Origin of the sequence: Paraburkholderia fungorum (assembly GCF_900099835.1) — a bacterium.
Lineage (GTDB): Bacteria > Pseudomonadota > Gammaproteobacteria > Burkholderiales > Burkholderiaceae > Paraburkholderia > Paraburkholderia fungorum_A.
Map to the genome: position 1 here is coordinate 57672 of NZ_FNKP01000001.1, position 230686 is coordinate 288357.

Annotated in this window: 205 protein-coding genes, 1 tRNA gene and 3 riboswitches (1 of these 209 running past the window's edge); of the genes, 78 read left to right on the top strand and 128 right to left on the bottom strand. The window is 62.2% G+C overall.

What is annotated here, in order from left to right; genetic code table 11:
- The 4 genes from BLS41_RS00265 to BLS41_RS00280 form a co-directional block, all read right to left on the bottom strand.
- Positions 1-493: the 5' portion of a lytic transglycosylase domain-containing protein gene (locus tag BLS41_RS00265; RefSeq protein WP_074762406.1), read on the bottom strand. The gene continues 164 nt to the left of window position 1, outside the view; only the first 493 of its 657 coding nucleotides appear in the window; its start codon is at positions 491-493; its stop codon lies off the left edge, out of view.
- Between the two features lie 113 nt (positions 494-606).
- Positions 607-1914 (bottom strand): cytochrome-c peroxidase, encoded by a 1308-nt coding sequence (locus tag BLS41_RS00270; RefSeq protein ID WP_074762407.1) that lies wholly within the window; start codon positions 1912-1914, stop codon positions 607-609.
- A gap of 8 nt (positions 1915-1922) precedes the next feature.
- On the bottom strand, positions 1923-3146 hold the full coding sequence (locus BLS41_RS00275; protein WP_074762408.1) for an alkaline phosphatase family protein: 1224 nt from the start codon (positions 3144-3146) through the stop codon (positions 1923-1925).
- Positions 3147-3174: 28 nt separating this feature from the next.
- Complete coding sequence (locus BLS41_RS00280) at positions 3175-3543, bottom strand: hypothetical protein (RefSeq protein WP_171910171.1); 369 nt, start codon at positions 3541-3543, stop codon at positions 3175-3177.
- Between BLS41_RS00280 and BLS41_RS00285 the strand changes: the two genes are divergently transcribed.
- The 3 genes from BLS41_RS00285 to trpS all read left to right on the top strand — a co-directional run bounded on the left by BLS41_RS00285 (position 3485) and on the right by trpS (position 5697).
- Complete coding sequence (locus BLS41_RS00285; protein ID WP_074762410.1) at positions 3485-3745, top strand: DUF6723 family protein; 261 nt, start codon at positions 3485-3487, stop codon at positions 3743-3745. The two genes, BLS41_RS00280 and BLS41_RS00285, sit on opposite strands and share 59 nt — an antisense overlap.
- 53 nt (positions 3746-3798) lie before the next feature.
- The gene (locus BLS41_RS00290; RefSeq protein WP_083379913.1) at positions 3799-4407 is read left to right on the top strand and encodes a hypothetical protein; all 609 of its coding nucleotides are present in this window, start codon (positions 3799-3801) and stop codon (positions 4405-4407) included.
- 261 nt (positions 4408-4668) lie between these two features.
- Positions 4669-5697: a tryptophan--tRNA ligase gene (trpS, locus tag BLS41_RS00295; RefSeq protein ID WP_074762411.1), complete on the top strand. Its 1029-nt coding sequence runs from the start codon at positions 4669-4671 to the stop codon at positions 5695-5697.
- A gap of 140 nt (positions 5698-5837) precedes the next feature.
- Here trpS and glmS read toward each other — a convergent pair whose 3' ends face one another.
- The 5 genes from glmS to BLS41_RS00320 form a co-directional block, all read right to left on the bottom strand.
- Positions 5838-7655, bottom strand: a complete 1818-nt coding sequence (glmS, locus tag BLS41_RS00300; RefSeq protein WP_074762412.1) for a glutamine--fructose-6-phosphate transaminase (isomerizing) — start codon at positions 7653-7655, stop codon at positions 5838-5840.
- 63 nt (positions 7656-7718) lie between these two features.
- Entirely contained in the window at positions 7719-9080 is a 1362-nt protein-coding gene (glmU, locus tag BLS41_RS00305) for a bifunctional UDP-N-acetylglucosamine diphosphorylase/glucosamine-1-phosphate N-acetyltransferase GlmU (RefSeq protein ID WP_074762413.1), read from the bottom strand.
- 134 nt (positions 9081-9214) lie between these two features.
- The gene (gene ttcA / locus BLS41_RS00310) at positions 9215-10201 is read right to left on the bottom strand and encodes a tRNA 2-thiocytidine(32) synthetase TtcA (RefSeq protein WP_074762414.1); all 987 of its coding nucleotides are present in this window, start codon (positions 10199-10201) and stop codon (positions 9215-9217) included.
- Positions 10202-10204: 3 nt separating this feature from the next.
- Positions 10205-10600, bottom strand: coding sequence for a dihydroneopterin aldolase (locus BLS41_RS00315; protein WP_012434647.1), 396 nt, complete (start codon positions 10598-10600; stop codon positions 10205-10207).
- 99 nt (positions 10601-10699) lie between these two features.
- Positions 10700-11539, bottom strand: a complete 840-nt coding sequence (locus tag BLS41_RS00320; RefSeq protein WP_074762415.1) for an SDR family oxidoreductase — start codon at positions 11537-11539, stop codon at positions 10700-10702.
- 13 nt (positions 11540-11552) lie between these two features.
- Between BLS41_RS00320 and BLS41_RS00325 the strand changes: the two genes are divergently transcribed.
- Positions 11553-12749 carry a class I SAM-dependent methyltransferase gene (locus tag BLS41_RS00325; protein WP_074762416.1) on the top strand — a complete coding sequence of 399 codons (1197 nt, stop codon included), beginning with the start codon at positions 11553-11555 and terminating at the stop codon, positions 12747-12749.
- 31 nt (positions 12750-12780) lie between these two features.
- Entirely contained in the window at positions 12781-12975 is a 195-nt protein-coding gene (locus BLS41_RS00330; protein WP_074762417.1) for a DUF2905 domain-containing protein, read from the top strand.
- A gap of 96 nt (positions 12976-13071) precedes the next feature.
- Here BLS41_RS00330 and BLS41_RS00335 read toward each other — a convergent pair whose 3' ends face one another.
- From BLS41_RS00335 to BLS41_RS00350, 4 genes are all read right to left on the bottom strand, one after another.
- On the bottom strand, positions 13072-14304 hold the full coding sequence (locus tag BLS41_RS00335; RefSeq protein ID WP_074762418.1) for a multifunctional CCA addition/repair protein: 1233 nt from the start codon (positions 14302-14304) through the stop codon (positions 13072-13074).
- Positions 14301-14954: a glutathione S-transferase family protein gene (locus tag BLS41_RS00340; protein ID WP_074762419.1), complete on the bottom strand. Its 654-nt coding sequence runs from the start codon at positions 14952-14954 to the stop codon at positions 14301-14303. The genes BLS41_RS00335 and BLS41_RS00340 overlap by 4 nt, the downstream gene beginning before the upstream one ends.
- 60 nt (positions 14955-15014) lie before the next feature.
- A complete protein-coding gene (locus tag BLS41_RS00345) occupies positions 15015-15968 on the bottom strand; it encodes a complex I NDUFA9 subunit family protein (RefSeq protein WP_074762420.1) in 954 nt (317 codons plus the stop codon).
- Between the two features lie 80 nt (positions 15969-16048).
- Positions 16049-18016 carry a lytic transglycosylase domain-containing protein gene (locus tag BLS41_RS00350; RefSeq protein WP_074762421.1) on the bottom strand — a complete coding sequence of 656 codons (1968 nt, stop codon included), beginning with the start codon at positions 18014-18016 and terminating at the stop codon, positions 16049-16051.
- Between the two features lie 77 nt (positions 18017-18093).
- Between BLS41_RS00350 and BLS41_RS00355 the strand changes: the two genes are divergently transcribed.
- Positions 18094-18630, top strand: a complete 537-nt coding sequence (locus BLS41_RS00355) for a 5-formyltetrahydrofolate cyclo-ligase (protein WP_253189594.1) — start codon at positions 18094-18096, stop codon at positions 18628-18630.
- A 27-nt stretch (positions 18631-18657) separates the two neighbouring features.
- Here BLS41_RS00355 and BLS41_RS00360 read toward each other — a convergent pair whose 3' ends face one another.
- Entirely contained in the window at positions 18658-19170 is a 513-nt protein-coding gene (locus tag BLS41_RS00360; RefSeq protein ID WP_042327041.1) for a winged helix DNA-binding protein, read from the bottom strand.
- A 191-nt stretch (positions 19171-19361) separates the two neighbouring features.
- On the opposite strand from BLS41_RS00360, the gene pxpB reads away from it, so the two are divergent.
- The 5 genes from pxpB (at position 19362) to BLS41_RS00385 (ending at position 23895) form a co-directional block, all read left to right on the top strand.
- Positions 19362-20015: a 5-oxoprolinase subunit PxpB gene (pxpB, locus tag BLS41_RS00365; RefSeq protein ID WP_074762422.1), complete on the top strand. Its 654-nt coding sequence runs from the start codon at positions 19362-19364 to the stop codon at positions 20013-20015.
- On the top strand, positions 20012-21064 hold the full coding sequence (locus BLS41_RS00370) for a 5-oxoprolinase subunit C family protein (RefSeq protein WP_074762423.1): 1053 nt from the start codon (positions 20012-20014) through the stop codon (positions 21062-21064). The genes pxpB and BLS41_RS00370 overlap by 4 nt, the downstream gene beginning before the upstream one ends.
- Before the next feature lie 110 nt (positions 21065-21174).
- Positions 21175-21927 (top strand): 5-oxoprolinase subunit PxpA, encoded by a 753-nt coding sequence (gene pxpA, locus BLS41_RS00375; protein WP_074762424.1) that lies wholly within the window; start codon positions 21175-21177, stop codon positions 21925-21927.
- Between the two features lie 280 nt (positions 21928-22207).
- Positions 22208-22942: a DUF969 domain-containing protein gene (locus tag BLS41_RS00380; protein WP_074762425.1), complete on the top strand. Its 735-nt coding sequence runs from the start codon at positions 22208-22210 to the stop codon at positions 22940-22942.
- On the top strand, positions 22939-23895 hold the full coding sequence (locus tag BLS41_RS00385) for a DUF979 domain-containing protein (protein WP_074762426.1): 957 nt from the start codon (positions 22939-22941) through the stop codon (positions 23893-23895). Before BLS41_RS00380 ends, BLS41_RS00385 begins: the two co-directional genes overlap by 4 nt.
- Before the next feature lie 8 nt (positions 23896-23903).
- Here BLS41_RS00385 and BLS41_RS00390 read toward each other — a convergent pair whose 3' ends face one another.
- The 7 genes from BLS41_RS00390 to BLS41_RS00420 all read right to left on the bottom strand — a co-directional run bounded on the left by BLS41_RS00390 (position 23904) and on the right by BLS41_RS00420 (position 32627).
- Positions 23904-25067 (bottom strand): TraB/GumN family protein, encoded by a 1164-nt coding sequence (locus tag BLS41_RS00390; RefSeq protein ID WP_074762427.1) that lies wholly within the window; start codon positions 25065-25067, stop codon positions 23904-23906.
- Positions 25060-26079 carry a peptide ABC transporter ATP-binding protein gene (locus tag BLS41_RS00395; RefSeq protein ID WP_074762428.1) on the bottom strand — a complete coding sequence of 340 codons (1020 nt, stop codon included), beginning with the start codon at positions 26077-26079 and terminating at the stop codon, positions 25060-25062. The genes BLS41_RS00390 and BLS41_RS00395 overlap by 8 nt, the downstream gene beginning before the upstream one ends.
- Positions 26076-27080 carry an ABC transporter ATP-binding protein gene (locus BLS41_RS00400; protein ID WP_074762429.1) on the bottom strand — a complete coding sequence of 335 codons (1005 nt, stop codon included), beginning with the start codon at positions 27078-27080 and terminating at the stop codon, positions 26076-26078. The genes BLS41_RS00395 and BLS41_RS00400 overlap by 4 nt, the downstream gene beginning before the upstream one ends.
- Positions 27081-27998, bottom strand: a complete 918-nt coding sequence (locus BLS41_RS00405; RefSeq protein WP_074762430.1) for an ABC transporter permease subunit — start codon at positions 27996-27998, stop codon at positions 27081-27083.
- A 7-nt stretch (positions 27999-28005) separates the two neighbouring features.
- Complete coding sequence (locus tag BLS41_RS00410; protein WP_074762431.1) at positions 28006-29019, bottom strand: ABC transporter permease subunit; 1014 nt, start codon at positions 29017-29019, stop codon at positions 28006-28008.
- Between the two features lie 138 nt (positions 29020-29157).
- Positions 29158-30786, bottom strand: a complete 1629-nt coding sequence (locus BLS41_RS00415) for an ABC transporter substrate-binding protein (protein ID WP_074762432.1) — start codon at positions 30784-30786, stop codon at positions 29158-29160.
- A gap of 197 nt (positions 30787-30983) precedes the next feature.
- Positions 30984-32627 (bottom strand): ABC transporter substrate-binding protein, encoded by a 1644-nt coding sequence (locus BLS41_RS00420; protein ID WP_074762433.1) that lies wholly within the window; start codon positions 32625-32627, stop codon positions 30984-30986.
- 176 nt (positions 32628-32803) lie between these two features.
- Between BLS41_RS00420 and BLS41_RS00425 the strand changes: the two genes are divergently transcribed.
- Entirely contained in the window at positions 32804-33436 is a 633-nt protein-coding gene (locus tag BLS41_RS00425) for a class I SAM-dependent methyltransferase (protein ID WP_074766169.1), read from the top strand.
- A gap of 65 nt (positions 33437-33501) precedes the next feature.
- Here the strand turns inward: BLS41_RS00425 and metF are convergent, their stop codons facing one another.
- The 6 genes from metF to BLS41_RS00455 form a co-directional block, all read right to left on the bottom strand.
- On the bottom strand, positions 33502-34332 hold the full coding sequence (metF, locus tag BLS41_RS00430) for a methylenetetrahydrofolate reductase [NAD(P)H] (RefSeq protein WP_074762434.1): 831 nt from the start codon (positions 34330-34332) through the stop codon (positions 33502-33504).
- An 11-nt stretch (positions 34333-34343) separates the two neighbouring features.
- A complete protein-coding gene (locus tag BLS41_RS00435; RefSeq protein WP_074762435.1) occupies positions 34344-34697 on the bottom strand; it encodes a phage holin family protein in 354 nt (117 codons plus the stop codon).
- A gap of 166 nt (positions 34698-34863) precedes the next feature.
- Complete coding sequence (ahcY, locus tag BLS41_RS00440; RefSeq protein WP_074762436.1) at positions 34864-36285, bottom strand: adenosylhomocysteinase; 1422 nt, start codon at positions 36283-36285, stop codon at positions 34864-34866.
- A 32-nt stretch (positions 36286-36317) separates the two neighbouring features.
- Positions 36318-36453, bottom strand: a riboswitch (S-adenosyl-L-homocysteine riboswitch).
- A gap of 84 nt (positions 36454-36537) precedes the next feature.
- Positions 36538-37296: a glycosyltransferase family 2 protein gene (locus tag BLS41_RS00445; protein WP_074762437.1), complete on the bottom strand. Its 759-nt coding sequence runs from the start codon at positions 37294-37296 to the stop codon at positions 36538-36540.
- 122 nt (positions 37297-37418) lie between these two features.
- Complete coding sequence (locus BLS41_RS00450; protein ID WP_074762438.1) at positions 37419-38150, bottom strand: LrgB family protein; 732 nt, start codon at positions 38148-38150, stop codon at positions 37419-37421.
- A 36-nt stretch (positions 38151-38186) separates the two neighbouring features.
- Positions 38187-38663 carry a CidA/LrgA family protein gene (locus tag BLS41_RS00455; protein WP_074762439.1) on the bottom strand — a complete coding sequence of 159 codons (477 nt, stop codon included), beginning with the start codon at positions 38661-38663 and terminating at the stop codon, positions 38187-38189.
- 114 nt (positions 38664-38777) lie between these two features.
- On the opposite strand from BLS41_RS00455, the gene BLS41_RS00460 reads away from it, so the two are divergent.
- Positions 38778-39740 (top strand): LysR family transcriptional regulator, encoded by a 963-nt coding sequence (locus tag BLS41_RS00460; RefSeq protein WP_074762440.1) that lies wholly within the window; start codon positions 38778-38780, stop codon positions 39738-39740.
- An 88-nt stretch (positions 39741-39828) separates the two neighbouring features.
- Here the strand turns inward: BLS41_RS00460 and BLS41_RS00465 are convergent, their stop codons facing one another.
- On the bottom strand, positions 39829-41487 hold the full coding sequence (locus BLS41_RS00465) for a GMC family oxidoreductase (RefSeq protein WP_074762441.1): 1659 nt from the start codon (positions 41485-41487) through the stop codon (positions 39829-39831).
- A gap of 333 nt (positions 41488-41820) precedes the next feature.
- Between BLS41_RS00465 and BLS41_RS00470 the strand changes: the two genes are divergently transcribed.
- Together BLS41_RS00470 and BLS41_RS00475 are read left to right on the top strand one after the other, a co-directional pair.
- Positions 41821-43515: an isovaleryl-CoA dehydrogenase gene (locus BLS41_RS00470; RefSeq protein WP_074766171.1), complete on the top strand. Its 1695-nt coding sequence runs from the start codon at positions 41821-41823 to the stop codon at positions 43513-43515.
- Between the two features lie 108 nt (positions 43516-43623).
- Positions 43624-45042 (top strand): coniferyl aldehyde dehydrogenase, encoded by a 1419-nt coding sequence (locus BLS41_RS00475; protein ID WP_074762442.1) that lies wholly within the window; start codon positions 43624-43626, stop codon positions 45040-45042.
- A 46-nt stretch (positions 45043-45088) separates the two neighbouring features.
- Here the strand turns inward: BLS41_RS00475 and BLS41_RS00480 are convergent, their stop codons facing one another.
- From BLS41_RS00480 to fliE, 5 genes are all read right to left on the bottom strand, one after another.
- On the bottom strand, positions 45089-45448 hold the full coding sequence (locus tag BLS41_RS00480; protein ID WP_074762443.1) for an EscU/YscU/HrcU family type III secretion system export apparatus switch protein: 360 nt from the start codon (positions 45446-45448) through the stop codon (positions 45089-45091).
- Positions 45448-46887, bottom strand: a complete 1440-nt coding sequence (locus tag BLS41_RS00485; RefSeq protein WP_074762444.1) for a flagellar hook-length control protein FliK — start codon at positions 46885-46887, stop codon at positions 45448-45450. The genes BLS41_RS00480 and BLS41_RS00485 overlap by 1 nt, the downstream gene beginning before the upstream one ends.
- Before the next feature lie 97 nt (positions 46888-46984).
- Positions 46985-47311 carry a flagellar protein FliT gene (locus BLS41_RS00490; RefSeq protein WP_074762445.1) on the bottom strand — a complete coding sequence of 109 codons (327 nt, stop codon included), beginning with the start codon at positions 47309-47311 and terminating at the stop codon, positions 46985-46987.
- Positions 47308-47742 carry a flagellar export chaperone FliS gene (gene fliS / locus BLS41_RS00495; RefSeq protein WP_074762446.1) on the bottom strand — a complete coding sequence of 145 codons (435 nt, stop codon included), beginning with the start codon at positions 47740-47742 and terminating at the stop codon, positions 47308-47310. Before fliS ends, BLS41_RS00490 begins: the two co-directional genes overlap by 4 nt.
- A gap of 346 nt (positions 47743-48088) precedes the next feature.
- Complete coding sequence (gene fliE, locus BLS41_RS00500) at positions 48089-48430, bottom strand: flagellar hook-basal body complex protein FliE (protein WP_074762447.1); 342 nt, start codon at positions 48428-48430, stop codon at positions 48089-48091.
- A 238-nt stretch (positions 48431-48668) separates the two neighbouring features.
- Here fliE and fliF point away from each other — a divergent pair, with 238 nt between their 5' ends.
- From fliF to fliR, 13 genes are all read left to right on the top strand, one after another.
- Positions 48669-50456 carry a flagellar basal-body MS-ring/collar protein FliF gene (fliF, locus tag BLS41_RS00505; protein ID WP_074762448.1) on the top strand — a complete coding sequence of 596 codons (1788 nt, stop codon included), beginning with the start codon at positions 48669-48671 and terminating at the stop codon, positions 50454-50456.
- The gene (gene fliG / locus BLS41_RS00510; protein ID WP_074762449.1) at positions 50446-51441 is read left to right on the top strand and encodes a flagellar motor switch protein FliG; all 996 of its coding nucleotides are present in this window, start codon (positions 50446-50448) and stop codon (positions 51439-51441) included. Before fliF ends, fliG begins: the two co-directional genes overlap by 11 nt.
- Positions 51428-52117 carry a flagellar assembly protein FliH gene (fliH, locus tag BLS41_RS00515; protein ID WP_171910176.1) on the top strand — a complete coding sequence of 230 codons (690 nt, stop codon included), beginning with the start codon at positions 51428-51430 and terminating at the stop codon, positions 52115-52117. Before fliG ends, fliH begins: the two co-directional genes overlap by 14 nt.
- Positions 52111-53847: a flagellar protein export ATPase FliI gene (fliI, locus tag BLS41_RS00520; protein WP_074762451.1), complete on the top strand. Its 1737-nt coding sequence runs from the start codon at positions 52111-52113 to the stop codon at positions 53845-53847. Before fliH ends, fliI begins: the two co-directional genes overlap by 7 nt.
- 11 nt (positions 53848-53858) lie before the next feature.
- Positions 53859-54308: a flagellar export protein FliJ gene (gene fliJ, locus BLS41_RS00525; protein ID WP_074762452.1), complete on the top strand. Its 450-nt coding sequence runs from the start codon at positions 53859-53861 to the stop codon at positions 54306-54308.
- A gap of 114 nt (positions 54309-54422) precedes the next feature.
- On the top strand, positions 54423-55964 hold the full coding sequence (locus BLS41_RS00530; RefSeq protein WP_074762453.1) for a flagellar hook-length control protein FliK: 1542 nt from the start codon (positions 54423-54425) through the stop codon (positions 55962-55964).
- A 761-nt stretch (positions 55965-56725) separates the two neighbouring features.
- Entirely contained in the window at positions 56726-57220 is a 495-nt protein-coding gene (gene fliL / locus BLS41_RS00535) for a flagellar basal body-associated protein FliL (protein WP_074762454.1), read from the top strand.
- 63 nt (positions 57221-57283) lie between these two features.
- Entirely contained in the window at positions 57284-58282 is a 999-nt protein-coding gene (fliM, locus tag BLS41_RS00540; RefSeq protein WP_074762455.1) for a flagellar motor switch protein FliM, read from the top strand.
- Entirely contained in the window at positions 58275-58739 is a 465-nt protein-coding gene (gene fliN, locus BLS41_RS00545) for a flagellar motor switch protein FliN (RefSeq protein ID WP_074762456.1), read from the top strand. The genes fliM and fliN overlap by 8 nt, the downstream gene beginning before the upstream one ends.
- On the top strand, positions 58736-59323 hold the full coding sequence (gene fliO, locus BLS41_RS00550) for a flagellar biosynthetic protein FliO (RefSeq protein WP_143026191.1): 588 nt from the start codon (positions 58736-58738) through the stop codon (positions 59321-59323). The genes fliN and fliO overlap by 4 nt, the downstream gene beginning before the upstream one ends.
- A 2-nt stretch (positions 59324-59325) precedes the next feature.
- Positions 59326-60168 carry a flagellar type III secretion system pore protein FliP gene (gene fliP, locus BLS41_RS00555; RefSeq protein ID WP_074766174.1) on the top strand — a complete coding sequence of 281 codons (843 nt, stop codon included), beginning with the start codon at positions 59326-59328 and terminating at the stop codon, positions 60166-60168.
- A gap of 41 nt (positions 60169-60209) precedes the next feature.
- The gene (fliQ, locus tag BLS41_RS00560; protein ID WP_074762457.1) at positions 60210-60479 is read left to right on the top strand and encodes a flagellar biosynthesis protein FliQ; all 270 of its coding nucleotides are present in this window, start codon (positions 60210-60212) and stop codon (positions 60477-60479) included.
- Positions 60480-60510: 31 nt separating this feature from the next.
- Positions 60511-61293: a flagellar biosynthetic protein FliR gene (gene fliR / locus BLS41_RS00565; RefSeq protein ID WP_074762458.1), complete on the top strand. Its 783-nt coding sequence runs from the start codon at positions 60511-60513 to the stop codon at positions 61291-61293.
- Positions 61294-61404: 111 nt separating this feature from the next.
- Here the strand turns inward: fliR and flgL are convergent, their stop codons facing one another.
- The 12 genes from flgL to flgB all read right to left on the bottom strand — a co-directional run bounded on the left by flgL (position 61405) and on the right by flgB (position 73913).
- Complete coding sequence (gene flgL, locus BLS41_RS00570) at positions 61405-62631, bottom strand: flagellar hook-associated protein FlgL (protein WP_074762459.1); 1227 nt, start codon at positions 62629-62631, stop codon at positions 61405-61407.
- An 11-nt stretch (positions 62632-62642) separates the two neighbouring features.
- Positions 62643-64637: a flagellar hook-associated protein FlgK gene (gene flgK, locus BLS41_RS00575; protein ID WP_074762460.1), complete on the bottom strand. Its 1995-nt coding sequence runs from the start codon at positions 64635-64637 to the stop codon at positions 62643-62645.
- A gap of 133 nt (positions 64638-64770) precedes the next feature.
- Positions 64771-65511: a flagellar brake protein gene (locus BLS41_RS00580; RefSeq protein WP_074766176.1), complete on the bottom strand. Its 741-nt coding sequence runs from the start codon at positions 65509-65511 to the stop codon at positions 64771-64773.
- 415 nt (positions 65512-65926) lie between these two features.
- Positions 65927-66931: a flagellar assembly peptidoglycan hydrolase FlgJ gene (gene flgJ, locus BLS41_RS00585; RefSeq protein ID WP_074762461.1), complete on the bottom strand. Its 1005-nt coding sequence runs from the start codon at positions 66929-66931 to the stop codon at positions 65927-65929.
- A 12-nt stretch (positions 66932-66943) separates the two neighbouring features.
- Positions 66944-68167, bottom strand: coding sequence for a flagellar basal body P-ring protein FlgI (locus BLS41_RS00590; protein ID WP_253189595.1), 1224 nt, complete (start codon positions 68165-68167; stop codon positions 66944-66946).
- 2 nt (positions 68168-68169) lie between these two features.
- The gene (gene flgH, locus BLS41_RS00595) at positions 68170-68868 is read right to left on the bottom strand and encodes a flagellar basal body L-ring protein FlgH (RefSeq protein ID WP_074766180.1); all 699 of its coding nucleotides are present in this window, start codon (positions 68866-68868) and stop codon (positions 68170-68172) included.
- Between the two features lie 29 nt (positions 68869-68897).
- Positions 68898-69686 (bottom strand): flagellar basal-body rod protein FlgG, encoded by a 789-nt coding sequence (gene flgG / locus BLS41_RS00600; RefSeq protein WP_074762462.1) that lies wholly within the window; start codon positions 69684-69686, stop codon positions 68898-68900.
- Between the two features lie 132 nt (positions 69687-69818).
- Positions 69819-70577: a flagellar basal-body rod protein FlgF gene (gene flgF, locus BLS41_RS00605; protein ID WP_074762463.1), complete on the bottom strand. Its 759-nt coding sequence runs from the start codon at positions 70575-70577 to the stop codon at positions 69819-69821.
- Positions 70578-70593: 16 nt separating this feature from the next.
- Positions 70594-72111: a flagellar hook protein FlgE gene (locus tag BLS41_RS00610; RefSeq protein WP_074762464.1), complete on the bottom strand. Its 1518-nt coding sequence runs from the start codon at positions 72109-72111 to the stop codon at positions 70594-70596.
- Positions 72112-72156: 45 nt separating this feature from the next.
- A complete protein-coding gene (locus BLS41_RS00615) occupies positions 72157-72873 on the bottom strand; it encodes a flagellar hook assembly protein FlgD (RefSeq protein ID WP_253189596.1) in 717 nt (238 codons plus the stop codon).
- Positions 72874-72884: 11 nt separating this feature from the next.
- A complete protein-coding gene (flgC, locus tag BLS41_RS00620; protein ID WP_074762466.1) occupies positions 72885-73310 on the bottom strand; it encodes a flagellar basal body rod protein FlgC in 426 nt (141 codons plus the stop codon).
- A gap of 105 nt (positions 73311-73415) precedes the next feature.
- Positions 73416-73913 (bottom strand): flagellar basal body rod protein FlgB, encoded by a 498-nt coding sequence (flgB, locus tag BLS41_RS00625; RefSeq protein WP_074762467.1) that lies wholly within the window; start codon positions 73911-73913, stop codon positions 73416-73418.
- A gap of 217 nt (positions 73914-74130) precedes the next feature.
- Between flgB and flgA the strand changes: the two genes are divergently transcribed.
- The 5 genes from flgA (at position 74131) to BLS41_RS00650 (ending at position 77616) form a co-directional block, all read left to right on the top strand.
- Positions 74131-75624 carry a flagellar basal body P-ring formation chaperone FlgA gene (gene flgA / locus BLS41_RS00630; RefSeq protein WP_074762468.1) on the top strand — a complete coding sequence of 498 codons (1494 nt, stop codon included), beginning with the start codon at positions 74131-74133 and terminating at the stop codon, positions 75622-75624.
- Between the two features lie 186 nt (positions 75625-75810).
- Positions 75811-76170: a flagellar biosynthesis anti-sigma factor FlgM gene (flgM, locus tag BLS41_RS00635; protein ID WP_074762469.1), complete on the top strand. Its 360-nt coding sequence runs from the start codon at positions 75811-75813 to the stop codon at positions 76168-76170.
- A 94-nt stretch (positions 76171-76264) separates the two neighbouring features.
- Complete coding sequence (locus BLS41_RS00640; protein ID WP_074762470.1) at positions 76265-76711, top strand: flagella synthesis protein FlgN; 447 nt, start codon at positions 76265-76267, stop codon at positions 76709-76711.
- Between the two features lie 315 nt (positions 76712-77026).
- Complete coding sequence (locus BLS41_RS00645; RefSeq protein WP_074762471.1) at positions 77027-77209, top strand: type II toxin-antitoxin system HicA family toxin; 183 nt, start codon at positions 77027-77029, stop codon at positions 77207-77209.
- A complete protein-coding gene (locus tag BLS41_RS00650) occupies positions 77206-77616 on the top strand; it encodes a type II toxin-antitoxin system HicB family antitoxin (RefSeq protein ID WP_074762472.1) in 411 nt (136 codons plus the stop codon). The genes BLS41_RS00645 and BLS41_RS00650 overlap by 4 nt, the downstream gene beginning before the upstream one ends.
- Before the next feature lie 50 nt (positions 77617-77666).
- On the opposite strand, the gene BLS41_RS00655 is transcribed toward BLS41_RS00650, so the two are convergent.
- The 20 genes from BLS41_RS00655 to flhD all read right to left on the bottom strand — a co-directional run bounded on the left by BLS41_RS00655 (position 77667) and on the right by flhD (position 100038).
- Positions 77667-78401: an RNA polymerase sigma factor FliA gene (locus BLS41_RS00655; protein ID WP_074762473.1), complete on the bottom strand. Its 735-nt coding sequence runs from the start codon at positions 78399-78401 to the stop codon at positions 77667-77669.
- A gap of 28 nt (positions 78402-78429) precedes the next feature.
- Positions 78430-79299 (bottom strand): MinD/ParA family ATP-binding protein, encoded by an 870-nt coding sequence (locus BLS41_RS00660; RefSeq protein WP_074762474.1) that lies wholly within the window; start codon positions 79297-79299, stop codon positions 78430-78432.
- A complete protein-coding gene (gene flhF / locus BLS41_RS00665; RefSeq protein WP_074762475.1) occupies positions 79292-81244 on the bottom strand; it encodes a flagellar biosynthesis GTPase FlhF in 1953 nt (650 codons plus the stop codon). Before flhF ends, BLS41_RS00660 begins: the two co-directional genes overlap by 8 nt.
- 357 nt (positions 81245-81601) lie before the next feature.
- On the bottom strand, positions 81602-83704 hold the full coding sequence (gene flhA, locus BLS41_RS00670; RefSeq protein ID WP_074762476.1) for a flagellar biosynthesis protein FlhA: 2103 nt from the start codon (positions 83702-83704) through the stop codon (positions 81602-81604).
- Complete coding sequence (flhB, locus tag BLS41_RS00675) at positions 83701-84912, bottom strand: flagellar biosynthesis protein FlhB (protein WP_074762477.1); 1212 nt, start codon at positions 84910-84912, stop codon at positions 83701-83703. Before flhB ends, flhA begins: the two co-directional genes overlap by 4 nt.
- Before the next feature lie 362 nt (positions 84913-85274).
- Entirely contained in the window at positions 85275-86564 is a 1290-nt protein-coding gene (locus BLS41_RS00680; RefSeq protein ID WP_074762478.1) for a DUF3443 domain-containing protein, read from the bottom strand.
- A 14-nt stretch (positions 86565-86578) separates the two neighbouring features.
- Positions 86579-87133 (bottom strand): DUF2844 domain-containing protein, encoded by a 555-nt coding sequence (locus tag BLS41_RS00685; protein WP_074762479.1) that lies wholly within the window; start codon positions 87131-87133, stop codon positions 86579-86581.
- 287 nt (positions 87134-87420) lie between these two features.
- Positions 87421-88134 (bottom strand): protein phosphatase CheZ, encoded by a 714-nt coding sequence (cheZ, locus tag BLS41_RS00690; protein WP_074762480.1) that lies wholly within the window; start codon positions 88132-88134, stop codon positions 87421-87423.
- A 1-nt stretch (position 88135) separates the two neighbouring features.
- Complete coding sequence (gene cheY / locus BLS41_RS00695; RefSeq protein ID WP_074762481.1) at positions 88136-88531, bottom strand: chemotaxis response regulator CheY; 396 nt, start codon at positions 88529-88531, stop codon at positions 88136-88138.
- A gap of 85 nt (positions 88532-88616) precedes the next feature.
- A complete protein-coding gene (locus tag BLS41_RS00700) occupies positions 88617-89705 on the bottom strand; it encodes a protein-glutamate methylesterase/protein-glutamine glutaminase (protein ID WP_074766182.1) in 1089 nt (362 codons plus the stop codon).
- A gap of 5 nt (positions 89706-89710) precedes the next feature.
- Positions 89711-90472, bottom strand: a complete 762-nt coding sequence (gene cheD / locus BLS41_RS00705) for a chemoreceptor glutamine deamidase CheD (RefSeq protein ID WP_074762482.1) — start codon at positions 90470-90472, stop codon at positions 89711-89713.
- On the bottom strand, positions 90469-91422 hold the full coding sequence (locus tag BLS41_RS00710) for a CheR family methyltransferase (protein WP_074762483.1): 954 nt from the start codon (positions 91420-91422) through the stop codon (positions 90469-90471). Before BLS41_RS00710 ends, cheD begins: the two co-directional genes overlap by 4 nt.
- Before the next feature lie 204 nt (positions 91423-91626).
- Positions 91627-93498 (bottom strand): methyl-accepting chemotaxis protein, encoded by a 1872-nt coding sequence (locus BLS41_RS00715; protein WP_074762484.1) that lies wholly within the window; start codon positions 93496-93498, stop codon positions 91627-91629.
- A gap of 40 nt (positions 93499-93538) precedes the next feature.
- Positions 93539-94075, bottom strand: a complete 537-nt coding sequence (locus tag BLS41_RS00720; RefSeq protein WP_074762485.1) for a chemotaxis protein CheW — start codon at positions 94073-94075, stop codon at positions 93539-93541.
- A 69-nt stretch (positions 94076-94144) separates the two neighbouring features.
- Positions 94145-96433, bottom strand: a complete 2289-nt coding sequence (gene cheA / locus BLS41_RS00725; protein ID WP_074762486.1) for a chemotaxis protein CheA — start codon at positions 96431-96433, stop codon at positions 94145-94147.
- 94 nt (positions 96434-96527) lie between these two features.
- On the bottom strand, positions 96528-96905 hold the full coding sequence (locus BLS41_RS00730) for a response regulator (RefSeq protein ID WP_074762487.1): 378 nt from the start codon (positions 96903-96905) through the stop codon (positions 96528-96530).
- An 84-nt stretch (positions 96906-96989) separates the two neighbouring features.
- Complete coding sequence (gene motB / locus BLS41_RS00735) at positions 96990-98042, bottom strand: flagellar motor protein MotB (protein ID WP_074762488.1); 1053 nt, start codon at positions 98040-98042, stop codon at positions 96990-96992.
- A 21-nt stretch (positions 98043-98063) separates the two neighbouring features.
- Positions 98064-98924 (bottom strand): flagellar motor stator protein MotA, encoded by an 861-nt coding sequence (gene motA, locus BLS41_RS00740; protein WP_074762489.1) that lies wholly within the window; start codon positions 98922-98924, stop codon positions 98064-98066.
- A gap of 233 nt (positions 98925-99157) precedes the next feature.
- Positions 99158-99718, bottom strand: a complete 561-nt coding sequence (gene flhC, locus BLS41_RS00745) for a flagellar transcriptional regulator FlhC (RefSeq protein ID WP_074762490.1) — start codon at positions 99716-99718, stop codon at positions 99158-99160.
- Positions 99718-100038 carry a flagellar transcriptional regulator FlhD gene (flhD, locus tag BLS41_RS00750; protein ID WP_074762491.1) on the bottom strand — a complete coding sequence of 107 codons (321 nt, stop codon included), beginning with the start codon at positions 100036-100038 and terminating at the stop codon, positions 99718-99720. The genes flhC and flhD overlap by 1 nt, the downstream gene beginning before the upstream one ends.
- Before the next feature lie 716 nt (positions 100039-100754).
- Here flhD and BLS41_RS00755 point away from each other — a divergent pair.
- Positions 100755-101819, top strand: coding sequence for a glycosyltransferase family 4 protein (locus BLS41_RS00755; RefSeq protein ID WP_074762492.1), 1065 nt, complete (start codon positions 100755-100757; stop codon positions 101817-101819).
- A gap of 281 nt (positions 101820-102100) precedes the next feature.
- Here BLS41_RS00755 and BLS41_RS00760 read toward each other — a convergent pair whose 3' ends face one another.
- A complete protein-coding gene (locus BLS41_RS00760) occupies positions 102101-102403 on the bottom strand; it encodes an H-NS histone family protein (RefSeq protein ID WP_074762493.1) in 303 nt (100 codons plus the stop codon).
- A gap of 284 nt (positions 102404-102687) precedes the next feature.
- Between BLS41_RS00760 and aqpZ the strand changes: the two genes are divergently transcribed.
- The 3 genes from aqpZ (at position 102688) to BLS41_RS00775 (ending at position 104896) form a co-directional block, all read left to right on the top strand.
- Positions 102688-103428 carry an aquaporin Z gene (aqpZ, locus tag BLS41_RS00765; protein WP_074762494.1) on the top strand — a complete coding sequence of 247 codons (741 nt, stop codon included), beginning with the start codon at positions 102688-102690 and terminating at the stop codon, positions 103426-103428.
- A 178-nt stretch (positions 103429-103606) separates the two neighbouring features.
- The gene (locus BLS41_RS00770; RefSeq protein ID WP_074762495.1) at positions 103607-104314 is read left to right on the top strand and encodes a histidine phosphatase family protein; all 708 of its coding nucleotides are present in this window, start codon (positions 103607-103609) and stop codon (positions 104312-104314) included.
- 285 nt (positions 104315-104599) lie between these two features.
- Positions 104600-104896 (top strand): PXPV repeat protein, encoded by a 297-nt coding sequence (locus BLS41_RS00775; protein ID WP_074762496.1) that lies wholly within the window; start codon positions 104600-104602, stop codon positions 104894-104896.
- A gap of 90 nt (positions 104897-104986) precedes the next feature.
- On the opposite strand, the gene BLS41_RS00780 is transcribed toward BLS41_RS00775, so the two are convergent.
- Complete coding sequence (locus BLS41_RS00780) at positions 104987-105808, bottom strand: Cof-type HAD-IIB family hydrolase (protein WP_074762497.1); 822 nt, start codon at positions 105806-105808, stop codon at positions 104987-104989.
- A gap of 109 nt (positions 105809-105917) precedes the next feature.
- The gene (locus BLS41_RS00785; RefSeq protein WP_074762498.1) at positions 105918-106799 is read right to left on the bottom strand and encodes a glucosamine kinase nucleotide-binding domain-containing protein; all 882 of its coding nucleotides are present in this window, start codon (positions 106797-106799) and stop codon (positions 105918-105920) included.
- A gap of 140 nt (positions 106800-106939) precedes the next feature.
- On the opposite strand from BLS41_RS00785, the gene BLS41_RS00790 reads away from it, so the two are divergent.
- Together BLS41_RS00790 and BLS41_RS00795 are read left to right on the top strand one after the other, a co-directional pair.
- A complete protein-coding gene (locus BLS41_RS00790) occupies positions 106940-107539 on the top strand; it encodes a DNA-3-methyladenine glycosylase I (protein WP_074762499.1) in 600 nt (199 codons plus the stop codon).
- Positions 107540-107937: 398 nt separating this feature from the next.
- Entirely contained in the window at positions 107938-108363 is a 426-nt protein-coding gene (locus tag BLS41_RS00795) for a hypothetical protein (protein ID WP_074762500.1), read from the top strand.
- A gap of 209 nt (positions 108364-108572) precedes the next feature.
- Here BLS41_RS00795 and rpsU read toward each other — a convergent pair whose 3' ends face one another.
- Together rpsU and BLS41_RS00805 are read right to left on the bottom strand one after the other, a co-directional pair.
- Positions 108573-108785: a 30S ribosomal protein S21 gene (gene rpsU, locus BLS41_RS00800; protein ID WP_006050883.1), complete on the bottom strand. Its 213-nt coding sequence runs from the start codon at positions 108783-108785 to the stop codon at positions 108573-108575.
- Between the two features lie 372 nt (positions 108786-109157).
- On the bottom strand, positions 109158-110099 hold the full coding sequence (locus tag BLS41_RS00805; RefSeq protein WP_074762501.1) for an aldo/keto reductase: 942 nt from the start codon (positions 110097-110099) through the stop codon (positions 109158-109160).
- Positions 110100-110402: 303 nt separating this feature from the next.
- Between BLS41_RS00805 and BLS41_RS00810 the strand changes: the two genes are divergently transcribed.
- The 5 genes from BLS41_RS00810 (at position 110403) to BLS41_RS00835 (ending at position 118019) form a co-directional block, all read left to right on the top strand.
- A complete protein-coding gene (locus tag BLS41_RS00810) occupies positions 110403-111836 on the top strand; it encodes a flagellin N-terminal helical domain-containing protein (protein ID WP_074762502.1) in 1434 nt (477 codons plus the stop codon).
- Between the two features lie 160 nt (positions 111837-111996).
- On the top strand, positions 111997-113571 hold the full coding sequence (gene fliD / locus BLS41_RS00815; RefSeq protein WP_074762503.1) for a flagellar filament capping protein FliD: 1575 nt from the start codon (positions 111997-111999) through the stop codon (positions 113569-113571).
- 24 nt (positions 113572-113595) lie between these two features.
- A complete protein-coding gene (gene fliT, locus BLS41_RS00820; RefSeq protein WP_074762504.1) occupies positions 113596-113919 on the top strand; it encodes a flagellar protein FliT in 324 nt (107 codons plus the stop codon).
- Positions 113920-114382: 463 nt separating this feature from the next.
- Positions 114383-117286, top strand: coding sequence for an O-linked N-acetylglucosamine transferase family protein (locus tag BLS41_RS00830; protein ID WP_083379916.1), 2904 nt, complete (start codon positions 114383-114385; stop codon positions 117284-117286).
- A 46-nt stretch (positions 117287-117332) separates the two neighbouring features.
- The gene (locus tag BLS41_RS00835) at positions 117333-118019 is read left to right on the top strand and encodes a glycosyltransferase family 2 protein (RefSeq protein WP_074762505.1); all 687 of its coding nucleotides are present in this window, start codon (positions 117333-117335) and stop codon (positions 118017-118019) included.
- Between the two features lie 59 nt (positions 118020-118078).
- Here the strand turns inward: BLS41_RS00835 and BLS41_RS00840 are convergent, their stop codons facing one another.
- The 6 genes from BLS41_RS00840 to BLS41_RS00865 are packed head-to-tail and all read right to left on the bottom strand — an operon-like array spanning position 118079 to position 123859.
- Positions 118079-118783 carry a class I SAM-dependent methyltransferase gene (locus BLS41_RS00840; protein WP_074762506.1) on the bottom strand — a complete coding sequence of 235 codons (705 nt, stop codon included), beginning with the start codon at positions 118781-118783 and terminating at the stop codon, positions 118079-118081.
- A complete protein-coding gene (locus BLS41_RS00845; protein WP_074762507.1) occupies positions 118780-119730 on the bottom strand; it encodes a DegT/DnrJ/EryC1/StrS family aminotransferase in 951 nt (316 codons plus the stop codon). The genes BLS41_RS00840 and BLS41_RS00845 overlap by 4 nt, the downstream gene beginning before the upstream one ends.
- 3 nt (positions 119731-119733) lie before the next feature.
- Positions 119734-120717: a DegT/DnrJ/EryC1/StrS family aminotransferase gene (locus BLS41_RS00850; protein WP_074762508.1), complete on the bottom strand. Its 984-nt coding sequence runs from the start codon at positions 120715-120717 to the stop codon at positions 119734-119736.
- Positions 120718-120720: 3 nt separating this feature from the next.
- Positions 120721-121461 (bottom strand): class I SAM-dependent methyltransferase, encoded by a 741-nt coding sequence (locus tag BLS41_RS00855; RefSeq protein ID WP_074762509.1) that lies wholly within the window; start codon positions 121459-121461, stop codon positions 120721-120723.
- A complete protein-coding gene (locus BLS41_RS00860) occupies positions 121458-122855 on the bottom strand; it encodes an NAD(P)-binding protein (RefSeq protein ID WP_171910178.1) in 1398 nt (465 codons plus the stop codon). The genes BLS41_RS00855 and BLS41_RS00860 overlap by 4 nt, the downstream gene beginning before the upstream one ends.
- Positions 122856-122887: 32 nt before the next feature.
- Positions 122888-123859: a hypothetical protein gene (locus BLS41_RS00865; protein WP_074762511.1), complete on the bottom strand. Its 972-nt coding sequence runs from the start codon at positions 123857-123859 to the stop codon at positions 122888-122890.
- A gap of 502 nt (positions 123860-124361) precedes the next feature.
- Here BLS41_RS00865 and BLS41_RS00870 point away from each other — a divergent pair.
- From BLS41_RS00870 to BLS41_RS00885, 4 genes are all read left to right on the top strand, one after another.
- Positions 124362-124820, top strand: coding sequence for a sugar 3,4-ketoisomerase (locus BLS41_RS00870; RefSeq protein WP_074762512.1), 459 nt, complete (start codon positions 124362-124364; stop codon positions 124818-124820).
- 1 nt (position 124821) lies between these two features.
- Entirely contained in the window at positions 124822-125952 is a 1131-nt protein-coding gene (locus BLS41_RS00875) for a DegT/DnrJ/EryC1/StrS family aminotransferase (protein ID WP_074762513.1), read from the top strand.
- A complete protein-coding gene (locus BLS41_RS00880; protein ID WP_074762514.1) occupies positions 125949-126899 on the top strand; it encodes a glycosyltransferase family 2 protein in 951 nt (316 codons plus the stop codon). Before BLS41_RS00875 ends, BLS41_RS00880 begins: the two co-directional genes overlap by 4 nt.
- A gap of 84 nt (positions 126900-126983) precedes the next feature.
- Positions 126984-127802 (top strand): hypothetical protein, encoded by an 819-nt coding sequence (locus BLS41_RS00885; RefSeq protein WP_074762515.1) that lies wholly within the window; start codon positions 126984-126986, stop codon positions 127800-127802.
- A 187-nt stretch (positions 127803-127989) separates the two neighbouring features.
- Here BLS41_RS00885 and BLS41_RS00890 read toward each other — a convergent pair whose 3' ends face one another.
- From BLS41_RS00890 to BLS41_RS00925, 6 genes are all read right to left on the bottom strand, one after another.
- On the bottom strand, positions 127990-129051 hold the full coding sequence (locus BLS41_RS00890; protein ID WP_074762516.1) for an acyltransferase family protein: 1062 nt from the start codon (positions 129049-129051) through the stop codon (positions 127990-127992).
- Between the two features lie 456 nt (positions 129052-129507).
- Positions 129508-131712: a glycosyltransferase family 4 protein gene (locus BLS41_RS00895; RefSeq protein ID WP_436971990.1), complete on the bottom strand. Its 2205-nt coding sequence runs from the start codon at positions 131710-131712 to the stop codon at positions 129508-129510.
- Positions 131713-131896: 184 nt separating this feature from the next.
- On the bottom strand, positions 131897-132142 hold the full coding sequence (locus BLS41_RS00900; RefSeq protein ID WP_074762518.1) for a hypothetical protein: 246 nt from the start codon (positions 132140-132142) through the stop codon (positions 131897-131899).
- 109 nt (positions 132143-132251) lie between these two features.
- Positions 132252-133913 carry a glycosyltransferase gene (locus tag BLS41_RS37935; protein ID WP_083379917.1) on the bottom strand — a complete coding sequence of 554 codons (1662 nt, stop codon included), beginning with the start codon at positions 133911-133913 and terminating at the stop codon, positions 132252-132254.
- A gap of 5 nt (positions 133914-133918) precedes the next feature.
- The gene (locus BLS41_RS39925) at positions 133919-136105 is read right to left on the bottom strand and encodes a rhamnan synthesis F family protein (protein WP_083379918.1); all 2187 of its coding nucleotides are present in this window, start codon (positions 136103-136105) and stop codon (positions 133919-133921) included.
- A 658-nt stretch (positions 136106-136763) separates the two neighbouring features.
- Positions 136764-136839, bottom strand: a tRNA-Arg gene (locus BLS41_RS00925).
- Positions 136840-137112: 273 nt separating this feature from the next.
- Between BLS41_RS00925 and BLS41_RS00930 the strand changes: the two genes are divergently transcribed.
- The gene (locus tag BLS41_RS00930) at positions 137113-138009 is read left to right on the top strand and encodes a c-type cytochrome (protein ID WP_074762519.1); all 897 of its coding nucleotides are present in this window, start codon (positions 137113-137115) and stop codon (positions 138007-138009) included.
- Positions 138010-138241: 232 nt separating this feature from the next.
- Here the strand turns inward: BLS41_RS00930 and BLS41_RS00935 are convergent, their stop codons facing one another.
- Entirely contained in the window at positions 138242-140332 is a 2091-nt protein-coding gene (locus BLS41_RS00935; RefSeq protein ID WP_074766190.1) for a UvrD-helicase domain-containing protein, read from the bottom strand.
- Positions 140333-140828: 496 nt separating this feature from the next.
- On the opposite strand from BLS41_RS00935, the gene BLS41_RS00940 reads away from it, so the two are divergent.
- From BLS41_RS00940 to BLS41_RS00975, 8 genes are all read left to right on the top strand, one after another.
- Positions 140829-141878, top strand: a complete 1050-nt coding sequence (locus tag BLS41_RS00940; protein ID WP_074762520.1) for an oxidoreductase — start codon at positions 140829-140831, stop codon at positions 141876-141878.
- Between the two features lie 209 nt (positions 141879-142087).
- On the top strand, positions 142088-142435 hold the full coding sequence (locus BLS41_RS00945) for a hypothetical protein (RefSeq protein WP_074762521.1): 348 nt from the start codon (positions 142088-142090) through the stop codon (positions 142433-142435).
- Between the two features lie 144 nt (positions 142436-142579).
- A riboswitch (glycine riboswitch) is annotated at positions 142580-142680 on the top strand.
- A gap of 35 nt (positions 142681-142715) precedes the next feature.
- Positions 142716-142884: riboswitch (glycine riboswitch) on the top strand.
- A gap of 80 nt (positions 142885-142964) precedes the next feature.
- The gene (gene gcvT, locus BLS41_RS00950; RefSeq protein WP_074762522.1) at positions 142965-144083 is read left to right on the top strand and encodes a glycine cleavage system aminomethyltransferase GcvT; all 1119 of its coding nucleotides are present in this window, start codon (positions 142965-142967) and stop codon (positions 144081-144083) included.
- 125 nt (positions 144084-144208) lie between these two features.
- Positions 144209-144589 (top strand): glycine cleavage system protein GcvH, encoded by a 381-nt coding sequence (gcvH, locus tag BLS41_RS00955; RefSeq protein WP_074762523.1) that lies wholly within the window; start codon positions 144209-144211, stop codon positions 144587-144589.
- An 86-nt stretch (positions 144590-144675) separates the two neighbouring features.
- The gene (gene gcvP / locus BLS41_RS00960; RefSeq protein ID WP_074762524.1) at positions 144676-147612 is read left to right on the top strand and encodes an aminomethyl-transferring glycine dehydrogenase; all 2937 of its coding nucleotides are present in this window, start codon (positions 144676-144678) and stop codon (positions 147610-147612) included.
- Between the two features lie 139 nt (positions 147613-147751).
- Positions 147752-148882, top strand: a complete 1131-nt coding sequence (locus tag BLS41_RS00965; protein WP_074762525.1) for an alginate lyase family protein — start codon at positions 147752-147754, stop codon at positions 148880-148882.
- A 29-nt stretch (positions 148883-148911) separates the two neighbouring features.
- On the top strand, positions 148912-150300 hold the full coding sequence (locus tag BLS41_RS00970; protein WP_074762526.1) for an L-serine ammonia-lyase: 1389 nt from the start codon (positions 148912-148914) through the stop codon (positions 150298-150300).
- Positions 150301-150528: 228 nt separating this feature from the next.
- Complete coding sequence (locus tag BLS41_RS00975; protein WP_074762527.1) at positions 150529-152247, top strand: thiamine pyrophosphate-binding protein; 1719 nt, start codon at positions 150529-150531, stop codon at positions 152245-152247.
- 71 nt (positions 152248-152318) lie between these two features.
- Here the strand turns inward: BLS41_RS00975 and BLS41_RS00980 are convergent, their stop codons facing one another.
- Positions 152319-153467: a branched-chain amino acid ABC transporter substrate-binding protein gene (locus tag BLS41_RS00980; RefSeq protein WP_074762528.1), complete on the bottom strand. Its 1149-nt coding sequence runs from the start codon at positions 153465-153467 to the stop codon at positions 152319-152321.
- Positions 153468-153558: 91 nt separating this feature from the next.
- Positions 153559-157497 (bottom strand): trifunctional transcriptional regulator/proline dehydrogenase/L-glutamate gamma-semialdehyde dehydrogenase, encoded by a 3939-nt coding sequence (putA, locus tag BLS41_RS00985; protein WP_074762529.1) that lies wholly within the window; start codon positions 157495-157497, stop codon positions 153559-153561.
- Between the two features lie 310 nt (positions 157498-157807).
- On the opposite strand from putA, the gene BLS41_RS38865 reads away from it, so the two are divergent.
- On the top strand, positions 157808-157966 hold the full coding sequence (locus tag BLS41_RS38865; RefSeq protein ID WP_171910179.1) for a hypothetical protein: 159 nt from the start codon (positions 157808-157810) through the stop codon (positions 157964-157966).
- Between the two features lie 363 nt (positions 157967-158329).
- Here BLS41_RS38865 and BLS41_RS00995 read toward each other — a convergent pair whose 3' ends face one another.
- The 3 genes from BLS41_RS00995 to hemE all read right to left on the bottom strand — a co-directional run bounded on the left by BLS41_RS00995 (position 158330) and on the right by hemE (position 163744).
- Positions 158330-159748, bottom strand: coding sequence for a YeiH family protein (locus BLS41_RS00995; RefSeq protein ID WP_074762531.1), 1419 nt, complete (start codon positions 159746-159748; stop codon positions 158330-158332).
- 170 nt (positions 159749-159918) lie between these two features.
- Positions 159919-162168 (bottom strand): primosomal protein N', encoded by a 2250-nt coding sequence (locus tag BLS41_RS01000; RefSeq protein WP_074762532.1) that lies wholly within the window; start codon positions 162166-162168, stop codon positions 159919-159921.
- Between the two features lie 475 nt (positions 162169-162643).
- Complete coding sequence (gene hemE / locus BLS41_RS01005; protein WP_074762533.1) at positions 162644-163744, bottom strand: uroporphyrinogen decarboxylase; 1101 nt, start codon at positions 163742-163744, stop codon at positions 162644-162646.
- 229 nt (positions 163745-163973) lie between these two features.
- Here hemE and BLS41_RS01010 point away from each other — a divergent pair, with 229 nt between their 5' ends.
- Entirely contained in the window at positions 163974-164768 is a 795-nt protein-coding gene (locus BLS41_RS01010) for a transporter substrate-binding domain-containing protein (protein ID WP_074762534.1), read from the top strand.
- An 896-nt stretch (positions 164769-165664) separates the two neighbouring features.
- Here the strand turns inward: BLS41_RS01010 and BLS41_RS01015 are convergent.
- The 26 genes from BLS41_RS01015 to BLS41_RS01145 form a co-directional block, all read right to left on the bottom strand.
- Positions 165665-167395 (bottom strand): AMP-binding protein, encoded by a 1731-nt coding sequence (locus BLS41_RS01015; RefSeq protein ID WP_074762535.1) that lies wholly within the window; start codon positions 167393-167395, stop codon positions 165665-165667.
- A 230-nt stretch (positions 167396-167625) separates the two neighbouring features.
- Positions 167626-168051 (bottom strand): F0F1 ATP synthase subunit epsilon, encoded by a 426-nt coding sequence (locus tag BLS41_RS01020; RefSeq protein WP_012434800.1) that lies wholly within the window; start codon positions 168049-168051, stop codon positions 167626-167628.
- A 161-nt stretch (positions 168052-168212) separates the two neighbouring features.
- Positions 168213-169607 carry a F0F1 ATP synthase subunit beta gene (gene atpD, locus BLS41_RS01025; protein ID WP_074762536.1) on the bottom strand — a complete coding sequence of 465 codons (1395 nt, stop codon included), beginning with the start codon at positions 169605-169607 and terminating at the stop codon, positions 168213-168215.
- A gap of 116 nt (positions 169608-169723) precedes the next feature.
- Positions 169724-170608 (bottom strand): F0F1 ATP synthase subunit gamma, encoded by an 885-nt coding sequence (atpG, locus tag BLS41_RS01030; protein ID WP_074762537.1) that lies wholly within the window; start codon positions 170606-170608, stop codon positions 169724-169726.
- Positions 170609-170746: 138 nt separating this feature from the next.
- Positions 170747-172288 (bottom strand): F0F1 ATP synthase subunit alpha, encoded by a 1542-nt coding sequence (atpA, locus tag BLS41_RS01035; protein WP_074762538.1) that lies wholly within the window; start codon positions 172286-172288, stop codon positions 170747-170749.
- 58 nt (positions 172289-172346) lie between these two features.
- Positions 172347-172886 carry a F0F1 ATP synthase subunit delta gene (locus tag BLS41_RS01040; RefSeq protein WP_074762539.1) on the bottom strand — a complete coding sequence of 180 codons (540 nt, stop codon included), beginning with the start codon at positions 172884-172886 and terminating at the stop codon, positions 172347-172349.
- Positions 172887-172888: 2 nt separating this feature from the next.
- Complete coding sequence (locus tag BLS41_RS01045; RefSeq protein WP_074762540.1) at positions 172889-173359, bottom strand: F0F1 ATP synthase subunit B; 471 nt, start codon at positions 173357-173359, stop codon at positions 172889-172891.
- 139 nt (positions 173360-173498) lie between these two features.
- A complete protein-coding gene (atpE, locus tag BLS41_RS01050) occupies positions 173499-173768 on the bottom strand; it encodes a F0F1 ATP synthase subunit C (protein ID WP_007180033.1) in 270 nt (89 codons plus the stop codon).
- A gap of 81 nt (positions 173769-173849) precedes the next feature.
- Positions 173850-174701: a F0F1 ATP synthase subunit A gene (gene atpB, locus BLS41_RS01055; protein ID WP_074762541.1), complete on the bottom strand. Its 852-nt coding sequence runs from the start codon at positions 174699-174701 to the stop codon at positions 173850-173852.
- 173 nt (positions 174702-174874) lie between these two features.
- The gene (locus BLS41_RS01060; protein ID WP_074762542.1) at positions 174875-175420 is read right to left on the bottom strand and encodes an ATP synthase subunit I; all 546 of its coding nucleotides are present in this window, start codon (positions 175418-175420) and stop codon (positions 174875-174877) included.
- A 547-nt stretch (positions 175421-175967) separates the two neighbouring features.
- Positions 175968-176855 (bottom strand): ParB/RepB/Spo0J family partition protein, encoded by an 888-nt coding sequence (locus BLS41_RS01065; RefSeq protein WP_074762543.1) that lies wholly within the window; start codon positions 176853-176855, stop codon positions 175968-175970.
- Positions 176856-176873: 18 nt separating this feature from the next.
- Complete coding sequence (locus tag BLS41_RS01070) at positions 176874-177665, bottom strand: ParA family protein (RefSeq protein ID WP_074762544.1); 792 nt, start codon at positions 177663-177665, stop codon at positions 176874-176876.
- Between the two features lie 87 nt (positions 177666-177752).
- The gene (gene rsmG / locus BLS41_RS01075) at positions 177753-178439 is read right to left on the bottom strand and encodes a 16S rRNA (guanine(527)-N(7))-methyltransferase RsmG (protein WP_074762545.1); all 687 of its coding nucleotides are present in this window, start codon (positions 178437-178439) and stop codon (positions 177753-177755) included.
- On the bottom strand, positions 178436-180394 hold the full coding sequence (mnmG, locus tag BLS41_RS01080; RefSeq protein WP_074762546.1) for a tRNA uridine-5-carboxymethylaminomethyl(34) synthesis enzyme MnmG: 1959 nt from the start codon (positions 180392-180394) through the stop codon (positions 178436-178438). The genes rsmG and mnmG overlap by 4 nt, the downstream gene beginning before the upstream one ends.
- A 174-nt stretch (positions 180395-180568) precedes the next feature.
- Positions 180569-181321 carry an ABC transporter ATP-binding protein gene (locus BLS41_RS01085; protein WP_143026193.1) on the bottom strand — a complete coding sequence of 251 codons (753 nt, stop codon included), beginning with the start codon at positions 181319-181321 and terminating at the stop codon, positions 180569-180571.
- 11 nt (positions 181322-181332) lie between these two features.
- Positions 181333-183117, bottom strand: coding sequence for a branched-chain amino acid ABC transporter ATP-binding protein/permease (locus tag BLS41_RS01090; RefSeq protein WP_074762548.1), 1785 nt, complete (start codon positions 183115-183117; stop codon positions 181333-181335).
- 4 nt (positions 183118-183121) lie between these two features.
- Positions 183122-184177, bottom strand: coding sequence for a branched-chain amino acid ABC transporter permease (locus BLS41_RS01095; protein ID WP_074762549.1), 1056 nt, complete (start codon positions 184175-184177; stop codon positions 183122-183124).
- Between the two features lie 209 nt (positions 184178-184386).
- The gene (locus BLS41_RS01100; RefSeq protein ID WP_074762550.1) at positions 184387-185547 is read right to left on the bottom strand and encodes an ABC transporter substrate-binding protein; all 1161 of its coding nucleotides are present in this window, start codon (positions 185545-185547) and stop codon (positions 184387-184389) included.
- A gap of 421 nt (positions 185548-185968) precedes the next feature.
- Positions 185969-187135, bottom strand: coding sequence for an ABC transporter substrate-binding protein (locus tag BLS41_RS01105; protein WP_074762551.1), 1167 nt, complete (start codon positions 187133-187135; stop codon positions 185969-185971).
- A gap of 523 nt (positions 187136-187658) precedes the next feature.
- The gene (locus BLS41_RS01110; protein WP_074762552.1) at positions 187659-188630 is read right to left on the bottom strand and encodes a branched-chain amino acid ABC transporter permease; all 972 of its coding nucleotides are present in this window, start codon (positions 188628-188630) and stop codon (positions 187659-187661) included.
- Positions 188630-189514, bottom strand: coding sequence for a branched-chain amino acid ABC transporter permease (locus BLS41_RS01115; RefSeq protein WP_074762553.1), 885 nt, complete (start codon positions 189512-189514; stop codon positions 188630-188632). Before BLS41_RS01115 ends, BLS41_RS01110 begins: the two co-directional genes overlap by 1 nt.
- Before the next feature lie 163 nt (positions 189515-189677).
- Positions 189678-190901 (bottom strand): ABC transporter substrate-binding protein, encoded by a 1224-nt coding sequence (locus tag BLS41_RS01120; RefSeq protein ID WP_074762554.1) that lies wholly within the window; start codon positions 190899-190901, stop codon positions 189678-189680.
- A gap of 81 nt (positions 190902-190982) precedes the next feature.
- Positions 190983-191741: an ABC transporter ATP-binding protein gene (locus tag BLS41_RS01125; RefSeq protein ID WP_074762555.1), complete on the bottom strand. Its 759-nt coding sequence runs from the start codon at positions 191739-191741 to the stop codon at positions 190983-190985.
- Complete coding sequence (locus BLS41_RS01130) at positions 191741-192517, bottom strand: ABC transporter ATP-binding protein (RefSeq protein WP_074762556.1); 777 nt, start codon at positions 192515-192517, stop codon at positions 191741-191743. Before BLS41_RS01130 ends, BLS41_RS01125 begins: the two co-directional genes overlap by 1 nt.
- Positions 192518-192837: 320 nt before the next feature.
- The gene (locus tag BLS41_RS01140) at positions 192838-194553 is read right to left on the bottom strand and encodes a GMC family oxidoreductase (protein WP_074762558.1); all 1716 of its coding nucleotides are present in this window, start codon (positions 194551-194553) and stop codon (positions 192838-192840) included.
- Positions 194554-194660: 107 nt separating this feature from the next.
- Entirely contained in the window at positions 194661-196199 is a 1539-nt protein-coding gene (locus BLS41_RS01145; protein WP_074762559.1) for a CoA-acylating methylmalonate-semialdehyde dehydrogenase, read from the bottom strand.
- Positions 196200-196341: 142 nt separating this feature from the next.
- On the opposite strand from BLS41_RS01145, the gene BLS41_RS01150 reads away from it, so the two are divergent.
- Together BLS41_RS01150 and BLS41_RS01155 are read left to right on the top strand one after the other, a co-directional pair.
- Positions 196342-197241: a LysR family transcriptional regulator gene (locus BLS41_RS01150; RefSeq protein ID WP_074762560.1), complete on the top strand. Its 900-nt coding sequence runs from the start codon at positions 196342-196344 to the stop codon at positions 197239-197241.
- Between the two features lie 185 nt (positions 197242-197426).
- Positions 197427-197963: a class IV adenylate cyclase gene (locus BLS41_RS01155; RefSeq protein WP_074762561.1), complete on the top strand. Its 537-nt coding sequence runs from the start codon at positions 197427-197429 to the stop codon at positions 197961-197963.
- A gap of 84 nt (positions 197964-198047) precedes the next feature.
- On the opposite strand, the gene BLS41_RS01160 is transcribed toward BLS41_RS01155, so the two are convergent.
- Positions 198048-198539 (bottom strand): Lrp/AsnC family transcriptional regulator, encoded by a 492-nt coding sequence (locus BLS41_RS01160; protein ID WP_074762562.1) that lies wholly within the window; start codon positions 198537-198539, stop codon positions 198048-198050.
- A 139-nt stretch (positions 198540-198678) separates the two neighbouring features.
- Between BLS41_RS01160 and phhA the strand changes: the two genes are divergently transcribed.
- Together phhA and BLS41_RS01170 are read left to right on the top strand one after the other, a co-directional pair.
- Positions 198679-199575, top strand: a complete 897-nt coding sequence (gene phhA, locus BLS41_RS01165) for a phenylalanine 4-monooxygenase (RefSeq protein ID WP_074762563.1) — start codon at positions 198679-198681, stop codon at positions 199573-199575.
- 127 nt (positions 199576-199702) lie between these two features.
- On the top strand, positions 199703-199993 hold the full coding sequence (locus BLS41_RS01170) for a 4a-hydroxytetrahydrobiopterin dehydratase (RefSeq protein ID WP_074762564.1): 291 nt from the start codon (positions 199703-199705) through the stop codon (positions 199991-199993).
- Positions 199994-200098: 105 nt separating this feature from the next.
- On the opposite strand, the gene BLS41_RS01175 is transcribed toward BLS41_RS01170, so the two are convergent.
- Positions 200099-200323: a DUF3717 domain-containing protein gene (locus BLS41_RS01175; RefSeq protein ID WP_074762565.1), complete on the bottom strand. Its 225-nt coding sequence runs from the start codon at positions 200321-200323 to the stop codon at positions 200099-200101.
- Between the two features lie 159 nt (positions 200324-200482).
- Here BLS41_RS01175 and BLS41_RS01180 point away from each other — a divergent pair, with 159 nt between their 5' ends.
- Together BLS41_RS01180 and BLS41_RS01185 are read left to right on the top strand one after the other, a co-directional pair.
- Positions 200483-201169 (top strand): response regulator, encoded by a 687-nt coding sequence (locus tag BLS41_RS01180; protein WP_007180058.1) that lies wholly within the window; start codon positions 200483-200485, stop codon positions 201167-201169.
- A gap of 149 nt (positions 201170-201318) precedes the next feature.
- On the top strand, positions 201319-202824 hold the full coding sequence (locus BLS41_RS01185; RefSeq protein WP_074766192.1) for a sensor histidine kinase: 1506 nt from the start codon (positions 201319-201321) through the stop codon (positions 202822-202824).
- A 91-nt stretch (positions 202825-202915) separates the two neighbouring features.
- Here BLS41_RS01185 and BLS41_RS01190 read toward each other — a convergent pair whose 3' ends face one another.
- The 7 genes from BLS41_RS01190 to mnmC form a co-directional block, all read right to left on the bottom strand.
- Positions 202916-203455, bottom strand: a complete 540-nt coding sequence (locus tag BLS41_RS01190) for an SET domain-containing protein (protein ID WP_074762566.1) — start codon at positions 203453-203455, stop codon at positions 202916-202918.
- 220 nt (positions 203456-203675) lie between these two features.
- A complete protein-coding gene (locus BLS41_RS01195; protein ID WP_074762567.1) occupies positions 203676-204788 on the bottom strand; it encodes an NADH:flavin oxidoreductase/NADH oxidase in 1113 nt (370 codons plus the stop codon).
- Between the two features lie 73 nt (positions 204789-204861).
- On the bottom strand, positions 204862-205590 hold the full coding sequence (locus BLS41_RS01200; protein WP_074762568.1) for a glutamine amidotransferase: 729 nt from the start codon (positions 205588-205590) through the stop codon (positions 204862-204864).
- Between the two features lie 140 nt (positions 205591-205730).
- Complete coding sequence (locus BLS41_RS01205) at positions 205731-206369, bottom strand: MarR family winged helix-turn-helix transcriptional regulator (protein ID WP_074762569.1); 639 nt, start codon at positions 206367-206369, stop codon at positions 205731-205733.
- A 535-nt stretch (positions 206370-206904) separates the two neighbouring features.
- Positions 206905-208020 (bottom strand): YbdK family carboxylate-amine ligase, encoded by a 1116-nt coding sequence (locus tag BLS41_RS01210; RefSeq protein WP_074762570.1) that lies wholly within the window; start codon positions 208018-208020, stop codon positions 206905-206907.
- Positions 208021-208204: 184 nt separating this feature from the next.
- Positions 208205-209410 carry a cation:proton antiporter gene (locus BLS41_RS01215; protein WP_074762571.1) on the bottom strand — a complete coding sequence of 402 codons (1206 nt, stop codon included), beginning with the start codon at positions 209408-209410 and terminating at the stop codon, positions 208205-208207.
- A gap of 845 nt (positions 209411-210255) precedes the next feature.
- Entirely contained in the window at positions 210256-212223 is a 1968-nt protein-coding gene (mnmC, locus tag BLS41_RS01220) for a bifunctional tRNA (5-methylaminomethyl-2-thiouridine)(34)-methyltransferase MnmC2/FAD-dependent 5-carboxymethylaminomethyl-2-thiouridine(34) oxidoreductase MnmC1 (RefSeq protein WP_074762572.1), read from the bottom strand.
- A gap of 413 nt (positions 212224-212636) precedes the next feature.
- Between mnmC and BLS41_RS01225 the strand changes: the two genes are divergently transcribed.
- Positions 212637-212915, top strand: a complete 279-nt coding sequence (locus BLS41_RS01225; RefSeq protein WP_006050811.1) for an HU family DNA-binding protein — start codon at positions 212637-212639, stop codon at positions 212913-212915.
- Positions 212916-213031: 116 nt separating this feature from the next.
- Here the strand turns inward: BLS41_RS01225 and BLS41_RS01230 are convergent, their stop codons facing one another.
- Positions 213032-214378 carry a GTP-binding protein gene (locus tag BLS41_RS01230; RefSeq protein ID WP_074762573.1) on the bottom strand — a complete coding sequence of 449 codons (1347 nt, stop codon included), beginning with the start codon at positions 214376-214378 and terminating at the stop codon, positions 213032-213034.
- A 258-nt stretch (positions 214379-214636) separates the two neighbouring features.
- Positions 214637-215083: a lytic transglycosylase domain-containing protein gene (locus BLS41_RS01235; RefSeq protein ID WP_074762574.1), complete on the bottom strand. Its 447-nt coding sequence runs from the start codon at positions 215081-215083 to the stop codon at positions 214637-214639.
- Positions 215084-215594: 511 nt separating this feature from the next.
- Between BLS41_RS01235 and gspD the strand changes: the two genes are divergently transcribed.
- The 3 genes from gspD to gspF are packed head-to-tail and all read left to right on the top strand — an operon-like array spanning position 215595 to position 220685.
- On the top strand, positions 215595-217949 hold the full coding sequence (gspD, locus tag BLS41_RS01240) for a type II secretion system secretin GspD (RefSeq protein WP_074762575.1): 2355 nt from the start codon (positions 215595-215597) through the stop codon (positions 217947-217949).
- On the top strand, positions 217946-219463 hold the full coding sequence (gene gspE / locus BLS41_RS01245; protein WP_074762576.1) for a type II secretion system ATPase GspE: 1518 nt from the start codon (positions 217946-217948) through the stop codon (positions 219461-219463). Before gspD ends, gspE begins: the two co-directional genes overlap by 4 nt.
- Before the next feature lie 4 nt (positions 219464-219467).
- Positions 219468-220685 (top strand): type II secretion system inner membrane protein GspF, encoded by a 1218-nt coding sequence (gspF, locus tag BLS41_RS01250; protein WP_074762577.1) that lies wholly within the window; start codon positions 219468-219470, stop codon positions 220683-220685.
- A 129-nt stretch (positions 220686-220814) separates the two neighbouring features.
- Here the strand turns inward: gspF and BLS41_RS01255 are convergent, their stop codons facing one another.
- Positions 220815-221228, bottom strand: a complete 414-nt coding sequence (locus tag BLS41_RS01255) for a type II secretion system protein N (protein ID WP_074762578.1) — start codon at positions 221226-221228, stop codon at positions 220815-220817.
- A gap of 157 nt (positions 221229-221385) precedes the next feature.
- On the opposite strand from BLS41_RS01255, the gene gspG reads away from it, so the two are divergent.
- The 8 genes from gspG to BLS41_RS01295 all read left to right on the top strand — a co-directional run bounded on the left by gspG (position 221386) and on the right by BLS41_RS01295 (position 227586).
- Positions 221386-221850 carry a type II secretion system major pseudopilin GspG gene (gene gspG, locus BLS41_RS01260; protein WP_074762579.1) on the top strand — a complete coding sequence of 155 codons (465 nt, stop codon included), beginning with the start codon at positions 221386-221388 and terminating at the stop codon, positions 221848-221850.
- 116 nt (positions 221851-221966) lie between these two features.
- Complete coding sequence (locus BLS41_RS01265; RefSeq protein WP_143026195.1) at positions 221967-222563, top strand: GspH/FimT family pseudopilin; 597 nt, start codon at positions 221967-221969, stop codon at positions 222561-222563.
- A gap of 1 nt (position 222564) precedes the next feature.
- On the top strand, positions 222565-222981 hold the full coding sequence (gene gspI / locus BLS41_RS01270; RefSeq protein ID WP_074762581.1) for a type II secretion system minor pseudopilin GspI: 417 nt from the start codon (positions 222565-222567) through the stop codon (positions 222979-222981).
- Positions 222959-223636 carry a PulJ/GspJ family protein gene (locus tag BLS41_RS01275; protein WP_074762582.1) on the top strand — a complete coding sequence of 226 codons (678 nt, stop codon included), beginning with the start codon at positions 222959-222961 and terminating at the stop codon, positions 223634-223636. The genes gspI and BLS41_RS01275 overlap by 23 nt, the downstream gene beginning before the upstream one ends.
- 1 nt (position 223637) lies before the next feature.
- Positions 223638-224849, top strand: a complete 1212-nt coding sequence (gspK, locus tag BLS41_RS01280; RefSeq protein ID WP_083379919.1) for a type II secretion system minor pseudopilin GspK — start codon at positions 223638-223640, stop codon at positions 224847-224849.
- 28 nt (positions 224850-224877) lie between these two features.
- Entirely contained in the window at positions 224878-226284 is a 1407-nt protein-coding gene (gene gspL / locus BLS41_RS01285) for a type II secretion system protein GspL (protein WP_074762583.1), read from the top strand.
- On the top strand, positions 226281-226784 hold the full coding sequence (locus BLS41_RS01290; protein ID WP_074762584.1) for a type II secretion system protein M: 504 nt from the start codon (positions 226281-226283) through the stop codon (positions 226782-226784). Before gspL ends, BLS41_RS01290 begins: the two co-directional genes overlap by 4 nt.
- Before the next feature lie 22 nt (positions 226785-226806).
- Entirely contained in the window at positions 226807-227586 is a 780-nt protein-coding gene (locus BLS41_RS01295) for a type II secretion system protein N (protein WP_074762585.1), read from the top strand.
- Positions 227587-227696: 110 nt separating this feature from the next.
- On the opposite strand, the gene BLS41_RS01300 is transcribed toward BLS41_RS01295, so the two are convergent.
- Together BLS41_RS01300 and BLS41_RS01305 are read right to left on the bottom strand one after the other, a co-directional pair.
- Complete coding sequence (locus BLS41_RS01300; protein ID WP_074762586.1) at positions 227697-229259, bottom strand: efflux transporter outer membrane subunit; 1563 nt, start codon at positions 229257-229259, stop codon at positions 227697-227699.
- A 188-nt stretch (positions 229260-229447) separates the two neighbouring features.
- Positions 229448-229807, bottom strand: coding sequence for a hypothetical protein (locus BLS41_RS01305; protein ID WP_074762587.1), 360 nt, complete (start codon positions 229805-229807; stop codon positions 229448-229450).
- A gap of 262 nt (positions 229808-230069) precedes the next feature.
- Here BLS41_RS01305 and BLS41_RS01310 point away from each other — a divergent pair, with 262 nt between their 5' ends.
- Positions 230070-230612, top strand: coding sequence for a MarR family winged helix-turn-helix transcriptional regulator (locus BLS41_RS01310; protein ID WP_074762588.1), 543 nt, complete (start codon positions 230070-230072; stop codon positions 230610-230612).
- Positions 230613-230686 lie beyond the last annotated feature (74 nt).

A 230686-nucleotide genomic window follows, 5' to 3' on the forward strand; every position in this document is an offset into this window, starting at 1 on the left:
ACGCCGCGGCGTCTTCCGGTGCGGCGACCGCGGCGAAATCTTCGACGCGCAAGCTCACTTTCTGCGCGTACGCCTGCGACCCGCCGTAGCTCTTGAGCGCGGCATTCATGTCGCCGTTGGCGTTACGCATGTAGCCGTAGAGAATGGCCGACCCGACTTCGATGTTGGCGGTCGGTTCGGTGAGGTCCTTGACGTTCCTCAGCAGCCCGCGATGGGCGCCCGGCACGACCTGCATCAGCCCGGTTGCGCCGTTGGCGCCTCTGGCCTTTTCCTTGAAGCGGGATTCGATCGAGATGATGGCCAGCAGAAGCGCCGGCGGGAGGGAATATTTCGACGCGGCGGATTGCACGGCGTCGGAAATCTTTTGAGCTTTTTCCTTTGCCAGACCGAATTTCTGCGTCAGATACGCGGACATGCGGTCAGTATTTTCGTCGGCCGAAGCGGTTTGCATCAGGCCGAGCGAAAGCACGATCAGGCAAAGTAACCGGCTCATAGCGGTGGACGGGAAAGGAAGGGATTCGGGCATTATAGCGCTGCCCCAAAAAGAGGCACCGATCGGCGAAAATTTCCCTTTTGAATCAAGGCCGATCGGCAATCCTTTTCGTCTTACTTAAGCGGTTTCGACTTGAGATCGTAGTCGTCGTTGAGGGTAGTCAGGAAGGCCGCGACATCGTCGATATCGCGCTCCGACCACACCGGACGTTCACCGGCTTTGCGGGTCAACGGTTCGTCTGTCGTATCGACATTGCCGCGCAACGCGACCGGCAAATCGTTGAACTTATCCACCTTGCCGTGCGCGTCTTTCGGATACCACTTCGCCGGATTCGTATCGCGCTGCACGTAAAAACGCAACGCATCCTTCAGCGTGTGGAAGCGGCCATTGTGGAAAAACACGTGACGTGTCGCCGTATTGCGCAACGAAACCGATCTGAACAGTCCGCAATTGATCTTCTCTTTCGACTGATCGGTGCGCAGTGGTCCGCACAAACCCATGTCGAAATACTTTGGATCGGCGTTCGCTTTCAACTCAGGATTGCGCGGCACGCCGAGCGCCTGGAAGTTGAAATCGGTGAATAGCGGATGGGACCCGTCGACACCCTTCTGGTCGATATGGCAGGACGCGCAATTGCCGCCCGCTGGATTGTCGAACAGTTTCTGACCTCGTAATTCTTGTGCCGTTAGTTGCACTTTTCCGTCGAGGTAGTAGTCGTACTTGCTGGTATACGGGTGGAAGCTCGGGTCTTCGAGTTCGAAGCGCTCGATCGCGTACATCGCCTGAGCGAACGCCTTGGTGCGATCCACGAAGATGTTCTGGCCGAACACCTCCTTGAACCGTCCCGCATATGGCGCCTGCTCCAGCTTCGCCAGCACGGCGGCCGGGTCCTTGTTCGCCATCTCGCCCGGATTGAACAGCGGGAAGGTCGCCTGATCGTGCAAGCTGTTAAAGCGTCCATCCCACGCGAAGCCGCCGACTGGCGCGTTGTCCGTTTCGCTTAACCGCTCGGAGAGACTGGCCGCCTGTGCATGGCTCCAGATCGGCGTGCGGTTGAGGATGTAGCGCAGGCTCGGCACGGCCCGCGTGCCCTGCTGATGCATATCCGCCCCTCCCAACTGCGCGGCCAGCCCGTCAGGCGGCCCGTACGCGTGCGAGGGGCTATGGCAGCTCGCGCACGACATCTTCCCCGACGCGGACAACGACGCATCGAAGAAAATCAATTTGCCGAGCGCGGCGGCATCGCTATAAACGGGTTTGGGGCCGGCCGACGACGCGGGCTTTGTATCAACCGGGGTCACCAAAGCAGAAGCCGCGGCATGCGCCGCGGCCGGCAGCAGAGCGGCGGCGCTGAGCAGAGCAGCAAGCGCTGCCCAGCGCGCGCCGCCGCGCGCTGTGAGTCGTGTTGCGGAAAACAGCATCGAATCGCTTACAGGTTCGTGAAAATGTCGCTGCCGAAACCAACCAGACCCGCCTGACCTGCATAGCCGAGGTGATCCAGCTGGAAGATGTCCTCGATACTCTTGAGCATCGAGTAATGGTTGTACGGCACCGTCGACACCGTGCCCGGCTTGATGAACTTCGAGATCATGACCGCGCCGGTCTGGTCGCCGCCGTAGCTTTGCTTGGTCAGGTTGATCGTGATGCCCTGGTAGGTCAGCGACGAAGTCTGCGGATACGGCGCGAGATTCGGACCCGGCTGTTCGCTACAGCAGGTCGCGCCGGTGAACACCAGATCCTCGCCTGTCGCCGAAGTCGTCACGGTCGCGTAACTGCTTTCGTCGAAATTGATGATCAGCAGGCCGTCCTTCTGGAACGCCGGCGACGCCGTGATGATCGGCACCCACTTCTGCAGGAACGTGTTCGCGCTCGTCAGGCCGCCAGGCTGGCCGTTCACGCAAGGCGAGTCGTGACCGTCATCGCACAGGCTCGGCGTAATCAGGTTGAAGTTGGCGGTGGTCGAGATCGACTGAAGATCGCTGGTGAGGTTGTTCAGATTGACGACGTGCTCCCCGCAATCCGACGAATCGATGATCGAGTGGAAATACATGAACGGGTTGTGACGCGTCGCGTACTGGTCGCCCAGCGGCACGGCGGCGCTCGGCGCTTCTGCCGATTGCGTCAGGTCGGTCGTGTTCAGCGTCGGGTGACCGCAAGTGGCGGCTTCGCGTGTCGGGTCGTTGCCCATGTCGCCTTCATAGCCCTTCCACGTGTAACCGGCCGCCTTCAACTGGTCCGGCAGCGTCTTGATGCTCGCGGGATACACGCAACCCGAGCCGATCGCCTGACCATCCGACGTCGTGCCCGTGAGCTTGTAGTCCTCATAGGTGATGCAGTCGTTGTCGGTTTCGGTCGTCGGCGCCTGGCCGCTGATCATCGAGATGTAGTTGTCGAGACTCACGTGGCCCGTGCCGTAGTACTGCTGCACCATCGCGCCTTGCGCCGCGAGTGTCTGCGCGAGATACGGCGCCTTGGTACTCGCGCCGAACGTGGTCGCGTAGTTTTCGTTTTCGAGCGTGATGACGAAGACGTGGCGGATCTGCTGCTGGCCCGTCGGTCCGATCGACGACGAGCCGCAAGCCGCGACGATCACGCTGACTAAGGCCGCGAAAACGACCAGAAATAAAGCACGCAAGCCATTGCGTTTTGACATGTCTTTTTGCCCCTGGGGGATTAGAGTTTTAATAAGCGGGGCAGACTTTATGCAGCGTCTGTGACATGCGCGTGAATTGCGCGACGTAGTGTCGCAGGTGGAATATATACAGCGACGAATGATTGTTTTCGCGGAAGAAGCTTGCATAGCCCGCAAACAGGCCGGCTTTGGCGGGATTTGAGACAATAGGCGACGCCGGTGAATATGTCGTCTCTGTCGTCAGTACGGCCGGTTGCACCAGCGTTGGCCTTTCGTGCCGCATTTCAGCACCGGATTTACGTGCCGGTTTCCGCGCCGACAGCGGTCCATCGAACAACAGAAGTTTCCAGATTTCAGGTATGAGCAAGACTGCATTTATCCCCAGCGTCCCTGCCAGTTCGGAGGACGATTTCGACATCACGGCCATGTCCAAGATGGCGGGCTACCGCCGTTTCTACGGCGTGTTGAAAGTGGTTCGAACCACCGACGGCCGCGTTCTGTTTCCGTTCGACGGCGCGCCCGAACTCGGCCCGTACGCCACCAAACTCGAAGCCATCGCGGCCGCGCAGGTGTACGGCGAACACATCGTGACGAGCGACCTCGCGCGTCCGGAAATGTAGGCGCGGGTCGTCGTTGCACGAGGCGGCCTGCGTGAAGACTTTGGGAGCTACGCATGACCTCCTGGCTGCGCAACATGAACTCATCGGCTGCTGTCATGCGGAGCGCGGCCGCGCTGCTAAGCGCCCTGTCGGCCGCCTTCAGCCCTGCGGGATTCGCACAGGACGCCACCAGTTTCGACGCCGCGCAAACCGCGCTTGGCAACGCCGAAATCGTCCACGCGCAGGTTCGGGTCGCCGCGATCTATGCCCCCACCAACAGCGTCACAATCCGGGGGCCGCACGGCAATCTCGCGGATGTCGACGTCAATCCCGCCGTGGCCGATGTCAGCCGCCTGCAAGTCGGCGACCGGCTTAACGTCGCGTACCAGCAGGCCATCCTGATTCACGTCGACAAACTGGCGACCCGAGGCGTGCGCGAGCGCGTCGAAACCACGGTGGCGATTCCGGCGTCGGCGGGATTCGTGTCGTCGGCGCACCGGGTGCGAGTGGTCGCGACGGTGGTCGCTATCGATCGAAAAAACCGCATGATGACGCTGCGTGGGCCGAAGCACCGGCAGGTGCTGCGGGCTTCCAGTGCGATCCCGCTCGACGAGCTCAAAGTCGGCGACAGCGTGCGGGCGGAGTTCGTGTCGGCGGTCGCCGTGGAACTCGTGAGGGACTGACGTGCACGCGTTTCGCTGCGCAAGCGGCCCGAATCCGCGCATTTAACGGTGCGGCGGCAATGACTTGCGTGCATCACAGGCGCTATACTCGCCGGATGGACACGAAACCGACCCCGCCGAATCAGCATCGTTGGTGGCACGCCTAACCTGGGCGGCCCGTTTCTACTCGTACATCGAAAACGTGATGCCGCCAGTTCTGGCGGCATTGTCGTATTTGCGCGCCAGGTACCGGTGGGGTCGATAACCACGGAACACCAGACTATGTCGCAAGCAGAACAATCGTCGAAACAAGCCGTCATTCTCACCGGCGACCGCACGACCGGCCCGCTGCATCTGGGTCACTACATCGGTTCGTTGCGCTCGCGCGTGCAGCTTCAGCACGAAGCACAGCAATTCCTGCTGCTGGCCGACGCACAGGCCATGACCGACAACGTCGGCAAGCATCAGAAAGTGACCGAGAACGTGATCGAAGTCGCGCTGGACTATCTGGCGGTCGGCATCGACCCGGCGAAGTCGACGATTTTCATTCAATCGCAAGTCGCCGAACTGGCCGAACTGACGCAATATCTGCTCAACCTCGTCACGGTCGCGCGTCTCGAACGCAATCCGACCATCAAGTCGGAAATCGTGTTGCGTGGATTCGAGCGTGATATTCCTGCCGGCTTCCTCACCTATCCGGTCAGCCAGGCCGCCGACATCACCGCATTCAAGGCAACGCGCGTGCCGGTCGGCGACGACCAGTTGCCGATGATCGAGCAAACCAACGAACTCGTGCGCCGCTTCAACTTCACCGTCGAGAAGGAAGTGCTGGTCGAATGCCAGGCGGTGCTGTCGCACGTCGCGCGTCTGCCGGGTATCGACGGCAAGGCGAAGATGAGCAAGTCGCTCGGCAATTCGATCCCGCTCGGCGCGACGCCGGATGAAATCTCGCAAGCCGTGAAGAACATGTACACGGACCCGAACCACCTGCGCGTCGCCGATCCGGGTCAGGTCGAGGGCAATGTCGTGTTCTCGTTCCTCGACGCATTCGAGCCCGACACGGCGAAGGTCGACGAGATGAAGGAGCACTATCGTCGCGGCGGCCTGGGCGACAGCGTAGTCAAGCGCGCGCTCAACGAGCGCCTGCAGGAAATGCTGACGCCGATCCGCGAGCGTCGCCGTGAATTCGAGGCGGATCGTGGCGCGGTGCTGGAAATTCTGCGTCAGGGCACCCTGCGCGCACGCGAGGTGGCGGCTGCGACGGTGTCGGAAGTGAAGGCAGCGCTGGGGTTGAACTACTTCCAGAGCTAAGCGCGTGATTTTGCGCTGAGGGGAGTTTGTTTTGCGCGCGATTCAAAACATTTGAATCGCGCGTTCTCTGCTTTTCCAGGCTGGTGCCAGGACGACCGGCCCGTCGTCCGAATGAACGGAACGGCAGGCCGCGAAACCGCTTATTCCACCGTGACCGATTTCGCCAGATTCCGCGGCTTATCCACATCGGTTCCGCGCGCACACGCCGTGTGATACGCCAGCAACTGCAGCGGCACGACGTGCAGGATCGGCGACAGCAAGCCGTAGTGTTCCGGCATCCGGATCACATGCAGACCTTCGTCGTTGACGATCTTCGTATCCGCGTCGGCGAAAACATAAAGCTGACCGCCGCGTGCACGCACTTCCTGAATATTCGACTTCAGCTTTTCGAGCAGCGCGTCATTCGGCGCCACCGTCACCACCGGCATCGCTTCGGTCACGAGCGCGAGCGGCCCGTGCTTCAACTCGCCAGCCGGATAAGCCTCAGCGTGGATGTACGAAATTTCCTTGAGCTTCAGCGCGCCTTCGAGCGCGATCGGGTAATGCAACCCGCGGCCCAGGAACAGCGCGTGTTCCTTGCGCGAAAACTCTTCCGACCACGCGATGATCTGCGGCTCCAGCGCCAGCACGCTATTCAGCGCAGCCGGCAAATGGCGCAACTGCTTCAGATAACTGGCTTCCTGTTCGTCGTTCAGATGACCGCGCAGTTTCGCCAAAGTGGCGGCCAGTACGAACAGCGCGACCAGTTGCGTGGTGAACGCCTTGGTCGACGCCACGCCGATCTCGCGGCCCGCGTGCGTGAGGAACGACAGTTCCGTCTGACGCACCATCGCGCTCGTGCCGACGTTGCAGACGGCCAGCGTGTGCTTGTGTCCGAGCGACTGCGCATGCTTGAGCGCGGCGAGCGTGTCGGCCGTTTCACCGGACTGCGAGATCACCACCACCAGCGACTTCGGATTCGGCACCGATTCGCGATAGCGATACTCGCTCGCGATTTCCACCTGGGTCGGGATCTTCGCGATCGATTCGAGCCAGTACTTCGCGGTCAGCCCCGAGTAATAGCTCGTGCCGCACGCGAGAATCAGCAGGCTGTCGATCTCGCCGAACACCTTCCCCGCGCTCTCGCCGAAGATCGATGGATCGAATGAATCGGCTTGCGGGATCGTGTCGGTGATCGCGCGCGGCTGCTCGAAAATTTCCTTCTGCATGAAGTGGCGATACGGGCCGAGTTCGACCGCACCGCCGTATGCCGCAACCTGACGCACTTCACGTTGCGCATCGTTGCCGCCGCGATCGGCGATACGCACGCCGTCGAGCGACAGTTCGCAGACATCGCCTTCCTCGAGGAAGATGAAGCGCTCGGTGCTGCCGGCAAGCGCCAGCGCGTCGGAGGCGAGGAAGTTCTCGCCGTTGCCGAGCCCGACCACCAGCGGCGAACCCTGCCGCGCGCCGACTACCGTGTGCGGCTGATTCTTATGCAGCACCGCAATCGCGTACGCGCCGTGTAATTGCGCGATGGCTTCGCGCACAGCGGCGAACAGATCACCCTTGTACACGCTGTGCACTAGGTGAGCGATAACCTCCGTGTCGGTCTGCGAGACGAAGGTATAGCCCTTGCCGCGCAGCATTTCACGCAACGACTCGTAGTTCTCGATGATGCCGTTGTGTACCAACGCAAGCTCATCTTTCGAGAAAATCGGGTGGGCATTGTCGGTGACCGGCGCGCCGTGCGTGGCCCAGCGCGTATGCGCAATACCCGTGATGCCTTCGAGATGGCTCTCGCGCACCTGCTCGTCGAGATCGGCCACGCGCGCGACGCTGCGCGCCCGGCGCGGACCATTTTCGCCGAGCACGGCGACGCCGCACGAATCGTAGCCGCGATATTCGAGGCGTCGCAGTCCTTCGATCAGGACGGGAACGATATTACGTTGCGCAACTGCGCCGACAATGCCACACATGTCTTCTTCCTTTATTCAGTGCTGGATTTCAAGGAGCACGCCTTGCGGCGCGCGTCGCTGCCGTCAGCTCTTCTTCTTGACCGGGCGCACATAGCCCGTTTTACTGGTTTGCGTCTTGTCGTTCAGAACCAGCGTGCCGGCTTCGACGTCCTTCCAGACCGTCGTGCCCGCCGCGATCGACGCGCCGCGTTTCACGCGCACCGGCGCGACCAGCTGGGTGTCCGAGCCGACGAACACGTCGTCTTCGATCACCGTGCGGAATTTGTTCGCGCCGTCGTAGTTACAGGTGATGGTACCCGCGCCGATATTCACGCGCGCACCGATGTCCGCGTCGCCGATATAGGTGAGGTGGTTCGCTTTCGAGCCGTGGCCGAGCACCGCATTTTTCACTTCGACGAAGTTGCCGACGTGCGACTCGTCCTGCAGCGACGCGCCCGGACGCAAGCGCGCGTACGGCCCGAGCACCACGTTCGCGCCGACTTCGGCGCCTTCGATATGCGTGAACGCGTCGACTCGTGTGCCGGCGCCGATGCTCGCATTGCGGATCACGCAATTCGGTCCGATGGTGACGTTGTCGGCCAGCGTCACGCGGCCTTCGAACACGCAGTTCACGTCGATGGAAACGTCGCGGCCGCATTCGAGCGAGCCGCGTACGTCCAGACGCGCCGGGTCGGCCAATGTCACGCCCGCGATCAGCAAGGCGTCGGCGACGTTGTGCTGGTGAATGCGCTCCAGTTCGGCAAGCTGCTGCTTGCTGTTCACGCCGAGCGTTTCCCACTCTTCATCGGGCTGCGTGGTGACGATCTCAAGACCCGCTTCGATCGCCATCTCGACTGCGTCGGTCAGATAGAACTCGCCTTGCGCGTTGTCGTTTTTCAGCGACGCGAGCCAGCCCGCGAGCCGTTCGGTCGGCGCCACGATAATGCCGGTGTTGATCTCGGCGATCTGCAGTTGTTCCGCGTTCGCGTCTTTCTGCTCGACGATGCGCTGCACCTTGCCCTGCTGATCGCGCACGATGCGGCCGTAGCCGCTCGGGTCGTCCAGCGTGACGGTGAGCACGCCGTAGCCCCGCTGCCCCGCGCGGTCGGTCAGCGCCTGCAGCGTGCTGGCGCGCGTGAGCGGCACGTCGCCGTAAAGCACCAGCGTGGGTTCGGACGGATCGAGCAGCGGCAATGCCTGCTGGACTGCGTGACCCGTGCCGAGTTGCTGTTCCTGCACGGCAAACTGGACGTCGGGCGCCGCAACGGCCTTGCGCACGGCTTCAGCGCCATGTCCGATCACGATGACAAGACGCGCGGGTTTGAGCGCGCGAGCCGTGTCGATAACGTGAGCGAGAAGCGGCTGGCCAGCCAGAGGATGGAGCACCTTGGGAAGCGCGGACCGCATACGCTTGCCGGTGCCTGCCGCCAAAATAACGATGTTCATGGCGTTGGCAATGGGACGAGTTTTGAGCCGTGGATTCTATCACGCAGCCTATAACGACAAAGGCCGCTAGTGCGGCCCCAAGTCATGCTGAAATGTGCGGAAACGCCCATTTTTCAGGGCGTTTTCCGCTTTCGTCAAAGATCGTCGAACTGCACGATCGAGATCGTTTTCGACGCGGTGAGCGGCGCACCTTCACCGCTGTCCGACGAACACGGATCTTCGTCGAATGCAATGTCGCCCTGCGGATCGGCTTCGCCGGTCGCGCGCAGATTGGCGAACGGATACAGCTTGTGATCCATCAAATGCGACGGCACGACGTTCGACAATGCATTGAACATATTCTCGATGCGGCCCGGGAAACGCTTTTCCCAGTCGCGCACTAGCGCCTTCATTTCCGCGCGTTTCAGGTTCGGTTGGCTACCGCACAGATTGCACGGAATAATCGGGAATTCGCGCAGTTCCGCGTACTTTTCCAGATCGGTTTCCTTCACGTAGGCGAGCGGACGGATCACGATGTTCTTGCCGTCGTCCGATTGCAGCTTGGGCGGCATGCCCTTCAGCTTGCCGCCGTAGAACATGTTCAGCAGCAGCGTTTGCAGAATGTCGTCGCGATGATGGCCGAGCGCGATCTTGGTCGCGCCGAGTTCGCCCGCCACGCGGTACAGAATGCCGCGACGCAGCCGCGAGCACAGCGAGCAGGTGGTTTTGCCCTCAGGCACCAGCCGCTTGACGATGCTGTACGTGTCCTGATTCTCGATGTGAAACGGAATGTCGAGTTGCTTCAGGTATTCAGGCAGCACGTGTTCGGGGAAGCCGGGCTGCTTCTGGTCGAGATTCACCGCGACGATGTCGAAGTTGATCGGCGCGCGCTCGCGCAACCGCATCAGGATTTCGAGCATCGCGTAGCTGTCTTTGCCGCCCGACAGGCAGACCATCACCTTGTCGCCGTCCTCGATCATGTTGAAATCGACGATCGCCTCGCCGACCTGGCGCGCGAGTCGCTTGAACAGCTTGTTGTTCTCGTACGCTTCTTTCTGCTCGCGACGCGTGAGCGGTGCCTTGACCCTGGCTGCGGGCGCGGCGGCAGTTGCGCCGTCGTTCAGGATGTCTGGAGCGTTCATGGCTCAGTCCTCTTTGATACGGAAGACTTCGACGCCCACAGCGTCGCAGTCCGGGTACACGTCCGGCTTCTCAGTCGACACGCGCGCCGCCCGCACTTGCGGATGTTCGAGCATGGTCTTCACGAGGTCGTCGCACAGCGTTTCCTGCAGGTGAATATGACCCTGCTCGACGCGGCGCGAAATGGTGGAGCGCATGAAGTCGTAATCGACGACTTCGTTGAGTTTGTCCTGAACCGGCGTGGACAGCGCGAGCGGCACGAACAGTTCGACGTTGATCACGACGCGCTGTTCGCCGCGCTTTTCGAAATCGTGCACGCCGATGTTGATATGCACTTCGTAATTGCGCAGAAAAAGGCGGCGGCAATCGGCGAGCCGGGGATGCGAAAGAGCGGCAAACATGTTCGTTCCAGTCAAAAAAGCGTGCGGGGCACGCAGGGGGCGCTTGGGTGGCGCGGCATTTTTCTGTCTGCCATGTGGACAGCAGAACCGCCGCGCGCGTCAGGCGCCCGTCAAAAACATAACGTCGCGCGGCATGGGCAGCAGATGCTGCCCGCCGTCGACCACCAGCGTCGTACCGGTGACGCCCGCTGCATCGGCGAGATACAGCGCGGCGGCGACAATATCTTCGGGTCGCGACGCGCGGCCCAAAGGCGTAATACGGTGAGCGGCTTCAAAACCATCTTGCGTCTGGTCGCCGGATTGCAGCGTTAGACCGGGCGCAAGCCCGACTACGCGCACCTTCGGCGCCAACGCCTGGGCCAGCGCGACCGTGGCTGTCTGCAACGCCGCTTTCGACAGCGTGTACGACAGATAGTCCGGATTCATGTTGTACAGCTTCTGATCCAGCACGTTGATCACGACGCCGCGCAGGCTTTCGTCGGTGTGCGCCGCCTCGGGCGTCGCCTCGTACAGCATGCGCGCCAGCACCAGCGGCGCGCCGAGATTCATCGCGGTCAGCTTCAGCAGCAGCTCGTAGCCGACGTTCTGCGCCGTGTCCTCTTCGAAGCGCGACGCATTGTTGACGATACACGCCGGCCGGCCGAGCGCCGCGATGCAGTCCGGCAAAAGCCGTTCAACCTGCGATTCGTCGCCTAATTCAGCCTGCAAGGCCACCGCGCGGCGGCCCAGAGCGGTGATTTGCGCGACCGTTTCGTCGGCTTCCTCGCGGGACGCGCCGTAGTGAACCGCCACGTCCCAGCCGCGCGCGGCAAATCCGAGCGCGAGCGCACGCCCGATGCGGCGGGCGGCGCCGGTTATCAGCACGATACGCGGCGTTTCGCGAGTTTCCTGCGAGCGGGCGGCGGCGGTGTCCACGGGGGTATCCGAAGAGGCGGTCATTTACAATACGGGGATGAATCCGAAAGCTCACCAACCCGATAGTTTACCTGCTCCCGGCCCGAGCGCGCTCGCGCAGTCCGAAGCGCTGGTCTCGCAGATCCGCTCGGAGCTCGAAAATGCGGGCGGCTGGCTGCCGTTCGACCGCTATATGGAGCGCGCGCTTTACGCGCCGGGACTCGGCTATTACAGCGGTGGCTCGCGCAAATTCGGCCTGCGTGGCGACGACGGCAGCGACTTCGTGACCGCGCCGGAATTGTCGCCGCTATTCGCCGCGACGCTTGCGCGCCCGCTGGCCGAGGCTTTGCAGGCAAGCGGCACGCGCGACGTGATGGAATTCGGCGCGGGCACAGGCAAACTGGCCGCTGGCCTGCTGAATACGCTCGACGGGTTGGGCGCGGAGTTCGACAGCTATTCGATCGTGGATCTGTCCGGCGAATTGCGCGAGCGTCAACGCGAGACGATCGCGGCGGTCGCGCCTGCTTTGCTGGCAAAAGTCCGCTGGCTGGACGCATTGCCGGAGCGGTTCGAGGGCGTGGTGATCGGCAACGAGGTGCTGGACGCGATGCCGGTGCGGCTTTTCGCGTTCACGAGCGGCGAGTGGCACGAGCGCGGCGTGGTATGGCGCGACGACGCTTTCGCGTTCGACGACCGTCCGGTTTCCGGCACGTCTACCGACCTCGCGTTGCTGTCGGAAATCGACACGAGCGCGGGCGATGACTACGTCGCCGAAACGCACGAAGCGGCGAGCGCGTTCACGCGCACCGTCTGCACGATGCTCACGCGCGGCGCGGTGTTTCTGATCGACTACGGTTTTCCGCGTCACGAGTATTACCACGCGCAACGCGCGCAGGGCACGCTGATGTGCCACTACCGGCATCGCGCGCACGGCGATCCGTTCCTTTATCCGGGCTTGCAGGACATCACTGCGCACGTCGAATTCACCGGAATCGCCGAAGCGGGCGTCGAAACGGGCGCGGATTTGCTGGGTTTCACGTCGCAAGCGCGGTTTTTGCTGAACGCGGGAATTACTGAAGCGCTGTCGGAAATCGATCCCGCCGATACCGCGCGGTTTCTGCCGGCGGCGAATGCGGTGCAGAAGTTGTTGTCGGAAGCGGAGATGGGCGAACTGTTCAAGGTGATCGCCTTCTCGCGCGGACTCGACGACACGCTGCAAGCCTTTTCCAGCGGCGACCGTTCGCATACGCTGTGATTTCCGGCCTACTTCGTCTCAGGAACGCACGATGATCCGCTGGCTATTGACTACGTTTATTGCGGTGGCGGTGCTGTCGTCCTGCTGGCCGTGGCTGCGGAAAATCGGCATTGGCCGGATGCCCGGCGACGTGACCTTGCGCATGTTCGGCCGCGAGTATCCGTTTCCTTTTATGTCGACGCTGGTGTTGTCGATGCTGTTGTCGCTCGTGGCGCGGATGTTGTAGGTTTTCGCCTGCCTCGGCGATTGCCCTCTGCGTTCGATCACAGCCGGCCGCAACCGCAACGGCCTGTTGTGATCGAAGCGCAAAAGACAAAGCGCACTACCCCAGCGCCGCCTCCACCGCACGAACCCGCTCCTGATGCACCGCGTCCTTGATCCCGGCGGGCGCATCGGCGAGACGTTTGGCCACTGCACCGGCATCCACACCCCGCGCAGCGACCAGCGCCACGCGTAAGCGCTCGGCCTGTGGATAATCCCGCGTCTCAAAACCGAGCCGCCCGCGCGCATCCGCCTCGCAAGCCTGCAACGCCTCGGCGAAGCGCGCCGGTTTGCGGATTGCGTCGCCGCGTTCCAGCAGCCTGACCAGCGCAGCCGCCCCCATTTCCATCACGCGATGAATGTTGCCGTGCTCGCGCGCCACCAGCAGCGCCAGATCGCGGCAGTCGTTCGGCACGCGCAGGCGCTCGCAAAGCGGTTTCAGCAGATCGACGCTGCGCCCTTCGTGGCCGATATGTCTGGGCAGCACGTCGTCGGGCGTGGTCGCTTTGCCGAGGTCGTGCGTCAGCGCCGCGAACCGCACCGGCAGCGCGTAGCCCTGCTGCGCGGCATGATCGACCACCATCATCACGTGGACGCCCGTATCCACCTCCGGGTGATAGTCGGCCCGCTGCGGCACGCCATAGAGCGCGTCGATTTCCGGCAGAATCCGCGCCAACGCGCCGCATTCACGCAGTACCTCAAACATCCGCGAAGGCTTTTTCTCCATCAGGCCGCGCGACACTTCCTGCCACACGCGTTCGGCCACCAGCGCGTCCACCTCGCCGTCGGCGACCATCCTGCGCATCAGCGCCTGCGTTTCCGGCGCGACGTTGAAGTCGACAAAGCGGGCCGCAAAGCGCGCAATCCGCAGAATCCGCACGGGATCTTCGAGAAACGCATCGCTGACATGGCGGAAGAGCCGTGCCTGCAAGTCGCCTTGTCCGTTGAACGGGTCGATCACCGGACCGGTCAGTTCACCGTCCGGGCGAACTTCGCGCGCCATCGCGTTGACCGTCAGGTCGCGGCGCGCGAGGTCCTCTTCGAGTGTGACGTCCGGGGCATAGAAAAACTGGAAGCCGTGATAACCCGCCGCCGTCTTGCGCTCTGTGCGAGCGAGCGCGTATTCCTCATGCGTCTGCGGATGCAGAAACACGGGGAAATCCTTGCCCACCGGCCGATAGCCCTGCGCCACCATCTGCTCGGGCGTCGCGCCGACCACCACGTAATCGCGATCCAGCGCCGGCACGCCCAGCAATTCGTCGCGGATCGCACCGCCTACCGCGTAGATTTTCATGGGCATACGTCTTGGTACGGAATCGCGTGGGTTTCGCGACGCGACGCGTCGATCCATTCGCGGACAGCGGGCACCGCGTTGATCCGCTCGACATAAGCCGAGGCGGTGTCGGACAACGCCGGCTGCCAGGTGTTGAAGCGCATCACGACCGGCGCGTACATCGCGTCGGCAATACCGAACTCACCGAACAGGAACGGCCCGCCATACGTATCGAGGCAGTCGCGCCAGATCGCCTCGATTCGCGCGATATCGGCGAGCGCCTCGGGCGTCGCGTTCCTGCCTGGAAACGATGCGCGGATATTCATCCACATATTCGAGCGCAATGCGCCGAAGCCCGAGTGCATTTCGGCGCTGACGCTGCGGGCGCGCGCACGCGCCAGCGGGTCGCGCGGCCACAGCGCGTGCTGCGGAAAGCGCTCGGCCAGCGTCTCGGCAATCGCGAGCGAATCCCACACGGCCGCTCCGGTTTCGTCGATCAGACACGGCACCTTGCCCGGACCTTGAGGCGCGTGCGCGAGCACCGCCGTAGTCGTGTCGGCCTGGTACAGATGGATCAGCACTTCTTCGAACGAAATATCGAAATGCTTCAGCAGCAGCCATGGGCGCATCGACCATGACGAATAATTCTTGTCACCAATAATCAGCTTCATGCTTCGTCTACTTGGTTTAACCGCAGATTCAAGCGGGTTTGAACAGAAAAAGAAATTGCTTCAACGGCCCGCGGTGGCGCGGAACGCATCGAAGCGCGAACGCGTCGACGCGCCCGTCAGATACACCGGCGCGATGGTTTCGATGCTGGTCGGCTCGATGCCGAGTTCAGGCGCGACCGGTGCGCTCAACACGTTGTCGACTTTCATCGAATCGAGATTGTCGCGCGAGATGACCGGCTTACCGGGCGCCATTTCGAACGTGAGCGCCTGCAAACGCGCGAACGCTTCCGGCAGACGGATGATCCGCGCGTGTTTGCCGATCACGTCGCCGCAATAGCTGACGAGATCTTCGAGCGTGTAGACGGTCGGGCCGCCCAGTTCGTAGGTATGGCCGCTGGCGGCGTCGAGGTCGATCACGTTGGTGATGGCCTTCGCCACGTCGCCGACATACACCGGCTGAAACTTTGCGTCCGGCATCGCGAGCGGGATGACCGGAAACATCCGCTGCAAAAACGCGAACTTGTTGAGGAACTCGTCCTCGGGACCAAACACCACAGACGGACGAAACACCGTCCACGCCAGATTGGCCGCGTGCACCGCTTTCTCGCCGTCGCCCTTCGAGCGCGCGTACATGCTCGGCCCGTTCGAATCTGCGCCGAGCGCGCTGACGTGAATCAGCCGATGCACGCCCTTGCCCTCGCACGCGGCGACGATGCGGGTCGGCAACTCGACGTGCATCCGCGCAAATTCCGAACCGTACGGTTTGCCGCGATTGCCGTTCAACGTCGCCACGAGATTGATCACGCAATCGGCGCCCTCGACAAAGCGCGCGAGCTGAACCGGATCGAACACGTCGGTTTCGATCACGTCGATTGGCAACAAGGTGAGATGGCGGGCGTTATAGCGCCGCCGGGTGGCGATGCGAACGTCTTTGCCCAGTTCGACGAGCGAGTTGACGAGGTGGCTACCGATAAACCCGGAACCGCCGATGATCGCAATGGCTTGATGTCGCATTTTCGACTCCCTGGTGGAAGCCGCGGCAACGGCTGGCGTGGCGCGCTGCAGCCTCGGGCGAGGCTGCAGCGGCACGGCGCTTACGGTGCGATGTAACCCAGACGCGCCTTCAGCGATTGCGGACGGCCTTCGAACAATGCCGCGTAGTAGACCGTGTTGGACAACACGTTCTTCACGTAGTCACGCGTTTCCTGGAACGGAATCGCTTCGGCGAAGATCGCGCCTTCAACCGGATGCTGCAACGAAGCCCGCCAGTTGCGCGGACGGCCAGGACCCGCGTTATAGCCTGCGGTGGCCAGCACGGCGGACCCGTCGAACTGATTGTAGATCATGGACAGGTAGTTGGTCCCGAGCAGGATATTGGTGTTGATGTCGTTCATCTGTTCGCGCGAAATCGGGCCGAGGCCGATCTTTTTCGCGACCAGTTGCGCGGTGCCCGGCATCAATTGCATCAAGCCGCTCGCGCCGACTTCGGAGCGCGCGTTCATGATGAAGCGCGATTCCTGACGGATCAGACCATACGCCCACTCGACGTCGAGCCCGTTCGACTGCGCGTCGCGGTCGACGATATCGCGGAACGGCGACAGATACCGCAGCGAGAAATCGTGTTCGCTCTTCGTGCGGTCGGCCGTGTTGACGGTGCGGTCATAAAGCTGGATACGGCGCGCGTATTCGGCGGCCGCGAGCAGTTGCCGGTCGCTCATGGTGCGCAGCGGCCAGTTCCATTCGCGATTGCCTTCGAGCCGCAGATTCATCGCGTAGAACCGCTGCGCGAGATCGAAACCGGGCGTGTTTGCAGCCTGCTGGACTTCGGCATCGCTGACAGTGGTTTTCGGCGGAACGGTGATTTTCTGGCCGAGTTCTTCAGCGGCCAGTTGACCGTAGAAGTTGAAGCCCGGCGAGATCGATGCGAATTCCTGGTTGGCGGTGGCCGTGTCGCCGGCCTGCTTGAGTGCGCGCGCATGCCAGTACACCCACGACGGCTGGTTGCGCAATGCCTCGGGCATCTGTTCGATCGACCAGCGCACCATGTTCCAGTCGCCGGCCAGCAGCGCGGTGCGGGTGCGCCATTCATACGCGGGATTCGACAGCGGCGCATTCGCCGACAGGCGGTACCAGTCGACCGCGCTCGGCATCTGCTTGGCGGCGGCCTGATAGGCAATCGTGCCCCAGCCGATGGCGCGCTCCGGCGAACTCAGCGACGGCGCCACCGACGCAAACGTAGCCGCGGCCATGGCCGGGTCGTTGCGCGCCATGCGCGTGATCGCGAGCAACGCCAGTTGATGCGATTGCGAATCCGGACCGACACCACGCGCCAGCAACAACGGCGGCGCATTGGTAGCCTGCGCGAACAGCGTGGGATCGGGCGGATTGTTGCTCAGCGCGTCGACGAGCTTGCTGCCGGTGTTGGTGTTGTTCTGCTCGTAAGCGAGACGGATCTGTTGCCAGATGTCGTCGGTGCTGAACTGGCGGCTCACGCCCAGCGTCGTGATCAGGTCGACACAGCCGTCGCCGTACCACTTCGGATCGACCAGCAGCGCACGCGCCGCGTCGGCCACGTTTTCACCCCGCGACGCCCGCGATTCGAGCGCGTAGCACTTCACCTGCGTGTCGTCGTTCAACACGAAGCGGGCGTACTGCTGATCGAAATTGCGCCAGTCGTGACGCGTGCCGAGCACCGTGAGGTAGTCGTTGCGCATGCGGTCGGCGATAGCCTGGCCGTCGTACTTCTGCAGAAACGCCAGCACCGGCGCGTCCGGCGCGTCGACGCGTGCATGGCCGGACGAATCGAACAGTTGCGGCTTGATCTGGAAGTACTCCAGATAAGCAGGCGCCGGATAGTTCGGGATCATGCTCGCCAGTTGGGCTGCACGCGCCGCGTCGTTATTGCGGGACGCTTCGCGCAACTGGACGAAGGTCTGGTCGTCGTTGGTGAGCTGCGAAAGGGGGATGGGCTTGACGGCTACGGCCGTGCTGCACGCGACGAGTGCCGCAGCGGCAAGCGCCAGACCGGCCGCGCGATATACTCGGTAAAGGCGTTTTGACATCGTTGTTTCTGGAGCGCGAATTGAACCCAAGCATAGCATGCAACCCTGTCCCGGAATCGAAAAAGGCGTTGCGTCGAATGCTATTGGAAGCAAGGCTACAAGCGGCTTCCGACCCGGCATACAACGCTGCGCTCGGCCGTCGTGTGCTGGACGCGCTGAAGCACTTCGGAGCAGCCAGCGTGGGCTTCTACTGGCCGCTCGCGGGTGAGTTCGACGCACGTCCCGCGGTCTCGGTCTGGTTGACGGCCAATGCGCAGCGCGAAGCCAGTCTGCCGATTGTCAAGGAGCGTGGCGCGCCGCTCGAATTCCATGCATGGACCCCCGCGACGCCGATGAAAATCGGTCATCACAAGATTGCTGAGCCGACCTCGGGACAGGTAGTCGTTCCCGAACTGCTGTTCATACCGTGTGTGGGATTCGATGCCGATGGCTACCGGCTAGGCTACGGCGGCGGATACTACGATCGCACGCTGGCCGCGTGGCCGGGATCGAAGCAACCGGTCACGGTGGGCATCGCTTATGAAGCGTGCCGCACGCAAGATCTTCAACGTGAAGCGCACGACATTGCGCTCGATCTGATCGTCACCGAGGCTGGGGTTTATCCGCCCCGTTGAATTGAACGCCGGGCGAGCGCCACCCGGCTACAAAGACGCCGCCGCCCGCGCCGCCGTGTCGTACAAGCCGGACGCGTTGCGCATCAACTGCGCCGCGTCGCCGATCTGCTCGTTGGTCAGGCCGCTTTCCTTCAGCGTCGAAATCAGGCAACTCTCGCGCACTTCCCGATATTTCAGACACAACTCGCGACCCGCTTCGGTCGCGGAGAAGAACACTTCCTTGCCGGTCTTTTCGCTTTTTACATACCCTCTAGCTACGAGTTTCTTCAGCGCGTAGGTAGCGACGTGGGTGTCTTCTATGTTCAGCACGAAGCAGATGTCCGCCAGTTTCTTGCGACGTTCGCGATGGCTGACGTGATGAAGCAGCGATACTTCGATGGCGGTCATGTCCTTGTCGCCGGCCGCCGACATGCAGCGCACCATCCACCGGTTGAATGCATTGCCGGCCATGATCAGCGCGTACTCGAGTTCGGACAGCTCGGCGCTGGTCTCGGACACGAGATGTTCCGATGAAACGATCTTGGTGGGATGGCGCGACATGGCGAAAATCTCGGGGAAACAGGGTGGGAAGGTGTCGGGAGTGTACGACGAGCCGTGAATCCCGGGGAGCCTGGCAAAAACGCTTATTGAGAAATTGTTGATATTTTATTGATAATGTACGCTTCATTCATCGTGCATCGACGAGTGTGCAGTGTGCTCACTTCCTTCGACCCGACCTGGGCTGTCAAGTCATGAGCCAACCAAGAATTTTTCCGCTCGGCGATGCCGCGCTTGTCTGCGAATCGCCGCCGCCCGCGACGCTTGCGTGCCAGCGCCGCGTGTGGGCCGCTGCTGAGCTCGCGCGCGACTGGCCGCATGTGCTGGAAGTCGTGCCGGGTATGAACAATCTGACGCTCGTCTTCGATCCGCTCGAGGCCGACCGCGAAGCGCTCGCCAGCGAGTTGCTGAAAGCGTGGAACGCGGCGGGCGCGACGCCGGAGCCGGGTCGCGAAGTGGAGATCCCGGTGCAGTACGGCGGCGAATTCGGCCCGGATCTGCAAGCGGTCGCCGATCACACGGGCCTGAGCGTCAACGAAATCGTGCAGCGCCATTCGGGCGGCGAATACGTCGTGTTCTTCCTCGGCTTCCAGCCGGGCTTCGCCTACATGGGCGGACTCGAAGCCGCGCTGCACACGCCGCGCCGCGCGTCGCCGAGGCTGGAAGTGCCGGCGGGGTCGGTCGGCATCGGCGGCGAGCAGACGGGCGTTTATCCGGCCACCTCGCCCGGCGGCTGGCAGTTGATCGGACGCACCGAGCTACCGCTTTTCGACGCCACGCGCCGCCCGCCCACGCTGCTGCAGCCGGGCGACCGGGTTCGCTTCACCATCGCGGGGATACACGCATGATCGATGTGATTCGCGCGGGTCTGCTGACTACGATTCAGGATCTCGGCCGTCATGGCTATCGTCATCTCGGCGTGGCGATGGGGGGCGCGCTCGACCGCCTGTCGCTGGAAGTCGGCAACCGGCTGGTGGGCAATCGCCCCGACGCAGCCGGTCTGGAAATCACCTTCGGCCCGACCGTGCTGCGCTTTCTGCGCGCCACGCGGGTGGCGATCACGGGCACCGAATTCGGCGCGACGCTCGACGGCAAGCCGGTCTATTCATGGTGGAGCCTGCCGGTGCAGGCCGGTCAGGAACTCGTGCTGAACGGCGCGAAACGCGGCATGCGCGGCTACGTGTGCGTGGCGGGCGGCATCGACGTATTGCCGATGCTCGGCTCGCGCAGCACCGACCTCGCCGGCCAGTTCGGCGGACTCGGCGGTCGCGCGCTGCGTGACGGCGACCGTCTGCCGGTCGGCGCGCCGCCGCCGCGCGACCATGTCGGCTTCACGCCGGAGGCGCCCGAATTCGGCGTAAAAGCGCCCTACTGGTGCAAATTCGTGCTGGTTCACGAACCGTTGAGGCGCGGCCGTCATCCGTCGGGCGTGCCTTGGGCGATTCCGATTCGCGTGCTGCGCGGCCCCGAATACGACAGCTTCACCGAAGCCGCGCACGAATCGTTCTGGTCCGACGAGTGGCTCGTCACGCCGAACAGCAACCGGATGGGCTATCGCCTCGCCGGTGCCGAACTGAAACGGACGCAGAAAACCGATCTGCTGTCGCACGCGGTGTTGCCCGGGACCATCCAGGTGCCACCGAACGGCCAGCCGATCGTCTTGATGAGCGACGCGCAGACCACCGGCGGTTATCCGAAAATCGGCGCGGTGATTCAGGCGGATTTGTGGAAGCTCGCGCAGGTCCGGCTGAACGCGTCCGTACGCTTTATCCCGACGACGCCTTACGAAGCGCGTCAGGCTTTGCTGGAAGAACGCACGTATTTGCGGCAGATCGACGCCGCGATCGCGATGCATGAAGAACGCTGCGCGCGCCAGTTGGCGGTCGCGGCGGGGTAACCGGAATACGCGGGACCACCCCGGTTTCTGCTCGAACGGGCTCGCCCCTTCGGGAGTCCGGTGCGAAAGACGCCGGGTTGGAAAGCACCTGCAATCAGTAGAGGAACACCATGGAAATCGATTTGAACGCCGACCTCGGCGAAGGCTGCGGCTCCGACGAGTCGCTGCTCGCGCTCGTCAGTTCGGCGAACATCGCGTGCGGCTGGCATGCGGGCGGCGCCAACACGATGCGCGACTGCGTGCGCTGGGCGGTGCAGAAAGGCGTGTCGATCGGCGCGCATCCGAGCTTCAACGATCCGGAAAATTTCGGCCGCAAGGAAATGGATCTGCCGGCCGGCGAAATTTACGCGGGCGTGCTGTATCAACTCGGCGCGCTGTCGGCGATTGCTCAGGCTGAAGGCGGCCGCATCGCGCACGTCAAGCCGCACGGCGCGCTGTACAACCAGGCCGCGCGCGACGCGAAAATCGCCGACGCGATTGTGTCGGCGGTGCACGATTTCGATCCGTCGGTGGCGGTGTTCGCGCTCGCCAACAGCGGTCTCGTGACGGCGGCACGCAACGCAGGTCTGACCGCGATCGAAGAGGTGTTCGCCGACCGGGGTTATCGCGCGGACGGCTCGCTCGTGCCGCGCAACCAGCCCGGCGCGTTGCTCGACGACGAAGAGGAAGTACTGGAGCGCACGCTCGCGATGATCCGCGACCAGCGTGTGCGAGCCGTGGACGGTCAATGGGTGCCGCTGAATGCGCAAACCATCTGTCTGCATGGCGACGGCCCGCATGCGCTCGCGTTTGCGAAGCGTATTCGCGGCGCGCTGGAAGCGGCCGGTATCGAAGTGCATGCGGCGGGCGCCGCGCGCGTCTGAGCGACAGCGCTGATTTAAACGCCGACGTCACCGCAACAAGCAGCGCAATTCAACCCTTGTGACACCTCCGACGCCCCGCTCTCACGCGGGGCGTTTGCCAGGTGCCGAACGTATTAGCGGTATTTGCATCGGGCAGCCGATGTGGTGCCGGTAGTGGAAGTTCGAAGTCACACGGCCATCAAGAGCCGTGACAACAAGAAGGCATAGGGACGGGCCGCCCTGCGCCATAACCCTATTCGCCGTCACGAGCGGCGAGGTTGAACCCTGTTTGGAGATCCAGATGCAGACAACTGTCAGTCTATGGCCGCTGATTGGCGTGGCCGTTATCATCGTCGGCTTTTTATTGCGCTTCAATCCGATGCTGATCGTGGCCGTCGCCGCGATCGTCACCGGCCTCGCCGCGAATTTTCCGCCCGAAAAAATTCTTGCGCTGATCGGCACCGGCTTCATCAAGACGCGCAATATCCCGCTGATCATTCTTCTGCCGCTCGCGGTGATCGGCCTGCTCGAACGGCATGGCCTGCGCGAACGCGCACAAGCGTGGATCAGCAGCATCAAGGCGGCGACCGCCGGGCGTCTGCTGATCGTTTATCTGCTGGTGCGCGAACTCACCGCTGCGGTCGGTCTGACCGGACTCGGCGGACATCCGCAAATGGTGCGTCCGCTGATCGCGCCAATGGCCGAAGGCGCAGCCGAAACCCGCTTCGGCAAACTCAGCGACGCGGTGCGATTCCGCCTGCGCGCATTCTCCGCCGCCACCGACAACGTCGGCCTGTTCTTCGGCGAAGATGTTTTCGTCGCCTTCGGCGCCATCGTGCTGATGACCACCTTCCTGAAAGAGGCAGGCATTGTCGTCGAGCCGATTCACGTGGCCGTGTGGGGCATTCCGACTGCGATCTGCGCGTTCATCGTGCACGGCTTCCGGCTGTATCTGCTCGACCGGCGGCTCGAACGCGAACTGCGCGGCAACGCGCCGTCTTCGTCGACGCAACCCGCTGCGGGAGACAAGGCATGACCTTCACCATCAACTATCTTTTCTGGCTGCTGGGCCTCGTGCTGCTGGTGATCGGCGGCATGATCGTCACGGATAAGGACCACCCGCGCCGCTTCACCGCCGGCGGCTTCTGGATTCTCTACGCGCTGATCTTCCTGATCGGCGACCGGTTGCCGCCCGCCGTCGTCGGTGTCGCGGTGATCGTGATGGCGCTGATTGCCGGCTTCGGCGGCGTCACGGCGGCAAAGCCCAAAACCTTGTCGCTCGAAGCGCGCAAGGCGAGCGCCGCGCGCCTCGGCAACAAGCTGTTCGTGCCTGCGCTGACGATTCCGGTCGTGACGGTGATCGTCACGCTGTCGGCGAGTCATCTGATCTTCGGCGGCGTTCCGCTGATCGAAAAAGCCAACGTCACGCTGATCGGCTTCGGCATCGGCTGCGTGATCGCGCTCGCGATTGCCTGCGTGATGACGCGCGACACGGTCGGTCAGTCGATGAAGGAAGCGCGCCGGCTGGTCGACGCGTTGTCATGGGCCGCCGTGCTGCCGCAAATGCTCGGCATGCTCGGCCTCGTGTTCTCCGACGCGGGCGTCGGCAAGGCGGTCGCGCACGTCACCACGTCGTACATCAGCCTCGATTACCGCTTCGTCGCGGTGGCCGTGTACTGCATCGGCATGGCGCTGTTCACGATGGTGATGGGCAACGGCTTCGCGGCGTTTCCGGTGATGACGGGCGGTGTGGGCGTGCCGATTCTGGTTGGCGTGTTCCATGGCAACCCGGCGGTGATGGCGGCAATCGGCATGTTTTCCGGCTACTGCGGCACGCTGATGACGCCGATGGCCGCGAACTTCAACATGGTGCCGGTCGCGTTGCTGGAGTTGCCGGACAAGAACGCGGTGATCAAGGTGCAGATACCGACGGCGCTGACCATGCTGGTCATCAACATCTTTCTGCTGAATTTCCTGATGTTTTTATAGCGAGCGCGTCAGCCCGGCTCGACCACGAAGCCGCGCTGCCGCAAAAGCTGCAGCACGCCCTTCGGGCCGCCCAGATGCAACGCGCCGATGGCCACGAACACCGGCTTGTTCGGCGCGGCGATCTGCAGCATCCGCGAGACGAAACGGCGGTTGCGTTCGTAGACGATCTTGTTGTCGATCGAATCGGAAACGCGCTTGTCGCGCGCCAGATTTTCGGATTTGGCGGCCTGCCAGGCGGCGATCGCATCCGCATCGCCGACCTGCCATAGCCGGTGCAACGCCCGCACATCCGCGACGTTTTGCGCGGGCGTTTGCACGAGATCCTGCGCGAGCATTTCGCGCTGCTGCGCGAGCGACAGATTCGTGAACGCGCGCATTTGCTGCGGCAAGGTTTCGAGGCCGACGATCTTGCCGCGCGTCTTCAGATACACGTTCTGCAATTGCGCTTCCGAGCCGTACTCAGTCTGCAAGCCGGCGCTCAGCGAATCGTAGGTTTCGACGACCAGCGACGCGAGCCACGGCCGCATCTTCTTGATTGCATCGAGCGCGGCGGGATTGCCGCGCAATCTCATCGCCAGCTTGTGCCACAGCGGCTCGGGCAACAAGCCCGGCAGACAGTCGTGCCGGCAGACGCCGTACTTCGACACATCGTCTTGCGACACCAGCAGTTCGTCGGGCGACAGTTCGAGCGCGAGCGTCGGCGACGCGGCCAGCGCGGCGAGAATCTGCGGACGGAACGGCTGCGTCGCCGGATAGTCGTTCGGATCGCCGACATGCAGCGTGCCCAGCAGATAGATCGTGGTCGTGCCGCGCGTGGCGACATAGAACGGCATGCGCGCCGGCTGCGCGCGCACCGGACCGCTGGCAGTCGTGCCCGGCGAGGCGGGCGGCAACGAAGGCGCGCTGTGAAAGCCCGGCAGACTGGCGGGCGGCGATGGCGGCACACCCGGCACCTGAACCGCCGGACGTCCCGCCTGCGCGGGCGTATTGGCGGCCGCGCCCGCGGCGTAGGCGAGACCGGACGGCGCAAGACGCATCGCGGGAAAAGTACAGACGCCAAGGAGCACGGCACCGGTCAGTGCGCGCGCTCCCCAGCGGCGCGCGAAAGCGGCACGGCGGCCACCGTCACGCGAGCGGCGCGCAATACGACGCGCCGCCACTGCATCAGGCATCCACGTCCCCCACCTCCTCGGCGCGATGACACGAGACCTGACGGCCATCCACTTCACGCAGCTTCGGCTCTTCGCTGCGGCAACGGTCGATCACATACGGGCAGCGCTGATGGAACGTGCAGCCCGACGGCGGATTCAGCGGCGACGGCATCTCGCCCTGCAGCTTGATTTTGATGCTGCGATCCGCTTCGAAGATGGACGGCGTGGCCGACATCAGTGCACGCGTGTACGGATGCCTCGGCTTCGCGAAAATCTTCTTCTTGTCGCCGAGTTCGGCGACGCCGCCGAAGTACATCACCATCACGTCGTCGGCGATATGTTCCACCACCGACAGATTGTGCGAGATGAACACGTAGCTGGTCTTGAACTGTTCCTGCAAGTCCATGAACAGGTTCAGGATCTGCGCCTGGATCGACACGTCGAGCGCGGATACGGGTTCGTCGGCGACCACGATCTGCGGATCGAGGATCATCGCGCGCGCAATCGCCACACGCTGACGCTGACCGCCGGAGAACATATGCGGATAGCGCTTCGCATGTTCCGGGCGCAGGCCGACGGTGCGCATCATCTGCGCGATCCGTTCGGCGCGTTCGGTGGCGCTCAGTTGCGTGTTGATCGCGAGCGGTTCGCCAAGTGTCTGCTCGACGGTCTTACGCGGATTCAGCGACGCAAACGGGTTCTGGAACACCATCTGCACGCGCCGCCGCAACGCGGCGATTTTCGCGTGATCCGCACCGGCCACATCTTCACCGTCGATCAGCAGACGACCCGCGCTAGGCGTTTCGATCATCGTGAGCTGGCGCGCGAGCGTGGATTTGCCGCAGCCGGATTCGCCGACCACGGCCAGCGTCTTGCCGCGCTCCAGCGCGAACGACACCCCGTTCAGCGCCTTCACCGTGCCCGACGCGAACATGCCGCGCTTGACCGTGTAGTAACGCGCGAGCTGGTCGGCGACCAGCACGTGATCGCCCGCATGGTTCGACTGGCGCCGCGTTTCGGGTACTGCGTTCATCGTGCGCCTCCATGGGTGTGAACGTTCGCGTCGCCGCTCAGGTTCAGGGGTTTGATGCAGCGCACGCGCGCCACTTCGGCGTGACCTTGCATGGGTGCGAGCGCGGGCCGCGCCTTCACGCAATCGTCGACCACATATTTGCAGCGCGGCGCGAACAGACATCCTTTCGGACGGTCGTCGCGTCCCGGCACCATGCCCGGCAGCGCCGCGAGCCGCACCGCGCCCACGTTGTGCTCGGGAATCGCCGCCAGCAGCGCTTCCGTGTACGGATGATGCGGCGCGGCGAAGATATCCGGCACCTTGTTGGTTTCGATCACTTCGCCAGCGTACATGACCGCGACGCGCTGCGCGACCTCGGACACCACCGCCAGATCGTGCGAAATCAGCACGAGCGCCATGCCGCGTTCCTTCTGCAGCTTGATCAGCAACTCCATGATCTGCGCCTGGATCGTCACGTCGAGCGCGGTGGTCGGCTCGTCGGCGATCAGCAGTTTCGGGTTGCACGCAATCGCCATAGCGATCATCACGCGCTGGTTCATGCCGCCCGACATCTGATGCGGGAACGAATTGATGCGTCCCTTCGGATCGGGAATGCCGACCTGATCGAGCAGTTCCAGCGCGCGTTTGTCGAGCGCGCTGCCGCGCAGGCCTTCGTGCAGCTTCAGCACTTCCTTGATCTGATAGCCGACCGTGTAGCTCGGATTCAGACTGGTGAGCGCGTCCTGGAACACCATCGCGATATCTTTGCCGATGATCTTGCGGCGTTCCTTCGCCGATGCCTTCAGCAGATTCGTGCCGTTGAACGTGACTTCGTCGGCGGTGACTTTGCCGGGCGCGTCGATCAGGCCCATCAGCGCCATCATCGTGACGCTCTTGCCCGAACCCGATTCGCCGACCACGCCGACGACTTCGCCGGGAGCGACGTCGAGGCTGATGCGGTCGACGGCGGGAAGGCCATTGAAATTCACCGCCAGGTTGCGGATGGTCAATAAGCTAGTCATTTAGGCCATCCGTTTCAGTTTGGGATCGAGTGCGTCGCGCAGCCCGTCGCCGAGCAGATTGATCGCGAGCACCGAGATCAGAATGGACAGACCCGGCATCGTGACGATCCACCATGCGCTGTCGATGTAATCGCGCGCCGAGGCCAGCATCGCGCCCCACTCCGCCGACGGCGGCTGCACGCCGAGCCCGAGAAAACCGAGCGCGGCAGCATCGAGAATCGCCGAAGAAAAACCGAGCGTAGCCTGCACGATCAGCGGTGCGGTGCAGTTCGGCAACACTTGCGAGAACATCAAACGCATCGTGCTGGCACCTGCGACACGCGACGCGGTCACGTATTCCTTCTGCAACTCGCCCTGCGCCGATGCGCGCGTCAAACGCACGTAACCCGGCAGCGCGACGATCGCAATCGCGAGCATCGTGTTGACCAGACCCGGGCCGATGATCGCGACCACGGCCACCGCGAGCAGCAGCGACGGCAACGCGAGCAGCACGTCCATGATCCGCATGATCGGCGTGTCGGCCCACTTCTCGAAGAACGCGGCGATCAGCCCGAGCACGATGCCCGGGATCAATGCGAGCACCACGGAAACGAAGCCGATCCAGAACGACAGCCGCGCGCCGTACATCAGACGCGAGAGGATGTCGCGGCCCGCTTCGTCGGTGCCGAGAATGAACTTCCAGTTGCCGCCGTCGAGCCAGGCGGGCGGGATTTTCACGTTGTCGCGGTACTGTTCGATCGGGCTATGCGGCGCGATCAACGGCGCGAAAATCGCGACGAAAACCAGCAGCAGCACGATCACGCCAGCGGCGACAGCGCCACGATTGCGCGAGAAATTCGCCCAGAATTCACGGGCGGCGATGGCACGGCCACTGGGAGGCGTGACTGCCTGGGGGACTGTGTTTTGTATGTCTGCCATGTTCGTATTACCTCGTATGGCGGATGCGTGGGTTCAGCACGCCGTACAACAGATCGACGACGAGGTTCACGACGATCACCAGCGTGGCGATCATCAGGATACCGCCCTGCACGACCGGGTAATCGCGGCGGCTGATCGCGTCGATCAGCCATTTGCCGATGCCCGGCCACGAGAACAACGTCTCGGTCAGCACCGCGCCCGCGAGCAGCGTGCCGACCTGCAGGCCGATCACCGTCACCACCGGAATCAGCGCGTTACGCAGCGCATGCACGACGATCACGCGTGCCGGCGACAGACCCTTCGCGCGCGCGGTGCGGATGTAATCCTCGCGCAGCACTTCGAGCATCGACGAACGCGTCATGCGCGCGATCACAGCCAGCGGAATCGTGCCGAGCACGATCGCGGGCAGGATCAGATGGCTCAGCGCGGATTTGAACGCGCCTTCGTCGGTGCCCGGCATCAGCGCGTCGATCAGCATGAAACCGGTCACGCGCGGAATGTCGTATTCGACCGCGATGCGGCCCGACACCGGCGTCCAGCCCAGATCGACCGAGAAGAACATGATGAGGATCAAGCCCCACCAGAAGATCGGCATCGAGTAGCCGGTGAGCGCCGTGCCCATCACGCCGTGATCGACCACCGTGCCGCGTCGCAAAGCCGCGAACACGCCCGCCGGCAAGCCGACGACCAGCGCGAAAAACATCGCGCAGATCGACAGTTCGACGGTGGCGGGAAAGCGCGCGAGGAATTCGCCCATCACGCTCGTGTTGGTGATGATCGAGGTGCCGAGGTCGCCGTGCAGCGCGCGGCCCAGGTAGTGGACGTACTGCATCGGCAGAGGTTCGTCGAGTCCGAGACGATGCAGCGCGGCGGCATGCATCGCGGGATCGACGCCGCGCTCGCCCATCATCACTTCGATGGGGTCGCCCGGAATCAGGTGAATCAGCGCGAACGCAAGGATCGTGATGCCGATAAACGTCGGTATCACCATGCCGATGCGGCGCAAAACAAAGCGGAACATGGTTCGTCCCTATGGTCTTGGTGAAGAAAAAACGCAACCGGCGACGAGGGCTTGTGACCCCGGTCGCCGGACCATTTCGACCAGTTTTCTAACCGTGCGAAAAGCGTACTGCGCAAATTTTATGACGTGCCAAACCGCTTACTTGACGCTCACGCCGTCAAAGCGTGCATAGCCCAGCGGCTCGATGCGCATGTCGACCACCTTCTTGCTCACCGGCTGATACACCGTCGAGTGAGCAATCGGCGAGAACGGCAGTTGCTGCGCGAAAATCTGCTGCGCTTCGACGTAAGCCTTCGTGCGTGCAGCCACGTCGGACGTCACACGGCCCTTCTGGATCAGGTCGTCGAACGGCTTGTAGCACCACTTCGAGAAGTTGTTGCCATTCACCGCTTCGCAGCCGAGCAGCGTGCCGAGCCAGTTGTCCGGATCGCCGTTGTCGCCGGTCCAGCCGATCAGCATCGTGTCGTCTTCACCGGCGTGCGCGCGCTTGATGTACTCACCCCATTCGTACGTGACGATCTTCGCCTTCACGCCGATCTTGGCCCAGTCGGCCTGGATCATCTCGGCCATCAGACGGGCGTTCGGGTTGTACGCGCGTTGCACCGGCATCGCCCACAGCGTGATGTCGAAGCCGTTCGGATAACCGGCCTTCGCCAGCAGGTCCTTGGCCTTGGCCGAATCGTACGGGGCAGCCTTCAGGTCTTTGTAGAACGACCATTGGGTCGGCGGCATCGGGTTGGTCGCGAGCTGGCCCGCACCCTGGTACACCGACTCGATGATCGCCTTCTTGTTGATCGCCATGTCGAGCGCCTGACGCACTTCGACCTTGTCCACCGGCTTGTGCGTCACGTTGTACGCGAGATAGCCGAGGTTGAAGCCCGGTTGCGACGGCATGTCGATGTTGGCTTCGGCCTTCAGCGGCGCGATGTCGGCGGGACGCGGATAGCTCATCACCTGGCATTCGTCGCGCTTGATCTTCTGCACGCGCACACCGGCGTCCGGCGTGATCGAGAAGATCAGCTTCGAGATCTTCACCGCGTTCGGCTTCCAGTACGTCGGATTGCCGTCGAAGCGGATCGTCGCGTCTTTCGTGTAGCTGCGGAAAATGAACGGGCCCGTGCCGACCGGGAACTGGTTGATGTCCGACGCCTTGCCGGCCTTCAGCAGTTGATCCGCATATTCGGCCGACAGGATCGACGCGTATTCCATCGCCAGATTCTGGATGAACGGCGCGTTGACTTCCTTCAGCGTGAACTTGACCGTGTACGGATCGACCTTTTCGACGCTGGTGATCAGCTTGTCGAGGCCCATGTCGGTGAAGTACGGGAACTGCACCGGGTAGGCCTTACGGAACGGCTGGTTCGGGTCCAGCATGCGCTGGAACGAGAACACGACGTCGTCCGCGTCGAAATCGCGGGTCGGCTTGAAGAACGACGTGGTCTGGAACTTCACGCCATGACGCAGATGGAACGTGTAGGTCTTGCCATCCGCCGACACATCCCACTTCTCTGCAAGACCGGGTTCGACTTTCGTACCGCCGCGTTCGAATTCCACGAGACGGTTATAAACGGTGAACGTGTTGGCCGTGAAGTCGACACCCGTCGTGTATTGGGCAGGATCGAAACCCGCAGGGCTGCCTTCTGAACAGTAGACGAGAGTCTTGTTCGGAATCTCGGCGCGCGCGTTGTTCGCGCCCACCAGCGATGCCGCTGCAGCGGCGACGAGCGTCGTAACACGCACGGCGCGCAACAGATTGTTTTGCTTCATGTTTCCTCCAGGTTCGGGGCCGGCTACCGCCAGCGTAGCGCGATATTACTTGAGCATGGCTCGCAGCAACAAGCGGAGGAAATTACCCGTGTTGACGATAGGAAACACTTAGGGCATAAGGGCGGCCGCAAGCGCCGGCGCGGGCCGGAGCTTGCGGTTCAAGCGGAGAGTGGAAGCAAAAATGCGTCCTGATGCGGCTATTTCAGCCCGACATTCATGAATTGAGTCGGCCCGAACGGGTCGACCTTGAAACCCACTACGTTCTTGCTGATCGGCTGATACACCGTGGAGTGGGCGATTGGCGTGAATGGCACCTGGTCTTTGAAAATTTCCTGCGCTTCCGTATAAGCCTTGGTGCGCTCGGCCATATCGGTCGTACCACGGCCTTTTCGAATCAGATCGTCGTAAGGCTTGTAGCACCATTTGGAAAAGTTACTGCCATTTACCGCGTCGCAGCCGAGCAATACGCCGAGCCAGTTATCCGGGTCGCCATAATCGCCGGTCCAGCCGATCAGCATCGCCTGATGCTCGCCTGCATGGGCACGGCGAATGTATTCACCCCATTCATACGTCGCGATATTGACCTTTACGCCGATTTTCGCCCAATCGGCCTGGAGCATTTCGGCCATCAGACGCGCATTCGGGTTATATGGCCGTTGAACCGGCATCGCCCATAAAGTGAGTTCGAAACCGTCGGGATAACCCGCCTGTTTCAGCAGCGCTTTCGCCTTGTCGGTGTCGTACGGTGCGTCCTTCAGATTCTTGTCGTAGCCCCACTGGGTCGGCGGCATCGGGTTGGTCGCCGCCTGGCCCGCGCCCTGATAGACCGAATCGATAATCGCCTTCTTGTTGACTGACATATCGAGCGCGCGGCGCACCAGCACGTTATCGAGCGGCTTTTTCGTCGTGTTGTACGCGATATAGCCGAGATTGAAGCCCACCTGACTCGGCATCGCGAGCGATGAATCCGCTTTTACCGCCGGAATATCGGCGGGACGCGGATACGCCATCACCTGACATTCGCCGCGCTTTATTTTCTGCAGACGCACGGCGGGATCGACGGTAATCGCGAAAATCAGTTTGCTGACTTTGACCACGCCTGGCTTCCAGTAATCGGGATTACCGTCGAAGCGAATCGAATCGTCCTTCGTATAACTGCGGAATATGAATGGACCGGTGCCGACCGGATATTGGTTGATATCGGACGCCTTACCCGCTTTCAGTAACTGGTCGGCATATTCGGCCGACAGAATCGACGCGAACGGCATCGCTATCTGTTGTAAAAACGGCGCATCGACTTCTTTCAGCGTAAAGCGAACTGTCGACGGATCGACTTTCTCGATCTTCGAGATGTTTTTCGCCAGCCCCAGATCGTTGAAATACGGAAACGGCACCGCGTACGCCTTGCGGAACGGCTGATCCGGATCAAGCATCCGCTGGAATGTGAAGACGACGTCGTCGGCATTCATGTCGCGCGTCGGCTTGAAAAACGATGTGGTCTGGAATTTGACGCCGGGGCGCAAATGGAACGTGTAGGTCAGACCGTCGGGCGAAACGTCCCATTTTTCGGCGAGGCCCGGTTCGATATCAGTGCTGCCGTGCGCAAACTCGATCAGCCGGTTGTAGACCGTGTAGGAACCCGCGCTGAATTCGACGCTCGTGGTGTATTGCGCGGTATCGAAGCCCGCCGGACTGCCCTCGGAGCAGAACACGAGAGTCTTGTCGGGCAGCGTGGCGGCCTGGGCTGGGGCGTAAATCATGGCGCTCGCGGCGACCGCGAACGCGGTAACGGCCGGCAGGCAGAACTGGTGAACCGCAAACAGCTTTCGTGACACTGTCATATCGTCCTCCGCACAGCAGCCGGATCGACTGCGCTTCGATCATAGACAGCACAAAAATGAGCTTCAACAAGGGCTTACCATTTGCTTCCAGTCCGATGCGCTGTGCTGGCGGCCGTCTTTTTTGGAATAGCCACCGCCCCATAATGGCCGGTTTCGACCACCGCCCTGCCCGCATCATGACTTCGTATCAATTCACCAATAACTGGTTCGAGACCGTTGCCAGAGGCGTCTGGGATCAGTTGATGCCGCAGCTTGCCCCCGCCAGGATTCTCGAAATTGGCTCGTACGAAGGCGCGAGCGCCTGTTATCTGATCGACGCGCTGGCTCCGCGCCATCCGCTCGAACTGCATTGCATCGACACCTGGGAAGGCGGCGTCGAGCATCAGCCGGGCGGCGACGCGCCGGCCGACATGAATTCGGTCGAGCGGCGCTTTCATCACAATGTCGCGCTGGCGGCGGCCAGATATCCGGGCCGCGCGACGATCGAAGTGCACAAAGGTTTTTCCGACGACTGCCTCGCTGGTCTGATCGCCGCGGGCAAAAAAGGCTATTTCGACTTTGTCTACGTCGACGGTTCGCATCAGGCGGCGGACGTGCTGGTGGATGCCGTGCTCGGCTTCCGGCTGCTGAGAGTCGGCGGAGTGATCGCGTTCGACGACTATTTGTGGTCGGAGGCGTTGCCGTCAGGCAAAGATCCGTTGCGATGTCCAAAGCCCGCGATCGACGCGTTCGTCAATCTGAACTTTCGCAAGGTGGAGGTGTTGTCCGCGCCGCTGTACCAGCTTTACGTGCGGAAGCTGTCGGACTAGAAGCCAGCCAGAAGGCAGGCCGCGCGGCCATTGCAGCCGCGCGGATAAATCACCGGACAGAGCGTTTAAGCGCCCAGCCGTTCACAAATCGCCTTCGTCGCCACAGCGCTGTTCAGCGTGTAGAAATGCAGGCCCGGCACCTTGGCGTCGATCAGACGCTGGCACAGGTCCGCGACCACATCGAGTCCGAACGCTCGAATCGACTCGCGGTCGTCGCCAAAACTTTCCAGCCGGCGCGCGACCCAGCGCGGCACTTCGGCACCGCACATTTCGGAGAAGCGCATCAGTTGCGAAAAGTTCGTGATCGGCATGATGCCCGGCACGATCGGCACGTCTACGCCGAGCTTGTGCGCGTCGTCGACGAAACGGAAATACGCGTCCGCATTGAAGAAATACTGCGTGATCGCGGAATTCGCGCCGGCCTTCACCTTGCGGGCGAAGTTTTCCAGATCGTGACGCGGCGAGCGCGACTGCGGGTGGTATTCCGGGTAACCGGCCACCTCGATCCAGAACCAGTCGCCGAACTCGGCGCGGATAAAGCTCACCAGTTCCGACGCATAACGCAGTTCGCCGACTTCGCCCATGCCGGACGGCAGATCGCCGCGCAGCGCGACGATATGGCGAATGCCGTGCGCACGGTACTCGTTGAGAATCGCGCGCAGGCTTTCTTTCGACGAACCGATGCACGACAGATGCGGCGCCGCTTCGACGCCGCTCTTCGCGAGGTCGACGACGGTATCGAGCGTGCCTTGCTGCGTCGAGCCGCCGGCGCCGAACGTGACGGACACGAACTTGGGCTTGAACGTCGCGAGTTCCGCGCGCGTGGCGCGCAGTTTTTCGACGCCTTCCTGCGTTTTAGGCGGGAAAAATTCGAATGAAAGTTCGATCGGGTTCATGATTCAGTAGGTCAACCTAAACTGCGGTTGCCGAAAATAAGCGCGGACAGCAGCCACGAAACGATGCTGTACAGAATCGAGCCAAAGAACGCCGACCAGAAACCCGACACTTCAAAGCCCTTCAGCAGCGACGCGCACAGCCAGAAGCACAGCGCATTGACCACGAGAATGAAGAGTCCGAGCGTGATGATCGTGACGGGCAGCGTCAACAGGATCAGCACCGGGCGCAGCACCGTATTGATCAATCCGAGCACCACCGCGACGATCAGGGCGGTGCCGAAACTGCGGATGTGGATCGACGGAACGAGGTAGGTGATGATCAGCAGCGCGAGCGCGTTGATCAGCCAGGTCAGCAGCACGGTCATGTAGAGCTCCTTACAGGCAGGATGTCCGTTGAATGGGAAAGGCGGTCAAAGCACGGGCATGGCGAACAAAGCGGCGCATTGCGCGCCGCCGTGTTCTCAGACTTTCATGCTTTTACGACCGCCGGTGTATCCGGCGCAATGCGATGCACGCGCCGGGTACACGCGCTTAGTAGCGATAGTGGTTCGGCTTGAACGGACCGTTCTTGTCGACGCCGATGTAGCCCGCCTGCTCGTCCGACAGCACGGTCAGGTTCGCGCCGATGCGCGCCAGATGCAGGCGTGCAACCTTCTCGTCCAGATGCTTCGGCAGCACGTACACCTTGTTCTCGTACTTGTCGCCTTGCGTGAACAGTTCGATCTGCGCGAGCGTCTGGTTCGTGAACGAGTTCGACATCACGAACGACGGGTGGCCCGTTGCACAACCCAGGTTCACCAGACGGCCTTCGGCCAGCAGGATCACGCGCTTGCCGTCCGGGAAAATGATGTGGTCGACTTGCGGCTTGATGTTGTCCCACTGGTACTTGCGGGTCGACGCGATGTCGATTTCCGAATCGAAGTGACCGATGTTGCAGACAATCGCGTTGTGGCGCATTGCTGCCATGTGGTCGTGGCCGATCACGTGGAAGTTGCCGGTGGCCGTCACGAAGATGTCGGCCTTGTCGGCGGCGTATTCCATCGTCACGACGCGGTAGCCTTCCATCGCGGCCTGCAGTGCGCAGATCGGATCGATTTCGGTGACCCACACGGTGGCACCCAGACCGCGCAGCGATTGCGCGCAGCCCTTGCCCACGTCGCCGTAACCTGCGACCACCGCGATCTTGCCCGCGATCATCACGTCGGTGGCGCGCTTGATACCGTCGACCAGCGACTCACGGCAACCGTACAGGTTGTCGAACTTCGACTTGGTGACCGAGTCGTTGACGTTGATCGCCGGGAACGGCAGGCGGCCTTCCTTTTCCATCTGATACAGACGGTGCACGCCGGTCGTGGTTTCTTCGGTCACGCCCTGAATGTGCGACAGACGCGTCGAGTACCACGTCGGATCGGCGTCGAGGTGCGAGGCGATCGACTTGTACAGCGCGACTTCTTCTTCGTTGGTCGGCTTCGAGATGACCGAGCGGTCTTTCTCGGCCTTCGCGCCGAGGATCAGCAGCAACGTGGCGTCGCCGCCATCGTCGAGGATCATGTTGGCGAATTCGCCGTTCGGCCATTCGAAAATGCGGTGCGAGAATTCCCAGTATTCGTCGAGCGATTCGCCCTTGAACGCGAACACCGGCACGCCAGCCTGAGCGATGGCCGCAGCAGCGTGATCCTGCGTCGAGAAAATGTTGCACGATGCCCAGCGGACGTCGGCGCCGAGCGCGGTCAGCGTCTCGATCAGCACGCCGGTCTGGATCGTCATGTGCAGCGAACCGGCAATGCGCGCGCCCTTCAGCGGCTGCTGCGCCTTGTACTCTTCGCGCGTTTGCACGAGGCCGGGCATTTCCGTCTCGGCAATGTTGAGTTCCTTGCGGCCCCAGTCGGCAAGCGACATGTCGGCAACGAGGTAATCCTGGGAATTTTTGGAATCGATAACTGCGGCGTTCATCACGCCCTCCTTTCTAAATAGTGACTAGAAATTTGACGTGAGCGCGGTTCGATGCGGTGGATAAGAAAGCGCAATGCGCATTCATGGCCCTCCGATTGAAGCCTTCGAGCCTGGCGGGCGGCCGGCGAATGTTGACTCGCGGTACCCGTCGCAACGCTCCTCGAAGACGAACGGCGATTGTAGCAAATCGAGATAACTTCCGGGCGTCAGGATTGGATTTTGGGGACGGTTCCGCGTCCCCGTTGCGCGCGTCTAACTGACATGCGCCGCGCGTAATTGCATGAAGCCTGCGCGCGCGGTGTCGAGGAATTGCTGCGAGAGCCGGAACGCTTCTTCGACATCGGCGGGATCGGGCGTTTGCAGGCCGAGCGCAATGCGAAAGTAACGTTCGGCGTGGATGCCCGCGTGGTAATGCATGCGCACGCGTTTCGCATCGTCGAGACGCGGATTGCCGAAAAGCTCGCGCAAGGTCCACGAAAACGCGCCGTCTTCTCCGCCGATCCGGCGAAAACCTTCGTCCATCGGAAAGCCGCCGAGCGCCGCAAAAACCGCCCGCCGGATGATCAGGCTGCTCGGCACCGTATTGCTGAGCGTGGCCGCGTGCGCCGCGAAGTCGGGATGCGCGGTGAGATCGGCGGGAAAATCCGTGTAATCGACATCGAGCCGCACGGACACCGCGCCGGGGTTACCGGTGAGGAACATGCTTGCGGCGGTGAGTGCACCGGGCAGATATTCGTCGTCGGCGTCGAGAAATGCGATTACTCCGTGCGACGCATTTAGCGCACCCCAGTTGCGCGCCCGCGCCGGGCCACCGTTCTGCGGCATGCGCAGCAGGTTCACGCGCGGATCGCGGCGGCTGAACTGGATGGCGATGTTACTGGAGCGATCGGTCGAGCCGTCGTCCACGACCAGAATCTGCGCGGCTTCCGGCTGGATCAGGCAACTTTCGAGCGCACGCCCGAGGGTCGCCGCGCCGTTGTAACAGGGGATGAGGATCGTGATCGGCGTCATGGATCGAACCGTGCCGCGCGGCAGGCCGTTGTTGGTGGAAGGCTGGCGATGGTATCCGGCTTCCGGCCTGGCTCATCCCGAAATCCAATGCGCTGAGCGGCGCGGTTGCTGACAAGGCAGCTTCAGATCGGCAGCAACCCCAGCATCGGCGCGAGCAATACCATCACGACGCCGGCGATCATCATCGTCAGGCTGGCGACCACACCCTCTTCGCTACCCAATTCCCGCGCCTTCGCGGTGCCCACACCATGCGCAGCCGCGCCGAACAACGCGCCGCGAGCGAGCCGCGTGCGCAACGGCACGAGACCTAGCACGAGTTCGCCGAACAGCATCCCGCAGACGCCGGTCGCGATCACGAACAACGCGGTGAGGTCCTTCGGCGCATGAATCTTGTCGGAGACGGCAAGCGCAAACGGTGTCGATACGGAACGAGTCATCAGACTGCGTTGCAATTCCGGCGACAAATGCAGAAGCTTCGCCAGCATCAACGAGCCACCGACACCGACCAGTATCCCGACCGTCACCCCGACGGTCAGCGAAATCCAATGCCGTTTCAGCAACTCGCGATATTCATAAATCGGCACGGCGAACGCGACGGTGGCGGGTCCGAGCAGCCACATCAGCCAGCGGGTGTCCTCGAAATAGACGGGATACGGAATGTGCGCGACCAGCACGATGGCCGCGAGCACCGCAGGCACGGCCACGAGCGGCGTGAGCCAGAGCGTCTTGAAGCGCGCGTACAGCGCCTTCGACGCGAAGTACAGCACGACGGTCAGCACCAGGCAGCCGGCCGCGATCAGACGCGAGGCGTCGTCGGCAAAGAGGGATGAAATTGACGCGTAGAGCGGGCTCATGGACAGGCTTCCGGCAAAAATGATGCGTGCGGAAATTCAGATCCGCGAAGCCTGCCGCGCGATCAGCGCGCGGCGCAGCGCAAGACGACGCTCCAGCCGCGCGGCCTGTTCGACCGCGAAAGCCACCGCGACCATCACCATCAGCGTCCCCGCGACGACCACCAGCGCCAGCCGCCAGCCGTCCTCGCGGAACAGGCCGCCGTATTGCACCGCCGCGACCGCCGCCGGAATGAAGAACAGCAGCATGTCGGACAGCAGCCAGTCGGCACCCGCCTTGATCCAGCGCGGCGCGATGCCGCCGCAAAACAGCAAGGCGAGCAACACGAGCAATCCGACCACGCCGCCGGGAACCGGCAAATGTAAGGTGCGGACGACGAAATCGGCAGCGAGCCAGAGGCCAGCTATCGCCGCGCTCTGCACTGCAATCCGGGCGATCCGGCCAACCCGCGCGACACCACCGGCCGGGCCGGGTCGGGCATCAGCGGCAGACGGAGCGAGAACGGGCGAGGCCATGGCAATCCCTGGATGGACTTCGGAAAAAAGTCAGTATAGGTTGCACTGCATCATAAATATAATGACTTACAATCATCGAAATTATTCCAAATTGGAATTTCGGAGCCCGAGATCGTGGAACTACGTGCGTTGCGATACTTCGTCGAAGTGGTTCGTCAGCAAAGCTTCACCGTCGCCGCCGAGCAGATGTTCGTCACGCAGCCGACCATCAGCAAGATGGTGAAGTCGCTGGAAGACGAAATCGGCTCGCCGCTGCTGCTGCGCGACGGGCGTCAGATGGTGCTGACCGATGCCGGCCGCATCGTTTATCAGCGCGGACAGGACGTGCTCGCGGCGCATGCGCGATTGCAGGCCGAACTGAACGATCTCGGCACGCTCGAGGGTGGCGAACTCACCATCGGAATCCCGCCGATGGGCGGGGCGCTGTTCACGCCGGCCATCGCGGCGTTCCGTCAGCGGTATCCAAAAATCGAACTGAAGCTGTTCGAGCAGGGTTCGCGCGCGATCGAAACAGCGTTGATCAACGGGGAACTGGAACTCGGCGGAGTGCTGCAACCGGTCGACCCGGAAAACATCGAAGTACTGCCGATGACGCGTCAACTTCTTTGGCTCGTCTCGCGCACGGGTTCGCAGTGGGACGCGCTGCACGAGGTGCCGCTCGCGCAACTGGCGAACGAGCCGTTCGTGTTCTACGGCGAGAGTCTCGCGCTGAACGACGTGGTGCTGAATGCGTGCCGCGCGGCGGGCTTTGCACCGACGATCGTCGGGCGCAGCGGACATTGGGATTTCATGGCGGCGCTGGTGCTGGCCGGAGTCGGCATTGCATTGCTGCCCGCGCCTTATTGCCGACGGCTCGATCCCGCGCAATTCACGTGCTTGCCGGTCGTCGAACCGGAGATTCCATGGGAAATGGCGATTGGCTGGCGCCGCAACGGTTATCTGTCGCATGCGGCGCGCGCGTGGCTCGAGGTGGCCCGCGAAACGCTGCCCGGCCAGGCGGGCGATGAATTCATGCTCGGCCCGGGAATCGGGATGACGAGTATCGCAGCGGCACCGCCAACGCCGTCAGCCGAATGACGAAACGCCGGTTCGCATCTGACGATGACTTGAGCCGGCTGAATGACGGTCGCGCATCGAATTCGATGCTGCACGACCGTCAGTCAATTCAAGCCGCCGACGCAGCCTTTACCTGCACGTCGTTCGAGACCGTTCTCAACGGTCCCTGCCCATCCCGCCGACTCGCTGCAATCAACTCGGCAGCACGTTCGCCGATCATCACCGTCGGCGCATTCGTGTTCCCGCCGATCAACGTCGGCATCACCGATGCATCGACGATCCGCAGCCCGGTCACGCCCCTCACCCGCAATTGCGGATCGACGACCGAACGCACATCGCCGCCCATCCGGCAGGTCGCGACCGGGTGATAGATCGTATCGGCGTGTTCGGCGATGGTGCGGCGCAATTCCGCCTCCGATTGCCCCGAATGCGTGTACAACTCGCGCCCGCCGTGTACCGCGAGCGACGGCGAATCGAGAATGCGCCGCGCCATCTTCGCGCCGTCCACCAGCAGATCGAGATCGCGCGAATCGCTGAGAAAGCGTGGATCGATCAACGGCGCGGTGCGTGCATCGGGGCTGGCGAGCATGACGCTGCCACGACTGTGCGGCCGCAGCACGCAAACATGCAGCGAATAGCCGTGTCCCCAATGCATATGACGGTTGTGATCGTCGACGATGGCGGCGCAGAAATGCAGTTGCAGATCGGGCCGGTCGAGCGTCGGACTGCTCTTCAGAAAACCGCCCGCCTCGGCGACATTGCTCGACAGCATGCCGCGCCCCTCACGCATGAACGTGACGAACTGCGGCAGCATCCGCGCGATGCCGCGCAGCGAAAAGCCCGTCGGCTCGATCGATGAAACGCGCTTGTTGATCGTGAAATCGACGTGATCGATGAGGTTCTGGCCGACCTCGGGCGCGTCGTGCAACACATTGATGCCGTGCGATTGGAGATGTGCGGCAGGCCCGATGCCCGAGCACATCAGCAGTTGCGGCGAGTTGAACGCGCCCGCCGCGAGCACCACCTCGGCGCGCGCTTCGAGCGTTTCGGTTTTGCCGCCCCGCACGATCTCGACGCCACTCGCGCGCTTGCCCTCGAAAGTCACGCGTAGCACAGTGGCGTCCGCGATCGTATGCAGGTTGGGACGTGCGCGGTCGTAGATATAGGCACGCGCGACGCTGCAACGGCGTCCGTCGCGCTGCGTCACCTGATAAAAGCCGACGCCTTCCTGATCCGCGCCGTTGAAATCGCCATTCCGCTTGTAACCGGCTTCGAGCGCCGCCTTCACGAAACGCTTCGAAAACGGGTTCTGATAGCGCAGATCCGAAACGGTCAGCGGCCCGGCATCGCCGTGCCACGCGTCGGCACCGCGCTCGTTGCCTTCGGCGCGCCGGAAGTACGGCAGCACGTCCGACCACGACCACCCTTCGCAGCCCAGTCGTGCCCATTCGTCGTAATCGAGTGGATGGCCGCGCGTGTAGATCATCGCGTTGATCGCGCTCGATCCGCCGAAGCCGCGTCCACGCGGCTGATAGCCTTGCCGTCCGTCGAGCCCCGGTTGCGGAGTCGTCAGATAACCGTAATTGGTTTTGAGCTTTTGCGGCACGACGACCGCGACGCCCACCGGCATGTTGACGAACAGATTGCGGTCCGTATGCGGACCGGCTTCGATCAGCGCGATCGTCGCGTCGGGGCAGCTATCCGCGAGACGGCTCGCCAGCGAGCAACCGCCCGAGCCTGCACCGACGATGATGTAGTCGTATTGCATCCGCTCCTCCTTGTGGGCCGCGTTGCTCGCGAGCCCTGTCTCGTGCACACTTGTCTACGTGTGTTTCAACGGCATTGTAGGGAGCGTTCAGGGGCTGAGGCGGGTTCGTGCCAGAGCGATTCCTCTAAACGCAAGCGCCCCCGCGACCCTATGATGAAAGACGCGCTCGCGGCGGCCAGGCGGCCTTTCGCGGCATTCAAACAGCGCACGGCACGCGTCGTCCTCATAGCGTGCGACGTGACGCGCGGTAATGAAACAGCGCATATCTGGCGCATCAAAACACATCGTCGCGCGGCCCGGCAGCGGCGACCTCGCGGTGAACGGAGACAGCAGATGGAACGGCACAGCATCGGCCAGACGCACGAGGTGACAAACCAGGCTCCGCCGCTCGCGGACTACAACCTGTTTTCCTGCGACACCGCTCTGTTCGACGCACTCGAACGCGACGGCGCCGGCTGGCATCGCAAGACGCTGCTGCGGCACGGCGCGTCGCTCAGCACGCCTGACACGCTCGCACTCGCCGAACTCGCCAATCGTCATTCGCCCGAACTGATCACGCATAGCCCGCGCGGCGAACGGATCGACGCGCTGGAGTTTCATCCCGCGTGGCATGAACTGCTTTCGCTGCAGCGCCGCGAAGGCTTGCAGGCGCTGCCTTTTTCCGATCCGCAAGCGGGTGCAATGGTCGCGCGTTGCGCCAGTTACTTTCTGCATGCGCAACTCGAATCCGGTTCGCTGTGTCCGCTGACCATGACGTTTGCGAGCATCCCCGTGCTGCAACGCGAACCCGCGCTGTTCGAGATGCTGCGCGACAAGCTTTATGCGCGCGAGCACGATCCGCGTGATATTCCGCTCGGGCAGAAGCGATCCGCGATGATCGGCATGGGTATGACGGAGAAACAGGGCGGCTCCGATGTGCGCAGCAATCAGACTCGCGCATACCGAATCGCAGGCGGCGGACGCGGCGGCGAATACCGGCTCGTCGGGCACAAGTGGTTCTTCTCCGCGCCGCAATGCGACGCGCATCTCGTGCTCGCACGCACCGACGACCACGAAGGCGTCTCATGCTTCTTCGTGCCGCGTTTCGCGCCGGACGGCAGCAAGAACGCGGTCCAGGTTCAGCGTCTGAAAGACAAGCTCGGCAATCGCTCGAACGCGAGCGGCGAAGTCGAATTTCTCGACGCGTTCGGCGTGATGATCGGCGACGAAGGGCGCGGCGTGCCGACCATCATCGAAATGGCGAATTACACGCGGCTCGATTGCGTGATCGGCAGCGCGGCGCTGATGCGCGCGGCGCTGGTGCAGGCAATCCACCACGCGCGGCATCGCAGCGCGTTCGGCCGCCGTCTCGTCGATCAACCGTTGATGCGCAATGTCCTCGCCGATCTGGCGCTCGAATCGGAAGCGGCGACGGTGCTGTTCATGCGCCTCGCACGCGCGTTCGAAGCGTCCGCTGCTGACGCGTCTTCGTCGAATGCCTCTCCGGTCGAGCGCGCCTGGCGGCGCATCGTTACGCCCGCATCGAAATATTGGGTCTGCAAGCGCGCGCTGGAGTTCACCGGCGAGGCGATGGAAGTCTGGGGCGGCAACGGTTATGTCGAAACCGGCCCGATGGCGCGCTTCTATCGTGAGGCGCCGGTCAATTCGATCTGGGAAGGCTCGGGCAACGTAATGTGCCTCGACGTGCTGCGCGCGATGGAGCGCGAGCCCGAAGCCGCGCAGGCGCTGTTCGCGGCATGGCACGCGGACGCGCAGGCGCATCCTGCGTTGAGCGCCGCGCTCGGCAGGCTGGTCGCCACGCTCAACGGTCCCGCCGACGCCCGCGAAAGTTCTTCGCGGCGCATCGCCCAGCAGATCGTGCTGATCGCGCAGGGCACGCTGCTCGCGAAGCACGCGCCGACCGGAGTCGCCGACGCGTTTATCGCAACGCGTCTAGCTGATCATTGCGGCGAAAGCGGTCGCGTGTACGGCACGTTACCGGCGACATTCGATCACGCGGCGATCGTCGAGCGGGCTTTTCCCGCGTGAGCTTTTTCCAGGGCTCGCGCTAACGCCAATGCGTTTCGCCACACAACAATCACTAATCAGATAAGCGCGCCCGAACGCGCAACCTCATCCATCAGGGAGTGGACAGCCATGAAGAACGATCTGCCCGAAGTCGCCGCGCTCGAAGCGCTGCTGCGCGACCAGCGTCATGCGTATTTGCGCGCGCCGTATCCGTCGTGGGAAACCCGCGCGGCGCACCTGAAAGCGCTGCGCAAGGTCATGCTCGACAATCGCGACGCGCTCGCCGACACCATGCACGCCGACTTCGGCAATCGCGCGAAACAGGAAGTGCTGCTCGCCGAGTTTCTGCTGGTGAAGGAAGAGATCGACGCCGCGCTCAGGCACGGCAAACGCTGGATGAAAGCGCAGCGCCGCAGCACTAACAAATGGCTGCTGCCCGCGCGCGCGAAGGTCGTGCCGCAGCCGCTCGGCGTGGTCGGGATCATCGTGCCGTGGAATTATCCGGTGCTGCTCGCGGTGGGTCCGCTGATCAGCGCGTTGACCGCCGGCAATCGCGCGATCATCAAGATGTCCGAGCTGACGCCGCGCACCTCCGCGCTGTTCGAGCAACTGATCGGCCAGACCTTTTCGCGCGATCACGTCGCGGTCGTCAACGGCGACGCGACGCTGGCCGCCGCGTTCAGCGCGCAACCGTTCGATCACCTGCTGTTCACCGGTTCGACCAAGGTCGGCCATGAAGTGATGCGCGCCGCCGCCGAACATCTGACGCCGGTCACGCTCGAACTGGGCGGCAAGTCGCCGGCCATCATCGGTGCGCACGCGCGCTTCGATAATGCGGTGGATAACCTCGTCGCCGGCAAGACGCTGAACGCGGGCCAGACCTGCATCGCGCCGGATTATGTGCTGGTGCCGCGCGGCAAGGAGCAGGCGTTCATCGAACGGGCGCGCGCGCGAATGGCGAAGATGTATCCCGGCTTCGAACAGAATCCCGATTACACCTCGATCATTTCGGCGCGGCATTTCGAGCGTCTGGAGCGTCTCGCCGACGAAGCACTCGCCGCGGGCGCGCAACTGCACGCGCTGACCGGCACCGCGCCCGATCCGACGAGCCGCCGCTTTCCGCTGATCGTCGTCACGAACGCGCCGGACGAATGCGCGTTGATGCAGGAGGAAATTTTCGGGCCGTTGCTGCCGATCGTCCCGTACGACACGCTCGACGACGCCATCGCGTGGATCAACGCCCGGCCCCGCCCGCTCGCGCTGTATCTATATGCGGACGACAGCGGCACGATCGACCGCGTGACCCACGAAACGATTGCCGGCGGCATGGCGATCAACGAAACGCTGATGCATCTGGCGTGCGAAAGCCTGCCGTTCGGCGGTGTCGGCGCAAGCGGAATGGGGGCGTATCACGGCTACGAAGGCTTCGCCACGTTCTCGAAGATGAAGCCGGTGCTGACCCAGGCGCGGCTGAATGCGCGCGGCCTGATCTCGCCGCCGTACGGCAAGCGGGTCAACGCGCTGCTGAAGTTGATGATGCGGTTTTGAGGCCGAGGCCGGTCGACGCGAGCGCGCAACCCCGGCGCTCGCCTGTTCAACGCGTGGGCGTTTCGCCTGCGACGTCCGTCGCTACCACGTCGGTCACGTCCTGTTCGTCGTCGCTCGCGTTGTGGGCGGACTCGACATCCGCGCCGCTCTCCAGCCGATGCAACCACGCCAGCAATTCCGCCACCGCCTGATAAAGCTGCGGCGGAATGCGTGAGTCGAGGTCCACCTGCATCAGCAGGGACACCATCTCGGGCGCTTCGTGAACATACAGACCCGCTTCCTTGGCGCGCTGCACGATCATGTCGGCGACCAGGCCGTAGCCTTTGGCGACCACGCGCGGCGTGGCATCGCCACCCTGGGAGTCGTACACGAGCGCGGCCGCACTGCGGCGATTCTTGCGGCTCATCAGATATCCCAGTCGAAATCGGAACGCGGCGCGGCATCCGCGGGATGGCCGGACGCGCTCGCCGCCGCAGCAGAAGCGGTCGATGCAGCCGCCGCCGAAGCCGACCGCGCATAAGCCGAAGCCGCCGCCTGAGCGCCCGCCGAACTCGTCGCGCTGGCCCCGCTGCCGGGCACACCTCCGCCGATCTCGCGGATCAGCAAGCCGTTCAGCTCGATCCCCGCCGCCGCCAGCCGCTCACGAAAACTCTCGCCCTGCGTCACGAGCCGCGCCGCGCCGCCGGGACTCGCCTGCACGCGCGCGACCAGCCGCGTGCCGGTCAGCGTCAATTCGGCGTCGACGGTGCCGAGTGTCGGCAGCGACAACGTCAGACGCGTGCGCCACGGCTGATCGTCCTCGCTCGCGGCCCCGCCGCCGCTGCGGTCCCACTCGTCGCCGTCCTGTTCGATGGTCCAGTCGAGCCGCGCACCCGGCCACGCTTCGCCGGTCCAGCGAAACTGCCCGGTGGCGAGCAGATCCAGTTGCTGACGCACCAGCGGCACCGTCGCGGGATGCACGGCCGCCTGCTGCGAGGTCTGCGACGAACCGGATTCAAGGCTCGGTGCAGGCGCGTTATGCAGACTTGCGTGAGTGGATTGGGGCTGATTGTTCAGATCGGACAGCGAATTGGCCAGCACCTCGCCCGCGGCGAAACGCGCGGCTTGCGCCGTCAGGATCGATTGATTGGGGCGGGAAGCGGCGTTGGCGTTGGCATTCGCGTCCGGCGCTCCGTTGCCCGCGCCATTGGCCGCCGCCCCCGTGCCCTGCCGGTTGGCGGGATTCGGCGCGGACGCGTCGGTATCGTCGCCGGTCCAGTCGAGCGGCAATTGCGCGGCCTCGGCGACCAGCTTGTTCTGCGCTTCGTCGCCAAGACTGTCGGGCGAGCGCTGGCCCGCGAGCCACTGCGCAAGATGCGATTCGTAAAAGAGACCGCTGCCGCTGACGGTTTGTTCGAGCGCCGCCGCAAGCGCCGCGACCGGCAGCTGCGCCGCCGCGACACTGGCTGTTGCCGTTGCACCCGAAGCCGCAGCCGGCGCGGTGGTCGAGGTCGAGGTCGAGGTCGAGGCTGAAGCAGACGCCGCCGGCGTATCGAACAGCGGCATCCCTTCGACTTCCACGTCGAGCGCGGGCGCAGCCGCCCAGATCGGCGTCTGGCCGAGCACGGCCAGCGTCGCCTCGCCGCCCGAGCGCGCAATCGCGTCGAGCGTCAGCGCGACAGCCGACAGCGCGGTTTGCGCGGACGGCGGCGGCGGTGCAGCAGCCGTGGGAGGCGCGGTAGTCGGCGCGTTACCGACACCCGTCGCCCCGGTCTGCGAGGTGGCCGCGCTGCCCGGCTGGATGCCGAGCAGACTGTCGACCCGGCTCGTCAGTGCCGAAGCGATAGCCGTGTCGATTCCGTTCATGCCGATTCCTTGGTCACATTGGCGGCTGCCCGCTCAACAAAAACGCGTCGGGGCGCAGTGCGCCGGACGCGTCGTACGCGGATGCAGCCGGGGTGCCCTAGCGCAACCCGTAGAGTTCCTTCAGCACGCGGGTCGGCCGGCCGGCGAACAGCGCCGACAGATTGGCCATGCGCGGATTCGCCAGATCGCGGATCGCGGCGTCGTCGGCGAGGATCTGCCGGATCAGCGCGTATTTGCGCAGACGCTCGGCTTCGTCGAGTTTGACCTCGGAATCAGCCTCCTTCAACGCCTCCACCAGATGCCGGTACTCCTCCTGCAAGTGGACCAGGTCGCTCCACAGTGCTCGCCGGGCTGCCGTCAACATGCGGCAGGAAATCGCTGCGACCGCCTCGTAGCGGGCGAAATATTCTGCGTTCGATGTCATCTCATGCTTTCCGCGGCCGGCTGGGCTGCCATCCGCGCGATCTCCGGGGCAATCCCGATCCATGCCTCTTCGAGCGTCGCCAGCAGGCCGTCGACTTCGACCAGCATTGCCTCGCTCTGTTTTATATTGGCTTCGAGCAGCCGCCGCGCCATGTAGCTATACAGCGCGTTCAACCGCCCCGCAATTTCACCGCCCACCTCAAGGTTGAGCGACGACTGCAGCCCGCTTTCTATGATCCGAATCGCCTTGCTGATCGCCTTGCCGCGATCAGGCACCTGGCCTTGCTGAAGATGCATGCGGGCCTGCGCGATAGCCTGCCTTGCGCCCTGATACAGCAACACGATCAGACGATGAGGACTTGCGCCCATCACACCCGTCTCGACGCCCACGCGTGCATACGCGTTGGCTCCAGCGTGTCCTTGGGAAAACATCAGCGCTCCTCCTCTCATACAGACTGCGGTTTGATCGTGGCGAACCGTTGCAGGGCGTCGACGACGTTTCGCAACTGGCTTATATCCGGGTTATCGGATTCGCGACGACAAAGCTTTAGCCCGATGTAAGGAGGATTAAGGGGCGTATCGCGCACGAGCAGGCTGCGCCGGACAGGCTCGTCGAACTCCTCACCTCGAGCCAAACCGGAAGCGCCCCGCCAGCAAGGGCGAAGGCAGCCTTAGCGGGACCGTCCTCACGGGCGATCCGCCGACACTCATGCAACATGCATCAAAAATGCACGCAGGAAGGCTTGGCGGACGGCCTCTCACACCGTCCGAAGCCCGCTTAGACCGACATTTGCGCGATTTCGTTATAAGCGGAGACCAGTTTGTTACGCACCTGCAAGCCAAACTGGAAGCCGACGTTGGCTTTCTGCATGTCGACCATCACGTCGTTCAGCGACACGTTGGACGAGCCCAGTTCGAACGCCTGCGATTCACCGATCGCCGTTTTCTGGTCGTCGCTGATCTTGTCGAGCGACGCCTTCATTGCCGAGGCAAAGCTGCCGGCCGTGGCTGCGCCGTTTCCCTGGGTCGCTGCTGGGTCGGTCGTGCCGCCGGCCGCCTGGGTCGCCATCGCTTGCATTTGTTGCAGCGCTGACGACAGCGCGTTCACGGGCATGGTCATGTTCTCTCCATTAAATGAACGACCGGCGCATTCAGCCGTACCGATCTGAACCGAAGCATAGCAAGGGCCTCCCGGTAGAAAGGCCCGAAACTAGGGGGGAAACCCGGCTCTATTCAACCAATCGGGTTGGGCCGCGCTGCGGATAATTTCAAGGGTGAAAGTCTCTGTCCGTACGCCCGCCGACCTCGGTGCGGCGGCAAGCGGCAGAACGCAAAGGCATCCCGGAGATACCCGACGCATGGATTCGTCAGCCAACTCATTGATCAACCCCGACGCCCGCATGGGGCTGGCCGGCGCGCAGCCTGGCGCCGGCGTGGCCGGTAGCGGCCAGCCAGGCGGCACCGATGGCCTCGGGGGACTCGGCGGCATGGGCGGCAACTTCACCCAGCGGCTGTCCGGCCTCGCGCAGATGCGCGGCAACCCACGCGCGCCGCTGATTTTCGCCGTCGCGCTGCTGGTGGCCATCGTGGCCGGCCTGTTCCTGTGGTCGCGCGCGCCGGACTACAAGGTGCTGTACAGCAACCTGTCCGACCGCGACGGCGGCTCGATCATCGCCGCGCTGCAAACAGCCAACATCCCGTACAAGTTCTCGGACAACGGTGGCGCGATCCTCGTGCCGGCCGATCAGGTGCACGAGATGCGCCTGCGCCTTGCATCGCAGGGTCTGCCCAAGAGCGGCTCGGTCGGCTTCGAACTGATGGACAACCAGAAGTTCGGTATCAGCCAGTTCGACGAGCAGATCAACTATCAACGGTCGCTGGAAGGCGAACTCGAACGCACGATCGAATCGATTTCGACGGTGAAATCGGCGCGCGTGCATCTGGCGATTCCGAAGCCTTCGGTGTTCGTGCGCGACAAGGAAGCGCCGTCGGCGGCCGTGCTGGTCAACCTGTACCCGGGCCGCGTGCTCGACGAAGGCCAGGTGGTCGCGATCACGCATATGGTGTCGTCGGCGGTGCCGGAAATGCCGGTGCATGGCGTGACGATTCTCGACCAGGACGGCAATCTGCTGACCCAGCCGACCACCGGCAACGGTCTGGATGCGTCGCAGCTGAAATATCGCCAGCAGATCGAGCGCAATACGCAGCAGCGTATCGACGCGATCCTGTCGCCGCTGTTCGGCTCGGGCAACGCGCACTCGCAGGTCAGCGCCGACATCGACTTCTCGCATAGCGAACAGACTTCGGAAAACTACGGCCCGAACGGCAATCCGCAGCAGGCGGCGATCCGCAGCCAGCAAAGCAGCAGCGCGACCGAAATGACCCAAAGCGGCGCGTCGGGCGTGCCGGGCGCACTGTCGAACTCGCCGCCGCAACCGGCGTCCGCGCCGATCACCGCCGGCAACGGCGCGAGCGGCGTGGTCACCACGCCGGTCAGCGATCACAAGGATTCGACCACCAATTACGAACTCAACAAGACCGTGAGCCACGTCGATCAGCCGATGGGCGGCATCAAGCGCCTGTCCGTCGCGGTGGTCGTGAACTACATGCAGGTCACCGACGCGAAGGGTCACACGAGCATGCAGCCGGTCACCGCCGACAAGCTCGCGCAGGTCACGCAACTGGTGAAGGACGCGATGGGCTTCGACGCGCAGCGCGGCGACTCGGTCAACGTGGTCAACAGCGCGTTCACCGCCGAAGTCGACCCGGACGCGAACCTGCCGTGGTGGCGCACTCGCGACATGATCGCGCTGTACAAGCAGATCGCGACCTACCTCGGCATCGGCGCAGTGGCCCTGTTCCTGTACTTCGTGATGGTCAAGCCGGCGCTGCGCCGCGCGTTCCCGCCGCCGGAGCCGGTCGTCCCGGCGCTGGCGTCGCCAGACGAGCCGATCCTGCTGGACGGCATCCCGGCCGCCGAGCGCGAAGGCGCGGTGGTCGAGATCGAAACCGACAGCGAAACGCTCGCGCTCGAAAACGCGAAACACAAATATGAGCGGAACCTGGAATTCGCACGCGGTATCGCGCGCCAGGATCCGAAGATCGTTGCAACTGTCGTGAAAAATTGGGTGTCCGATGAGCGCTGAAGGCGTAATGAAAAGCGCGCTGCTGCTGATGTCGATCGGCGAGGAAGAAGCTGCGCAGGTGTTCAAGTTCCTCGGTCCGCGCGAGGTCCAGAAGATCGGCGTCGCGATGGCCGCGCTGAAGAACGTGACCCGCGAACAGGTCGACGAAGTGCTGCAGGAGTTCGTCAAGGAAGCCGAACAGCACACCGGCATGTCGCTGGATTCGAACGAGTACATCCGTTCGGTGCTGACCAAGGCGCTCGGCGACGACAAGGCCGGCGCGATCATCGACCGGATTCTGCAGGGCAGCGATACCAGCGGTATCGAGGGCCTGAAGTGGATGGATTCGGCCGCGGTCGCGGAACTCATCAAGAACGAGCATCCGCAGATCATCGCGACGATCCTCGTTCACCTGGACCGCGATCAGGCGTCGGAAATCGTCGCGTGCTTCACCGAGCGTTTGCGTAACGACGTGCTGTTGCGGATCGCGACGCTCGACGGCATCCAGCCGGCCGCGCTGCGCGAACTCGACGACGTGCTGACAGGCCTGCTGTCGGGCAGCGACAACCTCAAGCGCAGCCCGATGGGCGGTATCCGCACGGCGGCCGAAATTCTTAACTTCATGTCGAGTAACCATGAAGAAGGCGTTATTGAGAATGTTCGCCAGTACGACGCGGAACTCGCGCAGAAGATCATCGATCAGATGTTTGTGTTCGAGAACCTGCTCGATCTGGAAGACCGCGCGATCCAGCTGCTGCTGAAGGAAGTCGAGTCCGAAGCGTTGATCATCTCGCTGAAGGGCGCGGCCCCCGCGCTGCGCCAGAAGTTCCTGTCGAACATGTCGCAGCGTGCTGCCGAACTGCTCGCCGAAGACCTCGACGCGCGCGGTCCGGTCCGCGTCTCCGAAGTCGAGACGCAGCAGCGCCGCATTCTGCAAATCGTGCGCAACCTGGCCGAAGGCGGCCAGATTGTTCTAGGCGGCAAGGCGGAAGATGCGTATGTCTGATTCCAACTCCCCGGCGAAGGACAGCCTGTCGGCGTACCAACGCTGGGAGATGGCCTCGTTCGATCCGGTGCCGCCCGCGCCGGAGCCCACCGAACCCGAGTTCGACCACGGCGCGTTCGAGGCGGAACTGAACCGCCGCCGCGACGCCGCGCATGCACAGGGCATCGCATCGGGTCATGTGGCGGGTCAGGCGCTCGGCTATCAGGCCGGTTACGACCAGGGTCATGCGCAGGGTTTCGCACAGGGTCAGACCGAAGCGCGTGAAGAAGCGGCGCGGCTTGCTGCTTTGGCCGCGACTTTCAAGACGGCGCTCGAAGGCGCGCAGGGCGCGATCTCCGAAACGCTGGTCTCGCTCGCGCTGGACATCGCGCAGCAGGTGGTGCGCCAGCACGTGCAGCACGATCCGACGGCGCTGATCGCCGCCGCGCGCGAAGTGCTCGCCACCGAACCCGTGCTGGTTGGCGCGCCCGCGTTGATCGTGAGTCCTGCCGATCTGCCGGTGGTCGAAGCCTATCTGATGGAAGAATTGCAGACGCGCGGCTGGACTGTGCGGACCGACGCATCGGTGGAACGCGGCGGCTGCCGCGCGCAAGCCGCCACCGGCGAGGTGGATGCCGGCATCGACACGCGCTGGGAGCGCGTCGCCGCCGCGCTCGGCAAGGTGAGCACATGGTAAAGCCGACGCTCGAAGAGATCCGCGCCAGCGATCTGACACCGCTCGAACGTGAGCTGGCGTTGGCGTCGTTCGGCGCAGAGGCGCTCGCGGATCAATCGGTGAAAGGCGCGCAAAGTGCGTCGCCGGCTGCGTCGCGCGGTTCGGCACGCGGGCATGCGGCCGCCGGTTCCGCTCCCGCTCCCGCTCCCCTTCCCGCTTCGAGCCGCAACGCCGGCAAAGCGAACGACAAACCCGTAGTAGCAGCTGCTGCGGATGCGGACTCCGCCCCCGTTTCAGACTCCGCTCTGGACCTGGAAGCCGACCTCCCTTCGAGCCCGGCTTCACTCCCCTCTCTGCCCCAATACGATCCCGCTCTCGACAGCAATCCGCACGTTCTGGCCTGGCGCGGCCGGCTCGACGCGTTGCGCGAGCGCAACGCCATCGCGCGGCCCATGCGCGCTTGCGGACGGCTGACGCGCGCCGCCGGTCTGGTGCTCGAAGCCGTGGGATTGCGCCTGTCGGTGGGCGCCGAAGTGATGATCGAACTGCCGCAAGGCAGCTCGCTGCCGATGGCCGAAGCCGAAGTCGTCGGTTTTTCCGGCGACAAACTGTTTCTGATGCCGACCACCGAAGTGATCGGCCTGCTGCCCGGCGCGCGCGTCTTTCCGCTCGAAAGCGCGCCGATCGCCGATCCGAACGCGGGCGCGAAACGTCTGCCGGTCGGCTGGGAATTGCTGGGCCGCGTGCTGGATGCGTCCGGCCGTCCGCTCGACGGGCTCGGCCCGCTCGGCACGCACTCCGATGCGCCGCTGTCCGCGCCGGTCATCAATCCGCTGAATCGCGAGCCGATTCACAAGGTGCTCGACGTCGGCGTGCGCGCGATCAACGCGCTGCTGACCGTGGGACGCGGCCAGCGGATGGGGTTGTTCGCCGGTTCGGGCGTCGGTAAATCGGTGCTGCTCGGCACGATGGCGCGCTACACCAGCGCCGAAGTGATCGTGATCGGCCTGATCGGCGAACGCGGCCGCGAAGTGAAGGAATTCATCGAGCAGATTCTCGGCGAGGAAGGTCTCGCGCGATCCGTGGTGATCGCCGCGCCCGCCGACGTGTCGCCGCTGCTGCGGATGCAGGCCGCTTCGTACTCCACCTCGCTCGCCGAATATTTCCGCGATCAGGGCAAGCACGTTCTGCTGCTGATGGATTCGCTGACCCGCTACGCAATGGCCCAGCGCGAAATCGCGCTGGCCGTGGGCGAGCCGCCCGCCACCAAAGGTTATCCGCCGTCGGTGTTCGCGAAGCTGCCGGCGCTGGTCGAACGCACCGGCAACGGGCCGGAGGGCGGCGGCTCGATCACCGCGTTCTACACCGTGCTGACCGAAGGCGACGACCAGCAGGACCCGATCGCCGACTCCGCGCGGGCGATTCTCGACGGCCACATCGTGCTGTCGCGCTCGCTGGCCGAGGCCGGCCACTATCCCGCGATCGATATCGAAGCGTCGATTAGCCGGGCAATGACCGCGCTCATCGACGATAACCACCTGAACAAGACGCGTATGTTCAAGCAGATGCTGTCGCGCTATCAGCGCAACCGCGATCTGATCAACGTGGGCGCGTATTCCAGCGGACGCGACGCCGTGCTCGACCGGGCGATCGCGCTGTATCCGCGGATGGAAGCATTTTTGCAGCAAGGGTTTCGCGAGTGCGCGAACTTTGAACCGAGTGTCGGCATGCTCGACGCGCTGTTTGCCTAAGGAGCCTGACGATGGCGAAGCACTTTCCGATCAAGACGCTTATCGGCCTTGCGCAGGACGACGTGGACGCTGCCGCACAACGACTGGGCCGCGCGCAGCGCGAGCGCAACGATGTCGAAGCCCAGCTCAACGCGCTGATCCAGTACCGCGACGAATACCACTCGCGTTTTAACGCGACCGCGCAGACCGGCATGCCGGCAGGCAATATGCGCAATTTTCAGGCATTCATCGACACGCTCGACGCCGCCATCGAACAGCAGCGCAGGCTGCTGACGACGGCCACAGCGCGGGTCGAAGCGGCCAAGCCCGACTGGCAGCGTCAGAAGCAGAAGCTTGGCTCGTATGAGGTGTTGCAGGCGCGCGGCGAAGCTGCCGAAGCGAAAACCGTTGCGCGGCGCGATCAACGCGACGCCGACGAACATGCCGCGCGGATTCTGCGGATGCGCACGGAAGGCGTCTGACCAGCAGTGCGTGTTGTGGCCGTACGCGTTTTAAATCTCTTGAAATGTCTTGATGCGAGCGGCCTCCGCTTGCCCGACTAAACACTCCGTTTTGACGGTTTGACAGGATTTCCTATGTCGCTTTTTTCACAGATCGGCTCGTTACTCGGCTCGACCACCAACCAGTCGGCGAGCGCCGCCGCAACCGCCGCCGCGAACGCGATTCCGTTCTCGCAGACCTTGCAGCAGAGCATCGTTCAGCAGAACAGCGCGGCGCAGAGCCAGCAGCAGGCTTCGGCGTCGACGGCTTCTTCGGCCTCTTCTTCCACGTCGTCTTCGTCGCAGGCGGCCGCCTCGCAGGCGTCTTCGTCGAGCGTGCATGACGCACCGCCGCCGGCCGATTCGTCGACCCAAAGCGCGAGCGACGCGAGCAGCAGCGATCAGCAGAGTAGTGGCACGACGTCGGCGTCGTCCGCTGGGTCGTCGGGCGCTGCGGACAGCACGCAGGCCTCGAACGGCAAAACCGGCGCGACGCATCCGGCGAAAAACGGCAATACCGCGAGCGCGACCGATGCAGCGACCGCAGCAGCGTCCGCTGCCGCGCAGGCCCAGGCCCAGGCGCAAGCCCAGGCTGACGCCGCGAACGCGACCGCACAGAACGCGGACGACTCCGACACGACGCTGGCCGACGCCGCAGCAGCGCTGGCCGGCGCAGGCACGACCACGACGGCAACGGCGACGACCGGCGCAACCACCGGCAAGAAAACCGCGACCGATCCCAAATCTGTTCAGGACGCTTTGCAGGCCGCGCTTTCCGCGCTGACCAGCGGCCAGGGCGCGGTATCGGCGCAGGCGCTGGCGGCCGGCGCGGCGGCGAACGCCAAGCCCGAGGGAACTGCGACCGGCGGCCTGAGTGGATCGGCTGATGGCAAGACGCTGATGTCCGGCTTGCTCGGCGAGGGCAAGGGATCGAGCGCGAAGTCCGCGCTGACGGCCGCGACGACGGCTGCCGCGACGGCACTGGCAGACCCGACCGCCGGCAAATCATCGCTGGACGCGTTGGCGGCGGCCGCTGCCAACGGCTCGCAGGCAGACAACCTCGCGACCTTCAAGAGCGCCGCCGACGCCGCGACCGCCGCGCAGGCGGCAGCACAAGCCGCTGCGAGCGCGGCGGGCACGACAACGGCAGTCCAGAGCACCGGCAACGCCAGCGCGGCCGATGCCGCCAACGCGTTGACTCCGCAGGTCGGCACGAATGATTGGGAAGACGCGTTGAGCCAGAAGGTGGTGTTTCTGTCGAACGCGCACTCGCAGAGTGCCGAACTGACATTGAACCCGAAGGATCTCGGACCGTTGCAGGTTGTGTTGCAGGTCGCCGACAACCATGCCCATGCGTTGTTCGTGTCGCAGCACCAGTCCGTGCGCGAAGCCGTCGAAGCCGCGCTGCCGAAGTTACGCGAAGCGATGGAATCGAACGGAATTGGCCTGGGAAGCGCGAGCGTGAGCGACGGCTTCGCTGGCCAGAGCAGCGGCCAGCAGTACGCCAATTCCGGCCAGTCGAGCGGCAAATCCAGCGGTAATCGCGGATCGATAGCCGGCGTCGACGCGGCCGACACCGAAACCGTGGCAAACGTCCCAGTCCGCAAAACCGTGGGCCTGGTCGACACATTCGCATGACAGGTGGAAGGCGCTTTGATTGAAGCCTCAGGGCGCCGAACAGACGCCGGACGCGCCCGGCTGAATTTGCGCTGGCGCGTTAGTTAAGCCGTGCCGGGCGACCCGAACGCGCCGATTTAGTCGCCGCGCCACACGCGCGAACGCCGCCAGAAGCCGGAAGCCGGAAGCCGGAAGCCATGACGTTGCTGTAAGAGCCGAGCACGCGCATTCCCGGTTCAGCCTGGACTTAACCAGCCAGCGCAGGCTCCATCGCGAGACCGATAAAAGGGGCAGCTAAGGGAACGACCGCGACGGCGCGCACAGCGTCGCCGGAAGAATGACTGCCTTGTCACGAACGCGGAGTGTGCGGGGGCACCGATTCTAGATGGTCCGCTACCCCCTCCAAGCCAGGGGACCCGCTTAAGAGCTAGCGGGGTGAGCCCGCTTTCTTTGCTTACTTTCTTTGCGGCGGCAAAGAAAGTGAGTGCCGCCCCGCACAGGGGCAGTGCTAATAGACCACCGTGAATTCAAGGAAAGGCCAACACCCCGAAGCACACCGCCAAAGGGCGCAGCCCAAAAAAGCTCAACCCGGCACAGGGGCAACGCCAATAGACCACCGTGATCACAAGGAAAGGCCAACACCCGAGGCCCGCAACCAGCCCCCCGCCCCAAGTTAAAAACCAGAGATAGCCTGCAATAACCCTTCTTTTCGACCCATCGCGCCGCAGGCAAATCAACAACAATCACACCACCAGCACTAACGGCAAGCAAAAGCAAACCACATGGCAACCACCACCGCACCTCAGCAGACCGCGTCCGCCTCGCCGGGCCCGATGAAGCGCATCATCCTGATCGTTCTCATTGCGATCATCGCCGCTGGAGCCGCTGGCGCTGGCGTGTGGTTCTTCATGGCCAAACGCGCGCCGGCAGCCACGGCGGCCGAAGCACCGCCGCCGCCCGCGCCGCTGTTCTTCCCGCTCGAATCGATGACGGTGAACCTGCAATCGGACGACGGCCAGCAGCATTTCCTGCGCATCGGCCTGACGCTCAAGCTGACGGACCCGAAGGTCCAGCAGGAACTGACCGATCACATGCCGGAACTGCGCAGCCGCATCCTGCTCGCGCTGTCGAACCATCACCCGGACGATCTCGCGCCGCTCGACGGCAAGCGCGCGCTCGCCACCGAGCTGCAAACATTGATCGAACAGCCGACCGACAAGGGCGCACCGCCGGTCCACGTCAACGACGTGCTGTTCACCGAATTTGTCGTGCAGTGACGTTCCGTGAAGCGATCTAGCACTGCCATCATCAACCGCCACGGGACGCACGAGGAATAAGCAATGGGCCACGAAGAGTTCATGTCCCAGGAGGAGGTCGATGCCCTCCTCAAGGGCGTCACTGGCGAGTCCGACTCGGTTGCCGAGCAAAACGACGGCCAGGGCGTACGCCCCTACAACATCGCGACGCAGGAACGGATCGTTCGCGGCCGGATGCCCGGCCTCGAAATCATCAACGACCGCTTCGCGCGTCTGTTGCGCGTCGGCATCTTCAACTTCATGCGTCGTTCGGCGGAAATCTCCGTCGGCCCGGTGAAGGTGCAGAAGTACAGCGAATTTACCCGCAACCTGCCGATCCCGACCAACCTGAACCTGGTCCACGTGAAGCCGCTGCGCGGCACGTCGCTGTTCGTGTTCGACCCGAACCTGGTGTTCTTCGTGGTCGACAACCTGTTCGGCGGCGACGGGCGTTTCCATACGCGGGTCGAAGGGCGCGATTTCACGGCGACCGAGCAGCGCATCATCATGAAGCTGCTCAATCTGACGTTCGAGCACTACACGGCGTCGTGGAAAAGCGTGAAGCCGTTGCAGTTCGAATACATGCGTTCGGAAATGCACACGCAGTTCGCGAACGTCGCGACGCCGAACGAAATCGTCATCGTCACGCAGTTCTCGATCGAGTTCGGCACGACCGGCGGCACGCTGCACATCTGCATGCCGTACTCGATGATCGAGCCGATCCGCGCCGAGTTGTCGTCGCCGATCCAGGGCGAGGCGATGGACGTGGACCGCCGCTGGGTGCGGGTGCTGTCGCAGCAGGTGCAGGCAGCCGAAGTGGAACTGACCGCCGATCTGGCGCAAGTGCCGGTCACGTTCGAGCAGATCCTGAACATGCGCAAAGGCGATGTTCTGCCGATCAACATCCCCGAGCACATCACCGCGAAAGTCGACGGTGTGCCGGTGATGGAGTGCGGCTACGGAATTTTCAATGGTCAGTACGCGTTGCGGGTCCAGAAAATGATCAGCGCAGCCGACACGATGAAGGAAGGTGGATATGAGTGACCTGAACGCAAAACCCGAAGCCGAAGCGGCCGCAGGTGAGCCGCAACTGGCCGCCGGTGCGGTCAGTACGGAAGACGACGACGCAATGGCCGACTGGGCCAGCGCACTCGCCGAACAGAACGACAACCCGGAAGTCAGCGCCTCGACGGCGGGTGTGTTCCAGCCGCTGTCGAAGGTCGAGCCGACCTCGACGCGCAACGACATCGACATGATCCTGGACATTCCCGTCCAGATGACCGTCGAACTCGGCCGCACGAAGATCGCGATCCGCAACCTGCTGCAACTCGCGCAGGGTTCGGTGGTGGAACTGGACGGCATGGCCGGTGAACCGATGGACGTGCTGGTGAACGGCTGCCTGATCGCCCAGGGCGAAGTGGTGGTGGTGAACGACAAGTTCGGTATCCGTCTGACCGACATCATCACGCCGTCTGAACGTATCCGGAAGTTGAATCGATGAAACGCGTTGCCGGTCGCGCCATGCCGAACGTTTCGCGCGATATCTCCACTGTGCTGCTGCGCGTCGCTTTCACGGCGATCTCACCGGCAGCGCTTTTCGCACCGCTAGCCGCGCGGGCCGCCGACCTCAACGCGGTCAACAACGCCGCGAAAATCGCGTCGGGTGTCGGCGCGGGCACGGCTGTCCCGGCGCTCGGCGTCGGCGCGGTGCTGCAGACGGTGGTCGGTCTGCTGATCGTGATCGCGGTGGTGTTCGGCTGCGCGTGGCTCGCACGACGCTTCGGCTTGCAGCCGGGCAGTCGCGGCGGTCTGGTGAAGACCATCGGCGGGGCATCGCTTGGTGGCAAGGAGCGTGTCGCGGTCGTCGAGATCGGCGATACGTGGCTCGTGCTCGGCGCGGCGCCCGGCAATGTGCGGCTGCTGCACACCATGCCGGCCGGCTCCGCTTCGGCGGATGCGGTTTCGATCGGCGGACAGTCGCCGCAGGGCGCAGCGTTGCCCGGCACCTTCGGACAACGCTTTCGCGACGCGCTGAAAGGCGAAGTTGGCAAACGTTTCAACGCGCAAGGCGGCGGGGACCGGTAATGCTGCAGTTCAGTTTTCAATCCGCGCGTGCCATGCGCAACCATGGCGTCACCGGCGGCTCGCAGGCAGCGTCGACAGTCATGGCCGTGTTGCGCCGCGTCGCCCCGCTTCTGCTGATTGTGATGCCGGCGCTGCTGCTGGTGTTGCCGACGCTGTCGTTCGCACAAACCGCCGGTTTGCCGGCGTTCAACACGAGTCCCGGCCCGAACGGCGGCACGACCTATTCGCTGAGCGTGCAGACGATGCTGCTGCTCACGATGCTGTCGTTCCTGCCCGCGATGGTGCTGATGATGACGAGTTTCACGCGCATCATCATCGTGCTGTCGCTGCTGCGCCAGGCGCTCGGCACGACCACCACGCCGCCTAACCAGGTGCTGGTCGGTCTTGCGCTGTTCCTCACGCTGTTCGTGATGTCGCCGGTGCTCGACAAGGCCTACAACGACGGCTACAAGCCGTTCTCCGACGGCACGATTTCGATGGATCAGGCGGTCTCGCGTGGCGTTGCGCCGTTCAAGACCTTCATGCTGCGTCAGACCCGCGAAAGCGATCTCGCGCTGTTTGCCCGCATCTCGCACGCCGCGCCGATGCAGGGCCCGGAAGACGTGCCGCTGTCGCTGCTGGTGCCGTCTTTCGTGACCAGCGAGCTGAAAACCGGCTTCACGATCGGCTTCACGATCTTCATCCCGTTTCTCATCATCGACATGGTGGTGGCGAGCGTGCTGATGTCGATGGGGATGATGATGGTGTCGCCCTCCACCATCTCGCTGCCGTTCAAACTGATGCTGTTCGTGCTGGTCGACGGCTGGCAGTTGCTGCTCGGCTCGCTCGCGCAGAGCTTCGTTTAATCCCTTCGTTTAACCCTTCAACCTTCCCGGCGAAATTCACCATGACACCCGAATCAGTCATGACGCTGGCCCACCAGGCGATGTACGTCGGCCTGGTGCTGGCAGCTCCGCTCCTGCTGGTCGCGCTGGTGGTCGGCCTCGTGGTGAGCCTGTTCCAGGCCGCCACGCAGATCAACGAATCCACGCTGTCGTTCATTCCGAAGCTGCTGGCGATCGCTGTCACGATGGTGATCGCCGGTCCGTGGATGTTGACGACCATGCTCGACTACCTGCGTCACACGCTCACCAGCATTCCGACGCTCGTCAACTGAGCGGCTTGCCGCCGCCCCCGCCCGCCCTCTCATGTTCACGGTCACCTACGCTCAACTGAACGCCTGGCTGACCGCCTTCCTGTGGCCGTTCGCGCGCATTGCGGCGCTGATCGGCACCGCGCCGATCCTCAGCAACGTCTCGATGCCGATGCGCGTGAAGGTCGGCCTCGCCGCCTTCACCACGCTGATCGTCGCGCCGACCATCGGCGCATTGCCGCAGGTGACGGTGTTTTCCGCGGACGGCGTGTGGATTCTCGTCAACCAGTTCCTGATCGGCATTGCACTCGGCGTGACGATGCAGATAACGTTTCAGGCGATCGACGCGAGCGGCTACTTCATCGGCCTCGGCATGGGGCTGGGTTTTGCGACCTTCTTCGATCAGCAGTCGACCGGTTCGGGCGTGGTGATCTCGCGCTACATGACGACAATCGCGATGCTGGTATTTCTCGCCGTCGACGGTCATTTGCAGATGCTGGCCGCGCTGGTCGCCACGTTCCAGTCGGTGCCGGTGTCGGCCAATCTGCTTGCGCCGCACGGCTGGCAGACGCTCGCCAACTGGGGCGGCTCGATCTTCTCGTCGGGCTTGCTGCTGGCGCTGCCGGTGGTCGTCGCGCTGCTGATCGCCAACCTCGCGCTCGGCATCCTGAACCGCGCCGCGCCGCAGATCGGCGTATTCCAGATCGGCTTTCCGCTGACCATGCTGGTCGGTCTGCTGCTCGTGCAACTGATGCTGCCGAACATGATCCCGTACTTCGTTCATCTGTTCGACATGGGTATCGACGAGATGGGCCGGGTCGCGGCGGGGTTGAAATAGACTGACAGGCTTTCGCGGGTTCGCATGCGCCGTTGCTCCGCTGCATGCCATAAAAAAGCCGGCTCGCGCCGGCTTTTTTGACATCTGCGCGGACAGCGTCCGCGCAATCCATCAGCTGTTGATGTACTGGAACAGCGACATGTTCTGGATCTGCACGAACGCCTGCTGCGAAGCCTGCAACGCGGCCTGCTGCAACGTGTACTTGCTGATCGTCGAGACCATGTCGACCGAGGTCAGATCCGCGAGATTGCTTTGCGTTTGCAGCGAGTTGGTCTGCGTGACGGTTTGCAGCGCCGTCACTTCCTGCGCGCGACCACCCACCGACGCCTGCACCGCCGTCACATTGCTCAGCGTGTTCGCCAGTTGCGACAGACCCGTGTTCATCGCGTTTTGCAGGGTTGCCTGCGCAGCCGGGTTGCCCGTCGTCGGATTCTGCAACGCGGCGATCATCGCGTTCAGATTCGCGAATACATCGGTGCCTGCCGAATTGGCCGGCTGCACCGTGAACTGGTCGCCCGCCGCCGGCGTGCCGGTGATCGCCACCGTCTGGCCGCCCATCGTAATGTCGGAGCCTTCCGTGTAAGGCGTCGCCGTGCCTGCCACGCCGGTCGTCGTATCGGTGATCGTGTACGACAGCGTCGAGCCGCTGCCGCTGAACGCGATCTGATACGAGTCCGCATTCGCCGCGTTGGTCGGGTCGTTCACCGTCACCGAACCGATCACGCCCGTGCCGGTGTTGGCCGAATTGCCCGCCGCGATCGGCTCGGCATTGGTCGCGCTGACGCTCATGAACACCGCCGCGCCGTTGTCGCTCGTCGCGACCGCATTGCTGCCCGTGACCTGCACCGCACGCGTGCCGGTGTCGCCCGAATAGACGACAGCGCCGCTCGCATTGGTCGTGAACGCCGTGGTGGTGTTCTGGAAGCCGGAGAACAGCGAGTTGCCCGCGCTGTCGGTGGCGTTCGCGTAGGTCAGCAACTGGTCGCGCAGGCTCGTCAACTGCGATGCGATGGCCGTGCGGTTGGTGTCGTTCAGGATACCGCTGCCGACGCTCAGTGCAGCCGTGTTGGCGCTTTGCAGCGTGGTCAGCACGTTGCTGAGCGTCGAGCTTTCGGCCTGCAACGACGACAACGCCGTGTTCTGGTTGGTCGTGTATTGCGACAGCGCCGTCGCCGTCGAACTAAGCTGCACGGCCTGAGCCGCGCCGAGCGGATTGTCGGCGGGCGTGCTCAGCGAGACGCCGCTCGAGATTTCCTGATAGATCTGCGACAACTGGGCCTGCTGGTCACTCATTGTCGAGACGTTCATGCTGAAGTACTGCTGGCTTGAGATACGCATGGTTTAACGCCTTACGAGAAGATGCCGAGCAACGTCGAGAACAGGGTCTGAGCAGTCTGGATCACCTTGCTGTTCGCCTGATAGAGCTGCTGATATTGAAGCAGGTTGGCTGCTTCCTCATTGATGTTGACGCCCGACACCGACTGCTGCGCGGTCGTGATCTGCGTGACGAGCGCGGTTTGCGCGGTGCTCGAACTCTGGATCTGCGTCGTCTGGTTGCCGATCGTGTTGACGTAGTTCGCGTACGCCTGCGTCAGCGTGGACGTGCCGCCGCCGAGCGACTGCGCCGACGTCAGGTTCGACAGCAACTGTGCGTTGCGGCCGTCGCTGGCCGCGCCGGTGTTCGGTCCGATCGTGAACGAGTCGCCGTCGGCCGGCGTACCGCTGATCGTGACCGTCACATTGTTCATGCTGGCGGCGCTGGTCGAATTGGTCGGATTCGTGATCGTCAGCGTCGCGCCCGAGCCAGCCGTGTAAGGCACCGCCGTCGTCGACGACGTGATGTTGTACGACTGGGACGGCGGTCCTGCCACCGTCACTGTGGAATCCAGCGGGAAACCGGTGAGGCCCGTGCCGGCGGTGTACGTGATCGTCGACGCGGTGGTCGGTGCGGTGTAGCCCGCCGTCACCGTGCCCTGGGTGATCTGCGCGCTGCCCGTATTCGCTGCCGACGCCGAAGCCAGCACCGGCGCCGCAGCGGCGATTGCCGACGGCGACGTGGTCGCCAGCGCAAAGCCGTTCAGCGCGCCGCGTGTGGGCAGGACTTCGAACGAGTCGCCCGGTTGCATCGTGCCGGTGCTCGAGAATTGCAGGCCGTCGATCGGTTTGGTGAGATCCAGTGCGGAGCCCACCACGGAGCCGGTCGAATTGTCGGTCAGCGTGTAGGTAGTGCCGTTATAGGCAAGCGTGTAGTCGCCGGTGGTCGGCTGGGTCGCGTCCGCGAAAGTCGCGCTCACCGTTGCATTGCCGGTGTTCTGCGTGCTCGCGTTGACCTGCGGTGTGCCGACCGTGAACAGCGCGCCACCGGCCGAGCCGTTCAGCGTGATGCCCAGTTCGTTCTGCGCGTTCACCTGCGCGGCAAAGCTGGTGGCGATAGCGCCAAGTTGCGCTTCGGCCGGATCGAGCGTTTGCGAACGGAATTCCGCGAGACCGCCCAGCGTGCCGCCGGACAACTGGCTGTCGGACAACGTCTGCGGCGTCGGTGTCGGCTTCGCGCCGACCTGGCCGAGATAGGTCACCGACACTTCGGTCGGATCGGTCGTCGACGTCGCAGTGCCCAGCGCAAAGCTGTTGTCCGCGGACACCAGCGGCTGGCCATTCGACATGTACACGCTATAGCTGCCGTTGCTGGCCTGCACTGTCTGCACGCCGATCAGCTGCGACAGGTTCGACACGGCTTCGTCGCGCTGGTCCATCAACTGGTTCGGCGTCTGGCCCTGGTTGCTGGCCGAGAGAATCTGGCTGTTCAGCGAAGCGATCTGCGCGGTGTACGTGTTGATCTGCGTGACCGCGTTGCTCATCTGCGTGTTGACGCTCGAGCGCAGGCTGTCGTATTGCGCGCCGGCCGCATTGATCTGGTCGGCGAGGGTCTGCGCATCGCTGACGGCGGTCTGCCGCGTGGCGGTGTCCGACGCGTCGTTGGCGACGTTCTGCAAACCGGTGAAATAGCTGTTGATGGCGCTCGCAATCCCCGTGGTCGGGCTGCCGACCAGGTTATTGAGCTGCGTGATCATCGTGTTGTACGCGGTCAGCGAGCCACTGGTCGATTGCGCGTTGTTGAGCTGGGTCGCCAGATACTGGCTGTACGAGCGCTGCACGGTGGTCGTGGAGACGCCCATCGGCAGATAGCCCGAACCGGTGTAGGTGCCGGCCGTTTCCGAATAGACCGGCGTTTCCACTGAGTAGCCGGCGGTCGACGCGTTGCTGATGTTCTCACCAGTCGTCGTCAAACCCCACTGGGCTGCATTAAGTCCGCTGAGGCCGATAGATATGAGATTGCCCGACATGCGTCATCCTGAAGGGCGACATCACACACATGCCGCCGAGTTACTGAATAAATTGTTTAACGGCCCCCCGCACAGAAAATTGAGGGCCATTCCGATGTATTCGATGCCTCAGCGCACCTGTTTGCGCGCCGGTTCAGCGCACCAGTGAACGGCGCTTCATTTCGAGTTGCGTGATCAGGCGCTGCAATGTGTTTTCGGCACTGCCCGGCAGCGTCAGAAAACGGAAACCGAGTTGATAGCGCTGCGTGCCGTTCGGCAGCGCCGTCGCGCGGTGCGACACCAGTTGCAGATCGAGCGACAACCGCCCGAGCGCGCCCAGCACCAGCTCGCAATCTTCGAAACGCATGCCCATCGGCAATTCGGCGACGCGCACGTCGGCCGTGCGCATGCCGACGCCGCCCAGCGACAGATCGTGCACTTCAAAGCGGAACGACGCGCCATCGGGGAACCGGCCCGTACACACGTACGGATCGAGAACCGGCGCATCGACGCGGAAATACTCGCGGCGCTGCACGTAGAACAGCACATCGGGGAAATCGGCTTCGAACGCGGGCATGCCCTCGAACTTCGTCTCGCGCGGCGTGCTGACCGAGAACTCGACGCGCACGCCGTCGGGCGCCGCGTGGAATTTACAGCGGGGCGCGGCCAGCAGGCCGGAGTTCTGATTGGAGACGCCGCCCCAATCGAAGGTGAAAGTGCGGCCGCGCACGTCGACGTCGAGCAGGCGCGTGACTAGCTGCCCGCCCGGATATTCGACGGTGAGGAAATCGCCCCGATTGACGAGATTGCGCAACTGAACGCCGATTTCCAGCGGATTTCGACGGCCGAAATCATTGGCCCCTTCGTCTTGTGATACGTGCACGTGGGCCTGCATGTCGCGTTGGCCGTTCGACTGGTTCATATCCATGGGCTTGCCGGTATGCATGTTCTTGCGGGCGCGTGCCGAGGGCTCCTGCCGGGGCCTTCGAACGGTCTGTTTCAAGGCCGCGGCACACGCATTCAACCGGACGTTACAGCGCTTTTCCGGTATCAGATCTAACTGATTAGCGGCAGCGCCCAGCCAAAATTTAGGGGCGTGTAATGAAATATTTGCCGCAAACGTTAAACCGTGCTCCGCCTTCACGCGGCTGGGCCGGTCGCCGCTGGGCGACCGGCCTCGTCCGTCTTGTTATGCACCTGGCCCCGTCGCGTGCATGGATTCAGCCTGGAATCTGGACAACTTCGGGCGCACGCCGCGCTTCGCCTCGTAGCGAACCGGCCTGAGCGGCGCGTCCCGTTCGGATGGCCGTTCAGGCCATCTTCTGCATGATCGACAGCAATTTTTTCGCGTAATGCGGGTCGGTTGCGTAGCCCGCGCGCTGCATGCCGTTCGCGAAACCCGCCACGTCGCGCGACGAATTCAGCACCTGCGCGTAACGCGGGTTGCTCTTGAGCACGCTCGCGTAGTCGGTCATCGCTTCCTGATACGAGTCGTACGCGCGGAATTTCTCGACCGTGCGCTGCGGCTTGCCGTTCACGTATTCGGTCGTGACCGTGGACACCGTCTTGCCGGTCCAGTCCTTTGTCGCCTTGATGCCGAACACGTTGTGGCTGGTCGAGCCGTCCGCCTTCTTGATCTCGCTCTTGCCCCAGCCCGATTCGAGCGCGGCCTGACCGATGATGAAGCGCGCCGGAATACCCGTCGCGGCGCTGGCGGCCTGAGCGGGCGCGGCCAGCTTGTCGACGAACGCGTCGACTTTCGACGAGCTGCCGTCGCCGCGCAACGGCGGCGTCAGCGAGCTATTGCCCGTGTAGGGCTTGCCCATCGCCAGCTGACCGTTGGCCTGGGCGTTGCCGTAGGCTTTCGCGAGCGCGTTCAGCGCGGCGGTCTGACCTTCGTCGCCACCGCCGGCGCTACTGCCGCCGCCGAGCGCGTTGGCCATGCTGGCCAGGCTGTTCGCCCCGCCGGCACCGCTTGCGCCGCCAACCTGCATGCCCTGATTGCGCATCAACTGCTTGAGCATGGCATCGGCCACGCCGATGCCCTTCTTCGACAGCTCCTGCGACATCTGCTGATCCATCATCGACGTGAAGGTCGCGCTGTCGTGGGAGTCGAACGGGCCGTCCTGCGGCGTCGCATCGCGCATGCTTTTCAGCATCATCTGCGTGAACACGGCGTCGAATTGCTGGGCGGCCATCTTCATGCCGGCTTGCGGCGACGCCTTGGCCTGCGCGCTCAGCGCGCCAAAACCCTGCACGTCGAGTGCAAACCGGTTGGTCAGGTCGTTCGCGGTATTGGTCGTATCCGAATTCATCTGGCGTCTTCCTTAGATGATTTCCAGGTCGGCGCGCAACGCGCCCGCCGCCTTCATGGCCTGCAGGATCGACATCAGATCCGCAGGCGTCGCACCGAGTGCATTGAGAGCCTTTACTACATCGGCCAGGTTCGCGCCGGCCGTCACCATTTTCAGTGCGCCGTTGTCCTGCTTCATCTGAATCTGAGACTGACGCGCGGCCACGGTCTGGCCGTTCGAGAACGCACCCGGCTGGCTGACTACCGGTTGCGTGTTGATGACCACCGACAGATTGCCGTGCGCCACCGCGCAGGTCTGCAACGTGACCATCTGGTTCATCACGATCGAGCCGGTGCGCGCGTTCAGGATCACCTTCGCGGCAGCCTGCGCCGGCTTGACGTCGAGATTCTGCAATTGCGCCATGAACATCACCTGCTGCTGCGGATCGGTCGGCGCGCGCAACTGGATCGTGCGGCCGTCGAGTGCCATCGCCGTGCCGCTGCCGAACGCGTTGTTCACCGCCGAGACGACGCGCTGCGTGGTGTCGTAATCCATGTCATTGAGGTCGAGCTGCATCGTGCCAGCCTGCGACACCGACGTCGGCACCGCGCGTTCGACGATCGCGCCGCCCGCAATCCGGCCCGCTGCCAGCGTATTGACCTGCACCTTGCTGCCGTTGGCGCTCGCACCGGCGCCGCCCACAGCCATATTGCCCTGCCCGAGCGCGTACACCTGGCCGTCCGCGCCCTTGAGCGGCGTAAGCAGCAGCGTACCGCCGCGCAGGCTCTTCGCGTTGCCGAGCGAAGAAACGGTAATGTCGATCTGCTCGCCCGGACGCGCGAACGGCGGCAGCACCGCCGTCACCATCACCGCGGCGACGTTCTTCAACTGGATGTTCGACAGCGACGATGTCGAACTGCTCGAACCCGCCGCCTGGTTGTTGATCGAGATGCCGAGGTTCGCCAGCATGTTGGCGAGCGTCTGCGTGGTGAACGGTGTCTGGGTGGTCTGGTCGCCCGTGCCGTCGAGGCCGACCACGAGGCCGTAGCCGATCAGCGGGTTGTCACGCACGCCCTGGATCTGCACGAGGTCTTTCAGCCGTTCGGCATGCGCGGGCGTGACGGTCACGGCGGGCAGCGCGGCGCAGGCCAGCGCGACGAACGCGAGCGAGCGTGCGGTCCGGGAAGCCGCGCGACGGACAGCGAAGCCCGCAGTCGAAACAGCGTGAACAGCGCGGCGAAGAGAGACGATACGCATGATCACCACGGCGACACGTTAAGGAAGAAGCGTTGCAGCCAGCCCATGTTCTCGGCTTCGTCGAGATAACCCTTGGCCGAGTACTCGATTTTCGCGTCGGCCACCTGGGTGGAATACACCGCGTTCAGGCTGGAAATCGTGTTCGGATTGACCACGCCGGAGAAGCGCACGAATTCGTTACCCTGATTGATCAGCATCTGTTTTTCGCCGCTGACCGTCAGGTTGCCGTTCGGCTGCACGCCCGTCACCGTCACTGTGATCGTGCCGTTGAACGTGTTCGACGCATTCGCGCCGCCGGTGCCCGCGAACACATTGCTGCCGTTCGCGCTCAGATTGGCCTTGCTGAACAGGCCGCTGAGAAAGCCTGCGGTCGGCACGGCCATGGCGGTGCTGCCCGAGCGGTTGGCATTCGCGCCTGACGACTTGGTCGCGTTGATGTTTTCGGCAATCACGATCGTGATGATGTCGCCCACATTGCGCGGCCGCTGGTCTTCGAACAGCGGTCGGCCCGCGTAGCCCGGATTGAAGATCGAACCGGGTGCCTGCATTTGCGGCGGCATCGGCGGGACGGCCGTCATCGGTTGTTGCGTGATCGGCTGCTTCGGCACGAGGCCGCAGCCGCCCAGCGCGGCGAGCAGCGTGAGCTGCACCAGCGCCTGAGCGGTGCGCGAATGAACCGGGATGCGAGAGATGTGCGACATCATGATTACCGCCTTTAATTCCCTGCCGCTCAAACCGACATCTGGCTGAGGGTCTGCAGCATCTGGTCGGACGTGGTCACGGCCTTGCTGTTGATTTCGTAGGCGCGCTGGGTCTGGATCATGTTCACCAGTTCCTGCACCACGTTGACGTTCGAGGCTTCCACATAACCCTGATTCAGCGTGCCCGCGCCGTTCAGGCCCGGTTGCGCGATGTTCGGCGCGCCCGACGAAGCCGTTTCCGAGAACAGGTTCTCGCCCTTCGCATCCAGACCGGCCGGGTTGATGAAGGTCGCGAGCTGCATCGTGCCGAGCTGCTGCGTGTTGGTCGAACCGGCGACGGTGATCGACACCGAGCCGTCGCTGCCGACCGTCAGCGAGGTCGCGTTGGTCGGGATCGTGATGGCCGGCAGCACCTGATAGCCGCTCGACGTGACCAGCTGGCCCTGCGCGTTGGTCTGGAACGAGCCGTCGCGCGTGTAGGCGGTGGTGCCGTCGGGCATCTGCACCTGGAAGAAGCCCTGGCCGTTGATCGCGAGGTCCTTCGAGTTGCCGGTTTGCTGCAGGTTGCCCTGGGTGTACAGACGCTCGGTGGCGACCTGTTGCACACCCGTGCCGAGCTGGATACCCGACGGCAATTCGGTTTGCTGCGTCGAATTCGCGCCCGGCTGACGGATGGTCTGATACAGCAGATCCTCGAACACCGCGCGCGAGCCCTTGAAGCCGTTGGTGCTGACGTTCGCGAGGTTGTTCGAGATGACGTCCATCTGCGACTGTTGCGCGTTCATGCCGGTAGCGGCGATGTAGAGCGAGCGATTCACTATGTTTCTCCTTTGTGGGTGGCGTTTAGCGCTTTAGCGCCTGGTGCCACCCCATGCAAAGCTGTCGACGTGAGCGGGCGCTTCAGCGCTTACCCCCGTCCCATGCAAAAACTGCTATCCCAACACGGCCCGTCAGCTGAAGCTGAGCAGCTCGTTCGCGGACTGGTCGTTCTTGTCCGCGTTCTCCAGCAGCTTGGTCTGCATCTGGAACTGCCGCGCGTTGGTGATCATCGAGACCATCGCGCTGACCGGATTCACGTTGCTGCCTTCCAGCGACGCCGGCGCGACCGTCACGGCCGGATCGGCGTCGGCGGGATTGCCGTCGGCGGTACGAAACAGGCCGTCGTCACCGCGCGTCATGGTTTGCGGATCGGGATTCACCAGCTTCAGCTGATCGATCGTCACCACGGCCGTCGGCGGATCGCCCGGCGTCAGTGCGGACACCGTGCCGTCCTTGCCGATGGTGATTTCCGCGCCCGGCGGCACCGACACCGGGCCGCCGTTGCCGAGCACCACCTGATTGGTGGCGTTCACCAGTTGCCCGTTTTCGTCGATGTGCAGATTGCCGGCGCGCGTATAAGCCTCGCCGCCGTCGGTGGTTTGCACCGCGAGCCATCCCGGCCCCTGGATTGCCACGTCGAGCGGATTGCCCGTCTGCTGGATCGGCCCCGGTGTGTAGTCCGCGCCCGGCGTCGACGACAGCACGAACGTGCGGGTGGTGTTGTCGTTGATCGAGCTGCCGTCGCCGAACGACATCGGCACGGCACGGAACGTTTCGAGCTGCGCGCGAAAGCCCGTGGTCGAGGCGTTCGCGAGGTTGTTCGCAACGATGGCTTGTTGTTCGAGCGCCTGGGCGCTGCCCGACATCGCGGTGTAAATCAGCCGATCCATGATGGCTCCCGTTCGGTTACAGGTTGATCAGGGTCTGGTCGACGGTCTGCTGGGTCTTGATCGTCTGCGCGTTCGCCTGATAGTTGCGTTGCGCCGTGATCAGGTCGACCAGCGCCCCGGTCAGATCGACGTTCGAATCTTCGGTTTCACCCGGCACCAGGCTGCCGAGCTGGTTGGTGCCCGGCGTGCCGATCTGCGCCTGGCCCGACGCCAGCGTCTGACCGTATTCGTTGTTGCCGAGGTCGACGAGACCGTTCGGGTTCGTGAAGTTGGCCAGTGCGATCTGCCCGAGCAGGGCCGTCGCGCCGTTCGAGTACGTGCCCGTCACGTTGCCGGACGCGTCGATCGAGAAATTGGTCAGGCTGCCCGCCTTGTTGCCGTTGGCCTGCATCGCGGCGACGTTGTCGCTGCCGCCGTACTGCGTCATGCCGGTCACGTTCAGCGTTAACGCTTGCGGCGTGCTCGAGCCGTCGGTGTTCGGAACCGTGAAGTTGAAGGCGAGCGGCGTTGCAGTCGGATTACCCGATGCGTCCGTCGTGCCGGTCAGCACGCCCGACGAATTGAAGGTTGCGCCGCCGATCAGCGAAGCCGTGCCGGTCGAGGTGCCTGCGTAGACGTTCCACGTGCCGGAGCCGGTCTTCGCGAAGTACAGGTTGACCTGCTGCGAGCCGCCGAGCGAGTCGTACGCGGTGACGCTGGTCGCGGCGTTGTAGGTCGCGCTGGAGTTCTGGTTGAACGCGATCGGCTGCGCGGTGATCGCATAGCTGTCGCCGGTGGCCGGCGTGCCGCTGAACGCGATGGTCTCGCCGTTGCCGAGGGTGATCGCCGTGCCGGCGGTGTACGTGCCGCCGGTGACGGTGACCGCGCCGGTCGTCGTGTCGGTGACGTTATAGGTCGTGGGGCTCGTGAAATCGACCGAGTAGCTGTCGGTGTTGGTGCCCGCCGCCGCGTTGGTGACGACCGCGCCGGTGGTGGTCAGCGAGCCGCTGTTGGTGGTGCCGGCGGCCACGGTCGGCGTGCCGTACATCAGGTCGTCCTGGGCGCCGAGGTTCAGGCCCGAGCCGGTGATCGTGGTCGTCACGACCGGTGCGATGTCGCCGGTCGGGATCTGCAGCGGCACGGTTTGCGCGGTGTTGATGATGCCTGCCGAATTCGCCGCATAGCCCATCAGCTCCAGGCCCTGCGTGTTGGTGATGTAGCCGTCCTTGTTCATCTGGAACACACCGTTACGCGAATACGTCAGCGTGCCGTTGTTGTTCATCTGGAAGAAGCCGTTGCCGTTGATCGCGGCATTCAGCGCGGCGCCGGTACTGGTGAACGAGCCTTGTGCGAACTGCTGCTGCACACCGCTCAATTGCGTGCCGATACCGACTTGGTTGTTCACCGCGGTAGCGACGGAGCTGGCGTACACGTCGGCGAATTCAGCGGTGCCGCTCTTGAAGCCGACCGTATTGGCGTTGGCAATGTTGTTGCCGATCACGTCGAGATCGCTCGACGCCGCGGACAAACCGCTCAGACCTGTGTTGTAACTCATGATGACTCCGTATCTGGAAAGTCGTAACTAACTGGTGACTCGGAATTAGAGAATCGCGTTGATGCCGGTCAGCGGCACCGTCGAGCCGTTCGACAGCACGAGACCGCTGGTGCCGTCGGACTGCTGCACGACGCTTTCCACGGTCGCCGCGCTGAGCGCCGTCGCGGTGGCAGGCTGGCCGCCCGCCGTCGCGCTGACGGTAAAGGTGTAGGTGCCGTCGGCCAGCGTGTTGCCCGACGAATCGACCGCCGTCACGCCGACCGGTGTGACGCCCGCTGCCTGCTTGCCGAGGTCGATCGTGTTGACCACCGTGCCGGACGAGTTCTTGATCGTGAGCGTGACGTCGTCCGCTGCGGCCGGAAGCTGGACACCGATGGTGCTGGCCTTGCCGCTGGAAACCGTCATGGTGCTGCCCGACGCGAGCACGCTGCTGCCGATCAGCAATGCGGCCTGCGACGACTGGCCGGCCGCGAGTTGCGTCGACAGCGAAGTCAGCGACGTATTCAGCTGGCTGATGCCCTGCACCGTGCTGATCTCGGCCAGCTGCGAAGTCATCTGCGAGCTGTCCATCGGGCTGGTCGGGTCCTGGTTCTTCAACTGCGCGACGAGCAGTTGAAGAAAGGTGTTCTGCAGGTCGGCGGCCGACGTGCCGGACGAGCTGCTGCTCGATCCGGTGGCACTCGTCGCGTTGTTCGTGCCGTTCATCGTGTCGAGCAGGGTCTGCGAAACGGTGGCGCCGCTGCTGCCAATAGTGGTGGTCAAGGTAAGTCTCCTCAGGTTCCGATCGTGAGCGTTTTCAGCATCAGTGTTTTGGCCGTGTTTAGCGTCTCGACGTTGGCCTGATAGGAACGCGAAGCCGAAATCATGTTGACCATTTCCTGCACCGGGTCGACGTTGGGCAGCGTGACGTAACCGTCCGCGTTGGCCGCCGGGTTGCCGGGTTCATAAGCCGTTTTCATCGGCGACGGATCGTCGACCACGCCAGTGACCTGCACCCCGCCGACCTGCTGGCCGGACGCGCTGCGCGCGCCGCCGAGCGGGCTGACCGCGAACACGACCTGCTTGGCCTTGTACGGCTGGCCGTCCGGGCCGGTGGTACTGTCCGCGTTGGCGAGATTCGACGCCGTCACGTTGAGCCGTTGCGACTGCGCTGACATCGCGGAGCCGGCAACACCAAAAATATTCATCAGGGATGGCATGGTTTCCTGACCTCTCCTGCCGGTTCGACCCGGCCTCAAGTTAAGTCCCGTAGCGATTTGTGCTTGCTTGCTGCTGTATCTGTTACTGCATGCTCTGCATGTCTTTTACGAGCCCGACGTGATCGCCGAGAGCATCGTTTTGATCTGGTTCGATACCACCGTCATGCCGGACTCGTAGTGCAGCGTGTTGTCGGCGAACTGAACGCGCTCGGTGTCGATATCGACCGTGTTGCCGTCGAGCGCGGGCTGGGTCGGAATGCGGTATTGCAGGCTGCCGTAGTCGTCGGGCGAGCCGCCGGTTGCCGTCAGCGTGGCCTTGCCGGCCATGTGGCCCGGTTCCGTCGACACCATCGTCATGCCGCTCGTCACGCCCGCCGGTTGTGTCATCACCAGCGTCGAATTGTTCGACGCGCCCTGGCCGGCGGTGCTGCCGCCGGTCTTTTTCAGCGCGCCGGCCAGCGACGAGGCGAAGTCGACGTCGCGCGCCTTATACCCGGGGGTATCGGCGTTGGCGATATTCGACGACAGCAGCTCCTGGCGGTAGGCGCGCACATCCATCGCCTGGCGGCCAAAGGCGAATTCGGCATCGAGTTTGTCCAGCATAGAAATCTCCCGAGAAGGTTCCCGAGGCGTCCCCGCCCGCGCCTCGCTCGAGGATCGCATTGACCGGGAAGGCCTTTTTGCATGAGGTGCATCTTATGGGCCGAACGCAAGCGGCAATCGGACGAATAACCGGGAAAGGGGGCTTCTATTCAACGTTTGCGGCTGGGGCGCGCTCTCTAGAATGCAAGGCGTACCGATGCATTCGATGGAGAACCGTATGGACCAGCCCACTTCCGATCTGCCGCAGCGTGCGAGCCACGCGACGGCGTATCGCGCGAGTGCCGGTTTGCGTGCTTCGCGCGGCTCGCTGCCGGCACGCACCATGCGGGTCGCGCCGCGTCTGGCGCTGCGCGCCACGTCGCGCCTCCTGACGCGGATGGTGGTAAGCGTCGCGCTGTGGGTCGCGGGCGGCATCGTGCTGCTGCCGGGCAACACGCAGGCTCAGGAAGCGAGCGGACCGATCGTGATCGCCGGTCCGGCTGAGAACAATCCGGCGGCGCTGAACGAAATCGCGCAAAAGATGGCAGCGGCGACGCCCGCGCAGCGCGCGGCGGTCGCCACCGCATTGGCCGCAGCCGCTGCACAGACGGCCGGACGCGAGCCGCAGAACCGCGACGCCGATCCGTTTTCGCGCGCGGCCGGTTCGAACGGCGCGATCGTGATTCCGGGCGCGGGAGAACCCGCTGCCGCGCCGGCCATGATCCGCACCAATTTCAAGCCCGATGCCAACGGCGTCGTGACGATTCCGCCGCCGGGTTCGTCGATGAACGTGGCGCGCGTCAATGCCGCGCAAAGCCCGCGTACGGCGACGACGGTCGTCCCGGTCGTGGTCGCTCCGGCGCAGCCCGGCGTGACCAACGCGCAGCCGGTTGCCGCGAGCGCGCCCCAAGGCGGCTTCGACAGCCTGGCTTCGCGCGGCCTGCCGCCCGAATTCAGCGCGAACGGCAAGCCCATCGCAACCGCGATGCCGAGCCGTCCCGCAATCGCCAAATCACAGGCGCCGGCCGCAGTACGCCCAGTGGCAGCGGCCGTTGCGCCGGCAGATGCGCAGCAGCCCGCCGCAGCCGCTCAACCGGCGCCGCTGCCCGGCCAGCAGGACCCGGAAGCCATTCACACGGCCGCTCTCGCTTTCCTGCAACAGCAGGCAGTCGGTTTGCCCGGCAAGGTCGATATCACCGTCGCACCGGCTTTCCCGCGCGGCATCGCCGCCTGCACGGCTCTCGAACCGTTCATGCCGACGGGCGCGCGCATGTGGGGCCGCACGACCGTGGGCGTGCGCTGCGCAGGCGGCCACCCGTGGACCATCTACCTGCAGGCACGCGTGTCCCTGCATGCCACTTACTACCTGGCCGCGCGCGCCATGAATGCGGGCGAAGTGCTCACCGCCGCCGACCTCGTCGCGCGCGACGGCGACCTGACCGGCTTGCCGCAGGCCATCGTTACCGATCCGTCGCAGGCCGTCGGCTCGGTTTCGCTGACGCGGATCGCGGGCGGCATGCCGCTGCGCCGCGACATGCTCAGGAGCGCGTCGGCGGTGTCGATCGGCCAGACCGTGCGCGTCGTGGCAGCCGGCGAAGGCTTCTCGATTTCGGCGGAAGGCAGCGCGATGAACAACGCATCGCCGGGTCAGCAGATCCGGGTGAAAACCGCGAACGGCCAGATCATTTCGGGCATCGTCCGCGATGGCGCGACGGTGGAGATTCAGCTGTGAACTGTCTGGCCGCCCCGAATCGCACGCTGGCTGAGGCCGTGGCGGCGGAACGGGCTTTCCCGCAGGCGGCCGAGCCGCCGAAAGGGCCAGATTGCGTTGAGAAGCAAGGAAATGCGTGGAGCGATTGCGCTAAAGTTTTGATCAGCGGTTGCCGTTATCAGGATCAAATCGTTCAGGAAGCCAATCGTGAAAGTCGATTCCACAACCAATTCGAATCTGCCGGCGTTGAAAGACGCCGTGTCCCGCTCCCAGCAGAGCGACGCCAGCGCAGCGAGCGCCGACACCACGCAGAGTGCTGCGACGTCGGCGACGCAAACCGCGGGCAGCACGTCGGGCGACGCGAGCGTCAGCCTGTCGGGTTTGTCGCAGCATCTGCTGAGTCAGGCGGGGTCCGGCTCCGGCGACATCGACACCGCGCATGTCGCGTCGATCAAGCAGGCCATCGCGAATGGCACGCTGCAGATCGATTCGAGCAAGATCGCCGACGGCGTGTTGCAGACGGCGCGCGACCTGTTGCAGAACAAGACCTCGTCGACCGGCAACTAATCGACACAGTGCAGTGTGGTGAAGTGGCCGGCGACGTTCGACAAACTCGGCTCGCGAATCGTGCGCGAGCCGGCGTGTTTAGCGAGTTGTTGAGATGAAAGACGCCCTGCTTGCCACCCTCATCGAAGAATATTCGACTGTCGAGGCGTTCGCCTCGATTTTGACGCTCGAAACCAGAGCGTTGACCGCGGTCTCGCCGGTCGAACAATTGCCGCCGATCATCGAGAAGAAAACGGAACTGATCGGCGTGCTCGCGAGGCTCGAAGCCGCGCGCGACGCGCAACTGGCCGAGCTGGGTTTTCCGGCCGGCTGGTCCGGCATGGAGCTGGCGGCCAGCACCGACACGCGAGTCGCCGAGCAATGGGCGCTGCTGCAAAAAGCGGCCGACCGCGCGCGACGCGTGAACACCAGCAACGGCGAGCTGATCCGCGTTCGGATGGACTACAACCAGCGGGCATTGGCCGCGTTGCAGGTAAACGTGCCGCGCAAAGCCAATTTCTACGGCCCGGACGGACGGATTCCGTCGCAAGTCGAGGTGTGATGATTGTCTGAGGCGGGTCCGGGCGGCGCCTGCGCGCCGCTTTACAGGCCAGTTGATCTGCTTCGTTTGAACGAAAAAAAGGCTCGTCTTTGACGAGCCTTTTTGCTTTTTCGGCCACCTGTTTTTCAATTCCCCTCCCCACGACTCCCGGCATTAGCCATCCGGCTAGCTGGCGCACAGACGCGCGACGCGTTGAAATGACAGACCTGTCGAGCTTCACGCCGTCAGCCGGTTCCTGTGTCTGAACCTCATGACGGCGGCTCCCCAACCACTAGCAGGAGTGTGTAATCGTGTGTATAGTAAGAGGAGTACCGCATGAACAGCGCCGAGGTCGTCAAACTGATTCAAACCGATGGCTGGCGTCTGATCCGCATATCGGGCAGTCACCATCACTTCCGGCACGCGGTAAAACCCGGTCTCGTGACCATCCCGCATCCGAAAAGGGATCTGCCGCCCGGCACCCTGAACAGCATCCTGAAACAGGCAGGCCTGAAATGAAGAACTTGATTTTCCCGATCGCGATCGAGCCTGGCGACTCAGGCCACGCATTCGGTGTAGTGGTGCCCGACATTCCGGGTTGCCACTCGGCGGGCGACACGCTTGAAGAAGCCTACGCCAACGCCAAAGAGGCCATCGAGGCGCATCTCGACACCTTGCTCGACGAAGGCATGCCCATTCCCGAACGGCGCACGCTCGACGAACATCGGCGTAATCCTGAGTTCGCGGCGTTCACATGGGGCTTTGTCACCACGCGCAATATTCCTGCGCTGAAGAAAGCAGTCCGCATCAATATCTCGCTGCCCGAGGTGCTGGTCCACGAGATCGACACATATGCGCAGGCGCGCGGCATGTCGCGCTCCGCATTTCTCGCTCTCGCCGCGGAACACGAGATGGCTGACGCATGAACAACACAGTGGGTTGAGCGCATCGCGCCAGAACACCAACTGTCCAGTCGTCAGTTTGCCTCGGCGTTCGCCCAGGCCATTTCACGCAGCCGAGTGCGCAAACGCGCTACGGCCTGGCTGTGCAACTGGCACACCCGCGATTCGCTCACTTCCATCACCGCGCCAATTTCGCGCAAGTTCATGCCGCGTTCGTAGTACAGCGACATCAGCAGCTTCTCGCGATCCGGCAGGCGGTCGATCGCTTCCACCAGCGCCGAGCGCAGGCTGTCGTCGAGCAGCGCGGAGAGCGGATCGGAATGATCCACGCAATAGCGGTCGAGAAACGGCTCGTCGTCGGCGGAACGGTCGAAGTCTTCGTAATAGATCAACTGGCTGCCATGCAGGTCCTGCAGCATCGACTGATATTCGTCGAGCGGCATTTGCAGTTGCCCGGCAATCTCGGCTTCGCTCGCCGAACGGCCCAGGTTCTGCTCCACCTTGTGCACCGCCGTTTCGACTTCACGCGACGTGCGCCGCAAGCTGCGCGGCAACCAGTCGTTACTGCGCAATTCGTCGAGCATCGCACCGCGAATCCGCTGGCTCGCGTAGGTCTCGAACTGCGCGCCCTGATCTTCCTTGTAGCGCCCTGCCGCATCCAGCAATCCGATCATGCCGGCCTGGATAAGATCGTCGAGATCGACGCTCGCCGGCATCTTGGCGACGATCTGCAAGCCGAGACGACGCACCAGCGGTGCGTACTTCGTCAGAACTTCGGCTTGGGAAATCTTTCCCTGAGCGTTATACATCGTGCTCCCCTTGTCCTCGTGCCGCCTCTCAGGCGTGCTGCGGTGACGGTTGATCGGCGTGTTGCGCCGCTGTAACGGTCGCAGGCGCCCGCCAGGGCGTTTGCGACGACATCGCTGGCCGCATCGGCCAGTACTGCAATTCGGCGGCAAGGTGCCGAAAGTCGCGCGCGGCAGGTGTCGACGGGAATGCATCGACGACACAACGCGACAACTCCTGGGCTCGCGCCATCCGCGCATCGGCGGCAATGCAACCGGCGTCTTCCAGCGCCACCGTCAGGTAGCGCCCGGCCACGCCGGCGAGATTCATGAAAATGGTGTGCGCGTCGTTCACGCTCTGCACGTAATTGACCAACACGCGGAACTGCGCGATGGCGTGCGCGAAGTGCAACCGTTTCATGCACGCGTACGCATCGGTGATCGCCTGGGCCGACATCCGCGCGACGACCATCACGTCCTGCGCCTGCCGCGCGAATGGCGACAGCTGGCCCTGTTCATCGAGTTGTGCGTCGATCAGCACGATGTCGGCGGTGCCGCCCAGCAGCACGTTGAATTGCTGCGTCGTGTGTCCTTCGCGATTGGCGCGCGAGGCCGCCAGCACCGAAAAACCGAGCGGATGACGGGCGGCGGCATCGTCGAGCGTCATCTCGCCGCGCATCACGGCAGCGAAATTGCCCGCGCCGCGCAAGCCGCCGAGCAGCGCGCTGACCGAGCGCTCGCCCACACATTCGTCGATCACGAGCACGTCCTTGCCCTGCTGCGCAAGCGCTGCCGCGAGGTTCACGACCACCGTCGTGCAACCGACGCCCACCGGTCCGCCCGTCACCGCGATCACGCGTGCGCCGGTGCGGGTCAACAGTCGCCGCAGTCCTTCTGCCTGATCCGAGATGAGCTTATCCAAAGCGGACCTCGTGCTGTTCGGCGGTCGAGCGTGCGGACAGCGCGGAGAGCAGCGCGGGAATATCGTCGGCGTGCGGCACGAATGGCGAGTTGTCTCGCGGTATGCAGAACGCGCTCTTGATCAAAAATTTCTTCGTGGCGACGTACAGGTTTTCCGGCACCTTCTGACCAGTCGACACGTAATGCACCGGCAGCTTGTAGCGGATCACCGTATCGAGCACGCCGCCCAGGTTGGTGGCTTCGTCGATCTTGGTCAGGATGCAGCCGGCGAGCGGCTGTTGATCCGGCGCGCGCTGATAGGCCTGCACGACTTCGTTGAGCGTGTCGCCGTGGCTCGTTGCGTTGAGCAGCAACAGGCGCTGCACCGGCTGACCGGCGCGGCACAGCATCGCAATCTGATCCGAGACCAGACGGTCGCGCTGGCTCATGCCGATCGTGTCGATCAGCACGATGTGCTTGTTGCGCAATTCGGAGAGCGCGAGTTGCAGATCGGCTCCGTCCTTCACCGCGTGAACCGACACGCCGAGAATCTTGCCGAAGATGCGCAGTTGTTCGTGGCCGCCGATCCGGTAGCTGTCGGTGGTCAGCAGTGCGACCTTGCTGGCGCCGAAGCGCATCACGCAGCGCGCGGCGAGCTTCGCCGTGGTCGTGGTCTTGCCGACGCCCGTCGGGCCCATCAGCGCGAACACGCCGCCGCGCTCCATCAGCGCGTCTTCGTCTTCCATCACCGGCAGGTTCGATTCGAGCACGGTGCGAACCCACTCCATGCCGGCGTCCATGTTGTCGACTTCGGCAGGCAGGTTGTCGACCATCATCTGCACGAGTTGCGCGGAAAAACCAGCAGCGAACAGGTGCTTGGTGAGCGCGGCGCGCGCCGGGCTGCGGCGCTGGCGATCGCCCCACAGCAGACCGGCAAAGTGTTCTTCCATCATGCCGCGCATCGACGACAGTTCGTTCATCACGGTGTCGTTGACGACCTGCTCCATGCGCGCCTTGATCGCTTCGGCGACGGCTGCGGGCGTGCGGGCTTCATCGACGGTCGGCATCGGCGCGATCTTCTGCGCGTTGCGGCGGGCGGCGACCTGCGCCGCTTCGCGGGCCCATTCGGGCGTGTCGGCGGCTTGCGGGCCGGTGACCGGCGGCGTGGCGACCGCGCTGACTTCGACTGCTGCGCCGAGGCCCTTCGCGGTGGCGACCGACGGCGTCATCGACGACGGACGCGAGCTATGCGCGCCGTCTTCCTGTTGCTGGTCTGCGGCGATGCGACGTGCATGGTCGATCAGCCAGGGGTTCGATTCGGCCATCGTGCGCGGCGCGTTGGTATCGGCGGTCGCGGTGACCGGCGAAGGCGCTACACCCGCCGCCTTCAGCAGGTCGGCGCGCATGTCTTCCGACAGACGCGTGGCCGCTGCGCGGGCGCTCGGAACCGGTTGAACCGGGACTGGGGTAGCGCTGGCGGTCGTGGCGGGCAGCGAGTTGCCCGGTGCGGCGGCGGCAATCGCTGCGGAGATGGCGGAAGGGATCGTCGAAGGAATCGCTGCGGGAGCACCCAGCGGCGCATCGTTCGCCAGCAGATTCGCGGACAGACCGGCCGGCAAGCTCGGCGGCATCGCGTCAGCGCCTGCTTCCGGGCTCGCGCCGAACACCGACGAGAACACGTCGGGCATGCTGCTCGCATACGGATTCGCCTGCATCGGCGGCAGCGCACGCGGTGCGCCGAATGATGGCAGTCCAGCGCCCGTATTCATCGGTGCGCCCTGGCCATTCGCGCCCTGGCGAGCCTTGGGCGTGATGGACGCGAGATCGCTGTCGGCCAGCGCGACGATTTCGACGCTGCCGTCGTCCATCGTACGGTTGGACAACACGACTGCGTCTGCGCCGAGGGCTTCACGGACGAGACGCAGAGCATCGCGACTAGTCGCACCGATAAATTTACGAATGTTCAAGCTGGACCCCCGATGAGGTAAACGGACTAACGGACCGGCAACATACCGCTTCCCATTGAGATCAATTATTGCGAAAGCCGTCGAGCGACGATCGATGGATAAAGACCGTTAAAGGTAGGCAATTCGCACGATGGGGAGATGGCGGATGTCACGCGCACGGGCGCATGAAGCGCGTTTGCGCGGGCACAGCGCGTAGCTGCGCGAGCGGCGCGGCAAGGGTCGGTAAGGCAATCCCTGGCTGCCGTCGCCCGCACGCGACGATCCGCCGGATACGCGCAGGAAAAAGCATCGCCCAAATGAAAACCGGCGCTCTATCGAGCGCCGGTCGAACCGCCTGGGTTGAGTATGCGCAACGCGTCAGGCGTGCGCGCCGATCTGATTCACGACCCGCACGTTGCGCGTGTCGGGCACCTCGGCGTACGAGAGCACCTTCAGCTGCGGCAGACTGCGGCGCAGGAAGCGCGCGATCATCGGCCGCAATGCGTGCTGAACCAGCAGCACGGGCGCGAGGCCCGCGTTCTGCTGACGCGTCATCGCCTTCTGTGTTTCGTTCAGCAGCGTGTTCGCCAGCCCCGGTTCGAGGCCGGGATTCGCGCCGGTCGACAGCGCCTGCGACAACACCCGTTCCAGATTCGAGTCGAGGCCCATCACCTGCATGTCGCCGGTTCCGGGGAACCACTGCTGCGTAATCGCGCGACCGAGCGCGAGCCGCACGGCGGCGGTGAGATCGTGCGCGTCGGTGATCTTCGGCGTGTGTTCGGACAGCGCTTCGAGAATCGTGCGCATGTCGCGGATCGGCACGCCTTCTTCCAGCAGGTTCTGCAGCACCTTTTGCAGCGTGGTGAGCGGCAGCACCTTCGGCACCAGATCGTCGACGAGCGACGGCGTGTCCTTCTGCATCCGCTCGAGCAACGACTGCACTTCGCGGCGGCCGAGCAGTTCCGATGCATGCGTGACGACCAGGTGATTCAGGTGGGTCGCGACCACCGTGCTCGAATCGACCACGGTGTAGCCGTACACCTGCGCCTGTTCGCGCAGATTCGTGTCAATCCAGATGGCCGGCAAACCGAACGCGGGGTCTTGCGTCGGCGTGCCCGGCAACGCGGCGGACACCTGCCCCGGGTTGATAGCCAGCCACTGCCCCGGATACGCCTCGCCGACGCCCACTTCGACGCCCTTGAGCGCGATCCGGTAACCGTTCGGCCGCAGTTCGAGGTTGTCGCGGATATGAATGACCGGCGGCAAGAAGCCGATTTCTTGCGCGAACTTCTTGCGGATGCTCTTGATCCGCTTCAGCAGTTCGCCGTCCGAGTTCTTGTCGACGAGCGGAATCAGCCGGTAGCCGACTTCGAGGCCGAGCGTGTCGATCATCGTCACGTCGTCCCAGCTTGCTTCGGTGTTCTCGACCGGCGCGGTCACGGCCGGCGTGATGTCGACCAGCGACGGGCCGTTCTTGCGCTCGTCGGCACGCTTCTTCATGGTCCGGCCAAGCTGGATCAGACCGCCGCCCAGCAACAGAAACGCGAAGTGCGGCATGCCCGGGATCAGGCCCATCAGCACCAGAATGCAGCCCGTGATCATCAGCACGCGCGGATTCGTGAAGAGCTGGCCGGTCAGTTGCGTGCCGATGTCCTCGTTGGTCGCGACGCGCGACACGATCACACCGGCGGCCGTCGAAATCACCAGCGACGGAATCTGCGCGACGAGGCCGTCACCGATGGTCAGCAGCGTGTAGTTCTTGCCTGCCGCGGCAAAGCTCATGTCGTGCTGGACCATCCCGACAATCAGCCCGCCGATGATGTTGATCACCATGATCAGCAAACCGGCGATCGCATCGCCGCGCACGAACTTGCTCGCGCCGTCCATCGAACCGTAGAACTCGGCTTCCTGCGAGACTTCCGAGCGACGCTTGCGGGCCGCATCTTCGTTGATGAGACCCGCGTTCAGGTCGGCGTCGATCGCCATCTGCTTGCCGGGCATCGCGTCGAGCGTGAAGCGCGCGGACACTTCCGCGATCCGCCCCGCGCCCTTGGTAATCACCATGAAGTTGATGACCATCAAAATGATAAAGACGACGATACCGACCGCGAAATTGCCGCCCACGAGGAAGTGGCCGAACGACTCGATCACCTGACCGGCCGCATCGGGGCCGGTGTGGCCTTCGAGCAGCACGATCCGCGTGGACGCGACGTTCAGCGACAGGCGCAGCAGCGTCGAGAACAGCAGCACGCTCGGGAACGCGGCGAAGTCGAGCGGCTTCATCGTGTACATGCTGACGAGCAGCACCATCACGGAAAGCGCGATGTTGAACGTGAACAGCAGGTCCAGCAAAAACGGCGGCAACGGCAAAATCATCATGCCGAGGATCATGCAGATCAGCACCGGCCCGGCGAGGGCTCTCAAATTGGCGGTACTGAAGGCATCCGGCCGTCGGGACAGGAATCCGGCGCGAGCGTTCATGCGGAGGCTCCTGAAGCGTCGTCGTTAGCGGGGTTGAGGGTGTCGGCGGCTTCCTGGTCGGCTTCGTCTGCCGGGACACCACCCTTGTCGAGTTCCTCCGGCACGTCGAGCCCGGTCGGTGCGACCGGCTTGACGCCGCCTTCGGTGTTGAAGCGTCGCAACTGGAACACCCAGGCGAGCACTTCGGCGACCGCGCCGTACAGCGGGCCGGGAATTTCCTGATTCAGTTCGACGTTGTGATACAGCGCCCGCGCGAGCGGCGGCGCTTCGAGCAGCGGCACGTTGTTTTCAGCGGCGAGTTCGCGGATCCGCGCGGCCACCAGGTTCACGCCCTTGGCGACCACCTTCGGCGCGCGCATCTCGCCGTCGGTGTATTGCAGCGCGACCGCGAAGTGCGTCGGGTTGGTCACCACGACGTCGGCCTTCGGCACGTTCGTCATCATCCGGCGACGCGCGGCAGCACGCTGCTGCTGGCGAATCTTGCCCTTGATGTGCGGATCGCCTTCGCTTTCCTTGTGCTCGCGCTTCACTTCTTCCTTGGTCATGCGCAGTTTCTTGTGGAACTGCCAGAGTTGGTACGGCACGTCGAGCCCCGCCACGACGAGCATGCCCGCCACCGTCATCCCGCAGCAGACGCCGATCAGATGCACGGAATTGGCGAGCGCGAGGTTCAGCGGCTGGGTCGCGAGCGCGAGGATTTCCTCGCGGCGATTCCAGATCGCGGTCCCGCCGATAATGCCCACCACCAGCGTCTTCGCGAGCGACATACCGAGCTGGATCGGGCCGTTGATCGAGAACATCTTGCCGAGACCCGCAATCGGATCGAGCCGGCTGAATTTCGGCTCAAGCCCGGCTGCCGACAACTGCCAGCCGCCCAGCGCCATCGGCGCGAGCAGCGCGGCGAGGCCGGTGAAAGCAAGAATCGGCATCAGCGCGTAAAAGCCCTCGCGGACCGCCGCGCCCGCGCCGATCAGCATGCGGCTGGTCTCGAATGCGCTGGCGTGATCGAACGTGAGCGACGCACGCAACATGCCCTGAAAGTGTTCGCCGATGCTGCCGGACATGCCCCATACACCGAAGAATCCTGCTGACAGCAGTGCAAACGTCGACAGCTCCCGCGAACGCGCGACCTGCCCTTCCTCGCGCGCCTTCTGCAGGCGCCGGGGAGTGGCTGCTTCGGTCTTTTCGAGGTCGCTATCCTCTGCCACTAAAACTCTCCAGTCGGCTGAGGCACGGCGCCTCTTTCCAGTGAGAGCGATTATTCCCGCTCGACGCAAGCACCGATCGGCGGATAAGGGCGGAGAAAGGGGGGTATTTCGAGGGATGGAACAGCGCGGCGCCGGGGGGCGTCAAACATACCCGGAGAATGCGTGGGGAGGTGCCCGGCGGTGGACCCGCATGGCTGAATGCAGCGAAAAAATGCGCCGGGCGAGGGAAGAACGGGCGGTCAATCCAATGCGACTCGCATATCGCGATGGCCGCGCACCGTGCTGAATGTTGTCGAGGCGTCCGCGTTTTCAGGCACGGACGCGTCAATCAGCAGCCTTCCCAGGCCGCGACGCTTGATGCGTTAGAACGCCACGTACGGCGCGGCGCCGCCACTCGCGGTCTTGTCGATACCGTAAAACACGTGACGGCCGTAGAAGAACGGCAGCCCCAGGTCGAAGTCGGTATTGCCGCCGATCTGCCCGGCCAGGTTATTGAACGCGTAGTTGCTGCCATTGCTGAACAGCGTGGCCGCGCTCAGGATGCCGATGTTGGCGCTGGAACTCACGTTGTTCAGACCGACCAGCGTGATCGACCGCGTTTGCGCCGACGACGGGCAGTAAAAGCCCGAGTAGGTGCTGCTGCACAGCGCGAGCGTGCTATCGCCGAAGAAATAGCCGTTCGAGCCCGAATCGAGGAACGCCGTCACGGTCGCGCCGTTGAAGACGCTGTTCGCCAGATTGCCGTAGGTGTCGGTCGTGAAACTTTGCGTGGCGGTTAGCGCGTTATTCGACTGCGTGCCGACGCCGAACACCAGCGTGCCCGTCGCCGACGCCGCGCCGGTATTGCCGATCGGCGGCATCTGCACGATCACGCCATTGTTGTCGACCGGGAATTTCGCGACCGGATTGGCCACCTGCTGCGCTTCGGTCACCGGTGTGCGGGAGCACGTCGACCCGCTCGGACACGCGAAGTAGTTGCTATTGTTCACGTTCAGGCAGTTCGCGCCGCAATCGTTCGGCGCGGTACCGATGCCCAGAATGCCGTTCGCGCCGAGATCCGACACCGTGTTTTCCGGTGCACCGGTGCCGCAGCTTCCCGAAGGCAAAGTCGTCGTGCCGATATCGCCGATGGTTTGCAGCGGAATCGCCGCCGACGTCGTTTCTCCGCCGATGCCCACTGTCCCCGTGCGAACCGAGCCCCACGTGTAGCCGTCGGCAAACGTTGCGCATTCGGCCAGCAGCGAACTGGAGCCGGCCAGCGTGCTCTTCGGCAACGCGTTGAGCAGCGTCGAGTTCAGCACCGAACTCACCACCCGCAAGCCGAATGAACCCGTGTCGACCTGGATGTTGTTGACGGTCTGGCAGTTGGTGGTCGAGTTGGGTGCGCAGATCGTCACGCTAACCGTCGGAATATTGATCACGCCGCTCACACCCTGGCCGACCGTGATCGGCACTGTGTTCGACGCGGTCGCGGCGATCGGCTGCATCGACGGGCTGACGGGCAGCGTTCCGCCGTTCAGCGCGTCTGAACTGTTGGAACTGGAGTTGTCGCTGCCGCCACCGCCGCACGCGGCGAGCGTCGCCAACAGGGTCACGGCCGCGACGGCCTGCATCCAGCCTTTGAGCTTCGTTGCAATCTGCATGGTTCGCATCGTCGTCCTCGCTATCACTGGATGTCGGAACCGCTGACGCCGGCGGGCAGCGCGGAAGGCAGCCACGCCTGACCGCTGAAGCCGCCCATATGGCCGCCGGAGCGCACGACGAGACCGCTCTGTTCGACCGCGACCGGTCCGCGCGCGTGGCCGCGCGCGGCACGCACGGCCTTGACGCCGTCGACATATTGCGAGAAGTAGGTGCCGAGCAGATCGCTCAGATCCGGCATTTGCGGGCCGTTCCATGCGATACCGAAGACGCTGCCATCTGTCGCCAGATATTCGCGAACCACCGTGCCGCTACCGTACGTGGTTTCACGCACGGTATAGGACGACGAAGCGGAGGAAGCCGAAGATGTGGAAGAAGCTGCGCTCGACGCGGAGCGCATGACGCTCTGTGAAGAGCTGGCGCTGCCGGCCGGCTGAACGATGCGGGAGGAAACCGACGACCCCGCGGGCGGCGTCATCGGAGCGCTACCGAGGCCCGCGTAGGCTGATTGCACGGATAACAGGGAACCGGGCAGGACAAGCGCCGTGACGATTCCGGCGCGGCGTAAACAACTCAGCATAACGAGGCTCCTCCCGAGCTGCCGCCGGGTTCGCACCTGGTACGAACCGGCCGCATATAGGCAGATGAAACGGCCGCGCTCCGGTCGCGATCAGGAGGAATCCCTCGCCGTGCCACCCGCCGGAGCGAGGTGTGACCGGAATGCGATGCCGCTGATGAAGCCCCTAGTATGCCTGCGCTTTCTTTCAGTCGTCAGCATTGGCATGCGCCGCGCGGCTTGCTGCATCTACCGATTGCATCCTGCGCGCGATTGACTGCCGGTTGCGTGGCTGCCACGCAACCGGTGCATCAGAAGCCCAGGCTCGCCAGCAGGTCGTCGACCTGCGCCTGATCCTGCACCACGTCCGTCTTGCCTTCCGGGTTGATCTGCGGACCGTTCAGCAGATGCTCCGGACTGCCGGTCGACGACACCGTTTCAGCCGCCAGCGCCGCCGCGTTCGCCGCGAACTGCTCGCGCCGCTCGAGCGCGATGTTTTCGACCAGTACGCCCAGCAACTGCTGCTCGATCAGATACACGACGTCGGTGATCTTCTTGATCACCTGGCCGGTCAGATCCTGGAAGTCCTGCGCGAGCATGATTTCCATCAGCTGCGAGTTGGTCGCGGTGGTCGCTTCCGGCACGCCGCGCAAATACGTGCGCGTGTCGTTCATCAGCGCGCGCACTTCCTCGCGATCGATCGGCGCCGCGTACCACTGCTCCCAGCGCGCGTCGAGTTCGGCCGCGCCGGTCTGCAACTGTTCCTGGATCGGCTTGGCGACATCGATGGCCGACAGCACGCGCTCGGCAGCCTTCTCACTCAGATCCGCGATGTACTTCAGACGGTCGCGTGCGTCGGGCACGGCTTCCGCCGCGCGCTCGACATGCTTGTCGAGCCCGAGTTCCCGCATCGAGTCGCGCAGCGTGCGCGTCAGTTGTCCAATGCGGGCGAGAATGCGGTCGGACGCGAAGTCGCCGCTCTCACTGGCCGCATCGGCGCCAGGCGCTTGGGTCGGCGTAGTCACATCAGCTCCCGGCTTTCGCCATCTTCTCGAGAATCTTGTTGAGCTTCTCGTCGAGCGTCGCTGCCGTGAACGGCTTGACGACATAACCGCTCGCGCCGGCCTGGGCCGCCGCGATGATGTTTTCCTTCTTCGATTCGGCCGTCACCATCAGCACCGGCAGATGCGTGAGCTTGGCGTCGGCGCGGATTTCCTTGAGCATCGCCAGACCGTCGAGGTTCGGCATGTTCCAGTCGGAAATCACGAACTCGTAGGTGCCTCCGCGCAGACGCGCGAGACCTGCCGCACCGTCTTCCGCTTCGTCGACGTTCGAGTAGCCGAGTTCCTTGAGGAGGTTGCGGACAATCCGGCGCATCGTCGGAAAGTCGTCAACCACCAGAATCTTCATTCCCTTATCCATTTCATTCCCTTTGCTTGATCCATGGCGCGGTGTCCGATTGCGTCGATAGCGCTTCGAACAACCGCCTCAATCCATCCGGCTCGCATCATACCCGCTGAACGCGATCGCCCATCGATGACAAACGCGCCATGACGCGTCGGCTCATTTCCGGCAGCGATGCGATCTCGTCTGCCGCGCCGAGCGCAATCGCTTCTCGCGGCATGCCGAATACGATACAGCTCGCTTCGTCCTGTGCAAGGGTGTAAGCCCCTGCTTTTTTCATGTCCAGCAGCCCGGCGGCGCCGTCGCGCCCCATGCCCGTCAGAATCACGCCGACCGCGTTCTTCCCCGCGTGCTGCGCGGCCGAACGGAACAGCACGTCCACCGAAGGACGATGCCGGTTCACCGGCGGTTCGTCCGACAGGTGGGCAATATAATTCGCGCCGCTGCGGGCAAGCAACAGGTGAGCGTGACCGGGCGCGATATACGCATGTCCCGGCAGCACGCGTTCGCCATGCTCTGCCTCTTTAACGGTAATCCGGCACAAACCATTGAGGCGTTGTGCGAAAGATTTGGTAAACCCAGGCGGCATGTGTTGCGCGATCAACACAGCGGGCGCATCCGGCGGCAGCGGCACCAGCACTTCACGGATCGCTTCGGTGCCGCCCGTCGACGCGCCGACAATAATCAGCTTCTCGGTACTGAGCAGCGGATTGTTGAAAAGCGGCGCGGCGCCGACCGGCGCGTGCGCGGCATGAGCCGCCGCGTGATGCACGGGCGCGGCCTGGCGCACACGCGCGCGGGCTGCGGCGCGGACCTTGTCGGCGAGTTTTTCCGAATAGTCGAGCATGCCGTCGCGAATCCCGACCTTCGGCTTGGTGACGAAATCGACCGCGCCGAGTTCGAGCGCGCGCAGCGTGATTTCGTTACCGCGCTCGGTCAGCGACGACACCATCACGACCGGCATCGGCCGCAGACGCATCAGCTTCTCGAGAAAATCGAGGCCGTCCATGCGCGGCATTTCGACGTCGAGCGTCAACACGTCCGGGTTGTGCTGCTTGATGAGGTCGCGCGCGACCAGCGGGTCGGGCGCGGTCGCCACCACGGTCATATCCGGCTGGCTGTTGATGATTTCGGTCATCAGGCTGCGAATCAGCGCCGAATCGTCGACGCACAGTACTTTGATCTTTTGCACGGCGCTCACGCCTCCTCTGTCGTTCTGGCGTTGTTTGAATTAATCGGGCGCGGACTCGAACCGAACAGTTCGATACGCGGCTTCGCGGCGCCGCCGGTCGAGCCGAACAGCTCGATCTTCGGCCGGGCAGCGCCGGCAGCGGGCGACGAAAACAGCTCGACCCGTTTGCGCGCGGCTGCGAGCCGCTCGGCGCGTGCTTCGGCGCTTTGCCGCACGAGCGCCTGTTCGCGCTCGGCCACGCCCGCTTCCTGCTGAAGACGCAATTTCTTCACCATCACCTGACCGGTGCGCGGCATGAACGCGACCTTGCGCGGATGCGAGCCCTGCAAATCCTCGGCGACGATACGGATTTTTTCGGTCGCCAGATAGCGGCGCACGAATTCCGAATTGCGGTCGCCGATGTTCATCGTCGTCATGCCGGCCAGCACCGCGCCGCCGCCGAATACCTTGGCTTCGAAACGCTCGCGGCGGCCACCGGCCTTGATCAGTTCGTTGATCAGCACTTCCATCGCGTACGCGCCGTAGCGCATCGAATCGGACGCGGCGTGCGCAACGTCCGCGCCGTCGTCGGGCAGCATGAAGTGGTTCATGCCGCCGATCCCGGCGGTACGGTCCTGAATGCAGGCCGCGACGCACGAACCCAGCACGGTGACGAGCACCATGTCGTCGTGGGTCGTGTAGAACTCGTTGGGCAACAACTTCACGCCGGGGCGCTGGAAGTGGTTGTCGTAGTAGAGATTGGTGGCGATCGGCAAGGCGCTGCTCATGCGATCACCCCGCTAGCCGAATGATGCTGCGACGTCGCACCCGACGCGCGCTGCGGCGTACGCACGCCGGTTGCGTCACGGGTGAGTTCGTAGACGGTCTGGCCGCGCAGCTTGAACGCCTGCGTCACGTAGGTGAAGTTTTCCGAGTGACCGGCGAACAGCAGGCCGCCCGACTTCATCAGCGGCTCGAAGCGCGTGAGGACTTGCGCCTGCGTCGGTTTATCGAAATAGATCATCACATTGCGGCAGAAAATCGCGTCGAATTGCGAGCGCAGCTGGTAATCGCGGTCGGTCAGGTTCAACTGCTCGAAGCGCACCAGCGAGCGCACTTCGGGACGCACCTTGACCATGCCCGCATGCGCGCCCGTGCCTCTGAGAAAGAAGCGCTTGAGTCGTTCGGGCGACAGATGCTTCACCTGGTCGAACTGATACACACCGGCTGCGGCCTTCGCGAGCACTTGCGTATCGATGTCGGTGGCGAGCACCGACGCCTGACGCGCGCCGCTATCGCCGAGCGCTTCGATCAGCGTCATCGCGATCGAATAAGGCTCCTCACCCGTCGATGCCGCCGAGCACCACACCGACACCGGCTGCGCGCGGCGCGGCACGAAGTCGGCGAGGATCGGGAAGTGATGCGCCTCGCGGAAAAACGCGGTCAGGTTGGTGGTCAGCGCGTTGGTGAACGCCTCCCACTCGGCGGGATCGTTCTCCGCTTCCAGCAGATCGAGATACTGCCGGAACGTGTCGAGACCCCGCGCGCGCAGGCGGCGTGCGAGCCGGCTGTACGCCATGTCGCGCTTGTGATCCGATAGCGAGATGCCCGCGCTGCGGTGAATCAGCTCGCGAATGCGAGCGAAGTCCGCCGTGGTGAACTCAAAGTCCCGGTTCGACTCGCCGGATCTGGCCGGCTCCTGCCGGTCCGGCCGTGGTTGTGCGCGCGTTGCCATCATGAATGTTCCTGCCTGCGATACGAGCCATCCCGCTTTCCGCCCGAAGGGTGCCCTTGGGAAGAAGGGATTGGTTTCGCGGGGTTGCACGCGCCCGCCGGTTCTGCCTGCACGCAGTCGCCCCGCGACACGCTTTGCGGGCGTGTTTCGATGAATCGCTCATCAACGAGCGGGAGACGGGATGACTGCATGACTTTGTGCCACTTCCTAGAACGTTTCCCAGTCCGAGTCGGAGCCCGCCGTGGCCGCGCTTGCTGCGGCCGGACGTGCTACGGATTCGGATACCGCGCGCGCTGCCTTCGGCTTGAGCGCGGGTTCGACGCGCGAAGCTGCGTCGCGGGTAGATGATGCTGGGGTTGTGCTAATTGCCTCGCTGCCTGATCCATTTACTGTGCCTGCGGCGCCATTGCCTGCCGGGGCCGGCGTCTGCGCCGCGGTTTTGACCGGCGACGCTTTGTACGTCGGGACATTCGCCCGCGTCGCCGTCTGCGGACGCACGGCCGCCACAGCGCCGCGTGTCTGTCCGCCAATGACCTTCCAGCCGCCGATCACCGTCTGCAACTGACGCGTCTGCTCTTCGAGCGACGCCGCTGCAGCCGCCGCTTCTTCGACCAGCGCCGCGTTCTGCTGCGTGACTTCGTCCATCTGCACGACTGCGCGATTCACCTGCTCGATCCCGCCCGACTGTTCTTCCGACGCCGCGCTGATTTCGCCCATGATGTCGGTCACGCGCCGCACTGCCTGCACGATCTCGTCCATCGTCGAGCCTGCACGGCCGACCAGCGCCGAGCCGCTCTGCACCTTGTCGACCGAATCGCCGATCAGTTCCTTGATTTCCTTCGCCGCGCTCGCGCTGCGTTGCGCGAGACTGCGCACTTCGCCGGCCACGACCGCGAAACCGCGTCCCTGCTCGCCCGCGCGCGCGGCTTCGACCGCCGCGTTCAGCGCGAGAATATTGGTCTGGAACGCAATACCTTCGATCACGCCGATGATGTCGACGACCTTGTTCGAGCTGGTCGCGATGTCCTGCATCGTCGTGACGACTTCGCTCACCACTTCGCCGCCGCGCGTCGCGATGTCGGACGCATTGACGGCCAGCTGGCTCGCCTGACGCGCGTTCTCGGCGTTCTGGCGCACGGTGCCGGTGAGTTGATCCATGCTCGATGCGGTCTGCTGCAACGAAGCGGCCTGTTGTTCGGTGCGCTGCGAGAGATCGGTGTTGCCCATCGCGATTTCGCGCGCGCCGGTGTCGATCGATTCGGTGCTGCCGTGAACGGCCTTCACCATCGCCGAGAGGCTGTCCTGCATCCGCTTGATACCGGCGAACAGACGGCCGATTTCATTGTGGCTAAACACCTCGATCGGTTCGGACAGATCGCCCGCCGCCATCCGCTCGAAACAGGCGGTGGCGTCTTTCAGCGGCTGCACGATCAGGCCGCGCAGCGCGAAGCGAATGCCGACCACCAGCAGCAGCGCGAGAACGGTGACGCTGACGATCAACGTCATCATCAGCGACGCGTTGTCCTGCGCGTTGGCCTGCTGCTCGCTCACGCTCTGCTGCAACGCCTTGACCACCGCCGACGCCGCCGCGTCGTACGCGATGAACATCGGGCTGATCTTCGTATCGGCGATCGCGTGATACGCGGCCATGTCGTTCGCGTTCAGCGCGGCGAACTCCGGCTCGACGCCGTCGTGCATCACCGTGTTGTGTTTGGCCGCGACGTCGTCGAGCAAGGCCTGATCGATGCCGGGCTTGGGTGCGTCGAGATACGTCTGCCAGTTCTGGTTGCTTTTCGCGAGCAACTCCTGCGCGCGCGACAGCGCCTGCTTCGCTTCGTCCGCGTTACCCGCGCTTTGCAGCGCGTTGAAGCGGTCCACCGCGACCCGCGAGCGCAACAGATACGACGCCGCGTCGTCGAGAGCGTGAATCGCCACGAGATCGCCGCGCGCAATCCGGTCGAGCGAGGTGCTCGCCCGATTCAGCGCGGTTAGACCCAGCGCGCCGACCACGACGGTCAGCGTAACCAGAAGGACCCCCACCAATGTCAACGACGTGCGGATCGACCACCTGTTCAGCATCTTGACGCTCCCTCTCCAGTTTCCCGTTCGCGGTGTTCCGTTAAACGCCCAGCGTTTCGATCAGCGCCATTTCGCGGCTGGTCATCAGCTTTTCGATGTCCATCAAAATCAGCATGCGGCCGTCGACGGTGCCGAGGCCCGTCAGGTACTCGGTCGTCAGCGTCGCGCCGAATTCGGGCGCGGGCATGATCTGGTCGGTGGCGAGCGTCAGCACGTCCGACACACCGTCGACCACCATCCCGACCACGCGATGCGCGACGTTCAGGATGATCACCACCGTCTGATGGTCGTACTCGACACGGCCCAGATGGAACTTGATGCGCATATCGACGATCGGCACGATGATGCCGCGCAGGTTGATCACGCCCTTGATGAACTCGGGCGCATTCGCGATGCGGGTCACGTTGTCGTAACCGCGGATTTCCTGCACCTTGAGAATGTCGATGCCGTACTCTTCGGCGCCGAGCGTGAAGACCAGGAATTCCTGACCGCCGGCGTCGGCCTGCTGCGCGTCGCGGCGGCCATTCGTACCGCTCGCGTTCGCCACGCTCGAATTGATGGATTGGACTTCTGCCACGTTAGCCCCCAAACGGTTGGGATGAAATGAATTGAGTGAGTGTTGCGCGTCGTGCTCGTACGAGGGTCGTCATGCGAGGCTCATCGCGCCATGCGCATGGCGGGTTTCGCGGTTCAGCGCCGCCACGTCCACGATCAGCGCGACGCTGCCGTCGCCGAGAATCGTCGCGGCGGAAATGCCGTGCACCTTGCGGTAATTCGTTTCGAGGTTCTTCACGACCACCTGCTGCTGTCCCACCAGCTCGTCGATCAGCATCGCAAAGCGGCGCCCCTCGGTTTGCATGATGGTGACGATGCCCTGGGTCGGTTCCTGCTTCGCGTCTTCGACGTTGAACACTTCGTGCAACGCGACGAGCGGCAGATATTCGCCGCGCACGCGCACCACGCGTTCGCCGTTGGCGACCGTATAAATGTCTTCGGCTTGCGGTTGCAGCGACTCCATCACGAAGTTCAGCGGCAGAATGAAAATCTCGCTGCCGACCTTCACCGACATGCCGTCGAGAATCGCCAGCGTCAGCGGCAACACGATTCGCGTGGTGCTGCCCTTGCCGGCGTGCGACGTGATTTCGACGTGACCACCCATCGACTGGATGTTCCGCTTCACCACGTCCATACCGACGCCGCGGCCCGACACGTCGGTGACCTGTTCCGCCGTCGAGAAGCCCGGCAGGAAGATCAGGTTCCAGACTTCTTCGTCGGTCATCGTGTCGCTGACGGTCATGCCCTGCTTGGCCGCCTTCGCGAGAATCTTGTCGCGGCGCAGGCCCGCGCCGTCGTCGCTCACTTCGATGACGATGTTGCCGCCATGATGTGCCGCCGACAGCACCAGCTGCCCGGTCGAATCCTTGCCCGCCGCGCGCCGCGCTTCCACGGTTTCGATGCCGTGGTCGAGACTGTTGCGCACGAGGTGGGTCAACGGGTCGATGATCCGCTCGATCAGGCTCTTGTCGAGTTCGGTCGCCTGACCGAAGGTGACGAGTTCCACTTCCTTGCCGAGCTTCGCCGCCAGATCGCGCACCAGACGCGGGAAGCGGCTGAACACGTAATCCATCGGCATCATGCGGATCGACATGACCGCTTCCTGCAGATCGCGCGCATTGCGCTCGAGCTGCGCCATACCGTTGAACAGGCGATCGTGCAGCGCCGGGTCGAACGTGCTGGTGGTTTCCGCGAGCATCGCCTGCGTAATCACCAGTTCGCCGACCAGGTTGATCAGCTGATCGACCTTTTCGACGCCCACGCGAATGGAGCTGCCTTCGGCGGCTGCCGCCGCCGCAGCCGGACGCGCCTTGCGATCGGTTTCGGCCGGTGCCGCAGCGCTGGCTGCGGGTGCCGGTTGACTCGCCGCTGCCGGTTGTGCAGCGGCGGCTGCCGGTGCCGCAGGCGCGGCCGATGCGTCGAACAAACCATGAGTCGCCTTGCCGGCGGGCGCAGCGGAGTTGGCCGCCGGGGCCGACGATGCTGCGGGTTCCGCCTGACTGGTATGCGTTACATTTGCTGCCTGCGCCGGCGACGAATCGGCTTCGGGCGTTCCAGGTTCGCCTTGTTCCGTTTCGTCCGCCGGTGCGGTGCCGCGGCCGATCGAGATCTGACTTTCGTCGATCACGAAACAGCACACGGCGATGATGTCGTCGGAGGTCACATCGGTCGCGAGCCACAGCGTGAAATCGCCGCCGCTCTTGACCTGCCCAACGATGTTCCCCAGGTTGCCCAGCTCTTCGGCCAGCAGTTCCTGGTCCTTCTCACCCACGCCCCGTAGCGTAATTTTCAGATGGGGACCGGTGTTGTCGTCGACACTGCCCGTCCCCGCGGCTTGCCCGGTCTGTGCCGGTTCGCCGTCATCCCATCCACCCGCCACCTGCACCGCCTGTTCGACGACGTGCTCGGGCGGGGTGCCTTCTTTTACTGCAACTGTTTCAACCGATGCCGCTGCCGGAGCAGCCGCCGCCACCGGCGCGCCGCCGCCGAGGCTCTCCGCGTGAAGCTGTTCGAGCTTCGCGCAGATCGCCTTCGCGACTGCTGCGTCCGGTTCGGCGCTCGCGCGATAGTCGGCGAGCTGACCGGACAACACGTCCTTGGTTTCGAGGAACGTGTCGATCATGTCCTTGCGCAGCACGATTTCGTTATTGCGCGCGCGATCGAGCAGCGATTCGAGAATGTGGGTCGTTTCCGTCAGCGCGGTAAAGCCGAATGTCGCCGCGCCACCCTTGATCGAATGCGCCGCGCGGAAAATCGCCGCGAGGTCTTCGGGGTCAGGGTTGGCGATATCCAGATTGAGCAGCAACTGCTCCATCTGCGCGAGCAGTTCGTCCGCTTCGTCGAAGAACGTCTGATAGAACTGAGTGATGTCGAGTGTCATGCCTGGGTCACCGCGAGAGTTCCTGTCCGGGCTTGGGGCTTGGGGCCGCCGCGCCGGGTGCTTCGATAGTTTCTTTAACGTGTCCGGGAGTGGCTTAGGCGAGGTCCGGCTCAGCCAGCGCCGCCACGAGTTCGGTCAGCATGTCGGGGTCGAGCGGCTTTTCGATCCAGCCGGTCGCGCCCGCCGCACGTGCCGCTTCCTTGAACGGCTCGCCCGATTCCGTCGTGAGGACGAGGATGGGCGTCGCCTGATAAGCCGGATTGCCGCGCAACGCAGCGATCAGATCGAGACCGGTCTTGCCCGGCATGTGCTGGTCCGTCAACACGAGGTCGAACGACATGGCGAGCGCGTTTTCGAGCCCTTCGTTGCCGTCCGCCGCGAGCGTCACTTCGTAGCCGGCCGTCGTCAGCGTTGCGGCAAGGATCTGCCGCATCGATGCCGAATCGTCGATTGCCAGAATGTGCCTGATCATGAAAACCTCTCGCTGCACTTACGCTATGAATCGCCGGACTGTCCGCGCCAGCGGGCGCGCGACTCGCCTGGCGATCGCTGTCTGTTACTGGGCCGCTGCCGCGGGTGCTGCTGGTGCTGCTGGTGCCGCAGGTGCTTTTGCTGGCCCCAGAAGCGGCGGCATCGGTGCCGCCGTTACCGGCGGCGCAATTTTTTGCAGCAACGGCTTGGAGCCGGCTGCGTCGTCGGACAAGGTGGTCGTGGTGGAGTCGTCGTGATTCAACGAGTCCTCCGACCTCTTGTTCAACACGATGATGCTGATGCGGCGGTTCTCCGGGTCCATCGGGTCCGCCTTGTTCAGGTTCTGCGTCGACGCGAGACCGAGCACGCGCATCACCTTCGCTTCGTCCATGCCGCCTGCGATCAGCTCGCGACGCGACGCATTCGCGCGGTCAGCGGACAGTTCCCAGTTGCTGTAACCCTTCTCGCCGCCCGCGTACTGCGCGGCGTCGGTGTGTCCCTGCACGATGATGCGGTTCGGCACATCGTTCAGCGTGTGGCCGATTTCGCGCAGGATGTCGCGCATATACGGTTCCACTTCGTCTTTCGCGGTCGCGAACATCGGCCGCTTCTGCGAGTCGACGATCTCGATGCGCAGCCCGGTCAGCGTCGAATCGATGCGGATCTGCTGCTTGAACTGGCGCAATACCGGGTTCGCTTCGATCGCGGCCATCAGCTTGACCTGCAGGTCGTGCAGACGAACCTGTTCGCGACGCTCCAGCTCGCCCTGCAACTGCTTCTGCGCTTCTTCGTTGTTATGCGATACGGTTTGCTCGGCGCGGCTGCTGCTGCCGTCGGTGGAGCGCGTCACGCCTTGCGCGTCGGTCGAAATATCGCGGCCGCCGCCTTTCAGGATGCTCGAATCTTCGGCGCTGCGATCGCCACCCCAGAGCGTGATCTTCAACGGCTGGTTGAAGTAATCGGCGATGCCCTTCAACTGCACCGTGGATGCCGAACTCAGCAGCCACATCAGCAGGAAGAACGCCATCATCGCGGTCATGAAGTCCGCGTACGCGAGCTTCCACGCACCGCCGTGATGCCCGGCTTTCTTGGGCGCGGCGCGCTTGACGACAATGGCGCGGTCTTTGTCCTTGCTCATCGATTCGGTTCCCGGCGCCCTTTACTTGGCCTTCACGCGGCGCACGTGCTCTTCCAGCTCGGCGAACGACGGACGCTCGGTCGAGAACAGCACCTTGCGGCCGAATTCGACGGCGATTGCCGGTGCGTAGCCGTTCAGGCTCGCGAGAATCGTCACCTTGATGCACTGGAACATCTTGGTCGACTCGGTCACGCGCTGTTCGGCGACGCTCGCGAGCGGCCCGATCAGCCCGTACGAAAGCAGAATGCCGAGAAAGGTGCCGACCAGCGCCTGCGCGATCATTTCGCCGAGCACGGCGGGCGGTTTGTCGGCGGAGGCCATGGTGTGCACCACGCCCATCACCGCAGCCACGATGCCGAACGCGGGCATCGCGTCGCCGACCTTGTTCAGCGCATGCGCCGGGGCTTCGCCTTCTGTGTGATGCGTTTCGATTTCCTCGTCCATCAGGCTTTCGATTTCGAACGCATTCATGTTGCCGCCCACCATCAGCCGCAGGTAGTCGGTCAGGAATTCGATGATGTGATGGTCGGCAAGAATCTTCGGGTACTGGGTGAAGATCGGACTCTTCGACGGATCGTCGATGTCCGCTTCCAGCGTCAGCGTGCCTTCCTTGCGCGCCTTGGCCAGCAGGACGTAGAGGAGCGCCATCAGCTCCATGTAGACGTCCTTGTTGTACTTCGCGCCCTTGAAGAGGGTCGGAATGACGCGCAGCGTCGCCTTGATCGTCTTCATTCCGTTACCGAGAATGAACGCGCCAACGCCAGCGCCGGCGATCATCAGCACTTCAACGGGCTGCATCAGCGCGCCAAGATGGCCGCCTTCCAGCGCGTAACCGCCGAAAACGGACAAAAGCGTCACGAGTGTTCCCACGAAAACTAGCACTGCCGAGCCCTCACAAAGAAGCGACGGTCACCGTCGTTAATTGGTTTACGGCAACGGAACAGAAAACTTTGACGGAAAAGCGGCTGAGCGCTGCGGTGTAAACCAGAGGGGGCGTCACACGCCGCCCGACACGGACGGCGTGGCTGCCGGTGGCGCCCCGTGCCGCGCCTTGGCTGGCGGGCCGGGCGGACCGCGCTGGCAGAGCGGCCGGTTCGCCGCCGGATGCGTACAGCTCAGACGGCGAGCGCGGCAAGGCTTTCGCGGGCGCGGGCGTCGGCGAATTTCTTTGTCTTACCTGCGCGCGAAGGCGGCTGGCACAGCCCGCAGACGAAGTTGTGCTGCGGATCGTGAGCGTGCGCGACAAAATGCCCACGACAACGGCAGCAGGAGGTCATCTGCAACATCCCGGAATCGAAGAAGCGCACCAGCGTCCACGCGCGCGTGAGGCTGAGCACGGGCTCGTCGTCGTGCAGGCTGACATGCTCAAGATAGAGCCGGTAGCTTTTGACGATCGACTGGATCGTCTTGCAGCCGCCGTGGTCCGCCATGAAACGGTAGATGTTGTAGAACAGCGATGAGTGAAAGTTCGGCTGCCAGGTCATGAACCAGTCAGTCGAAAACGGCAGCATGCCCTTGGGCGGCGACACCCCTTTCAGTTCCTTGTACAGCTTGATGAGCCGGTCGCGGGACAGACTGGTTTCCGCTTCCAGCAATTGCAGACGCGCGCCAAGCTCGATCAGCTCAATGGCTAGCGTGATTTCCTTGACTTCGAGAACAACACTTTTGTAGGCCATCAGCCGAGTTGCTCGACGGGTTGGCCGGCCATCAGGATCGCGGAATGCGCCTGAGCCACGGCCGCCGATTTGCCTTTGTCGGCCAGCGCGGACAGCACCGCGTGGTCGTCGAAACGGAAACGGCACAGCACCTGATTGGACGCCGCCAGCTTCACGGTCTGCGCCAACGACAGATTGGCGAGCACATCGGCTAGCTGGTCCGAAATCCCCATGCGAAACATGCCCATAGGCTTGTCTTCGCGCAGCAGACGCTGCGCAAGCAGGAGATAAGACAGGTTGACTTCTCTGATCTCACTGAGCATATCGCTATTCGCGCTCATGATTCCCCCGGGGTGTGTCTGGCTGGTTAATGCCGTGTAAGGAAACGTTTGCCTGAGCGCGCGCACTTCATCCGCACGAATCGGCTCGTTTCTGTGTTGCCAACATTGTGTCTAAATGTAACTGCGACGAAAATCGGACAGACACCCAGCCTGTTTGACGGATAAATCCGTCATTCGTGTAGGAATTTTTCCTACAAAGACGAGCCTGAGGGGATGCAAATTCGGAAGAGGTAGCGCGCAGCGGGTGATTCACGATGCGCTTTGGGTGCCTGGTTCGGCTAGAAGTGAACCAGTTGGTGAGTTTCGATAACTCGCGACCCGCACCTTGCAGAGGTGAAAAAGAATTATAAAAGCTTTTCACTCTGCTGCAATGAAGCCCCTTTAGGCGTCATGCTCGGTCTACCAGGCCCGGCGATTGCTGGGGCTCTGCACGGTTATCAGCGTTTGTTTATCTGCGAAATGATCGCTCCCGATTATCGGGACGGCCTCCCAGATGAGCTGTAACCGACCATGTTTCGCGCTGTAACAACGTTAAGCGTTTGAAAAATAACTCGAATTGGCGCGGCCGATCCCGATAATGAAGCTAAGGGATTACCCGATGCAGGATTCGGAGCACCCCCGGGCGGCGGCTTACCGCGCCCAACCGTCCGTTAGGCATTCGCTCCTCCGCTCTAGTCGAGCGCGTCCCGCGATGCCGTTTGAATTGGAGAAAACGCATGCGAATCGCACAAATTGCGCCCCTGTATGAAGCCGTCCCGCCGAAACTCTATGGTGGCACCGAACGCGTCGTGTCGTATCTGACCGAGGCGCTAGTCGATCTCGGCCATGATGTCACGCTGTTTGCCAGCGGCGACTCGGTTACGTCCGCGAATCTCGACGCTTGCTGGCCGCGTGCGCTGCGTCTCGATCCGACGATCCGCGACGCATTGGCGCCGCACGTCCTGATGATGGAAAAGGTGCGCAAGGTCGCGCATGAATTCGACGTGCTGCATTTTCACCTCGACTACATGCCGTTCCCGCTGTTCACGACGATGGACACGCCGTTCGTGACGACGCTGCACGGCCGTCTCGATCTGCCGGAATTGCAACCGGTGTTCGATGCGTTTTCAAACGTTCCGGTGGTGTCGATTTCGGATTCGCAACGTTTGCCGTTGCCGCAGGCGAACTGGCTCAACACGATCTATCACGGTCTGCCGGAGCAGTTGCTGACGCCGCAAACGCACAAGAAACCGGAATATCTGGCTTTCCTCGGCCGCATTTGCCCCGAAAAGCGCGTCGATACAGCTATCAAGATCGCTGCACAAAGCGGTTTGCCGCTGAAGATCGCCGCCAAGGTGGACAAGGTCGACCAGGAATATTTCAAACGCGAAATCGAACCGCTGCTGTCGATGGCGCACGTGGAGTTCGTCGGCGAGATCAACGAAGCGCAGAAGCCCGAGTTCCTGTCGGGTGCGAAGGCGCTGCTGTTCCCGATCGACTGGTCGGAGCCGTTTGGCCTCGTGATGATCGAGTCGATGGCTTGCGGCACGCCGGTTATCGCGTTCAACCGCGGTTCGGTGCCGGAAGTGATCGACCACGGCGTGACGGGCTACATCGTCGAAGATGTGCAAGGTGCGGTCGCCGCGCTGCAACGTCTGGATGAACTGTCGCGCACCGAAATTCGCGCGCAATTCGAACGCCGCTTCAGCTCGAAGACGATGGCGCAAAACTATGTCGATGGTTATTCGGCGTTGATTGAAGCAACGCGCCGCCCGGTATTGCGCCAGGTTGCCGTCGGCTAACAAGACGGAATAAAGCGGTTGATGCCTTTTTGCGATCAACCGCTTTAAGCAGTTAGCTGCCGCATACACCGCGCATTCCGATTTTGCGATGAATGAGATGTTAGCTGACAAGTGAATCGTTTGCGCAAGCAGGAAATCAGACTTGTCTGCCGGTTTCTGTAGAAAAAGCCGCCTCATAGGGCGGCTTTTTTATTGATGGGATGGATGCACTGCGATCATCGATTAGCGCATCGCGAATAAGACAAACCTTCAATTCGCTTTCGCGAAAGTTGATAGCCGAATCAAGCTGCACCAATCAGAAAGCGTTCGCGATTCTTACCGGCAATCCACTTGGGTGGCTTACCGCGCCCGCTCCACGTATTTCCCGATTTGGGATCCTGGTATTTTGCCGGCAGCGGAGCCTTCTTGGGCGGGCGTCCGCGCTTGGCCGCGACTGCAAAACCGAGGTCTTGTGCAGTTAGACCGTATTCAGCGATCTTTTGGCGGATGTCGGCGACTACATTGTCAATTTCAGTACGCCGTGCATCTTCTGCTTGTGCCTGCAATTTGGCGATCTGCGCCTTGAGGTCTGCATATTGAGACATTCGGTTCTCCCCTTTTTAGAACTGATTCGATCGCAGACTAACTGCAATTATAAAAATTCGCAATGGACAATAATACCGATTTAGCGAGATATCCTCTGATAATTATTAAGCCGCGCTGAATCGTAAAGCAGCGTTTTATCTCGAAATAATCGGTAAAGCGCACTCCGCATTGACAATTCTTGACACTGGATTTCCCGGACTTTCCCTAGAATGCGCGCTCAAGACATGCACCACTGTTGCGCTGTGCGTGTTTCCAGAAGCAACACTTTTTAGGAATACCAATCATGCCGTTGTCAAAACGTCTGGTCGCTGAACTATTCGGTACTTTCTGGCTGGTGCTCGGAGGCTGCGGTAGCGCCGTGCTCGCCGCCAATTTCGCGGGTCCGGTTCACGGTCTCGGCATCGGCTTCGTGGGCGTGTCGCTCGCGTTCGGCCTGACCGTGCTGACCATGGCTTTCGCGATCGGCCACATTTCGGGCTGTCACCTGAATCCGGCGGTGAGCGTCGGCCTGACCGTCGCTGGCCGCTTCCCGGCTCGCGACCTGCCGCCGTACATCGTGGCGCAGGTAGTCGGTGCAGTACTGGGCGCGTTCGTGCTGTCGGTCATCGCGTCGGGCCAGCCGGGCTTCGATCTCGTGACGAGCGGCTTTGCCAGCAACGGTTACGGCGATCGCTCGCCGGGCCACTACTCGCTCGCCGCCGCGTTTGTTTGCGAAGTGGTGATGACCGGCTTCTTCCTGTTCGTCATTCTCGGCGCGACCGACAAGCGCGCGCCGGCCGGTTTCGCGCCGATCGCCATCGGGCTGTGCCTGACCTTGATCCACTTGATTTCGATTCCGGTCACCAACACGTCGGTCAATCCGGCGCGCTCGACCGGCCCCGCGCTCTTCGTCGGCGGCGCAGCGGTGGATCAGCTGTGGTTGTTCTGGGTCGCGCCGATCATTGGTGCCGTGATCGCGGGCGTGCTGTATCCGCTAATTGCGGAGAGCCGCAGCGGTAATTCGCAAAAGCTCGCTCTCGATTGATTCGCAATTGCGCATTCAAAGGCAATGCGAAGTTAATTCAGCGGTAATTTAAAGCGGGCGCTACGGCGCCCGCTTTGTTTTGGTGCAAAACTGCGCGCGATGCCGGTCAATCCGGCAATGCGTATATGGCCCCGCTGCTAGAATCGGGCGACTTTCCAAGCTCGCATAGGTGCTACCGATGAATCGTTTCCGCGGATTGCTGCATGGCCTCCTACTCTCCGTCGGCGGCTTGTGTGCGGGCTCGCTTGCCCTCTCCGCCGCTCCCGCCAACGCTGCGGATAGCAATACCGAAACGATCGTCTTCGTGCGACACGGCGAAAAACCTGCGCAAGGTTACGGCCAGCTCAACTGCCAGGGGCTCAACCGGGCGCTGGCTTTGCCTGCGGTGATTGCAGCCAAATTCGGCAAACCCGATCTGATTTATGCGCCCGATCCGGGTCAGCAAAAGGACGATAGCGGCCATCCTTATTACTACATTCGTCCGCTGGCGACGATCGAGCCGACCGCCATTCAATTCCAGATGCCCGTGCAAACGCCCTACGGTTTTGCGCAGATCGACCAGTTAGGGACGGCGCTCGTTAATCCGGCGAACCGCAACAAGCTGATCGTCGTGGCCTGGGAGCACAAGCTGATCGTGAAACTATTGCGGCAGATGCTGGCCGCTCATGGCGGCAACGCCGCCGACGTGCCGAAATGGCAGAGCGACGACTTCGACAGTATCTATATCGTCAAGCTCGACTGGCAAAACGGCACTGCGCGGGCGAGCTTCAAACATGACCAGCAGGGATTGAACGGTCGCGCGACGGATTGCCCCTGCGCTGCTCTGCCGGGCGCATCGGCGGTGGGATCGGCTGAATCAGCGGCTTCTGCGAGTGCGGCGCATTAATTGGGTAATACAGATGTAAGCCGGAATTACGCGCACTGCAGCGTAAATCGCGCCAAATTCGGCTCCGCCCGTTATTTGAATTGAGTTAATCAGTCGCAAACGCTTATTAGACGCGGCTTGTAGCCAGCCTCATGCGATTCCCGGCTCATTTCGGCCACGCTTCATCAGCCTTTCAAATCCTGCGACGATGCTTGCAGTCCGTAACATCTCGTCGCAGTCCCCATCCGGCTGAGTGCGTACATTGGTCCTGTGCGACAAACATACGTCGCCTCACAGGAGAACAACATGAAACGCATCGTCACTCATTTGCTGGTTGCTGCCGGACTCGCTGCGGGCGCATGCGGTGTCGCGCAAGCCCACACGGATCTGAATATCGGACTGTCGCTCGGCGCACCGGTTTATGCACAGCCGGCGCGCGTCTACGCGGCGCCGGAGCCCGTGTACTACGGGGGTTGGGATCATCGTTACGACCATCGCGACTATTATCGCGGCGACCATCGGTATGACCGTGGCTGGAACCACGACGACCATCGCGGCGGACGCGATGATCACGGCGATCGCCGTGGTGGGTGGCACGGTTAATCGCGCTTCTGAATCCAACATGTGATTCAACTTGCGCAGCCGCACCGGCCCGCTTCCACTACCGTGGAAACGGGCCGGTTGCATTCTGGATCAGGACGTTAGTTCGTCGTCGAGCGAAAACAGCTTGCGCAGATGATGCGCGACGCCCGCTTCGAAGTTGTTGCCGATACGCGGCACGTTCGGCAGACGCTTGATGAGGTCGGGATTGGCGTTGTTCATCATGAACGGATGCCCCGCCGTTTCCAGTAGATCGATGTCGTTCATGTTGTCGCCGAAAGCCACGCATTGTGACGCATCGAAGCCAAGACGCTCGAGCACGATCTGCAGCGCGCGGCCTTTCGAGACGTTCGCCGTCATCACTTCGAGGCAGTCCGGAAGCGAGTAGGTCACGTACAACGCGTCGCCGAATTCGCGTTCGAGATTTTCGGCGACTTGCGCGAGATCGGCCGGGTCGCCGATGTACAGCACCTTCGCGATGTCGACGCCGTCGTGTTTCGGCAAATCGGCGACTTCGTATGTAAAGCCCGAATCCTGGTGAAATTTCAGCAATTCAGGCGCATGGCGGTCGATCAGCCACGCCTGATCGGCGAACAGATTGACGATCACGCGGCCATGCGTGCCGACGATTTCCGGTTGCACCAGTTTCTTGACGATGGCCGGCGGCAGATCGTCGGCGTGAATCACGGTGTTGTCCGGCGCGTGAATACGCGCGCCGTTGGACGTAATCAGATACGGACTGATGCCCAGAACGTCGCGAATACCGGCGACATCGCAATAGTGACGCCCGGTTGCGATCACGAACCGCAGGCCGTCGCTTTCCAGTTTGCGCACGGTGGCGATTGTGAACGGATCTACCTGGTGATCCGCGTTGAGCAGCGTGCCGTCGAGATCCGTGGCGATGACTTTGTACATGGTATGAGCAACCCGGCAGCGTCAAATTGCGTATTTTACCGTTGCCGGTCGTGTCTGCTGGATTGCGATTGGGGCCGCCGCACGCAGTCGCGATCGCAGTCAGCCGCCCTCAGCTCGCGAGGCGTGCTGCTTCGCGTTGGGCCAACCGCAATCCACCGTGCGCCGAATCGGCAAGAGGTTCACGCAACCGCGCCTGATAGATTTGTGGCACGTATTCGCGCAACGGCGCGCCGAGGCCGCCGCACAACGCGACCGGCAGCGTTCCCGACGGATCGAGCGCGGCGATCATCTTGCCGATTTCGGCCCCCGCCTCGCCCAGCAACCGCGCGGCAAACGGATGCGCGCGGTGCTCCACGGCAATGCGCGCAAGGCTTGCATAAGCGGTCTGATTGGCCGCGCAAAGCCAGACGACGAGGCTATCGAGATCATGTGCGCCGATGTGTGCGAGGAGCGCCTGAGCAAGCTCGTCGTTGGGACCGCGTCCGTCGAGCGCGTGCTGCGCATACACGATCACCCGCAGCCCGAGCCACGCGCCGCTCGCTTCGTCGCCCGATGGGAACCCGTAGCCGCTAACCGTGCGGCACTCGCCATTTGCGTCGAGAACGGCCGCCACGCTGCCCGTACCCAACGCGACGATCACACCAGGTTCGCCGCCGTGCGCGCCCAGCAACGTGGTGAAGGAGTCCTGCTCCACGGCGAGTCCTGCCAACTTGGGCGCGCTCGCGTGAAATCCGGCGAGCCAGTCCCGATTGTTGGCGCCCGCCAGTCCGCAACCAAGCACGCAGCGCGACCAGTCGAGCGCCAGGCCGGCCCGTGCGAACGCATCGACACAGCCGGCCTCGATGGATTGCCACGCCCGCTCGATACCGAGGCCCAGCCCCGACGGCCCGCTAGCGGCCTGCGAGAGTTCACGGCCGTGCGCGTCGCCGAGGACCACGCGGGTGCCGGTGCCACCGCCATCAATGCCGATCAGAAAGAAGTCGTTGTTCATCGAATCGAGTGAGTTTTGTGAGTGAATAGCGCATAGCGTGGCAGGTCATTTTCAATCCTGCAATTGGCCGAATGGCTGACTTGCGGCGCACGCGGCTTCAGCTATGCTGGCGAGCGACATGACTACGCGGGAGCGCGACAGTGACACAGCAGCGATGCAACTGGGTATCGAGCGAAGCGCTCGCACAGTATCACGACGAAGAATGGGGTGTCCCCTCGCGCGACGATCAGCACCTGTTCGAAATGCTCGTGCTGGAGGGCGCGCAGGCGGGCCTGTCATGGTCGACGATTCTCAACAAGCGGGCCGGCTATCGCCGCGCTTTTGCCGATTTCGACATCGACAAGGTCGCGCGTTTTACGCCGAAACACGTCGATGCGCTGGTGGCGGACGAGAGCATCGTGCGTCACCGGGGCAAGATCGAAGCGGCCATCAACAACGCGCGCGCCGTGCAGCAAATTCAGGCCGAACACGGCTCGCTGGCCAATTTCATATGGTCTTTCGTCAACCAGACGCCGATTCAGAACGAATGGGCGTCATATAAGCACGCGCCGGCATCGACGGAAATTTCTGACGCGTTGAGCAAAGCGCTTAAGCGCTACGGCTGCAAGTTCGTGGGATCGACCATCTGCTACGCGTTCATGCAGGCGATCGGCATGGTGAACGATCACGAGACGACTTGCATGTGTCGCGCGCGATGCGTGGCACTGGGCAAGAAGGGACGCAATCGCAAGGCGGGTTGAATGGGCGCTGGAGCCGCGCCGCTTAGTGCCGCGTCTCTAACAAAAGCACGCTGCCCAGGGAAAATCCTGAACGCTGCGTTACTTAAATGACGGCTGCCCGATTCACAAGGCCAGGCGGTTGAATGCGAGTGTCGCTCCAGCACGGAACGCGGCTCGAAAATGCCGCGCGCCAAAGTCCTGCTGAGCTTCTCGTGCATTCAGGTCGTTATACATTTATGAGCGCATCAGATGCGACGCCCGTTGTCCCGCCAATGACGCAACGCTAAAACGCGCCAAACCCGGGAATTGAAGGCGTTTCACGGCGTTAGTCCGGGCATGACAAAACGACCCACGCCCGATACTGCTACTCATGCGCTCAAACAACGAATAACCGCTGCGGCAAGCACGGGAGACCAACCATGACAACACTCAACTTCCTGACGCATCAGGACATTTTCGATCAGGCCGTGAATCACCTGTTCGACCAGAAACGCGCCGCTCTGCTACCACGTGGCGGCGGAGCTTACCGCGGTTATTGCGGCGGCTGTCCGGTCGGCAATTTCATCAAGCCACGGGATTACATGACCGCGATGGAAGGCATCCCCGTGCGGTTTATCGGTAAAACGCCCATCGAAGTGCCCGCATATATGGATGTCGGCGTATCTGCGCTGAAAAAGGCGCTTTTGCGCGCGCGAATCAATGTGTACGACCCGACTACCGTGAACCTGCTCAGTTGCCTGCAAAACGTGCACGACGTATTCGGCACGTGGGAATGGCGCGAGCGTCTAGGCTCGATTGCGCGTCAATTTGGGTTGTCGGCTGAACGGTTGAAGAGCGCCGCTTGACGATTCGCGATGTGTGGTGACGTTAGACGTCGTCACACATCACTGCATTTATTGCCTATCGCCCGATAATTAGCGGCGAATGGCACCCAATTCCCCCATCTCTCCGACGCCCCTTACGCTCGGCACTCAAAAACGACCGCCCAAAAGCAAAACGGCGATGTGGCTTCTTTCGAAGCTCACACCGCCGTTCGGCGTACGGAAAAGCGTGCTTAGTGCAGCTTTTTCGGCAGCATCTGGCTGCGCAGGCGCTTGTGCAGACGCTTCACAGCAGCTGCCTTCTTACGCTTACGAGCCGTAGTCGGCTTTTCGTACGATTGACGCTCACGCAGTTCAGCGATCAGGCCATTCTTTTCGATTGCGCGACGAAAGCGGCGAATCGCCACTTCGAACGGCTCGTTTTCCTTCAGAAGAATCGTCGTCATGTAATTCCTAACTCAATCACTTGATACGGGTTAATTTGCGTGGCGGGAGTCCGCTCACGCGCCGGCCCTCCGGTCGTTTCAGTTCATGGCCAGTAACAGGCAAACGCGGGGAAACCCCGGCCAAACCACGAATGAAACGAGAGGCAAAGCGGCCACGGAGGCCGGAAAAGAGAGGTGGGGAGCTCACCGCGGAACGCGGACAGACGTACTTCAAAGCCGCGCCTGCTGCCGTTTCGCCAACCTTTCATCAATGCTTTTTCAACATGAAGACACACTGACGAAACAGGCAAAGATCTCAATTCACTCCCGATGATATCAGGAAACTCTCCATCGTACCAGGGGTTTACGGATTGCGCCAGGCCTCTCGCGCGATCAATTACTTGCTTCGTCCAGCTCGCGAATATCGTCGCCGGTCAGCATCAGGTGGACGGCGGCCGCGAGGCTTTTGAGCTGATCCACCGAGGTTGCGCTGGCAATCGGTGCCGTCACGCTGGGACGAGCGATCAGCCACGCAAGCGCGATCGTGGCCGGCGTGCTGCCGTGCCGTTCGGCGACACGATCGAGCGCGGCCAGAATGCGCAAACCGCGTTCGTTCAGATATTTCTCGACCCGGCTGCCGCGCGCCTTATTCGCCAGATCGGCCTGTGAACGATATTTGCCTGACAAAAACCCACTCGCGAGGCTGTAATACACGACCGCGCCCAGCTGGTTGGCGAGCACCACCGGTTCGATGTCGCGCTCGTATTCCGCGCGGTCGTACAGGTTGTACTCGGGTTGCACCAGCTGATATTCGGGGAGTCCGTGCTCGCGCGACACCGCCAGCGCCTCCTCGATGCGCGCGCCGCTATAGTTCGACGCGCCGATCACCCGCACTTTGCCCGCATCGACCAGCTTCTGATAAGCGCCGAGCGTCTCGGCCAGCGGCGTTTCAGTGTCGTCGTCGTGGGAAAAATAGACGTCGATGTAATCGGTTTGCAGGCGACGCAGCGAATCTTCAACGGCTGCCTGAATGTTCGCCGCCGACAAACCCTTGCGCTGCGGCAACTTCGACACCTTGGTCGCCAGCACGATCCTGTCGCGCTTGCCACTCTGCCGGAACCACTTGCCGATGATGGTCTCCGACTCGCCGCCCTGGTTGCCCGGCACCCAGGCCGAATAGACGTCGGCGGTATCGATGAAATCGAGTCCGGCATCGACGAACGCATCGAGAATCGAAAACGACGTGGCTTCGTCGGCAGTCCAGCCGAATACATTACCGCCGAACATCAACGGTGCGACCTGCAATTCAGAACGCCCAATCCTGCGTTTTTGCATGACTTCTCCGGGATCAATTACAAGAAAGACGAGAGAGCGAATGAGAATACGCCGTCTTTGAATTAGCTGCAGTGCGTCCGGCAATCAACTGTAATCCCGGGCTGTAACCCAGGCTACGCGCGGCTTTCAACCTCATTCGCGGCACCTTTCCCGCAAAACAATTGGGTCTCAATTGCATAAAGTCTCTCAAGTTTTTTTTAGGCGGGCCGACATCCTTCACTGAGGCGGCCAGCAATGAACATGTGCTTCCGCCGATGCCAACACTGGCAGGTTTAGGGCTAATGCCTCTACAGGAGAATTTTCATGCTTAGCATTAACAGTAATATCAGCTCGCTGACCGCTCAGGAAAACCTGAACAGCTCGGGCAGCGCACTCTCGCAAGCAATTACCCGCCTGTCGTCGGGCAAGCGCATCAACAGCGCGGCGGACGACGCAGCAGGCCTGGCCATCTCCACGACTCTGCAAACCGCGATCAACGGCCTGAACCAGGGCGTTTCGAACGCGAACGACGGCACGTCGATGGTGCAGACGGCCAGCACGGGTCTGAGCCAGATCACTGCCAGCCTGCAAACCATCCGTTCGCTGGCCAACCAGGCAGCCGGTGGTTCGCTGTCGGCAAGCAACCAGGCAGCACTGCAACAGGAAGTTGCACAGCAAGTCGCTGAAGTGAACCGCCTTGCATCGCAAACGACGTACAACGGTATCAACCTGCTGAACGGTTCGGCAGGCGTGGTCAACGTTCAGGTCGGCGCAAACGTCGGTCAAACCATCAGCCTCGACCTGAGCCAGGGAGTGTCGGCAGCGTCGCTGGGTTCGGGCGTTCCGCAAGCAGGCAACACGCTGGGCACGATCACCGGCCTCGACCTGAACTCGAACGGCACGGCAAACACGTCGGGCGGCACGGGCGCGATCACCCAGATCAACGTGCTGTCGGACGGTACGGGCGGCTTCACGTACACCGACCAGAACAACCAGGCTCTGTCGTCGGCCGCAACCAGCGCACTGTTCTCGACGACGTCGTCGGGCGGTGTCCAGTCGCTGTCGCTCAACGGCAGTACGACGGGTCTGGCTGTCACCAGCCAGGTCAGCGCGATCAACGCTGACTTCACGACCGGCGGCGGCTCGGCTGCTGCTGCAGGCACGGTGCTGGGCAAGATCTCGGACCTGAACATCGACCCGACGACTGGCTCGACGGCATCGGCAGGCACGCCGAACGCGATCACGTCGATCACGGTTGAAGCGGACGGCAACGGTGGCGTTCAGTACGTCGACCAGAACGGCAACTCGCTGACAAGCGCTGCATCGACCGCACTGTTCTCGTCGTCTTCGTCGGGTATCGCCCTGACGGCCGGCGCTAGCGCAGGCGGCCTGGCTTCGACGGTCGGCACGACGCTGTCGAGCATCAACACGAACAACGCACCGACCTCGGTCGCTGACGTGAACGTGAGCACGACTGCAGGCGCAAACCTGGCGATGGAAACCATCGACAACGCGCTGGCAACCATCAGCAACATCCAGGCAACGCTGGGCGCTGCGCAAAACCGTCTGACGGGTATCTCGACGTCGCAGCAAGCTGAGTCGACCGACTTGTCGAGCGCACAATCGCAGATCACCGACGCTGACTTCGCACAGGAAACCGCGAATCTGTCGAAGGCTCAAGTGCTGCAACAAGCTGGTATCTCGGTGTTGTCGCAAGCCAACTCGATGCCGCAACAAGTGCTGAAGCTCCTCCAGTAAGGTAGTCTTCGCCAGTCGGCGCGGATGACCCGTCACGCTTCACCGACGGTTCATCCGCGTACGCGTTTCACCGGGAGGCTCGGCCTCCCGCCACGCATACGGGCCCGGCGCGTTTTGACGCCAACAGTCGCGCTGCCCAGACTTTGTACGGAGCCATTCCATGTCGACCATTTCGACGTCCGCAAGCACCAGCAGTGCCGCAGCCGCCGCTGCGCAAGCCGCCGCCGCCGCCGCGTTGCAACAGGCGAGCCAGTCCATCATCAGCGGTTCGACGGGCTCGTCTCTGGATGTGTCGTCACTGGTCACGGCTCTGGTCAATTCGAAAATCGCCGGTCAGACAGCCACGCTGACGGCCAAAGCGACGACCGACAACACGCAGCTTTCCGCGATCGGCCAACTGTCGGCCTCGCTGTCCTCGCTGCAGGTCGGACTCGCACCGCTTTTCAACGGCTCGCTGCAAACCGCCTTCACCGCGACGGCAAGCGGCACCGGCCTCACGGCAACCGCAGCTTCGGGCGCGGTAGCCGGCACCTACTCCGTCAAGACGACGCAGATCGCGCAGGGGCAAAGCATCACGTCGGGCGCGTTCACGTCGGCTCAGACCGCCAGCATGGGCACCGGCACGCTGAACATCATGGTCGGCAGCAGCTCGATGACCCTCGCGGTCAACTCGACGAACAACACGTTGAGCGGCATCGCCGCGGCGATCAACAATTCCAGCACCAACCCGGGCGTTGCAGCCACGGTCGTGAACGGCGCGGACGGCGCCCACCTCGTGCTCAGCTCGACGACGACCGGCGCGGCCAATACGATCAACGTCAACGTGACCGGTGCGTCCACGGGCGCGGCGTTATCGAGCCTCTCCGTGCAGTCCGTCACGGGTAACGATTCGGACACGTCCACGTTCGCGTCCGCGGCCGACGGCACGACCACCTCGATCGGCGCATCGACGCTCGCCACCGGCAGCACGTGGACCCAAAGTTCGGCCGCGCAGGACGCGGTGTTCTCGCTGAACGGCACCATCGCCACCAGCTCGACGAACGCAGTGACCAGCGCGCTGGACGGCGTCACGATGAATCTGGCGTCGGCCTCGGCAGGCACGACGCAAACGCTGACTGTCGCTGCCGATACGGCGACGCAAGTCACCGACATCGAGAATTTCGTCAGCCAGTACAACGCGGTAGTGAGCACGATGACCTCGCTGACCTCGTTCGATTCGAGCGCGGCAGCCGGTTCGCAAGGCGGCCCGCTGCTCGGCGACTCGATGCTCGACGCGATCCAGAACGGGCTGGGCAACATTGTCAGCAGCGGCATCAAGGGCGCGGCGGCCGGCACGACGCTCGCTTCGCTCGGCATCACGCTCAACAGCGACGGCACGATGTCGGTCGACACCACCGCACTGACCGCCGCCGTGCAGTACAACCCGAACCAGGTCGCAGCCGTGTTCAACACGAGCACCGGGATCGCGGCGCAGTTGAACACCACCATCAGCGCGTACACGACCACGGGCGGCATCATCGATGTGCGCACCGACGCGATCACGACCGACCTGGACAGCATCAAGGACCAGTCGAACACGTTGACGGCGTACCAGGCGCAGCTCACGTCGCAGTACAACAACGAGTTCACTGCGCTGAACACGCTGATGGCGACCACCACCAGCAATTCGAACTATCTGACGCAGTTGTTCGGCGGCACGAACAGCTCGGGTTCGATGTCCGACAACAAGGCGTAGTAAAGCAGCAGAGGAGTCCGGAAAATGACTGAAGCACGCCCCGAAACGAATCAAACCCGACTTGTCGAGCAGGTGCTCGCGTTGACCGAGGAAATCGACCATGCTGCGCGCATCGCCGACTGGCAGCGGGCGGCCCTTCTTTCGGAACAGCGTTCGCCATTGCTAATGTCGTTTGCACCGGAGCAGTCACCCGAAGCACTGGCGCTGATCCGCCGGATTCAGGCTCTGGACGACGTCACGCTGCGGGAAGCGCGAACCGCACAGTCGGAACTCGCCAACGAATACCGCACCGCGATGGATCGCACCCGCGCCGCGAACAGTTACAACAGCGTCGCGTTGATGCGCTGAGCACACGCGCGCCGCTGCATGCCCGAGCACTCATAAGAAGAACCGGCCGGCCAGTCCGGCAACATGCTTCACCAGGCCCGCCTCGCGCGGGCTTTTTTTCGCCTCGCCGATTTTCGCGTCGCCTGTCCCGTCAAAGCCACCCTCTGAAATACGGGGCAATCCGGCCTCTACTCCGCCAATCGTCCGCGACGCGCGACCGTAGACTAATCACAGCGCATTGCGCCTGCGGGCCGCCCACTTTGGACTGTCTGGACGGTTTGCCTTGTCCGGCATCCGTCGGACTTCCTGCTGGCAGCGACTCACGCAGACGCGAATGCAAATACTCACGCACCACCCGGCGCCATAGCGAAAGCAACGGCACGCCGCTCCTGGCTTCGACCTCCACGCACGCTCAGGCCGACGCGGCAGGAACAAGCCCGGCAGACGCGCCGTTAAGCAACATCCCAAGGACCGAAGCGAATTCATGACTACCGATGCCGATCTGCAACAGGCTTTGACTCACCATCGCGCCAGGCGTCTGCCGGAAGCCGAACGACTGTATCGGGCGATCCTGCAGGCTCGCCCCGACCATCCGGAAGCGAATCACAACCTCGGCGTGATGGCCGTCCAGACCGGCCAGCCCGGCGCCGGGCTGCCGTTTTTTAAGGCAGCCGTCGAAGCCGCGCCGCAGCGTCCCGAGTTCTGGTCGCTCTATCTCGACGCGCTGATCATGACCGGCCGCGACGACGAGGCTCAGCAGGTAGCCGCACAGGGACGGCAGCGCGGATTGGCGTTGTATGCGGTGCAGGTCGAACCGGTCGATGCGCCAGCGCCGCTTCGCAGCGAACTCGATGCGCTCGCAGACGAATTCATCCAGACGATCGAGACGCTCGATAAACAGGGCTTGCACGCCGACGCGGAAAATCTCGCGCGTCAGATGACCGGCCTTCTGCCGGAACACGGCTATGGATGGAAAGCGCTGGCGTACGCGCATCTGCGACGCGGCGATCTGGCCGGTGCATTGCAGCCGCTCACGGAGGCGGCAACACGCGCGCCCGCAGATGCCGAGCTTGCCCGTCACCAGCGCGCGGCAAAGGCCATGCACGATGCGCTCGCGCTGGAGCAGCGCAACGAACTGCATCAGGCAGGCAAGCTTTTCCTGGAAGTCCATGCGCTTTATCCCGACCATCCCATGGTCAACCATCGGCTCGGCGTGATTTCGATCAGGCTGAACCAGTCGGGAGCCGCAGTGGACTATATGGAACGGGCACTCGGCGGCGATCCGAACAATTGCCAGTTCTGGGCCCACTACATCGATGCGCTCCTCCAGGCTGGCGAACTGAAGGCCGCGTGGATGGCGCTCGAGATGGGCCAGCAGCGCGGTTTGAGCGGACCGAATATCGACAAGCTGATCGGCGTCATGACGATGATGTCGACGCAAACCACCTTCATGGTGCCAAGACCGCTTAAAGACTCGGGCACCGAGCCTGCGGTCGACCAACCGAAGCCGTCAATCAGCGGAATACCGGCCACGGCCGCCCCGTCGAAGACCGCCGCCCCCGTTCGCAACGCCACAAAAGCTGGGCCGGCCACCGGCGAAATCGCCGCGCTTGTCGACCTGTACAACCGTGGACGCATCCACGAAAGCATCGCCGCCGCCCAAAAGCTCATCGACACTTACCCGTCGCACGGCTTTGGCTGGAAGTTGATGACCGTCTCGCTGCATAACCTCGGCCGCTATGACGAGGCGATGGAATACTGCGCGAGGGCTCGCGAACTTTTCCCGAACGACGTCGAATTGCTGCAAGTGTCCGCCAGCATTCTTGAAGCAGGTGGTCATCACGAGAAAGCCGAAACTGATTGCCGCCGGATGCTCGAACTCAGCCCGGATCATCCGGAAGGCTTGCGAATTCTCAGTATCGTGCTGATCTCGATGGGAAAGCTGGAAGAGGCCGAACGCGTTTCCCTGCGCGCGATCGAGGTCGCGCCGAACGCGGCGCTGCCGTACAGCGCGCTTGGCGTGACCTACATGAAGCAGGGCAATCTCGACAAAGCGGCCGCTACCTTCCGGCGCGCGATCGAACTCAACCCCAACGGCGATCTCGCATACAACAACCTCGCGTTCTGCATGACCCACAGCGAGAATGCCGACCCGGCGGAATTGTTCGCGACGCACCGCATGTTCGGCAAACAATTCGAAGCGCCTCTCAAGCCGCATTGGGCGCCGCATGACAATGTGAAAGATCCGGAGCGCCGTTTGCGCGTCGGCTTTATTTCCGGCGATTTCTGCCGTCACGCAGTGTCGAATTTCTTCGAACCCGTGCTGGAACATCTCGTTCGCGATCCCCGGATTTCGCTGCATGCCTTCTCGAACACGTCGACCGTCGACCAGGTCACGCAAAAAATGCGCGCGACCTTCGAACACTGGCATCCCGTATTCGGCATGAAAGAAGATGCGATCGCCCAACTGGTCCGCGACAACGAAATCGACATCCTGATCGATCTCGCGGGTCACACCGCGAATAACGGACTGCTCGCCATGGCGCGCAAGCCTGCGCCCATCCAGGCATCATGGATCGGCTACCCCGGCACGACGGGCCTGACCGCCGTCGACTATTTCCTCGCCGACCGCTACTGGGTGCCGTCCGAACAGTTTCGCGACCAGTTCACCGAGCAGATCGTCTATCTGCCCGCGCTCGCGCCGTTCAGCGCCGATCCGCTGTGTCCGCCGGTCAATCTGCTGCCCGCACAGAGCAAGGGTTACGTGACCTTCGGCAGCTTCAACCGGATGGACAAACTGCGTCGCGAAGTCATCGCGCTGTGGGCGCGTTTGCTGCGCGAGGTACCGAACTCCCGCATGCTGATAGGCGGCCTGCCCGCCGACGGCAGCCTCGGTGACCTCCCGGCCTGGTTCGCAGAAGAAGGCATCGCGCGCGAACGCCTCGACTTCCGTCCCCGCTCGAGTGTGCCGGTCTATCTGCAGCAGCATCACCACGTCGACATCTGCCTCGACACGTTCCCGTTTTCAGGCCTCACCACCGCATTGCATTCGCTGTGGATGGGTGTCCCGACACTGACGTTGCCGGGCAAGACCGTTCCTGGGCGCAGCGGCCTGACAGCCATGTCGCACGCCGGACTTGAAATGTTCATCGCGCAGGACAAGGACGATTTCGTCCGCCGGGGTGTCGCGCTGACGTCCGATATCGCTGCACTGGCCGCGCTGCGCGCAGGCATGCGCGAACGCTGCGAGCGCTCCGCGATGTTCCGTCCGGCGCAGATCGCCGAAGGCGTATCCGAAGCGCTGCGCGTGATGTGGCGCCGCTGGTGCGCGGGCTTGCCGGCAGAGTCGTTCGACGTGACGGAGATGGCAGCGCAGGAGGTAGCGTGACTCTGCAAGCAGCTACGCGGCCAACAACCCTAATCGACTGAAATCAATGAAACCGATCCGACTCGTATGCGGCACCCGCCGCAGCCGTGAGCAGTTTTCCAACGAAACGGCGCTTGGCCGTTCGCTGAAGCTCTACAAGCATCTGACGGAACCGCAACTGCATCTGTTCGACAGCAACACGCTGGGGTTGTCGACGATCTATAACAACGCGATCCAGTACGCGCAACAGCACCCGGCGATTCTCGTGTTCATTCACGACGACGTCTGGCTGGGCGACTTCTTCTGGACCGAGCGGATTGCCGAAGCGGTCGAAAAATTCGACGTGATCGGCCTTGCGGGCAACAAGCGGCGCGTGCCCGGACAACCGTCATGGGCTTTCGTCACGCCTGATTGCAAATGGGACGAACGGCAGTTTCTGAGCGGCACGGTCGGACACGGCAAAGGCTTTCCGTGCGACATCGTGTCGTCGTTCGGGCCGGCGGGCGTCGAGGTCAAGCTGCTGGACGGTCTGCTACTCGCGGCCGACAGCGCGACGCTCGTGAACAACGGCCTGCGTTTCGACGAGCAGTTCGCTTTTCACTTCTACGATATGGATTTCTGCAGACAGGCCGAATTGAAGGGCCTGCGAATGGGCACCTGGCCGCTCAGCGTCGTGCATGAAAGCGGCGGCGCGTTCGGCAGTCAGGGATGGCGCGACGGTTACGCGCGCTATTTGCAGAAGTACGGAAACTGAGAATCTGAAAAGACGTGCGGCGTTGCCCACGCCGCGCGCCTGTCATCGAGCCTGTCCGGTCAGAGCCGGGCAATCAGATCGAAGCGGAAGTCCGCGTAAATCAGACGCGGGTCCTGCGCCACGGCCGTGGCTTCGCTGAAGCCCATCGCGATGCATAGCTTCTCGATCCATTCGCCGTCCAGCCATGTACCGATGATCGGCTGCCGCTTTTCCAGGCCGGAAAAATAGGCGTCCCGTCGCACGGGATCATTGAAGTAGCCCCAGACCTTGCTGCGGTCCGGAATGTCGCCGATCATCAGAACGCCGCCGGGTTTCATCCAGTGACGAATCTTGCGAACCATCGCGACGATATCGCCTTCGTCGATGTACTGGATGCCCGCATACCACAAGACCCGGCTTAGCGAAGCTGCCTCGAACGAGGCTTCGCGAATGTCCATTGCCTGCGCACGCACGTTAGCCAGCTTTCTTTCGTTGAGCCGCTCGATCAGCGGCGCACTGATGTCGACCGCTTCGATACTCGCGATCCGCTCGCTGAAAGCCGCGGTGAAAAGACCGTTGCCGCAACACAGGTCGAGCAGCGTATCGGTGGCGCCGAGTTCGAGTTGATGGGCGACTGTCTCGACCGTGATCGCCCAGCTTCGATCGTCGATCGGCTGCTTGTTGCGGGTTCGCAAGACTTGCGACTGCTCATCCTTGTTGGCGACGTCAGTCTTGTATTCAGACCAGAAACGCGCCCAGTATTCGGTTTCTTTTGCTTGAGTCATGCGGAAACTACCTCGTGGATCGCGGCGTTCAACACCGCTTCATAACGCGCGAAATCGTCCTGCGCGATATCGGGATGGGTCGGCAGATTCAGGATGTTGCTGGAAACGTACGCGGAGTCGGCAAACTGCGTGTGGCTGATCTCGGGGATCAGCGTGTGATACAGCGCAGTCGGCAAGACACCGGCTTCGATCAGCGCGAAATACAACGCTTCGCGCTTACCGTCCAGGACGATAACGGGACAGTTCAACGGCACGGCGTGTTCGGGAATCCGCTCGAACAGCAACTCCACCCCGGGCAAATCGCGAACCCAGCCAGCCACCCTTTCGTAATTGCGCAAGCGCTGCTCCGACGCGGCAAGCACGTCGGTGCTGGCGAGCGTCGCCAACGTTCGCGCGGAGATGCAGCTAGCGGCATCCAGCAGGACGTCGGCCAGCTCGCCGCGATTGTCGAGAAAGAAACCGCCGTCTTCGGCAGCAATGCTCTTGTGCACGGAGAAAATCGCGTAATCGCCATAGGTCCCGAGGCGCTTCCCGCCAAGGCCGCCCAGCAGCGTATGTGCGCAATCTTCGATGATCTGCACGCCGTACCGGTGACACAGAGCGGTAAAGCGCTCGACGTCGACCTGAGGTACGCCGAAATAATGGATCAGGAAGACGAGTTGATATTGGCCAGTCTTGAGCTGCGCCTCGAGCGCGTCGACGTCGGGCCTCAGACGCGTGTCCACCCGATAGAACGCATGCGGAATACCCGTTGTCCTGATTGGGTCGAACACGCCCGAGCCCTCGATTTTCGACAGCCCGATATAGGCGGGAAGCAGAATTCCGCGCGGATCGAGCCGCTTTTTTGCCGCGAGGATGTGAATCATCGCCGCGCGAGCCGACGCCGTGTAATGCCGTGGCGCGACGTAGGGCTGAAGATTCTTCGCTTCCTTTTCGATGAATACCATGACCTAACCGCCCTTCAGAAAGCGCGCGAACACCGTGTAGAAATAATCGAGATCCGCATCGCGCAATCGTTCGTGAACTGGAATGAAGAACGCGTCCTCGCCATAAAAAACACTGCATTCGATACCGTGCCGCCAGCCGTGCCGCTTCATCGCCGCGAGGTCCGTGCCGGCGGGCGTGGTGAACAGGAAAGCACCCGGCACGTCGTTGTCGAGCAGATCGAAACGCGGCGCGCAACCGAGCCGCGCGAAGCGCTGCGCCAACTGGTCGTGATGACGCCGGCGTGCGTGCCTGATGTCGTCAAGACGCGGCATGGTGTGCGACAGCACCGTCGACAGGTGACGCTCGAGCGGCTCTCCCGCGCCGACCCGGCTCTGGATCTCGTAGCGGGCGTCGTAAGAAAGCAGGCCGCCCATCTGCAGCGGATAAACCTTCGGCAAGCTGAATACGATGAAGTCACCAACTCGTCCCATGTCGCCGCCCGGTGTGTCGGCAAGATAGGAATGGCACGCGTCTTCAATGATAGGGACGCCGTAGTCCCGCAACCCGGCGAGGTCCCGATACGGATAGCCGAATTCGTGATTGACGAAGATCGCCGCGGTCGAATCCTCAATCTTTCTCGACCACTTGCAGACCTGCTCGATTTCACGCGTGACGCAACCGCTGATATAGCGATTGCCGCTGGTCGTGAGAATCGTCACGCAATCGTCGCTCGCCAGTTGCAGCGCTGCGAGTGCGAGCGCAATCCCTTCCTTGCCGCATTCTGTGAAACACCATTTGCGGCCCGCAAACCGGGCGTCGAGTGACGTCGAGGCCGTCGAGGCAGGTTCCAGCCGGAGATTGTCCGCAATATCCGCCGTGCAGAACGGACTGATCCGATAGCTCGGCGAGTAGAAAGCGTCGGGCTGCAAGACGAAGCCATCGACAAACTCCAGCCGGTCGGCGGCAGCCGTCGGACTCGAAACCGGCGCGTCAGGGAGTACGCCCATTGATCAACCCTCTTTCCTCAGCACGATGCCCATATCGCCCAGAAGCCGCACATCCAGCTGATCCGAGATCGCGTACAGCGCGTCGATCAGTGCCTGTGGCATGTCCTTAAGCATCGAGTTCGGCAGTACCTTGAGCAGAAAGCCTTTCTGATCGACGATCCGGAATCCCGCTTCCTGCACCTCGCGCGTCAGGCGATCCATGTCATAGACCCGCTGATGGCCGACCAGATGATCACGCGGACTCAGCGTGTCGAGTTGCGGCTGGATTCCCATCAGCACCGCGAGACGGCGGTGAATCGACTCGGCATTCGGCACCGTGACGACCACCCGCGTGTCGTTCCCGCACCATTGCCGGATCGACGCCAGCGTCTCTGCCGGGTCGCCGACGTGCTCGAGGATATTGGTGGCGAGAATCGCGTCGTATTCGTGCTCGGGCCGGAATTCGGCGAACAGCGCATGGTGGATCTGCACCGTGTCGCCGTACAGTTCGCGCGCACTGTTCACCAGCAACTCCGCTCCTTCGATGATGTCGACACGCATGCCTGCGTCGAGCAGCTGGCGCGTGACGTTACCTTCGCCGAAGCCCATTTCGAGCACCCGTGCGCCGGGTTCGATCATCGAACGCACCCACTGGAAACAGAGGTGATGAAAGTGCTGATCGAACTGCTTGTCCGAAATCTGCTCGTTGAGGTGATACTGGCTCGCAATCTGATTCAACGATTCTTTGTCGACTTGGGGTTTCAAGCGAGGGCTCCTTCAGAATGGGCGATTTGCAACGCCTGGATCAGATGGTCGTTGAGTGTCGAGGACACGCAACTGCGGCTTGCGCCCATCAGATGAATGTAGGGGAATTGCTGCGTGAATGCGTCGCGCAGCGCGTTGAACGGTGCGATCTGCTCGTGTGCCGGAATGGCCAATGCGCCGGCGAAACTTCGGTGTGTGCGGTCGATCACCGCGCCGGGTTCGATGCCGTAGCGTTCGAGTGCCGCGTGAAAACGTGCGCGGCTGTCGTCTGCATGCTCGCTCCAGTTTGCCGAATTGCACTCGACGATGATCTGATGGGTATCGGTATCGGCCTCTTGCCGGCAAACCGTTTGATTGGTGACGCGGTAAAACGGCGACACGCTTTGCGGATCGATCAAAACCGGGAAGCGATTGCGCACACCGTCACTCCTCACACGCAGGAAGAACAGATCGAGGCTGGCCCGCCGCGTAGGGGTGAGCGAGGCTTGCGGCATGAGTTGCGCGAGCTCGCCGCCCCACGCCAGGCGGTCGAACGCATACTCGCCCTGGGCGGTCAGCACACGTCTGCTGTTTGCGTCGATTTGCGCGCCGCTCACCGAGGTTTCGATCGTCACATTGGGCAGGCTGCGCACCTTGGCCACCATCCGGTCGATAAACGCGCCGAAATGCCGGTCACGCGGATAGTGAAAGACTGTAGGCTTCAGCCGCTGCGGCGTAGGCCCGAACTGGCTCAGCAGCGTTTCCGGGTAAAACAGCGGCGCCCAGCCGCTGCGATGAAACACGGCCTTCACTTCCGATGTCGGCACGCCCAGTACCTTCCGGAACATCGGCTCGACGAATAGACCGTGGAAGGTCGGACCGTGATTCGCCAGCGACGCGGCCTCGAAGCTCGCACTTTCCAGAGGCGAGCCGGCCGCGTTCTTCAAACGTGGATGCAGCGCGTTGGCTGTCGAAGCGCAGACTTCGAGTTCCTGCCGTATCGCGGTCCGCAGCGAATCCGGCAGCTTGCCGAGAATGTCGAATTGATTTGTGATGATCAGGTCGTCACGCATGCAATCGCCGTGGATCATTTGCGGCGTGGGTAACGGTTCGACGTCGACGTAGTCGGAGAGGTAGCGCCGCACCAGATGAACGTACCTGCCGATGTCCGGTTTGCAGTCCGCGTCGTAGCGTTCGATGTTGTCCGATGGCTCGCCGAACAGTTCGAACTCGAAGTTCGTCATGCCGGCGTCGAACGTGGCGTCGCCAATCGTCACGCCCCGAAACACGCCGCCCCAGGATTTGGCCGGGTTGAGCAGGGTCACCCGCCGGCCGCCGGTGCCGAGGCGTTCCGCGAGTGCGAGTGCGGAAAGACCCGCTCCATAAACAACCCAGTCGCTGCTCTGCATGGTCAACAAAAAGCTCCGTTCAACGGACGCATCACGCGTCAGGCAGGCCGCCGTTCAAAATCGAGCTTGGCCGATTCCTGGAAACCGAGATTGCGCTTGAATCTGATCAGCCCGTAATTGGGCTCTCCATCGAGTGTCGAGATGCCCGCGTCGAGCACCCGGTATCCGCCCTGCTGGCAGAATCCGTAGATGGCCGACGCAAGCAGCACGATCGGGCTGAACACGCTCACGCCATCAATATCGCCCCAGTAGAAGACGTAGAAGATCGACCCGGTCAACGCGATACAGACTGACGCGGCGACCATCTCGCTGCGCGTGTCGTCGCGGAACACGGCGAATAGATGCATCCGGTCGGGGAATAACGCGATCATCTGGCGAAGCTGCGCAGCCGACATCGACACGCGCACGCCCAGTCGGGCCCGGCTGAGTTCGATCACGCGATAGACGTCGTCGAACCGTTCGTGTCCCACATTCTCCGCGATAAAGCCTTCGCGGGTCGCCTTGCGCAGACGCTTTGCATTGCCGTAGTCGATCCGTTCGACGAAAGCGCTGTCGTCGACATGAAGGTCGTAGTTCAACTCGTGCGCGGTCAGTTCAAAGCGATGGCGCAACAGCAGATTGAGCAGGCTCGCAAACACGGCCGGCTCGTGACTGGCCGGCGCGCAACGCACGCGGACAACGCGCGCCCCTTCGCGGGTCAGGTGGGTCACGAGCGTGCTGAAGAAGGTGTCGAGCGCCTCGAACTCCAGCGCGTGATTCAGGCTCAAGCCGCCGAATGTGCCGCGTTTCGGACTTGCCATGACACCGTCGTCGAGCTCGAAAAAAGCCACGGTCGCATAGACCTTCGCGTCGCTGCGCCGGATGAGCTGAACGTACGCATCGTGCGGCGAACCCGAATGCAGCCGGAAATAGTCCGGCTCGTTAAACAGGTGGTTGCCGGTCGCAGGATGAAAGTGATTGACGTGAATGTCGTACTTGTCATCCACCTGAACGATATGTTTCTTGAGCATTTGACACCACTTACATGACGAAGCCCCGCTTCGTGTCGGTTCGGACCTCATCGGCGATCAATCAACGGGCAGACTTGCGAACTCGCAGGTGAGCGTCGTTGCCATGCGCAAAAATCGCGATCGCGTTCCATGGCGACAGACATGGCAGCCTCCCGAACAGCATTGTCGGCTGCGACCGGGGCCGCTAATCGGCCAAGAAGACGGCATAACCACGATCAATTCAGGCAATGGGCGACACCCGCGTCCCATACGGCGGGTGCCGGCATGGCCAACGCTATATCTGCGAAATAGCCTCGATTTAGGTTTCAGTTCCTCGGTTCGGGTAGCGAATGCATCGGCGATACTCATCTCCATCGACGGCTGTCGTGCGCGGCGAGATTCGCCGCACGGCAGTTCGGTCAGATAGTCCGTTCACTGGCCGCCTTTTTGGGCGACGCCGCATTCGCGTCGCTGAATTCGCGCTCACCGGCGAGACGGACGAGAAGATATTGGGGAGCCTACCTTGCCACTGAACGATTGCCGCACCATTGAATTGCCGAAGATCACTGATCCTCGCGGAAACCTGACGTTTGTGGAGGGTGGCACTCACATCCCCTTCGATATCCGCCGCGTCTACTATCTCTACGACGTACCCGGCGGGTCGGATCGTGGCGCGCACGCACACAAGCAGTTGCATCAGTTCGTCGTGGCCATGTCGGGCAGCTTCGACATCATGCTCGACGACGGTGAGCGCAAGCGCAAATTCCACCTGAACCGTTCGTACAACGGCCTCTATATTTCACCGATGATGTGGCGCTCGCTCGACAATTTTTCGTCCGGTGCGGTGTGCATGGTATTGGCATCGGAAGTATTCAATCCAGCGGATTACATTCGCGACTACGACCAGTTCCTGCAACTGGCTCGCGGTGAGCCGCGTCGCTATGGCATGAGCGCGGGCGTGCAACAATTGGTCGAAACCTGACATGCCAGTCGATTTTCTGAACCTTGGCCGTGCCAACGCGCCGCTTCTCGATGAAATTCAGCAAGCGGTTGCTCGCGTCGTCGCGTCGGGATGGTATGTGCTGGGAAGCGAAACCACAGCATTCGAAGAAGAATTCGCGAGCTATTGCGGCGTGCGCCATTGCATCGGCGTCGGTAACGGGCTGGACGCGCTGACCCTCGTGCTACGCGCGCGAGGAATCAGCGAGGGTGACGAAGTCATCGTCCCGTCGAACACCTTCATCGCCACCTGGCTTGCCGTGAGCCAGACCGGCGCGCGGGTCGTGCCCGTCGAACCCGACGAGCACACGCACAATCTCGACCCCACGCTGATCGAAGCAGCGATCACGCCGCGCACTCGCGCCATCATTCCGGTCCATCTGTACGGTCAACCGGCACAGATGGATTCGATCAACGAGATCGCGCAGCGTCACGGTCTCTTCGTCCTGGAGGATGCAGCGCAGGCCCATGGCGCCCGCTTCATGGGACGCCGGGCCGGCTCGCTCGGCGATGCGGCGGCGTTCAGTTTTTATCCCGGCAAAAACCTCGGCGCCATGGGCGACGGCGGCGCGATCACGACCAACGACGACGACCTCGCCGCGAAGGTCCGCAAGCTGCGCAACTATGGGTCCAGCGTCAAATACCGGCACGAACTGATCGGCATCAATTCGCGCCTCGACGAAATCCAGGCGGCCATTCTCCGCGTCAAACTCCGTTCGCTCGATGCAGACAACGCAAAGCGCTCGGCCGTGGCCAACGCTTATAGCGAACGGCTTGCCGGTCTGCCGCTTCACTTGCCGGCGATTGCACGGGATACGGAGTCGGCCTGGCATCTGTATGTGATACGCGCCCCGCGCCGCGACGACTTGCAGGCGCTGCTGAAACAGCGCGGTATCGACACACTGGTTCACTACCCAACCGCGTGCCACCGCCAGCATGCATACGCAGGCGGCGAATGGCCTGCCCTGCCGATTGCCGACAGGCTGCAGGACCAGGTTCTTAGCCTGCCGATGGCACCGTACCTCGATTCAGATGAGATTCAGAGCGTTGTGACTGCGATATCCGAACACTTTTCCTGGGCGGCCGCGGCAGGTTGCATGGATCCCATTGCATGAAACTAACGACTGTCATCCCGGCCTACAAGTCGAAATATCTTTCTGACCTTCTAGTCGCACTTTCGAATCAGACCGTCAAGCCGGACCGGGTGATCTTTTCGGACGACAGTCCTGACCGGTCGTTCACCACGGCGCTGTCGAGCGAATCGGCGAAGGCCGTGCGTGCACATCTGAACATCGAGGTGATTCAGGGGCCCCGCCGCGGCGCGACCGCGAACTGGCGTCACCTGATGAACACGTGGAATGGATCGACCCCTCTCATCCACTTCCTGATGGACGATGACGTCATCTATCCCGAGTTCTACGAGCGGCACCTCGCCGTGCATTCGGGCGACGGCGTGAACTGCACGGTCAGCCGCCGCTGGACTGCGGTCGAATCGGGCCAGCCGATCGGCCAGCTTCCGCGGCCCGAACAGGTTGCGAAACATCCGGAGAGAACGCTAGCGCTGGGTGCCGATTTTGTCTTTGCATCGACGATTCCCAGCTGTAACAACTGGTTCGGCGAACTGTCCAATTGCGTGCTCAACGTCAAGGGAGCGCAACTGCTCGACAAGTCGTCGCTCGGCGAGATTTCGTTTGAAGGACTCGGCGACATTGGGCTTTTCATCGCGGCGAGCGTGGACAAGCCGCTGGGGTATATCAACGAAACGCTCAGCTCGTTCCGGTTGAACTCCCATCAGAACTCGCAAAACCCTAACAGTCAGGATTCGAAGCGTGCGCACGTCGCATGGATCGCGCTCGCACTCGCGAGCCGGCGCCTCGGCAAGCTGTCGCAATCGCAGGTTATCCAGTCGATGCTGACGATCAACCGCGTGATTACGCTCCGCTTTGCGGGGCTGCCCGACATGAAGGGATATTTCGACGCATTTCCCGGCCTGATCGCCGCCGATCCAACAGCCGAGGCCAACTTCCTGCACTGGTGGAACGCATACGTAACGAAGCAGTGATCATTCGTTCGCCGTCGGGCTGATGGCGAACGGAGAAATCTGTTCGTGGGCTGCGAGTCAATTCTCCTTCTCTAACTTCCTGCCATGCAGAACGCCCGCATCTATCAGATCTTTTATTCCGAGCAGACGCGCGCATCGCTCGACGAAGGTTTCATTCCGCTCGACAACACGAATAAGCGGCCAGACTGGTACGAATATTCGGCAATCCGCGATTTCCTGCACAAGAACGAGTTGAACGACGACACGTTTTACGGGTTTTTGTCGCCGAGTTTCAAGGCAAAGACCGGGCTCGACGCCACGGCGGTTCATGCCTTCGTCGCGTCGGTTCCGCCGTCGACGGATGTGGTGAGCTTTTCGCCGTTTTTCGACGCAGGCGCGCTCTTCGTCAACGTATTCCAGCAAGGTGCGCACGAGCATCCGAACGCGTGGCCCGCGTTTGTGGAGAGCGCGCGGCTGATGGCGCCGGGTGCCAATCTCGACAAGCTCGTGATGGATTCGACGCAAAGCGTGTTCTGCAATTACTTCGTCGCGAAGCCGCGCTTCTGGCGGCATTGGTTCGATCGCGCGGAACTGATCTTCCAGATTGCCGAGCAGAACGCGAGTCCGCTGGGACAGGCGTTGAATGCCGGAACCCAGCACCGCATGAACGCGTACGCAACAAAGGTGTTTGTCATGGAGCGGTTGGTCGCGCTGCTGCTTGCAATCGACCCGCAGTGGCGCGTGACGCCGTTCAATTCGATGCTGTTGCCGCTGGTTTATCCGAATGCGAATCGCGTCGCTCATGAACTGGTGATGCTCGATGCGCTCAAGAAAGCGGCGCGCGCCACCGGGCTGAATCAGTACATGGAGGTATTCGCGTCGCTGCGTGCCCGCGTGCTGACTGAAATGTCGACGCAGCGTTGACGGGCAGCCGGACGGCGGTGCTTGCATTTGAGGCTGTGGGCGCCGGACGCTGTTTGGGACACCGGTTGATCGAATGTCGGTAAGCCGGGTCCCCAAAAAAGCTCCGCGCTTGCGCCGCAGAGCCTCGATGTATCCGGGGTGACGCTATGAGCAGCTGCATCGCGGCCGATCTGACACGCCGGCCGTCTCACCGGCTGGCCGCTCGCTGATAGGGTGCTTTGGCGATCGCAATCTTTCGAATCAATGTGCGCATGGGTCTTTCTATCAGCACATGTGCCGCAATCGAGATTGCCACCAGAATAGCCAGGCAAAGATAGAAGGTCTGGTTATGGGTCAGATTGGTAATGAGTCTTTCACCGGGCACGAAGACGAGCATCTGCAATAGATACAAGGAATAGCTCGATTCGCCGAGCAATATGGCAACAGGACTTTCCAGCAGCCTGGCAGAAGGCAGCGCCAGCACGGCGCACATTGCGCACAGGAAAAGTGGAGCATACAAGCCGTTTTCGCCAAGCGAAATCAGGCCAGCAACGTCGGCAATACTGACCACGATCTGAGTCAACGCCATGCACGCCAGTGCGGCAATGCCCACCCGCCTCAGCGTTAATCCGTGTCGAACGACGATGACGCCCGCACACGCGCCAAGCACGAACTCGTTTAAATGCATCAACGGAAAATAAAATATCAGGTCATGCGAGTGCGACGGGTATCCCTGGTAATGATGGGTAAACAGATAAAACGTCACGTACTGTGTTGCTATCCATAGCGACGCGGTTGCCGCTATCAGCCGTGCGGTGCTGCTTCGCACTATCAACACCGTCATGTACGGGAACAGCGCGTAAAAGAATACCTCGACTGAAAGCGACCAGCCCGGCGCATTGACCGCCAACGGGTAGCCCGGAATCCAGGCTTGCAGGAGTAGCGCGGAGAGCGCGAGTTGCGACGAAGTTGCACTCGAAATCAGCGGCAAACTGAGCAGGAGACACGCCACATAGACTGGATAAATGCGGGCAAATCGTGCGATCCAGTATGCCTTTCGCGTCGACGTATCCATCGGCCCCCGATACACGGAGGCCATGATGAATCCAGAAAGGCAGTAGAAAAACGAAACCGCCAGATTGCCGTGAGCGGCGACCTGATTGAGCCATGACGTATCGAAGGGGACAACACTTCGGCCGAAATGAAAAAAGACCACTAGCAACGCGGCGACAAATCTAAACGGAGTCAAGCGTTGCAGACTCAATTTCATTCAATACCTCCTGGCGATTCATTCGTTCGATGATCGACAAGAGGTCTTTGCGAGCCGTTGCTGAATAACTTGAAGCCGCCCCCCCCCGAGCAACGATGCAAACGCGACACGGCGGAGAGTGAAACTGCTTTTCCAGCGCGTGATGCCCCTTTAAGAAGCCTAAATCTTACACTATTTAACTTTGTGAAATTTTGTGTAAGGTATGAGGGACATCCCCGATAGCCTGGCGTCGCTCTCTTCGCAGCACAGGATGCAGGCGGCGCAGAGCCTTATGGCTGCGGCTTTTTATGAAGCTGGCGTGTCGGTCCTGCGGGGTTCGATGAGAACGGCTTGGGGGTTCGGCGCCCGAGGAGCGCCGTCGCTGCTGGCTGGCTGTTTCCTGGAGGGCACGCGGCGCGTCCGGTTGCTTTCTCCGGCAGCGCCCCTGCGCTGCCTTGCCTCACCGGTTACGCCACGTCAGTCTGCCGTCCCCGCGATCTCGGCCAATCGCCGTGCGTAAGCACGGGCGACCGCATCCACTGAGTAGTCACGCTCGATGCGTGCCTTGCCCGCCTGAGCAATCCTCTCACGCAACGGTGCGTCGTCGATCATGCGTTTCAGCTGTTCGGCCGCGATCGCGACGTCGGGATCGCACCAGTACTGCCCTTCGGAGAATAGATAGTCGCCGGCACGCAGCGGGATGAGTTCGCCATCTACGAGGAACGCGGTGTCCGCTTCGCAGAAGTCGACGTTGCCGGAGAAGTTGGTCGCCACGACCGGCTGCCCCAGCGCCATAGCCTCGGCGATCACGCGACCGAAGCCTTCACTGCGATGCAGCGAAACATAGGCATCGCAACAGGCCATGAAGTCGGTCGAATCCTGCCGGCTCATCCGCTCGGACATGATGTAAATACGGCTGTCGCCCGCAGCCAGGTCGAGCACTGCGCGCCAAACCGGATCGTCGTCACGCACGTTCATCGCCTTGATGGCGAGCCCGACGCCCGCGCCCTGCTGGCCGAACGCCTGCTTGAACGCCTGCACGCCGGCGAGCGGATTCTTGCGGCTAAGCCACGAGTTGCCGTCGAACATCAGATAGAACAGAAACTCGTTCGACGGCAGCCCGAACCGTTCGCGTGTCGGGTCTTTCAACGCAGGCACTTCGACGGCCATTGGCATGTAATGGACCGGCGTGTCGCCCAAGGGGCTATAGACACTCTGCACGAAGCGGCTCTGCGCCCAGATCTCGTCGACCATATGATGCACATTGCCGAACGCGCTCGGCCAGTGAGGCAGTTCCCACGGCCACGCGCCGATCTTGTACGTCGGCGCGTCGATCAATTTACGGCCGCCCTCCAGCGCAAGGCGCACCATTTCCGGCGCCGGCAGGCAAATCAGGCTGATTCGATATTTGAGCTCGTCGCTGATCAGGTGATCGACCGAGTGATCCAGCTTCAGCGGACCCTGCATCGGCGCGTTGATCAGCGTGACCGGCGTGGCGTTCAGCTGGAGCACGCGCGCGGCCATGCGAGCATCTTCGCCCAGGCCGAGCACGCCCTGCGGGAAGCCGATCACGTTCACGCCGTGGCTGTAGCCGGTCGCTTCGACACGCGCGTAATAGCGGGTTGGCTCGCGCTGATCGTCAGCGTCGGTGCGCTCGACGCGGCGCACCTTGAGCGACCCCAGCAACGGGTATTCAACGTCACCCCACGCGCTCCACCAATTCACGAGCTGAGCGCGGCCGGCTTCCGTGCCGATGTCGTACAGGCTGCGCAGATCGGCGCGTTCGTTCGCGATCAGCGTGAGAAAGCGTGGCAGCAACGATGTACCGGCCTGCTGCTCGTCGTCGATGCCGGCCAGCACATCGGCCACCCGGGCAGCCGACCATTTGATGGTGTGATATTCGTGTTGTCCGTCTTTGTCCCACCACGAAAGCAGGGCTAGACGCTCGCTGAAACTGGCCAGGTTGAACGACTTCTGAAGGTCGAGACGTTCACTCCAGATCAGATTCAGAAAGCGGGGCAACGGCGGCAGCAAACATTGCTCGCCCCATTCCATCTCGAACAGCGGCCCGAGCACCGTCGGCGGTACCCACCTGATCACGCGATATTGCGACTGACCATGTTCGACCCACCACGACAGGCAATTGAGCCGGCCGACAAAAGTCTGCAGCGAACCGAACGCGGCCCGGAGGTCTGGCCGTTCGGCGACGAGCCGCGACAGAAAACGCGGCACGTGCAGGCCGTCGTCGACGGTGGGCTGCTCGGGCTCGAGTAGCACGCCGCCGATCGGCGGCGGGGTCCAATTGATGCGCGGATATTCGCGCTGCCCGTCCTCTGCCCACCAGCTCAGGCAGGCGAGCCGGCCGGTCAACGTGGTCAGGTCGAAAGCGCTGCGCAAATCGTCGCGCCCGTTCGTGAGGAGCGCGAGAAAGCGCGGCAACGGTATGTTGGCGGACTGCGGCGCCTCGACCTGCTCCAGCAATTCGGGCGAGGAAATCCGTTCGAGCAGGGTTTCAGCGAGGAGCTTCGTGTCGAGCGCGCTCGGCGCGGTCGAGCGAAGCCAGAAAGTCACGGCGTCCGGATGCTGATCGATCAGCGCATCGTTGTCGAGTTGTCGCAGATATTCAAGGTCTTCCGGACGAAGCGCCCAGTGGAAGTCCGAGTATGTCTCGCGCGCCGTCATTTCCCACCAGAAGTACAGCGTGACGCGGTCGTCCAGCGTCCTGGTATTGAAGGGCGCGAGGTCAGCTCTGAACTGCACTAAAAAGTAGATCGCGCTCGGCAGGCAGAATCGCTCTGCGGGCGAAGGGTACTGATACTCTGCCAGCCACCCTGTATTGTTTTTTTTGGGTCCCAGATTAAGCAAGTTATGCAATCCTTGAAGGCCGTGAGAAGGAATAGTCGTCGGTCAGCATAGGATGGGGCGAGTCGCCGGAGGTGTTCACCAACTGCTTGCCCCAACGCTGTCTGACCGCCTCTAATTCCTGGTTGAAGCAGCTGATTTTTCCAGCACAGGTTTCGCAACTCACGCCGACGCCGAGCACCAGACCACCTTGCCGAAAGTTGTTGTCCGGGTACGGCAACTTCTCGCCGACGTTCGCCTGCAGCGCCACCGAAGCGACTCGTCGAACCAGCCGGCGCTGATGACTTCAGTCATCAGCGCCCATCAGGCAGACGAAGCCGGCTGTGCGTAGCAGCGTGATGCGAGTCAGCGCCGGGCAGTTACTTGCGAATGAAATAAACGTCCTGATTGCCGTCCCAGCCGCCAGTCAGACGTTCCACGATCGTCAGTTGGTTTTCTTCGCAGAAAGTCCGCAGCCAGCGCTCCGGAATCAGCGAAATACCGTAACGCTCTCCGGCATCCACGACGATTTTGGCTCTCACCGAATTCTGACGTTGCGAGTCGACAAACGCATATTCGCCGGCGTCGTAAGACGACAGCAGGCGTTGGCGAGCTTCTTCGCCTACCGAATAGCAATCGGCCTCACCTAGACGCTCTCTCGACCGCGCGCCATGTGTGGTGACGACGGCAATGCCGCCCGACCGGATCTTGCTGAAGAAATGCTTCAATGCCGACTGGGCACCTGCCTGCGAAAGATGCGGGATGAGTGACGCCAGGGCTGCGACGTCGAACTTCTCGTTTTCGAGTGCGGCATATTCGAAAAGCGGAGCAACCAGGTGATGCCCATGGACGCCGAATGTCGAACGGCAAAATTCGACAGCGGGCGCCATGACGTCCGCGACATGGATATCGGATGCCTTGAATTTTCTGGCGAGGTGCCGGGTGTTGCGTCCGTAGCTGGAGGGGAGTTCAAGAATCGTCGGGTTTTTGCTACCGGACAATTTGGCGGCCCGCTCGACGAACTTCGCCATCTGCAAGCCAACCGATTCGTAGTGCCCCTTCGAACCGTCGAAGAAGTCGTCGTTGGGATGAACCGGCGCGGCAGCGACGATCTCGACGTTCGATTTCTCAGCAGAACCGGACGCGGTCGACTCGGCAAATACCTCGTCGATGCCCAATTCTCTAAGCGCACTGCGGATTGTCAGGTTTTCTGCATGCGTTTGCAGACCAAGCTGATTTTTCACCGCGTCACTGATTCGGGTAATTCTGCGTCGGGCTTCGATCAGCGCGGCCACTTTCTCGTATTCGAGCAGGCGTTCCCCGCCTAGTTTGCCTTCGGCTCCCACAACGCCAGTCGAATTACTCAGATCCGATTTGATGTAATAGTCGCCAACGACGGTTCCGATCAATTCGAAATCGGACGGATAGGCGGCCGTAATGCGCAGCAGAAGATCGTAATCTTCCTCCCACGTCAGCAGGGTATCGAAATATAGCTCGGGAGAAGCAATCGACCTGTCGATCAGGTAGGAGTGAATCGGGCAGAAGTTGGCCACGAACAGATCTTCGAGACCTTCGCCGGGGAAAACCGCCGAGTCTGCGCGTGTCGCCACGAGAAACTGCGGAGAGACGTCGGCATGCACCACCCGGACCGACGAGAACGCAATAGCGGCGTTGCTTGCCTTCAATTGGTCGACCAGAAGGCCATAGGCCTCCGGATACAACACATCATCGTAGTCGAGGAAAGCGACGTACTGACCACTAGCCTTGGCCAGTCCCAGGTTCAACAGTTCCGTGCGCGCATCTTTGGGTTCTTCCGACGTGAAATTCACCAGTTCCAGCGAAGGCGCGTCGTGCATCTTGAGCAAGCGAGCCAACGATGCCTCGACCTGCGCGATATCAGAAGGTGAGAACCTTTGCAGCGTAACGATGATATTGAGCGGACGATAGGTTTGTCCGACCAGCGAAAAAACACAACGCTCCAACTCATTGAGGCGTTTGACGTCATGAAGCCTGACGATACAGTCGACTTGATTTTCAATCATGTGTTTTACCAACGCGGTTTCGCGAAGCTAGTGTGTGCGGAGAAATCGGCGATCCTGCTCCACTCAACGGGAACAGGCTCTGGATACTGCTGAGGTAATTGCTTGCCCAGGCCATCCATTTCGCTCTGCAACCACTGCTCGAATTCCGCGCCGCGCCACTTCCTCGCAAGCAAAGAAGCAGACGTGTAAATCATTTCTATCGTCGATACGCTCATCTTGCGATTGGTGACACGATGAAGGAAAAGTGCCTGTGGACAGGTTTTCAGACCGAACCCATGCGCCCTGGCACGCCAGGAAAGATCGACGTCTTCGCAATACATAAAGAAGGTTTCGTCGAAGCCGCCCAATTCCTCGAAGCAGGTTCTGGAAATTGCCAGGCACGCACCCGATACCCAAGGCGTTTCGAGCGTCAGGTAATCATAGGGTTTGGGGTGTTCCGACGGGAATTGCAGTGCTTCGACCAGCGATCTTCCGTCCGACGCCAATACGGCTTTAACCAGACTGCCGATCGCGTCCGGATGCAGAACGCCATCCGGATTGAGTGAAATATAGATATCGGCGCCGTCGGCGAAAGCAGCGCGCATCAGCCTGTTGTGGCCGCCGCCAAAGCCCACGTTTCCTTCCGACGGGAAACGTGTCAGGAAGCTGCGGTCCAGATGACAGTGTTCGCTCGAATTACCGTTGTCGACCAGGTACAGATTGTTGGCTACCGGCAGGCCGGCTTCTGCGAGAGAGATACGGGCCGCTTCGACCGCACGCTCGAGTTCCGCCTGGTCATTGTTATAGGTCACGACGCCGATAACGACCTTTACGTTGCGCTGCCCTTTGACGTGCAAGCCAAGAACTCGTTGCTGAATGATGTCGGCAAGTCGTCGAGGCGGCTGCGCGATCGGCGTCGGCCGAACGGCGCGGATCTTGACACCCTTCGGGTCAAGCAGATGGAAAACATAATTCTTCACAAACGCTTTCAGATCAGGCGCAGACGCGATGTTCATCATTGCCGGAGTTTTCTCATACAGCTCCGGCCGCGCGATTTTCATCCAGTGAAAACCTGCGTGCTCGCATGCGTAGAAGAAAAGCCGCTCAATTGAATGCGCGAGCGTTGCGTCCGTCTGGCTAGCTTCAGCCGGAAAATCGTCGAAAGTCAGATTCAGGTCGACCAGATTTTTCAAGGCCGCCGTTCGCGCCCAGAACATTGAGCCGGATGGAAAATCGAGCGGTGCCGATTTGTCGATAGCGAAACCGAGACGGTTTGCCAGCTTCTGCGCGCCGTCGAAGTTGCCTCCCCAATTGGTCCAGTGCCTCATGGTTTCAAAATGCTGGGCCGCGACCATCCCCAACTTGGGATCATGTTCAAAAGCGTAAAGAACACTGCCGACGATTTCGGCCGAACCGGACAGGCTTTCGAGAATGAAGTGACGCCACTGGGCCAAAGCGCTTGCGTGATGGGACCGCTTGCCATGCAGACACAGAACGAACTCATAGCTCTCGAATACATTCTTGAATGCGAGCAATTTTGGCGCGATATCGCGGCCGCGGTTGGGGACCACGCGAACTTCGACGACGCCTTTTGTCCAGCCCTTAAAAGCATTCTGGATTAATTCGGCAGAGAATGAATCGCAGGTCGATATGAATATATCTACACCGACGGGAATGCTATTCAAATAAACACGAAACTCTGGTGCAAGTTCCGGATAAAACAAATGGATAATCGCAGCGACACGCTCCGTTTTCAATTGTTTCAACGTCGGAAACTGAAACGGAACCTTGGCACTATAATCAATTTCAATCGCACGACCTGCCTCCGGAGGAGTCACCGGCGGCAGTGGCGCTCCGTCTAACTTGACGGTAGGCATGATCCGCTTCAGGTGCTTGGTCAACGGATGCAGGAAGCGGGGCCACGAACGGCGCGACCCTGCAATGGACTGTGCAGATGTTTCGCGCATGGTGGCCACTTCGGCTGCCGCCGCGTCTGCGATTGCGCGATACCGGCTTTCGATCGCTTTGATTCTGCGCCGCTCTTCCAGAATCATGTCGCGCAGCATTAGACGGTGCTCGTCTTTGCCCCAAATGTGCTGATCTGTCTTTGAGGAGTCCGCAGTTGTTGCAGTATTTGGCTCGTCCGGGCGCTCCTCACCCGCGATTGCAAGCGAGGAGGACACACGATCCTGTTCTGTTGTAATCGAGTTCATGCGATAGCAAAAGTTGTGGAGTATGCGAGATCAAAAAACTGTGTGGTCGGATGCTGGACGGTCCGTCCAGGAGTCAGTGAGCGCCCACGTAATTTGGCTAGCTGCATTGTACCCGAGGATCTACTATGGACTTTCTCGCATGGCGGCTTTGAGCCGATCAGCAGCGTCATTCGCAGCTAAATTTACCGATCATTTCTGTGAACCGGTCAAATAAACCAGGAAAGTCACTTCAATAAATAGTCCCTACACAGCGGTCGTTCATCGGTGAAGAAGAAAATCAGGAATGTTAATTTCAAAGATCTTTCAGTTGAATATTGAAAGCCGGAAATGAGTAAGACTTGATGGGAGCTTGATGTGGGCAGCGTGCCGCTATCCGTGAAGACTTCGCGTGGCTGAAGTTCTGCGAACAGGCCTGAAGGGCGACTCACACGACACGATGATGTGCGTAAGCCTCGCACGTCGAAGCAGAGAATCTGATGCGTCGAGCGAAATGAGGAGTGCGGTCGCCAGCAGCATTTATCGATGCGGCGAACTTCCGTCCATCGGGATTCCAGCCCAGCCAGATTTCTCGCAAGGCCAAAAATGAAAAAGGCCCTTGGCTTTCGCCGCAGGGCCTGATCTATGTGGGTTTGAATTACCCACCATCATTTCATTATTCTGGTGCGCCCGGCTGGGATCGAACCAGCAACCCCTGCCTTCGGAGGGCAGTACTCTATCCATTGAGCTACGGGCGCTTCACGCAAAAGCGCGGCAACCGGAACGGATGCGACGCCAAAGCAAGACCGCAAGAATACCCGGTTTCGGCCCGACCGTCCACCTGACGGCCCATATGACACGATCTCGCGCCCGTCAACCGCGCTTCGCGCTTCGGGTAAACGCCTGCTGAACAGCCCGCCGCGCGCCTCGCCGCCGCTGAAATCTTGCGTCTATAATCGTCCGTGGCTGATCAAAAACAAGAAGTTGCCGTCACGCTGTACCGCTCACATACCCACGGAGACGAGACAAGCATGAGCGAAGCACCCCACGGAGCCCCAATCAAAACACCAGGACAGCTCATCGCCGCGATCATCGCCGGGTTTGCTGTGCCAATCGTCATCATCGTTCTGCTGGCCGTCTACGTCGATAATTCGACCCGCACGGGCGCCGGCACCGACTCTCTCTCCGAAGACCAGGTCACGTCCCGCATCAAGCCGCTGGCTCAGGTCGATATTCGCGACGCCAATGCGCCGCGCGTGTACAAGAGCGGCGAAGAGGTTTACAAGGCGGTTTGCTCGGCGTGTCACGCGTCGGGAGCGGCGGGCGCGCCGAAATTCACCAATACCGCCGACTGGGCGCCGCGTATCTCGCAGGGCTTCGACACGCTGTGGCATACGGCGCTCTCCGGCAAGGGCGCGATGCCTCCGCGCGGCGGCACCAGCCCGGACGACTACAGCGATTTCGAAATCGCCCGCGCCGTGGTTTATATGGCGAACAACTCCGGCGCCAGCTTCCCCGAACCGGCGCAGCCAGCAGCGGGCGCGGCGGCCGCGTCCGGCGCGCCCGCTGCTGCACCGGCAGGCGCATCGGATGCCGGCGCGGCCCAGGCCGCCGCAGCGATGGCGGCGATGGCAAGCGTGCCCCAGGCAGCCGCACCGGCGGCGGGCGGCACGCAAAGCGCGGACGCGTCGCAAGCCGGCAAGGCGTTGTATCAGCAGGTTTGTCAGGCGTGTCACGCGGCGGGCGTGCTGAACGCACCGAAATTCGGCGATAAGGACGCCTGGGCGCCGCGTCTGAAAGAGCCGATGGACACGGTCTATAACTACGCGCTGCACGGCAAGGGCGCGATGCCGGCGAAGGGCGGCTCGAATGCCTCCGACGCCGACGTGAAAGCGGCGGTCGACTACATGGTTAGCGCTGTGAAGTAAGGCGCGGCACTGATCGCCGCGTTACGGCTTTCACTTGCAGTAGACATAAAAAATCCCTGCTTTGCGCGAAACGCGAGCAGGGATTTTTTATGCGCATTGATTGTTCAGCGCGCTGGCGCGATGGAAAACCGCCGGGAGTACGAGCCGCGAGGCAAACCAAGCAAGCACCAGCCTGGGCGCGGGCACAAAAACACCACCATCGACTCGCAGGCTCCATCCCCCATCCGCCCGCTCAAGGCTTCTGCAACAGCGCCTTCAAACTGGCCAACCGGTCTTTCGGTGACATCGGCGCTTCTTCGGGCGTCGGCGGCGGTGCATCGTCCAGCAGCATCTCGGGGATAAACCGCGACGGCTCGCACACCACCGTCTCCCGCGCGCGCTTGCGTTTCTTGCACCAGTTCAGATGCAGGCTGCGCTGCGCCCGCGTAATCGCGACGTACATCAAACGGCGTTCTTCCTCGATACGCGCGTCGTCGATCGGCTCGTCATCGGGACCGCCGCGGTGCGGCATGATGCCCTCCTCGACGCCCACCAGAAACACGTGCGGATATTCCAGACCCTTCGACGCATGCACGGTCGACAGACGCACCGCATCGGGATCTTCCTCACGGCCTTCCAGCATCGACATCAGCGCGACGGTTTGAATCAGACCGAGCAGGTTCTTGCCGGTATCGCCGAGACCGTCGGCGGTGTCGTAGCCGGTGGCTTCGCTGTTAGCTGCATCGGCAGGCTCGGCCTTGGTGCCTTTACGTTTGAGCCACTCCATGAACTCCAGCACGTTCTGCCACTTGGACTGCGCCTGGCGTTCGTCGAACGCGTCGTACAGATACGCTTCGTAGTGGATCGCGTCCATCAGTTCGTCGAGCAGCGGGCCCGCTGCGTCCTTCTCCGCGCGATCGGTGAGGCGCTGCATGAAGTCGCAGAACACGCGCATCGGCTCGATCTGACGAGGCGACAGGCGCGCTTCGATCCCGCCCATGTAGACCGCTTCGAACAGCGACACCTTCGCCTGACCCGCGAACGAGCCGAGCGCCTCGAGCGTCGTATTGCCGACGCCACGGCGCGGCGTGGTGATCGCTCGGATGAACGCGGGGTCGTCGTTCGCGTTGGCGATCAGACGCAGATACGCACAGATATCCTTGATTTCGGCTTTGTCGAAGAACGACTGGCCGCCGGACAGCACATACGGAATCCGCTCGCGACGCAGCACCTGCTCGAAAATACGCGCCTGGAAATTGCCGCGATACAGGATCGCGTAGTCGCGGAAATTCGCGCGCCGCTCGAACTTGTGCGCCGACAAACGGAACACGACCGACTCCGCTTCGTGCTCTTCGTCGTTACAACCGGTGACGGTGATCGTGTCGCCCATGCCGTGTTCGGACCACAGCTTCTTCTCGAACAGCTTCGGGTTGTTCGCGATCACGTTATTCGCCGCGGTCAGAATGCGCACCGTCGAGCGGTAATTCTGTTCGAGCTTGATCAGATGCAGCTTCGGAAAATCCTTGCTCAGCTGGCCGAGATTTTCGAGCGTGGCGCCGCGCCAGCCGTAAATGGCCTGATCGTCATCGCCCACCGCCGTGAACGCCGCACGCTTGCCGGCCAGCAGCTTCACGAGTTCGTACTGGCACGCGTTGGTGTCCTGATACTCGTCGATCAGCAGATAACGCAGCTTGTTCTGCCAGCGGTCGCGCACCTGCTCATTCTTCTCGAAGAGTTCGGCGGGCAAGCGGATCAGATCGTCGAAATCGACCGCCTGATACGCGTGCAGCGTCGCCACGTAATTGCGGTAGACGATCGCGGCCTGATGCTCGTCCTCGGTCGCGGCAATCGCGATCGCCTGCTCCGGCATGATCATGCCGTTCTTCCACAGCGAGATGATCGACTGGATCTTGCGGATAAAACCCTTGTCCGTGGACCCGACCTGCTCCTGGATCATGCCGAAGCAGTCGTCGGAATCCATGATCGAGAACTGCGGCTTCAAGCCGACGTGTTCCGCCTCCTGCCGAAGAATCTGCACGCCAAGCGAGTGGAACGTACACACCGTCAACTGATTGACGGGCACCTTGCGGCCTTCCTTGCCGGGCGTGGTGAGCGTCTTGCCTTCGAGCAGCTTGCCCACGCGCTCGCGCATTTCCAGCGCGGCCTTGTTCGTGAACGTGACGGCGGCGATGTGGCGCGGCTCGAAGCCTTTGGCTTCGATCAGGTGCGCGATTTTCTGCGTGATCACGCGCGTCTTGCCGCTGCCTGCGCCGGCGAGCACGAGACACGGACCGTCGAGATAACGGACCGCTTCATTTTGAGCGGGGTTCAGGCCTGCGGACATCGTCTGGATGGTGATGCGGTTGAAACTGCGGTTTGTGGGCGCGCCGGTGAGAAAAAGCACCGGCCGAAGGCCCGGGGGCATGCTGCGCGCCGCCGGCCGGATCGGGTGCTCCGCAAGCGTGCGAAGGTGATCTGACCCGCCGCGAATCGCGCGAGAGGAGCGATGTTAACACGGATGCCAGGCCCGCACGCTGACAACAAGTGCCCTCTAATAGGTGCGGTTAGCTGCATCTTCGAAGTCCGGCAAAGGCGGTCTTTCGAAACGAATCGCCGTGAAAAATGACACCTCTTTCCGTCGAATGGCGACGCGCATTAAGCGCCCTGACCGCGAACGCCCACGACAGAAACCCCGCCGCCGACCGCCACGCGCAACCGCACCACACGCCAATCACCTGCCACGCGCCTGCCGCTCGCCCGTCAGGACATGCCACAATTACGGTGTTGCGCGCCGTCGCCGCGGTGGCAAAACGGCGCGCCGTTTCTGCAGGAAGACACGCATGTCCGCATCGCTGAAGATTGGATTGATGGGTTACGGTTTTGCTGGCGCGACCTTTCATGCGCCGGTGATCGCACATTGCGGACGCGCGAGCGTCGCCGCCATCGCGACCGGTCAGCCCGAGCGCGCGCTGGCCGGTTATCCGCACGCAAAAATCGTCGCCGATCTCGACGCGCTGCTCGCGCTCGACGATATCGACTGCGTCGTGATCGCCACGCCCAACGACACCCACTTCGACCTCGCGCGCCGCACGCTCGAAGCCGGCAAGCACGTGGTGGTCGACAAACCGGTGACGCTAACTGCGGCCGAAGCCCACACGCTCGCGAACATCGCGCTCGCTCGCAGCAAATTGTTCGTGCCCTTTCACAACCGGCGCTGGGACGGCGATTTCCTGACCGTCCGCGATCTGCTTGCGCGCGTGGAACTGGGGCGCATCACGCAATACGAATCGCATTTCGACCGGTTCCGGCCGGAAGTGCGTCAGCGTTGGCGCGAAGAGGCGTCGCGTGGCGGCGGCTTGCTGTTCGACCTCGGGCCGCATCTGATCGACCAGGCGCTGGCCCTGTTCGGCGCTCCGCAAACCGTATCGGCGACGGTGCGCACGCATCGCGACAACGCTAGCGCGCCGGACTACGTACACATTCAGCTTGGTTATGGCGAGTTCGAAGTGGTACTGCACGCGAGCGCGCTGACCGCGCTGGTCGCGCCGCGCTTTACGATCCACGGCACGCGGGGGAGCTATGTGAAATACGGGCTCGACACGCAGGAAGACCAGTTGAAAGCCGGCCTGCGTCCCGGCGATGAAGGCTTCGGCGCCGGCAACACGGCGGGCGTGCTGCGCGTGCTCGAAGGCGATCAGGAAGTGGAACGCGAAGTGCCGACGCGCAATGGCGACTACACGGGCTTCTATATCGCGCTGGCCGACGCCATTCAAAATGGCGTCGCGTTCCCGGTCACCGCTCAGGATGCCGTCGACGTGATGACCATCATCGAGTTGGCCGCGCGTAGTTCCGAAGAAGGCGTCCGCCTGCCGTTCGAGCGAATTCGCTGACATCGTTTTCCTGCGCGGCGCAGCGGGCTGTGTACCAAAAACAGCCCGCGCCGCAAGTGCCGCGCGGGCGCGTTTTACCTGACAAAAGAACAGCTACATGACAGGTACACAACGTTACAAAACATCCCGCCTGCGCCGTCAGCGCAAATCCGCCACCATCCGTTGCTACCCACGTAGCACCATCAAAGACAAAGATTTCCGGAGAAACCATGCCTCGAACTATCCGCGCGATTGCCGCGTGCGCTTTACTGACGTCACTTGCCGCCTGCGTCGTGCAGCAACCGGCACCGGCACCGCGTCCCAACCCGCAGCAGATCGCGGATCAGCGCCTGCATCAGGTGGACGGCCGGATCGACAACCTCGGTCGCCGGATCGATAACCACGTGAATCAGGGCTATTACCCGCCCCCGCAAGGCGGCGCGTTGCACCATCGTCTGGAAGTGATCCGCCAGGAAGCGCACGACATGGCCGCGCAACACGGCGGCGGTCTTTCGTCCGAAGAGCAACGTGTGCTGAATCAGGAACTGGATAACGCGGCGCACGCGATCGGCGAGTAAACACGCGGGCGTTTCCATAACCTCTGCAACGCCAGCGCGGGCATCACGTCCCGCGCTTTTTTTGGCGTGTAAAAACCGCTGCGCTTACTCCCACACGGCCTGCGGGCCTTCAATTGACAAGCCTCCGGCCGTCGCGTACATTCGCCGCACGCGTCGGGAGAGAGCGCTGGCCGCTGGATTTCGCAGGCCGCGCCGCCGAAGGGGCATACCCGCAAACTCTCAGGCAAAAGGACCGACCGCGTCGAAAAACCCGCTTCAATGCAGCACCGAGGCATCCGGTTTTTCGCACTCTGGAGAGCGGCAGTAGCCATCTGTATCGTCCAAACAGCGAACAGATTCAGGCAAGCTGCCCACCGAAGGGGCGCGCGTCTCACCGTGACGAATCAACGTTCCTGGCAACGTCGTCACGGCGGCGCAATCTCTCAGGTATCGAGGACAGAGGGGTCATGCAGAACCACGCTCGCAGGCATTCGGCCGCGAGGCGTAGCGCCGCATGGCCTTTTTTGTTTCGCGAGATGCCCGAGGCCCCATGACCGAACTCAAACACACCCCGCTCAACGCCACCCATCGTGCGCTCAACGCCCGCATGGTCGATTTCGGCGGCTGGGACATGCCCGTCAACTACGGCTCGCAGATCGACGAACATCGCGCCGTGCGCACCGACGCCGGCATGTTCGACGTCTCGCACATGTGTGTCGTCGACTTCATCGGCGAGCGCGTGCGTGCGTTCTTCGAATACGCGCTCGCCAACAACGTCGGCAAACTGCAAACGCCGGGCCGCGCGCTTTACTCCTGTCTGCTGAACCCGAATGGCGGCGTGGTCGACGATCTGATCGTCTATTACTTCGGCGAAGATCACTTCCGTGTCGTCGTGAACGCGGGCACTGCCGATAAAGACATCGCCTGGTTCGGCCAGCTCAACGCCGAAGGCGGCTTCGGCCTGACCATCACGCCGCGTCGCGATTACGCGATCGTCGCCGTGCAAGGCCCGAATGCGCGTGAGAAAGTCTGGCAAACCGTGCCGGCCGCTCGCGCCGCCACCGAAGCGCTCAAACCGTTCAACGCCGCCCGAATCGAAGAAACGCCGTTCGGCGAACTGACCGTCGCGCGCACCGGCTACACCGGCGAAGACGGCTTCGAAATCATCGTCCCGGCGGATCACGTCGAAGCGCTCTGGCAGGCATTGCAGGCCCAAGGCGTGCGCCCCGCCGGTCTCGGTGCGCGCGACACGCTGCGCCTCGAAGCCGGCATGAACCTCTACGGCCAGGACATGGACGACAACGTGTCGCCGCTCGACGCCGGTCTCGCATGGACCGTCGACCTGGCCTCGCCGCGCGACTTCGTCGGCAAGGCGAAGCTGGAAGCGAACGGTTCGCAGGCTGCGTTCGTCGGCCTGATCCTGCTGAAGGAAAACGGCAAGGCGGCGGGCGTGCTGCGTGCTCATCAGAAAGTCGTCACGCCGCACGGCGAAGGCGAAATCACCAGCGGCACGTTTTCGCCGACGATGCAGGAATCGATCGCCTTCGCGCGCGTGCCCAAAGGCGTGCAAGTGGGCGACACCGTTCACGTTCAGATTCGCGATAAGGCCGTACCCGCAAGCGTGGTAAAACTGCCATTCGTGCGCAACGGCAAGGTGCTGGCGGTTTAAGCAGCCCGCGCGTGCGTCCCTCAGAAATTTTTTGCCTCGCAGATGAGGAGCCTGGCGGGTCAAATCGCCAGGCTTGGGACCTTCCCCATTTAAGTCACTACCGAATCACCGCATAGGAGCATCCGATGAGCATCCCGGCCGATCTGAAATACACCGAATCGCACGAGTGGGTCCGCACCGAAGCGGACGGCACGCTGACGGTCGGCATTACCGACCACGCGCAGGAAGCGCTCGGCGATATCGTCTTCTTCGAAGTCCAGGAACTGGGCAAGACCGTGACCGCCGGCGACACCGTCGCCGTCATCGAATCGGTGAAGGCCGCTTCCGATATCTACGCGCCGGTTTCGGGCGAGATCATCGAAGCGAACACGGCCGTGGCCGACACGCCCGATTCGGTCAACAGCACGCCGTACGAAAGCTGGCTCTTCAAGATCAAGCCGGCCGACGGCGCGACGCATGACCGTCTGATCGACGCCGACGCGTACTCGAAGTCGATCGGCGCCTGATTTACCTTTACGTTTAACCCGTCAGGTGCGGCGGGTTCTTCCTGAAACGCTGCAACAGGAAGGCAGCCGCACCGCCAGGAACACCCATGAAGCTCGAACACCCGGATCGTCTGATGAACCGCACTCCTCTCTCGCTCGCCGCGCTCGAAGTGCACGACGCCTTCGCCGAACGGCATATCGGCCCGGATTCGGCCGATCAGCAAGCGATGCTCGAAGCCCTCGGCTTCGCATCCCGCGCCGCGCTGATCGACGCCGTGATTCCGAAGACGATCCGCCGCACCGAAACGCTGCCGCTCGGTCCCTTCGCGCAACCCAGAAGCGAAGCCGAAGCGCTCGCCGCACTGCGCGAACTCGCGGACAAGAACCAGGTGTTCCGCTCGTACATCGGGCAGGGCTATTACAACGCGCACACCCCGACGGTGATTCTGCGCAACGTGCTGGAAAATCCGGCGTGGTACACCGCGTACACGCCGTATCAGCCGGAAATCTCGCAAGGCCGTCTGGAAGCGCTGCTGAATTTCCAGCAGATGGTCGTCGATCTGACGGGTCTCGCCATCTCGAACGCGTCGCTGCTCGACGAAGCCACCGCTGCGGCTGAAGCGATGACGCTGCTGCAACGCGTCGGCAAGTCGAAGTCGAACGTGTTCTTTATCGCCGACGACGTGCTGCCGCAAACCATCGAAGTGGTGAAAACGCGCGCGACGCCGGTCGGCATCGAAGTGAAAGTGGGTCCCGCAGCGGAAGCTGCGAACGCGAATGCGTTCGGCGTGCTGTTGCAATACCCGGGCGTGAACGGCGACGTGCGCGACTACCGCGCGCTGACCGAAGCGATCCACGCAGCAGGCGGCCACGTGGTCGTCGCGGCGGATCTGCTCGCGCTGACCGTCCTCACGCCGCCGGGCGAATGGGGCGCGGACGTGGCCGTCGGCAATACGCAGCGCTTTGGCGTGCCGGTCGGTTTCGGCGGCCCGCATGCGGCTTACCTCGCCGTGCGCGACGAATTCAAGCGTCAGATGCCGGGCCGTCTGGTCGGCGTGACGGTCGATGCACAAGGCAACCCCGCACTGCGTCTCGCGCTGCAAACGCGCGAACAGCATATCCGCCGCGAAAAGGCGACCTCGAACGTGTGTACCGCGCAGGCGCTGCTCGCGATCATGGCGAGCATGTACGCGGTTTATCACGGCCCGCACGGTCTGAAGACCATCGCGCTGCGCGTGAACCGCATCGCCGCGCTGCTCGCAGAAGGCGCGAAGCAACTCGGCTACACGCTGGTCAACGATACCTTCTTCGACACCCTCACGTTCGACACCGGCGCGCGCACCCAGGCGTTGCTCGACGCGGCCACCGCGAAGCGCATCAATCTGCGCCGCGTGAGCGCGACGCAAGTGGGCCTGTCGGTCGATGAAACCACGTCGCGCCGCGATCTCGCCGATCTGCTCGCCGTGTTCGCGCAGGCAGCTTTCTCGAGCGACGTGCCGCAAGTCGACGCACTCGACGCAAAGCTCGCGGCATCGAACACGGCTTCGGTGCCGGCCGCGCTCGAACGCACCAGTGCGTACCTCACGCACCATGTGTTCAACCGTCATCATTCTGAAACGGAAATGCTGCGCTATCTGCGCAGCCTGTCGGACAAGGACCTCGCGCTCGACCGCTCGATGATCCCGCTCGGCTCGTGCACGATGAAGCTGAATGCGACGTCGGAAATGTTGCCGGTCACGTGGCCCGAATTCGGCCAGATCCACCCGTTCGCACCGGCTGAGCAGACCGTCGGCTACCGCGAGATGATCGACCAGCTCGAAGAGATGCTGGTCGCGGCAACCGGCTATGCGGCCGTGTCGCTGCAACCGAATGCGGGCTCGCAAGGCGAGTACGCCGGTCTGCTGATCATCCACGCGTATCACGCGTCGCGCGGTGAAGGTCATCGCAACGTCTGCCTGATTCCCGCTTCGGCGCACGGCACGAACCCGGCATCGGCGCAAATGGCCGGCATGCAGGTCGTGGTCGTCGCGTGCGACGCGCAAGGCAACGTCGATATCGAAGACCTGAAGAAGAAAGCCGAACAGCACGCCGACAAACTGGCGGCGATCATGATTACGTACCCGTCCACGCACGGCGTGTTCGAGGCGAACGTGCGTGAAATCTGCGAGATCGTGCACGCGCACGGCGGCCAGGTTTACGTCGACGGCGCGAACATGAACGCGATGGTCGGTCTGTGCGCGCCGGGCCAGTTCGGCGGCGACGTGTCGCATTTGAATCTGCACAAGACCTTCTGCATTCCGCACGGCGGCGGCGGACCGGGCGTCGGTCCGGTCGCAGTCGGCGCGCACCTCGCGCAATTCCTGCCGAACCAGATTTCGTCGGGCTACGAACGCGCGCCGAACGGTATCGGCGCAGTGTCGGGCGCACCGTACGGCTCGGCGTCGATTCTGCCGATCTCGTGGATGTACATCGCGATGATGGGCGCGAAGAACCTGACCGCCGCAACCGAGACCGCGATCCTCAACGCGAACTACGTCGCGAACAAACTCGCGCCGCATTACCCGGTGCTGTATTCGGGCCCCGGCGGCCTGGTCGCGCACGAGTGCATTCTCGATCTGCGTCCGATCAAGGAAACCAGCGGCATCAGCGTGGACGACGTCGCCAAGCGCCTCGCCGACTACGGCTTCCACGCGCCGACGATGAGCTTCCCGGTGCCGGGCACGCTGATGGTCGAGCCGACCGAATCGGAATCGAAGGAAGAACTCGACCGCTTCATCGAAGCGATGATCGCGATTCGCGACGAGATTCGCGCGGTCGAAGAAGGCCGCTCGGACCGCGAGGACAATCCGCTGAAGCACGCGCCGCACACGGCAGCGGTCGTGATCGCCGACGACTGGAAGCATGCGTATGCGCGCGAAACCGCCGCGTATCCGCTGAAGACGCTGATCGCGAAAAAGTACTGGCCGCCGGTTGGCCGCGCGGACAACGTGTACGGCGACCGCAATCTGTTCTGCTCGTGCGTGCCGATGTCCGACTACGAGTAAGCACAAGCACCGCCGCGCATCGTCCGCTGCCGTGAAAGCGGTTGAAAAAGGACAATGCGCGGCGGCGCCCGCGATCCTGTCGCTGATGGGCGCAAACGGCTAACATCACACACCGAATCAGCCAAATTAGGAGTTTCGCATGGCGCGAAAGGTGCGATTGATGCAAAGCCGGGCGCACGCAGCGCGCGCCCGAACGTGGTGGCCGACCTGCACATTGCTGATGGCTGGCGCAGCCGCGCTGCTGCCGCTACAGCAGGCGCAAGCCGCAATGAATTTCTGCGCAGCGCCCGCGTTGCAAACCAGTGAACGCACGAACGCCGATCCCGGCGTGAAATTGCTGGTGAGCAACGTGCAGGCGCATCTGAACGAGCAGCCGCACGCGCAGGCAAAGCTGCACACGGAAGGCACGCTGCCGCACGAGGGCATCTACGACCAGAGCGTCGAGGCGGAGCAGGATCTCGATCTGCTGCGCGACGCCGCGCTTGCATGGCGCGCGACCAGCGACGACCGCTATCTGAAGCTCGTCGACCGTCTGCTGTATGCATGGGTCACCACCTATCAACCGAGCTTCAATCCGATCGACGAAACCCGTTTCGAGGGGCTGATTCTCGCGTACGACATGACCGCGAGCGCGTTGCCCGTGAAAACGCGCAACGCGTCGATGGCGTTCCTGACGAAGCTCGCGAACGGCTACATCGCGCAGATCGACGCGCAGCCGCGTCCGCTGAAAGGCACGTTCCGCAACAACTGGCAGAGTCACCGTATCAAGCTGATCGCAATGGCCGCGTTCACGCTCGATAACCGCAAGATGATCAACGCGGCGCAGCGTCTGTTCGTCGAGCATATCGGCGACAACATCAACGCGGACGGCTCGACCATCGACTTCAGCGAACGCGACGCGCTGCATTACGTCACCTACGATCTGCAGCCGCTCGTCACGGCAGCGCTCGCCGCGCGCCGTCACAACCGCAACTGGCTGCAGGAGAAAGGCGCGAACGGCGCCACGTTGCTGGCCGCGCTCAACTGGCTCACGCCGTTCGCGACCGGCAAGCAGACTCACGAAGAATTCGTGCATTCGAGCGTTCCGTTCGATGCAAAACGTCGCGAGGCCGGCTTGCCTGGCTATTCGGGTCAATGGGATCCGAAGAACGCGACGGAACTGTTTCACCTGGCCGCGCGTCTCGATGGACGCTTTACGCCAGTCGCGCTGCAACTCGCACCCACGCCGCCTGCCTGGCTCGCCGTGTGTTTGCCGTTGCCGGCGCGCTAAACCTATTACTTTTCAGCAGGGAGCAGTCAATGGCAGTCAGCGTGTTCGATCTCTTCAAAATCGGCATTGGTCCGTCCAGTTCGCATACGGTTGGGCCGATGCGCGCTGCGCTGATGTTCGTGCAAGGGCTTGAACGCGACGCTCTGCTGGCTGCAACGGCTTCGGTGAAGGTCGATCTGTACGGCTCGCTCGGTGCAACGGGCAAGGGCCACGGCACGGATCGCGGCGTGATGCTCGGCCTGCTCGGCGACGCGCCCGATACGGTCGATCCCGACACCATCACGCAACGACTCGAAGCCGTGCGAGTGACGCGCAAGCTCGCGTTGCTCGGCACGCACGACGTGCCGTTCGTGCAGAAAGAGCACATTTCGTTTTACCGGCAGGCGTTGCCCGAACATCCGAACGGCCTGAAGCTGCGCGCGTTCGACGCGCAAGGCGAGACCTTGCGTGAGGCGACGTATCTGTCGGTGGGCGGCGGTTTCGTGGTGACGGCCGGCGCGCCGAACACAAAGGTACTGAGCGCCGTCGATCAACTCCCCTACCCGTTTCGTACCGGCAACGAGTTGCTCGCGCTGTGCGAATCGAGCGAAAAAAGCATTGCTCAATTAATGTGGGAAAACGAGCGCGTCTGGAACAGCGAAGAAGACACGCGCAGCGGCCTGCTGAAAATCTGGGACGTGATGCAGTCGTGCGTGTCGCGCGGTTGCGGCATCAACAACCCGGCTGCGGATGGCAATTTGCCGGGACCGTTTCAGGTGAAGCGCCGTGCGCCGCAGTTGTATCGCGCGCTGTCGGGCAATCCTGAACTGGCGTTGCGCGATCCGCTGTCGATGGTCGACTGGATCAATCTGTACGCGATCGCCGTCAACGAGGAAAACGCGGCGGGCGGTCGTGTCGTGACCGCGCCGACCAACGGCGCGGCCGGCATCATCCCGGCTGTGCTGCATTACTACACGCGCTTCATGCCTGGCTCGAACCAGCAGGGCGTGATCGATTTTCTGATGACGGCGGCGGCCATCGGCATTCTGTACAAGCTGAACGCGTCGATTTCCGGCGCGGAAGTGGGCTGCCAGGGCGAGGTGGGCGTCGCGTGTTCGATGGCGGCGGGTGCGCTGGCTGCGGTCATGGGCGGTACGCCGCGACAGGTCGAGAACGCGGCTGAAATCGGCATGGAACACAACTTGGGGCTGACCTGCGATCCGGTCGGCGGAATGGTACAGATTCCGTGTATCGAGCGTAATGCGATGGCGTCAGTGAAGGCCGTGAATGCAGCGCGGATGGCGTTGCGCGGCGACGGCAGCCACTACGTGTCGCTCGATTCGGTGATCAAGACCATGCGCGAAACCGGCGCGGATATGAAGACGAAGTACAAGGAAACGTCGCGTGGCGGCTTGGCGGTGAATATCGTCGAGTGTTAACGGCGCCTGTTTCATGCAGCGCTGCTGCTTGATGAATGAAAACGCGGACCTGACCGGTCCGCGTTTTTTATGCGCTGACGCATTCGCGTTGGCCGTTCATCTGCGACGCCGTGACAGCACCTGCACCCTCGGCGTAAGCTGTCGGAGCGCCCATCGCCCGACAGCTTCACCTACGTCCGATGCGGCATCTCACATCGCTCTCTCGCACTGCCAGGAGGTTTCTTCGCAATGTCGCTGCCGAATGCTCCCGTTTCTGATTCCAACGCCGCCCAAACCACGGGCGCGCGTCTCGTTGTCGATGCCTTGCTCACGCACGGCGTCGAACGGGTTTTCTGTGTTCCGGGCGAAAGCTTTCTCGCCGTGCTCGATTCGCTGCACGACGAAACCGAACGCATCCAGACGATCGTTTGCCGGCACGAAGCAGCCGCCGCGAACATGGCCGAAGCGGTCGGCAAACTGACGGGCCGTCCGGGCGTCGCGATCGTCACGCGCGGACCGGGTGCCACGCATGCATCGATCGGCGTGCACACCGCGTTTCAGGATTCCACGCCGATGATTCTGCTGATCGGCCAATGCGCGCGCGAACATCTCGACCGCGAGGCGTTCCAGGAAATCGACTATCGGCGCATGTTCGGTCAGATGGCGAAGTGGGTCGCGCAGATCGACGATCCGAAGCGCATTCCCGAATATCTGAGCCATGCCTTTCACACAGCGACGTCCGGTCGACCCGGCCCCGTCGTGCTGTCGTTGCCGGAAGACGTGTTGAGCGACGTGTGCGATATCGTCGCCGGTGCGCCGGCTTATCAACGCGTCGCGGCGTCGCCATCGGGTGCGCAAATCGACAGGCTGCGCGAATTGCTCGAAGGCGCGCAGCGGCCGATGGTGATCGCGGGCGGCAGCGGCTGGACGCCCACCGCGTGCGCGGATTTTCAACGCTTCGCCGAGAACTGGCAGTTGCCCGTCGGCCTCGCATTCCGCTTTCAGGACACACTCGACAACGAGCATCCGAACTATGCGGGCGATGTCGGTCTCGGCATCAATCCCGCGCTTGCGCAACGTATCCACGATGCCGATTTGCTGATCGTGCTCGGCCCGCGCATGGGCGAGGCGACGACCAACGGCTACACGCTGCTCGACGTGCCGAAAACGAAGCAGACGCTGGTGCACGTGCATCAGGGCGCGGACGAGTTGGGACGGGTCTACTCGGCGGATCTGCCGATCGTGTCCGGCATGCCCGAGATCGCGGCATTGCTCGCGGCGCTGAAGCCGTCATCGGAACAACTTGCGTGGGCTGGCTCAGCCACCGACGCGCATCGCGCGTACCTCGAATGGCGCAAGCCGCGCCCAATTCCCGGCGACGTGCAGATGGGCGAAGTGATCCAGCAATTGCGCGCGCATCTGCCGGACGACGCGATTCTGACGAACGGCGCGGGCAATTACGCGACGTGGCTGCATCGGCACTTTTCGTATCGGCATTACCGCTCGCAACTCGCGCCGACGAGTGGCGCGATGGGCTACGGCGTACCCGCGGCGATTGCGGCGAAGTCGCTGTATCCGCAGCGCGCGGTGGTTGCGCTCGCCGGTGACGGTTGTTTCATGATGGCCGCGCAGGAACTCGCGACGGCGATGCAATACGACCTTCACGTGCTGTTTATCGTCGTGAACAACAGTCAGTTCGGCACGATCCGGATGCATCAGGAACGGCACTATCCGAACCGCGTGCATGGCACGGCGACCACAAATCCCGACTTCGCGGCGTTCGCCAGGTCGTTCGGCGCGCACGGCGAAACCGTAGAGCGAACCGAAGATTTTCTGCCCGCCTTGCATCGCGCGATGGAGGCGAAACGTCCGGCATTGATCGAGATACGGCTGCCGCAGGAAGCGAGTACGCCAGGCGCGACGCTTGAGCAGATTCGCGAACAAGGGCGGAAAATGCGAGGCGAGTAACACGCGCCACGCCATGAAAAAACCCCGCCGAAGCGGGGTTTTTTTGTTGCAGCTTCAGCAGCGAAAAGCGCTTACTTGCCGCCGACGCTTTGCAGCGTCGTCCACTTGCCGTCGACAACCTTGTACAGCGTGATGCCGCCGTTCTTCAGATCGCCGTGCGCGTCATACGCGAGGTTCGACGACGTGACAGCCGGCATCGACGTCTTCGCCAGCACCGGCAGATACTTCGCCGGATCGGTCGAGTTCGCGGTCTTCATTGCGGTGAACATGGCCATTGCGCCGTCGTACGCGTACGGCGAGTATGTTTGCACGTCCTCGTTGAAACGCTTCTTGTACTTCGCGACGTAGTCCTTGCCGCCCGGCATTTCTTCCAGCGGCAGACCCGCCAGCGATGCCACCGTGCCGTTCGCCGCGTCGCCCGCGAGCTTGATGAAGGTCGGCGTGTGAACCATTTCGCCGCCCATCAACGGAGCCTTGATGCCCAGTTGCTTCATCTGCTTGACCATCGGCGCCGCTTGCGAATCTGCGCCGCCGTAATAGATCAGGTCCGGGTTGTTCGACTTCAGCTTCGTCAGGATCGACTTGAAGTCCACAGCCTTGTCGTTCGTGTATTCACGATCGACGATCGTGCCGCCCGCCGCCTTCGCCGCTTTCTCGAACTGATCGGCCAGACCCTGGCCGTAGGCCGTGCGGTCGTCGACGATCACGATCTTCTTCATGCCCAGCGTCTTCACCGCGAACGTGCCCGCGACCGAACCTTGCTGCGTGTCGGACGTCATCATGCGGAACGTGGTCTTGAAGCCTTGCTGCGTGTATTCCGGTGCGGTCGCCATGGCGATCTGCGGAATGCCCGCGTTCGCGTAGATGCGCGAAGCCGGGATCGTGGTGCCCGAGTTGAAGTGGCCGAGCATGCCCTTGATGCCGTCGTCCACCAGCTTCTGCGCGACGGTCGTACCGGTGCGCGGGTCAGCCTGGTCGTCGGCTGCATCCAGCACGAAGTGAACCTTCTTGCCGCCGATCACCGGATTGGTCGCGTTCATGTCTTCCACAGCCAGCGTGATGCCGTTCTGGAAGTCCTTGCCGTAGTGAGCCTGCGCGCCCGTCATCGGTCCGGCGAAACCCACCTTCACGTCTTCGGTCGATTGAGCCTGTGCCGTCCCCGCAACCGACATCGCAGCAACCAGCGCCGCGCCTGCCAGCTTTGTCATCTTGTGTTGCATCGCTTGCTTCTCCTTGGTACCAGGTGAGTGTGGAGCGGGATCGGGGTCGCCGTACCGCTTCCGTTTTAATTGAGTGATCAGAGAGGTTCGCTCAACCGATCGTCATCAAATTCGCATTACCGCCGGCCGCTGCCGTATTCACGCTGACCGAGCGTTCCGTCAGCAGACGCTCGAGTGCGTAGTCTTCATCGCCGCTTTCCAGCGCGCGCGCCGCGACGCCCTGCACCGACACGATCGGTCCCGAACGCTTCGCGATTTCCTTCACCAGCGCGAGCAGTTCGTCGCTATCGCCCTCGAACAGCACTGCGTCGAATGGCGTGTCGGCGCTCTTCTTCACGCTGGCATGCGACTTCAGCGACGCGGGCAACTGCGCCACCAATTGTTCACCGGCCGCGCCTTCGAACAGCGCACGGTTTCCCGTAGCCAGCGCGGCCGCGAACTGCACGCGCGCGCCGCTCGCCGTCGACGCAATACACAGCACCGCGCCGCGTGCACCGAGCGTATAGGTGTTGCGCTCGCCGGTCGGCCCGGACAACACCGCCGTCGCGCCCGCCGGCACATGCGCCAGATAACCGTCGCAACGTGCAGCCAGCTCGGGCTGACGTTCGGAGATCAGCCAGTCGCGCAGCGTGGTGAGCGCGGCGGTCGGATTGTCGCCGTTTTCGGTCGAGCGCGGGGGTTCCGCGACCAGCGTCTGAGCCAGCGATTTCGGCAAACCAGCCGGACGCGTCGCCAGCAGACGTTGCAGATACAGCGCGCCACCCGCCTTCGGACCCGTGCCCGACAGACCTTCGCCGCCGAACGGCTGCACACCCACCACCGCGCCGATCACGTTGCGGTTCACATAAATATTGCCGACGTGCGCGCGGCTGATCACGTGCGCGATCGTTTCGTCGATCCGCGTATGGATGCCGAGCGTCAACCCGTAACCCGTCGAGCGGATCTGTTCGAGCAGCTTGTCGAGCTGGCTGCGGCGATAGCGCACCACGTGTAGCACCGGGCCGAACACTTCACGCTTCAGTTCGTCGATGCTGTCGAGTTCGATCAGCGTCGGCGGCACGAAGGTGCCCTGTGCGCAACCTTCCGGCATCGGCAGTTGCTCGACCTTGCGGCCCTTGTCGCGCATCGCCGCGACGTGTGCGTCGATGCCGCGTTTCGCGTCGAGGTCGATCACCGGGCCGACGTCGATCGACAGACGGTCCGGATTGCCCACCGCCAGCTCGCGCATCGCGCCGGTCAGCATTTCAAGCGTGCGGTCCGCCACATCGTCCTGTAGACAAAGAACGCGCAGCGCGGAACACCGTTGACCGGCAGAGTCGAAAGACGATTGCAGCACGTCCGCGACCACCTGCTCGGCGAGCGCCGACGAATCGACGATCATCGCGTTCTGGCCGCCGGTTTCCGCGATCAGCGGAATCGGCTTGCCGTCCGGGTCGAGCCGGTTCGACAGCGTCTTGTTGATCAGACGCGCGACTTCGGTCGAGCCAGTGAACATCACGGCGCGGGTGCGCGCATCGGCCACCAGTGCCGCGCCGACCGTTTCGCCGTCGCCCGGCAGCAGTTGCACCGCGCCTGCCGGCACGCCGGCTTCGCGCAGAATGCGCACGGCTTGCGCGGCGATCAGCGGCGTCTGTTCAGCGGGTTTCGCGAGCACCGTGTTGCCGGCTGCTAGCGCGGCGGCCACCTGGCCCATGAAAATCGCCAGCGGGAAATTCCACGGGCTGATACACACCACCGGACCCAGCGGACGATGCGTGTCGTTCGAAAACTCTTCGCGGATTTGCGTCGAGTAGTAGCGCAGGAAGTCGATTGCTTCGCGGATTTCCGCGACCGCGTTCGCCAGCGACTTGCCGGCTTCGCGCACCACCAGGCCCATCAGCGTGTGCATTTGCGCTTCGAGCAGATCGGCGGCACGCGCGAGGCAATCGGCGCGCGCGTCGACCGGCGTTGCCTGCCAGATCGGCGCGGCGGCGACCGCATGCGCGAGCGCGGCGCTCACATGTTCCGCGGTCGCTTCGACCACCGTGCCGACGAGGTCGCGATGATCGGCGGGATTGCGAACGTCGCGCGCATTGCCGACCGCGATTTCGTTGTCTTCGAGCATCGGCGCCGCGCGCCACGGATGATGCGCGCTAGCCAGCAACGCCGACGACAGCGACGCCAGCCGATGCTCGTTCGACAGATCCAGCCCCATCGAATTGAGACGCTCGCTGCCGAACAGATTGCGCGGCAGCGGAATCTTCGCGTGCGGCGCGCCGAGCGGGACGATCTTCGACGCTTCGTCGACCGGATCGGCGATCAGGTCCTTGATCGCGACGTTTTCATCGGCGATACGGTTCACGAACGACGTGTTCGCGCCGTTTTCCAGCAGACGGCGCACGAGATACGCGAGCAGCGTTTCGTGCGTGCCGACCGGCGCGTAAACGCGGCACGGACGGTTCAGCTTTCCGGCCGACAGCGGGCCCGTGACTTCCTCGTACAGCGGTTCGCCCATGCCGTGCAGGCACTGGAACTCGTACTGGCCGGGGTAGTAGTTGTTGCCCGCGAGGTGATAGATCGCCGACAGCGTGTGCGCGTTGTGCGTGGCGAACTGCGGATAAACCGCGTCCGGCGCGCCGAGCAGCTTCTTCGCGCACGCGAGGTACGACACATCCGTATAGATCTTGCGCGTGTAGACCGGATAGCCTTCGAGGCCGTCCACCTGCGCGCGCTTGATTTCGGTGTCCCAGTACGCACCCTTCACGAGTCGAACCATGATCCGGTGACGGCTGCGGCGCGCGAGATCGATGATGTACTCGATCACGAACGGGCAACGCTTCTGATACGCCTGCACGACGAAACCGATGCCGTTCCAGCCCGCCAGTTCCGGGTCGAAGCACAGCGCTTCGAGCAGATCGAGCGAGATTTCGAGGCGGTCGGCTTCTTCGGCGTCGATGTTCAGGCCGATGTCGTAACGGCGCGCAAGGATCGCCAGCGAGCGCACGCGCGGCAGCAGTTCGCTCATCGTGCGTTCCTGCTGCGAGCGCGAGTAGCGGGCGTGCAGTGCGGAGAGCTTGATCGATATACCCGGGCCTTCGTAGATGCCACGGCCGCCGGCAGCCTTGCCGATCGCGTGAATCGCCTGCTCGTACGATGCGTAGTAGCGCTGCGCGTCGGCTTCGGTCGTCGCCGCTTCGCCGAGCATGTCGTACGAGTAGCGGAAACCGCGCGCTTCGTATTTGCGGCTGTTGGCCAGCGCTTCGGAAATGTTCTCGCCGGTGACGAACTGCTCGCCCATCAGGCGCATCGCCATGTCCACGCCCTTGCGGATCAGCGGCTCGCCGCCCTTGCCGATCATGCGCGTGAGCGCCGACGACAGGCTCGTTTCGCTGTTGGTCGTAATCAGCTTGCCGGTGATCATCAGGCCCCAGGTCGCGGCGTTGACGAACATCGACGGCGCCTGGCCCATGTGCGATTTCCAGTCGCCCTTGCTGATCTTGTCGCGGATCAGCGCGTCGCGCGTCGCGCGGTCGGGAATGCGCAGCAGCGCTTCGGCGAGGCACATCAGCGCGACGCCTTCCTGGCTCGACAGCGAGAATTCGTGGATCAGCCCTTCGACACCGCCGCCCTTGCTCTTGCCGCGCAGCGTTTCGACCAGCTTGCCGGCCAGTGCCTGAACATCGCCGGCGAGGTTCGCGGGCAAACGCGCCTGACCCAGCAGGAACGGCACGCACTCCGGCTCCGGCCGGCGATAAGCCGCCGTGATCGCCGCGCGCAGTACCGACTGCGGTTGCACGTTCTGCGCGAAATCGAGAAACGGATGCGACGCGCCGTCTTCTTCGTTTTCGACTGCGGCGCCGTCGGCCAGATCGGCCGAACCCGTCGCACCCGACAGTTCAGGAGGCAATTGGCCGTGCTCGATCTTTTCGAGGTACGCAAAGATCGCCTGCTTGATGAGCCAGTGCGGAGTGCGTTCGAGACGGGTCGCGGCATCTTTCAGCCGGGTGCGCAGGAGGTCGTCGACCTTGACGCCGAGGGTGGTGCTAGCCATGTTTCCTTCTTCGGAGACCAGACAGATGCCTGGCGAAAGACTAAAAGTTGGGCGAATCGTACGCTTCTCAATAAAAAGGTGCAACCGACTCTCTGACGTGGTTGCACCCTGCTGGAAGCCTTACCCAACATGGCTTTTCGGCCGATGGCTTCGCGCCCGGCGACGCCGGTTGCGATCAGTGTTTTCCCTGGCCTGATTCTTTTTGCATTTCACCCTTATCAAACCGTCCGACGCGCCGTTATAGAGCCATAGCGGTACGCGGCCTCACGGCACGCAAAAAAACGATACGGGGTTTTTGAGGACAGAAGAAATGGAAAAGTGGCTGGTAGTAGCGGGCATCTGGGCGATGTGCGCGGCGTGTGCCGTGCTGTTTATCCGTGGCGCGACGGCCCGGTCGGACAAGCGTGCGGCCGTCGGCGGAAACGTGCGTGCGTCGGCGGGCGAGCGACGGGCAGCGCTGAACGATTGATGGGTTAGCCCGCGCCCGACATGGCGGCGCTGACTCATCACCGAACGATGCGTGCAGCAGGCATGCGCCACCGGGTTCGACCCGGCGGCGCAGCGGACCGCGCACGTCAGTGCGAAACGGAAGGTGTTGGCGAAAACTGCGCGCAGGAGTCGTCGGGCGAGACGAGCTGGTCGTGCAGACGACACAGCCGGCTATGCGCGACGCTCGCGCCGAATCCCGAACTGAATACTGTGAGGCCCGGAATGCTTTGCTCCAGTGAATGCCGATCGTCGGCGCGATACCGGCAGCTTGCGCACTGCGGCGCGCACGCCTGTTCGCGTGCGTCCGCAGTGACGGCGACGCGGACTGAACGTCCCGTTGTCATCAGCCCTGCCCCAAGCTATTCCAATACGATGCGAACACGTGCGCGGACAGCGCGTAGCCGATGGCGATATTGACCACCACACCAGCTGTGAACGCGAGGAACGGCTTGAGCCCGGTCGCCGTGAGCGAGCGCAAACGCGTGGTCAGGCCGATGCTCAGGAAGCAGAAAGTGAACGCCCACGTACGCAGCGCGGTAATCGGCGCAACGAATTCGGGCGTGACGACCTTGCGGTAGTCGGCCAGCGAATAGTGGCTCGCGATCCACGTCACCAAGGCCGACGCAATCACGAAGCCGATTACGAATTTCGGAAAGCGCGCCCAGATTTCGCCCGCATTTGCTTTGGATTTGACGCCGCCATCCTGCGACTCCCAGCGCGTCGTCGCGACGATCGCCAGCACGAAGGCCCAGATGCCAATCCAGATATCGCGGCCGACCACTTTCATCAGCGTGAACGCTTGCAACGATGCTTCCGGCGAGCCGGCGATGGCGCCGCTCGCGTGCTTCGCGAAGTCGCCATAGGCTTGCGCGGCGGCGATGCCGGCGGCGTCCGCGAATTCGGACGTGCCGATCCATGCGCCCGCCACCGCCGTCGAAAGTCCCAGCGAGCGCGACGCGAACGGCAGCACGAAGATCATCACGATGGCCCACAGCACGACCAGCGTGATCGCGACCGATGCCTGCTCACGTTTTGCGCGCACCGCGCCCGCAATCGCAATCGCCGCCGACACCCCGCACACCGCGCCACCGACGCCAAGCACGGCAGCAAAACGTCGATCGAGTCCGAATGCCTTGGCGGCGAAGAAAATCACGAAGAAGGTCACGAGCGACACGATGCTCGCCTGCACGACCGCCACCGGACCCGCCCACACGAGTAACGTGAACGGCAGCGTCGCGCCGAGCAGCACGATGCCGACCTTGATATAAAACTCCACCCGCAAGCCCGCCGAAAACCATTCGGGCAACGTGAGAACGTTCGACACCAGCAAGCCGAGCGCGAGCGCCACCAGCGGCGGCTCCAGGTTGTACTTCGACGCGTTGACCCATGCGCCGACCGTAAAGATCAACGCCGACGCCACGAACAGAATCGCGAACGACGCGAGGAATGCGCCAACCCGCTGCTTGAGCGCCGCGAGGCTCACGCCGAACAGCAGCGCGAACACAACGAACAGCGCAATGTAGTTCGGCAGATGCCTGCCGAGATCCTGCGCGGCCTGGCCGACGCTCGTCCATTTGGCCGGCGCAACCGAGAGCCACTTGATGCTGCTACCCGACGCGAACAGCGCCCACGCGACCACAATCACCAGCAGGCCGACCCACACGGCCCACCAGTCTTCAGTCGAAAAAAGTCCGCCGCCGTGCGCGGTCTGCCGGTTCCTGGGCGCGGCGCCCGTCGGCAGGGTTTGATTGGTATCGCTCATCGCAATGCCCCGAGGAAGTTAAGGTGCATCGGCGCGGGATTGTTGGATTTTTGCCTGAAATATGCGCCGATTCGGCGAAATATAGGCGAGCAGCGCGCTAAAGCGAAACGACCATTCGCTCTATGAATATGACTGGAAGGAGTAAGGCTGACGAAGGCTAACGGGCGGCGTCAGATGTCGAGCGGATCGACTTCGAGATTCCACCGCAGCACGCCCTTGACGCCGCGCAGCAGTGGCTGCCAGGCACGCAGCGTGGCCTGCAACGCGGCCCGCGACGCGCTCTCGATCAGCAGTTGCGCGCGATGCACGTGCATCACCTTGACGATGGTCAGCGGCACGGCGTCATAGACGGTGACGCGCTCGGCGGCCGGAATGCTGGTCAGCTCGGCGGCGGCTTGCTGCAGGAACGCAAGCGCGGCTTCGAGCGTGCGCCCCTCGGCCCGCAACAACGCCTGGTAGACGAACGGCGGCAGGTGCGCATCGCGCCGCTCGGCCAGCGTGGAATTAGCAAAGCCGACGTAATCCTGCCGACCGAGCGCGTGATAAAGCGCGTGTCGCGGATAACGCGTTTGCACCAGCACTTCGCCCGGCAGGCCGGAGCGGCCCGCGCGGCCGCTTACCTGCATCAATTGCGCGAAGAGACGCTCACTGGCGCGGAAGTCGTGGGAGAACAGCGCGGTATCGGCGTTCAGCACGCCGACCAGCGACACGCGCTGGAAGTCGTGCCCCTTCGCGATCATTTGTGTACCAACGAGGATATCGACTTCGCCGGCATGGACATCGGAAAACAGCGCTTGAGCACTGCCTTTGCGACGCGTGCTGTCGGCGTCGATACGCAGCACGCGGGCGCCCGGCACCGCGCTCGCCAGCGTTTCTTCGACGCGTTGCGTGCCGCGCCCCATCGGCGCGATGTCGACGTTGCCGCACTCCGGGCAGGATCGCGGAATACGCGCTTCCCAGCCGCAATGGTGGCAGCGCAACGCACGCTCGGGCTTATGCAGAACGACATAAGCCGTACAGCGCGGACATCCGGCGACCCAGCCACAGGAATCGCACGCGAGTTGCGGCGCGTAGCCACGACGGTTCAGGAAGATGAGGCTTTGCTCGCCGCGCTCCAGCCGCAACTTCAGCGCGGCAATCAGTGGCCCCGACAAGCCCTCCACGGACGCCCGCCCGCGCCTTCGCTCCTCTTCGAGATCGATCAGCCTCACCGTCGGCAGCACGGCGTCGGCGACGGCGCGGCGCGACAGCGTGAGCCGCTTGTAGCGCCCCTGGTCGGCCTGCCACCAGCTTTCCAGCGACGGCGTCGCCGAGCCGAGCACCACCGGCAGCGCCAGTTGCTTGGCGCGATAGATCGCCAGATCGCGCGCCGAATAGCGCAGGCCTTCCTGCTGCTTGTACGCCGGATCGTGCTCTTCATCGACGACGATCACCGCGAGCTTCGGCAACGAGGCCAGCACCGCGAGCCGCGTACCCAGAACGATGCGGGCGCGGCCGGTATGCGCGGCAAACCAGTTGCGGGCGCGCTCGCCCTCCGCGAGACCGCTGTGCAGCGTGACGATCGCCGTGGCGTCCAGCGCGGCGAAGCGCGCGCGGAAAGCCGCTTCGAACTGCGGCGTCAGATTGATTTCGGGCACGAGGACGAGCGCCTGCGCGTCCGGCTTCTTCGCCAGAATCTCGGCGAGCGCGCGCAGATAGACTTCGGTCTTGCCGCTGCCTGTCACCCCGTGCAGCAGAAATGGCGCGAAGCCGTCGGCGTCGCGAATTGCTTCGACGGCAGCGGCCTGCTCGCCGGTGAGCGTAGGGAGCGCGGGCGCTTCCGCTGAGTTCTGGCTGGAGGGCAAGCCGCCGACAGCCGCAGCTTCGATCACCTCCAGCGCGACCCAACCTTCGTCCTGCCACGCGGCGAGGCTCGCCAGCGCTTTGGGATGGAGCGCGCGGGCGTCGGCGGCAAGCAGGAATTCCGATTCGGCCAACGCCTGCGCGAGCTTTTTCAGCGCACTTGCACGGGCTGGTAATGCATCAGGCAAGGCCGAGCGGCCTTCCGGCGTCAGGCTGTAACGCTCTTCCGGCGCGAACAGACGCGACCAGCGCGAAGCGTCGCGCAAGGCTTGAGGCAACGCGGGCAGCGCTACTTCTCCAAGACCACGCTGGTAATAGTCCGCGGCGAATGCGGTCAACTTCAACCATTCCATCGACACCGGCGGACACGCCGTACAGACGCTGCTCACCGACCGCAGACGGTCCGGCGGCACGTCACTGTGAGTGGTCACTTCGCACACGAGCCCGACCACATGCCGTTTGCCGAACGGCACGCTGACCAGCATGCCGGGCGCGGCAAGTTCAGGCGTGTCGCACCGGTAGTCGAACAGGGTCGGCAGCGGATGGTCTAGCGCGACACGGACAAAGGCTTCGCTCACGCTGTCGTTATGGGAAATTGGGCGAACGCGGCGAGATGCCGCTGCGACTCTGACGCAAATATGCACATTGAATAGGCGGCGACCCGGACGAAGTTAAAGTAACACTTCAATTTCGGCGCTAAGTTTTGGATTCCGCTGAACAATTGCAAACGTCCGCCAGCCTGTGGATAACTTTGTTGAGAACTTCGGTCAGAAGAGCCGGAAACCGCGCCGTGGCGGCCTTCTGTGGGATTCCGCACATTTCGCCCCACCGCCCTGAAACCCTTGCCAGACAAGGCTTAGATCAAATGCGCCCCCACTGTGCAAGGGTCAGGACACGACGAAAGCTTCTACCGCGCCGCAGCGTGGGGAATGTGCATAAGTCAAGTCTTGACAACCGCGAGACCGCCATCTGACGGCCTCTTGAGCACAAATTTCCCCTTAGGCGGAGAGCCCACCTCGCTGCAACGCAGCAAAAGTGGTAACGATTACGGCATCAGGCTGGTGCATGCGCACCGCTACGAATCGCGCGACTGTGGCGATGCACTTCATCGACAAGTTCGGCGACATTTTCTGGCGGCGTGAACTGCGAAATACCGTGACCGAGATTGAAAACGTGGCCCGGATGATTGCCGAAGCTGTCGAGCACCGCGCGCGCTTCCATGCGGATCGCGGCCGGCGGCGCAAACAGCACCGACGGATCGATATTGCCCTGGAGCGCGACCTTGCTGCCCACGCGCTCCCGCGCATTGCGCAGATTCACCGTCCAGTCGAGGCCGACGGCATCGACGCCGATGTCAGCAATCTCGTCCAGCCACAAGCCGCCGCCCTTCGTGAAGGTGATCACGGGCACTTTTTCGCCGTCGTGTTCGCGCTTCAACTGGCTGACCACCTGCTGGATGTAGTGCAGCGAAAAGCGTTGATAGATGCCGTCTGCGAGCGCCCCACCCCAGGTGTCGAAAATCATCACGGCTTGCGCGCCGGCTTCGATCTGCGCGTTCAGATACGCCGCGACCGAACGCGCGTTGATTTCGAGAATGCGATGCATCAGGTCGGGACGCGCGTAAAGCATCGACTTGACGGTGCGGTGGTCCGGCGAGCCGCCGCCTTCGACCATGTAGCACGCCAAAGTCCAAGGGCTGCCGGAGAAGCCGATTAGCGGCACCCGCTGACGGCCCTGCGCGTCGGTGAGCGCAGTGCGAATTTCGCGCACAGCGTCGGTGACGTAACGCAGCGTGGCGTCGATGTCGGGCACGGCGAGACGCGCAACGTCGTCTTCGGTACGCACCGGGCGCGCAAATTTCGGCCCTTCACCCGTGACGAACTCCAGGCCGAGACCCATTGCATCGGGAACGGTCAGGATGTCGGAGAACAGAATCGCGGCGTCGAGCGGATACCGTTCGAGCGGTTGCAACGTGACTTCCGTTGCGAACGCAGGGTTCTTCGCCAGGCCCATGAAGCTGCCCGCGCGACCTCGCGTGGCGTTGTATTCCGGCAGATAGCGGCCAGCCTGGCGCATCAGCCAGATCGGCGTGTAGTCGGTCGGCTGGCGCAGCAGCGCGCGCAGGAAAGTGTCGTTCAGGAGTTTATGGGCCACGTTGCGTACGACTCAGGGCAAAGGGGCATTTTACCGGACCCGGCTCCCGGCATTGCGCCTGATGCGGTCAATAACTGTTGCGCGAAGGGCATGCATCAGGCTTTCGAGCGATTTTGCCCTGCTGATCCGCCCTAACGACACCTGGCTGAATGGCCGATATTCAAGCGGGAAATGCCGGGCTATGATCCTTCAGCCTTACCAGACAATTACAAACCCGCACGGAGACTCGATGAACAGAACAGCCCTCGCATTGCTCGGCGCGCTTGCCGGCATTTTGATGCACGCAGGCGTGGCCAGCGCGCAAACTACCGCCGCCGCTGCGCCTTCACGGCTCGACGAAATCATCTCTCGCGGCACGCTGCGAGCCTGCACCACCGGCGACTACAAACCGTACTCGTTCTATAAGGCGGATGGTCAATTCGAAGGCATCGACATCGACATGACCGAGTCGCTGGCGAAATCGCTTGGCGTCAAGGTCGAATACGTGAAAACGTCGTGGTCGAATCTGATGAACGATTTCGTCGCGAAGTGCGACATTGGCGTGGGCGGCGTATCGCCCACGCTGGAACGGCAGAAGCGCGCGTTCTTCACGCAGGCTTACATGATCGACGGCAAAACGCCGATTGTTCGATGCGACGACGTGAACAAATACCAGACGGTGGCGCAGATCGACCAACCCGCCACCCGCGTGATCGTTAATCCAGGCGGCACTAATGAGCGGTTCGCAAGGCAATATTTCCCGCACGCGACCCTGACGGTGTACCCGGACAACGTGACGATCTTCAAACAGATCCTCGCGGGCAAGGCGGACGTCATGGTGACGGATGCGTCGGAAACCCTGTTGCAGCAAAAATTGAATCCGGGCCTGTGTTCGGTGCACCCGGACAAGCCGTTCCAGTACGGGGAGAAGGCGTGGCTGCTGCCGCGTGGCGACGTTGCATTCCAGCAATACGTCGACCAATGGCTGCATCTGGCACGGGCAACTGGCGAGTATCAGGCGATCTCGGATAAGTGGCTCAAATAGCGGGAGGCGAAACCACCCGTCGCTATGCTTTTCGAAAGTTGCGGGTGGTTTCCACGCCCGGAAGAATTTACTCGTGCGCCAAAATCATGTAACCGGACGCCCCGATATCAGACGAATGCAAAATCGTGCCAAAGAAATATCGCCCCTCCGTTCACTCCCTTTTTCGCACGCGATGATCGGTTAGGCAAATGTTGCCGCGCAGCACCGGTTTCTGCTTTAGGCGAAGATTTTTTGGAGGCCGTAAAAATGTGTGTAACGCGGGGCTTCATCCCAAAAAACGATGTACATGCAACCATTTCATGCGGAATCGACTGAACGAATTACGCCGCGATATGCACCGCGAATAGCATCAATCACGCGTATGAAATTGCGGCGCAGTCATCGGTAAAAGTTACGTTTGAAACGTAAAATTTTGGCAATAAGTCCCGGAGCGCCTTATCTGGCGGGCGTTACAACCTGAAACACTTTGTTACCGCGTTCACAGATTAATTCGCCCACAATGCCTCAACGGTTTCAACACGGATGTGGCTGGGTGCGTGGTGTGAGCGGATACGATGCACTTGCCGGTCGGCGTATGCCGAAGCCCTGTGAAGGGGCATCCCTGCTGGGGCCGTAGTCGACGTAGGGTCGTCGTCTCAGTTGGTTCCAACTTTGGTCTCCTCGCGCTAACCCCGTAGCGTGTGGTTTTTAGCGGGCTCCAGGCCCGCTTTTTTTTCGTCTGGTCAAACGTTTGCGCGTTGCGAAGTAGGTCTTTTCTGAGGGGTCCGCAAGCAGTCTTTAGGGCTTGTACGCGCGAATGTCGAGCAAGCTCCCCGGCATATTTCCCACACTTTTGACTGTGTCCATTCGCAGGATTGCGCGCCGATTTCTTCGCTTGCGCGTTGCCTCGCGTTCAATCAGGCGGTCTTATCTTCCTTTAGCTTTAACTCGCTAATCATCCTTTCGCGCATGATGAATTTCTGCACTTTGCCCGTCACGGTCATCGGCAACTCGTCGACGAAACGGATGTACTTCGGCACCTTGTAGTGCGCGATCTGGCCTTGGCAAAATTGCTGGATCTCGTCGGCTGTCGCCTGCTCGCCTGAGCGCAGCACGACCCACGCGCAGACTTCCTCGCCGTACTTCGTGTCGGGCACGCCGAACACCTGCACGCTCTGAATCTTCGGATGGCGAAACAGAAACTCCTCAATTTCACGCGGATAAATGTTCTCCCCGCCGCGAATCAGCATGTCCTTCAGTCGGCCGACAATGTTGCAATACCCTTCAGCATCGAGCGTCGCGAGATCGCCGGTGTGCATCCAGCCATCGGTAATGCTTTCGCGCGTCTTCGCGTCGTCGCCCCAATAACCCTGCATCACCGAATAGCCACGCGTGCACAGTTCGCCCGTCTCGCCGACCGGCACAATCTCGCCGAGCGGGTCGACGATCTTCACTTCCAGGTGCGGCTGGATTCGTCCAACGGTCGTCGTGCGCTTGTCGAGCGGGTCGGTGGTCGAACTCTGGAACGACACCGGGCTGGTTTCCGTCATCCCGTACGCGATGGTGATTTCGCTCAAATGCATCTTCGAGACGACTTTCTTCATCGTTTCGATCGGGCAAGGCGAGCCGGCCATGATGCCGGTGCGCAAACGTGAGAAGTCGTAGCCGGCGAAATCTGGATGGTCAAGTTCCGCGATGAACATGGTCGGCACGCCATGCAACGCAGTGCATTTTTCCTCGGCAACCGCCGCCAGCGTCGCCGCCGGGTCGAATCCCTCCCCCGGAAACACCATGTTCGCGCCGACCGATACGCTCGCCAGCACCGCCAGGACCATCCCGAAACAGTGATACAGCGGGACGGGGATGCACAGGCCATCCTGTTCGGTCAGCCGCATGGCCATCGCGATGTAACGCGCGTTGTTGACCACGTTGCTGTGGGTCAGCGTCGCGCCCTTCGGGTTACCCGTGGTGCCGCTGGTGAACTGGATATTGATCGGCTCGTGGCACGACAACGTGGAGCCGATCGCGTCGAGTTTGGACATATCGAGCGTGGCCCGTCCCTGCTCAATCACGTCGGAAAAACTCAACATGCCGGGTGTTTCCGTGTCGCACATGCGGATTACATAGCGCAACTCGGGCAATCTCGCGGCATGGAGGTCGCCGGGCATCTGGGTAGCCAGTTCGGGAGCGAGTTCCTGCAGCATCTCGAGATACATCGAGGTCTTGAAACGCTCGGCCGCGATAATCGCCTTGCAGGCGACCTTGTTCAACGCGTATTCAAGCTCAGCCAACCGGTAAGCCGGATTGATGTTGACGAGTACGGCCCCGATTCGCGCAGTCGCGAACTGAGTCAGCAACCACTCCACCCGATTCGGCGACCAGATTCCGACGCGATCGCCCTTTGCGATACCGAGCGCGAGAAGCCCGGACGCCAGCACGTCCACCTCATTGGCAAATTCTTTCCACGTCCAGCGAATGCGCTGCTCGCGAAATACCACGGCCGGCCGGTCAGGAAAGCGCTCGGCGGTATCACGCAGAAACTGCGCGACAGTTGCTTCGCTCAGCGGAATTTCAGTCGACCCGCGGACATACGAGAGGCCGTCTTTCGGTTCAATGAGTCCACCTTCGCCTGACATTTGCGTTGCCATGGTGTTGTCTCCGTGAGCGGAAGCTCGCTCTATTGAAATGAATTTGAAATCGATTGTGCCACCGGCCCGCGTCGGTTCGGCATCAAGTCTTACCCGCAGCGCATCGCGTCGACGCTACGCCGCGCAGGCCCTTCATCCCAGTCGTCGATTGGGCTGACCTTTCCGTAAACGTCAACCTTAGATCAAAAAAAAGCAGCCACGAAGGCTGCTCTTTCTCTGAAACGTATTGCCTAGTTCTGACCACGCAGCTTGCGCAGACGCTGGATCGCAGCGAGCTGAGCCGTCGCGTACGCCAATTCCGCTTGCGCGGTTGCGTATTCGAGGTTCGAACCCGTGTTTTGCAGCGCTTCTTCCGCACGCTTGCGTGCATCTTCAGCTTTGGCTTCGTCGAGATCCTTGCCACGAATCGCGGTGTCGGCGAGAACCGTCACAGCGCCCGGCTGGATTTCGAGGATGCCGCCAGCGACGAACACAAACTCTTCTTCGCCGTTTTCAGCTTCGATGCGCACCGCACCCGGACGGATCCGCGTGATGAGCGGCGTGTGGCCCGGCAGAATGCCGAGTTCACCTGCTTCGCCCGGCAGCGCGACGAACTTCGCCTGGCCCGAGAAGATCTGCTCTTCCGCGCTGACGACGTCTACTTTAATGGTTGCCATAAGTGTCGACTCCTGTGAACGAAAGTCAGCGCTTGAGCGCTAACCCTCGTCCCATGCAAGGCTGGGTTGGGCGTAGTAAGAGGCGCCGGATGTGCGACTGAATGCTGTAATGGCATCCGATCAGCGCGGAGTCCCGCGCCCCGCTTCGTTAAACCCGACCTTTACTGGATCTTCTTGGCCTTTTCGAAGGCTTCGTCGATCGTGCCGACCATGTAGAACGCTTGTTCCGGCAGATGATCGCACTCACCGCCAACGATCATCTTGAAGCCACGGATCGTTTCCTTCAGCGGCACGTACTTGCCCGGCGAGCCCGTGAACACTTCAGCGACGTGGAACGGCTGCGACAGGAAACGCTGGATCTTACGAGCGCGCGCAACGGCGAGCTTGTCTTCCGGCGCCAGTTCGTCCATACCCAGAATTGCGATAATGTCGCGCAATTCCTTGTAGCGCTGCAGCGTTTGCTGCACGCCGCGCGTGATCGAGTAGTGCTCTTCGCCAATCACGTTCGGGTCGATCTGACGCGAGGTCGAATCGAGCGGGTCGACTGCCGGGTAGATACCCAGCGAAGCGATGTCACGCGACAACACGACGGTTGCGTCAAGGTGGCCGAAAGTCGTAGCCGGCGACGGGTCGGTCAAGTCATCCGCAGGGACGTACACGGCCTGAACCGACGTGATCGAGCCGGTCTTGGTCGACGTAATACGCTCTTGCAGCTTGCCCATTTCTTCAGCCAGCGTCGGCTGATAGCCCACTGCCGACGGCATACGGCCGAGCAGTGCCGACACTTCCGTGCCTGCCAGCGTGAAACGGTAGATGTTGTCGACGAAGAACAGAACGTCGAGGCCTTCGTCACGGAAGTGCTCAGCCATCGTCAGACCGGTCAGCGCGACGCGCAGACGGTTGCCCGGCGGCTCGTTCATCTGGCCGTACACCAACGCGACCTTGTCGAGAACGTTCGAGTCCTTCATTTCGTGATAGAAGTCGTTCCCTTCGCGGGTACGCTCGCCAACACCGGCGAACACGGAGTAACCACCGTGTTCCTTAGCGATGTTGTTGATCAGTTCCATCATGTTCACGGTCTTGCCCACGCCGGCGCCACCGAACAGGCCAACCTTGCCGCCCTTAGCGAACGGGCAGATCAGGTCGATAACCTTGATGCCGGTTTCGAGCAGTTCCGTCGACGGCGACAGTTCGTCGAACGCCGGAGCCTTCTGGTGAATACCGCGAACCACGTCCGAGTTGATCGGGCCGGCTTCGTCGATCGGGCGACCCAGCACGTCCATGATCCGGCCCAGAGTCGGCTTGCCGACCGGCACGCTGATCGGGTTACCCGTGTTCTTCACGACCGTGCCGCGACGCAGGCCGTCCGAAGCACCCAGACAGATGGTACGGACAACGCCGTCGCCCAGCTGTTGCTGGACTTCGAGGGTCAGTTCCGAACCTTCGAGAATGAGCGCGTCGTAAATCTTCGGCATGTCCGAACGCGGGAATTCCACGTCGATCACCGCGCCGATGCACTGTACGATCTTGCCTTCTACCAAAGCAGTAGTACTCATCGCTTTTCCTTTAGATACTCAATTCTTCACTCGCGCAAAGGCGCAATTTCGATGGGGCCGCCAAGGTGGGCGCGCCGCAAAGGGCGCACACGAAGCAGCTTGCCTGACCATCAAGGTCAGACTGCCGCCGCGCCACCGACGATTTCCGACAGTTCTTTCGTGATCGCGGCCTGACGGCTCTTGTTATACACGAGCTGCAATTCGTTGATGACCGTCTTCGCGTTGTCCGAAGCGGCCTTCATCGCGACCATCCGAGCCGACTGTTCCGATGCCATGTTTTCCGCGACGGCCTGATAGACCAGCGCTTCGACATAACGCACCAGCAGTTCGTCCACCACTGCCTGCGCATCCGGCTCGTAGATGTAGTCCCACTGCGTGCTCGGCGTCGTGCCGTCTTCTTCCGTGCGCTCGAACTGTTCTGCCGACAGCGGCAGCAGTTGCTCGATCACCGGCTCCTGCTTCATCGTATTGACGAAGCGCGTGTACGCCAGGTACACAGCCGAAATCTTGCCTTCCGAGTACAGGTCGAGCTGCACCTTCACCGCGCCGATCAGCTTTTCCAGATGCGGCGTATCGCCCAGATGCACGACGTTCGACGACACCTTGGCGCGCAGACGGTTCAGGAAACCCAGACCCTTGCTGCCGATCGCAGTTGCTTCGACCGTCTTGCCCTGGCCTTCCAGTTCCTTGAACTTCTGCAGCGACGCACGCAGCACGTTGGTGTTCATGCCGCCGCACAGACCTTTATCAGTCGTCACGAGGATGAAACCAGCCGTCTTCGCGCCGTCGTTCGACACCATGAACGGGTGACGATACTCCGGGTTCGCACGGCTCATGTGTGCAGCGATATCGCGGACCTTGTCGGCATACGGGCGAGCAGCGCGCATGCGCTCCTGAGCGCGGCGCATCTTCGATGCGGCCACCATCTCCATCGCTTTCGTGATCTTGCGCGTGTTTTGCACGCTCTTGATCTTGCCGCGAATTTCCTTCATTCCAGCCATTGCTTGCTCCTTGTCGACCCAAATTAGCGCTTTAACGCTTACTTGGGCCCCATGCAAAGCGATCTAAGCAGCGCGGGTTCAGTTGCCCGCGGCCCGCGCCGCTTCAAGGTCTTTTATGCCTTGCGGATCACTCGCAAATCAATAAGCGCCGGACTTCTTGAAGTCTTTGACGGCCGTATGCAGCAGGCCTTCGTCGTCCTTCGAGAGTTCCTTGGTATCTTCGATGCGCTTGACCAGGTCAGCGTGGCTCGCCTTCAGATGTTCGCGCAGGCCCTTTTCGAACGGCAGAACTTGCGAAACTTCCAGATCGTCGAGGTAACCGTTGTTCGCGGCGAACAGCGAAACACCCAGTTCCCACACTTGCAGCGGCTGATACTGCGGCTGCTTCAGCAGTTCCGTCACGCGACGACCGCGCTCCAGCTGCTTGCGGGTTGCTTCGTCGAGGTCCGATGCGAACTGCGCGAATGCTGCCAGCTCACGATACTGCGCGAGGTCGGTACGGATACCGCCCGACAGCTTCTTCACAACCTTCGTTTGAGCCGCACCGCCAACGCGCGACACCGACACACCGGCGTTAATTGCCGGGCGGATACCTGCGTTGAAAAGGTCGGTTTCCAGGAAGATCTGGCCGTCGGTAATCGAGATCACGTTCGTCGGAACGAATGCGGTCACGTCGCCTGCTTGCGTTTCGATGACCGGCAGTGCCGTCAGCGAACCGCTCTTGCCCTTCACTTCGCCGTTCGTGAACTTCTCGACGTACTCTTCCGAGACGCGAGCAGCACGCTCGAGCAAACGCGAGTGCAGATAGAACACGTCGCCCGGGTAAGCTTCGCGGCCCGGCGGACGGCGCAGCAGCAGCGAGATCTGACGGTATGCCCAAGCCTGCTTGGTCAAATCGTCATAAACGATCAGCGCGTCTTGACCGCGGTCGCGGAAGTATTCGCCCATCGAGCAACCGGCGTACGGTGCGAGGTATTGCATCGCTGCCGATTCCGAAGCCGAAGCGGCCACGACGATCGTGTATTCCAGCGCGCCGGTTTCTTCCAGCTTGCGGACCACGTTCATGATCGACGAAGCCTTCTGGCCGATCGCGACGTAGATACAGAAGAGGTTCTTGCCCTTCTGGTTGATGATCGCGTCGACTGCGACTGCCGTCTTGCCGCACTGGCGGTCGCCGATGATCAGCTCGCGCTGGCCACGGCCAACCGGCACCATCGCGTCGATCGATTTCAGACCGGTTTGAACCGGCTCCGAAACCGACTTACGCCAGATCACGCCCGGCGCAATCTTTTCGATTGCGTCGGTCTTCTTTGCGTTGATCGGGCCCTTGCCGTCGATCGGGTTACCGAGTGCATCGACCACACGGCCGAGCAGTTCCGGGCCCACCGGCACTTCGAGAATACGACCCGTCGTCTTGACGATGTCGCCTTCCGAAATGTGTTCGTATTCACCCAGAATCACGGCGCCGACCGAGTCGCGCTCGAGGTTCAGTGCGAGACCGAAGGTGTTGCCCGGGAATTCGAGCATTTCGCCCTGCATCACTTCCGACAGGCCGTGAATACGCACGATACCGTCGGTCACGGAGATCACGGTGCCCTGGTTGCGAACGTCTGCGTTCGCTTCGAGGCCCTGGATCCGGCTCTTGATCAGCTCGCTGATCTCAGAGGGATTGAGTTGCATTATTCGCTCCTGATAGTCAATTCTGTTGCGTGCCAGCCGCTTCAGCGCGTGTCGCGCTTCAGGCCGTCAGAGCCGTTTGCATGCTGGCAAGCCGCGCGCGGACCGAGGTATCGAGCACTTCGTCGCCCACCGTCACGCGAACGCCGCCGATCAACGACGAGTCGACTTCGACCGTCGGCTTCAGCTTGCGTTGGAACTTGCGTTCGAGACTTGCGACGAGTTCGTTCAACTGCGCGCCTTCGAGCGGGAATGCGCTGACGATCAGCACATCGGCCGCCCCTTCGCGGGCGTTCTTCAACTCTTCGAACTGCACAGCGATTTCCGGCAGCAGTTGCAGGCGATGGTTATCGACCAGCATTTGCACCAGATTCTTCGCTTGCGCGTTGTCCTTGAGCGGCGACTTGACCGCGGCCAGCAGCAGTTCGCTGACCTGGGCGCGGCTTACTTTCGGGCTCGAGGCGATCGACAGCACTTCGGGCAGACGCGCAACCTGTGCCAGCTCCTGCACGAGCGTGGACCAGGCGGCGATGTCACCAGCTTCGGCCACGCCAAACAGCGCTTCTGCGTACGGACGGGCGATGGTTGCAAGTTCGGCCATGATCAGAGCTCGGCTTTCAGTTGATTCAGCAGGTCAGCGTGAGCTGCCTGGTCGACTTCGCGCTTCAGGATCTGTTCAGCGCCCTTGACCGCGAGTGCAGCGACTTCGCCGCGCAGCGTTTCGCGCGCCTTCACGACTTGCTGGTCCGCGTCGGCCTTCGCTTGCGCGATGATGCGAGCGGCTTCAGCTTGCGCTTGAGCCTTGATTTCGTCAGCGACTGCCACAGCGCGCTTTTCCGCGTCAGCAATACGTTGCTGACCGTCGTTGCGTGCCTGAGCGAGTTCCTGGTCGACGAGCTTGTGAGCAGCGGCGAGTTCTTGCTTGCCCTTTTCAGCAGCCGACAAACCGTCAGCAATCTTCTTCGAGCGCTCGTCGAGGGCATTGATCAACGGCGGCCACACGAACTTCATCGTGAACCACGCGAGGATCAGGAACACGACCATTTGCGCAAACAGGGTTGCGTTGAGATTCACGGTGTTTCCTTAAACGTTGCTAGTTCGGAAAAGTGAAACGGCAAGGCGCTCATCGATTCTGTATTCGATCAGCGCCTAAGTGCCCGTTCCGCCCTGCGCCTTTACCAGTTATAGCTCAGGCGCAAACTTCCGAGGAACCTCAGCCTGCCAGCTTCGACAGCAGCGGGTTCGCGAACGCAAACAGCATTGCCACACCAACGCCAATCAGGAACGCCGCGTCGATCAGACCAGCCAGCAGGAACATCTTGGTTTGCAGCGGGTTCATCAGTTCAGGCTGACGTGCACATGCTTCGATGTACTTGCCGCCCATCAGGCCGATACCGATACAGGCGCCGATAGCACCCAGGCCGATGATGATGCCGATACCGATGGCGGTCAGACCCTGGATGTTGGCGATGAAAGCTTGCATGATCACTCCTTTGTGAAAAGTCTTTTAGAACTGGTTGGAACTGGGATTTAAAAACTAAAGCGATTCTTTTGACGGCGCAGTTTAGTGCGTGTCGTGTGCCTGGCCGATGTACACCAGCGTCAGCATCATGAAAATGAAGGCCTGCAGCAGAACGATCAGGATGTGGAAGATTGACCACACGCTGCCGGCGATCACGTGGCCGATGAAGCCAAGCACCGTCGTGTCCGCGCCGAAGCTCCAGATGCTGCCGAGCAGGGCAATCAGCAGGAACAACAGTTCGCCCGCGTACATGTTGCCGAACAGCCGCATGCCGAGCGAGACCGTCTTCGCGACGAACTCGATGATGTTCAGTGCAAGGTTCGGGATCCACAGCAGCGGATGCGCGCCGAACGGAGCGGACAGCAGTTCATGCACGAAGCCGCCGGCGCCCTTGATCTTGAAGTTGTAGTAAATCATCAGCACGAACACGCCGAGAGCGATACCGAGCGTGCCGTTAAGGTCGGCAGTCGGAACGATGCGGTGGTGCGGGATGGTTTCGGACAGACCCAGCCAGCCAATCACGTGGCCCGGCAGGTCGACAGGGATAAAGTCGAGCGAGTTCATCAGCGCGACCCAGACGAAAACGGTCAGGGCCAGCGGCGCGATGAAAGTGCGCGAGCCGTGGATCATCGACTTCGATTGATCCTCGACCATTTCGACCAGCATTTCGATTGCGCACTGGAAACGGCCGGGTACGCCCGACGTTGCCTTACGCGCAGCGAGATGCAGGATGAAGATCGTGGCCAGACCGCAAACGATCGACCAGAAAAGGGTGTCCAGATTCCACACGTGGATGTCGAAAATCGACGTCTGATGCGCGGTGGAAAAGTTCTGCAAGTGGTGCGCGATGTACTCGGACGGATCCATTGCGCGCGTGCCTTCGCTAGCTGCCATATCGTTAAAGCCACCCAAATTGTCGAAAATCGTCTTAGGCCGTACCCGCAGCAATGCTGTATTGCGGGAACACGCCGGGTGCGGATCGTGTCTCATCCGCACACCTGTTGCCGGCGCTGCGCGCCAGCCTGAATTTTTTGCTGCTACTTTGTTGCTGCTACCTGGAGGCTAACCTAGCGCCAGGCCAAGGCGATCCAGTATGTCTTGAGCGCGATGAGGTAGGTCACGAGCAGCGGCACCCAGCATACGTCGTGATACCAGAAGGCGATGGCTACAAACATCGCGATCGTTGTCCCCATCTTGAGCGCTTCGCCGATCATCCAGCTCATCACTGTTTTGGCGCCGCTCAGCGTTCTAAGGCGCGCCGCAAACAGTGCGCCTGGTATCCAGCAAATTGCGCCCCCCAGGAACGCGGACAGCGCAGCAGCGCCCGGCGGCTTATAGAACAGCCACCACAACAGCGTAGCACCCAGGGACAAAACCATTTGCGCTGCCACGACCTTGAAAGGCGTAACGCGCGATGGACGACTCACGTTAGGACCAAACAGCTTTTCAGCTTCGGCCCGCGTGAGCGGAACGATATTGTTATCTTCTTGCGCGACATCCCACTCATCGCCAGATGCAGCTTGCTGACCGGAGGGCAGATCGGAAGCGGTGCGTTCATCGCGGTGTCCGTCGTGCCCATTCTTCGGCGCTTGATTCGACGTTTTGACCGCCATCGCAGTGTTCCGAAAGTCTTGTTCCAGCCCGCGAGCTTACGCTGCGCTTACGGGGTTGCCGTGCAATTAAATCCGGGCGATTGTAAGCGATAGTTGCAGGCAATTCAAGACTTTAGCCCGTTCAATAACCTGCGTGAAACGCGCCTCCACAATGCGGCAACGCCGTTTTTTTGAGCGAAAACACGTCAAATGTAAGGCGGCAAGGCAATGGCAAAACATGATGCACAAAATGGGTTCGCAGATGTGCGGCGAACCGTCGCGAAAGCGCTAAATCGGACGTCTCGTAAATGCAACAAACGTCAATTTATGCGCTTAGGGTTGGACAGGCGATGCATCTACAGGTAAGACGCGTTTGAAATTGGAATCGCCCTGCCCTCTTCGAAAATCATCACGCTTAATTTAATTAGGAATCCAACCAATGAGAAGATGCTCTCGCTGCCGTAGGAATCCAGCGCAAACAAAAGCGCCAGCATCTGCTCAAAAGCAAACGGGCGACTCGATAACGAGTCGCCCGTCGATTCCGCGCTGCGTCTATGCAATGTGCGGATCAGGCCGTCGCATTACCGCGCAGGCGCACAAGAATCCCTTCTAGCGCATCCAGATCGCCGAAGTCCACTAGCACCTGTCCACGTCCGCGTCGGCCCAGTTTGATCTTCACCGTTGCCGACAACAAATCCGACAACTCCTCTTCCAGCCGACGCGTATCGCGCCCGCCATCCTGATTCGCACGCGCCTTGACCGCCGGCGCGGCTTTGGTCGTCGTCGTCACCAACTTTTCGGTTTCGCGCACCGACATGCGCTTATTAACCACCTGGTTAGCCAGCGTGATCTGCGTCGCGGCATCGACGGCGAGAAGCGCGCGCGCGTGCCCCATGTCCAGATCGCCAGCCAGCAGCATGGTCTGCACGGGCGACGCCAGATTGAGCAGACGCAGCAGATTCGACACTGCGCTACGTGACCGGCCAACCGACTCCGCCGCCTGTTCGTGCGTGAAATTGAACTCGTCGAGCAAGCGCTGGATGCCCTGCGCCTCTTCCAGAGGATTCAGATCTTCGCGCTGAATATTCTCAATCAGCGCCATCGCGGCGGCAGCCTGGTCCGGCACATCCTTCACCAGCACAGGCACTTCGTCGAGACCCGCCAGACGTGCGGCCCGGAAACGCCGCTCGCCCGCGATGATTTCGTACTTGTCCGCGGAAATGGGACGCACAAGAATCGGCTGCATCAACCCCTGCGCGCGGATGCTGGCGGCCAGCTCCTGCAGCGCGCCTTCATCCATGCGCGTACGCGGCTGATACTTACCCGCCTGCATCTTGCTGAGCGGCAACACGTTCGGTGCGCCCTCGATCGTCGCCGTCTCGGTGATGTCGGCCGTGCCACCCAACAGCGCCTCCAGACCCCGGCCCAATCCCTTCTTTCTTGCTACTGCGTTCATTGTGCTTCCTCGATCCGCTTAGGACGCCTGGGGCGCGTCATTGAAGGCGCGCACCCGTTCAATCATTTCCGCGCCGAACTGCACATACGCCTGCGCACCACGTGAAGCCTTATCGAACACCACTCCCGGCAAGCCATAGCTGGGTGCTTCGGCGAGACGCACGTTGCGCGGGATTACCGCGTCGAAAACCTTGTCGCCGAAATGCTCTTTCAGTTGATCCGAAACCTGCTGCTGCAACGTGATACGCGGATCGAACATCACGCGCAACAAACCGATGACCTTGAGGTCACGGTTCAGGTTTGCATGCACCTGCTTGATCGTGTTGACGAGGTCGGACAGACCTTCGAGCGCAAAGTACTCGCACTGCATCGGGATGACGACGCCATGCGCGGCGCACAGGCCGTTGAGCGTGAGCAGCGACAAAGCCGGCGGGCAGTCGATCAGCACGAAGTCGTATTCGGTTTCGACCGCCGCGAGTGCGATCTTCAGTTGCCGCTCACGGTTCTGCACGCTGACGAGTTCAACCTCCGCACCCGCGAGCTCCCGGTTCGCCGGCAGCACGTCGTACCCCACGGCTTCCGGACGGATTCGCGCATTGGCGACCGACACGCCATCTACGAGCACCTCGTAGACAGTATTCGCACACGCTGCCTTGTCGATGCCGCTGCCCATCGTGGCGTTGCCCTGCGGGTCCAGGTCGATGAGAAGGACTCGCTGTCCCTGCGCTGCCAAACTCGCGGCCAGATTCACTGTGGTCGTCGTCTTGCCGACGCCGCCTTTCTGGTTCGCAACGCAGAAGATTTTTGCCATCGTTGGAATGTCCCTTTTACTGCTAGATGAAGAAGAATTGCTATTTGATTCTGACGAAGTCGCAAATTGCGAATCGTGGCTACGTGGTTAATTGTTGCCGTCTACCAGAACCTTGATCAGGTGGCGCTCGGCGTCAAGAGACGGCACGTTCAGCCGGATGATCTGTTCCACGTGAGAACCTGCCGGCAGACGCTCAATCTCGCCGTCCGGGCGCACTCCCTTCATGGCCCAGATCGCGCCCTGCTCCGCAACCAGATGACGGGCCAGTGTAACGAAATCCGACAGTTCTGCGAATGCGCGCGAGACAATTACGTCGAACTTTGCAGGTACTTCGGCGCCCGGCTTCAAACTTTCAACCCGGCCGGTCACCACGGACAGATTCGTCAGGCCCAACTCGGCCTTTGCCTGAGCCTGAAACGCCGTCTTCTTATGAACGATGTCGTTCGTGGTAATAGTCCATTCGGACAGGACGATCGCCAGCACGATGCCCGGCATACCGCCGCCTGACCCCACGTCGAGAACCGACGACGGGCCGAGCGGCGCGAGGTGCGGCACGATCGAAAGCGAATCGAGAATGTGCTGGATCAACATTTGCCGCGGATCGCGGATCGCCGTCAGGTTGTAGACGGCGTTCCACTTCGACAATAACGCGACGTAGTCCAGCAGCTTGTTGAATTGGGCGTCGCTCAATTCGAGGCCGAGTTCGCTGACGCCGTCTGCAAGCAACGACGCCAACTCCTGCGAGGCTGTGCTCCCCTTCTGACCCACCATCATTGCGTCACCGGCGTGTTGTCGGAGCCCGGTACGGCAGGTTTCGTCGAACGACGTCCCAAACCGCGCTTCAGATGAACCATCAGCAGCGAAATCGCGGCGGGCGTGATGCCGGAAATCCGCGACGCTTGGCCAATAGTTTCCGGGCGGAATTGCGTTAACTTCTGACGCGCCTCGAAGGACAGGCCTCTGACTTCCGCGTAGTCCAGCCCTTCCGGCAAACGCGTGCTTTCATGAGCTTCATTGCGCTCGATTTCACCAGCTTGACGATCGATATATCCCTGATACTTGATACCGATCTCGATCTGCTCCTTGATCTGAGCGAGCAATACTTCGTCTTCGGCGAGTACTTCGGGTGCTGCGCATTCGCCGGCGCGCAGTCCGCACACGCCGTCGTAGCTGACGCCCGGACGGCGCAGCAGATCCGCGAGACTATATTCGTGATCGATCGGCTTGCCGAGAAGCGCCGTGGCTTCGTCGGCTGGCAATGTCTTGGGATTCACCCACGTGGTACGCAGACGCTCTGTTTCACGTGAAACAGCGTCACGTTTACGACTGAATGCATCCCAACGGATGTCGTCGACTACGCCAAGCTCGCGACCAATCTCGGTCAGCCTCATATCGGCGTTATCTTCCCGCAGGCTCAAGCGATATTCCGCACGGCTGGTAAACATCCGATACGGTTCGGACACGCCGCGTGTCACGAGGTCATCAACCAACACGCCCAGATAAGCCTGGTCGCGGCGCGGACACCATGCGTCTTTGCCTTGCACAAACAAACCGGCGTTGATACCAGCCAGCAGACCTTGCGCCGCCGCTTCTTCGTACCCGGTCGTACCGTTGATCTGGCCTGCGAAGAACAACCCGTTAATCACCTTGGTTTCCAGCGAAGCCTTCAATCCACGCGGATCGAAATAGTCGTATTCGATCGCATAGCCCGGTCGCAAGATGTGCGCGTGTTCCAAACCGCGCATCGAACGGACAAGCTCCAACTGCACATCAAACGGCAAGCTCGTCGAGATGCCGTTCGGGTAGAACTCATTGGTCGTCAGCCCTTCCGGCTCGAGGAAAATCTGATGCGATTCTTTCGACGCAAACCGGTGAATCTTGTCTTCGATCGACGGGCAATAGCGCGGCCCCACCCCTTCGATCACGCCGGTATACATCGGCGACCGGTCGAGTCCACCACGAATAATGTCGTGGGTACGCTCGTTTGTGTGCGTAACCCAGCACGGCACTTGTCGCGGATGTTGTTCGACACGACCTAGGAACGAGAACACCGGCACCGGATCCAGGTCACCCGGCTGCTCTTCGAGTTGGGAAAAGTCGATCGTACGGCCGTCAATACGCGGCGGCGTACCCGTCTTGAGGCGACCCTGGGGCAGCTTCAATTCCTTCAGACGCGCTGACAACGACACCGCCGCCGGATCGCCGGCACGGCCACCGGTGTAGTTGTTCAAGCCCACGTGAATCTTGCCGTCGAGGAAAGTCCCCGCCGTCAGCACAACCGCGCGAGCGCGGAAGCGAATGCCCACCTGCGTGACGGCACCGACGACGCGGTCACCCTCAACCATCAGATCATCAACAGCCTGCTGGAACAGCCAAAGATTCGGCTGATTTTCCAGCCGATGCCGGATCGCCTGCTTATACAGCAGACGGTCAGCCTGAGCGCGCGTCGCCCGAACTGCCGGGCCTTTCGACGAATTCAGGATACGGAACTGGATCCCGCCTTCATCCGTCGCGGCTGCCATCGCACCGCCAAGCGCGTCGACTTCCTTAACCAGATGGCCTTTACCAATGCCGCCGATGGACGGATTGCAGCTCATCTGGCCGAGGGTTTCGATGTTGTGGGTCAGCAGGAGCGTGGTGTTGCCCATGCGTGCCGAGGCCAACGCGGCTTCGGTGCCGGCATGACCGCCGCCGACGACGATTACGTCAAATTCTGTGGGAAAGAGCATTGCGGATCTCACGCCAGATCGTCGCGTGAGCCTTTCAAAGGAAGAGGTATGGGCGAATTATAACGGGTTCGGTTTAGGCCCGAATTTCGTCCGAATGACCAGGTCGTAAAAAAAGCGGTGTGTTTCACGTGAAACACACCGCTTCGAAGTGCGAAGAACAGAAAGGCGCGTGCTTTAGGCCACTTTTTTGGTTAGACCCAGATATGTCTCAATCACACGAGGATTCTTTGCCAAGTCCGCCGCCGCCCCTTCCAGCGCCAATTCTCCGGTTTCAAGTACGTACCCATAGTCGGAGATTTGCAACGCGGCCCGCGCGTTCTGTTCGATCAGCAGTGTCGCAACGCCCGTCTGCCGCAACGCGCTGATGATGTGGAAAATCTCCTTCACGATCAGCGGCGCTAAGCCCAAGCTCGGCTCGTCCAGCATCAGCAGATCGGGTTTGCCCATGAGTGCGCGCCCCACTGCCAGCATTTGCCGCTCACCGCCGGAAAGCGTGCCGGCTGCCTGCTTGCGGCGCTCCTTCAACCGTGGGAAAAGCGTAAACACCGGTTCGAGTTGGTCGAGAAAATTGCGCTCCCCTGCCCGCTTTCGCCGATACGCTCCAAGGACCAGATTATCCTCAACCGTCATCGAGGCGAATAACTCGCGCTTTTCCGGCACCAGACACATGCCGCGCGCGACCCGCTTTTCAACCGGCACCGCGCTCACGTCCTCATCCCGATAAACGACGGCGCCTTTTGCATGACCCGTGCTCGGCAATGCGCCCATGATTGCGTTCAGCAACGTGGACTTACCGGCGCCGTTCGGGCCGATCACCGAGACAATCTGTCCTGCCCGCACTTTGATCGCCGCGCCATGCAGCGCCTCAACCTTGCCGTATCGGACGGACAACCCGTTAACGTCGAGAATCGGCGCAACAACATTCATTGTGTTCTCCATCACTCCACCCCGCCCAGATACGCTTCGAGCACAGCCGGGTCTTGTTGCACATCCTGCGGCAATCCTTCGGCGATCCGCGTACCGAACTCCATCACCACCAGCCGATCGGTGAGATTCATCACGAAATCCATATCGTGCTCGACCAGCAGCACGCTCATCCCTTCCGCTTTCAACCGACGCAGCAAGTCCGCGAGTTGCAGCTTTTCCTGATAGCGCAAACCTGCGGCTGGCTCATCGAGTAGCAGCAGCGTCGGATCGCAGCACAATGCGCGGGCGATTTCGAGAATCCGCTGCTGACCCAAAGCCAGGCTGCCAGCCTCGTCATACATATGCTGCTCAAGTCCGACGCGGCGAATCTGGCGTGCCGCTTCCGCCATCAGACGTGCTTCTTCCGCACCATTCAGCCGCGCCACGCTCCGCCAAACCCCGGCTTGGCCACGCAGATGCGCGCCAATCGCGACGTTCTCCAGCACGGTCATGCCCGGCAGCAACTTGACGTGCTGGAACGTGCGGCCGATACCGCGCTTGACGATTTCACGTGAACTCAGCGAATCGATACGCTCGCCACGGAACGTGATCTCGCCGCTCGTCGCCTGAAGCACGCCGGTCACGAGATTAAAGGTGGTGGATTTGCCCGCGCCGTTCGGCCCGATCAGACCGATGATCTGCCCCGCTTTCACTTCGAAGCTGACGTCGTTCACCGCGACCAGACCGCCAAACTGCTTGCGCGCCTTGTTCACCGTCAATAGGCTTTCACCGCTGGCGGGCTTGCTGCGCTGCGGCAACGGCTCTGCGTGATCGGCCAGATGCGCGCGTGGACCACGCGGGAAAAATCGCGCGACGAACGGCCAGACGCCCTGTCGTGCGTACTGCAGCAACAGCACCATCAAGATGCCGAACACGATGACCTCGAAGTTGCCGTTCTCGCCGAGCAGCTTCGGCAGCAGTGTCTGCAGATAGTCCTGCAATACGGTCAGAATCGCCGCGCCGAGGACCGCGCCCCACACATGCGACACCCCGCCTACCACCGCCATGAACAGAAATTCGATGCCATGGTTCAGACCAAACGGCGTCGGATTCACCGCACGCTGCAAATGCGCATACAGGAAGCCCGAAATCGACGCCAGCACTGCCGCATAAACGAAGATCACCACGCGCATCCAGCCGGTGTTGACGCCCATCGCCTCGGCCATCATGCCGCCGCCGCGCAGCGCGCGAATCGCCCGCCCCGGTCGACTATTAAGCAAATTTTGAACAGAAATAACCGCCCCGAGGACGACCACCCAGATCAGGTAATAGATATGGCGACCGGATTCCAGGTTGATGCCGAACACATTCAACACTGGAATTCCGTTAATGCCGTCGTACTTGCCGAGCATGTCCAGATTGCCGAACAGGTAGAACAGCGCGAGGCCCCACGCGATCGTGCCAAGCGGCAGAAAGTGGCCCGACAGACGCATCGTGACGAGGCCGAGCATCAGCGCGATCAAGGCCGTTACCACCACGCCCGCGATCAACGCGAGCCACGGCGAAACGCCGTAAGTGGTCGTCAGATAGGCGGTCGCATAGGCACCGATGCCGACGAACGCTGCCTGCCCGAAACTCGTCATTCCGCCGATCCCGGTCAACAGCACCAGCCCGATCGCGACGATCGAATACAGCCCGATGTAGTTGAGCAGCGTCACCCAATACTCGGGGACGTGAATCGGCTGCGGCAACACCGGCAGCGCGAACAGCACCACAAGGAACAACCAGAAGAACCTGTTTTGCATGATCCGTTTCATCGTGTCACTCCTCTTCCTCTTCGGCGTGCGGGCTGGCAAGACTTCGCCAGAGCAGCACGGGGATGATCAGCGTGAACACGATCACTTCCTTATAAGCACTCGCCCAGAACGACGAATACGACTCCAGCAGGCCAACGAGAATCGATCCGGCAGCCGCCAGCGGATAGCTGACCAGTCCGCCGATAATCGCGCCCACAAAGCCCTTCAGACCGATCAGGAAGCCCGAGTCGTAGTAGATGGTGGTCAACGGTGCCACGAGGATGCCGCACAGCGCGCCGAGCCCCGCAGCGAGCGTGAACGCGAGCCGACCAGCCTGCGTCGTGCCGATGCCGACCAGCCGCGCGCCGAGCCGGTTCACCGAGGTCGCGCGCAATGCCTTGCCCGAGATCGAGCGATCGAAGTACAGGTACAGCGCGCCGATCAGCACGGCCGCGGTGCCGACCACCCACAGGCTTTGCCCCGAGATCGACAGACTGCCGAGGTTGAACGTGGCGTCCGAAAACGCGGTCGTGCGCGAACCTTCCGCGCCGAACATCACGAGCCCGAGGCCGACCATCGCGAAGTGCACCGCCACCGCCACGATCAACAGCAGCAGCGTGGTCGCTTCCGCGATCGGCTCGTACGCGAGCCGGTAGACGAACGGCCCCATCGGAATCACGATCAGCAAGGTCAGCGCGATCTGCACAATCATCGGCAGCGGTTGCAGGAACACGCCACGCGTCAGTGCATAGACGGCAATCGGGAACAGCAGGTATTTGCCGGCCAGCAGCGCCAGCGTGCGAGCCGCGTGTCGGCGCCGCTCGGCGTGCCGCGCCATGCCCCCTACTTCGACGACGAAGCAGGCCGCGCCCATCGCCATCAGCAACCAGCACGTGGCCGGAAACTTCTGTGTCTGCAAGGCGGCGAGCGTCAACGCGCCGTACGAAACAAACTCCCCCTGCGGGATGAAGATCACCCGCGTCACGGAGAACACCAGCACCAGCGCAAGCGCAAGCAGCGCGTAAATCGCGCCGGTGGTGATGCCGTCCTGCGCGAGGATCGCCGCAATTGATAGATCCATACTTCCTCGTCCTGAAGCGTCGAAATCGAAAACCGGGAACCGGTCGAGGTGGCGGCGAAACTCCTGGCCGTCCACCGACCTGCAATGTCTGAAAAGACGCCGCCGCACCGGAACACGGCGCGGCGGGCGATGCCATTGTCGTCGAACAGAATGGCAATGCGGCGTGTCAGGCCGCTGAGTGCGCGAGAGGCGCGTACCGCTTTATGTTGTTAGTCGTTCTGCAGTTTCCACTTGCCGTCGACGATCTGCACGATCACGCGTGCGCGCTTGTCGAGGCCGTTGTGGTCGGTCGTCGTGGTGTTCATGATGCCGTGCGAGACCGGCAATTCCTTGACGTTCTCAAGTGCGGCACGCAGTGCCACGCGGAATGCTTCGGTGCCCGGCTGGGCCGTCTTCAGTGCGACGGGGATCGCGGCCTGCAGCATCTGCCCGGCGTCCCATGCGTGACCGCCGAAGGTCGCCACCGAACCCGCGCCATAGGCCTTCTCGTACGCCGTCTTATACGCTTCGGAAGACGCCTTCACCGGATTCGAATCCGGCAACTGATCCGCCACGAGGATCGGGCCAGCCGGCAGGAACTCGCCTTCGCAATCCTTGCCGCACACGCGCAGGAAGTCGTTGTTGGCGACGCCGTGCGTCTGATAAACCTTGCCCTTGTAACCGCGTTCTTTCAGCGTCTTGGCCGGCAACGCCGACGGCGTGCCCGCCCCCGCGATCAACACTGCGTCGGGATTCGCGCCCATCGTCTTCAGGACCTGGCCCGTCACCGATGCATCGGTGCGGTTAAAGCGCTCGTTCGACACGATCTTCAGATGATGCGCAGCGGCCGCAGCCGTGAACACGTTGTTCCAGCCGTCGCCGTAGGCATCTGCGAAGCCGATGAAGCCCACCGTTTTGACGCCGTGACGCTCCATGTAATCGGCGATGGCGTCGGCCATCAGGCTGTCGTTTTGCGGCGGCTTGAACGCCCACGCGCGCTTTGCGTCGATCGGCGAAATGATCGCAGCCGATGCCGCCAGCGAGATCACCGGCGTCTTGCCTTCGGCTGCCGGATCGAGCATGGCGAGCGAGTTCGGCGTGACCGTCGAGCCGATGATCGCGTCCACATGATCTTCGTCGATCAGCTTGCGCGTGTTCTGCACGGCCTTGCCGGTGTCGGAGGCGTCGTCGAGAACGATGTACTGCACGGTCTTGCCGCCAATCTCTTTCGGCAGCAACGCGATCGTGTTCTTCTCAGGAATCCCGAGCGATGCAGCGGGCCCCGTCGTGGACAGCGTCACGCCGATCTTCACCTGGGCGAACGCTGCGCCGGCGCCGCACATCAACGCCATCGCGATGCCTGTGCGTACCCATTGCCTGGTCTTTTTCATTGCGAGTCTCCAAACGCTTTTGAAGCGCGTATCTGTAATCCGGCTCATCGACCGGGTGTCTGAATCTAGTTATTGGGTTCAGGCGTGCCAAGCATGGTTTTCCCCTGCCCGACATGAATGCCGTCACCGTCTTTTTTGGTGCCACTACGCTGCCACTGCCCTGCTGCTACCGCCACTACCCGCTGCTGCGATTTCTCTGTCGGACTTCGTCGAGCAGACCACTAACATGTTAGTAGTATTGCGTTCTGCATCATTGACGGTCAATAGACTGAACGGCTAATGCGGGTTTGTCCTGAAACTACGGAACCACACTTTTCACGTGAAGCGCTCACTCGGTGCAATCGCGTAAAACGGGCAATAAAAAAGACGCGTCAACTGCACGCGTCTTTTCTGGATGGGTTCCCGTATCGTTTGCCTTCGCTCAGTCGCCGGCCAGCTTCCACTTGCCGCCGACGATCTCCACCATCACGCGTGCACGCTGGTCGAGGCCGGCGTGGTCGTTCGCGCTCATGTTGAAGATGCCGTGCGACGCGGGCATGTCTTTGGTGCTTTCCAGCGCGGCGCGCAATGCGTCGCGGAACGCGGGCGTGCCAGGCTGGCCTTTCTTCAACGCGATAGGGATAGCGCGTTGCAGCAGCAGCCCTGCGTCCCATGCGTGACCGCCGAAAGTCGACACCGAGCCCGCGCCATAAGCGCCTTCATACGCATGCTTGTACGCGAGCGCGCTCTTCTTCACCGGATTCGAATCGGGCAATTGATCCGCGACCAGCAGCGGACCCGCCGGCAGATACGTGCCTTCGCAATCCTTGCCGCACACGCGCAGGAAGTCGTTATTCGCGACGCCGTGCGTCTGGTAAAGCTTGCCCTTGTAGCCGCGTTCCTTCAGCGTTTTCTGCGGCAACGCGGCCGGTGTACCCGCACCTGCGATCAGCACCGCGTCCGGGTTCTGCGACATCACCTTCAACACCTGGCCGGTGACCGACGCATCGTTGCGTGCGAAACGTTCGTTTGCGACCACCTTGATCTTCGCGAGCGTGGCGGCGTTGCTGAACTCCTTGAACCAGCTTTCGCCGTACGCGTCGGAGAAGCCGATAAACGCGACCGTCTTCACACCGTGATTCGCCATGTGCTGCGCGATGGCGGTGGCCATCAGGATGTCGTTTTGCGGCGTCTTGAAGACCCACGCGCGCTTCGCATCCATCGGCTCGACGATGCTGGCGGCCGCGGCCATCGAGATCATCGGCGTGGTGCTTTCAGCAGCGACGTCGATCATGGCGAGCGAATTCGGCACGACGGTCGAGCCGATCAGTGCGTCGACGTGATCTTCGCTGGTGAGCTTGCGGGCGTTCTTGACCGCATTGGTGGAATCGGTTGCATCGTCGAGCACGATGTAGTCGATCTTCTGCCCCGCCACCTCTTTAGGCAGCAGCGCAATGGTGTTCTTCTCGGGAATTCCCAGCGATGCAGCCGGTCCCGTTGCCGACACCGAAACGCCAATTTTCACGTCTGCGAATGCATGGGTGCTCCATGCCGAAGATACGCCCGTAGCGACCAATGCCGCGCTAATCCAACGCAATGCCGACTTCATCCCGCTCCTCTGTCTACCCCGGTTATTCATTCGAATTTAAATCCGCAGATTTAAATACCGACCCAGCGGTCGGTGAATAGCGAGTTTAGCGGACGAAAGCGCGGCCCCGCAAGCATTTTGCAGGGTTGTGTGGCGTGGAATCAGCGGATATACGGTGAATAAAAAAGGGTCTCCGAATTAGAGAAAAAATGGAATGGCGATTAATCGAAAGTACAAATAAAAAGCGCTGTTGGATATCAATCCAACAGCGCTTTCGTCTGGGCACTTAGTGCCTCATTGTCTCCTCGTTCTCCACCTGCAAATTCGGTGCTGCGTCAGAACTGCATGAAGATTAAACGACGACCCTCCAGGCTACAACTAGCAATTACCCTAGTGGTGCACTGCGGCACCGAATTGGGGCACGTTTATGCCTGTTGCGCCCGCTTCCGTTTGATACTTCCGCGCAAGCGGTTTGCAGTCTACCTCAGCTGAATGTCTGAAACCAATACATCGGATTCCAGATCAATTGTGCGACGCATCGTATTCAGGCTCGCAGCGGCCGAACCCGCGCCACGATCTCGCCAACAATGCCGCGCCGGAACGCTAGCACGCACGCGATAAAAATGATCCCCGTGACGATGGTCACCGATTCACCCAGCGAGCGGAACCAGTCCACGCCGGTAGACGCAGCCAATGCCGAGCCGATATCGCCGAGACGGTCTTCGAGCGCGACGATCAGCGCTGCGCCGAGCAGCGGGCCGAACAGCGTGCCCATGCCGCCGACCAGCGTCATCAGGATCACCAGGCCGGACATGGTCCAATAGGCGTCGCTGAGCGTTTCAAAACCCTGCACGAGCACCTTGAGCGACCCCGCAAGCCCGGCAAGCCCGGCGGAAAGAATGAACGCCAGCAGCTTGAAGCGATCCGTGTCATAGCCGAGCGACACCGCACGCGGCTCGTTTTCCTTGATTGCGACCAGCACCTGTCCGAACGGCGAGTGAACGATCCGCACGATCAGCAGGAACGCCAGCACCATCACGGCCAGCACGACAAAATACAGCGTCACGTCCGATGACAGATCGAGCAGGCCGAACAGCTTGCCGCGCGGCACACCTTGCAGACCGTCCTCGCCATGCGTGAACGGCGCTTGCAGGAACACGAAATAAACCATTTGCGCGAGCGCCAGCGTCACCATCGCGAAGTAGATGCCCTGGCGGCGAATCGCGAAAAGTCCGACCAGCAGGCCGAGCACGGTGGCCGCCGCGGTTCCCGCGAGCACGCCGAGTTCCGGCGAAAAGCCGAGCGTCTGCATCGCATAGCCCGTCACATAACCGGCCGATGCGAGGAACATCGCGTGACCGAACGACAGCAAACCGGTATAGCCGATCAACAGGTTGAAGGCGGCCGCGAACAACGCGAAGCACATCACCTTCATTACGAAGAGCGGATAGATGCCGAGCACAGGCACCGCGAGCAGTGCGATCAGCAGCAGGCCGTAGAGGACTTTTCTCTGCATCATTTTTCCTTGCCGAAGAGACCCGCCGGACGCACCAGCAACACGAGCGCCATGATCACGAAGACGACAGTCGCCGACGCCTCCGGATAAAACACGCGCGTCAGTCCTTCGATCACGCCAAGCATGAGGCCGGTGAGAATCGAGCCCATGATCGACCCCATCCCGCCGATCACGACCACCGCGAACACGGTGATGATCATCGGCTGGCCCATCAGCGGCGAGACCTGGATGACCGGCGCGGCCAGCACGCCGGCAAACGCGGCCAATGCGACGCCGAAGCCGTAAGTGAGCGTGATCATCAGCGGCACGTTGACGCCGAATGCTTCGACCAGTTTCGGATTTTCCGTGCCTGCGCGCAGGTACGCGCCGAGCCGCGTCTTCTCGATCACGAACCACGTCGCGAAGCACACCGCCAGCGAAGCGACGACTACCCACGCGCGATAGTTCGGCAGGAACATGAAGCCGAGGTTAGTCGCGCCGGACAGCGCCGACGGCACGTCGTACGGCTGGCCCGACGAGCCGTAGATTGAACGGAACACACCTTCGACCACCAGCGTCAGCCCAAATGTGAGCAGCAAGCCGTAAAGATGATCGAGCTTGTACAGCCAGCGCAGCATCGTGCGTTCGATCGCCACGCCGAACAGTCCGACGATCAGCGGCGCGAGGAAAATCATCACCCAGTACGGGAGGCCGAAATACGACAGGCCCATCCACGCGAGCATCGCGCCGAGCATGAACAACGCGCCGTGCGCGAAGTTGATCACGTTGAGCAAGCCGAAGATGATCGCCAGCCCGAGGCTCAGAATCGCGTAGAACGAGCCGTTCACGAGGCCCAGCAGCAACTGGCTCAGCATCGCCGGAAGCGGAACGCCAAAGATGTCCATTAAAGCCCTTAACCCCTGAAGCTAGTGCCAGGGTGAGATCGGTGAAGCGCGAGCGGCCCGTCACGCGGACGGCAACATCATGACGTTGAATCCGCCGCGCGCGGCATCCTGAACGGTTGACCGCCAGTCACGGACCGGCAGCCGTCATGCCTTCACGCCGCGTTTATTTCCACAACGCGCAACGCGTCTGCGCCTTGGTCGTGAACGCCTGCTCGCCGGGAATCGTCGCCATGATCTTGTAGTAGTCCCACGGCTCCTTCGATTCAGCCGGCGTCTTCACCTGCATCAGGTACATGTCGTGAATCATGCTGCCGTCCTCGCGGATGTAGCCCTTCGCGTAGAAGTCGTCGATCTTGGTCTTGCGCAACTGGGCCATCACCTTGTCGGTGTCGGTCGAACCGACTGCCTTCACCGCGTTCAGGTACGTCATGGTCGCGGAGTAGTCGGCGGCCTGCAGGCTCGACGGCATCTTCTTCGTCTTGTCGAAGTAGCGTTGCGCCCACTTGCGCGTCTCGGGGCTCTTGTTCCAGTACCAGCTATCCGTCAGCACCAGACCTTGCGTGGTTTCCAGACCCAGGCTGTGCACGTCGTCGATGAACATCAGCAGCGCAGCCAGCTTCATCGTCTTGGTCAGGCCGAATTCCTTCGCGGCCTTGATCGAGTTGACCGTGTCGCCGCCCGCGTTCGCGAGGCCGAGAATCTGTGCTTTCGATGCTTGCGCCTGCAACAGGAACGACGAGAAGTCCGACGCCGACAACGGTGCGCGCACTGCGCCGAGCACCTGCCCGCCGTTCGCCTTCACGACGTCCGAGGTCGCCTTTTCAAGCGCCTTGCCAAATGCGTAGTCGGCGGTCAGGAAGTACCACGTCTTGCCGCCCTGCTTCGTTACCGCGGAGCCCGTGCCGTTGGCGAGCGCGGTGGTGTCGTACGCGTAGTGGATCGTGTACGGCGTGCATTGCTCGTTGGTCAGCGTGTCGGCACCCGCGCCGATGTTGATGTAGACCTTGTGCTTCTCACCCGCCACCGTGTTCATCGACAAACCCGTTGCCGAGTTCGTGCCGCCGATCAGCATGTCCACGCCGTCACGGTCGAACCACTCACGCGCGCGCGATGCGGCGATATCCGCCTTGTTCTGGTGATCCGCGTAGACCAGCGTGATCGGCTTGCCGTTGACCTTGCCGCCGAAGTCGGCAATCGCCATGCGGATCGCCTCCAGCCCGCCCGGTCCGTCGATGTCCGCGTAGAGCCCCGAAAGATCGGTGATGTAGCCGATCTTCACTGCGTCGTCGGCCGCTTGCGCGCTGCCCAATGTAGACGCGGTAAGCGCGGCGCCCGCAGCAACCGCAAAACAGAGGGAGGTAAGCCGCGCGAGTGGGTTCTTTTTCATTCGTGTCTCCTGTTTCTTCGCTTGTGGTTATCAGAGGCTGATGAGAGCTGGTGAAAGCCTGACAGGCAATCAGACGCGTTTTTATACGCCCAGTAAATCGTGCAACACCGGCATCTTTCCTTCGAGCTCAGCCGCCCCGAAGTGCTCGACGATCGCACCGTGCTCCATCACGTAAAAGCGGTCGGCAAGCGGCGCCGCGAAGCGAAAATTCTGTTCGACCATCACGATCGTGTAGCCGCGCGACTTCAGCGTGATGATCATCCGCGCGAGGGCCTGGACGATGACCGGCGCTAGCCCTTCCGAGATTTCGTCGAGCAGCAGCAGGCTCGCGCCGGTGCGCAGAATGCGCGCGACCGCGAGCATCTGCTGTTCGCCGCCCGACAAACGCGTGCCTTGGCTCATCCGCCGTTCCTGCAGGTTCGGAAACATCGAATAGATTTCTTCGAGCGACATCATGTGCGCCTTGTCGCCGACCGGCGGCGGCAACAGTAGATTTTCCTCGCACGAGAGGCTCGAAAAAATGCCCCGTTCTTCCGGGCAATAACCGATGCCGCAATGCGCGATGCGATGCGTCGGCAGGTTGATGGTTTCGCGTCCGCCAATGCGGATCGACCCCGTGCGCCGCCCCGTCAATCCCATGATCGCGCGCAACGTGGTGGTGCGGCCCGCGCCATTGCGACCGAGCAGCGTGACCACTTCGCCGCGGTTCACCGTCAGATCGACGCCGTGCAAAATGTGGGATTCACCGTACCAGGCCTGCAGACCCGCAATATCCAGCGCGGGTGCGCCGTTGTCCGCCCCGCTCACTTCGAGGCCTTCACGCTCGGCGATCGTGTTCATCAGTGGGCTCCGGCGAGCGACGCGTCGGCGCTGCCCATGTAGGCCTGCATCACCAGCGCGTTCTTCGACACCTCGGCATAGCTGCCCTCGGCGAGCACCTCGCCCCGTTGCAATACGGTAATCGTGTCGGAGATACCGGCGATCACATTCATGTTGTGCTCGACCATCAGAATCGTGCGGCCGCTCGATACTTTTTTGATCAGCGCCGTGACGCGGTCGACGTCTTCGTGGCCCATGCCTTGCGTCGGTTCGTCGAGCAGCATCAGTTCCGGTTCCATCGCGAGCGTGGTGGCGATTTCCAGCGCGCGCTTGCGGCCGTATGAAAGTTCGACCGTCGGGACATCGGCGAAATCGGTCAAACCGACCTGGGTCAGAAGATCCATCGCGCGATCGTTCAATCGACGCAAAGTGCGTTCGCTCTTCCAGAAATGAAACTCCGTGCCGAGCGAGCGCTGCAAACCGATTCGCACGTTCTGCAATGCCGTCAGATGCGGAAACACCGCGGAAATCTGGAACGAACGGATGATGCCGCGCCGCGCGATTTGCGCCGGACGTTCACGCGTAATGTCGACGCCGTTGAAGACGATCTGACCCGCAGTCGGCGTGAGAAATTTGGTGAGCAGATTGAAGCAGGTGGTTTTCCCGGCACCGTTGGGGCCGATCAGCGCATGGATCGAGCCACGGCGCACGCGCAGGTTCACACCGTTCACGGCGATGAAGCCTTTGAACTCACGGGTAAGACCGCGCGTTTCGAGAATCGTATCGCCGAGAATCATGTTCCCTTCCATACGGAGTGAGGCGAAGCACTACGATCTTCCGCGCAAAGGTCTGCGCGACTTTTTTATGACGGCGGCACCCCATGCCGCTCGTTGGCGTGCTGCACCAATCCGGACGGTAATCCATGATGCGACACGCAGCCTGGCTGCCATTGTCGCGCCAATGATGCAGCGCATTCATTGGGATTTGCACTTAGTGGGGATGGCTGTTCCAGACGCGACAAGGGCGCTACCCGAGCAGCAAAGACGCGTGTGAGACATCGGCCGGACGCGTCTGGCCGATGCCTCACACGGTGAATCGTGTCACTCTGCCGCGCCTGTCATACAGCGGACATCGAAGGCGTGGAGCTGGTCTGCGCCGACACGCTGCCGGCCACGCGCGCACGACGATCTTCGCGGATCATCTCGCTCGCGCGCTCGGCGATCATCAGCGTGGGCGAGTTCGTGTTGCCCGACGTGATGGTCGGCATGACCGACGCGTCCACCACGCGCAGTCCGTCAACCCCGATAACTCGTAGACGGTTATCGACGACAGCGGCCGGATCGTCGGTCGTGCCCATCCGGCAGGTGCCGACCGGATGAAAGATCGTCGTGCCGACTGCACCGGCGGCCTGCTGCAATTCCTCTTCGGTTTGATACTGGATGCCCGGCAAAATCTCCTGCGGCCGATAACGCGCAAGCGCGGGCGCAGCAGCGATTCGGCGCGTGAGACGCAGCGCATTGGCGGCAACATGCCGGTCGTAATCGGTAGAGAGATAGTTCGGCGCGATCAACGGCGGCGCAGATGCATCGGCGGATTCGATGTGGATACTGCCGCGCGAAGTCGGCCGCAACTGACAGACCGACGCCGTAAACGCATTGAACCGATGCAGCGGCTCGCCGAAGCGATCGAGCGAAAGCGGCTGCACGTGGTACTCGAGATCGGGACGCGTGAGCGAGCGATCGTCGGGATCGGATTTGGCGAACGCACCGAGTTGCGAAGGCGACATCGACATCGGGCCGCTTTGAAACAGCGCGTACTCGACGCCGATCATCAGCTTGCCCCACCAATGCGCGGACGCGGTGTTGAGCGTACGCACGCCATCGACCTTATACGCCATGCGCAATTGCAAATGGTCCTGCAGATTTTCGCCGACACCCCGCAGGTCCTTCACCACCTCGATGCCCAGATTTTGCAGACGCGCGCCATTGCCGATTCCGGACAATTCGAGCAATTGCGGCGAGTTGACCGCACCCGAACTGAGGATGACTTCGCAACGAGCTTTGGCGAGATAGTCGGTGTTATCGCCGCGATATTCGACACCTGTGCAGCGGCGTCCTTCGAACACGACGCGCTGAGTATGCGCGCCGGTAATGACCGTCAGATTCGGGCGTTTAAGCGCGGGACGCAAAAACGCTTTCGACGCGTTCCAGCGAATTCCGCGTTTCTGGTTGACATCGAAATAGCCGACGCCGGTGTTGTCGCCGCGATTGAAATCGTCCGTTGCCGGAATGCCGTTCTGTTGCGCAGCTTGTGAAAACTCTTCGAGGATCTTCCACTTGAGACGCTGCTTTTCGACGCGCCACGGACCACCCGCGCCATGCGATTCGCTCGCGCCGGCATGATGATCTTCGCTGCGTTTGAAGACCGGCAACACGGAATTCCATGACCACGAAGCGTCGTTGGTGACGCGGGCCCATTCGTCATAATCTTCACGCTGGCCGCGCATATAGATCATGCCGTTGATCGACGAACTGCCGCCCAATACGCGTCCACGCGGATACGAAAGCGCGCGTCCGTTCAACCCCGCTTCCGGTTGCGTTTTATAAAGCCAGTCCGTACGTGGATTGCCGATGCAGTAAAGGTAGCCGACCGGTACGTGAATCCAGTGGTAATCGTCTTTACCACCTGCTTCGAGCAAAAGTACCTGTATGTCCGGATCTTCGGTGAGGCGATTGGCGAGCACGCAACCTGCGGTGCCCGCGCCGACAATGATGTAATCGAATTCGCCTTCGAGCCGCCGCGATGCTGCTGGCGAACTTTCGGTGTGGCTCATCGTTTCGTCTCCATAGCTTTTTTGCTGCGATCCGCGTGATGTTCACGCGGCCGCATCGTCAGGCTTTAATTATGTTTCTACCGCTGCGTTCGATGACGCTTCTAACGCTATTTGGCAACCGGCATCGTAAATTCCGCGCCCTTCGCGATGCTGTCCGGCCAGCGCTGCATGATGCTCTTATAGCGCGTGTAAAAACGCACGCCCTCTTCGCCATAAGCATGGTGATCGCCGAATAGCGACTTCTTCCATCCGCCGAAAGAATGCCAGGCCATCGGCACCGGAATCGGCACGTTGATACCCACCATGCCAATCTGGATTTGCCGCGAAAATGCACGCGCTACGCCGCCGTCGGAGGTAAACAACGACACGCCATTCGCAAATTCATTCGAGTTGATCAGCTCGACTGCTGACGCGAAATCGGGCACGCGCACCACGCACAGCACCGGCCCAAAAATCTCCTCGCGATATATTTTCATATCGGTCGATACATCGTCGAACAGCGTGCCGCCGAGAAAGAATCCTTTCTCGTGACCGGCCACCTGGTGCCCTCTTCCGTCGACCACCAGCTTCGCGCCGGCCTCGACGCCGGAGTCGATGTAGCCCACCACTTTGTCGCGATGCACGGCGGTCACGAGCGGTCCCATTTCCGCCGCCGATTCCATCCCGTTGAGTATCTTCAGGCTCTTCACGCGCGGCGTGAGGCGCTCGATCAGTTCATCGGCGATATGGCCCACCGCGACCGCGACGGAGATCGCCATGCAGCGCTCACCCGCCGAACCGTATGCCGCGCCGATCAATGCATCGACAGCCTGATCGAGATCGGCGTCGGGCATCACGACAAGGTGATTCTTCGCCCCGCCCAAAGCCTGCACGCGCTTGCCGTGTTTCGTGCCTTCTGTGTAGATGTATTCGGCAATCGGCGTCGAGCCGACAAACGACAACGCGCTGACGTCCGGGTGCACAAGCAATGCATCGACCGCGACCTTATCGCCGTGTACGACGTTGAACACGCCGTCGGGCAAACCGGCTTCCTTGAGCAGTTCCGCGAGACGATTCGAGCACGACGGGTCGCGCTCCGATGGCTTCAACACAAACGTATTGCCGCAAGCAATTGCGACGGGGAACATCCAGCACGGCACCATCATCGGGAAGTTGAACGGCGTAATGCCGGCGACCACGCCGAGCGGCTGACGCAGATTCCAGTTGTCGATGCCGCCGCCGATCTGATCGGTGAAATCGGTCTTCAACAGATTCGGAATGCCGCACGCGAATTCGACGATCTCGATGCCGCGCATCACCTCGCCCTTCGCGTCCGAGAACACTTTGCCGTGCTCGCGCGTGATCAGTTCGGCGAGTTCGTCGTGGTGACGGTCGAGCAGTTCCTTGAACTTGAACAGCACGCGCGCCCGCTTGATCGGCGCCGTTTCGCTCCATGCGGGAAATGCAGCGTTGGCGGCGGCGACTGCCGCGTCCACTTCGGCGACACTCGCCAGCGGCACGCGTGCGCTCACGCTGCCGAGCGCGGGATTGAAGACGTCGCCGAAACGGCCGCTGGTGCCGTCCACAGCGCGTCCGTTGATGATGTGAGTCAGCGCGCGCGCGCTCGCCGCGCTGCGCACGGTGTCGTCCTGATATGTCTCGCTCATATGTGTCCTCTTCCTGTGGAGTCTTCCGCCCGGCGCTCACAAAGCGGCGAAGGCGTGCTGAACGGCAAGCGTACGGCGCTTCGGGGCGGCAAATCCAATGAGTAATGCTCAACAGCGCTATAAGCCGCGCTAATATCAGGATATGGATCTGACACTGCTCCGGGCTTTCATCACCGTCGCGCGCGAGGGCAATCTCACGCGTGCTGCGGTGCAACTACATCTGACGCAACCGGCCGTCAGCCTGCAAATCAAGCACTTGCAGGAAACACTCGGCGTGACGCTGTTCACGCGGACTTCGCACGGGCTGTCCCTCACGCGCGATGGCCAGGCGCTGCTGCCGCACGCCGAACGCGCGCTTGGCGCAGCAGCCGACGTGCAGCGCGCCGCGCAATCGCTGCGTCACGAAGTACGGGGACGGTTGCGGATCGGCACGATCCTCGACCCGGCTTTCTTGCGGCTGGGCGGCTTCCTGAAGCAACTGGTGGAGACGTGGCCGTCGATCGAAACCGCGTTGCGGCACGGCATGTCGGGCTGGGTGCTGGAGCAGATTCGCGCGGGCGAGCTGGACGTCGGCTACTACATCGGCCTGCCGTCCGACGACGATACGCGCGACGGCCCCGCGTTTCACGCGGTCACGCTCACTCATTTCCAGTATCGCGTGCTGGCTCCGGCGGGCTGGAAAGACCGCGTCAAAGGTGTCCGCGACTGGCGTTCGCTCGCCGCGCTGCCGTGGATCTGGACGCCGCCCGCGTCCGCGCATAACAGATTGTTGTCGCGCTGCTTCGGTGAGGCGGGGGTGAAGCCGGTCAAAGTGGCCGAAGTGGATCAGGAGCCGTCGATGCTCGATCTCGTCAAATCGGGCGTGGGCCTCACGCTCGCTCGCGACGCCACCGCGATTGCCGAAGCGCATGCGCACGCGTTGACCATCGTCGAAGGCATCACGGTGCCGACCCAGCTCAGCTTCGTCACCCTCGACGAACGCAAGGACGAACCTGCGATAGCCGCCGCGCTCAAGCTGATCGAACAGCAATGGGCCACCTGAGGGAAAACGTGGACGCTGAGAACGCCGCCGTGAAACTACACCGTCACGCAGTTTTTGTTAGATTGGTGGTTCGCGCTCTCACGCTGGCTCTGCATTAATCCCGTTTCGCATGACTTTGTCTCTCTGGCAGCTTCGCGTCGTAATCCCGGAAGCTGCCGTCCCTCCCTTTTCCACAGGAACCTGACATGGCACGCAACATCGAAATCAAAGCCCGCGCCCAGCACTTCGACCAGTTGCGCGAACGCGCCGCGAAGCTCGCGCCCGATGCGCCGCTGATCTTCCGCCAGCAGGATTTTTTCTACGATGTCCCGCGCGGTCGCCTGAAGCTGCGCCAGTTCGACGACGGCACGCCCGCCGAGCTGATTTTCTATCAGCGCGATGACCGCGACGGCCCGAAGGCGTCGTACTACACGCGCAGCCCCGTGACCAATCCCGAAGCGATGCATGCACTGCTCGCCACCGCGCTGACCACCCGCGGCATCGTCACGAAGGAACGTCACGTGTACCTAACCGGACGCACGCGGATTCATCTGGACCGGGTCGACGGACTAGGCGATTTCGTGGAACTCGAGGTCGTGCTTGCCCAGGACGACGACGAGGAAGGCGGCCATGCCGAGGCCCACGCAATGTTCGAAACCCTTGGCGTGTCTGAATCGGATCTGGTGGCCGTGGCCTATGTCGATATGCTGAATCTGGAAGGCGAGCCTAAGCAGGCGGCTTGACCTGAGGCTCGCATCTTGGCTCTGAAGCGCGTGGCGGAGTAAACGTTTCGCGCGGACCAGAGCTAACGCTGCAGGCCCGCAGCGTCAGACCGGAGCCGCACCCGGCGACAGATGCGCAAGCGGCAGCGGCCCGTTGCGCTTGAACGTAGTCAGCACGATGTTCGAGCGCACGCTGTCGACGCCTGGCACGCGCATCAGTTTCTTCATCACAAAGGTCGACAGATAATTCAGATCGGGCGCGACGATGCGTAACAAATAATCGGCGTCGCCCACCACCGCGTGACATTCCAGCACTTCGGGCAGCACGTCGATTTGCTGCTGGAATTGTTCGATGATCGAATCGCCGTGGTGCTTCAGTTTCAGACTCGTAAAAGCGGTGACGCCGAGCCCGAGTTTCTCCGGCCGCAACACGACGCGATAGCCGTCTACAACCCCTACCTGCTCCAGCCGCTGCAAACGCCGGCCAATCTGAGACGGCGACAGCGGCACCTCCTCAGCCAGTTGCTGATGGGTGGCCCGGCCAAAGCGCTGAAGGACATTCAACAGCGCGAGATCGAAGTGATCGAGTTCCAGCATGACGGTTATCCGCATTTAATCGACAATTAATGCACGATTATTGCATACATGATCACATGCACGCCACTATTGCGCCCTTACCGCACGCTTGCCGCTCTACACTTGCATCACCGTTTTCCACTCGCCGAGCGCAGCAGTCATGTCCACCAGCACCGCCAACACCGTCAAGCTGAAAGAGCAATTCGACGCCGGTCTCGAAACCCGCGCCGATTTCACCATCGATCAGCCCACCGAACGCTACGGCGCTATCGATCACGCGGTGTGGCAACAGCTTTATGCGCGTCAGACGGCGCTGCTCAAAGGCCGCGTGTGCGACGAGTTTCTGGCGGGCGTCGAGCGTATTGGCATGCCGGCGGACCGCGTGCCTTCCTTCGATGAAATCAACGCGAAGCTCACGCCCGCGACCGGCTGGCAAATCGTCGCCGTGCCGGGCCTCGTGCCTGATCAGGTGTTTTTCGAGCATCTGGCGAATCGCCGTTTTCCCGTCACTTGGTGGATGCGCCGTCCCGACCAGCTCGATTATCTGCAAGAACCGGACTGTTTCCACGACCTGTTCGGTCACGTGCCGCTGCTGATCAATCCCGTGTTCGCCGACTACATGCATGCGTACGGACGCGCTGCGCTGGCCGCCAACGATGCCGGCGCACTGCCTCTACTCGCGCGACTTTATTGGTACACAGTTGAGTTCGGGCTGATCCGCGATGCAGCCAGTCCAAACGGTGTGAAAATCTACGGAGCGGGCATCGTGTCGAGCAAGGGAGAGACGCTATACAGCCAGCAGAGCGGCGCTCCGAACCGGCTCGGCTTCGATCTGGAACGCGTGATGCGCACGCGTTATCGCATCGACACGTTCCAGAAAACCTACTTCGTCATCGATGACTTCGCGCAGCTATTCGGTGTGGCGCAAACCGATTTTGCGCCGCTGCTGGAGAAGCTCGCCGCTGAACCCGCGTTGATGGCCGGTGACGTGCTCGACGACGATCGCGTCATCACGCGCGGCTCGCAGGATGGCTGGCAGGCCGACGGCGATATCTGAAACGCAGCACGCGAACCATGCACCGCACGCTGCGCAGCGAGTTGGGTGCATCCGTGAAAAAATAGTGAACGCGCACTCCCGCTGACGTGCATACGCAGCACGTTGTCCCTATCGACGAGGCATCGCCATGATTCAGAAACTGACCACCGAAGAACGCGCCACCAAACTCGCCCCGATGAGCGACTGGCAAGTGGTGAAGGACCGCGACGCGATCAAGCGCAAGCTGCAGTTTGCCGACTTCAACGAAGCATTCGGCTTCATGACGCGGGTGGCGATCAAGGCGCAGGAAATGGATCACCACCCGGAGTGGTTCAACGTGTACAACAAAGTGGAGATCACGTTGTCCACGCATGAGGCCAACGGCCTGACCGAGCGCGACATCAAACTCGCGTCGTTCATCGACAGTATTACAGCGTAATACAGGAAATTTGCGCCCTTGCTGGCGTGCTAATTCGCCACGCATTGAACAATTGACCGGAAATGAAAGGGCAATGCAGGTTATCCCTCGGCCAAACCTTCAGTTCTACAGGCTATTCTTAAGGCTTACGTAAACTTCCCACGCTTGCCTGGCAAACCCGTCTAAACGATCCGGTGATAGCGTCTGCTGACGCTGTACAATCAGCAGCGCATACGGCTTGGAGAGCGCGCTTGCCTCCTTGCACAGAACGAGTTCGTCACCGCTTGAAGGTGAGCGGGCGCGCCAGAAGTTGATCGCGGCTTCCAGTTCGTGGATGGTTATTTCGGACATGACTTCGCGGTTGCCTTGCGCGCAACATGGCGGCTCGATGGCTGCTTCGTGGCCCGTTCCCGTCCTTGTGGCACGGCCACCCGCACGCTGCCTGTGCAGCAGGCGCCCCGGCGAACCGCTTGCCCAAACGCCTAAACCCATTGTACTTGAGCGAAATCCATGCGACTCCTTCTGATCGAAGATGACCGCCCCATCGCACGCGGCATCCAAAGCAGTCTCGAACAAGCCGGCTTCACCGTCGACATGGTCCACGACGGCATTTTCGCCGAGCAGGCCCTCACGCAAAACCGCCATGAGCTGGTGATTCTCGATCTGGGCTTGCCCGGTATCGACGGCATGACGTTGCTCTCGCGTTTCCGCCAGAGCAATCGCCATACGCCGGTCATCATCCTCACCGCGCGCGACGAGTTGAACGACCGTGTCCAGGGCCTGAATTCCGGTGCCGACGACTACATGCTAAAGCCGTTCGAACCCACCGAACTCGAAGCACGCATTCGCGCCGTGATGCGCCGCAGCGGTCCGCACGGCGACATGCCGCGTCCGGAAGTGTCGCTGGGCGGTGTGCGTCTGTCGGGCGTCGATCGCCGCATTTTCAACGACGACAAGCCGCTCGAATTGTCGCCGCGCGAATTCGCGGTGCTCGAAATGCTGTTGTTGCGCCATGGCCGCGTGGTCAGCAAGGCGCAACTGCAAGACCATCTGACGCATTTCGGCGGCGATCTCGGCGACACCGCGATCGAAGTCTACGTGCACCGGGTGCGTAAAAAGCTCGAAAGCTGCCGTGTGGAAATCGTCACGGTGCGTGGCTTCGGTTATCTGTTGCAGGAAATCCGTCAAGCCGCATAATCGTCGTGAAGGCCGCCTACGAACTTCGTGGCGGCCTGACGGTGCCGGGCCGGCGCCGCGCACGTATTGCCTACGTGCTGTGCAATTCGCCGGCATCGGCGAAATTTAGCGGCGCCTCGCGCCGTAGCCCTCTTCCCGCGCGTTCGATCATGCCCCAGCCGGCCGCCAATAGTCTGCGCCGCACGCTGCTGCGGCGCCTCGCTGCACCCCTTTCGCTGCTCGCGCTGATGAGCGGCCTGATCGCTTACTGGCTGGCGTGGCAATACACGCAGCATGTCGTCGACCGCTCGCTCGCCGACCTCGCCACCGCGATTTCCAAGCAGATCCAGATTGCCGGTCCCGATGCCAAAGTGACCGTGCCACCGCTCGCGCAAGCCATGTTCTCCGATCCGGTCGAACAACTCGTCTACCGGATCAGCAACGGCGAATCCGAAATTGCCGGCGACTCCAGTCTGCCGCTGCAAGGCACCAGCGTGCGTCGTATGCATTACGCGTACGTGTTCGAGACCGAGCATCAGGGTACGACCGTGCGAGTCGCGCAGGTGCGGGTCGATCAGCCCATGGGCAACCCGATCGTGATCGAAGTCGGTCAGCCGGTGCATCACCGGTTTCGAATCGCCGCCGAGTTCCTCGTCGCGATCATGATGCCGCTGCTGCTTCTGCTGCTGGCGGGCTGGGTGATCGTGTGGCGCGTCGTCAACCAGCAGCTCAATCCGCTGACCGATCTCGCGGATTCGCTGAACCGGCAAACTCACACATCGCTCGAACCGGTCGATGAAACCTACGTGCCAGTCGAAATCCGGCCGCTTACGGGCGCGCTGAACGCGCTGCTCGATCGGTTGAAAACCGCGCTCGACGGCCAGCGCAAATTCATCGCCGATGCCGCGCATCAACTCCGTACGCCGCTGACCGCCGTCAAGCTGCATGCCGAACAGGCGGCCACTGCGCGCGATCCGCAGCAGACCCTCGTGGCGGTGCGCGAGCTGCGGGCGGCGGCCGACCGCGCGGTGCGTCTGTCGAATCAGTTGTTGTCGCTGGCACGCGCCGAGCCGGGCGAACAGGCTGCGCGCTTCGTCAATGTGGACATGTCCGCGCTCGCGTTCGACACCGGCGCGGAATGGGTGCCGCGCGCATTGTCATTCCATGTCGACCTCGGTTTCCAGCGGCTCGACGACCCGGCCAACGATCATCCGCTGATGGCGCGGGGCAATCCTGTGCTGCTGCACGAAGTGATCGCCAATCTGCTGGATAACGCGTTGAAGTATGTGCCGCCGTCGCGCTTCGACGGCGGGCGCATCACGGTGACGGTGTCGCAAACGGTCATCGACGATGTGCGCATGGCAGAGATCATCGTGGAAGACAACGGGCCGGGCGTGCCGCGCGCTCAGCAGGCGGATCTGTTCAAGCGGTTTTTCCGCGGCGACGGTCAGGCCGAAGCCGGCGTGGATAGCGGTGCCGGTCTGGGACTCGCGATCGTCCACGACATCATGGTGCTGCATCGCGGCAGCGTGCATTACGAAGATGCGCCGGAAGGCGGCGCACGCTTCATCGTGCGTATTCCGTTGCTACCGGCAAGCGTTCAGAGCGAGCCTGCGCGAATCGACGCCCCGCGACCGGCAAAAAAATCGGCGCACTCGGCGCCGGTGGATATCTAACGTATTGCGATTCAAAACGGGCTGCTTCGCATACGCTCATGCACTCGCTGATAACAGCGTCAGCCCATGAGCAACGCCAGCAGCCCGCGCGTCACTTCTTCTTTGCCTTTTTCGCCGACGTTTTGGCTTCCGACACCTTGGCTTTCTTCGCCGACTTTCCGGCTTTCCCCTCGCCCTTCTCTTTCTCCGGCGGCGCCAGCATCGTGCCGCGGCACTTGCGCGCGCCGCAACGGCATTCGTATTCCTTCTTCAGCTTTTTCGTTTGACGCGCGTCGATCACGAGGCCGTAGTCGTAAAAGACTTCCTCGCCCTCGGCGATATCGCGCAACGCATGCACGTACACGTGACCGTCGATTTCCTCGGCTTCGCAGTTCGGCGCGCACGAGTGGTTGATCCAGCGCGCACTGTTGCCGTCCACTTTGCCGTCGATCACCTTGCCGCTATCCAGCGCAAAGTAGAACGTGTGATTCGGTTCGGCCGGATTGTGCGGATGGCGGCGCAATGCTTCTTTCCAGGAGATCCGCTCGCCTTTGTATTCGATCAGCCGTTCGCCGGCCGCAATCGGTTCGAGGGCAAACACGCCTTTGCCGTGCACACCCGAACGGCGCACGGCGATCCTGCGTGAACTCATTGAATGAATCCTTGTGAAGAACTGGGGATGAAGTCCGGCAGCCGCCTAAGATGTCCGCGTCTGACGCGCTGCTTTTTCCTGACGCCAATAGCAAACGCGGCGCCCTGCGAGCGCCGCGTCGACTTGCGACGCACGTGCGCCACATCCGGCATCCTACACGCTCAAGACAGCTTCCTTCAACCGTCAAAAGGACGCATTCATGCAAGCTGTCCGGGCCGCTTCAACGTTGTCCGAACGAAATATCGCCGAACAGCGCTTTTTGCTCGCGCGGCTGCGAACGCCAGTATTGCGGCGGCGCTTCGACCGTTGCGCCGAGTTGCGCTGCGGCGTGCCACGGCCAGCGCGGGTTGTACAGCAACGCGCGAGCCAGCGCGATCAGATCGGCGTCGCCCGCTTCGATCAGTTGCTCGGCATGCAGCGGATCGGTGATCAGGCCGACGCCAATCGTGGTCAGCCCGGTTGCCTGTTTGACCGCCTTCGCAAACGGGATCTGATAGCCGGGTTCAAGCGGGATTTTCTGCAACGGCGATACACCGCCCGACGACACATCAATCCAGTCGCAGCCGCGTTTTTTCAGCTCCTGCGAAAACGCGATGGTGTCCGCAAGCGTCCAGCCGCCTTCGACCCAATCGGTTGCCGACACGCGCACGCCGACCGGTTTGTCGGCGGGAAATGCAGCGCGCACGATATCGAATATTTCGAGCGGAAAACGCATACGATTTTCGAGCGAGCCGCCGTAATCGTCGTCGCGCTGATTGGCGATCGGCGACAGGAATTGATGCAGCAGATAGCCGTGCGCGGCATGCACTTCTACAGCGTCGATGCCGATGCGCGCAGCGCGTCGTGCAGACGCCGCAAACGCCTCGCGGATCCGGTTCAGCCCGGCGGTATCGAGCGCAAGCGGCGGCTCCTCACCGGCCTTATGCGGCAACGCAGACGGCGCGTGCGGCAACCAGCCACCCTGCGACACCGGAATCAGCTGACCGCCTTCCCAAGGCACGTGGCTCGACGCCTTGCGCCCCGCGTGCGACAACTGCATCGCCACCTTGATCGACGAATGTTTGCGGATCGCGGCCAGTACGGGCACGAGCGCGGCTTCGGTCGCGTCATCCCACAAACCGAGATCGCCGGGGGTGATGCGGCCGTCCGGCTCGACCGAGGTCGCCTCGATGCACAGCAGTCCAGCACCCGACAACGCGAGACTGCCGAGGTGGATCATGTGCCATGCCGTGGCCTCACCGCGTTCGGCGGAATACTGGCACATCGGGGATACGACGATACGATTGGGAAGCGTCACGCTACGCAGCGTGAGCGAAGAGAAAAGCGCGCTCATGGATGTCGCCCAGTAGAAACCCGAGAGCGATCGAGCATAGCACCGTGGGCGGTTTACTGCATGTCAGCGCCCGTCAAGGCGTCGGGCTGCCCGATTTCGCTTCCACCTGATCGAGCCATTCGGCAAACATCTTGCGGGTCGCGGTTTCGAGCGCCGGACCGAATTGCGCGGTCTCGGCACGCAACTGCCGTGCATCGATACCGTGGCCGGCGAGCTCTCCCGCATTGCCGATCAGCCAGGGTTCGAACCGGTCGGTCCGAATCTCTGGATGACACTGCAAACCCAGTACGTGATCGCCCCACGCAAACGCCTGGTTTTCGCAGGCGGGGGTCGACGCGAGACGGGTAGCCTGGTCGGGCAGATCGAAAGTGTCGCCGTGCCAATGCAGCATGGACGTATGCGCGCCGTCGAGATGACGCACCGGCGAAGCGCGGCCGGCATCGGTCAGCGTGAGCGGCGTCCAGCCGATTTCGGTATGTCCTGCGGGATAAACCCGTGCGCCGAGCGCACGCGCGACAAGCTGCGCGCCGAGGCAGATGCCGAGCGTCGGCAACCCTGCCGCTATGCGCTTCTCGATCATTGAGAGCAACGGCACGAGCGTGGGATATAGCGCGTCGTCGGTTGCGCTGATCGGACCGCCAAGTACCACCATCAGCGATGCTGCGACCGGGTTCGGCGCCTCGATGCGGGCGAAACCAACATCGAGATAGCGCACGGGACGCCCGCGCTCGCCGAGCACCAGTTCGAGACTACCCAGATCCTCGAAGTGCACATGGCGAATGGCGAGAACTTCGCGATTCATCGGCCTGCCCTACTTTCAGGTTGACTAAAGACTTGCCGCGCGACTTGCCACAACACGGCGCCAGACGGCTGACAGGCGGCGTAGGCGGCCTGCCAAAGCCGGCATGGCAGTGTAGCGGATTGCCTCGAAAAGAAATCGCGTTACTGCGCGAAGATCTTCCAGGTCTTCTTCTGGGTAGCGACGTCGGCAACTTCGTACACCGAGCAGTCGAGACGCAGATTCGTGTCCGACATCTTCAGACCAAGCAGCGCGCATTGATGCGGCGTCTTTTTCGGATTCTTGCTCGGTTCGAAGTGCGAGCAGCTCAGGCACATGCGGTGCGGCGGAATCTGGCTCTGTGCTTCCAGCTGATGGATGGTTTTGAGCAGCGTGCGGTAGAACACCGCCTGCTCATCTTCACGCAACGTGCCGACAGCCTTGGACAAAAAGTCCGGCCATTGCGCAGCGCGCTTCGCAGCCGTGCGGCCACGTGCGGTCAGGCGAACTGCCAGAGCGCGGCCGTCGTCGAGCGCGCGGCGCTTTTCGACCAGACCTTTGGTTTCGAGCGTGCTGACCGCGTCGCTGGTGGTCGCGGCAGTCAAAGCCGTTTCACGGGCGATTTCGCCAAGGCGCATCGGGCCTTTGCGTTGCATCAACAAGACCAGGATTTCGCCCTGAGTCGGCGTGAGACCCGCGCCTTCGGCCCATTCCCAGGCCTGGCTCCGCATTGCCGTGCTCAATCGCAATAGGCTGTGGGTCACTCGCCCGGTTGCCTGTTCTCCGTATACGCCTTCGCTCATAATCTTCGATTGGTTTATTTGCAGCTCGGGTGCAATGCCGGAAAACTGTTCTCCGACTTCGCCCGTAGCTCGTGTGGGGTAGCTTCATCCAACTGCGACGAAACGGTTTCTACTATCTCAAAAATTTACCGCCTTGCAAGCCAGCAAGGCGAAAACAACATTCTATGCGACAGCGGCGAATCGTACAGCTAACTTATCCAACGCGAGTTGTGGATAACCTCGGGAAAACGTTTGGATAGCCTGTGTACCGATTTTTTATACGTGCCTGGAACGAATTCGCCACAACCTGAATTGCCCTTGCAAACCATTGCGGATAAGGCGCTTAACCGTCTGGTTATCATTTTCGCAGCGTGTTGACTTTTCAGGGAATTATTCAGTTGTCCACAGGCAATGGCAAAACTCGTTCGACACTCCTACCGAGGTATACGTAAACTTTGCGGAAATCTGAAGGGCTGTAGGTCAGAAAATTTAATTACGAAAAAAAACCCGCACGAAGCGGGTTTCTCTACGGCCTGGCTCAAACTTGCCTCAGCGGCTACGCCCGCCATTGCAGACATTGCTGCCGCACCGCTTCGTGCAAGGACTTTTCCTGGCTGAAGACGCTGCGCAACCACGTTGCGTCATTCACCTGTCCGCGGGCGATCGCACCGATCTCGGCCAGCGCATTGCCCGAACCCAACGCTTCCGCATGCGGCGCGATGAGGTCGAGCGTTTCGAGGATGTCCTCGGAAATTGTTTTTCGTTCGCCCGTTTGCGGGTTGATGCAGGTCCCGGCGAGACCGAATCGGCATGCTTCGAAACGGTTGAACGTGTAGACCAGATAGTCGTCTTCCTTCGGCGTGATCGGTTTGTCGAGCAGCAGATGCCGTGCAAGTGTCTGGATGTAGCACGCAATGGCGGCCGCGCGATCCACGGAAAACGGCGTGTCCATCACGCGCACTTCGATCGTGCCGAAACCGGGCTTCGGCCGGATGTCCCAGTAAAAATCTTTCATGCTGTTGACCACGCCCGTGTGGACCATCTTCGAGAAATATTCCTCGAAACTGTCCCACGTCAGCACGAACGGCGCACGGCCCGAAAGCGGAAACGCGAATACGGAATTCAGTCGTGCCGAATGAAAGCCGGTGTCCACGCCCTGCACGAACGGCGACGACGCAGACAGCGCGATGAAATGCGGAATGAAGCGCGACATCGAATGCAGCAGATACAGCGCGCTGTTCGGATTCGGGCAACCGATGTGAACGTGCTGGCCAAACACCGTGAACTGCTTCGCCAGATAGCCGTACAACTCGGACAGGTACTGAAAACGCGGTGTATCGACGATCTGCCGCTCGCTCCATTGCTGGAACGGATGCGTGCCGCCGCCGCACAAACCGACGTTCAGATGATCGGCAGCCGACACCAGCGTGTCGCGAATCTTGCGCAAATCGGTGACGGCCTGCTCGTGCGTCGTGCAGATACCCGTCGACAGCTCGATCATGCTTTCGGTGATTTCCGGCGTGATGTTGCCGGGGATTTTTTCGTCCTTGATCAGACGCATCAAATCCGAGCCGGCTTTGGTCAGATCATAGTCATGCGTATTGACGATCTGCATTTCGAGTTCGACGCCGAACGTAAACGGCTTCGAATCGATGAAGGGTTCGAGTGACATGGCGTCCCCTGAGTCAGGTCGGCCGGGAATGTGTCACATACCCGGCCGTTTTTTGAATCGAATAAGTTGAATCTTGCTGGTCAAACTTCAGGCAACGAAGCGCTTCAAAGCTGCTTTAAAGCCACGGCTTTAAGCCACTGCTAAGCCACTGCTTTAAGCCCCGTTAACCGCCGCTGACGGCCGCCTACTCTTCGCGCCGTTCGGCCACCACCGCGAGGCTGCGGTAAACGAGCCACGGCCCGAGAATCTGCAGCACGAAAATCGAACACATGACGATGGCGCGCAGTTGCGGATCGAAATTCGGATACAGGTTGTAAGTGTCGTCCACCAGCAGATACGCGAGCGCCGACATCGGCGACAACGACAAACCGAGCGCGACCCCCTGCTTCCAGTTCAATCCGCTCGGTTTGGCAAATGCCAGCACGCCGACGAGTTTCGCCACCAGCCGAGCAACGATCAGACCCAGCGCCGCGACACCGCCAAGCGCGATGTCTTTCCATTCGAACGAAGTCAGCGTGAGCACAAACAGAATCACGGTCAGCAGCCAGCCGGCCGTGCCGAAATGCTGCGGCCACAACTGCGGACGCGCCTCATGATTTTTCACGATGATGCCGGCAGCGAGTAGCGCCAGAATGGTCGACAGCTTGAACAGATGCGCGACCGCAATCGCCAGCAACACGAGACCGAACAGTGCAACGAACGAATGCTCGTCCTGCATGTTCAGGCGTCGATAGAAAAACGTGCAGGTGCGCGCCAGCAGATACGCAAGCACGAGCGAGCCGGCCAGCAGATAAAGCGGCTGCAGGATAGTTGCGAAAACGTTGCCGTAAACCTCCTGATGCAGCCAGCTCGACACGAGCTTTTCGATCACCACCGCATACATGCTGTTCAGCGCGGTGAGCGTAAGTAAACGCTGCGTGACCTGCCCTTCCGCGCGCAACTCGGTTTTCAACTGGATCATCATCGCCGGCGACGTGGCCATGGCGATCGCGGCGAGCACGGTGGCCACCATCAGCGGCACTTTCAGAAACAGCAAAACCGGAAGAACCAGCGCGAAGGTCAGCGTGGCTTCCGCGACACTAGAAAGAATCAGCCAGGGATTGCGGCGAATCCAGCGCAAATCGAGCCGGCTACCCAATTCGAATAACAGTAAACCGAGCGCGACATCGAGCAGCGGCCGCGCTGCGCGCGCTGATTCCGCATCGATCACGCCAAAACCCGCAGAGCCTGCTATCAGGCCAATCACTGCGTAGCCGGAGATGCGCGGTAAACGCCACGCGCGATAACAAAGTTCACCGCACAAACCGGCGGCCAGCAACGCGAGACCAGCCCAAAAAATGGCGTCGGGTGAAAGCGGCCAGGCTGGAAAAAATGAAAACGCCGAATTCATCGTGATGGGTTCTCCTTTGCAGCAACGGCAGACGACACGAACAGCGTAAACACCGGCGAACGCGTAAACGCGAGACACGTTTACCGTCGCAATCGCTTCGCGTGGCCAGCGTTGCGGTTTTTCTATGATCGGATGATCTGAATGCGCTGCAGCAGCAAGAGCCCGGCACATTCATGAGTGCCGCCGTGATTACCGGCGAGGCACGGTGAAAGAACGCCGCCGACTTTGAATCAGATTCTGATTGTCCGGCACCGTTCCGTTAACTGCGTGTGCCGCTACAGGCAGGGCACGACGCGGAAAAGAACGGCGATTGTGCCATAGCTTTTTCAGCCTCAACCGAAAACACACGAACATGCAGGCAAAACGGTAAAAACGTACGTTATCTTCACGACAAGAGGAAAAAGCGACTTTTTTACCGCTGATGCGAGCCAACGTAAACGTGAAAGATTGACTGTCCCGTGTGTGCTTTTCGGGACATCGACGCAGAAGTTTTGCGCCGTTTTGAAGGGACGGGCTATGCCGATGAGCGCGTCTCCAGCCTCGGCTTTGCTGTTTACAGGTTTACTGTATGTATACGTAGTAACAGTTAACAAGGTGCCTCGGTTTCTGTGGATAACTCCTGTTTACCGAAATGAATCAGCGGTTTGCCGACGGCATAACCGCATGCACAGCATGTGAGGGACCGGCGCGTATACGAGGGTAACTTTTGGCGGTTTTTGGCAGCGGCCGAGTTACCCCGTTTACGTCCACAACGGTTCCACACGACTTGCGCAGGTTAACTGCGCGGTTATCCACATGTTTCAGTGGATAACTTTTTCGCTCCGTGCGCTCGTTAACATCGGCGGTTAACTCACCGTTCCCTGCCGCAAGGCGCGCAAGAGGAAACGTGCCGGATCGATGTCTTCTGCGAGATCGCGTTCCAGCGGCCACGGCTCGCCTTCGATCTGCGACGCAATCAGTTCCGCGCCGAGTGCCGACCAGACCAGTCCGCGAGAGCCGTATGCGAAGGCGCCGTATACGCCATCCATGCGCGGTAGATCGAGCGGCCAGGCGCCGCGTAAACGCTGCGCGTCTTCGGCCGCCTGAGCTTCGTCGGCGAGTTGGCCGATCATCGGCATGCGGTCGCTCGTCACGCAGCGAAATGCGACGCGGCCGGCCAGAGACGCCGTCTGCGCATCGTCGATCGCGCCTTCGAATGCCGGCAGCATTTGCGCGACCCGCTCCAGGTTTTCCCGATGACCGTCCGCGCGCAACGATGTTTCGGGATCGTCGAGTTCGTAGGTCGCGCCGGTTAACGTGACGCCGTCGGCAAGCGGCACCGCATAACCTTCGCCGATCACCGGTAGCGCGAGCGGGGGCACCGTCTGCGGCGGCAGTAAGCTCAATTGGCCGCGGATACTGCGAGTCGGCGCATAGCGCAATCCGGCGATGCGCGCTGCATCGTGAGCGCTTGCGACGATAACCACCGACGCGCTGACGACCGCGTTACCGGCGGTGTCGAATACCGTCCATTGATCGCCGGATCGTTCGAGCCGCTCGACTTCTACGCCGAAGCGCCGCTCGAGATGATCGCCCGCTGCGGCCAGTTGAGCCGCGCAGAGCGACGCCGGGTCGATCCAGCCACCGTGCGGAAACAGCCATCCGCCGCGCGTGAGCGGTGTGCCCGCGAGCCGTTCAGCGTCCCCGGCCGAAACGGGCGTCACATAGTCAGGCGGATAACCGAACGCGGCGATCGCCTCGCTGATCGCGCGGGCTTCGTCGTCGTCCGCGGCGATCTGCAACAGGCCGGGGCCGCCTCGCAACAAACGATGACCCGCGCGTTCCAGTTCGGCCCAGCGCCTGAGCGCGTACAGAAAGCCCGCGCGGGTGACGCGTGACGCAACGCTGTCGTCGCGGGAAATCATGGGATGGAACACGCCGGCGGGATTGCCTGACGCATCCTGCGCGACCGACGCATGCCGTTCCAGCGACGTCACCCGCCAGCCGCGCGCCGCAAGCCGCTCGATCACCGCACAGCCCGCGAGTCCGGCGCCGATCACCACGGCATGCCGCTCCCGCACCTCTAGCGGCGCGGGCGGCTCATAGCGGCGCACCCGCCAACGCGGCGCAAAGTGGCCAACCAGCATCGCCCGCTTCCAGCCGAATCCGTCGACCTTGCGGTATTCGAAGCCGTTCTGGGTCAGCGCGCGTTTGATGTCGCCCGCGCTGCTGTAGGTGGCGATCGTCGCGCCCTCGCCCGCCAGCCTTGCGAGCGCCTTGAAGATGGCTGGCGTCCAGATTTCGGGATTTCTGGCGGGCGAAAAACCATCCAGATAGAACGCGTCGGCGCGCAGCCGCAAGGCGGGCAGGCTCTCGGCCGCGTCGGCGAAAACGAGAGTGAGCACGACGCGCCCTTCGTCGAATTCGAGCCGGTGCGTGCCGGGAACGAGCATCGGCCAGGCGTTGGCGAGCGCGTCTGCCAGTTCGGCAATCGTGGGATCGGACAGCGTCGCGGCATAAACGCTGCGCAAGTCGTCGAGCGTAAAAGGATGCTTCTCCGTCGATACGAAATGCAGCCGCTCGCAGCGCAACGAATCGGCGCGCCAGGCGGCCCACGTCACCAGAAAGTTGATGCCCATGCCGAAGCCGGTTTCGAGCACGGTGAACGTGCGTCGGCCTTGCCACCGTTCGGGCAATGAATTGCCGCGCAGAAAAACGTAGTGAGCCTGGTCGAGACCGCCGACGGCACTGTGATAGATGTCGTTATAAAGCGGCGAAAAAGGCGTGCCGTTGTCGCGGAAAGCGAGGACGGCGGGGATCAGCGGATCGGTCATTCGCGTCGAAAAATGACGCTCGGGGAGAGCGGTCGAACGTTACCGCCAGCGCGCGCAGGTCGCCTGGCGGCGAAAAAGACGCGCGAGACGTTGGTAAAAACCAACGCCAAGCCCCGTCCCTACTGGGTTTCAGCCCTTGGTTGGGGTCGCAAAGGTCGACATATTGCAGTTTCCTTGCGATATCGCCGCCAGAACCGCTGAAATCTTCGAAACCCTTGTCCTGATTGGGTTTGCGCTGCGCTATCATAGCAAGCGCCGCGAGAGGAGCGGCAGCACGGCCGCCGGATCTGTCAAATTCCCGGCGCTCAGGTCGGAGGGGCTCCGAAGCCGTAGCTGCTCGACGGCGCGGCCCGCGCACGTATAATCGGCGCGTTCGCGCTGTTCGTGTCAACCTAAACCAGAAAGGAACCTTAATGAACAAACAGGAACTGATCGACGCCGTCGCAGGACAGACGGGCGCCAGCAAGGCTCAAACCGGTGAAACACTGGACACGTTGCTTGAAGTGATCAAGAAGTCTGTTTCGAAGGGCGATGCAGTCCAGCTGATCGGCTTCGGTAGTTTCGGTTCGGGCAAGCGCGCGGCGCGTACGGGTCGTAATCCCAAGACCGGCGAAACCATCAAGATCCCGGCTGCCAAGACCGTCAAGTTCACGGCAGGCAAGGCGTTCAAGGACGCAGTCAACAAGCGCTAAGCAGATTACTGCCTGGCAGTTGACACCCGCCCACGGCGGGTTTTTTTTCGTCCGTACGTTTCGAATGACGTGAAGGTAAGAAGCCGCGACATGCATCATCGCGGCTTCTAATATGCTTAATCGTGGCGATGCAGGATCTCGCCGTGACCATGACAGTTTTCGTCATGCTCGTGGTCGTGATTGCAGCCATGATGGTGGTGGTGATCGCCGTGATCATGGTCATGATCGTCTTCGTCGAAATCCCACGTGGGGAACGGATCGGCGAATTGCTGCCAACCTTGCGGGCCGAGCGCATATTCGTCGTCGGTCAGCAGGCACGCGTCGAACTTCGCTGTCCACCCGGCCGGATCGATGCCGACGCCGATCATCACCAGTTCCTGGCGACGGTCGCCGATGCTCATATCGTCAGGATCGCCGTACCAGTCGGCGGCGATTTCGGCCAGCAGTTCGTCGTCGCCCTCCGGCCATTCGCTGCGATCCTGCGCGGCCCACCACATACCCGCCGGACCATGCCGGCAAGCGCCGCCCGCTTGCGACAGCGAGCCGCCAATATCGTTACGCGTCGCCAGCCAGAAAAAGCCCTTGCTGCGCAGCACGCCCTTCCATTCCTGATGCAGCAGCGCCCACAACCGTTCCGGATGAAACGGCCGGCGCGCGCGATAGATGAAATTGCCGATGCCAAATTCGTCCGCTTCGCTGTGATGCGAATGGCCGTGCTCATGTTCATGAGCCAGCGATGTCAGCCAGCCCGGCGCACTCGCCGCTTCATCGAAATCGAAACGACCCGTGTTCACGACTTCAGCGAGCGGCACGTTGCCGAAACGGGCAACCACCTGCACCGCACGCGGATTGATGCGCGCCAGAATGCGTTGCAGTTGCGTGAGTTCGTCGGCACTGACGAGGTCGGCCTTGTTCACCACCAGCACATCACAGAATTCGATCTGCTCGATCAGCAATTCGACGACCGTGCGGTCGTCTTCGTCGGTCGCGGCGATGCCACGTTCGGCGAGCGCGTCGGACGAACCGTAGTCGCGCAGGAAGTTGAACGCATCGACCACAGTCACCATCGTGTCGAGCCGCGCGACGTCGGACAACGACGCGCCGTCGTCGTCGACGAAGCTGAAGGTTTCCGCGATTGGCATGGGTTCGGCCACGCCGGTCGACTCGATCAGAATCGCATCGAAACGCTTTTCGCTGGCAAGGCGTTTGACTTCCAGCAGCAGATCGTCGCGCAGCGTGCAGCAGATACAGCCATTCGACAACTCGACGAGTTGCTCTTCGACATGGGACAGCGCCGCGGAATCGCGCACGAGCGTGGCGTCGATATTGACAGCAGCCAGATCGTTGACGATCACGGCCACGCGCAAGCCCGCGCGATTCGCGAGGATGTGATTCAGGAGCGTGGTCTTGCCGGCGCCCAGAAAACCGGAGAGCACGGTGACGGGCAGTAGCGGCTGGTTCATCGCAGTACGGAAAACAAGAAGATTGGAAGGCGTGCCGCGAGGCCGTCATGACGTCGGCCTGGACGGCAGCACGAAGCCGCATTGTGCATCAAAACGGCAGACGGTCGCGTGACGCGCGAAGGTCAAAAACAGGAAGAAGGTATACTGCGGGGCTTGTGTGCGGCGCGATTATGCGGTAAGGAGGGTGCGAACCCGCTTATTGATCCCGGCGACTCCCCGTTGACATAGACCGACAGGCACTCCTGACGAATCCTGTGTTCAGCGCGCGGCCGGCATCAGATTCCACTTACGCAGAATCGCGGCGATCTGTTGTGAATACTTGTCGCGCAAAGCCGGCGTTTCAGAGTGATAGGCACCCACGGCTTGCCAGGTGTTGCCGTACTTGTTCATCTGATGGCGAAGATGCCATGCCGCGATATAGACGTTCTTGCACGGCTCCATGAGCGTGCCCTGCGAGATCCCATATTGCGCGAGCACCGGCAGATGAATCGAGTTGATCTGCATGACGCCGTAGTCGATTGAACCGTTGGCATTCTTGTGTTGCGCGTCAGGCCGGTTGTGCGACTCCTGCCACGCAATTGCTCGCAGAATCAATGGGTTGACCTTCTGATACTTCGCCGCTTCGTCAAAACAATCCGCGTGCGCCGACCCTGCCGCTATTAGCAAGGCAAGTCCGGCAGTCACGGTGACAAAGGGTCGTTTCATCGGTCAAGACGACTAAGCAAATCGCAAGGGTAAGGGGTGGTAAGGTTTTTGTCCGGCCACATTTTAGCCGCCGGCAGACGTACGAGCTTGCTGGCCGGGCCTTCGTCGAACATCGGGGAAAACCCGCGTCGGCAAACCCTCAACCGGAACCCGAACCGCTCGTATGATACCGGCAGTCCGGTTTGCATCCAAGTTAGCTAACAGACATAAGCAGGCAGAAAACGGGCATCCCAGAATCGCCGTTTATGCCGATCAGCTTTCAATTGATTAACAGACCAGCACTCGCGTACAAGAATCGCGTCCAGTCGTTCGTTTTGTGACAAATCCGACATGAAAAACTGTTACTGTTCATTTTTTTCGGACACCGGGTGGTCCCCACCCGAGGCGACTTCAGGCCGTGAGGCTGGCCCGCAGACCGGCAAGGCGGCGTCCAGCCTCCGTGTTCGCACTGCATGACCGTCGGCAGCACATGCTGTTGGCATCGACATCACATTCCATGAGAAGAAATAGTATGGCTTTGCGTCGCGTTGCAACGGCGCTGCTGGTGGCTGGATTGATCACCGCGCAGACAGCACAGGCACAGGTGACACTCAACTTCGTGAACGCCGACATCGATCAGGTCGCGAGAGCAATCGGCGCCGCAACCGGTAAGACGATCATCGTCGACCCGCGTGTCAAAGGGCAGTTGAACCTCGTGTCCGAAAACGCGGTGCCTGAAGATCAGGCGCTGAAGACCTTGCAATCCGCATTGCGCATGCAGGGTTTCGCGCTGGTCCAGGACCACGGCGTACTGAAAGTCGTGCCTGAAGCCGACGCCAAGCTGCAAGGCGTGCCGACCTACGTCGGCAACGCGCCTGTCGCGCGCGGCGACCAGGTGGTCACGCAGGTGTTCGTGCTGAAGAACGAATCCGCGAACAATCTGCTGCCGGTGCTGCGTCCGCTGATCTCGCCGAACAATACCGTCGCGGCCTACCCCGCCAACAACACGATTGTCGTGACCGATTACGCCGACAACGTGCGCCGTATCGCGCAGATCATCGCGGGTGTCGATACGGCGGCGGGTCAATCGGTAGCGGTCGTGCCGCTGAAGAACGGCAACGCGCTCGACATCGCCGCGCAGCTGACCAAGATGCTCGACCCGGGCGCGATCGGCAGCACCGACGCAACGCTGAAGGTTTCCGTCACCGCCGATTCGCGCACCAATTCGCTGCTGATCCGCGCGTCGAACCCCGGCCGTCTCGCGTCGGCGAGACAGCTTGCGAAGGAACTCGACGCGCCGACCACGATGCCCGGCAACATGCACGTCGTGCCGCTGCGCAACGCCGACGCGACCAAGCTCGCGAAGACCTTGCGCGGCATGCTCGGCAAGGGCGGCGACTCCGGTTCGTCGAGCGACTCCAGTTCGGCGAACTCGTTTAACGGCAGCGGTAGCGGCGGCTCGGGCGGCAGCAATTCGACCGGTACGTCGGGTACGCCGCCGTTGCCTTCGAGCAGCCTGGGCTCCAGCAGTAGCGGTTCGTCCGCTTCGCCGATGGGCGGCAGCGGCTCGGGCAACAACAGTAACGGCGGCCTGCTCGGTGGCGACAAGGACAAGGACGACAACCAGCCTGGCGGCATGATCCAGGCCGACGCCGCAACCAACTCGCTGATCATCACTGCGTCCGAGCCGGTGTATCGCAATCTGCGCGCCGTGATCGACCAGCTCGATGCGCGCCGCGCGCAGGTCTACATCGAAGCGCTGATTGTCGAACTGAACTCGAATACCAGCGGTAACCTCGGTATTCAGTGGCAGGTCGCGAACAACTCGATGTTTGCTGGCACCAATCTGACGACGGGTTCGAGCAACAGCATTATCAATCTGACGGCTAACGCCGCGACCGGCGGTCTGGCTTCGTCGCTCACCAGTCTCCAGCAAGGCCTGAACGTTGGCTGGATCAAGAACATTTTCGGTGTGCAGGGTCTCGGCGCGCTGTTGCAGGCGCTGTCGACCAGCGCGGACGCCAACGTGCTGTCCACGCCTAACCTGATCACGCTCGACAACGAAGAAGCGAAGATCATTGTCGGGACGAACGTGCCGATCCAGACCGGTTCGTATTCGAACCTGACGAGCGGCACTACGAGCGCGGCGTTCAACACGTACGATCGCGTCGACGTCGGCCTGACGCTGCACGTGAAGCCGCAGATCACTGACGGCGGTATTCTCAAGCTGCAGCTGTACACCGAAGACTCGGCGATCGTGAACGGCACGACCAACGCGACGACCAACCCCGCCGGTCCCGAATTCACCAAGCGCTCGATCCAGTCGACCGTGCTCGCCGACAACGGCGAAATCATCGTGCTGGGCGGCCTGATGCAGGACAACTATCAGGTCAGCAACAGCAAGGTGCCGCTGCTCGGCGATATCCCTTGGATCGGCCAGTTGTTCCGCTCCGAACAGAAAACGCGCGACAAGACCAACCTGATGGTGTTCCTGCGTCCGGTGATCATCAACGATCGCGATACGGCGCAGGCGGTGACGGCGAATCGTTACGACTACGTGCAGGGTGTGCAGGGCGCGTACAAGTCGGATAACTTCATCATGAAGGACAAGGACGATCCGGTCATGCCGCCGATGCCGATCGGCCCGAGCCAGGGCGGCTCCGCTGCGATGAACCTGTTCGATCTGAACGCGATGCGCCGTCAGCAGGCTACCGGTGCTCCGGCGCCTGTCGCACCGGCTCCGGCCACGGTGTCGCCGGCACCGACCACGGTTCCGTCGACGGTCACGCCGGCGCCTGCCATTGTGCCGAACCCGGCGATCGTGCCGAATCCGGCCGTGATGCCCGCACCCGCTAACGGCACGCAGTCGCAAGGAGTAACGCAGTGACACAGGCGCCCGCGCAAGCAGTCCATCGCACTCAGGACGGCGACGCAGTCGCAGGCGAGCGCGCTGCGCCTTCGAGCGTCGCGGCCCGGCTCGTGCCGTACGGCTTCGCGCGCAGCGGCCAGATCCTGGTCGCGCATCAGCACGCGGATAGCCTCGAAGTGTGGATCAGCGAGCGCACCAGCGAAGCCGCGCTCGCCGAAGTCACGCGCAATTTCGGCGCGGTGTCGGTGGTGCGTCTGCCCGCCGACGAACTCGCGCAGGCGATCAACCAGGCCTACGCGCGCCAGGACGGCAGCGCGGCGCAGGTGGTCGGCGAGGTCGAAGGCGAAGTCGATCTGTCGCGTCTGATGCAGGACATTCCCGAGGTCGAGGATCTGCTCGAATCGGAAGACGACGCGCCGATCATCCGCATGATCAACGCGCTGCTGACTCAGGCCGCGCGCGAACAGGCGTCGGATATTCACATCGAGCCGTTCGAGAACGCGTCGGTGGTGCGGTTCCGTGTGGACGGTACGTTGCGCGACGTCGTGCGGCCGAAGAAGGCGCTGCACGGCGCACTGATCTCGCGGATCAAGATCATGGCGCAACTCGATATCGCGGAGAAACGTTTGCCGCAGGATGGCCGTATCACGCTGCGCGTGGGCGGGCGTCCGGTGGACGTGCGGGTGTCGACGCTGCCGACCGGTCACGGCGAGCGCGCGGTGCTGCGTCTGCTGGAAAAGGACGCGTCGCGTCTGAATCTCGAAGCGCTCGGCATGGCGCCCGACACGCTCGTCAAATTCGACAAGCTGATCGGCAAGCCGCACGGCATCGTGCTGGTCACGGGCCCGACCGGCTCGGGCAAAACGACCACGCTATACGCGTCGATGTCGCGGCTCGAAACGGCGACGACCAACATCATGACGGTCGAAGATCCGATCGAATACGACCTCTCCGGCATCGGCCAGACGCAGGTCAACGAGCGGATCGGCATGAGCTTCGCACGCGCGTTGCGTTCGATTCTGCGGCAGGACCCGGACATCATCATGATCGGTGAAATCCGCGACCTCGAAACGGCACAGATCGCGGTGCAGGCATCGCTGACGGGTCACCTCGTGCTCGCCACGCTGCACACGAACGACGCGGCTTCCGCGGTCACGCGTCTGACCGACATGGGCGTCGAGCCGTATCTGCTGGCGTCGTCGCTGCTCGGCGTGCTGGCGCAGCGGCTGGTGCGTCGCCTGTGTCCGTCGTGCCGCGAAGAGCGTACCGAAGAAGACGGCAGCGTGCGCTGGCATCCGGTCGGTTGCGACAAATGCGGCCAGTCTGGTTACGCAGGACGCCGCGGCGTCTACGAACTGCTGCTGATCGACGATGAAATCCGCTCGCTGGTTCACCGCAATGCGGCCGATGCGGAAATTCTCGCCACCGGTCGCGCGCAAGGCATGCGCACGTTGCGCGAAGATTCGGACCGCTGGCTCGCTTCGGGGCTGACATCGCTCGAAGAAGTGATACGCGTGACGGGCGGAGTATAAGCGCATGCCGGCATTTCGTTTCGAAGCAATCGATGCGGCGGGCAAAGCGCAAAAAGGCGTGCTCGACGCGGACAGCGCGCGCGGCGCCCGCACGAATCTGCGTTCGCAGGGACTGACGCCGCTCGTCGTCGAACCGGCGGCCACGCGAACGCGGGGTGAGCGAAATCAGCGTTTGTCGTTGGGACGGCGTCTGTCGCAGCGCGAACAGGCCATTCTCACGCGCCAACTGGCGAGCCTGCTGATCGCGGGTCTGCCGCTCGACGAAGCGCTCGCGGTGCTGACCGATCAGTCGGAACGCGATTACATTCGCGAACTGATGGCGTCGATTCGCGCGGAAGTGCTCGGCGGCCATTCGCTCGCCAATGCGCTGACGCAGCATCCGAAAGACTTCCCCGAGATTTATCGCGCACTCGTCGCGGCGGGCGAGCATACGGGCAAGCTTGGTCTGGTGTTGTCGCGTCTGGCCGACTATATCGAGCAAAGCAATGCGCTGAAACAGAAGATCGTGCTTGCGTTCACTTACCCGACCATCGTCACGCTCATCGCGTTCGGTATCGTCACGTTTCTGTTGAGCTACGTGGTGCCGCAAGTCGTGAACGTGTTCGCCAGCACCAAGCAGCAACTGCCCTTCCTCACCATCATGATGATGGCGCTGTCCGGCTTCGTGCGGCATTGGTGGTGGGCGGTGCTGATCGGCGTGTTCGCGCTGTCGTACATGGTGCGCTCGATTCTTAAGCAGCCTGGTCCGCGTCTCGTTTTCGACCGCTGGCTGCTCACCGCGCCGCTGCTCGGCAAACTCGTTCGCGGCTACAACACCGTGCGTTTTGCGAGCACGCTAGGCATTCTGACAGCCGCTGGCGTACCGATTCTGCGCGCGCTGCAAGCCGCTGCGGAAACCCTCAGCAACAACGCGATGCGCGGCAACATCGACGATGCGATCGTGCGGGTACGCGAAGGTACGTCGCTGTCGCGCGCGCTCGGCAATACGAAGACGTTTCCGCCGGTGCTGGTGCACCTGATCCGTTCAGGCGAAGCCACCGGCGATGTGACGACCATGCTCGACCGCGCAGCCGAAGGCGAAGCACGCGAGCTGGAGCGCCGCACGATGTTCCTGACGAGCCTGCTGGAGCCGTTGCTGATTCTGGCGATGGGGGGCGTGGTGCTGGTGATCGTGCTGGCGGTGATGCTGCCGATCATCGAGTTGAACAACCTCGTGCAGTGATGCGGTAACGCGAAACGAGGCCGGGTTGCGCGGCGAATTGCGGCTGACGCAGCCGCGCAACCGGTTGAAGCGAACTAGCTGAAGCAGGGGTAAAAAGCAGGCGGCCCAAAGCAGCAAGGCCGCCTGACTTTAGCGGACGTAAATGGTAGGACCGGCTGCGTTGGCCGGCAGGAATACTTCGGAATGCGCGCCATTGCGGTCGATGATGATCGAGCGGGCGCGGACTTCGGAAAGTTTGGCTCCCTGCATCAACGCGCTGCCGAGCGACACGGCATGCGGCGGTTCACCGCCCACGCTGACGATCGCCGCGGCGCCTTCCTGCAAAGCGAGGATGCCGAACAGATGCACGTCCTGATTGACGCTGCGCGTGAGCTGGCCGCCGAACAGCGTGGCGGCCTGGTCGGTCGAGACCTGAGCGTGCGCAGCGGCCGCGGGCAACGGCGCGCCGGACAGGGTGGAAAGTGTGATGACCCAGTAGGTCAGCGTCGCGCAAAAAACGGCGAACAGCGCGAGCGACAGAAGGCGGATTTGGATGGCGTTCATGCGTACATTGTACGGACTATTGTGAAAATTGCGTTGGGTTGAATCCCTTCAATACCATGACATTAAAATGACCGGCTGGGCCTGTCCAATGGCACCCTATTAGCCACGAGACGCATTCTGACCAGTCAAAATTTCACCTGAAAAGAGGTAGCAAGCTATGCAACTGTCGACCACTCGCCGCACTGAAATCGCGGGTTCGCGCAGCCGTCTGCAACGAGGTTTCACGCTGATCGAAGTGATGGTCGTGATCGCGATTCTGGGCATTCTGGCCGCGCTGATCGTCCCGAAGATCATGAGCCGTCCCGATGAAGCACGCCGCGTCGCCGCCAAGCAGGACATCGGCACCGTCATGCAGGCGCTGAAACTCTATCGCCTCGATAACGGCCGTTATCCGAGCCAGGAGCAAGGTCTGCGCGCGTTGATCGAAAAGCCCGCTACCGATCCGGTGCCGGCCAACTGGAAAGACGGCGGTTATCTCGAACGTCTGCCGAACGATCCGTGGGGTAATGCCTATCAATATCTGAATCCGGGCGTGCACGGCGAGATCGACGTGTTCAGCTACGGCGCGGACGGCAAGGCAGGCGGCGAAGGCAACGATGCCGACGTCGGCTCGTGGCAATAAGCGGCCTTAACAGCCACGTTTTTCATGCGCGCGAACCAGCCTTCGGGCACGCAGCCCAGCGGCGCGGTTCGCGTGTTCTGTCGATGCGTTTTTGTCTGACTCCCAGTTGATCGTTGATGGCCGGCTCTATGCGTATGTCCGCTTGCAAGTCCCGTGTGGACACTCCGTGTACGGCCCCGTTGCCGCGCGCGGCGAGTGCCGCCGCGCGTCGCTCGCGTGATCCGCGCAATCCGGGCAACTCGCGTATGAGCGGCAGCGGCCGTCGCGCCGCAGGTTTCACGCTGCTCGAAATGATGGTCGTGCTCCTGATCGCCGGCATCCTCGTGTCCCTCACCGCATTGACGATGACCCGCAATCCGCGCACCGATCTGAACGAGGAAGCGCAGCGTCTAGCGCTGCTGTTCGAATCGGCGGGCGACGAAGCGCAGGTGCGCGCAAAGCCCATCGCGTGGCAGCCGCTCGATAACGGCTTCCGTTTCGATCAGCGCACCGAAGACGGCTGGCGTCCGCTGCGCGACGAACTGCTCGGTCCGCGTAACTGGGAAGGCGGTGTGACAGGTGTCACGATCAGCTATCCGGGGTCCGATTCGCATCCGCACCGCATCGTCTTCGGCACCGAGGCGATCGACGTGCCGGTGCAGATCACGCTGTTTTCGGCAGCCGGGAGCGCGACGATCGTCGGCACCGGCAATGGCCGCTATGAGGTGCGCTGAGATGCGTCGTTGCAGCAGTTTGAATCGCACTGGTTACTCCGGGCGCACGCAGCGCGGCTTCACGATGATCGAAGTGCTGGTTGCGCTTGCGATCATCGCGGTGGCGTTGTCGGCGTCGTTGCGCGCGGTCGGCAGTCTCGCGAGCGGCGAAGCCGATCTGCACAAGCGTCTGCTCGCCGGCTGGAGTGCGGACAACACGCTCGCGCAGTTGCATTTGACGCACGCGTGGCCGAGTGTCGGTTCGACCAGCTTCGAGTGCTCGCAAGGCAACCTGCAACTGATGTGTACCGAAAATGTGACGTCGACGCCGAATCCGGTGTTTCGTCGAGTGGAAGTGATGGTGACGATGCCTGGGCGTTCCGGCAATCTCGCTCAGATGGTCACGGTGGTCGCGAATGAAAACAACCGCTCGCTCTGAGCGCCGCCGCCGATCGGGCGCGCACGGCTTCACGCTGATCGAACTGCTGGTCGCGATTGCGATCATGGCGGTGATTGCCGTGCTGTCGTGGCGCGGTCTCGACCAGATCATCCGCGGCCGGGAAACCATTACGAACGCGATGGAAGAGGAGCGCGTATTCGCGCAACTGTTCGACCAGATGCGGATCGACGTGCGCCACGCCGCATCGGACGACGAATCGGGCCAGGCGGCGGTGTCGCTATCGGGCAACGTGCTGCAGGTGGTCCGCGAGATGGTGTTGCCGGGCACCGCGCCGCGTTTGCAGGTGGTGCGCTATCGGGTGTCCAATGGACGCGTGACCCGTTATGCGTCGCCGCCGCTGGGCAATGTCGGCGACCTGCGGCGCGCGTTGCGCGGCACCGAAGGCGACGGTTGGTCCGCGATACCGCTGATGGGCAACGTCACGTCGATTTCTGCGCGGCTGTACGTGCCGAAAGTCGGCTGGACCACGCAGATGAAAGACGTGCAAAGCGCGATCACCGAGGCCGACAATAATCTGAAGGTGCCGCAACTGGGCAATGCGCCTTTGCCGCGTTCGGTGACGGGGCTGGAAGTGAGCGTGTCGGCGAAGGCGCTTGCGCGCCCCGTCACGCGGGTTTTCCTGGTCGGAGAATGAAATGAAATTCTCTTGGTTGTCTGCGCGACGGGTTGTGCGTGCCCTGCCCTCTGGCTTCGGTCAGACGCGGGCGCCCGCCTCTACCCGCGCATCCGGCAGACGGAAAACCCGCAAAGCATCGTCGCCTGCGCAACAGAAAGGCGCGGCGATCATCAGTGCGCTGCTGGTCGTCGCGTTGTCGGCGATTCTGGTGTCGGGCATGCTCTGGCGCCAGCAGGTACAGATCCGGCGAATCGAAAATCAGCGGCTGCTTTCGCAGGCGCTCTGGGTGTCGCGCGGCGCACTCGACTGGACGCGGCTGATTCTGCGTTCCGAAGGCGATACGTCGGCGGGCATCACGTATCTCGGCGGCTTGTGGGGCGTGCCGATTGCGAAGACCCGTTTGTCCGACTTCCTTGGACAGATCGGCGAAGTCCGCGCTGAGCAAGGTGCGGAAACGTATCTTTCCGGTTCGATCGAAGACGCGCAGGCGAAATTCAATCTGCGCAATCTGGTGTCGAGCCCCGCGCCCGGCGTGCTGCAACTGAACACCGAGCAGATCAGCGCGTATCAGCGTCTGCTCGTGTCGCTCGGTGCGAACAGCCAGCTCGCGAAGAACACCGCAGTGCAGGTGCGCGCGAGCCTCGCGCAATCGGCGACCCGCTTCCAGACGGTCACGTCCACGTCCAGTTCGTCGACCACCACCACGTCGACGAACACAGCGGCCCAGGCGATTCAGGGCGGCGCCACCGGCGGCGGCAACTTCACCGACAAACCCGGTATCGACGACGACAACGACAAAGGCGGTACTCCGCTGCAAATGACCAGCGTCGACTCGCTGCTCGACATCCCCGGCTACACGCCGGAAATGGTCGCGCAATTGCGCCCTTTCGTGACCATTCTGCCGACCGCGACGGCGGTCAATATGAATACCGCATCGGCCGAAGTGATCTCGGCGATCGTGCCTGAAATGAACCTGTCGCAGGCGCAGGCGTTCGTCGCGCGCCGGCAGACGGTGTTTTTCCATAATGTCGGCGACGTGACGCTCGCGCTGACCGGTTCAGGCGTGCAGTCGGCTGCGGTCGATCCGAGCGAAATGGACGTCACCACCAGCTACTTTTTGATTCATGGCCGCGTGCAGCACGAGCGCGCCGAAGTGGACCGCACGACGCTCGTCTATCGCGATGCATTGACTCATACAACGCGTATCGTGCGGGTACAAGACCAACTATGAATAACGCAATTCCCAGAGAGAGTGGCCTTTGAGCACGCTGATCGTCCTATTGCCGCCGCGTGATCCGGCGGTGCCATCGCAGGAATGGCAACTGCCGGAGTTGCCGTTCGTCCTGCTCGACAAATCGGGCCGCACCCAGCGCGCCGGCCGTTCGGCGCTCGCGCTGCTGCCGCGCGCGAACCTGACGGTGCTGATGGTCGCCGCCCGCGACCTGCTGATGATGCCCGCGACGCTGCCGCCGCTGCGCGGGCCGAAGCTGCGTCAGGCGCTGCCCAATGTCGTCGAGGATCAACTGATCCAAGACCCGCAAACCTGCCATATTGCCGTCGATCCGCAGCCGGTCGCGGGCGGAAAGCAGTTGCTGGCGATCATCGATCGCGGCTGGTTCCGTTTTATCGTCGAAGCGTTCTCGACGGCGGGGCATCGCAGCCTGCGCGCGGTGCCGGTGACACGCTGTCTGCCGCAAGCTGCCGCCGCGCTCGACCTACCCGTCGAAGTCGCGGAAACGGTCGGCGGGGGCGAGCCGGTCATGGCGTCCGGCGTGGCGACCTCGCTGCCGGGTGTGGCACCCGTGGTTGCGCCAGGTTTGGCATCGGTCACGCCGATGGTGGCCGCCGTCCTCGGCACCGTGGTCCAGACCGCGCCCGCGATGCTGCTGGAAGGTATGGTCGAAAGCACCACGCCGCGTGTCGAACTCGCGATTGCCCGCGGCGTGCAGGGCGAAGGGCTGGCGGTCCCGGCGACGGCGGTGAACGCGACACTCGGCGCATTGGCCGGCGCGGCGCCGATCTCGCTGTATATGCTCACCGAAGTGCCCGGCAATGAGCCGAGCCTGTCGCCAAATAGTCCGGCGCGGCTTGCGGCGCATATCCACGGTGCGAGCCCGCTGCCGTTCGAGCAACTGGCGCGGCGTGCGTTGGAATGCCGCTTCGACCTGTGCCAGTTCGAATTCGCATCGCAGCCGTGGCGGCTCGACCGGGCGACTCTGCGCCGTCTGCGTCTGCCGATTGTGCTGGCCGTTGCGGCGCTGGTGATCGCGATCATCGGCGCGAACGTGCAGTGGCTGATGCTTTCGCGTCAACGCGACGCGATCAATACGCAGATGACCGAGTTGCTGCTCAACACTTTCCCGAAGACAACGGTCGTGCTCGACGCGCCTGATCAGATGTCGCGTCAATTGCAGCAGTTGCGGGTCGCTGCCGGTGAATTGTCGCCGGACGATTTCCTGTCGCTGGCCGACGGGCTTGCGCGTTCGATGTCGCCGGTACCGGTCAACGGCATTGCCGGTCTCGACTATCACGACCGCCGGCTCGACGTGACCTTTAAACCCGAGGTCAAGCTCGATCCCGACTTCGCGAAGCGCCTTGCGCGCAACGGGCTGAGCGGTTCGATCGACAGCAATACGGGCAAGTGGACCATCAGGAACGGACAATGAAAGCTGAACTCGCTCAAACATGGGCCGGATTCTGGGACCAGCGCACCGAGCGCGAAAAAGCCATTCTGGCGTGGGGCGGCGGCGTCCTGGCTGTGGTGATCGCGTGGTCGGTGTTGTGGGCGCCTGCGCAGGATGGCCGCTCGCATCTGCGTGACACGCTGCCGAGCCTGCAACGGCAGCTCGCGCAGATGACCGCCGAGTCGAACGAAGCACGCGCGTTGTCGGCGGCGGGTCAAGGTGTGGCGCCGACCGGCGCGGCGCTCAAGGACGCGCTCACCGCGTCGCTCGGCGATCACGGCCTGGCCGCGACGCAGGTGCAGGTGATCGGCAACGCGGTGCAGATCCAGATGAAGAACGCGTCGTTTCCAGCGTGGACGAGCTGGGTCGACGACGCGCGCAAGCAATTCAAGGTGCAGGTCGCCGAGGCGCACATCACCGCGCTCAAGGAAGACGGCCAGGTGGATCTGACGGCGTCGTTGCAGCCGTCGACCGCTAAATAACCGCGCCTCCACGGGATCTCGCATGAATTACTGGATGCGGCGCCTGCGCGTCGCGCTGCCCTGGCTGGTGGTCGCGGTGCTGTCGAACGCGGTTGTGATGCTGACGTTGTTGCCGGCCGCGTGGATCACCCCGCAGTTCGCGAAACAGACGCGCGGGCACGTCAATCTCGTCGATCCGGCCGGTTCGCTCTGGCACGGCTCTGCCACGCTGATGCTCGCCGCCGGTTCCGACATGAGCGCGGCGACGCTGCTGCCTGGGCGGATCGAATGGACTACGTCGTTCTGGCCGTTGTTCACCGGCCGCGTGCGCATGACCATGCGGCACAGCGAGGCGATGCCCGACCCGATTACCGTCGACGCCACGCTGCGCACGGCGACCGTGACGCCCGGCGCGATGGCCGTGCCGGCTTCGCTGCTGGGCGGTTTGGGCGCGCCGTTCAACACGCTCGATCTGCAGGGGAACGTGCAGTTGTCGTGGTCCGACTGGCGCACTTTCAATCGGGAAGCGTTCGGTCAGTTGACCGTGACGTTGAACGACGCCAGTTCGCGGATCTCGCTGGTCAAGCCGCTTGGCTCGTATCGCGTGCTGTTTCAGGCGCAGGGTGCATCGTCCACGCTCGATCTGACGACCATGAAGGGGCCGCTGATGCTAAGCGGCAACGGCACGGTGTCGGCGGCGTCGACTTCGTTTCACGGCGTGGCCAGCGCTGCGCCCGAGGCGCGCGATAACCTCGCGGGCTTGCTGAATCTGCTGGGGCGGCCGACTGGGCCGGGTACGGTGGCGCTGACTTTCGTGCACTGAAAGCCGGGCGAGCACGCGTTGCTCGATCGTGATGAAAAAATAGGCATGACCGCAATGTGCGGCCATGCCTATTTTGCTTTTGCGACCGGCATTCCCGGCGGCCGCTGTGCTTATTGGTTCTGAACCTGCTGCGGCACCGCCCCGCTCTGCGCGACGGGCGTAGCCGACGACGTCGGCAACGGCGCCGGTGCGGCCACATCGCCGGTTTCGCGGTTCATTTGCGACACGTCCCAGCCGCCGCCCAACGCCTTCACCAGACCGACCGACGACACCATCCGTTCACCCGCAATCGTCTCGAGCTTCTGCTCGGCCGTGAACGCCGTGGTCTGCGCGGTCAGCACGTTGACGAAGCCGACCGTGCCCGCCTTGTACTCGTTCGTCACGATGGCGAGCGCCTGACGCGCCGAATCCACCGCTTGCCGCTGCACGACGATTTCCTGTTCGAGGATGCGTTGCGACGCGAGGTTGTCTTCGACATCCTGGAACGCGGTCAGCACCGTTTGACGGTAGGTTGCGACGTCCGCGTCATACGTGGCGCGCGCTGCGTCGGTTTGCGCCTTGCGCAGACCGGCGTCGAAAATGGTGGCCGCGAGTTGCGGACCGAGCGTCCAGAAGCGCGACGGCGCGGTCAGCAATTGCGAAAACACGGAATTCTCGAAGCCGCCGCTCGCCGACAGGGTCAACGACGGAAAGAACGCGGCAATTGCGACGCCGATTTGCTCGTTCGCCGCCGCCGCCTTGCGTTCCGCCGATGCGATATCCGGCCGGCGTTCGAGCAATGCCGACGGCATTTGCGCGGGCACGGCCGGCGGCGTCGCGGTAAGCGGGCTAGGCGGAATCGAGAACACCGAAGCGGGCACGCCGACCAGCACGGCAATGGCGTGCTCGTCCTGGGCACGCTGCACGCCGTTGTCGATGGCCGATGCCTGCGCCGATTGCAGTTGCGTTTGTGCCTGAATCACATCGGAACGCGCCGCGACGCCCTGCGCGTACTGGTTCTGCGTGAGTTGCAACGTCTTCTGATAGGCCACGACGGTGTCGTCGAGCAGCTTCTGCGTGGAATCGAGCGCACGCAACGAGAAGTAGGTTTGAGCGAGCGTGGCCTGCGCGGAAAGACGCGCGTTCGCCAGATCGGCAGCCGCTCCCTGTTGCCCGGCCTTCTGCGCGTTGACCGTCCGCGTGACCGAGCCCCACAGATCCGGCTCCCAGCTTGCATCCAGTTGCACGTTGAAGCTGTTGCTGACGCCGGAGCGGCTGGTGCTCGAGCTTCCGGTGGACGACACGCCCGTGCCCGAGCGCGTTGCGCCCGCCGATGCACCGATGGTCGGGAAATACGCCGCCCGCGCCTCGCCGACCAGCGCGCGTGCCTGCCGGTAAGCGGCGGCATATTGCGCGATGGTCTGATTCGCGGCGTTCAGCTTGTCTTCGAGCGCGTTGAGCTGCGGATCTTCGTAAATGGTCCACCAGTCGCCGCGATCGTGCTGATCGGCCGGTTGAGCCACTTTCCAGCCCGGTGCGGCTTCCTTGAACGACGCCGGAATCTCAGCGTCCGGCCGCTTGTAGTCGGGGCCGACAGCGCAGGCCGCGAGCAATACAGCGAGTGCCGCCGATACCGCGATAGTCAGGGCGCGAGGCGCAAACGGCCTCGCGCGCGAGAGTCGATCAGACTGCATGCAATGAATTCCTTCTGGACGCCACGATGCGGCCGATGGCAGCACCGTCGGCCGGGCGAGATCTTGGTCTGCCGGAATGTTAGCGTATGAGCCCGCGAGCGCGGGAAACTGAAAGGGTAATGCGAGGAAGAGTGCAGATGTGTTACTTGGGCAGCCGCGATGGTTACGCGTTGTTACTGCCGCGAGCGTTAAACCCGTGATTCCGTCGACGTTGCCTGACGGGCCTGCTTGCCCGCTGCTGCGCGACACGGCGCATCGCCGCGTGCCTGGCACGCATTGGCCGGGGCGACAGCGCTCGAGGGCGCGAGACTCGACGTCAACAACGGCGTTTTGACCTTGCCCATTTCCGAAGCGGCCTTGACGCCCTTCCGTCCCCGCCGATGCTCGATCCACGCCATGACCACCACCCCGACCGATCCACCTGGCAACACGAACAGCACGGCGAAGAGCGCCAGTTTCCACCAGCGGTGCGGGCCTTGAAAGCTGTTCAGCGCGGAATCGGTCAGTGAGCGGCCCAAGCCGCCAAGGGTGTTTTTGAGGTACAGCATGGGAAATCCTTTTTGCGCGTCGCGCTTGCGACATGCGCGTCAGCGACGTGCGGAAAATCGGTCAGAACATGGTCTCGGGTGGCGCGGATCGCGCGTAACTCGTTGCCTGTCATAATATTGACTATGCAATCAAATTTCAAGATACTTCGCCCTATGGATGGCGGCGCTGTTGTTTTTCAGTCGTCCATCCAGCGTCGATGAAATTTGACTTGCCTGCTTAGGCAGCTAAACTCCGTTTGCTTGCCGATGTTCCGGAAACACAATGACTGATGGCCCCTACAACGCGGACACGACTCCTCTGGAGTCGAGCCTCGGCTACTACCTGACGAAAGCGCGCAACGTGCTGGTCGAACGAACCGATCGCGCGGTTGCGCCGCTCGGTCTCACGGCGCAGCAGATCGGCGTGATCGTCATGCTGTCGTCGCGGCGCGCGAGCACGCCGTTCGAACTGTCGCGCGCTATGTCGTATGACAGCGGATCGATGACGCGTCTGCTGGATCGCCTTGAAAAGAAAGGCTTTGTGGTGCGCACGCGGAGTGACGCCGATCGTCGGATGGTGAAGCTGGAACTGACGCCGCAAGGTGATGAAGCCGCGCGCCAGTTGCCCGGTCTGGGTGCGGCAGTGCTGAACGAACAGTTGCGCGGATTTTCCGCCGCCGAGCATGCAACGCTGATCGATCTGCTCAGCCGTTTCATTGCAAATGGACTGGATGGGCCGTCAGGCATGTGCTGCGGATTTGAGCCGACAGCGGCGTCAGAACAGCAGTCGCACGAAAATTCACCCGCAGGGTTATCGCCGGAATAAGGCGAGCAGTACCGATGGTCAAAGAGGCGCTTTCAAGAACGCCATTGTTTGAAGATATCTGTCTGGGCAGAGGG

Coding starts and splice junctions, on each gene's coding strand:
- rpsU (WP_006050883.1), bottom strand. CDS start 108,785: ATGACGACGATTCTTCTGAAGGAAAACGAGCCGTTCGAAGTGGCGATT.
- BLS41_RS00840 (WP_074762506.1), bottom strand. CDS start 118,783: ATGACTCAAGCAAAAGAAACCGAATACTGGGCGCGTTTCTGGTCTGAA.
- BLS41_RS01190 (WP_074762566.1), bottom strand. CDS start 203,455: ATGAGTTCACGCAGGATCGCCGTGCGCCGTTCGGGTGTGCACGGCAAA.
- BLS41_RS00385 (WP_074762426.1), top strand. CDS start 22,939: ATGACCTTCACCATCAACTATCTTTTCTGGCTGCTGGGCCTCGTGCTG.
- BLS41_RS00530 (WP_074762453.1), top strand. CDS start 54,423: ATGTCGCTTTTTTCACAGATCGGCTCGTTACTCGGCTCGACCACCAAC.
- BLS41_RS00475 (WP_074762442.1), top strand. CDS start 43,624: ATGAAGAACGATCTGCCCGAAGTCGCCGCGCTCGAAGCGCTGCTGCGC.
- BLS41_RS00610 (WP_074762464.1), bottom strand. CDS start 72,111: ATGAGTTACAACACAGGTCTGAGCGGTTTGTCCGCGGCGTCGAGCGAT.
- BLS41_RS00775 (WP_074762496.1), top strand. CDS start 104,600: ATGAAACGCATCGTCACTCATTTGCTGGTTGCTGCCGGACTCGCTGCG.
- flgF (WP_074762463.1), bottom strand. CDS start 70,577: ATGGATCGGCTGATTTACACCGCGATGTCGGGCAGCGCCCAGGCGCTC.
- BLS41_RS00650 (WP_074762472.1), top strand. CDS start 77,206: ATGAAGAACTTGATTTTCCCGATCGCGATCGAGCCTGGCGACTCAGGC.
- BLS41_RS00640 (WP_074762470.1), top strand. CDS start 76,265: ATGAAAGACGCCCTGCTTGCCACCCTCATCGAAGAATATTCGACTGTC.
- ttcA (WP_074762414.1), bottom strand. CDS start 10,201: ATGAACGCTCCAGACATCCTGAACGACGGCGCAACTGCCGCCGCGCCC.
- BLS41_RS00975 (WP_074762527.1), top strand. CDS start 150,529: ATGTCGCTGCCGAATGCTCCCGTTTCTGATTCCAACGCCGCCCAAACC.
- glmS (WP_074762412.1), bottom strand. CDS start 7,655: ATGTGTGGCATTGTCGGCGCAGTTGCGCAACGTAATATCGTTCCCGTC.
- BLS41_RS00785 (WP_074762498.1), bottom strand. CDS start 106,799: ATGAACAACGACTTCTTTCTGATCGGCATTGATGGCGGTGGCACCGGC.
- BLS41_RS00805 (WP_074762501.1), bottom strand. CDS start 110,099: ATGCAAAAACGCAGGATTGGGCGTTCTGAATTGCAGGTCGCACCGTTG.
- BLS41_RS00400 (WP_074762429.1), bottom strand. CDS start 27,080: ATGACTAGCTTATTGACCATCCGCAACCTGGCGGTGAATTTCAATGGC.
- BLS41_RS01180 (WP_007180058.1), top strand. CDS start 200,483: ATGCGACTCCTTCTGATCGAAGATGACCGCCCCATCGCACGCGGCATC.
- BLS41_RS01235 (WP_074762574.1), bottom strand. CDS start 215,083: ATGAAACGACCCTTTGTCACCGTGACTGCCGGACTTGCCTTGCTAATA.
- BLS41_RS01145 (WP_074762559.1), bottom strand. CDS start 196,199: ATGAGCGAGACATATCAGGACGACACCGTGCGCAGCGCGGCGAGCGCG.
- BLS41_RS00395 (WP_074762428.1), bottom strand. CDS start 26,079: ATGAACGCAGTACCCGAAACGCGGCGCCAGTCGAACCATGCGGGCGAT.
- fliR (WP_074762458.1), top strand. CDS start 60,511: ATGTTCACGGTCACCTACGCTCAACTGAACGCCTGGCTGACCGCCTTC.
- BLS41_RS00580 (WP_074766176.1), bottom strand. CDS start 65,511: ATGCAGGCCCACGTGCACGTATCACAAGACGAAGGGGCCAATGATTTC.
- gcvP (WP_074762524.1), top strand. CDS start 144,676: ATGAAGCTCGAACACCCGGATCGTCTGATGAACCGCACTCCTCTCTCG.
- BLS41_RS00340 (WP_074762419.1), bottom strand. CDS start 14,954: ATGAAGCTGATTATTGGTGACAAGAATTATTCGTCATGGTCGATGCGC.
- BLS41_RS00875 (WP_074762513.1), top strand. CDS start 124,822: ATGCCAGTCGATTTTCTGAACCTTGGCCGTGCCAACGCGCCGCTTCTC.
- BLS41_RS01150 (WP_074762560.1), top strand. CDS start 196,342: ATGGATCTGACACTGCTCCGGGCTTTCATCACCGTCGCGCGCGAGGGC.
- BLS41_RS00270 (WP_074762407.1), bottom strand. CDS start 1,914: ATGCTGTTTTCCGCAACACGACTCACAGCGCGCGGCGGCGCGCGCTGG.
- BLS41_RS00850 (WP_074762508.1), bottom strand. CDS start 120,717: ATGGGCGTACTCCCTGACGCGCCGGTTTCGAGTCCGACGGCTGCCGCC.
- BLS41_RS00940 (WP_074762520.1), top strand. CDS start 140,829: ATGTCCGCATCGCTGAAGATTGGATTGATGGGTTACGGTTTTGCTGGC.
- flgH (WP_074766180.1), bottom strand. CDS start 68,868: ATGTCGCACATCTCTCGCATCCCGGTTCATTCGCGCACCGCTCAGGCG.
- gspG (WP_074762579.1), top strand. CDS start 221,386: ATGCAACTGTCGACCACTCGCCGCACTGAAATCGCGGGTTCGCGCAGC.
- aqpZ (WP_074762494.1), top strand. CDS start 102,688: ATGCCGTTGTCAAAACGTCTGGTCGCTGAACTATTCGGTACTTTCTGG.
- BLS41_RS00490 (WP_074762445.1), bottom strand. CDS start 47,311: ATGACATCGAACGCAGAATATTTCGCCCGCTACGAGGCGGTCGCAGCG.
- BLS41_RS00770 (WP_074762495.1), top strand. CDS start 103,607: ATGAATCGTTTCCGCGGATTGCTGCATGGCCTCCTACTCTCCGTCGGC.
- BLS41_RS00355 (WP_253189594.1), top strand. CDS start 18,094: ATGCTATTGGAAGCAAGGCTACAAGCGGCTTCCGACCCGGCATACAAC.
- BLS41_RS00945 (WP_074762521.1), top strand. CDS start 142,088: ATGCCTCGAACTATCCGCGCGATTGCCGCGTGCGCTTTACTGACGTCA.
- BLS41_RS00450 (WP_074762438.1), bottom strand. CDS start 38,150: ATGAGCCCGCTCTACGCGTCAATTTCATCCCTCTTTGCCGACGACGCC.
- BLS41_RS01065 (WP_074762543.1), bottom strand. CDS start 176,855: ATGAACGCAGTAGCAAGAAAGAAGGGATTGGGCCGGGGTCTGGAGGCG.
- BLS41_RS00760 (WP_074762493.1), bottom strand. CDS start 102,403: ATGTCTCAATATGCAGACCTCAAGGCGCAGATCGCCAAATTGCAGGCA.
- BLS41_RS00830 (WP_083379916.1), top strand. CDS start 114,383: ATGACTACCGATGCCGATCTGCAACAGGCTTTGACTCACCATCGCGCC.
- BLS41_RS01225 (WP_006050811.1), top strand. CDS start 212,637: ATGAACAAACAGGAACTGATCGACGCCGTCGCAGGACAGACGGGCGCC.
- atpB (WP_074762541.1), bottom strand. CDS start 174,701: ATGGCAGCTAGCGAAGGCACGCGCGCAATGGATCCGTCCGAGTACATC.
- BLS41_RS00865 (WP_074762511.1), bottom strand. CDS start 123,859: ATGCTCAAGAAACATATCGTTCAGGTGGATGACAAGTACGACATTCAC.
- BLS41_RS39925 (WP_083379918.1), bottom strand. CDS start 136,105: ATGAACTCGATTACAACAGAACAGGATCGTGTGTCCTCCTCGCTTGCA.
- BLS41_RS00730 (WP_074762487.1), bottom strand. CDS start 96,905: ATGATCAGGCACATTCTGGCAATCGACGATTCGGCATCGATGCGGCAG.
- BLS41_RS00995 (WP_074762531.1), bottom strand. CDS start 159,748: ATGAGCGATACCAATCAAACCCTGCCGACGGGCGCCGCGCCCAGGAAC.
- BLS41_RS00380 (WP_074762425.1), top strand. CDS start 22,208: ATGCAGACAACTGTCAGTCTATGGCCGCTGATTGGCGTGGCCGTTATC.
- cheD (WP_074762482.1), bottom strand. CDS start 90,472: ATGAGCAGCGCCTTGCCGATCGCCACCAATCTCTACTACGACAACCAC.
- mnmG (WP_074762546.1), bottom strand. CDS start 180,394: ATGCTCTTTCCCACAGAATTTGACGTAATCGTCGTCGGCGGCGGTCAT.
- BLS41_RS00970 (WP_074762526.1), top strand. CDS start 148,912: ATGGCAGTCAGCGTGTTCGATCTCTTCAAAATCGGCATTGGTCCGTCC.
- BLS41_RS00325 (WP_074762416.1), top strand. CDS start 11,553: ATGAATCCGAAAGCTCACCAACCCGATAGTTTACCTGCTCCCGGCCCG.
- BLS41_RS01140 (WP_074762558.1), bottom strand. CDS start 194,553: ATGAGCCACACCGAAAGTTCGCCAGCAGCATCGCGGCGGCTCGAAGGC.
- BLS41_RS01275 (WP_074762582.1), top strand. CDS start 222,959: ATGAAAACAACCGCTCGCTCTGAGCGCCGCCGCCGATCGGGCGCGCAC.
- BLS41_RS00420 (WP_074762433.1), bottom strand. CDS start 32,627: ATGACAGTGTCACGAAAGCTGTTTGCGGTTCACCAGTTCTGCCTGCCG.
- BLS41_RS00405 (WP_074762430.1), bottom strand. CDS start 27,998: ATGGCAGACATACAAAACACAGTCCCCCAGGCAGTCACGCCTCCCAGT.
- BLS41_RS00370 (WP_074762423.1), top strand. CDS start 20,012: ATGATCGATGTGATTCGCGCGGGTCTGCTGACTACGATTCAGGATCTC.
- BLS41_RS01290 (WP_074762584.1), top strand. CDS start 226,281: ATGAAAGCTGAACTCGCTCAAACATGGGCCGGATTCTGGGACCAGCGC.
- BLS41_RS00335 (WP_074762418.1), bottom strand. CDS start 14,304: ATGAAAATCTACGCGGTAGGCGGTGCGATCCGCGACGAATTGCTGGGC.
- BLS41_RS00360 (WP_042327041.1), bottom strand. CDS start 19,170: ATGTCGCGCCATCCCACCAAGATCGTTTCATCGGAACATCTCGTGTCC.
- flhD (WP_074762491.1), bottom strand. CDS start 100,038: ATGAGCGCGAATAGCGATATGCTCAGTGAGATCAGAGAAGTCAACCTG.
- BLS41_RS00350 (WP_074762421.1), bottom strand. CDS start 18,016: ATGTCAAAACGCCTTTACCGAGTATATCGCGCGGCCGGTCTGGCGCTT.
- fliQ (WP_074762457.1), top strand. CDS start 60,210: ATGACACCCGAATCAGTCATGACGCTGGCCCACCAGGCGATGTACGTC.
- BLS41_RS37935 (WP_083379917.1), bottom strand. CDS start 133,913: ATGATTGAAAATCAAGTCGACTGTATCGTCAGGCTTCATGACGTCAAA.
- BLS41_RS01090 (WP_074762548.1), bottom strand. CDS start 183,117: ATGAAACGGATCATGCAAAACAGGTTCTTCTGGTTGTTCCTTGTGGTG.
- fliO (WP_143026191.1), top strand. CDS start 58,736: ATGAAACGCGTTGCCGGTCGCGCCATGCCGAACGTTTCGCGCGATATC.
- pxpA (WP_074762424.1), top strand. CDS start 21,175: ATGGAAATCGATTTGAACGCCGACCTCGGCGAAGGCTGCGGCTCCGAC.
- BLS41_RS00965 (WP_074762525.1), top strand. CDS start 147,752: ATGGCGCGAAAGGTGCGATTGATGCAAAGCCGGGCGCACGCAGCGCGC.
- phhA (WP_074762563.1), top strand. CDS start 198,679: ATGTCCACCAGCACCGCCAACACCGTCAAGCTGAAAGAGCAATTCGAC.
- BLS41_RS00835 (WP_074762505.1), top strand. CDS start 117,333: ATGAAACCGATCCGACTCGTATGCGGCACCCGCCGCAGCCGTGAGCAG.
- trpS (WP_074762411.1), top strand. CDS start 4,669: ATGTCGCAAGCAGAACAATCGTCGAAACAAGCCGTCATTCTCACCGGC.
- BLS41_RS01095 (WP_074762549.1), bottom strand. CDS start 184,177: ATGGATCTATCAATTGCGGCGATCCTCGCGCAGGACGGCATCACCACC.
- BLS41_RS01175 (WP_074762565.1), bottom strand. CDS start 200,323: ATGTCCGAAATAACCATCCACGAACTGGAAGCCGCGATCAACTTCTGG.
- fliT (WP_074762504.1), top strand. CDS start 113,596: ATGACTGAAGCACGCCCCGAAACGAATCAAACCCGACTTGTCGAGCAG.
- fliM (WP_074762455.1), top strand. CDS start 57,284: ATGGGCCACGAAGAGTTCATGTCCCAGGAGGAGGTCGATGCCCTCCTC.
- BLS41_RS01200 (WP_074762568.1), bottom strand. CDS start 205,590: ATGAATCGCGAAGTTCTCGCCATTCGCCATGTGCACTTCGAGGATCTG.
- BLS41_RS00445 (WP_074762437.1), bottom strand. CDS start 37,296: ATGACGCCGATCACGATCCTCATCCCCTGTTACAACGGCGCGGCGACC.
- BLS41_RS00645 (WP_074762471.1), top strand. CDS start 77,027: ATGAACAGCGCCGAGGTCGTCAAACTGATTCAAACCGATGGCTGGCGT.
- BLS41_RS00330 (WP_074762417.1), top strand. CDS start 12,781: ATGATCCGCTGGCTATTGACTACGTTTATTGCGGTGGCGGTGCTGTCG.
- flhA (WP_074762476.1), bottom strand. CDS start 83,704: ATGAACGCTCGCGCCGGATTCCTGTCCCGACGGCCGGATGCCTTCAGT.
- BLS41_RS01085 (WP_143026193.1), bottom strand. CDS start 181,321: ATGAATGTTGTTGCGCCGATTCTCGACGTTAACGGGTTGTCCGTCCGA.
- BLS41_RS01255 (WP_074762578.1), bottom strand. CDS start 221,228: ATGAACGCCATCCAAATCCGCCTTCTGTCGCTCGCGCTGTTCGCCGTT.
- BLS41_RS00480 (WP_074762443.1), bottom strand. CDS start 45,448: ATGAGCCGCAAGAATCGCCGCAGTGCGGCCGCGCTCGTGTACGACTCC.
- BLS41_RS00795 (WP_074762500.1), top strand. CDS start 107,938: ATGACAACACTCAACTTCCTGACGCATCAGGACATTTTCGATCAGGCC.
- BLS41_RS01195 (WP_074762567.1), bottom strand. CDS start 204,788: ATGAGCGCGCTTTTCTCTTCGCTCACGCTGCGTAGCGTGACGCTTCCC.
- BLS41_RS01295 (WP_074762585.1), top strand. CDS start 226,807: ATGAATTACTGGATGCGGCGCCTGCGCGTCGCGCTGCCCTGGCTGGTG.
- BLS41_RS00275 (WP_074762408.1), bottom strand. CDS start 3,146: ATGTCAAAACGCAATGGCTTGCGTGCTTTATTTCTGGTCGTTTTCGCG.
- BLS41_RS00845 (WP_074762507.1), bottom strand. CDS start 119,730: ATGGTATTCATCGAAAAGGAAGCGAAGAATCTTCAGCCCTACGTCGCG.
- BLS41_RS00465 (WP_074762441.1), bottom strand. CDS start 41,487: ATGCAATACGACTACATCATCGTCGGTGCAGGCTCGGGCGGTTGCTCG.
- BLS41_RS01155 (WP_074762561.1), top strand. CDS start 197,427: ATGGCACGCAACATCGAAATCAAAGCCCGCGCCCAGCACTTCGACCAG.
- gspK (WP_083379919.1), top strand. CDS start 223,638: ATGAAATTCTCTTGGTTGTCTGCGCGACGGGTTGTGCGTGCCCTGCCC.
- BLS41_RS00710 (WP_074762483.1), bottom strand. CDS start 91,422: ATGATGGCAACGCGCGCACAACCACGGCCGGACCGGCAGGAGCCGGCC.
- fliE (WP_074762447.1), bottom strand. CDS start 48,430: ATGACCATGCCCGTGAACGCGCTGTCGTCAGCGCTGCAACAAATGCAA.
- BLS41_RS01160 (WP_074762562.1), bottom strand. CDS start 198,539: ATGCTGGAACTCGATCACTTCGATCTCGCGCTGTTGAATGTCCTTCAG.
- BLS41_RS01015 (WP_074762535.1), bottom strand. CDS start 167,395: ATGGCAACGCAAATGTCAGGCGAAGGTGGACTCATTGAACCGAAAGAC.
- atpA (WP_074762538.1), bottom strand. CDS start 172,288: ATGCAACTCAATCCCTCTGAGATCAGCGAGCTGATCAAGAGCCGGATC.
- BLS41_RS01300 (WP_074762586.1), bottom strand. CDS start 229,259: ATGCAGTCTGATCGACTCTCGCGCGCGAGGCCGTTTGCGCCTCGCGCC.
- BLS41_RS00780 (WP_074762497.1), bottom strand. CDS start 105,808: ATGTACAAAGTCATCGCCACGGATCTCGACGGCACGCTGCTCAACGCG.
- fliN (WP_074762456.1), top strand. CDS start 58,275: ATGAGTGACCTGAACGCAAAACCCGAAGCCGAAGCGGCCGCAGGTGAG.
- atpG (WP_074762537.1), bottom strand. CDS start 170,608: ATGGCTGGAATGAAGGAAATTCGCGGCAAGATCAAGAGCGTGCAAAAC.
- BLS41_RS00425 (WP_074766169.1), top strand. CDS start 32,804: ATGACTTCGTATCAATTCACCAATAACTGGTTCGAGACCGTTGCCAGA.
- BLS41_RS00315 (WP_012434647.1), bottom strand. CDS start 10,600: ATGTTTGCCGCTCTTTCGCATCCCCGGCTCGCCGATTGCCGCCGCCTT.
- fliF (WP_074762448.1), top strand. CDS start 48,669: ATGGATTCGTCAGCCAACTCATTGATCAACCCCGACGCCCGCATGGGG.
- BLS41_RS01040 (WP_074762539.1), bottom strand. CDS start 172,886: ATGGCCGAACTTGCAACCATCGCCCGTCCGTACGCAGAAGCGCTGTTT.
- fliH (WP_171910176.1), top strand. CDS start 51,428: ATGCGTATGTCTGATTCCAACTCCCCGGCGAAGGACAGCCTGTCGGCG.
- BLS41_RS00470 (WP_074766171.1), top strand. CDS start 41,821: ATGGAACGGCACAGCATCGGCCAGACGCACGAGGTGACAAACCAGGCT.
- BLS41_RS01105 (WP_074762551.1), bottom strand. CDS start 187,135: ATGAAGTCGGCATTGCGTTGGATTAGCGCGGCATTGGTCGCTACGGGC.
- mnmC (WP_074762572.1), bottom strand. CDS start 212,223: ATGACCGATCCGCTGATCCCCGCCGTCCTCGCTTTCCGCGACAACGGC.
- BLS41_RS01060 (WP_074762542.1), bottom strand. CDS start 175,420: ATGGCGGTCAAAACGTCGAATCAAGCGCCGAAGAATGGGCACGACGGA.
- flgJ (WP_074762461.1), bottom strand. CDS start 66,931: ATGAATTCGGATACGACCAATACCGCGAACGACCTGACCAACCGGTTT.
- BLS41_RS01120 (WP_074762554.1), bottom strand. CDS start 190,901: ATGAAAAAGAACCCACTCGCGCGGCTTACCTCCCTCTGTTTTGCGGTT.
- BLS41_RS01205 (WP_074762569.1), bottom strand. CDS start 206,369: ATGAGCGAAGGCGTATACGGAGAACAGGCAACCGGGCGAGTGACCCAC.
- BLS41_RS01310 (WP_074762588.1), top strand. CDS start 230,070: ATGACTGATGGCCCCTACAACGCGGACACGACTCCTCTGGAGTCGAGC.
- gcvH (WP_074762523.1), top strand. CDS start 144,209: ATGAGCATCCCGGCCGATCTGAAATACACCGAATCGCACGAGTGGGTC.
- BLS41_RS00345 (WP_074762420.1), bottom strand. CDS start 15,968: ATGCGACATCAAGCCATTGCGATCATCGGCGGTTCCGGGTTTATCGGT.
- BLS41_RS01305 (WP_074762587.1), bottom strand. CDS start 229,807: ATGCTGTACCTCAAAAACACCCTTGGCGGCTTGGGCCGCTCACTGACC.
- BLS41_RS00435 (WP_074762435.1), bottom strand. CDS start 34,697: ATGACCGTGCTGCTGACCTGGCTGATCAACGCGCTCGCGCTGCTGATC.
- fliG (WP_074762449.1), top strand. CDS start 50,446: ATGAGCGCTGAAGGCGTAATGAAAAGCGCGCTGCTGCTGATGTCGATC.
- BLS41_RS00755 (WP_074762492.1), top strand. CDS start 100,755: ATGCGAATCGCACAAATTGCGCCCCTGTATGAAGCCGTCCCGCCGAAA.
- BLS41_RS00590 (WP_253189595.1), bottom strand. CDS start 68,167: ATGCGTATCGTCTCTCTTCGCCGCGCTGTTCACGCTGTTTCGACTGCG.
- BLS41_RS01100 (WP_074762550.1), bottom strand. CDS start 185,547: ATGAAAAAGACCAGGCAATGGGTACGCACAGGCATCGCGATGGCGTTG.
- BLS41_RS00715 (WP_074762484.1), bottom strand. CDS start 93,498: ATGCTGAACAGGTGGTCGATCCGCACGTCGTTGACATTGGTGGGGGTC.
- flgB (WP_074762467.1), bottom strand. CDS start 73,913: ATGCTGGACAAACTCGATGCCGAATTCGCCTTTGGCCGCCAGGCGATG.
- atpD (WP_074762536.1), bottom strand. CDS start 169,607: ATGAGTACTACTGCTTTGGTAGAAGGCAAGATCGTACAGTGCATCGGC.
- BLS41_RS01170 (WP_074762564.1), top strand. CDS start 199,703: ATGATTCAGAAACTGACCACCGAAGAACGCGCCACCAAACTCGCCCCG.
- fliI (WP_074762451.1), top strand. CDS start 52,111: ATGGTAAAGCCGACGCTCGAAGAGATCCGCGCCAGCGATCTGACACCG.
- metF (WP_074762434.1), bottom strand. CDS start 34,332: ATGAACCCGATCGAACTTTCATTCGAATTTTTCCCGCCTAAAACGCAG.
- BLS41_RS00880 (WP_074762514.1), top strand. CDS start 125,949: ATGAAACTAACGACTGTCATCCCGGCCTACAAGTCGAAATATCTTTCT.
- fliS (WP_074762446.1), bottom strand. CDS start 47,742: ATGTTTTCCCAAGGACACGCTGGAGCCAACGCGTATGCACGCGTGGGC.
- BLS41_RS01210 (WP_074762570.1), bottom strand. CDS start 208,020: ATGTCACTCGAACCCTTCATCGATTCGAAGCCGTTTACGTTCGGCGTC.
- BLS41_RS00810 (WP_074762502.1), top strand. CDS start 110,403: ATGCTTAGCATTAACAGTAATATCAGCTCGCTGACCGCTCAGGAAAAC.
- motB (WP_074762488.1), bottom strand. CDS start 98,042: ATGAGCAAGGACAAAGACCGCGCCATTGTCGTCAAGCGCGCCGCGCCC.
- fliL (WP_074762454.1), top strand. CDS start 56,726: ATGGCAACCACCACCGCACCTCAGCAGACCGCGTCCGCCTCGCCGGGC.
- BLS41_RS01185 (WP_074766192.1), top strand. CDS start 201,319: ATGCCCCAGCCGGCCGCCAATAGTCTGCGCCGCACGCTGCTGCGGCGC.
- BLS41_RS00285 (WP_074762410.1), top strand. CDS start 3,485: ATGAGCAAGACTGCATTTATCCCCAGCGTCCCTGCCAGTTCGGAGGAC.
- BLS41_RS00415 (WP_074762432.1), bottom strand. CDS start 30,786: ATGAAGCAAAACAATCTGTTGCGCGCCGTGCGTGTTACGACGCTCGTC.
- BLS41_RS00280 (WP_171910171.1), bottom strand. CDS start 3,543: ATGTCGAAATCGTCCTCCGAACTGGCAGGGACGCTGGGGATAAATGCA.
- cheA (WP_074762486.1), bottom strand. CDS start 96,433: ATGACACTCGACATCACTCAGTTCTATCAGACGTTCTTCGACGAAGCG.
- BLS41_RS01215 (WP_074762571.1), bottom strand. CDS start 209,410: ATGAATTCGGCGTTTTCATTTTTTCCAGCCTGGCCGCTTTCACCCGAC.
- BLS41_RS00890 (WP_074762516.1), bottom strand. CDS start 129,051: ATGAAATTGAGTCTGCAACGCTTGACTCCGTTTAGATTTGTCGCCGCG.
- flgC (WP_074762466.1), bottom strand. CDS start 73,310: ATGCCATCCCTGATGAATATTTTTGGTGTTGCCGGCTCCGCGATGTCA.
- BLS41_RS01265 (WP_143026195.1), top strand. CDS start 221,967: ATGGCCGGCTCTATGCGTATGTCCGCTTGCAAGTCCCGTGTGGACACT.
- BLS41_RS00980 (WP_074762528.1), bottom strand. CDS start 153,467: ATGCAACACAAGATGACAAAGCTGGCAGGCGCGGCGCTGGTTGCTGCG.
- gspD (WP_074762575.1), top strand. CDS start 215,595: ATGGCTTTGCGTCGCGTTGCAACGGCGCTGCTGGTGGCTGGATTGATC.
- fliJ (WP_074762452.1), top strand. CDS start 53,859: ATGGCGAAGCACTTTCCGATCAAGACGCTTATCGGCCTTGCGCAGGAC.
- flhC (WP_074762490.1), bottom strand. CDS start 99,718: ATGGCCTACAAAAGTGTTGTTCTCGAAGTCAAGGAAATCACGCTAGCC.
- BLS41_RS00680 (WP_074762478.1), bottom strand. CDS start 86,564: ATGCGAACCATGCAGATTGCAACGAAGCTCAAAGGCTGGATGCAGGCC.
- BLS41_RS00390 (WP_074762427.1), bottom strand. CDS start 25,067: ATGCCTGATGCAGTGGCGGCGCGTCGTATTGCGCGCCGCTCGCGTGAC.
- gspF (WP_074762577.1), top strand. CDS start 219,468: ATGCCGGCATTTCGTTTCGAAGCAATCGATGCGGCGGGCAAAGCGCAA.
- flgK (WP_074762460.1), bottom strand. CDS start 64,637: ATGTCGGGCAATCTCATATCTATCGGCCTCAGCGGACTTAATGCAGCC.
- BLS41_RS01115 (WP_074762553.1), bottom strand. CDS start 189,514: ATGGACATCTTTGGCGTTCCGCTTCCGGCGATGCTGAGCCAGTTGCTG.
- BLS41_RS01110 (WP_074762552.1), bottom strand. CDS start 188,630: ATGCAGAGAAAAGTCCTCTACGGCCTGCTGCTGATCGCACTGCTCGCG.
- BLS41_RS38865 (WP_171910179.1), top strand. CDS start 157,808: ATGGAAAAGTGGCTGGTAGTAGCGGGCATCTGGGCGATGTGCGCGGCG.
- BLS41_RS01230 (WP_074762573.1), bottom strand. CDS start 214,378: ATGAACCAGCCGCTACTGCCCGTCACCGTGCTCTCCGGTTTTCTGGGC.
- flgL (WP_074762459.1), bottom strand. CDS start 62,631: ATGCGTATCTCAAGCCAGCAGTACTTCAGCATGAACGTCTCGACAATG.
- BLS41_RS00410 (WP_074762431.1), bottom strand. CDS start 29,019: ATGTTCCGCTTTGTTTTGCGCCGCATCGGCATGGTGATACCGACGTTT.
- BLS41_RS00885 (WP_074762515.1), top strand. CDS start 126,984: ATGCAGAACGCCCGCATCTATCAGATCTTTTATTCCGAGCAGACGCGC.
- atpE (WP_007180033.1), bottom strand. CDS start 173,768: ATGCAAGCTTTCATCGCCAACATCCAGGGTCTGACCGCCATCGGTATC.
- gcvT (WP_074762522.1), top strand. CDS start 142,965: ATGACCGAACTCAAACACACCCCGCTCAACGCCACCCATCGTGCGCTC.
- BLS41_RS01010 (WP_074762534.1), top strand. CDS start 163,974: ATGAACAGAACAGCCCTCGCATTGCTCGGCGCGCTTGCCGGCATTTTG.
- BLS41_RS00320 (WP_074762415.1), bottom strand. CDS start 11,539: ATGACCGCCTCTTCGGATACCCCCGTGGACACCGCCGCCGCCCGCTCG.
- rsmG (WP_074762545.1), bottom strand. CDS start 178,439: ATGATGGTGGGTCAGAAGGGGAGCACAGCCTCGCAGGAGTTGGCGTCG.
- glmU (WP_074762413.1), bottom strand. CDS start 9,080: ATGAACATCGTTATTTTGGCGGCAGGCACCGGCAAGCGTATGCGGTCC.
- BLS41_RS00455 (WP_074762439.1), bottom strand. CDS start 38,663: ATGGCCTCGCCCGTTCTCGCTCCGTCTGCCGCTGATGCCCGACCCGGC.
- BLS41_RS00935 (WP_074766190.1), bottom strand. CDS start 140,332: ATGTCCGCAGGCCTGAACCCCGCTCAAAATGAAGCGGTCCGTTATCTC.
- flgA (WP_074762468.1), top strand. CDS start 74,131: ATGGACCAGCCCACTTCCGATCTGCCGCAGCGTGCGAGCCACGCGACG.
- gspI (WP_074762581.1), top strand. CDS start 222,565: ATGCGTCGTTGCAGCAGTTTGAATCGCACTGGTTACTCCGGGCGCACG.
- BLS41_RS00685 (WP_074762479.1), bottom strand. CDS start 87,133: ATGCTGAGTTGTTTACGCCGCGCCGGAATCGTCACGGCGCTTGTCCTG.
- ahcY (WP_074762436.1), bottom strand. CDS start 36,285: ATGAACGCCGCAGTTATCGATTCCAAAAATTCCCAGGATTACCTCGTT.
- BLS41_RS01020 (WP_012434800.1), bottom strand. CDS start 168,051: ATGGCAACCATTAAAGTAGACGTCGTCAGCGCGGAAGAGCAGATCTTC.
- BLS41_RS00655 (WP_074762473.1), bottom strand. CDS start 78,401: ATGTATAACGCTCAGGGAAAGATTTCCCAAGCCGAAGTTCTGACGAAG.
- BLS41_RS00895 (WP_436971990.1), bottom strand. CDS start 131,712: ATGACGGCGCGCGAGACATACTCGGACTTCCACTGGGCGCTTCGTCCG.
- BLS41_RS00290 (WP_083379913.1), top strand. CDS start 3,799: ATGACCTCCTGGCTGCGCAACATGAACTCATCGGCTGCTGTCATGCGG.
- BLS41_RS01130 (WP_074762556.1), bottom strand. CDS start 192,517: ATGATTCTCGGCGATACGATTCTCGAAACGCGCGGTCTTACCCGTGAG.
- BLS41_RS01125 (WP_074762555.1), bottom strand. CDS start 191,741: ATGAACACGATCGCCGAGCGTGAAGGCCTCGAAGTGAGCGGGGCGGAC.
- BLS41_RS00930 (WP_074762519.1), top strand. CDS start 137,113: ATGAGCGAAGCACCCCACGGAGCCCCAATCAAAACACCAGGACAGCTC.
- BLS41_RS00485 (WP_074762444.1), bottom strand. CDS start 46,887: ATGAACGGAATCGACACGGCTATCGCTTCGGCACTGACGAGCCGGGTC.
- cheY (WP_074762481.1), bottom strand. CDS start 88,531: ATGGATAAGGGAATGAAGATTCTGGTGGTTGACGACTTTCCGACGATG.
- BLS41_RS01070 (WP_074762544.1), bottom strand. CDS start 177,665: ATGGCAAAAATCTTCTGCGTTGCGAACCAGAAAGGCGGCGTCGGCAAG.
- pxpB (WP_074762422.1), top strand. CDS start 19,362: ATGAGCCAACCAAGAATTTTTCCGCTCGGCGATGCCGCGCTTGTCTGC.
- fliD (WP_074762503.1), top strand. CDS start 111,997: ATGTCGACCATTTCGACGTCCGCAAGCACCAGCAGTGCCGCAGCCGCC.
- putA (WP_074762529.1), bottom strand. CDS start 157,497: ATGGCTAGCACCACCCTCGGCGTCAAGGTCGACGACCTCCTGCGCACC.